Here is a 201,623-nt window from a genome sequence, read left to right as displayed (position 1 = left end):
CGGTATTTCCGTACGGCCGGAGCGCGTGCACGTATCGCGCGACAAGCCGGGCTCGCATCACAACTGGGCGCGCGGCGTGGTGACCGACATCGCGTACATGGGTGCCTACTCGCTGTATCACGTGCGTTTGCCGAGCGGCAAGACGGTCGTGTCGAACCTGTCGAGTTCGCACCTGATGCACGACAGCGCGCCGGCGTGGAACGACGACGTGTTCGTGTCGTGGTCGCCGGCCAGCGGCGTCGTGCTGACGCAGTGAGGACGACATGATGAGAACTTCCGCCTCCACTCCGTCCGCGCCGGTTTCGAACGGCGCCACCGCAACTACACAGGCTTCAAAGCGCCGCAGTCGCTTCGCCGCGCTGTCGCGCTTCCTGCCGTCGGGCCGCGGCGTCGCGATCGGCGTGCCGTTCCTGTGGCTCGTGATCTTCTTCGCGCTGCCGTTCGTGCTGGTGTTCAAGATCAGCTTCGCCGACCAGGTGATGGGGATCCCCCCGTACACGTCGCTCGTCGAGATCAAGGACGGCGTCGTGCACTTCGCGCTGCAGCTGTCGCACTACGCGTTCCTGCTGCAGGACGACCTGTACATCGCGACCTACCTCAGCTCGCTGAAGATGGCCGCCGTGTCGACGCTGCTGTGCCTGCTGATCGGATTCCCGATGGCGTACTACATCGCACGCTCGGAGCCGGGCCGGCGCAACGTGCTGATGATGGCCGTGATGCTGCCGTTCTGGACGTCGTTCCTGATCCGCGTGTACGCATGGATCGGCATCCTGAAGGATGATGGCCTGCTGAACCACACGCTGATCGCGCTCGGCATCATCCACACGCCGCTGCGCCTCTATCACAGCGACGCGGGCGTCTACATCGGGATGGTCTATTCGTACCTGCCGTTCATGGTGATGCCGCTCTACGCGCACCTCGTGAAGATGGACCTCACGCTGCTCGAGGCAGCGTACGACCTCGGCGCGAAGCCGTGGGTCGCGTTCACGCGCATCACGCTGCCGCTGTCGAAGAACGGGATCATCGCCGGCAGCCTGCTGGTGTTCATCCCGGCAGTCGGCGAGTACGTGATTCCGGAACTGCTCGGCGGCGCCGACACGCTGATGATCGGCCGCGTGATGTGGGATGAATTCTTCAACAACATGGACTGGCCGATGGCGTCCGCGGTGACGGTCGCGATGGTGCTGCTGTTGCTGGTGCCGATGGCGCTGTTCCAGTACTACCAGGTCAAGGAACTGGAGGAAGCGAAATGATCAAGCCGAGCAAACCGCTGTCGACGGGCGTCCTCGCCTTCGGCTTCCTGTTCCTGTACATCCCGATCATCAGCCTGGTCGTGTACTCGTTCAACGAGTCGAAGCTGGTGACGGTGTGGTCGGGCTTCTCGCTCAAGTGGTACGCGGCGCTGTGGCAGGACGACGAACTGCTCACCGCCGCGTGGCTGTCGCTGAAGATCGGCCTCCTGACGGCCACCGCGTCGGTCGTGATCGGCACGTGGGCGGGTTTCGTGCTCGCGCGCTTCGGCCGCTTCAAGGGCTTCACGCTGTACACGGGGATGATCAACGCGCCGCTGGTGATTCCGGAAGTGATCCAGGGCATCTCGCTGTTGCTGCTGTTCGTGGCGCTGGAGCAGATGTTCGGCTGGCCGAAGGGCCGCGGAATGGTGACGATCTGGATCGGTCACGTGATGCTGTGCGTGTCGTACGTGGCGATCATCGTGCAGTCGCGCGTGAAGGAGATGAACAAGTCGCTGGAGGAAGCCGCGCTCGACCTGGGTGCGACGCCGCTGAAGGTGTTCTTCGTGGTGACGCTGCCGCTGATCTCGCAGGCGCTGCTGTCGGGCTGGCTGCTGTCGTTCACGCTGTCGATCGACGACCTGGTGCTGTCGGCGTTCCTGTCGGGGCCGGGCTCGACCACACTGCCGCTGGTGGTGTTCTCGCGCGTGCGGCTCGGGCTGAACCCGGAAATGAACGCACTGGCGACGCTGTTCATCACCGCGGTGACGATCGGCGTGATCGTCGTGAACCAGATGATGATCGCGCGCGAGCGGCGCCGGGTGGCCGACATGAAGGCGGCGTTCGCGGCGGCCTGACGCCCCGCTTCCCTTTTCATCGATAACAAGACCCGCGCGCCGCGAGATGCGGCGCGCGGGCCGATCACAGATTGACCAAGCGCACGACAAGGAGAATCCGCAATGAAGAAGAAACTGATCTGCCTGCTGGTGGCCGGCGCGTTGCCCGGCATCGCGCTGGCCGACTCGACCTCCGCCGAAATCAAGGCACTGCAGGCGCAGGTCGCCGCGCTGCAGAAGCAGATGAAGGCCATGCAGGCGCAACTCGCCGCGAAGCCGGGCGGCACCCCGGTCGCGCAGGCCGGCGCGACGACCGCGGCTAAGCCGGTGATCGTGGCCGCCGACCCGTCGTCGCCGGACTACGGCAAGGCTCAAGCCACGCTGACCAACGACGAAGTCAGTGAAATGAAGCAGCAGATCGCGAACCAGCAGCTGAAGGTCGACTCGCTGACGGACGCGGCCAACACCGGGCCGCTCGCGGGCCTGTCGGTCACCGGCTACATCGACCCGACCTACATCTACAACCGCGCGGCCGGCACGTCGTCGTTCCTGTTCGCGAACCACGAGAACGCGTACAACTACTTCAACAGCACGTTCGGCGATCTCTACCTCGACATCAAGAAGACCTTCGGCGTCGGCCCGATGGCGCCGTCGGCGGAGATCACGCTGATGCCGAACCGCGGCAACGGCATCACGCTGCTGCAGAACTCGCGCGGCTCGATCACCGACAACCTGCTGAACACCGCGGTCGTCAACGTACCGATCACCGCCGAGACGACACTCGTCGCCGGCCTGATCCCGAGCTTCGGCGGCTACGAGGTGCAGCAGTCGAACCAGATGCTCACGCTCACGCACAACCTGCTGTACGATTTCTCGGATCCGGGCAGCTACGTCGGTATCGGCGCGAACTACACGAAGGGCGCCTGGGCGTGGAAGTTCTTCCTCGGCAACGAGCAGTACCGCACGTACGGTTCGGTCACGCAGACGGGCACCAACGCGCTCGGCGATCCGATCTCCACCAGCAACAAGGTGCCGACCTTCACCGCGCGCGCGGACTACACGTGGTCGAGCGCGCTCGACATCGGCGGTTCGTTCAACATCGGGCGGCAGACGCTGGCGAGCGCGATCGACGACCAGGGCAACGTCCACTACGGCCCGGGCGGCGCGGCACCGAGCGCGTACGGTTCGTTCTTCTTCGGCGAACTCGACGCGACCTACACGCTCGCCGACATTCAGTACAACGCCGAAGTCGACTACGGCCGGCAGCAGCATGCGGCGTTCAACGGCGGGCTCGCGCAGTGGTACGGCCTGTCGCTGCTCGCGCACCGCAAGTTCAACGCGCCGGTGGTCGGCCGCATGGGCGTGACGCTGCGCTACGACCTGCTCGCCAACTCGAAGAACGGCGGCGGCGGCGGCGGCATCGCGCTGAACGGCAACGGGATGGATCCGAGCAACGGCTTCGGCGTCGACGCGGACTGCCTCGCGCAGTCGAAGGCCGGCGGCGGCCTGGGCTTCGAGTGCAAGGGCGCGGTGCGCCAGGACGTCGCGCTCGACCTGCTGTTCTATCCGACCCAGCAGATCACCGTGAAGGTCGAATACCGGCACGACTGGGCGAACAACAAGGTGTTCCTGCGCAACGACGGTTCGTACGGCAAGTCCAACGACCTGCTCGCGACGCAGTTCATCTATTCGTTCTGATGCGGGCCGCGCGGGACGCCGTGCCGCGCGCATGGCGTCCCGCATCGTTTCACCCGGCCGGATCGCGGTGCGTCGCGCACCGGCGCCGGCCGTCTTCGACGGAGTCGGTTTGATGACGCAGTCTTTCACCCGCCGCGCCGACGCGCTCGCGCGCGACTCGTACTACGAAGCAACCGCCACGCGCCCCGTGGCCGACGACCCCGTGCTCGAGGATGCGATCGACGTCGACGTGTGCGTGATCGGCGCGGGCTTCGCGGGCCTGTCGACGGCGCTCGATTGCCGTGCGCGCGGGCTGTCGGTCGCCGTGATCGATGCGCATCGGCCCGGCTGGGGCGCATCGGGCCGCAACGGCGGGCAGGCGATCACGGGTTTCGCGAAAGACGAGGTGATCGAGCAGCAGCTCGGCGCCGCCGGCGCACGCGCCGCGTGGTCGCTGTCGCTCGACGGGCTCGCGCTGATCGCCGAGCGGATCGCGCGCCACGGCATCGACTGCGACTTCACGCGCGGCTACCTGACGGTCGCGACCAAGCCGCGCCGCATCGACGACCTGCGCGCCTGGATGGATGCCGCGCGCTCGCGCTGGGGCCATCCGTCGCTGTCGTGGCTCGACACCGGCGAAATCCGCGCGCGCATCGCGTCGCCGCGCTATCTGGCGGGCGTCTACGATCCGCTGTCGGGCCACCTGCATCCGCTCAAGTATTGCCTCGGCCTCGCCGAGGCCGCGCGCCGCGAAGGTGTCGCGCTCCACGCGCACACGCCCGCGCTCGACGTCGTGCGCGGCGCCCGGCCGGTCGTGCGCACGCCGTCGGGCGAGGTGCGCTGCCGCTTCGTCGTGTCGTGCTGCAACGCGGGCCCCGGCGGCATCCTGCCGGCCGCGACCGCCGCGCGCATCGCGCCGATCGCGTCGTACATCATCGCGACCGAACCGCTCGGCCGCGCGCGCGCCGACGCGCTGATCGCGCAGCGCGAAGCCGTGTGCGACAACAACTTCTTCCTCGACTACTTCCGTCTGTCGGCCGACCACCGGATGCTGTTCGGCGGCCGTGCGAACTCCGCGGGCGCGTCGCCCGACACGCTCGCCGACACGATCCGGCAGCGCATGGTCGGCGTGTTCCCGCAGCTCGCCGACGTGCGCGTCGACCACGCGTGGGGCGGCTTCGTCGACGTCACGCGCAACCGCGCGCCGGATTTCGGCGCGCTCGACCCGAACTTCTTCTATGTCCAGGGCTTCAGCGGGCACGGCGTCGCGCTGACCGGCATCGCCGGACGCGCGATCGCCGGCGCGATCGCGGGCGACACGCGCGCGTTCGACCTGTTCGCACAGCTGCGCCACCGGCGCTTTCCCGGCGGCGACGCATGGCGGCAGCCCGCGCTCGAACTCGGGATACTGTATCACCGCGTGCGCGAGCTGTTCTGAGCCCCTTTCATTCGTTTTCCTGATCATGCAGACATTCGCCAACCAGCCGCACGTCGCGTCGTACTACGCGGCGACCGCCAACGATACGACCCGCCATGCGCCGCTCGCCGGCGCGACCGACGCCGACGTGTGCGTGATCGGCGCGGGCCTCACCGGCTTGTCCGCCGCGCTCAACCTCGCCGAGCGCGGCCATTCGGTGACGGTACTCGAGGCGTCGCGGGTCGGATGGGCGGCGAGCGGGCGCAACGGCGGCCAGCTGATCGGCGGCTTTGCATGCGACATCGACACGTTCGGCAACTTCATGCCGGAAGGCGACGTGAAGCGGATCTGGGACATGGGGCTCGAAACGCTGTCGCTCGTGAAGTCGCGCATCGCGAAGCACGACATCGACTGCGCGCTCGTGCCCGGCTACCTGACCGCCGCGAACAGCGAGCGCGACGCGGATGCGCTGAAACGCTGGCGCGACGAGGCCGCGAAGCGCTTCGGCTACGACCGCTTTCATTTCGTCGAAGCGGACGAACTCGGCGACTACGTGCAATCGGCGCGCTATCGCGGCGGCCTGTACGACCCCGACAGCGGCCACCTGCATCCGCTGAACTACACGCTCGGGCTCGCGCGCGCGGCCGCCGACGCGGGCGTGCGGATCCACGAGGCCAGCTGCGTGACGCGCGTGCGCGACGTGTCGGGCGGCCACGTCGTCGAGACCGGCCAGGGGCAGGTGCGCGCGCGCTTCGTGGTGCTCGCGTGCAACACGTACGTCGGCACGCTCGCGCCCGCGCTGTCGAAGAAGATCATGCCGGTCGGCACCTACGTGATCGCGACCGAGCCGCTCGGTGCGGCGCGCGCCGCCGCGCTGATGCCCGCGCGCGCGGCGATCTGCGACAGCCGCTTCGTGCTCGACTATTTCCGGCCGGCGCCCGACACGCGGCTCGTGTGGGGCGGCAAGGTCAGCTATTCGACGCGGCCGCCGCGCAATCTCGCCGACGCGATGCGCGCGGACATGCTGAAGACGTTCCCGCAGCTCGCGGACGTGAAGGTCGACTACGCATGGGGCGGCTTCGTCGACATCACGATGAACCGCGCGCCGCACTTCGGGCGCGTCGCGCCGACGCTGTATTTCGCGCAGGGTTTCTCGGGGCACGGCGTGAACACGACCGCGCTCGCGGGCAAGCTGATCGCCGAGGCGATCGACGGCCAGGCGAGCCGCTTCGACCTGTTCGGCAAGATCCGGCATCGCGACTTCCCCGGCGGCGCGACGCTGCGCACGCCGGCGCTGGTGCTCGCGATGAGCTGGTACCGGCTGCTCGACGCGTTCGGCATGCATTGAGCGGCGGCGCACGGCACGACGCACGCGACGTACCGGCCACGCAAAACGGCCGCGCAAGCGCGGCCGTTTCATCGAATCCCGCGGCTTCGGCACGGCATGCAGGCGACCTTGCCTGCCCGACGCGCCGAAGCCGTGGTCCGCGCGCCGGTCAGTCGGTCCCGTACTTCGGCGAACGCGGCCCGTACAGCAGCCCGTTCGGCGGCCCCGCGGACAGCAGCCTGCTGCTCGTCAAACCGGCCACATCGTGCGCTTCGTCGGTCAGCGAATGCGCGACCTGCTTGACGGCCGCCTGCACCAGCATCCCGACGACCCCGAACGCGTTGACGCTCATGTTGTTGCCGACTTCCTTGCCGGTCGCACGGCCCTCGCCCTGCCACAGCACGTCGCCGGTCTTCAGGTCGACGAGCTTCGCCGACGCCGCGACCACCGTCGTGCTGTCCACCACCTGGTAGACGGAGCCGTATTGCGTGATCTTCGCGTACAGCGCGGCGTCCGCGCCGAAGATTTCGCGCAGCTTCGCCGGCGACGTGCCCTGGATTTCCGCGGCGTTCGTGAGGCCGTTCTGCTTGAACGTCTCGTCCATCACCGCGACCGGCACCACGTAGTAGCCCGACTCGGCCAGCGGCTGCGTCATCTGCGACAGCACGCCGTAGGTCGCGCCGACATCGGTCGTCTCGTTGAGCGGCGGCAGCACGAGGATCGAGCGCGGCTGGCTCTTCTTGAAGGCCGTGTAGTCGGGGCGTTTGACGGGCTGCGCGCACGCGCTCAACAGCGCGACGATCGACAGCACGGACAGCAGCTTGAATGAAAGTGTCTTGATCATGGCAGGCACGTCACTGTTTGGCGGGAGTCGGATCGGCATTCTTCTGGCCGGCGATCGTCTGGCCGGCAGCCGACGGATTCGCGGCCTTCGCGGCCTTCGCGTCGCCGGCTTTCTTCTTCATCAGGAAATCCATGAACGACGCGGATTCCGGAAAGAGCGCCTTCTCGGCCTGGAATTCCTGCCCCGCCTGCTGTTCGCTGCCGACGCTCGCGTAGAGCATCCCGAGATGCGCATGGAAGCCCGGCGGCGGCGTCTTGCCCTTCGCGCGGATCTCCTGCAGCGCCTTTTCGAGCGCGTCGATCTGCTCCTGCGGGGACTTCTGCCCCTTGAAGTATTCGTACACCTGCGGCTGATAGCCGTTCCATTGATAGAGCGGCGGCGTGGTCGGCGCCGCGCAGCCCGCGAGCAGCATGACGGCCGCCGTCGCCGGCAGCCAGATTCCCCGTTTCATGGTCTTGTCTCTTCTGGTTGATGAATGATTCGTCGCGCCGAACTGCGCACGGCGCCTATTGCGGTGCCTTCAGCGTGCCGGCGTCGACCTGGTCGACGAGGTGGTTCACGGCCTCCTGGATCGCGAGGTCCAGCACCTTGCCGTTGAGCGTCGAGTCGTAACCGGCCGTGCCGCCGAAGCCGATCACTTCGCGGTTCGACAGGCTGAACTCGCCCGCGCCCTGGCTGGACGCGACGACTTCCGACGTCGTCGTGTCGACGATGTTCAGGTTGACCTTCGCGTACGCGACTTGCGTCTTGCCGCGGCCGAGAATGCCGAACAGCTGGTGATCGCCGACGTCCTTGCGGCCGAACTCGGTCACGTCGCCGGTCACGACGTAGTTCGCGCCCTTCACCGCCTGCGCCTTCTTCATGAAGCCGGCTTCCTGCTTGATCTCGTCGAGGTTCTCGCGGTCGAGCACGTTGAAGCGGCGGCTCTGCTGCAGGCGCGTAACGAGGATCGTCTTCGCCTGTCCGCCGAGGCGGTCGATGCCGTCCGAGAAGATGCCGCGCATGTAGCTCGAGCGGTTGTCGAACTTGCCGACCGCGATCGCGACGGGCTTGCCCGCGTACGGCTTCTGCGCGCTGCTCACGGCCGGCACGTCGAGCGTGCGCGACGATTCGGTCGCGCAGCCGGACAGCGCCGCGACGAGCGCCGCCGCCACGAGAACGGTGCGTCGTGTCTGATTGTTCACTGCGGGTCTCCTTACGTGAAAAGATTGCCCGGAACGGGCTCGCCGGCTTGCCGACAAACCGGCGGTCGATGCGATGATCGAAGCGGCCGGGGCGCGCATCGGCGCGCGCGCGACTTCATCGTCCGGACGGCGATGGAGATGGCGGCATGCGAAGGGAAAGTGCGCGCAACGGACGTGTTGCGGCGAGACGCGAACGCGCGGCGCATGGATCGACGACCCCGCTTGCGCCGGCTACCGCGTGATTCTGGTTACTGCGCTGTTGATCGCGCATGATCGGCCCCGTATATGATTTTGGCCGATCATACCAAGTCTGATTATCGAGACGGGATTTCTTTAGAAGAATTGACGATCTTTACAAATCGCCGCGGATCCATGGTGCGTCACACGCCAGCGGAGCGTGCGCGGGACGCCCGCGCCGGCCCGCGAGCCGGCGCGCCGCTGGCGGTCAGTCGGCCGCCGTCTGCCGCATCGTCACGAACTCCTCGGCCGCGGTCGGGTGAATGCCGATCGTGTCGTCGAATTGCGCCTTCGTCGCGCCCGCGCGAATCGCGATCGCGATGCCCTGGATGATCTCGCCCGCGTCGCGGCCGACCATGTGCGCGCCGATCACGCGCTGGCTGTCCCGCGCGACCACCAGCTTCATCAGCGTGCGCTCGTCGCGGCCCGACAGCGTGTGGCGCAGCGCCTTGAAGGACGTGCGGTAGATGTCGACTTCACCGTGCACGCGACGCGCATCGGCCTCGGTAAGGCCGACCGTCGCGACCTCCGGCTGGCTGAACACGGCCGACGGGACGTAATCGTGATCGGCCGCGACGCGCGCGCCGCCGAACAGCGTGCGCGCGAGCAGCGCGCCGTCGCGCGTCGCCACCGGCGTGAGCTGCGGCCGCGACGTGACGTCGCCGAGCGCATGGATCGAAGGCACCGACGTCGCCGAATACGCATCGACCGCGATCGCGCCGCGCGCGTCGAGCATGACGCCCGCGCGCTCGAGGCCGAGCCCTTCGACGTTCGGCACGCGGCCGGTCGCATAGAGCACCGCGTCGTACGGCCCGTGCTGCGCGTCGCCGACGTGCACGGAGAGCGTGCCGTCGTCCGCGCGCGCGATCGATTCGACCACCGCGCGCGCGTGGATCGCGACGCCCTGCTTCGTCATTTCGTCGGTGAGGAACTGTCGCACGTCGTCGTCGAAGCCGCGCAGGATCTTCTCGCCGCGATAGAACAGATCGACCTGGCTGCCGAAGCCGTTGAAGATGCCGGCGAACTCGACCGCGATATAGCCGCCGCCGACCACCGCGATGCGCTTGGGGCACGCCGGGAGCGACAGGGCCTCGCGCGACGTAATCGCATGCTCGATGCCGGGACGGTGCGGCAGCGCCGGCCGCGAGCCGGTCGCGATCGCGATGTGGCGCGCGCGGATCGTGCGCTCGCCGATCGCGACCGTATGCGCGTCGACGAGGGTCGCGCGTCCTGCGTGCATCGCGACGCCGGATTGCCGCAGCAGGTCGATGTAGATGTCGCTGAGCCGGTTGATCTCGCGATCCTTCGCGGCGATCAGCGCGGACCAGTCGAGCGTGCCGGCGCCGAAGGTCCAGCCGAAGCCCTTCGCATCCTCGAGTTCGTGCGGATAGTGCGATGCGTAGACGAGCAGCTTCTTCGGAATGCAGCCGCGCAGCACGCAGGTGCCGCCGATCTGCTCCTGTTCCGCTATGCCGACGCGCGCGCCGTATGACGCCGCCATCCGGGCGAGCCTCACGCCGCCGGAGCCGGCCCCGATGACGAACAGGTCGTAGTCGAAATCCATCGCAAGCCCTCATCGCAGTTCGGATGACGGCACGATAGCAAGATTCGGGAATTCGTGCGGAACGTGGCGCCGCAGGACGCGCGCGCCACAAAAAAACGGCGAGAGACGTCGCCTCTCGCCGGTCAAACCGGCTGCCGGGTGTGCCATGCGTCACCGATCGACCACATGCCCGGCCTGCCGGCCGCGCGGCACCGGTCCGCCCGGATGCGCGAACGGCGCACCCGCGGCGGGACCAGCCGCCTTGCTCAGGCCTGCGACGTGTCGCTGCCGTCCGTCGCCTGCGTATCGTCTGCCTGCTGCGGCTGCTCTTCCTTCTTCTCGAGCATGCCTTCGATCGCCTCGGCGCCCTTGAAGCCGGCGACGGCCGCCGCCGCCTTGGTCAGCAGGCCCGCATCCGGATCGACCTTCTCGGCTGCCTCGACGGCTGCCACTGCGCCAGCGATTTCACCCACGGTGTTCAGGATACCCATCGTCATCCCCTTTCAAGAAAATCGTGAGCGCATCGTCCCACGAAAAAAAACCGGCGGACCGTGTTTGTCATCACCGGATACACAAGTTACGCACCAGGCCGGCCGCACGCGAAACGCGCGCCGGAACGACGCCCGCGCGTGCGTTTCGGCACGCGGCGGACCCTGCACGCAGCGTAGCGGAATCGCTTCGCGCGCACTGTCAAAGTATGTTCTGGAATGCCGACGGAACCCTTACGGGCGGCGTGTTCCCGATGGAGCAATCGCTGAATGGTCGTCTGCGCGCAGGAAGGCGCGTGGCGAAAAAAAAGAGGCTCCTTCCTGGAGCCTCTTCGATGCGCGCCGAACCGGGGCCGGCGCACGCGTTGACGATTTTCGTCAGAAGATATTGCGCAGGCCGATCGCGATGCCGGTCTGGTTGCTGCGACCCGGCAGCTCGACGTTCGCCGCGCCGTTCGTCTTGTTGAAGTCGACCGTGCCGTAGACTTCCGTGCGCTTGCTGAGCGCGTATTCGGCGATGCCGACGATCGCGTAGCGGTTGCCGCTCGCGAGCGTGCCGTTCGCGGTCATCGCGTTGCGCATGTGGTCGTAGTAGAACGCGCCCGTCAGCGTCAGCGGCGTGCTGACCTGCCAGCTCACGCCCGCGAACGGACCGTCGTCGATCCGGCCCGTGCCCTTCGCGACCGGGATCGACTGCTGCGCGAGCAGGCTGTCGACGAAACCGGTGTCGTCCTTCGAGCGCAGGTAGCCCGCATAGATCTTCGCCTTGCTGAACGCATACACGACGTTCGCGTGGTAGATCGTCTGCTTGCGTGCGGAGTTGTCGCTGTTCTGCTGCGCGCCGGCCGCGATGCTGAGCGGGCCCGTCACGTACGACAGCGACACGCCCCATGCATTGCCCTTGCCGAGCGAGCCCGGGATCTGGCCCGAGAAGCCGCCCGCGCCGGTCGATTCGTAGTTGGTGCCCGTCGAGTACATCGCCTTCGCGGTCAGGCCCGCGAACGTGCCCGTGTACTTGATCTGGTTGTCCGCATACAGGCCGCCGCCGAGTGCGACCGGCAGCCATGCATTTTCGAGGTAGTTGCCGACCGTCAGCGGATCGTAGGTGTCCGACAGCAGGTCGAACAGCGGCGTCTTCTGGCGGCCGAGGGTCACCGTGCCGTACGGGCTGTCCAGGCCGACGTATGCCGCACGGTTGAACAGGCGGCCGCTGTCGGCGAATGCGCCGTTCTGCAGGTTCACGCCGCTTTCGAGCTTGAACACGGCCTTCAGGCCGCTGCCGAGGTCTTCCGTGCCGTAGATGCCGAAGCGGCTGTTGGTGATCGCGCCGTTGGACATCGACAGCAGGCCGTCGTTCTTGGCGTTCGCGTTGGTCAGGTAGCGAACGCTGACGTCGGCGACGCCCCACAGCGTGACCGAGCTTTGTGCTGCTGCGTACTGGCTGGCGAAGGCCAGCACTGCGCCCCCTGCGATGGCTGCGAGCCGGGTGGTCTGCTTCATGAGCTTTCCTTTTTGTAGGTGTCTCCATTCATGGCCGGCCGCGTGCGCAGCCGGGTGGCGATCGCGGACGCTCATGGCGCGCGCGATGTGGGCTGAATCATAAGACCAGTGCGCACGCTGAAAGAAATTGAAACGCGCGGCCGCGCGCGATTGTCGCCCTGGAACAACGTTTCCCGCGCCGGGCTTGCCTGTCGCGCGACGGATGCGGGTCGCGGCGATGGCGGGACGAAGGCTGGCGCTGTAAGGCGCGGCCGGAGCAACCGGTTTGCGCTGGGGCAGCGTGGCGGAGGGTGGCGCGATGAGCCGGTGATTCGGTCACGCGGCGGACCGGCGGGCCGCATGCCGGCGGCCCTGCGCGCGTCAGGCCGGCCGCGGCGTCCCGCCGTCGGGGTTGCTGCTGTCGCTGCCGTTGCTGCCGCGAACTTCGGCGCCCCCGTTGCCGGCCGCCCCATCGCCACTGTCGCGCCCACCGCCCGCGCGCCGCCGCGCCCGCCGCACGATCTCCGCGAACGCACCGGCGAGCAACAACACGGCGCCCCACAGCGCGACGTCCGGCATGAGCCGCGTCACGAGGCCGCCGACCACCGCGCCGGCCAGGAAGCAGAAGCTGATCGTCGCGAGCAGCGCCGAATCGTGCAGCGCGCCCGCGTCGTAGCGGGGAATCAGCCCGACGAACAGCTTCTGCGCGGCGCGCCGCAGGTTGCCGGTCGTCATCACCGACGTGTACGACAGCTCCTCGAGATGAGTAAACGACAGCGTCTGCAGTGTCGCGACGAACGAGATCCCCGGAATCAGCCACGCGCTCGACGCGCCGACGAGCCCGCTCGCGGCGACGCCGAGAAACGCGATCTCGACGATCAGGCTCGCGAACGCGGTGTGCCGCATCCAGCCGCGCTGCGCGGCGAGACCGAGCAGGTGCGCGACGAACACCGCGACCACGAAACCGCCGAGCGGCGGCACGTGATGCAGCGCGGCCGCCCATTCGCCGGCCGACACGTTGATGCCGAGCAGCGCGACGTTGCCGGTCATCGTGTTCGCGAACACGTGGCCGTGACCGACGTACGTGTACGCGTCGAGATAGCCGCCGGACAGCGTGAGCAGCGCGGCGACGGTGAGATTGCGGCTGGCGCCGTCGAGATCCATCAGGCCTCCCGTGAAGAGTCGCGCCAGTATCGCGCACGGGAGGCCGGTTGTGCGCCGCTCACTGGCCGATGCCGGTGAGCCCGATCAGCGCGCCGGCCGCGAGCAGCCACAGCGGATGGATGCGCGTGCGCCACGCGAGCACCGCGCATGCGGCGGTGATGCCCCACTGGATCGCGGTGCGGTTCGACGCTTCCGAGATCAGCACCGCGCTGGCCGCGACGAGCCCGGCCGTGACCGGCATCAGCCCCTGTTGCACGTAGCGGCGCCACGGCCGGTCGCGAAAGCGTTCCCACGCGTGCAGCGCGAGCACCGTGACGATCGACGACGGCCCGAACTTCGCGATCGATGCGACCAGCAGCCCGGCCCAGCCGGCCACATGCCAGCCGACCAGCGGCACGATCATCATGTTCGGCCCCGGCGCGGCCTGCGCGAGCGCGAACAGCGCGGTGAACGCGTGCGCGCTCATCCAGTGGTGCACGTCGACGACCTGCCGCTGCATCTCCGGGAGGATCGTGTTGCCGCCGCCGAATGCGAGCAGCGACAGCTGGCTGAAGATCGTCGCGATCGCGATCAGCGTGTCGCTCATGACCGGCCTCCATCGCGCACGGCGGCGCGCTGCGGTGCCGGCGTCTCGCGGCGCCGCGACGCGAGCCAGATGCTCACGGGCGTCAGCACCAGCATCGCGCTCAGGAGCGGGATGCGCAGCACCGCGATCGCGGCGAATGCGAGGGCCGCGATGCCGACCGCGGTGCGCGGCGCGTGCAGCAGCGGCTTCGCGACCTTCACGGCCATCGCGACGAGCAGGCCCGCTGCCGCGGCGGCGAGCCCGCCGAACAGGTGCTGCACGCGCGGATCGCCCTGCGTCTTCGCATACAGCACACCGAGCCCGACGACCACGAGCGTCGGGCCCGCGATCAGCCCGAGAATGCCGGCGAACGCGCCCGCGACGCCGCGAAAGCGCATGCCGACGGCGACCGACAGGTTGATCACGTTGCCGCCCGGCAGGAACTGGCACAGCCCGAGCAGATCGGTGAATTCGTCGGCGGTGAGCCATTTGCGGTCGTCGACGATCGTGCGCCGCGCGAACGGCAGCGCGCCGCCGAACGACATCAGGCCGAGCGACAGGAAGCCGGTGAACAGCTCGGCGAGGCCGACCCGGCGTGGAGGCGCGGCAGGCGGCGGAGAAACGGATTGCATGGGGCTCCTCATCAAACGATGCCCCGAGGTTACCGCCGTGCGGCACGCCGGCAAAACGATTTTATCGGCGCGTCCTTGTGATCTAGAATCACAAGCATGGCACGCGATCTCCCGCCCTTTTCCGCGCTTCGGGCCTTTGAAGCAGCGGCACGACATGAAAGCTTCAGCGCCGCCGGCGACGAGCTGCATGTGACTCATGGTGCCATCAGCCGGCAGATCGCCGGGTTCGAGGCGTGGCTCGGCAAGCCGGTGTTCCACCGCTACGGCAAGCGCGTGAAGCTCACCGACGAAGGCCGCCGCTACCTGGATACCGTCCGCGCCGCGTTCGACAGCATCGCGCTCGCCACCGAGCAACTGCGCAACACCGGGGCCGCGCGCGTGCTGCGCATCAATGCGCTGCCGACCTTCGCGATGAAATGGCTGCTGCCGCGCCTGTCGCGGTTCCAGCGCGACGTGCCGAACGTCGAGCTGAAGCTGTCCACGTCGAACGCGCCGCTCGATGCGCTCGACGGTTTCGACGTCGCGATCCGCCGCGGCCCCGGTCACTGGCCGAACTGCACGAGCGGCCACTTCCTCGACGAAAGCGTGATTCCGGTCTGCAGCCCCGCGCTGCTCAAGCGCGCGCCGATCACCCGCGCGGACGATCTCGCGCGGCACGTGCTGCTGCATTCGGACACGCGGCCGGAAGGCTGGCGCGACTGGTTCGCGGCGGCCGGCGTGACGATGAAGGGGCGCAAGCGGCAGTCGTTCGACCACTTCTACCTGGCGTTGCAGGCGGCCGTCGACGGGCTGGGCGTCGCGCTCGGCCCGCTGCCGCTGATCGACGACGAGCTCGCGAGCGGGCGTCTCGTGATGCCGCTCGACGGGCCGCGTATCGCGACACGCAGCTACTGGTGGATCGCGCCGCGCGCGCCGGCCGACGATCCGCTGGTCGCGCAGTTCTGCGCGTGGCTGGAAGCGCTGGGGAATGCGAACGGATGACGCGCGCCGCGTCGCCGCTACCCGATCGAAACGACGCGGCGTGCCACCTCACGTCCCCGTCCGCGTTGCAGGAATGAAACCGATCCGCGCGCAACGCCCGCGATTCCCCTGCGGAATCGATGTCGCGCGCCCCTGCGTTTCACCGTCGTGCCCGCCACCGCACGTGAGGCCTGGCATGCGGCCGACCGGCCCACCGCCGCGCGTTTCAGCGCTGAAACATTTTCGCGTGCGCCACCTTGCACCGGCGTCACGCGACCCCCGCCGAGCCCCTGTTTGCGCGAAAGTCCGCGTGCTGGCCCGTTGCTTGCTGATGCAGCCGTGCAGACGACGAACCCTGCACGGGCGAACGACCCGATGCAGGTGACAAACATTCATCCAGCGGGTCGGGGGAAATCATGTCGAAACTCATATCGGCCGTCACACGGCTGCTGTCCTGCATCACTGCCGCTGTTGCGCACCCGCTGATGCCGACGGCGCGACTTCGCACCGTCGAGATCCGCTGCGCCGACACGGTCCACAACGTCACACGACGTCACGACACCCTGATCCGGTAGGCGAAATCCGCAGCCCCGGCGCGCGCACGCGCGCTACGACGATCATCCGCGCCGTTCGCGCGGGCATTGCCGCCGGCGCCGCGGCTCACACCACCGGCCCCGGCTCCTTTTCCTTGCGCAGGATCGCGTACAGGATGATCGCGCCGAACGTCGCGGTGCCGATCCCGCCGAGCCCGAAGCCGCCGATCTTCAGCGAGAAGTCGCCGGCGCCGAGCACCAGCGTGACGGCCGCGACGATCAGGTTGCGGTTGTCGGAGAAGTCGACCTTGTTGACGACCCAGATCCGCGCGCCCGTCACCGCGATCAGCCCGAACACGACGATCGACACGCCGCCGAGCACCGGGCCCGGAATCGTCTGGATCACCGCGCCGAACTTCGGCGAGAAGCCCAGCCCGATCGCGATCAGCGCGGCGACCGCGAACACGAGCGTCGAATAGATCCGCGTGACGGCCATCACGCCGATGTTCTCCGCGTAGGTGGTCACGCCGGTGCCGCCGACACTGCCCGACACGATCGTCGCGAGCCCGTCGCCGATGAACGCGCGACCGACGTAGCGGTCGAGGTTGGTGCCCGTCATCGCGCTGACGGCCTTGATGTGGCCGAGGTTCTCCGCGACCAGGATCACCGCGACCGGCGCGAGCATCAGCATCGCGTGCGGATCGAACACCGGCGCGCGGAAGCTCGGCACGCCGAACCACGCGGCATGCGCGACGATCGCGAAATCGACCGGCTTGCCGAGGCCCATCCCGTTGGTCGCGATCGCATAGATCACGTAGGCGATCACCAGCCCGACGAGGATCAGCAGGCGCTGCATCATCCCGCGCGCGAACACCGCGACGCCGCCGACGCACAGCACCGTGACGAGCGCCATCACCGAGTCGAAGGTCGATGCCGACACGCCCTTGACCGCGATCGGCGCGAGGTTCAGCCCGATCACCGCGACCACCGCGCCGGTGACGACGGGCGGCATCAGCGTCTCGATCCAGCGCGTGCCGATGGCCTGCACCAGCGCGCCGAGCGCGACGTACACGACGCCGCACGCGACGATCCCGCCGAGCGCGACCGGGATGTTCGGGTTCGGGCCGCTGCCGCCGTAGCCCGTCACCGCGATCACGAGGCCGATGAACGCGAAGCTCGAGCCGAGGTAGCTCGGCACGCGGCCGCCGACCAGCACGAAGAACAGCAGCGTGCCGATACCCGACATGAAAATGCACAGGTTCGGGTCGAAGCCCATCAGCAGCGGTGCGAGCACGGTCGAGCCGAACATCGCGACGACGTGCTGCACGCCCATCGCGACCATCTGCGGCCACGCGAGGCGTTCGTCGGGGCCGACCACGCGCGAGACCGCGCCGGTCGGTTGCACCCGCCAGCGCGGGAAGTAGGAATCGGACATGGGGTAAAGGGCTCCTGTCGTACGCCGGCTGCGGGACGGTGCGCCGGTCTGGAATCTGGCGCGAGTTTACGGAGCGGAAATGGGGCTGGCAAGCGCGAACCGCCGGCGCGGCGGGCGTGCCTGCCGGGGGGCATCGGAGCGGCGCGACCGCATCGGCGGCGGCCGGCCGGCGCACCGCCCGATGTGAGCGGGCGCTCACATCGCAGCGGACGCGACGCGGATTACGGATTGATGTACTGGAACAGCGACATGTTCTGCAGCTGCGCGTAAGCCTTCTGCGCGCCGCTCAGCGCGTTCTGCACCTGCAGGTACTGGCTGATGGTCGTGACCATGTTGGCGCTCGTCAGGTCCGACAGGTTGCTGGTCGTCTGCAGCGCCGCGGTCTGGTTGACGGTCTGCATCGCCTTGACCTCCTGCTCGCGGCCGCCGACCGACGCCAGCACGGTCGTGACGTTGCGCATCGAGTTGCCGATCTTCGTCGCGGCCGTGCTCAGCGTGTTCGACAGCGCGGCGGTCGCCGTCGGATTGCCGGCGACGGGCGTCTTCAACGCCGTGATCATCGAATCGAGCGTCGAGAACACGTCGACCCCGCTCGCCTGCGGTGCGGGCGTGACCGAAAAGGTGTCGGTAGGCGACGGCGTGCCCGACACGGCGACCTTCATCCCGTTGCCGAGCGCGATCGCGGTGCCCGACGTATAGGCCTGCGCGGGCCCGGGAGTCGGGGGTGAAATCGAGTTGTCGGTCACCGTGTAGGTCGGCGCGGCCGCGGTGCCGCCGAAGGTGATCGTGAACTGATGGCCGTTGGTCGCAGCCGACGGATCCGTCACCGTGACGTTGCCGATGGTGGCCGTGCCGGTGTTGGCCGCGCCGGCCGCCTGGACGGGCGAGTTGCCCAGCGCCTGCACCGACATGAACACCGAGAGGCCCGAGTCGCCCTGCGGCACGCTGCGCGAATCGTCGATCTGCACGGTGCGCGTGCCCGTATCGCCGACATAGCTGATGCTGCCGGCGGCGTCCTTCGTGAACGGCGCCGTCGAATTCTGGTAGCCGGCGAACAGGTAGTTGCCCGCGCCGTCGGTCGAGTTCGCGAGCGACACCAGTTGGTCGCGGTAGCCCTCGAGCTGCGCCGCGAGCGCTGCGCGGTTATTGTCGGCGAGCGAACCGTCGCCGGCGCGCACGATCGTCGACTGGACGCTGCCGAGTACGTTGCCGACGCTCTGCAGCGCCTGGTCCTCGGCCTGCAGCGACGCGAGCGCCGTGCTCTGGTTCGCCGCGTACTGCGACAGCGTGGCCGACGTCATCGACAGCTGCACGGCCTGCGCCGCGCCCAACGGGTTGTCGGCCGGCGTCGACAGGCTCACGCCGCTCGAGATCTGCTGGTAGAGCTGCGCGAGCTGGGCCTGCTGATCGTTCATCTGGCCGACGTTCAGCTGGTAGAACTGGGTCGTGGAAATCCGCATCGTTTCTATCCTCTCGAATCCGCTCAGCTGAACAGGCCCAGCACGGTCTGGAACAGCGAAGCCGCCGTCTGGATCACCTTCGCGTTCGCCTGGTAGAGCTGCTGGTACTGCATCAGGTTCGCGGCTTCCTCGTTCTGGTTCACGCCCGACACCGACTGCTGCGCGGACGTGATCTGGCCGACCAGCGCCGTCTGGGCGGTACTCGACGACTTGAGCTGGCTCGCCGCGTTGCCGATGTTGTTCACGTAGTTCGCATAGGCACCCGTGAGCGTCGTCGTGCCGCCGCCGAGGGTCTTCGCGTTGACGAGCCGCGACAGCGCGAGCGCGTTGCTGCCGTCGCTCGTGCCGCCCGCGTACGGCCCGATCGTGAACGAATCGCCGTCCGACGGTGTGCCCGACAGCGTGACGGTCACGCCGTTCAGCGCACCGGCGGCCGTGCCCGACATCGTCATCGCCGCGCCGGTCGACGGGTCGTACGGCACGGGGTCGGTCGGATTGCTGATCGTCACCGACGTCGGCGGCGTGCCCGGGATCGTCACCGTGGTACCGGCCGGGAAGCCCGACAGCGACTGCGTCGCCGCGTCGTAGGTCAGCTTGGTCGACGGCACCTGATAGCCGGAGGTCACCCCGCTCAGCGCGATCTTGGCGGTGCCGATGTTGGTGCTCGACGCCGACGTGACGGCCGGCGACGCGGCCGCGATCGCCGAGCCGCTCGTCGTCGCGAGGCCGAAGCCCGTCAGCGCGCCGCGCGTCGGCAGCACGGTGAACTGGTCGCCGGCATTCATCGCGCCGGACGAGAACGAGAAGTTCAGCCCGCCGAGCGAGACCGGCATCGGCCCCGCCTTCTGGTCGACCACCGACCCGCTCGCGCGGTCGGTCAGCGTGTAGTTCGTGCCGTCAAACGACAGCGTGTAGTCGCTCGTCGTCGGCTGCGACGCGTTGGCGAACGAGACGGACAGCGCCGCGTTGCCGGTATTGCCCTGGTTCGAATAGACGGTCGGGTTCGCCACCGTGAACAGGTTGCCGCCCGGATTGCCCGCCAGGTCGACGCCGAGCGCGTTCTGCCCGTTGACCTGCGCGGCGAAGCTGGTCGCGAGCGCGCCGAGCTGCGCCTGCGCGGGGTCGAGCGTCTGGCTGCGGAACGCGAGCAGGCCGCCGAGCGTGCCGCCCGACAGCGACGCATCGGGCAGCGCCTGGTTCGGCCCCGGCGGGTTCGCGCCGGCGATGCCCTGCGACACGACGGTCAGCTCGCTCGGATCGGACGACGACGTGACGGTCGCGAGCTGGTAGCTCTTGTCGGCAAGAACGAGCGGCTGGCCGCCCGCGAGGAACACGCTGTAGCCGCTGTCGTTGCGCACCACCTGCACGCCGGCGAGGCTCGACAGGTTCGACACCGCGAGGTCGCGCTGGTCCATCAGCTGGTTCGGCGGCTGCCCCTGGCTGCTCGCTGCCGAGATCTGCTGGTTCAGCTGCGCGATCTGCTTGGTGTACGTGTTGATCTGCGACACGGTGTCGGTGAGCTGCGTATTCACGCTCTGGCGCAGCGCGTCGTACTGCTGGCCGGCCGCGTTGAGCTGGTTCGCGAGGATTTGCGCGTTGCTGACCGCGGTCTGCCGTACCGACGGATCGGACGCGTTGTTCGCGACGTTCTGCAGCCCGGTGAAATAGCCCGTGATTCCGGTCGAGATGCCGGCCGTCGGGCTGCCGACGTAATTGTTCAGCTGCGCGACGAGCGAATACCAGGTCGACAGCGAGCCGCCCTGCGACTGCGCGCTGTTCAGCTGGTCGCTCAGGTACTGGCTGTACTGCCGCTGCACGGTGACGGTATTCACGCCCTGCGGCATGTAGCCGCTCGCCGTGTACTGACCGCTCGCCTCGGCATAGACCGGGCGCTCGACCGAATAGCCGGGCGTCGCGGCGTTGCTGATGTTCTGGCCGGTCGTCGTGAGGCCCCAGAGCGCGGCATTGAGGCCGCTGACACCGAGGTTCATGAGTGAGTTGGACATGCGCGATCCTGATGAGCCGGCCGCGCTGCGGCCGCCGGGTTGCGTGACTCCCGGTATAACGGCCGCGGATCGGAAAAATTGAGGGAAAAATGCGTGCGCGACGCGCGCATGCGCGTCGTCCGGCGAGCGGCCCGGCGCACGCTGCCGGCGCCGGTGCGAAAGCGGCCCAGAACCGGGCCGCGAGCGGATGCGTCAGGCCCGCGCGAGCGAGCGGCGCTTCATCTCGAGCTGCGTGATCAGGCGCTGCAGCGTGTTCTCCGCGCTGCCCGGCAGCGACATGAAGCGAAAGCCGAGCTGGTAGCGGCGCGAGCCGTTCGGCATCTGGGTCGAACGCTGCGACACGAGCTGCAGGTCGAGCGACAGCTTGCCGTGGCCGTTCAGCTCGAGCTCGACGCCCGGCAGCAGCGTGCCGACATCGAGCGCCTCGACGCGCTCGTCGGCGGTCCGCAGGCCGACGCCGCCGAGCGACAGATTATGCACCTCGAACATGAAGCCCTCGCCGTCCGGCAACCGGCCGCGGCACAGGAACGGATCGACGATCGGTGCATCGACGCGGAAATACTCGCGGCGCTGGATGCACATCAGCACGTCGGGGAAATCGGCGACGAACGCGGGCAGCCCCTCGTAGCGCGTCTCGCGCGGCGTGTTCGTGGTGAATTCGACGCGCACGCCTTCCGGCGCGGCCGCGAAGGTGCAATGCGACGCGCCGAGGATGCCGGCGTTCTGCTCGGACAGCGCGCCCCAGTCGAACGTGAACGTGCGCGCGCCGACGTCGACCTCGAGCAGGCGCGTGACGAGCTGGCCGCCCGGGTACTGGACGGTCAGGAAGTCGCCCCGGTTCACGAGGTTGCGCAGCTGCACGCCGATCTCCAGCGGATTGCGGCGGGCGTAGTCGGGCCCGGAATGGCCCGCATCCAGGCTCGGATCGGTCGACGTTTCGATATTCATGGCTAGCCGGTTTTCTTTTCAGGGCGCCCGGGCGACCGGTGCGCAGTAAAACCGGGCCAGAACATGGCCCGGTTACAGGTCTCTCACACTTAGCGGCAGTGCTCACCGAAAGTTTAGATCGAAACGCCGGTATTTTTCGCGCAAACGTTGAAAACCGCGCGCGGCGGGATGCCGGGCACGGTTCGTAAGATTGTAAAAACGGCGGCAGGCGGGGCCGTTGCGGCCCTGCCCCGTCAGCCGATCTGCTGCATGATCGAGATCAGCTTCTTCGCGTAATTCGGGTCGGTCGCGTAACCGGCCTTCTGCATTCCGTGCGCGAAACCCTCGACGCTGCGGCTCGCGCTGAGCACGCCCGCATAGCGCGGGTTGTTCTTCAGCAGGTTCGCATAGTCGGTCATCGCGTGCTCGTACGAGTCGTACGCGCGGAATTTCGCGACCACACGGCGCGGCGTGCCGTTCACGTATTCGGTCGTCAGCGCCGACACCGTGCGGCCCGTCCAGCCCTTGTTCGCCTTGATGCCGAACACGTTGTAGCTCGTCGAGCCGTCGCTCGCGCGGATCTCGCGCTTGCCCCAGCCCGATTCGAGCGCGGCCTGGCCGACGATGAAGCGCGCCGGGATGCCGGTGGTCGCGCTCGCCGCCTGCGCCGGGCCGGCGAGCCGGTCGACGAACGCGTCGGCGTCCTGCACGCCGCTCGCGCCCTTCAGCGGCGGCGTCAGCGCGCTGCCGGCCGTGTAGCCGCGCGAGCCGGCGAGCCCGCCGTTGTTCGCCGCGTTCGCGTAGGCCCGCGCCATCGCGTTCATCGCGGCGAGGCTGCCTTCGTTGCCCGACGTGCCCGAGCCGGCCGCACCCAGGCCCGCCGCAGCGAGCCCGGCCGCGCCCGCGTCGGCCGCCGTGTCGCTGCCCGAGCCCTGCCCCGCGTTGCGCAGCAGCTGCTTCATCAGCGCGTCGGCCACGCCGATCCCGCGCTTCGACATCTGCTGCGCGAGCTGCTGGTCGAGCATCGACGTGTACATCTTCGACGTGTGCGAATCGAGCAGCCCGCCGTCGGGCGACGCATCGCGCATGCTCTTGAGCATCATCTGCGTGAACATCGCGTCGAACTGGCCCGCGACCGCCTTCGCACCGGCCTGCGGCGACTGCTTCGCCTGCGCGCGCAGCGCGTCGAAGCCCTGCACGTCGAGGGCGAAGCGCTGCGTCAGGTCGTTCGCGTTCGGAAGATTCGCCGCCATTCAGATCACCTCCAGGTCTGCGCGCAGCGCGCCGGCCGCCTTCATCGCCTGCAGGATCGACATCAGGTCCGCCGGCGTCGCGCCGAGCGTGTTCAGCGCCTTCACGACGTCGGCCAGGTTCGCGCCGGCCGTCACCATCTTGAGCGCGCCGTTGTCCTGCTTCAGCTGGATCTGCGACTGCTGCGCGACCACCGTCTGCCCGTTCGAGAACGGCCCCGGCTGCGACACCACCGGCTGCGTGTTGACGACCACCGACAGGTTGCCGTGCGCGACCGCGCAGCTTTGCAGCGTGACCATCTGGTTCATCACGATCGAGCCGGTGCGCGCGTTCAGGATCACCTTCGCGGCGGCCTTGTCCGGGCTCACGTCGAGGTTCTGCAGGCGCGCCATGAACGCGACCTGCTGCGCGGAATCCGCCGGCGCGGCGAGCTGGATCGTGCGGCCGTCGAGCGCCGTCGCGGTGCCCGGACCGAAGCTCGAATTGACCGCGGACACGATCCGCTGCGCGGTGCCGTAGTCCATGTCGTTCAGCTGCAGCTGCAGCACGCCGTTCATCTGCGCGATCGCGTTCGGCACCGCCCGCTCGACGATCGCGCCGCCGACGATCCGGCCGGCCGCGAGCTGGTTCACCTGCACGCGGCTGCCGTTCGCACTCGCGCCCGCGCCGCCGACCGCCATGTTGCCCTGCGCGAGCGCGTACACCTGCCCGTCCGCGCCCTTCAGCGGCGTGAGCAGCAGCGTGCCGCCGCGCAGGCTCTTCGCGTTGCCGAGCGACGACACGGTCACGTCGAGCGCCTCGCCCGGCCGCGCGAACGGCGGCAGCGTCGCGGTCACCATCACGGCCGCGACGTTCTTCAGCTGCATGTTGTTCAGCGACGACGGCCCGCCGTTGGCCGAGCCGTTGTTGATCGAGATGCCGAGGTTCGCGAGCATGTTCGCGAGCGTCTGCGTCGTGAACGGCGTCTGCATCGTCTGGTCGCCCGTGCCGTCGAGGCCGACGACGAGGCCATAGCCGATCAGCGGGTTGTCGCGCACGCCCTGGATCTGCGCGAGGTCCTTCAGGCGCTCCGCGTGCGCGGGTGCCGCGCCGAGCGCGCACGCCGCCAGCACGAACGCGGCGGCGATCCGCGCGACGGCACGCGCACGGGACGCACGCGATGCACGGGACGACAGGCGGTGGAAAAGAGGCTGCTGCATCGTCATCACCACGGTGCGATGTTGAGGAAGAAGCGCTGCAGCCAGCCCATCGTCTCGGCTTCGTTGATGTAGCCCTTCGACGAGTATTCGATCTTCGCGTCGGCGACCTGCGTCGAATAGACGGAGTTCGCGCCCGAGATCGTGTTCGGGTTGACGACCCCCGAGAAGCGCACGAATTCGTTGCCCTGGTTGATCAGCATCTGCTTCTCGCCGCTGACCACGAGGTTGCCGTTCGGCAGCACGTTGGTGACGGTCACCGTGATCGTGCCGTTGAACGTGTTCGCGGCGCTCGCGCCGCCGGTGGCCGCGAACTTGTTGGTGCCGGCCGCCGACAGGTTCGCCTTCGCGAACAGCCCGCCGAGGAAGCCGGCCGTCGGCACGTTGAAGTCGGTGTTGCCCTGGCGGTTCGTGTTCGCGCCCGACGACTTGGTCGCGTTGATGTTCTCCGCGATCATGATCGTCAGGATGTCGCCGACGTTGCGCGGCCGCTGATCCTCGAACAGCGGCCGCCCCGCATAGCCGGGGTTGTAGATCGAGCCGGGCGCCTGCATCGACATCGGCATCGGCGGCTGCGCCGTCATCGGCTGCTGGATGATCGGGTCGCGCGGAATCTGCGCGCAACCGGCGAGCGCGGCCACCGCGACCGCGCACGCGGCGCGGACGGGGGCTGACGGGAGGAGGCGAACCTGCTTCATGGCGACGACGGGACGTTCCGGTTAGCTCTTCATCTGCGTGACGGTCTGCAGCATCTGGTCGGACGTCGTCACGGCCTTGCTGTTGATCTCGTAGGCACGCTGCGTCTGGATCATGTTGACGAGCTCCTGCACGACGTTCACGTTCGACGCCTCGACATAGCCCTGGTTGAGCACGCCCGCGCCGTTCAGGCCCGGCTGCGACACGTTCGGCGCGCCCGACGACGTGGTCTCGGCGAACAGGTTCTCGCCCTTCGCCTCGAGGCCGGCCGGGTTGATGAAGGTCGCGATCTGCAGCGAGCCGATCTGCACCGCGTTGCTCGAGCCCGGCTGCGTGACCGACACGACGCCATCCTTGCCGATCGTCAGCGACTGCGCGTTCTGCGGCACCGTGATCGCCGGCAGGATCTGGTAGCCGCTCGACGTGACGAGCTGGCCCTGCGCGTTGGTCTGGAACGATCCGTCGCGCGTGTACGCGTTCGTGCCGTCCGGCATCAGCACCTGGAAGAAGCCCGCGCCGTTGATCGCGACGTCCTTCGAGTTGCCGGTCTGCGTGAGGCCGCCCTGCGTATACAGGCGCTCGGTTGCGACCTGCTGCACGCCGGTGCCGAGCTGCAGGCCCGACGGCAGCTCGGTCTGCTGCGTCGAGTTCGCGCCCGGCTGGCGGATGGTCTGGTACAGCAGATCCTCGAACACCGCGCGCGACGCCTTGAAGCCGTTCGTGCTGGTGTTCGCGAGGTTGTTCGAGATCACGTCCATCTGCGCCTGCTGCGCATTCATGCCGGTGGCGGCAATGTAGAGCGAACGGTTCATGTTGAATCTTCTCCTGGGTGCGAGGGCCGGGCCGCTCAGCTGAAGTTGAGCAGCTGGTTCGCCGACTGCTCGTTCTGGTCGGCCGTCTGGATCAGCTTCGACTGCAGCTGGAACGCCCGTGCGTTGTCGATCATCGCGACCATCGCGGTCACCGGGTTCACGTTGCTGCCTTCGAGCGAATTCGGCGTGACGACCACGGTCGGGTCGGCGTCGGCCGGATTGCCGTCGGCGGTGCGGAACAGCCCGTCGTTGCCGCGCGCGAGCGTGGCCGGGTCGGGGTTCACGAGCTTCATCTGGTCGACGATCGCGACCGCCGTCGGCGGGTCGCCCGGCATCAGCGCGGACACCGTGCCGTCCTTGCCGATCGTCACTTCCGCGTTCGGCGGCACCGAGATCGGGCCGCCGTTGCCGAGCACCGGCAGGTTGCTCGCGTTGACGAGCTGGCCGTTTTCATCGACGTGCAGGTTGCCGGCGCGCGTGTAGGCCTCGCTGCCGTCGGCGGTCTGCACCGACAGCCAGCCGGCGCCCTGCACGGCGACGTCGAGCGGGTTGCCGGTGCGCGTGATCGGACCCGGCGCGTAATCCGCGCCGGGCGTCGACGCGAGCACGTAGGTGCGCGTCGTCGTCGGGTCGATGTTGCTGCCGTCGCCGAAATTCATCGGCACCGCGCGGTAGGTCGCGAGCTGCGCGCGAAAACCCGTCGTCGACGCGTTCGCGAGGTTGTTCGCGACGATCGCCTGCTGGTCGAGCGACTGCGACGCGCCCGTCATCGCCGTGTAGATCAGTCGGTCCATGGCTGCCGGTTATCCGCGCGTTACAGGTTGATGAGCGTCTGGTCGACGGTCTGCTGCGTCTTGATCGTCTGCGCGTTCGCCTGGTAGTTGCGCTGCGCGGTGATCAGGTTGACGAGCTGCGACGTCAGGTCGACGTTCGAGTTCTCCAGCGCGCTGCCCTGCAGCGTGCCGTGGTTCGTGCTGCCCGGCGCGGAGATCTGCGGCACGCCCGACGCGGCCGTCTCGGCGTACTGGTTGCCGCCGAGGCTGGTCAGCCCGTTCGGGTTGTTGAAGTTCGCGATCGCGATCTGGCCGAGCACCGCCGTCTGGCCGTTCGAGTAGTTGCCGGTCAGCTTGCCGTCCGAGCCGATCGAGAAGGTCGTCAGCGTGCCGCTCGCGTAGCCGTCCTGCGCGAGGTTGTTCACGCCGTCCTTGCCGCCGTATTGCGTGGTGCCGGTCAGGTCGAGCGTGAGGTTCTGCGGCGTCGCCGAGCCGTCGGTGGTCGGCACGCTGAACTGGAACTGGCCGAGCGATGCGGTCGGCGCGGCCGGCGTGCCCGTCGTCGTGCTCTGGATCGCGCCCGACGTGTCGAACGTGACCGTGCCGAGGTCGGTCGCGGTGCCGCCCTGCACGCCCGCGTAGGCTTCCCACGAGCCGGCCGCCGACTTCACGAAATACATGTTGACCGCCTGCGAGCCGCCGAGCGAGTCGTACACCTGGATCGACGTCGAATAGTTGTACGTCGTGGTGTCGGTCGGGTCGAACGGCGTCTTGGCCGGCACCGTGTCCTGCGAGTTCAGGTTGAACTGGCCGGTGATCTTGGTCGTCGGGGTCGGCGCGATGTTGGTCGTCGGCGCCTGCAGCGCCACGGTCTGCGCGGTGTTCAGCACGCCGTTCTTGCCGGCCGCGTAGCCCATCAGGTTCGCGCCCGCCGAGTTGACGATGAAGCCGTTCTTGTCGCGCTGGAACGTGCCGTCGCGCGAGTACGTCGTCACGCCGTTGTTCGACATCTGGAAGAAGCCGTTGCCGTTGATCGCGACGTCGAGCGACGAGTTCGTCGTGTTGATCGTGCCCTGGCCGAACTGCTGCTGCACCGACGCGAGCGTCGTGCCGATCCCGATCTGCGTGTTGACCGACGTCGCGAGCGAGTTCGCGTACATGTCGGAGAACTGCGCGGTGCTCGACTTGAAGCCGACCGTGTTCGCGTTCGCGATGTTGTTGCCGATCACGTCGAGCGCGTTCGATGCGCCGGCGAGGCCGCTCAGACCCTGTTGATAACCCATTTCGGTCTCCGTTTTCGAGAAAGCTGGATCAGTTGCTGGTGGTCGTGCCGCCGGACGACGACGACGCGGTGTTCGGGAAAATCGACGCGACCTGGGTCAAGCCCACCGTCGTGCCGTTCGACAGCACGAGCCCCGCCGTGCCGTCGGCCTGCTTGATCACGCTCTGTACCTGCGCGGCCGCGAGCACGGTCGGCGCGTACGTCTTGCCGTCGCTGCCCGTGTACTGCGCGCTCACGGTGTACTTGCCGTCCGGCAGCGCGTTGCCGGCCGTATCCGTCGGCGTCCAGTTGAACGGCACCGTGCCGGCCGACTGCTGGCCCGCGTTGATCGTGTTCACGACGACGCCCGCGCTGTTCTTCACGGTGATCGTCAGGTTCGACACGTCGCTCGTGAGCGACACGCCGAACGGCGATGCCGCGCCGCTCTTCACCGCGACGCTGTTGCCCGGCGCGAGCACGTTCGTGCCGATCAGCAGCGCGGCCTGCGTCTGCTGGCCGGCCGCGAGTTGCGTCGACAGCGACGTGAGCGACGTATTCAGCTGCGCGATGCCGCTCACCGTGTTGATCTGCGCGAGCTGCGACGTCATCTGCGAGCTGTCGACCGGGCTCGTCGGATCCTGGTTCTGCAGCTGCGTGACGAGCAGCTTCAGGAACGTCGCCTGCAGGTCGCTCGCCGAGGTGCCGGTCGTCGACACGTTGTTGGTGTTCATCGTGTCGGTCGGCAGGGTCGACACGTTGGTGCCGCTGCTGCCGATCGTCGTGCTGGAGGAAGTCATCCTGGGAAGCCTTGTGTCGAAACGGTCGGGTCTGGGCCCGGGTGTGGAGGGTCGCTCGGCGCGCGGCTTACGTGCCGATCGTCAGCGTCTTGAGCATCAGCGTCTTCGCGGTGTTCAGCGTCTCGACGTTGGCCTGGTACGAGCGCGACGCCGAGATCATGTTCACCATCTCCTGTACCGGATCGACGTTCGGCATCTGCACGTAGCCGTTCGCGTCGGCGGCCGGGTTCGCCGGGTCGTAGGTCGACTTCATCGGCGACGGATCGTCGACGACCTTCGTCACGCGCACGCCGCCCACGCCCTGGCCGGACGCGGTGCGCGCGCCGCCCATCGGGTCGGTCGCGAACACGACCTGCTTGGCCTTGTACGGCTTGCCGTCGGGGCCGGTCGCGCTGTCGGCGTTCGCGAGGTTCGACGCGGTGACGTTCAGGCGCTGCGATTGCGCGGACAGCGCCGAACCGGCGACGCCGAAGATGTTCATCAACGAGGGCATGGAGGCTCCTGGTGCTTGTGCTCGGGTTCGGTTGCGCTTACGAGTTCGTCGAGATCGCGGCGATCATCGCCTTGATCTGCTGGGTCATCACGGTCATCCCGGTTTCGTAGTGCAGCGCGTTGTTCGCGAACTGCACGCGCTCGACGTCGAGATCGACCGTGTTGCCGTCGAGCGACGGCTGCAGCGGCATCCGGTACTGCGCGCGGCCGTAGTCGTCGGCCGGGCCGCCGGTCGGCATCAGCTTCGCGGTGCCGGCCATGTGGCCGGGTACCGTCGACACCATCGTCATCCCGCTCGCCACGCCGGCCGGCTGCGCCATCGGCAGCTGCGCGGCGTTGCTCGGCGCGAGGCCGCCGCCGGCCTGCTTCAGCGAGCGCGCGAGGGTCGACGCGAAATCGGTGTCGCGGGCCTGGTAGCCGGGTGTGTCGGCGTTCGCGATGTTCGACGACAGCAGCTCCTGCCGATAGGCGCGCACGTCGAGCGCCTGTCGGCCGAACGCGAATTCGGCATCGAGTTTGTCCAGCATGTGTGCGTCTCTCCGTATGAAGCGCTGCACGCCCGTTGCGCCGGATGGCGACCCAAGGGGCTTTTTTCCATGACAGCGATGGTAGGCGCCGGGCGCAACCGGCAATCGGACGAATAACGCGGCAAAGGCCCCCTCTATTCATCGTTTGCGCGACGGCCCGGCTCCCTAGAATGCGAATCGGATCAACGGCTTCGAGGACACGGCGATGACAGGCAGCGCACTTCGCGGCAACCACGGACGCGGCACGCGCAGGTCGCGTGCGTTCGCGCTCGCCGCGGCGCTGTGGCTCGCGGTGCCGGCCGCGCACGCGGACGACGGGATGATCGTGATTCCCGGCCGCGGCGAAACGGCCGAGACCGCGCTCGCGCAGGCGAACGCGGCCAGTGGCGGTCAGTTCGGCGGGAATGCGGGGACGGCTTCGGGTACGGGTACAGGTGTGGCCACGACGGTCGGTGCAGTCGGTGCAGTCGGTGCGGGTGGCGCAGGTGGCGCGGGTGGCGCGGGTGGCGCGGGTGGTGCTGCCGGCGTGACCGGCGCGGCCGCGGCCGGCTACGCGGCGCAGCCGGCTGGCTCGATGGTCGTGATGAACGTCCCGCCGCCGGCTGCCGTGCCGGCGCCGACGCCGCGCCCCGCCTACGCCGCCGCGCGCACGAACGCCACGACCACCGCGACCACCGCGAACGCCTCGAACGCCGCGAACGCCGCGAACGCCGCGAACGCAGGTTATGGTCCCCAGCGCGCCGCCGATCCGGGCGCCGTCGCGACCGTCGTCGCCGGCGCAGCCGACCCGGCATCGAATTCCACGCGACCGGCCATCGCCGCGCGCCTGGCCGCGGCCCGCGCCGCTTCAGCCGCGCCGGCCCCGCGCGCACCGGCGGCTGCCGCCAACCCGCCTCAGGTAGCCGCCGCGCCCCAGCCGGCGACACCGCCCGGCCAGCAGGACCCCGACACGATCCGGCGCACGGCGCTCGCATTCCTGCAGCAGCAGGTCGCGGGCCTGCCGGGCAAGACGACCGCGACCGTCGCGGCCGCGTTTCCGCGCGGGCTCGCCGCGTGCACGACGCTCGAGCCGTTCCTGCCGACCGGCGCGCGCCTGTGGGGCCGCACGACGGTCGGCGTGCGCTGCGCGGGCGAGCGGCCGTGGACCGTCTACCTGCAGGCGAAGGTCGCCGTGCAGGCCACCTATTACGTCGCCGCGCGCCAGATCGCGCCCGGCGAGCCGCTCACCGCGGCCGACCTCGTCGCGCGCGAAGGCGACCTGACGGTGCTGCCGCTCGCGGTGATCACCGATCCCGCGCAGGCGGTCGGCGCGACCGCGCTGGCGCGGATCTCGGCCGGGCTGCCGCTGCGCCAGGACATGCTGAAGAGCGCCGCGTCGGTGTCCGCCGGCCAGACGGTACGGGTCGTCGCGGCCGGGCCCGGCTTCACGATCTCGGCCGAGGGCAGCGCGCTCGCGAATGCGGCGCCGGGACAGTCGGTGCGGGTCCGGATGGCCGCGGGGCAAATCGTCACGGCGATCGTCAAGGATGCCGGAACCGTCGAAATTCCGCTGTAGGGCCGAATCGCACCGCAAGATTGTAAAGAATTGTTTATTCGGAGAATTTCGGGCTCACGATGCTAAAGTTCGGGCCGACCCGGCCGTTATCTGGGTCATACCGTCCAGGAAACCCACCGTGAAGATCGATTCCACTCCGAACCCGAGCCCACTCGCGTCGACCGGCAACGGCGCGGCCCGCGCGCAATCCGGCGCGGCTTCGTCGTCGTCCGCGCAGGCGGCCGACGCAGGATCGACCGGCGGCGACGCGAGCGTGAACCTGTCGGGTCTGTCCGGCCAGCTGCGTTCGCTGTCGGCCTCCGGCAGCGCCGACATCGACACGGCCCTCGTCCAGTCGATCAAGGACGCGCTGAACAACGGCACGTTGACGATCGACGTGAACAAGATCGCCGACGGCGTATTGAATACCGCCCGCGACCTGCTGCAACAGCAGCGCTCGCAGGGCAACTGAGCCGGCCCGGGGCCCGTCACGCCCTGACCGGTCCCCTGGTTTGCCGGCATGCGGCCCCGCGTGCCGGCGCGACGAGCATGACGCGATGAGAGAAGAGCTGCTGGCCACGGTCAACGACGAACACGCGACGGTCGAAGCGTTCGCGTCCCTGCTCGCCTACGAGGAAAAGGCGCTGACGACGCCGGAGCCGCTTGAAATGCTGCCCGGCATCGTCGAGAAGAAGAGCGCGCTGATCGACCGGCTCGCGCAGCTCGAGCGCACGCGTGACACGCAGCTGTCCGCGCTCGGCTTTCCGGCCGGCAAGAAAGGGATGGACCAGGCCGCCGAACGCGACGCACGCCTCGCCGGCCGCTGGCAGTTGCTGCTGCAGGCCGCCGAACGCGCGCGCCAGGCCAATGCGACCAACGGGATGCTGATCCGGATCCGGATGGACTACAACGAGCGCGCGCTCGCGGTGCTGCGCTCGGCGCCCGCGCCGGCCGGCGTCTACGGGCCCGACGGGCGGGTATCGGCGCTGATGCGCTGATTCTCCGACGTACTGATTCCCTGACGTACGGATTCCCTGACGCACCGATTCTCTGACGTACCGATTCTCTGACGTACGGATTCCCGACGGACCGATCACGCCGGCGCATCGACGCGCCGCGCGTGCATCGCGCGGCCCGCCTGCGGCCGCGCCCCCCTTCCCCGCCTTACAGCAGCGGACACGCAGTGACCTGCGTGCCGCGTTCCACGCAAAGCCGTTCGTAGTCGCGCAGGTACGCGCGCTCGTCGTCGTTCAGCAGTTCGACGTCGATCAGGTCCCAGTCGTAGCCGACCGTGACGATGTTCTCGAACGCGACGGTGTCCGATGCGTCGTCGTCCGCGCGCACGATCACGATGTTCTCGATCCGCACGCCGCCCTTGCCCGGCACGTAGATGCCGGGCTCGACCGAAATCACCGCGTTCGGCACCAGCCCGTACTGCGCGCCCGGCGCGAACCGCACGCCGCCCTCGTGCACGTGGATCCCGACGCCGTGCCCGGTGCCGTGACCGAAATCGTAGCCGTGGTCGCGGCATACCTGACGCACCGCCGCGTCGACGTCGCCGCCCGTCGCCGTCTTCGGGAAACGCGTGACGAGCCCCTTGATGCAGGCCTTCAGCGCGACCGTGTAGATCTCGCGCTGCCACGGCTGCGCGACCGTCTCCGGCCGCGTGCGGCGCAGCACGACGCGCGTGCAGTCCGTCGCGAAACCGGCATCGTAATACGCGCCGCTGTCGAGCAGCACGAGCTCGCCTTCGGTCAACTCGACGTCGGCGCTCGCCGCCGTGTAGTGCGCGAACGCGCTGTTCGCGCCGTTCGCCGCGATGGACGGGAACGTCAGCGCGACCGCCGAGCGGGCGCCGTACGCGTCGTTGATCGTGCGGGCCAGGTCGTACTCGGTATGGCGCTGCCCCGGCTCGCCGGCCTTCGCCCAGCGCATCGTTTCGGCGATCGCCGCCGAACTGCGCGCGAACGCGTCGCGGAACCGGTCGAGCACCGCCGGCGTCTTGCCGGCCCGCAGCGCCTCGACCGGGTTGAAGTCGGCGTGCCGCGCGTGCGGCCACACGCGGCGCACCGACTCGACCAGCGCGCAGTTGACCGACTCGAAGCCGTAACACACGTGCTCGACCGCGAACCGCGCGAGGAAGCGCTCGAGTTCGGCGAAGTCGCGCCGGATCACGTGCAGCGCCGGATACGACGCCAGTTCGACCGGGCAGCGGTCGCAACCCTCCGGCAGGAACAGCGCGACCTGCTCGCCGATAGCGAACAGGAAGCCCAGGTGCGACGACGCATTCGGGATGTGATAGCCGCGGCTGTTCAGCAGGTACGCGAGGTCGTCCGACGCGCACGTGAAGAACGCGGTCGTGCCGGGCGCAGCGCCGGTGTGCGCGGCGAGCCGCCGGTTCAGCGCGTCGAGGTTCTGCGCGACGCTCGCGCCGGTCATCTCGTCCGGCAGCTCGAAGATCGGCCGCTCGACCACCCAGCCCGGCAGCGCGATCGCGCGGTCGATCTCGCGCTCGACGAGGCTCGTCCAGTCGAGCGACGCCGCCTGCGTCTGCTCGACCAGCCGGTCGCGCTGCGCGACGCTGATCCGCAGCGCGTCGTAGCCGACCCGCGCGAGCCGGCTCGCGTGCGCGAGCAGCCAGTCGGCCAGCGCCTGCCAGATCGTCACGCTCATCCCGAGCTTCTCGATGCGCACGCGCGCCGGGTCGCACTGCTGTTCGGCCTGCAGGTGATAGCGGCCGTCGACGAACAGCACGAACGGCGGCACACCGAGCGCCTCGGCGGTCGCCGCGCTCAGGAAGATGCCGCAGCCGGCCGAGCCGTCGAAGCCCGACAGCGCGTAGCGCGGATTGTTGCGGCGCGGCAGGTATTCGGTGATGTACTCGTCCTGCGACGTGACCACGACCGCGTCGAGCCGGGCGGCGTCGAGCAGGCGCGACAGGCCGGCCTGCGTGTCGGCGACGGACGCGTCGTACGGGGGAAGGCCGGAGAAGCTGTATTTCAGTCGATCGATCATCGGATACCCGTTATGGATTGTTGTCGGCGGCCGGCGGCGTCACGCGGCATGGCGCCCGCCTCACCCGGCACGCTGCCCGCGCGCGGACGACTCGCGGCCCGGCGGGCAGCCGGGCCGTGGTGCCGTTCCCGCAGCAGGCTCTCGGGAAAATTTTTGTCTCACTTAACTTTGTTTGATGCGTGCGACAGAATCTAGAGCACGGTGAAATTGAGGTCAAGCTAAAATTTTCGTAGGGCTAAAATTACCGGTGCGTGCGGTGCGCGACGGCGGCACCGCCGTGCGCGGCGTGGCGGCGGACCGGCGCGACTGCGCGGTACAATGCGCCCGCATCGTCGTCCCGACGGCCGTGCTTCGTGCGATTCGCGGAACGGCAACGTCCGGCGACTGCACCGCCCCCCTCGCTCGCCTCCCGACTCGTTGCCACGAAAGAGATCCATGGATTCAGACATCATGCGTATCGGCCAGCGCATTCGCCGCCTGCGCCGGGAAGCGAAGAAAACGCTGCTGGAAGTCGCGACCGAAGCGAACCTGTCGGTCGGGTTCCTGTCGCAGGTCGAGCGCCATCTGACCGGCATCTCGCTGTCATCGCTCGTCAACGTCGCGAAAGCGCTCGACGTACCGCTCGGCACGCTGATCGACCAGCCGCGCCAGGCGCAGCCCGACTCGCACGCGGGCCGCCGCGAACCGTACGCGGTCGACGCCGCGTCGCAGTGGTACGAGCGCCTGTCCACCACCTTCGACGGCAGCCAGATCAACGCGCTCAAGGTCCGGATGATGGAGGGCTACCGGTCGGAATGGGTCGCGCACGGCGGCGACGAGTTCGTGTACGTGCTGACCGGCCGGCTCTGCTACACGATCGGCAAGAAGGATTACCCGCTGTCGCCCGGTGATTCGCTGCACTTCGACGCGAGGAAGCGCCATCGCGTCGCGAACGTCGGCGACGGGCCCGCGGAGCTGATCGCGGTCGGCACGCTGCCCCTCTTCGACGACAACTGCGCCGAGTTGGGGTCCGCCGCGATGAAAATCAGGCTGCTCGCGCGCGATGCCGGCGCGACCCCGGGCGAGCCGCGCGTGAGCCGCCGCGAACCGGCACCGACGCGGGAGCGCGACGCGGACGCCGCGCAGCCCGCCGACAAGCCGGCCGGCGCCACGGCCAAGACGGCTGCCAGGAAGTCCCGCTCGGCCACCCGCAAACGTCCGGCTGCCGCCACGCCGGCGCGCCGCACCGCCGAGCGCATGAAGAAATGACGGCTGGCGGCCGGGCGGCGCACCGCTCGGCGCGGTCCGCACGATTTGCGGAATCGATTCACGGCCTGATTCACGGCCCGATTCGTAGCCCCGATTCGTAGCCCCGATTCGTAGCCCGATTCGCAACCCCGATTCGCAGCCCCGATTCGCAGCCCGGTTTGCAACCCGATTCCCGGGCCCGGTTTGCAACCCAGTTCCCAAGCCTGTTCGCAACCCGGTTCCCAGCCCAGTCCGCGCCCCAACTCCCCCGCCTATTCCGCGATCGCCAGCGCCTGTTTGACGGCCTCGACCCGCGCGCGATGCACGGCGTCCTTGATCTGCATCGCATCGTTGCCGACACCGCGCGCGATCGCGCCCGCGTCGACGCTGCGCGCCGCCACCAGCGCCACGCGCAGCCGCTCGGCCTGCGGATACGGCTGCGTGTCGAGCCCGAGCCGGCCGCGCGCATCCGCTTCGCATGCCTGCAGCATCTCGGCGAAGCGTGCCGGCTTGCGCAGCGCGTCGCTGCGCTCGAAGAAGCGCACCAGCGCGGCCGCGCCCATTTCCATCACGCGATGCAGGTTGCCGTGCTCGCGCGCGACCACCAGCGCGAGATCGCGGCAATCGTTCGGCACGCGCAACCGCTCGCACAGCGGCTTGATGAGGTCGACGCTGCGGCCTTCGTGGCCGACATGGCGCGGCAGCACGTCGGCGGGCGTCGTCGCCTTGCCGAGATCGTGCGTGAGCGCCGCGAAGCGCACCGGCAGCGAATAGCCCTGCTTCGCCGCATAGTCGACGACCATCATCACGTGCACGCCGGTGTCGACTTCCGGGTGGTAGTCGGCGCGCTGCGGCACGCCCCACAGCGCGTCGACCTCGGGCAGGATGCGCGCGAGCGCGCCGCACTCGCGCAGCACCGCGAACATCCGCGACGGTTTCGCCTCCATCAGCCCGCGCGCGATCTCCTGCCACACGCGCTCGGGCACCAGCGCATCCGCTTCGCCCGCGTCGACCATCCGCCGCATCAGCGCGAGCGTGTCGTCCGCGACCGTGAAATCGGCGAAGCGCGCGGCAAAGCGCGCGATCCGCAGGATCCGCACCGGATCCTCGACGAACGCGTCGCCGACATGCCGGAACACGCGTGCGCGCAGGTCGGCCTGTCCGTCGAACGGATCGATCACCGGGCCGACCAGCGCGCCCTCCGGGCTCACTTCGCGCGCCATCGCGTTGATCGTCAGGTCACGCCGCGCGAGGTCCTCTTCGAGCGTCACGTCCGGCGCATAGTAGAACTGGAAGCCGTGATAGCCGGCCGCCGTCTTGCGCTCGGTGCGCGCGAGCGCGTATTCCTCCTGGGTGCCCGGATGCAGGAACACGGGGAAATCCTTGCCGACCGGCCGGAAGCCCTGCGCGGCCATCTGCTCGGGCGTCGCGCCCACCACCACGTAGTCGCGGTCCTGCACCGGCACGCCGAGCAATTCGTCGCGGATCGCTCCGCCTACTGCGTAGATGTTCATGGCGTCGGTTCGTATTCGGCGATCACGTTGGTTTCGCGGCGCGCGCCATCGATCCAGCGCTGCACCGCCGGCAGTGCCGTCACGCGCGCGGCATACCCGGCCGCTTCCGGCGACAGCGCCGGCGCATACGTGTTGAAGCGCATCACGACGGGCGCATACATCGCATCGGCGATGCCGAATTCGCCGAACAGGAACGGGCCGCCCGAGGCCTCGATGCACGCGCTCCACAGCGCGTCGATGCGCGCGACGTCGGCGAGCGCCTCGGGCGTCGCGCCGCGCCCCGGCATCGACGCACGCACGCTCATTCCCATCTGCGTGCGCAGCGCGGCGAAGCCCGAATGCATCTCGGCCGAGATGCAGCGCGCATGCACGCGATCGAGCGGATCGGCCGGCCACATCGGGAACTGCGGATAGCGCTCGGCGAGCGTCTCGGCGATCGCGAGCGAATCCCAGATCGCGACGCCGTGGTCGTCGATCAGGCACGGCACCTTGCCGGTCGGCGAATACTCGCGGATGCGCGCGGCCGTGTCGTCACGGCGCAGCTCGATCACGATCTCGTCGAACGGGATGCCGAAATGCGCGAGCAGCAGCCACGGCCGCATCGACCACGACGAGTAGTTCTTGTCTCCAATGACGAGTTTCATGGCGGTGTTCCGGAAAGCGCGAAAGTGAATGACGGAAGCGACGGTCCGCGGCGCCTAGCGGCGGCGCGAGCGAAACCAGTCGAAGCGGGAGCGCCGCGCGGCATGGCCGAGATACGCGGGCGCGATACTCTCGAGACTCGCGGGCGAGATCCCGAGTTCCGGTGCCAGCGGCCCGGACAGCACGTTCGGCACCGACATCGATGCGAGATTGTCGCGCGTGATCACCGGCTCGCCGGGCAGGCATTCGAACACGCTCGCCTGCAGCCGCGCGAGCGCGTCGGGCAGCCGCACGATGCGTGCCTGCCGGCCGACCAGCGTGCCGCAATAGCGCACCAGCTGCTCGAGCGTGTAGACGGTCGGGCCGCCGAGTTCGTAGGTCTTGCCGTGCGCGGCCGCGAGATCCAGCGTGTTGACGAACGCGCGCACGACATCGCCGACGAACACCGGCTGGAAGCGTGCGTCGGGCATCGCGAGCGGCAGCACCGGCAGCGTGCGCTGCAGGTTCGCGAACGTGTTCAGGAATGCGTCGCCGGGGCCGAACACGACCGACGGGCGGAAGATCGTCAGCGCGAGCGAATCGGTCGCCGCGACCGCATGCAGCGCGGCCTCGCCGTCGCCCTTCGAGCGCTGGTACATGCTCGGGCCGTGCGAATCGGCGCCGAGCGCGCTCATGTGCAGCACGCGCCGCACGCCGACTTCGACGCACGCGGCGGCCAGCGCGGCCGGCAGCGCGACGTGCGCGCGCTCGAACCCGGGCCCGTACGGCGTGCCGCGGCCGCCGTGCAGCACGCCGACGAGATTGACGGCCGCATGCGCGCCGGCGACGAACCGGGCGAGCGTGCGCGTATCGAGCGCGTCGAGCTCGACGATCTCGACCGGCAGCATCTGCAGGTGGCGTGCGTGCTCGCGCCGCCGCGTGCCGATCCGCACCTGCTTGCCGGCGTCGATCAGCGCGTTGACGAGCCGGCTGCCGATGAAGCCGGTGCCGCCCAGCAGCGCGACGGTCTGGCGATCCATGTTCGGGTCCTCAAAAGAACACTGCCGCGTCTCGCGCGGCAGTGTGAAGATTGCGGATCAGGGCGAGATCATGCCTAGGCGTTTCTTCAACGACTGCGGTTTGCCCTCGAAGAGCGCCGCGTAGTAGACGGTGTTCGACAGCACGTTCTTCACGTAGTCGCGCGTCTCGTTGAACGGAATCGTCTCCGCGAAGATCGCGCCTTCGACCGGCTGCGTCAACACCTGGCGCCACTGGCGCGGCCGGCCCGGGCCCGCGTTGTAGCCGGCGGTTGCCAGCACCGGCGAGCTGTCGAAGTTGTTGTAGATGTCCGCCAGATACCAGGTGCCGAGCTGGATGTTGGTATTGATGTCGTGCATCTGCGCACGCGTGATCGTGCCCATCCCGAGCTTCTTCGCGACGAGCTGCGCGGTAGCCGGCATCAGCTGCATCAGGCCGCCCGCGCCGACCGACGAACGCGCGTTCGTGATGAAGCGCGACTCCTGGCGGATCAGCCCGTATGCCCATTCGATGTCGAGGCCCGACGACTGCGCGTAGCGCTCGACGATGTCGCGGTACGGCGACGGGTAGCGCAGCGTGAAGTCGTGCTCGGCCTTCGTGCGGTCGGCCGTGTTGACGGTGCGGTCGAGCAGGTCGATGCGCTTGCCGTATTCGGCGGCCGCGAGCAGCTGGCGATCGGTCATCCCGCGCAGCGGCCAGTTCCATTCGCGGTTGCCTTCGAGACGCAGGTTCAGCCCGTAGAAGCGTTGCGCGAGCGCGAAGCCCGGGATCTTGCTCATCGCGTCGATGTCGCCATCGCTCACCTTCGTGCGCGGCGGGATCGACGTGCGCTGGCCAAGCTCTTCGCCGGCGAGCTGCCCGTAGAAGTTGTACTGGCCCGCGACCTGCTCGAATTCCTGGTTCGCCTGCAGCGTGTCGCCGCTCTGCTTGAGCGCACGCGCATGCCAGTAGATCCATGCCGGATCGTCGCGCAGCGACGGCGGCATCTGTTCGATCGACCAGCGCACCATCGGCCAGTTGCCGGCGAGCAGCGCGGCGCGCGTGCGCCATTCGTAGCCCGGGTTCGACAGCGGCGCGTTCGCGGATTTCGCATACCAGACCGACGCGAGCGCCGAGCGCTTGATCGCGCCCTGGTAGCCGATCGCGCCCCACGCGATCGCCTGCTCCTGCTTCGTCAGCGAGCCGGCGATCGACGTCAGCATCCCGGCCGCCGCGTCCGGATCGTTGCGCGCCATGCGGCCGAGCGCGATCAGCGCGAGCTGGTGCGATGCCGCGTCCGGGCCGACGCCGCGCGCGAGGTACAGCGGCGGCGCGCTGGTCGCCTGGTCGAAACCGACCGGGCGCGCGCCGAGCGCGTCGACGATCTTGCCGCCGAGCGTCGTGTAGTTCTGCTCGTACGCGAGGCGCGCCTGCTGCCACACGTCGTCGCTCGCGAACTGCTGGTTGACGGTGAGCGCCGTAATCAGGTCGACACAGGCGTCGCCGTAGTATTTCGGCTCGACGAGCAGCGCACGCGCCGCCTCGGCGACGTTCTCGCCGCGCGCCGCGCGCGATTCGAGCGCGTAGCACTTGACCTGCGTGTCGTCGTCGAGCACGAAGCGCTTGTACTGGTCGTCGAAGTTGCGCCAGTCGTGACGCGCGCCGAGCACGAGCAGATAGTCGTTGCGCAGGCGGTCGGCGATCGCCTGGCCGTCGTAGCGCTGCAGGAACGACTGCACCGGCGCGTCCGGTGCGTCGACGCGTGCGCGGCCGGTCGAATCGAACAGCTGCGGCTTGATCTGGAAATACTCGACGTAGGACGGGACCGGATAGTTCGGGATCATCGACGCGAGCTGCGCGGCCTTCGCGGCGTCGTTGCGGCGCGCGGCTTCGCGCAGCTGCACGAAGATCTGGTCGTCCCCGGCGAGCGTGTCGTCGCCCGGTGCGGCGCACGCGGCCGTGCCCGCGACGAGCGCGGCGGCCGAAAGCGTGAGCGCGACCGCGCGATATACTCGGAAAAGGCTGTTCGACATCGTTATGAATGGAGCACGAAGTGAGCGAAAGCATAGCATGCAACCCTGTGCCGAACCCGAAGGTTGCACTGCGCAAAACGCTGTCCGGCGCGCGTCGCGACGCCGCGTCGCAGCCCGCCGCGAACGCCGCGCTCGACGCGCGGCTGCGCCTGTTGCTCGAGCGCCTCGCGCCCGCGACGGTCGGCTTCTACTGGCCGCTGCCGGGCGAATTCGACGCGCGCGACGCGGTGCTCGCGTGGGCCGCGGCCGGCACGGGCCGCCGCGCCGCGCTGCCGGTGATCGGCGAGCGTCACACGCCGCTCGCGTTCCATGCGTGGGATGCGGATACGCCGATGCGCGAAGGCCATCACCGGATTCCGGAACCGGCGTCGGGCGTCGTCGTCGTGCCCGACCTGCTGCTGATTCCGTGCGTGGGATTCGATCTGCAGCGCTACCGGCTCGGCTATGGCGGCGGCTACTACGACCGCACGCTCGCGGTGTGGCCCGGCGACACGCTGCCGGTGACGGTCGGCATCGCGTATGAAGCGTGCCGCGTCGATGCGCTGCCGGCCGAGGCGCACGATCTCGCGATGCGCTGGATCGTGACCGACGGCGCGCTTTACCCGGCCGCCTGATGACGCGGCGCGCGCTGCTGCATGAGCGGCATGCCGCGCGTCACCGCGCTCACCGCGTTCACCCTCCCGTCCGCAATCGTTTACAGCGACGCCGCCGCGCGCGCGGCCGTGTCGTAGAGGCCCGATGCGTGGCGCAGCAACTGCGCTGCGTCGCCGATCTGCTCGTTGGTGAGGCCGCTGTCCTTGAGCGTCTCGATCAGGCAGTGCTCGCGCACCTCCCGATACTTCAGGCACAGCTCGCGGCCCGCGTCGGTCGCGAAGAAGAACACCTCCTTGCCGCTCTTCTCGCTCTTCACATAGCCGCGCGCGATCAGTTTTTTCAGCGCATAGGTCGCGACGTGCGTATCCTCGATATTGAGCACGAAGCAGATGTCGGCGAGCTTCTTCTTGCGTTCGCGGTGGCTCACGTGATGCAGCAGCGACACCTCGACCGCCGTCATGTCCTTCGCGCCCGCGGCCGACATGCAGCGCACCATCCAGCGGTTGAATGCGTTGCCGGCCATGATGAGCCCGTATTCGAGTTCCGACAGCTCCGCGCTCGAATCGGAAACGAGGTGTTCGGATGACACGATCTTGGTCGCAGGACGCTTCATGGAAAGGCGGAGCAAGCCGGATGACAGGGTGTGCCGAGTGTACGCCAGAAGCCCGGACATACGGGCTAGGCGAAAACGCTTATTGGGAAGTTGTCGATATTTTATTGACAATGTGCGCTAACATTGCCGTCCGAACCGTGCCAGTCCGATGACGCAACCCCGCATTTATCCGCTCGGCGATGCCGCCCTCGTCTGCGAGGTACCGCCGCCCGCCACGCTCGATTGCCAGCGCCGCGTCTGGGCCGTCGCCGAGGTCGCGCGCGCGTGGCCCGACGTGATCGACGTCGTGCCGGGCATGAACAACCTGACGATCGTGTTCGACGCGCTCGCCACGACGGCCGACTCGCTCACGCCGGCGCTGCGCGACGCGTGGGAAACCGCCGACGTCGAGCACGCGGACGGCCGGGAAATCGACATCCCGGTCGAATACGGCGGTGCCGCCGGTCCCGACCTCGCCGCCGTCGCCGCGCACACCGGGCTGTCGGCCGACGAAGTCGTCGCGCGCCACGCGGCCGGCGCCTACGTCGTGTTCTTCGTCGGCTTCCAGCCGGGCTTCGCGTATCTCGGCGGCCTCGATGCGTCGCTGCACACGCCGCGCCGCGCGGCCCCGCGCCTCGAGGTGCCGGCCGGCTCGGTCGGCATCGGCGGTGCGCAGACGGGCATCTATCCGGCCACGTCGCCCGGCGGCTGGCAGCTGATCGGCCGCACGTCGCACGTGCTGTTCGACCCGGCGCGGCCGCAGCCCACGCTGCTGCTGCCCGGCGACCGCGTACGCTTCACCATTGCCGGAGTCGACGCGACATGAGCCAGAACACCGCACCGGGCACGATCGAGGTCGTCCGCGCCGGCCCGCTGTCGACCGTGCAGGATCTCGGCCGCCGCGGCACGCGCCATCTCGGCGTCGCGCAGGGCGGCGCGCTCGACGGCCTCGCGCTCGAGGTCGGCAACCGGCTCGTCGGCAACCGCCCCGACGCGGCGGCCGTCGAAATCACGATCGGCCCGGCCGCGTTCCGCTTCACGCGCGCGACGCGCATCGCGATCACCGGCACCGAATTCGGCGCGACGCTCGACGGCCGGCCCGTGTATTCCTGGTGGAGCCTGCCGGTCGACGCCGGCCAGACGCTGGTGCTGCCGGCCGCGAAACGCGGCATGCGCGGCTACCTGTGCATCGCGGGCGGCATCGACGTGCTGCCGATGCTCGGCTCGCGCAGCACCGATCTCGCGTCGCGCTTCGGCGGCCTCGGCGGCCGCGCGCTGCGCGACGGCGACCGGCTGCCGGTCGGCGTGCCGCCGGCCGGCGCCGGCTGCCTCGCGGCCGACGCGCCCGAATTCGGCGTGAAGGCGCCCGCGTGGTGCGCGTTCGTGCGCGTCGACGAACCGCCGCGCCGCCACCGGCCCGCGCATGCGCCGTGGGCGATGCCCGTGCGCGTGCTGCCGGGCCCCGACTACGCGTCGTTCGCGGCCGATTCGCAGCAGGCGTTCTGGGACGAGGAATGGCTCGTCACCGCGAACAGCAACCGGATGGGCTATCGTCTCGCCGGCGCCGAACTGGTGCGCGAGCGGCCGGTCGAGCTGCTGTCGCACGCGGTGCTGCCCGGCACGATCCAGGTGCCGCCGAACGGCCAGCCGATCGTGCTGATGCACGATGCGCAGACCACCGGCGGCTATCCGAAGATCGGCACGGTGATCCGCGCGGATCTCTGGAAACTCGCACAGGCGCGGCTCAACCTGCCGATCCGCTTCGTGCGCACGACACCCGACGCCGCGCGCGCCGCCCTGGTCGCAGAACGTGCCTATCTGCGCCAGATCGACGTCGCGATCGAGATGCGCGAGGAAACGCGCCGCCGCGCGCAATCGCGCGCAGCGTGACAATGACGGAAGCAGGACGAAGGACGCGCCACGCACCCGTGGACGAGGAACATCATGGAAATCGATCTGAATGCCGATCTCGGTGAAGGATGCGGATCGGACGAGGCGCTGCTCGACCTCGTCACGTCGGCGAACATCGCGTGCGGCTGGCATGCGGGCGGCGCCAATGCGATGCGCGACTGCGTGCGCTGGGCCGTGCAGAAAGGCGTGTCGATCGGCGCGCACCCGAGCTTTCACGACCCGGAGAATTTCGGCCGCAAGGAAATGCAGCTGCCAGCCGGCGACATCTATGCGGGCGTGCTGTACCAGCTCGGCGCGCTGTCGGCGATCGCGCAGGCCGAGGGCGGCCGCATCGCGCACGTGAAGCCGCACGGCGCGCTGTACAACCAGGCCGCGCGCGACCCGCTGATCGCCGACGCGGTGGTGTCCGCGATCCACGACTTCGATCCGTCGCTGGCCGTGTTCGGGCTCGCGAACAGCGTGTTCGTCGCGGCCGCGCGCCACGCGGGGCTCGCCGCGGTGGAGGAAGTGTTCGCCGATCGCGGCTACCGCGCGGACGGCTCGCTCGTGCCGCGCAGCCAGCCCGGCGCGCTGATCGACGATGAAGATGCGGTGCTCACGCGCACGCTCGACATGGTGCGCGAGCGGCAGGTGCGGGCAGTGAGCGGCGAGTGGGTGCCGCTCAACGCGCAGACGGTCTGCCTGCACGGCGACGGCCCGCATGCGCTCGCGTTCGCGAAACGGATCCGCGCGGCGCTCGAAGCGGCGGGCGTCGACGTCGTCGCGCCCGGCGCGCTGCAGGCCGGCGAAGACGCATGACGGCGTGACGCGTCGTCGAAGCGCTCAGCCGTCGCAGGTCGAAAACCGCCGCCACAAAAGAAAAAAGCGCCCTCGTGGCGCTTTTCTGTTGGCGCAATCGCCGCGGACTTCGCCGTCTGTCGATTCGCCCCCCGAAACCGTCTGTCGACGGTGACCGGAAACATGCTCCGGATCAAAAAACGTCCGCCGCCGCCCGCTTGCTGCTTCCCCCGGTCGGACGACGGAACGTTGCTTATGCCGCAAGTCTGTCGCATGCATTTGTTGTGCCGACGATGTTTGGCCCCGCCGTGCATGCAGACACTCCGCGGCCGGCACGTTACATACGTGCCGGCTACGCCAACCCCGCGCTTTGTTTTCTGCTACCCCGTAGAACTTATCTATTCTTTTCATTTTTTCAACTTGTGGGATGAAGAATAGAGATTGGCAGAACCGGATGTCAATCGTTTTAAACGCTATTTCCTGAAGATTCGAGGGTTTTCCTTATCGAGCCGCGTGGCCGCGCGGGCGCCTCGCAGCGCGTGCGGATCGTCGATCAAACAGGGGAGGATCGGCGCGCGGTGCGCGGCGCGATCAGTTCGCGTCGACCTGATACCCTTGCTGGCGCAACAATTCGAGCACGCCGCGCGGGCCGCCCAGATGCAGCGCGCCGATGGCCACGAATACCGGCCGGTTCGGCGCGGCGATTGCCGTCATCCGTGCAACGAAGCGCCGGTTGCGCTCGTACAGGATCTTGTTGTCGATCGACGCCGACAGCGCCTTCGAACGGGCCAGCCGCTCGCTCTTCGCGACCGCCCACGCCGAGATCGCGTCGGCGTCGCCAATTCGCCACAGCCGGTGCAGCGCCTTGATGTCGTCGGCGTTCTGCGCCGGGGTCTGCACCATGTCCTGCGCGAGCATCTCGCGCTGCTCGGCGAGCGTCAGCCCGGTGAACGCGCGCATCTGCTCGGCGAGCGTCTCGAGCCCGATCACGCGGCCGCCCTTCTTCTTCAGGAACACGTTCTGCAGCTGCGCCTCGGTGCCGTACTCGGTCTGCAGGCCGGCCGCCAGCGAGTCGTAGGTTTCGACGACCAGCGCCGCGAGCCACGGCCGCATCCGGCGGATCTCCGCGAGCGCGGCCGGGTTGCCGCGCAGGCGCGCCGCGAGGCGCTGCCACTGCGGCTCGGGCAGCAGGCGCTGCAGGCACGGGTAGCGGCACACGCCGTACTTCGACACGTCGTCCTGCGATTCGAGGAGGTCGTCCGGCGACAGTTCGAGCGCGAGCGTCGGCGACGCGGCGAGCGCCGCGAGGATGCGCGGCCGGAACGGCTGCGCGGGCGGATAGTCGGACGGGTCGCCCGTGTGCAGCGTGCCGAGCACGTACAGCGTGACCCTGCCCCGGGTCGCGACATAGAACGGCATGCGCGCGGGCTGCACGCGCACCGTGCCGCGCGCGACCGTGCCGTTCGACACGGACGGCACGTGGAAGCCCGGCAGGTTCATGCCGGGCGGCGGAACCTGCGACGGATGGATCGGCGAACTCGCCGGCGCGCGCCGTTCGGCACGCGCGGCGTCGACCGGGACCAGCACGCTGGCCGCCACGCACGCGCCGGCCAGCGCCGCGCCCGTGACCGTGCGCACGCTCCAGCGCCGTGCATTGCGGCACGCGCGCATCACGCGCGCGCGGCCGCCCCCCGAACGGCGCACGCCAGGCGCGCGCGCCGCCAAACCATCAGGCATTCACCTCCCCTACCTCCTCGGCGCGATGGCAGGCCACGCGGCGTCCGTCGACGTCGCGCAGCTGCGGTTCCTCGACGCGGCAGCGCTCGACCGCGTACGGGCAGCGCTGGTGAAACGCGCAGCCCGACGGTGGATTGAGCGGCGACGGCAGCTCGCCCTGCAGCTTGATCTGCACGCGGCGGTCTTCCTCGAAGATCGCCGGCGTCGCCGACATCAGCGCGCGCGTGTACGGATGGCGCGGATGCGCGTAGATCGTCGCCTTGTCGCCGAGCTCCGCGACGCTGCCGAAGTACATCACCATCACGTCGTCGGCGACGTGCTCGACCACCGACAGGTTGTGCGAGATGAACACGTAGCTCGTCTTGAACTGCTCCTGCAGGTCCATGAACAGGTTCAGGATCTGCGCCTGGATCGACACGTCGAGCGCGGACACCGGTTCGTCGGCGACCACGATCCGCGGATCGAGGATCATCGCGCGCGCGATCGCGACCCGCTGGCGCTGGCCGCCCGAGAACATGTGCGGATAACGCTTCGCGTGCTCGGGCCGCAGGCCGACCGTGCGCATGATCTGCGCGACGCGCTGCGCGCGTTCGGCGGCCGTCAGGTTCGCGTTGATCTCGAGCGGCTCGGACAGCGTCTGCTCGACGGTCTTGCGCGGGTTCAGCGACGCGAACGGGTTCTGGAACACCATCTGCACGCGGCGGCGCAGGTCGGCGACCGTCTCGCGGCTCGCGCCGGCCACGTCCTTGCCGTCGATCGTCAGGTGGCCCGAGGTGGGCGTCTCGATCATCGTGAGCTGGCGCGCGAGCGTCGATTTCCCGCAGCCCGACTCGCCGACGACGGCGAGCGTCTTGCCGCGCTTGAGCGTGAACGACACGCCGTTCAGCGCCTTCACCGTGCCCTGCCCGAACATCCCGCGCTTGACCGTGTAGTGCTTCGCGAGCCGGTCGGCGACCAGCACCGCTTCCTCGTCGTGCGGCACGCGAGGCGTTTCGTGGACTGCATTCATCGTGCGCCTCCCGTCAGGTCGAGGTTGGAAACATTGAGCGGCTTGATGCAGCGCGCGCGCATCGCATCGTTGGCCGGCACCAGCGTATCGAGCGCCGGACGCGCCTTGCGGCAATCGTCGACGACGTACTTGCAGCGCGGCGCGAACAGGCACCCGGACGGGCGATCATCGCGGCCCGGCACCATGCCCGGCAATGCGGCAAGGCGACGCGCCCCCTGATTGTGCTCGGGAATCGCCGCGAGCAGCGCTTCGGTATACGGATGATGCGGCGCACGGAAGATGTCCGGCACGCGATTGGTCTCGATGACCTCGCCCGCATACATCACCGCGACGCGCTGCGCGACCTCCGACACGACGGCCAGGTCGTGCGAGATCAGCACGAGCGCCATCCCGCGCTCCTTCTGCAGCTTCACGAGCAGGTCCATGATCTGCGCCTGGATCGTCACGTCGAGCGCGGTGGTCGGCTCGTCGGCAATCAGCAGCTTCGGGTTGCACGCGACCGCCATCGCGATCATCACGCGCTGGTTCATGCCGCCCGACATCTGGTGCGGGAACGCCGTGATGCGGTTCTTCGCATCCGGAATGCCGACCTGGTCGAGCAGCTCGAGCGCGCGCCGGTGCAGCGCGTCGCCGCGCAGGCCTTCGTGCAGCTTCAGCACCTCCTTGATCTGGTAGCCGACCGTGTAGCTCGGGTTCAGGCTCGTCAGCGCGTCCTGGAACACCATCGCGATGTCCTTGCCGACGATCTTGCGGCGCGCCTTCGGCGACGCCTTCAGCAGGTCCACGCCGTTGAACGTGACCTCGTCGGCCGTCACCTTGCCCGGCGCATCGATCAGGCCCATCAGCGCCATCATCGTCACGCTCTTGCCCGAGCCCGATTCGCCGACGACGCCCACGACCTCGCCCGGCGCGATCGACAGGTTGATCCGGTCGACCGCGGGCAGGCCGTTGAAGTTCACCGCGAGATTGCGGATAGTCAGTAGATCTTGGCTCATGGTCACGCCATCCGCTTCAGTTTGGGATCGAGCGCGTCGCGCAGCCCGTCGCCGAGCAGGTTGATCGCGAGCACCGAAATCAGGATCGACAGGCCGGGCATCGTCACGATCCACCACGCGTTGTCGATGTAGTCGCGCGCGGACGCGAGCATCGCGCCCCACTCGGCGGTCGGCGGCTGCACGCCGAGGCCGAGGAAGCCGAGCGCGGCCGCGTCGAGGATGGCCGACGAGAAGCCGAGCGTCGCCTGCACGATCAGCGGCGCGGTGCAGTTCGGCAGCACCTGCGAGAACATCAGGCGCAGCGTGCCGGCACCGGCCACGCGCGACGCCGTCACGTACTCCTTCTGCAGCTCGCCGAGCGCGGATGCGCGCGTGAGACGCACGTAGGCCGGCAGCGCGACGATCGCGATCGCGAACATCGTGTTGGTGAGGCCCGGGCCGATGATCGCGACGACCGCCACCGCGAGCAGCAGCGACGGCAGCGCGAGCAGCACGTCCATGATGCGCATCACGGGCGTGTCGGCCCACTTCTGGAAGAACGCGGCGATCAGCCCGAGCACGATGCCGGGGATCAGCGCGAGCACGACCGACACGAAGCCGATCCAGAACGACATGCGCGCGCCGAACATCAGGCGCGAAAGGATGTCGCGGCCCGCTTCGTCGGTGCCGAGGATGAACTGCCAGTTGCCGCCCGCGAGCCATGCGGGCGGGATCTTCACGTAGTCGCGGTATTGCTCGACCGGGCTGTGCGGCGCGATCAACGGCGCGAACAGCGCGACGAGGATCAGCACCAGCACGACGATGCCGGCGCCGACGGCGCCGCGGTTGCGCGAGAAATTGGCCCAGAACTCGCGCAGCGCGAGCGCACGGCCGCCGGCCGGCGCGGATTCGCTCGGCAGGGTGTTTTGCAGATTGCTCATGGAATTACCTCGTGTGGCGGATGCGCGGATTCAGCACGCCGTACAGCAGGTCGACGACCAGGTTCACGACGATCACGAGCGTCGCGATCAGCAGGATGCCGCCCTGGACGACCGGATAGTCGCGGCGGCCGATCGCATCGATCAGCCACTTGCCGACACCGGGCCACGAAAAGAGCGTCTCGGTCAGCACGGCGCCGGCCAGCAGCGTGCCGATCTGCAGGCCGATCACGGTGACGACCGGGATCAGCGCATTGCGCAGCGCATGCACGACGACCACGCGCACGGGCGACAGCCCCTTTGCGCGCGCCGTGCGGATGTAGTCCTCGCGCAGCACTTCGAGCATCGACGAGCGCGTCATCCGCGCGATCACCGCGAGCGGGATCGTGCCGAGCACGATCGCCGGCAGGATCAGGTGGCTGACGGCCGATTTGAACGCGCCTTCGTCGGGTGCGAGCAGCGCGTCGATCAGCATGAAGCCGGTCGGATGCGGGAAATCGTATTCGACCGCGATGCGGCCCGACACGGGCGTCCAGCCGAGGTACGACGAAAACACCATGATGAGGATCAGCCCCCACCAGAAGATCGGCATCGAGTAGCCGGTGAGTGCGGTGCCCATCACGCCATGATCGACGACCGAGCCGCGCCGCAGCGCGGCGATCACGCCGGCCGGCAGCCCGACCGCGAGCGCGAACACGAGCGCGCACAGCGACAGTTCGACGGTCGCCGGGAAGCGCGCGAAGAATTCGCCCGCGACGCTGGTGTTGGTGATGATCGACGTGCCGAGGTCGCCATGCAGCGCCCGGCCGATGTAGTGGATGTACTGCAGGGGCAGCGGCTGGTCGAGCCCGAGGCGTTTCATGGCCTCCGCATGCATCGCGGGATCGACGCCGCGCTCGCCCATCATCACTTCGATGGGGTCGCCCGGTATCAGGTGAATCAGCGCAAACGCCAGGATGGTGATGCCGATGAAGGTCGGGATCACCATGCCCACGCGGCGCAACACGAATGTGAACATGATGCGTCTCGTATTTTCTTGTGGGAAATGTACGACCGGCGACGAGGGGCTTTTGGCCCCTCGTCGCCGGATGATTTCAAGCCGGTCTTCTCAAGACGACAGCTTACGCCAGGCCGGTTACTTCACGCTGACACCGTCGAAACGCGCATAGCCGAGCGGCTCGATGCGCATGTCGACCACGTTCTTGCGTACCGGCTGGTAGACCGTCGAGTTCGCGATCGGCGAGAACGGCAGCTGCTGCGCGAAGATCTGCTGGGCCTGCGTGTAGATCTTCGTGCGCGCGTCCTGGCCCGTCGTCGTGCGACCCTTCTGGATCAGGTCGTCGAACGGCTTGTAGCACCAGTGCGAGAAGTTGTTGCCCTTGATCGCCTCGCAGCCGAGCAGCGTGCCGAGCCAGTTGTCCGGGTCGCCGTTGTCGCCCGTCCAGCCGATCAGCATCGTGTCCTGCTCGCCCGTGTGCGCGCGCTTGATGTACTCGCCCCACTCGTACGTGACGATCTTCGCCTTCACGCCGATCTTCGCCCAGTCGGCCTGGATCATCTCGGCCATCAGGCGGGCGTTCGGGTTGTATGCGCGCTGCACCGGCATCGCCCACAGCGTGATGTCGAAACCGTTCGGATAGCCGGCCTTCGCGAGCAGCGCCTTCGCCTTCTCGGTGTCGTTCGGGGCCATCTTCAGGTTCTTGTCGTACGACCATTGGGTCGGCGGCATCGGCGCGCTGGCGGCCTGGCCGGCACCCTGATAGACGGATTCGAGAATCGCCTTCTTGTTGATCGCCATGTCGAGCGCCTGACGCACTTCGAGCTTGTCGACCGGCTTGTGCTCGACGTTGTACGCGAGGTAGCCGAGGTTGAAACCCGGCTGCGACGGCATGTCGATGCCCGAGTCGGCCTTCAGCGCCGCGATGTCGGCCGGACGCGGATAGCTCATCACCTGGCACTCGTTGCGCTTGATCTTCTGCACGCGCACGCCCGGGTCGGGCGTGATCGAGAAGATCAGCTTCGACAGCTTCACCGCGCCCTTCTTCCAGTAATCAGGATTGCCATCGAAACGGATCGTCGCGTCCTTCGTATAGCTGCGGAAGATGAACGGGCCCGTGCCGACCGGCTTCTGGTTGATGTCGGCGGCCTTGCCGGCCTTCATCAGCTGGTCGCCGTACTCGGCCGACAGGATCGACGCGAATTCCATCGCCATGTTCTGGATGAACGGCGCGTTCGGCTCGGACAGCGTGAACTTCACGGTGTACGGATCGACCTTCTCGATCTTCGTGATCAGCTTGTCGAGGCCCATGTCGGTGAAGTACGGGAACGACACCGGGTAGGCCTTGCGGAACGCATTGTTCGGATCGAGCATGCGCTCGAACGAGAACACGACGTCGTCCGCGTTGAATTCGCGCGTCGGCTTGAAGAAGTCGGTCGTGTGGAACTTCACGCCATGACGCAGGTGGAACGTGTACACCTTGCCGTCGGACGAGACGTCCCACTTCTCGGCGAGGCCGGGCTCGACCTTGGTGCCGCCGCGCTCGAATTCGACGAGGCGGTTGTAGACGGTGAACGTGGCGGCGGTGAAATCGACGCCGGTCGTGAATTGCGCGGAATCAAAACCCGCCGGGCTGCCTTCTGAGCAGTAGACGAGCGTTTTGTTCGGGATCTGTGCGAATGCAGAACCCGCGACGCCGAGCGATGCCGCTGCCACGCCTGCGATGGCGGTAACACGCAGGGTGTGCAACAGACGGTTGTATTCCATGTTTCCTCCAGGTCTCCAGATCGGAACCGGTCCCCCTGGGGGCCGGGTACGCGGATATTACTTGAGCTAGCGATTTTGCAACAAGCTGGAGAAAAAACTCTTCTAGACGCGCATCCACGCGGGTTTTTGCGGATGTCTTGCACACGCGAAAAGTGCCTCTGCGCGCGCGAGCGGCCATTTCGTTCATCCCGCGCATGTTTCGTTCGACAACTAAACAATTCGGGCGCGAACGCAGAGGGTTGTCGCGCCGTGCTCAGGGCCAGGCCGCACATCGTTGCGGCTTCCGAAACGATGCATGCGATGCAATGCAATGTCAGGCCGGCGCGTCGAGATCCGCGCTGCGCGCGGGCACGAACGCGACCGCGACGATCGACAGTGCGATTCCCGCCATCACGTAATAGGTCGGCGCGAGCGGCGTGCCCGTCACCTTGATCAGCCACGTGACGATGAACTGCCCGAAACCGCCGAACAGCATCACCGCGACGTTGTACGCGATCGACAGCCCGGTCGAGCGCACGTTGGCCGGGAACAGCTCGGCGATCATCGCGCCGAACGGCCCGTAATAGCCGGCGAGCGTCACCGACAGCACGGCCTGCACCACGATCAGCCGCGCGATGCTCGGCGCCGCGTCGAGCCACGCGAACAGCGGATACATCAGCACGAGCGTCAGCCCGAGCGACCACAGCGACAGACCCTTGCGGCCGATGCGGTCCGACCATGCGCCCGCGACCGGCGACAGCACCATCAGCAGCAGGTTGCCGATGATCACCGCATAGAACGATTGTGCATACGGCAGCTTCAGCTGCTTCACCGCGAAGGTCGGCAGATAGCTGATCAGCACGTAGACCGTCACCGTCAGCGCGATCACCGAGCCGAGCCCGCACAGCACCTCGCGCGGATGGCGCGTGAACACTTCGCCGAGCGTTGCGCGGCGTGCGCTTTGCTGCGCATGCAGGAACGCTTCGGAATCGGCGAGATGACGGCGGATGTAGAAACCGATCGGGCCGATCACGAGCCCGAGGATGAACGGCACGCGCCAGCCCCAGCTGCGCAGCGCGTCGTGCGACAGCCCGCGCGTGACGGCCGCGCCGACGAGCGCGCCGATCAGCAGCGCGCCCGCCTGGCTCGCCATCTGCCAGCTGCCGTAGAAGCCGCGTTTCGAGAACGGCGCGGCTTCGATCAGCAGCGCCGTTGCGCTGCCGAATTCACCGCCCGCCGAGAAGCCCTGCAGCAGGCGGCCGAGCACGATCAGGAGCGGGCCGCCGATGCCGATCGCCGCATAGGGCGGCGCGATCGCGAGCAGGAAGATGCCGGCCGTCATCAGCAGGATCACGAGCGACAGCGCGGCCTTGCGGCCCGCGCGGTCGGCGTACAGCCCGAACACGATGCCGCCGATCGGGCGCATGAAGAACGCGACGCCGAAGGTCGCGGTGGTCAGGAGCAGCGACGAGTATTCGCTGGTCGTCGGGAAGAACAGTTCGGCGATCACGACGGTCATGAAGCCGAACACCGTGAAGTCGTACCACTCGAGCGCGTTGCCGATCACGGCGGCGACTACCGCGCGGCGGTTCAGCGCGCGCTCGGGCCGGATCGTTTTCGTTGAATTCGCAATCGTCGCCATGCGAGCCTCGTTCTCGTGAATCCGCCGTATCGGGCGCGACGCGCGGAGGGCCCGCGGCGCGTTGGTTTGCAGCGAGTGTAGAAAGCGACGGAACCGTTTTCAAGCATAAAAAACGCCCGCCATCGTCCGATGGCGGGCGTTTTGCGGTTTTCGCCACATTGCGGCATCGCACGATGCCGCCGCGGGCATCAACCCATCTTCGAGAATGCGCTGCACCAGCCCTTCGCCGATACCTGCTTGCCCGGGAATGCACCGCACGGGCCCGACGCCGAGCCCTTCTTGCCCTGGTACAGCATGCAGGCCGCGCAATCCTGGCCCGCTGCGTATTTCGGATACTTCGTCTTGTCGACCTTCGTCGCATCGGCCTTGTAGCCGAGCGCCACGGCGGTCGGATCCGTTTCCGACAGCATCGGCGCATCGGCCAGCGCTTCGCGCGACAGCGCCAGCGCGGACACGGCGCCGATGCTCGTGATCAGGAAACTCCGACGGGATGTTTTCATGGGGGACTCGCTCCAACGTTATCGGTTTGAAAGCCGTTCTGGCGACGGCCGTTCAACAGAATAACGCTCAAGCGCATGAATGTGCGCGCCGAAATGCCGGAGATAAGGGATTTCACACGGGGTCTCGCCCGGGGTTTCGCACGGCCGGCCCGCACGGATGCGGGCCGTGAACGTCAGCCATGCGACGTCATGTCGGCGACGCGCTGCGCGAGCGCGAGCGACGCGGTCAGCCCCGGCGACTCGATGCCGAACAGGTTCACGAGGCCGCGCACGCCGTGCTGCGCCGTGCCTTGCACGATGAAGTCGGCCGGCGGCTCGCCGGGCCCCGCAAGCTTCGGCCGGATCCCCGCGTAGGCCGGCTGCAGCGCGTCGTCCGGCAGGTCGGGCCAGTACGTGCGGATCGACGTGTAGAACGCCGGCGCGCGCGCCGGATCGACTTCGTAGCGCAGCGCATCGACCCACTCGACGTCCGGGCCGAAGCGCGCCTGCCCGGCGAGATCGAGCGTCAGATGCACGCCGAGCCCCGCGCGGTCGGGCATCGGATAGACGAGATGCGAGAACGGCGCGCGCCCGGACAGGCTGAAGTAGTTGCCGCGCGCGAGATAGAGCGGCGGCACCCAGCGCGGATCGAGGCCGCGCGTGCGGCGTGCGAGCGCCTGCGCGCCGAGGCCCGCGCTGTTGATCACGCACGCGGCCTCGATTTCGGTCGGCGCGTCGCCGCCGGTGCGCACGACGAAGCGGCCGCCGCGCAACACGTCGATCGACTCGACCGGGGATTTCAGCGCGCACACCGCGCCGTCGCGCTCCGCGTCGCCGAGCAGCGCGAGCATCAGCTGGTGGCTGTCGACGATGCCGGTGCTCGGCGAAAACAGCGCCTCCACGCAATCGAGCGCGGGCTCGAGCGTCTGCGCCTCGGTGCGCGTGAGCGGCATCAGGTCGAGCACGCCGTTTTCCGCCGCGCGCGCGGCGATCGCCTTCAACTGCTTCACCTGCGCGGCGCTCGTCGCGACGAGCAGCTTGCCCACGCGCCGGTGCGGCACGTGACGCGTCTCGCAGAACTCGTACAGCAGGTCGCGCCCGCGCACGCACGACATCGCCTTCAGCGAGCCGCGCGCGTAGTAGAGCCCCGCGTGAATCACCTCGCTGTTGCGCGAGCTCGTGCCCGTGCCGATTGCGTCGGCCGCCTCGAGCACGATCGTTTCGCGTCCGCGCGCGGCCAGCTCCCGCGCAATCGCAAGACCGACGACACCCGCGCCGATCACCACACAATCCATCTGCTCCATGGCGTTTCGCGTCGCTCACGCGTCGAGGGGAGAGAAGAGAATTGTACGTCCCGGTTCGCCCGCCTGCCGAACGCGCTTGCATCGGCATGTCGCGTGCGCCGCGCCGCACGGCGCGACGCGCGCAGGCCGCGGCGAGGCGCGCGCCGCCGGCTCAGAACCCGATCGGCCGGCGCTTCGCCGCGCCCTCGTCGGCGCGGATGTCGGACGGTGCGATCACGTCCCGGCCGTCGAGCCGCGCGGCGCCGAACGCATGCAGCAGCGCACGGCGCATCGTGCGCGGCGGCGTCGCGGCCAGCACGTCGAGCGCGTCGTCGTCGAGCGTGTCGGGGAAGCGCCGCCCCCACGCGTGCGACGTGCGGATCTCGTCGTAGATCGTCTGCGCGATCCGGCGCGCGCCAGCCGCGTCCGGCGGCGCGATCTCGTACACGTTCATCCGGTTCAGCAGCGGCTCCGGGATCGCCTGCGCATCGTTCGCGGTCGCGACCCAGATCACGTTGCCCGCATCGATCGGCACCTCGGCGAATTCGTCGACGAACGCGCGCGCGGTGTCGTGCTCGAGCAACGCGTACAGCGCGCCGAGCGGATCGTATTGCGCGTCGCTGCCCGCCTTGTCGATCTCGTCGACCGCGATCACCGGGTTCGCGTAGCTGCCGTTGACGAGCGCTTCGAACACCTTGCCGGGCTTCGCGTTCTTCCATTGCGACGACGCGCCCGACAGGATCCAGCCGGCCGTCAGCGAACTCATCGGCACGTAGTGGTACGCGGTGCCGAGCAGCTGTGCGAGCGCCTTCGCGAAATGCGTCTTGCCGATGCCGGGCGGCCCGAGCAGCAGGATCGGCATCAGTTCGAGCCGGTCGTCGGTCTCGAGGCACAGCGCGACCTGCTTGCGCACGTCGTCGAGGGGCTCGGTGAAATTGGGCAGCGCGTCGCCGAGTTCGTCGAACGACGGCATCCGGTTCGGCTTCACGCAAAAGCGCAGATTGCCGGTCTTGAGCATCCGCTCGTAGGTAGCGCGCAGTGCGTCGCTCGCGCTCTCGTTCAGCTCGTTCAACGCGGTCTCGACCTGCTCGAGGTCGTACACCGTGCTGAAGGACGCCACCGCCAGTTCCTGTTTCACCATCGCCGTCGTCATACCAACCTCGCCACTGCTGCCGCCACACGATCATCAGACCCTTACGATTTCAGTGTAGCGATCCCGCATCGGCGTGCAAGCAAGCAGCCACCGCGGTCTGCTGCTAACACCGTGCGCGCGCTGCGGCGTCGCGCCGCGCGGCGTATGATCGATGATTCACCGGCCGTCGCGCCGGCCTCGCCACGGCGCCCGCGCGGCGCCGCGCGCTTCGTCTCGAAGGGTTGCCGATGTCCGTCCCCGCTGCTGTCTCGCGCGTCGATCCCGACGCGATCCACGCCGTCGACGCTGTCGACGCCGCGCTCAAGTCGCGCCGCGCGATTCGCGCGTTCCTGCCGACGCCCGTGCCGCGCGACACGCTCGAGGCGATCCTCGAAGCCGCGAGCCGCGCGCCGTCGGGCACCAACATCCAGCCGTGGCACGTGTACGTCGCGACCGGCGCGACCCGCGACGCGCTCGCCGCGGCCCTCACCGCGGCATACGACGATCCGGCGCGCGACGAGAAATACGTCGCCGAGTACGACTACTATCCGCGCGAATGGGTGCCCCCGTACATCGACCGGCGCCGCAAGGTCGGCTGGGACCTGTATGGTCTGTTGAACATCGGCCGCGACGAAAAGGCCCGCATGCACGCGCAGCATGCGCGCAACTTCCGCTTCTTCGATGCGCCGGTCGCGCTGTTCTTCACGCTCGACCGCGTGATGACGCACGGCGCATGGCTCGACTGCGGGATGTTCCTGCAGGGCGTGATGACGGCCGCGCGCGCACGCGGCCTCGACACCTGCCCGCAGGCCGCGTTCGTGCCGTTCCACCGGATCGTCGCCGAGCATCTCGGCATCCCGGCCAACGAGCAACTCGTGTGCGGGATGTCGCTCGGCCATGCGGACCCGCACGCGATCGAGAACCGCCTCGTCACCGAGCGCGCGAGCGTCGCCGAGTTCGCGCGCTTTTTCGCTTGAAAACGCGTGACGCGCACCTACCTTTCGATCAGGACCAAATCGTGCTGCGAACCCGCGGCGACGCATCGTGTCACGCGACCGTCCGGATCGATCGGGCGTAAGATGTGCGTCCGTTCCCCGCTACCCCGCGTTTCCGGAGAAGTTTCATGCTGAAACACGGCCTGGCCGTCCTGCTCGCGAGCGCCGCGCTCGCGGCCCATGCGCAGAGCGCCGCACCGGCAGCCGTCGCATGGGAGATCCAGGTGGTGCGCGACGGTCAGACGATCGACACGTTCCAGCAACGCACCACCGTCGGTCAGACCCGCACCGACACCCATCGCTATCCGTCCGCCGTGCCCGTCGGCTGCGGCAACGCCGCGCGCGTCGTGCCGACCGAGCGCTCGCGCTCGGTGACGGTCGCGCCGCTCACCGTCGACGACGCCGCCCGCACCGTGTCGCTCGCGCTCGACGTGCAGGAAACCCTCGACGACGAAAACGCGACGCGCAACGATCCGTGCGTGCCCGCGTCGCCGCGGCAGATCGTCGCGAGCCATCCGGGGCTGTCGGTCGGCGGCGACGCATGGACCGACTGGACGCTCGTCGAGCAGCGCCCGCATCTCGTCTACCGCGTGCGCGCGCACGTCGCGAAGGACTGAGCGCCATGTCCGCCGACGCCCTGTCCCTGCCGTTCGCCGAACCGCACGCCGCGCCCGACGAAATCACCGCGGTCAGCTGGAACCTGCACAAGGGCCGCTCGCCGCTCGGCTTCACCGCATGGAACGCGATGCGCAACTGGATGCAGTCGACGCACGCCGACGTGTATTTCCTGCAGGAAGCGATGGCGCGCCGCATGCCGCGCCCGATGCTCGCCCCCGGCTTCGGCGCGCCGATGGACGACGCGGTCGACGACGTGTGGCACTGCCAGGCCACCGAGATCGCGCAGGCGCTCGACTGGCAGATCGCGCTCGGACCGAACGTGTTCAAGCCGTCGTGGCGGCACGGCAACGCGATCCTGTCGCCGCACCCGCTCGACCTCGGCGGCCGCTGGGACATCTCCGCGCACCGCTTCGAGCGGCGCGGGCTGCTGGTCGCGCGCGCGACGCTCGCCGGCGCGCGGCCCGTCACGCTGCTGTGCGCGCACCTCGCGCTCACGCGTGCGGCGCGGCTGCGCCAGATGCACTGGATCGCGCACTGGATCGTGCGCAACGCGGGCGACGACCCGCTCGTGCTCGCCGGCGACTTCAACGACTGGCGCAACGATTCGGTCGCGCTGTTCGCCGAGATCGGGCTGTCCGAAGTCGCGACGCTGCTCGGCGAGTCGGGCCGCACGTTCCCCGCGTTCTCCCCGGCGCTCGCGCTCGACAAGATGTTCGTGCGCGGGCTGACGCCGCTCGAATGGCAGGCGCCGTCCGGCGAAACCGCGTGGCTGTCGGACCACCTGCCGTATATCGCGCGGCTGCGCCTCGATTCGCAGTGACGCGGCAGCACCGCATGCCCGCGACTACCGAAGCGCATATCGCGGCGGCCGGTTCACCTGCCTGACCGGCTCGAAAGCGTGCGCGTTCCGGACCCGCGTGTTCGCGGCGCGAAGCTCGCTGCCGCTTACTGAAAGCTGTTTGCAAGATTCCGTTGCGCCAAATCCGCGCAGCCGCGCGGGTCAAGCCCGCATCTGCCCCAAGCAGGGTAAAATAAAGAGTTCCTCAAACGTCTGTCATCGAGAAGGCGCGTGTCCGACGCGCCGGCCGGCCGATCCGCGATCGGGCCGACGCACTCGGTTTTTTTGCCCGTTTTTGGGCCCGTTACACGCGTCCGCTACGCGCGTCCGTTTTCAAAGCCATGAGCAAATACGACACCGCCACCGTCCAATCCGTCCATCACTGGACCGACACGCTTTTCAGCTTCACCTGCACCCGTGAGCCGAGCCTGCGCTTCAACAACGGCGAATTCACGATGGTCGGCCTCGAGGTCGACGGCAAGCCGCTCGCGCGTGCCTACTCGATCGTCAGCCCGAACTACGAAGAGCACCTCGAATTCTTCAGCATCAAGGTCCAGAACGGCCCGCTGACGTCGCGCCTGCAGCACCTGAAGGTGGGCGACTCGGTGCTGATCGGCAAGAAGCCGACCGGCACGCTCGTCGCCGACAACCTGCTGCCCGGCAAGACGCTGTGGATGCTGTCGACCGGCACGGGGCTCGCGCCGTTCATGTCGATCATCCGCGACCCGGACATCTACGAACGCTTCGACAAGGTCATCCTGACGCACACCTGCCGCCTGAAGGGCGAGCTGGCGTACATGGACTACATCAAGCACGACCTGCCGGGCCACGAGTACCTCGGCGACATCATCAAGGAAAAGCTCGTCTACTACCCGACGGTCACGCGCGAAGCGTTCGACAACGAGGGCCGGATCACCGACCTGATCGCGACGGGCAAGCTGTTCACGGACCTCGGCGTGCCGGCGTTCTCGCCGGAAAACGACCGCGTGATGCTGTGCGGCAGCACCGCGATGCTGAAGGACACGACCGACCTGCTGAAGCAGGCCGGCCTCGTCGAAGGCAAGAACAGCGCGCCGGGTCACTACGTGATCGAGCGCGCATTCGTGGACTGATCGAGCCCCGAATTTGTGCCGTATCAAGAACCGGAGCAAAAGCTCCGGTTTTTTTTCGTCCCTACTTGGCGAATTCGTAACAAACTGGGACCATTCCATGTCAAATCGTTACATTTGGATACGCGCAGCGCCGGTGCTTTCGTGTCGGTGTTTTTCCTACAGCCAGCTTCATTCCGATTATTCACATTTACCCTTAAACCTCCGTCTGACATGACCTTTTCAAAATTTTTGAGATATTATTCGGCCCGCATGGTTGGCGTCGGGACGGTCATTGAAGGGTCGGACTCAAACGTTACAAATTGTAACTTCTGTTACCTCGGCAAAGGGCGATTCCCTGACGGCGACCGTCATCGAAACGGCAGCCGATTCACGCAGCCAGCCGGTGCCCGAACCGCTTTCTGACAGCAGGGAGAGTCATGGATACGTCGCTCAACGCGCCCCCGGGCGCCCACGCCCCGTTCCCGTCGCAGCCGCGCGTGCCTGGCGACGGCGCGGCAGCCCCCGTGGCCGAAGCCCTGCCCAACCGCGACACGTCCGCCGCCCGGATCGCGGCACTGTCTCTTCAGCTGACGGCCGCCGACGAAGCGGCCCGCCGCCATCTGGCCGGCGAACTGCATGACGGGCTCGGCGCCGAACTTACCGCCGCGCGTTTCGCGCTCGCAAACGTTCAAACGTGGCTGCCGGCCGATGCGCCGGAGGGCTGCCTGCGCGCGCTCGAGCTGGCGCAGCGGTCGCTCGACGCCGCGACCGACGCCAACCGCCGGCTGATCGACGAGCGCGACACGCCGGCACTCGACGGCGGCGTCGTCGGCGCACTGTCGACGTGGGCCGACAGCCACGCGGCCCGCACCGGCCTGCGTACGAGCTTCGTCTGCGCGGCCGACGCGCGGCTCACGCAACTCGGCGGCGCCGGCGCGCTCGCGATCTTCCGTGTCGCGCAGGAAGCGCTGTCGAACGTCGCGAAGCATGCGCGCGCGGCGTCCGTCGACGTGCAGATCGACACGGACGCCACCCATCTGTCCCTGATCGTCACCGACGACGGGACCGGTTTTGCCCGCAGCCGGCGCGCCGGCTACGGCCTCGCCGGGATGCGCGCACGCTGCGAGGCGTTCGGCGGCAGCTTCGACGCGCGTGCGCCGGAAGCGGGCCGCGGCACGCGCGTCATCGCGCGCTTCGCGTGGGACTCGCTGTTCGCGGTGCCGGCCGCCGCGCGCCGCGCGTCGCTTTCGTGAGGTCGTCATGAGCCTGAACATCCTGCTCGTGGACGATCATGCGATCGTCCGCCAAGGGATCCGCCACCTGCTGATCGACCGCGGTGTCGCGCGCGACGTGACCGAAGCCGAGACCGGCAGCGATGCGATGACCGCGGTCGACCGCCAGGCCTTCGACGTGATCCTGCTCGACATCTCGCTGCCGGACGCGAACGGCATCGAGGTGCTCAAGCGCATCAAGCGCAAGCTGCCGGGCGCGCCGGTGCTGATGTTCTCGATGTACCGCGAGGACCAGTACGCGGTGCGCGCGCTGAAGGCCGGCGCGTCCGGCTACCTGTCGAAGACGGTGAATGCCGCGCAGATGATCGGCGCGATCCAGCAGGTCGCGGCCGGCCGCAAGTACGTGAGCCCGGCGATGGCCGAGGCGCTCGCCGAATACGTGTCGTTCGAGAACGAGCCGCTGCCGCACGAGAAGCTGTCCGACCGCGAATACCAGACGCTCTGCATGCTCGCGTCGGGCAAGCGCCTCACCGACATCGCGAACACGCTGTCGCTGTCGGTGAAGACGGTCAGCGTGTACCGGTCGCGGCTGCTCGAGAAGATGCGGCTGTCGAACAACGCGGAACTGACGTTCTACGTGATGAGCAACCGGCTCGTCGAGATGACGCCCGCGTCGGGCGCCTGATCCGCCGGATTCACCGGAATCGCGCCGTTCACCGCGCCTGCCTGCGCCGCACTGGCGCCGGCCGCCGAATGCTGCGCGCAAGCGCTTGTTTTGTCGGGCGATTCCGGAGCACGCCGCTGCGCCGCAGCGGGTCTTTCACGCCAAATCGGCTAAAATTGCGGGTTTTCACTCACTCGGCGCCGCCGCGCGCGCGCGCGCCGGAGACACATCCGCAATGTCCCTCTTCCGCAAGAAAAACGTCGATCGCATGATCGCCGGCGCGCACGGCGCCGGGCTCAAGAAAGCGCTCGGCGCAATCGACCTCACCTTCCTCGGCATCGGCGCGATCATCGGCACCGGCATCTTCGTGCTGACCGGCACGGGCGCCGTGCAGGCCGGCCCCGCGCTGATGCTGTCGTTCGTGATCGCCGCGATCGCATGCGGCCTCGCGGCGCTGTCGTACGCCGAATTCGCGTCGACGATTCCGGTCGCGGGCTCGATCTACACGTACTCGTACGCGACGCTCGGCGAGCTCGTCGCGTGGATCATCGGCTGGGACCTGATGCTCGAATACGGCCTCGCGGCGTCGGCCGTGTCGGTCGGCTGGTCGGGCTACCTGCAGTCGCTGCTGCAGGGCTTCGGGCTCTCGCTGCCGACCGTGCTGACGGCCGCACCCGGCGCGATTCCGGGCGTCGTCACGTGGTTCAACCTGCCGGCGTTCCTCGTGATGGTGGTGATCACGACGCTGCTGTCGATCGGCATCCGCGAGTCGACCCGCATCAACAACATCATGGTGTTCATCAAGGTGTCGGTCGTGCTGCTCGTGATCGCGGTCGGCGTGTTCCACGTGACGCCCGCGAACTGGAAGCCGTTCATGCCGCACGGCTGGAACGGCGTGTTCGGCGCTGCGGCCGTGATGTTCTTCGCGTTCATCGGCTTCGACGCGGTGTCGTCGGCGGCCGAGGAAGTGAAGAACCCGAAGCGCGACCTGCCGATCGGCATCATCGCGTCGCTCGCGGTGTGCGCGGTGCTGTACGTGACGGTCGCGGCGGTCGCGACCGGCATCGTGCCGTCGGCGCAGTACGCGAACGTGTCGCATCCGATCTCGTATGCGCTGCAGATCGCCGGCGAGACGTGGGTCGCGGGCTTCATCGACCTCGGCGCGGTGCTCGGCATGCTGACCGTGATCCTCGTGATGAGCTACGGCCAGACGCGGATCATCTTCGCGATGTCGCGCGACGGGCTGCTGCCGGCGACGCTGTCGCGCGTGCATCCGCGCTACGCGACGCCGTTCCTGACGACCTGGCTCGTCGGCCTGTTCTTCGGGCTGATCGCCGCGCTCGTGCCGCTCAACGTGCTCGCCGAGCTGATCAACATCGGCACGCTCGCCGCGTTCTCGATGGTATCGATCGCGGTGCTGGTGCTGCGCCGCACGCACCCGGAACTGCCGCGCGCATTCCGCTGCCCGGGCGTGCCGGTGGTGCCGATCCTCGCGGTCGGCGCGTGCCTGTTCCTGATGCTGAACCTGCAGCCCGTCACGTGGGCCGCGTTCGGCATCTGGCTCGTGATCGGCCTCGTGATCTACTTCCTGTATTCGCGGCGCCACTCGAAGCTCGCGCACGGTCACCACGACGCGCATTGACCGCCGCCGCTGCGCGCGCAGCACCCAGCGTGTAGCGGTACGACGCCACGCCGGGCCGGCACCGGCCCCGTGCGCCCCGCTCCCTCCCGCCTGAATCGTCCCCGCCCGAATCGTCCCTGCCACAGGCGCACCCGCGCGGGCGGCGCGACATGCGCCGCTTCGCCCCGCCCGCGCACGATCGCTGCCCGATCGTCGCGATTTCTTGCCCGATCGTCCGGATTTGCCGCCACGATCTGCACGCTGCCGGCACGCGCGCGCCGGCCGGTTCATAATCCCGCCATCGAACGACGGCCCAGCCCGGCGGGCCGTCCGGCAACAGGAACAGGATGATGGAAAGCGTCGATCTCGATGTACTGAAATCCAGCGCGCGCTGGCTCGACGAAGGGCGCCGCGTGCTGCTCGTGACGGTCGTGAAGACGTGGGGCTCGTCGCCGCGCCCCGAAGGCGCGATGCTCGCGGTGCGCGAGGACGGGCTCGTGGTCGGCTCCGTGTCCGGCGGATGCATCGAGGACGACCTGATCGCCCGCGTGCATGCGAGCGGGATCGCGGCCGACGCGCGCCCGGAAGCCGTCAAGTACGGCGTGACGGCCGAGGAAGCGCACCGCTTCGGGCTGCCCTGCGGCGGCACGATCCAGCTCGTGCTGGAGCCGCTCACGCGCGACAGCGGGATCGCCGCGTTGTGCGCGGAAGTCGAAGCCGGCCGCCTCGTCACGCGCACGATGACGCTCGCGACCGGGCGCGCGTCGCTGTCACCCGCGCAGGCGACCGACGGGCTCGCGTTCGACGGCGAGCGGCTCGTGACGATCCACGGGCCGCGCTACCGGATGCTCGTGATCGGCGCCGGGCAATTGTCGCGCTATCTGTGCCAGATCGCGGTCGGCCTCGACTATCAGGTGACGGTTTGCGATCCGCGCGAGGAATACACGGATGCGTGGGACGTGCCGGGCACGCGCGTCGTGCACACGATGCCCGACGACACGGTGCTCGACATGAAGCTCGACGCGCGTTCGGCCGTGATCGCGCTCACGCACGACCCGAAGCTCGACGATCTCGCGCTGATGGAGGCGTTGAAGACGCCCGCGTTCTACGTGGGCGCGCTCGGCTCGCGACGCAACAATGCGGCGCGGCGCGAGCGGCTGCTCGAATTCGACCTGAGCGAGGCGGAACTTGCGCGGCTGCACGGGCCGGCCGGCATCTACATCGGCAGCCGCACGCCGCCCGAAATCGCGATCTCGATCCTCGCCGAAGTGACGGCCGCGAAGAATAACGTGTCGCTGCCGACGATCCTGCAGGTCGAGGGCGCGAAGGCCGCCCGCGAGATCGCGGCAAACGGCGGCGCGGCCTGCGGCCTCTGAGGCCCCCTCCAAACCGGTCGCTTCGCGCCAGCCCCCCAAGGAGACTTCCTTCGGGGCGGAAAACCTGGGGCGGCCCGGCGTTTTCTTGAGGCCGTCGCTGCGGTGCAAGGCCGCGCCGGATGGCCGTCATGCGTCGGCGGAAAACCGGCGCGCGTCGATGCCGACGTCAGGCAAGGCCCGCCGCGAGCGCCGCGGCGACCGAGCCGGCCACCAGCACGACGCCGACCGTGCGGCGCTTGTTCAGCTCCGTCCACAGCAGCACGCCCGTCAGCGATAGCAGGATCAGCGAACCCGCGATCGTGTCCATCAGCAGCACCCAGCCGAGATTCATGCCGACGCCGCGATGCAGGTTGTTCAGCGTCGTCAGGAACGTGTTGCCGCTGCGCTTCACCGACACGTAGCCGTTGCCGACCCAGTATTCCGCCTGCAGGTTCTGGTGCGGACCGAACAGGCCCATCTGCCAGTGCTCGGGCTGCATCACGCGCTTGTCGCCCCAGGCGACCGGCTGCGCAGGCTCCTTGCGCACGCGGCCCGGCCGGCCGTCGAAGTGCAGTTCCTGCTGGAGCCACTTCGTCATCGCGGCGGGCGACTTCGGCACCGGGTCCGGCAGCGCGATCTGCATCTGTTCGACCTGCGGTTCCCCGGTCGGGATCTTCAGCGGCGGCGCACGGTGGTTCAGCAGCACGCCCGTCACGCCGAACAGCAATCCGAGCACCGCGCCCCACAGTCCGACCCAGCCGTGCACCTTGCGCAGCCATTTGATGAAGGTCGCGCGGCGCGAGCGCTGGCGGCGCGCCGCGAGTTCGGCGTCGCTCAGGGGCCGTGCGGCCGGATGCAGCACGGTAACGCCCGCGGGGGGCCTGCCCGCCTGCGGCGGGGCGATCGTTTCGGGCGCGTTCACGCGAGAGTATCCATTCGTTCAAAGCAACGGGCGGCGCACGGAAAACGTACGCCGCCCGGAAAGCATGAAAATGAGAATGGATATCATTACACAAATGACGCGACCGCTCAATCCGCCGGCACACGCCGGAGCTGGCGAGAAAGTCCAGAGATAACCGAAAAAGCATGCTGATCTGGCACAGATAGCGATCACTAGACGAAAAATGCCGACGAAATGATCGCGAAAGACCCGGACAGCATTTCGCAAGAAAACCGGGTAGGCGGGCGGCTGGGCGAGCTTCGGCTTCGGCTTCGGCTTCGGCTTCGGCTTCGGCTTCGGCTTCGGTGCGGGCGCGGGCGCGGGCGTAGGCGCAGCGCCTCAGCGCCTCAGCGACTACTCAGCGGCGCAGCGGCGGCAACGGAAAGCGCGGCGCGGCGTCACCCGGTTCGGGCTCGGTGCGATCGAGCGCATACAGCCACGCGAGCAGATCCGCGACGGCCTGGTAAAGCTGCGGCGGAATCCGGTCGTCGAGGTCGACCTGCATCAGCAGCGACACCATCTCCGGCGCGGTATGCACGTACAGCCCCGCATCACGGGCGCGCGCGACGATCATCTCGGCGAGCAGGCCATACCCCTTCGCGACCACGCGCGGCGCGGCATCGCCGCCTTTCGGATCGTAGACGAGCGCGGCCGCGCGCTTGCGCGACGTCATGCTCATCGCGGCACCTCGTCGTCGGCGCCCGGCATGCCGCCAGCCGCACTGCGCGCATACGCGGCAGCGGCGGCCTGCGCGACGAGCGGATCGAAGCCGTCCGGCTCGTCGCCGACCGCGCGGATCGACAGTCCGCCGAGCTGCAGGCCCGATCCCTCGAACCGTTGCCGCAACGCCGCCTCGTTTCGCGTGAGCCGGTCGGCGCCGGCCGAATTCGCGCGCAGCCGCGCGACGAGCTGCTTGCCGTTCAACACCAGCTCCGCGTCGACCGTGCCGAGCGACGGCAACGTGAGCGTCAGCCGGGTGCGCCAGGCGATCCCGTCCCCCGTGTCGTCGCCGCTGCGCGACGCGCGGCCGCCCGGCTCGTCGGGCTCGATCGTCCAGTCGAGCCGCGCGCCGGGCCATGCCTCGCCCGCCCAGCGAAACTGGTCCGTCGCGAGTGCGTCGAGCTGCTGCCGGACGATCGGCACGGCGGCCGGATGCACGGGAGCCGATGCCTGCGCCTGCGGATCGGCCGACGCGGCGGCCAGTTCGGCGCGCGCCGGCGTCCAGCGCGGGTCGGGATGGTCGCCGAGCGGGTCGGTCAGCGCGGCCGTGGCCGACGCGGTACCGGGCCGTGCGGCCGGCTGCGTGTTCTGCACGAGCTCGTGCGGCACCGCACCGCCCGGCGCGGGCGCGCCCGGCTGCATGGCGGATCGCGGCGCGGCCGCCGGCAACGGCAGACGCGGCGCGAGCAGTTCGTCGAGCACATCGGGCGCATCGTGCTGCGCGGCATCCGGGGCGGGCTGCACCGGCACGGTCGTGAGGCGCGCCTGCGGTTCGCGCATCAGCGCGGCGAGCGGGCGCTGGCCGGCCAACCACTGCGCGAGATGGGATTCGTAGAAGAGGCCGCTTTCGCTCACGGCCTGCGCGAGCGCCGCGCGCAGCGCCGCGACGGGTGGTGCGGCAGCCGCAGCGCGCGTGGCCGCGACGTCGGACGCGGGCGACGCGGTTGAAGAAGTGCTGGAAGAAGCGATGTAGGAAGCAGTGGAAGAAGCGGCGGCCGAAGCGGCCGGATCGGAGGCGCTGTGCCCGACCGGCGGCGCGGTCGCCGCGACGCCCAGCAGCACGGAAGGGTCGGCCAGCAGCGGCGTGCGTCCGGCGATCACGGGTGTCGCGACACCGCCCGAGCGCGAGATCGCATCGAGCACGAGCGCGACATCGGACAGCGCCGTCTGCGCGGACGCCGGCGGCGCGGCCGGCGTGGCCCCCGTCGCGGGCGGCAACGACGCGCCGGCACCCGGCGTGCCGACTTGCGCGGTCGCGCCGCCGCCGGCGGGCGCCGTCACGGTGCCGGCCAGCAGGCTGTCGAGGCGGCTCGCCAGCAGGGCGGCCGCAACGGAGTCGATACCGGTCATGATCGAAGCCTGCTCACCTCAGCCACATCGTTGCGAAGCCGGGCACGCGGCTACCGCCGCCCCGGCAAACGGGCACTATCCGCGAGCGCGGTAGAGATCGGTCAATACCTCGGTCGAGCGCCGCGCCTCGAACAGCGCGGACAACCGCGCGACTTCCGGACTCGCGAGATCGCGGATCGCGGCGTCGTCGGCGAGGATGCGGCGAATCAGCGCGAGCTTGCGGCCGAGGTCCGCTTCGTCGAGCGCGACGCCCGGAGCGGCCGCCTTCAATCCGTCGACGAGCCTCAGGAATTCGGCCTGCAACTCCGGCAGCGCCCGCCAGTCCGCGCCGCGCGCCGCGCACAGCATGCGGCCGGACACGGCCGCGAGCGCCTCGTAGCGAGCGAAGTATTCGGCCTTGAGATTCATCGCGCCGCGCCCGCCGCCTGTTGCGCGGCCATGCGCGCGACTTCCGGCGCGATGCCCGTCCACGCTTCCTCGAGCGTCGCGAGCAGCCCGTCGACCTCGACCAGCATCGCGTCGCTCGCGTGCATGTTGGCTTCCAGCAGGCGCCGGCCGATATAGGTGTACAGCGCGTCGAGGCGCTCGGCGATCTGGCCGCCCGCGTCGCGATTCAGCGACACCTGCAGGCCGTTCTCGACGATCCCGATCGCCTTGCCGATCGCTTCGCCGCGTGCGGACACGTTGCCCTGCTGCAAATGCATGCGCGCGAGCGCGATGGCCTGCCGCGCGCCCTGGTACAGCATCGCGATCAGCCGGTGCGGGGAGGCGCCCATCACCCCCGTCTCGACGCCGACACGCGCGTACGCACTGGCTCCAGCGTGTCCTGGGGAAAACATGCGCTTCTCCTTGTGATGCGTTGGCTATGCGGTGGCCGCCGCCTTGCGATGCACGACGCGGCCTCGTTCCAGAGTTATCGGAACGGAATTGGAAAGCTTTAGGTGCGCGGGCCGCCGGCGCGGCAGGCAGGCTGCTCCCCTGGGCGGCTGCCCCGGGAAGCCCGTCGCCGGTTGCCCGTCGCCGGTTGCCCGCGGGTCAAACCGACATCTGCATGATGTCGTTGTACGCGCTCACGAGCTTGTTGCGGACCTGGAGCCCGAACTGGAAACCGATGTTGGCCTTCTGCATGTCGACCATCACGTCGTTCAGCGACACGTTCGCCGCGCCGACCTCGAACGCGTGCGCCTCGCCGAGCGCGTGCTGCTGGTCGCCGCTGATCTTGTCGAGCGACGCCTTCATCGCGCTCGCGAACGTGCCGGCCGTCGCGGCGCCCGAGCCGGCGAGCGCTGCCGCCGGGCTCGCGACGCCGCCGCTCGCCTGCGCGGCCATCGCCTGCATCTGTTGCAACACCGAACCGATTCCGCTGACGTTGGCAGCCATGCTGTCCCCAGACCTGTAAGAAATGAGACCCGGGCACACCGGGCGTTTCCGACGGCGCCGCACGACGCGCACCATGCCGGATCGCGAAAAAGGATAGCAGCGCGGCGCGCGCCAAAGCCGCGAAAGTACGGGGGAAACCCCGCTCTTTTCGGTCGATCGGAGTCGCGCCCGGGTCCCGATAATCGCATCGTGTCATTGTCCGTCCGCTCGTCCGAGCGGCTCAGTCGTCCCGCTCCGGAGAAACTCCACGCATGGATTCGCAGGCCAACTCGCTGATCAACCCCGACGCCCGCACGGGCCTCGCCAGCCCGGTGCCAGGCGCCACCGCGGCCGCCGCGTTGCCGGGAGCAGGCGGCGCCGGCGCGGACTTCGGGTTCGGCGGCTTCGCGGAACGCATCCCCGGCATCTCGCGGATGAAGGGCAACCCGAAGCTGCCGTTCGTGATCGCGGTCGCGTTCGCCGTCGCCGCGATCACCGCGCTCGTGCTGTGGAGCCGCGCGCCCGACTATCGCGTGCTGTACAGCAACCTGTCGGACCGCGACGGCGGCGCGATCATCACCGCGCTCCAGCAGGCAAACGTTCCCTACAAGTTCGCCGACGCGGGCGGCGCGATCCTGGTGCCGTCGAACCAGGTGCACGAAACGCGCCTGAAGCTCGCCGCGATGGGCCTGCCCAAGGGCGGCTCGGTCGGCTTCGAGCTGATGGACAACCAGAAATTCGGCATCAGCCAGTTCGCGGAGCAGGTGAACTACCAGCGCGCGCTCGAAGGCGAGCTGCAGCGCACGATCGAGTCGATCAACGCGGTGAAAACGGCGCGCGTGCATCTCGCGATCCCGAAGCCGTCGGTGTTCGTGCGCGACAAGGAAGCGCCGAGCGCGTCGGTGTTCGTCGACCTCTACCCGGGCCGCGTGCTCGACGAGGGCCAGGTCCAGGCGATCACGCGGATGGTGTCGTCCGGGGTGCCCGACATGCCGGCCAAGAACGTGACGATCGTCGACCAGGACGGCAACCTGCTCACGCAAACCGCATCGGCGTCCGGCCTCGACGCGAGCCAGCTCAAGTACGTGCAGCAGGTCGAGCGCAACACGCAGAAGCGCATCGACGCGATCCTCGCGCCGATCTTCGGCGCCGGCAACGCGCGCTCGCAGGTCAGCGCCGACGTCGATTTCTCCAAGCTCGAGCAGACCTCGGAAAGCTACGGCCCGAACGCCTCGCCGCAGCAGACCGCGATCCGCAGCCAGCAGACCAGCACGGCCACCGAACTCGCGCAGGGCGGCGCCTCGGGCGTGCCGGGCGCGCTGTCGAACACGCCACCGCAGCCGGCCTCCGCGCCGATCGTCGCCGGCAACGGCCAGAGCGGGCCGCAGTCGACGCCCGTCAGCGACCGCAAGGACCAGACGACCAACTACGAACTCGACAAGACGATCCGCCACGTCGAGCAGCCGATGGGCAACGTGAAGCGGCTGTCGGTCGCCGTCGTCGTCAATTACCAGCCGGTGGCCGACGCGAAGGGCCACGTGACGATGCAGCCGCTGCCACCCGCGAAGCTCGCGCAGATCGAGCAGCTCGTGAAGGACGCGATGGGCTACGACGAGAAGCGCGGCGACTCGGTGAACGTCGTGAACAGCGCGTTCTCGACCGCGAGCGATCCGTACGCCGACCTGCCGTGGTGGCGCCAGCCGGACATGATCGCGATGGCGAAGGAAGCCGCGAAGTGGCTCGGCATCGCGGCGGCCGCGGCGGCGCTCTATTTCATGTTCGTGCGCCCGGCGATGCGCCGCGCGTTTCCGCCGCCCGAGCCGGCCGCGCCGGCGCTCGCGGCGCCGGAGGATGCGGTCATGCTCGACGGCCTGCCCGCCCCGGACAAGGCCGACGAGCCCGATGCGCTGCTGCTCGGCTTCGAGAACGAAAAGAACCGCTACGAACGCAACCTCGACTACGCGCGCACGATCGCCCGCCAGGATCCGAAGATCGTCGCCACCGTCGTGAAGAACTGGGTGTCCGATGAACGCTGAAGGCTTGACCAAGAGCGCGCTGCTGCTGATGTCGATCGGCGAGGAAGAGGCCGCTGAAGTATTCAAGTTCCTCGCGCCGCGCGAGGTGCAGAAGATCGGCGCCGCGATGGCTGCGCTGAAGAACGTCACGCGCGAGCAGGTCGAGGACGTGCTGCAGGAGTTCGCGAGGGAAGCCGAGCAGCACACCGCGCTGTCGCTCGATTCGAGCGAGTACATCCGCTCGGTGCTGACCAAGGCGCTCGGCGAGGACAAGGCCGGCGTGCTGATCGACCGGATCCTGCAGGGCAGCGACACGAGCGGCATCGAGGGCCTGAAGTGGATGGACTCGGGCGCGGTGGCCGAACTGATCAAGAACGAGCATCCGCAGATCATCGCGACCATCCTCGTGCACCTCGACCGCGACCAGGCGTCCGAGATCGCATCGTGCTTCACCGAGCGGCTGCGCAACGACGTGCTGCTGCGGATCGCGACGCTCGACGGCATCCAGCCGGCCGCGCTGCGCGAGCTCGACGACGTGCTGACCGGCCTGCTGTCCGGCAGCGACAACCTGAAGCGCAGCCCGATGGGCGGCATCCGTACCGCGGCCGAGATCCTGAACTTCATGACGAGCAATCATGAGGAAGGCGTGCTCGAAAGCGTGCGCCAGTACGACGCGGAGCTCGCGCAGAAGATCATCGACCAGATGTTCGTGTTCGAGAACCTGCTCGACCTCGAGGATCGCGCGATCCAGATGGTGCTGAAGGAAGTCGAGTCGGAAACGCTGATCATCGCGCTGAAGGGCGCGCCGCCCGCGCTGCGCCAGAAGTTCCTCGCGAACATGTCGCAACGCGCGGCCGAACTGCTCGCCGAGGATCTCGACGCGCGCGGCCCGGTGCGCGTGTCCGAAGTCGAGACGCAGCAGCGCCGCATCCTGCAGATCGTCCGCAATCTCGCCGAAAGCGGCCAGGTCGTGATCGGCGGCAAGGCGGAAGACGCGTATGTCTGATTCCGCGCGCGAGCCCGCCGGCACCCTCACCGCGTACCAGCGGTGGGAGATGGCGTCGTTCGATCCGCCGCCGCCCCCGCCGCCGCCCGACGCTGCCGCAGCGGCCGCCGCTGCGCTCGCCGCGGACCTGCAGCGCGTGCGCGACGCCGCGCATGCCGAAGGCCATGCGGCCGGCCACGTCGAAGGCCAGGCGCTGGGTTATCAGGCCGGTTTCGACCAGGGCCGCGAGCAGGGTTTCGAAGCCGGCCAGGCCGAAGCCCGCAAACAGGCCGCGCAGCTCGCGGCGCTCGCCGCGTCGTTCCGCGAAGCCGTGTCGAGCATCGAGCACGATCTCGCGTCCGACCTCGCGCAGCTCGCGCTCGACATCGCGCAGCAGGTCGTGCGCCAGCACGTGAAGCACGATCCGGCCGCGCTCGTCGCGGCGGTGCGCGACGTGCTCGCCGCCGAACCGGCGTTGTCCGGCGCGCCGCATCTCGCGGTGAATCCGGCCGACCTGCCCGTCGTCGAAGCCTATCTGCAGGACGAACTCGATACGCTCGGCTGGAACGTGCGCACCGACGCGTCGATCGAGCGCGGCGGCTGCCGCGCGCACGCCGCGACGGGCGAGGTCGACGCGACGCTGCCCACCCGCTGGCAGCGCGTCGCCGCCGCGATCGGCAAGGTGAGCGCATGGTGACGCCCACGCCCGAATCGATCCTGCACGACGGAATGACGCCGCTCGAGCGCGAACTCGCGCTCGCGTCGTTCGGCCCCGACGGTCCGCACGACACCGCGCACGACGCGCCGGCACACGCGACGGAGGCCGCCTGCGACACGCCGCGCGCGCCGCACAATCCGCATCTCGCGCACTGGCGCACGCACCTGAACGGGCTCGCGACACGCAGCCACCGCGCGCTGCCGCTGCGGCCGTGCGGGCGCCTCACGCGCGCCGCGGGCCTCGTGCTCGAGGCGATCGGGCTGCGCCTGTCGGTCGGCGCCGAATGCACGATCGAATTGCCGCCCGGCAGCACGCTGCCGCACGCGGAAGCGGAAGTCGTCGGGTTCTCCGGCGATCGCCTGTTCCTGATGCCGACCACCGACGTCGCCGGCGTCCTGCCCGGCGCGCGCGTATGGCCGCTGGAGGCCGCGCCCGTCGCCGATCCGCTCGCGGGCGCCAAGCGGCTGCCGGTCGGCTGGGAAATGCTCGGGCGCGTCGTCGACGCGTCGGGCCGCCCGCTCGACGGCCTCGGCCCGCTCGGGTCGAAGGTCGATGCGCCGCTGTCCGCGCCGTCGATCAACCCGCTCGATCGTGAGCCGATCCACCACGTACTCGACGTCGGCGTGCGCGCGATCAACGGGCTGCTCACCGTCGGCCGCGGGCAGCGGATGGGCCTGTTCGCCGGCTCCGGCGTCGGCAAGTCGGTGCTGCTCGGCACGATGGCGCGCTACACCAGCGCGGAAGTGATCGTGATCGGACTGATCGGCGAACGCGGCCGCGAAGTGAAGGAATTCATCGAACAGATCCTCGGCGAGGACGGGCTCGCGCGCTCGGTCGTCGTCGCGGCGCCGGCCGACGTGTCGCCGCTGCTGCGGATGCAGGGCGCCGCCTACGCGACGTCGCTCGCCGAGTATTTCCGCGACCAGGGCAAGCACGTGCTGCTGCTGATGGATTCGCTGACGCGCTACGCGATGGCGCAGCGCGAGATCGCGCTCGCGATCGGCGAGCCGCCCGCGACCAAGGGTTATCCGCCGTCGGTGTTCGCGAAGCTGCCCGCGCTCGTCGAGCGCACCGGCAACGGGCCCGAAGGCGGCGGCTCGATCACCGCGTTCTACACGGTGCTGACCGAAGGCGACGACCAGCAGGACCCGATCGCCGACTCGGCGCGCGCGATCCTCGACGGCCACGTCGTGCTGTCGCGCGCGCTCGCCGAGGCCGGCCACTATCCGGCGATCGACATCGAGGCGTCGATCAGCCGCGCGATGACCGCGCTGATCGACGAACCGCATCTCGACCGCGTTCGGCAGTTCAAGCAGATGCTATCGCGCTACCAGCGCAATCGCGACCTGATCGCGGTCGGCGCCTATGCGCCCGGCCGCGACGCGCAGCTCGACCGCGCGATCGCGCTCTACCCGCGCATCGAATCGTTCCTGCAGCAGGGCTTTCGCGAATGCGCACCGTTCGAATCGAGCCTCGCCGCGCTCGATGCGCTGTTCGACGTACACGGAGGCTGATCCCGATGGCACACGGCTTTCCCCTTCAACTACTGCTCGACCGCGCGCAGGAAGATCTCGACACGGCCGCGAAGCAGCTCGGCACCGCGCAGCGCGACCGCACCGCTGCCGCCGAGCAGCTCGATGCGCTGCTGCGCTATCGCGACGAATACCACGCACGCTTCGCGCAGTCCGCGCAGAGCGGGATGCCGGCCGGCAACTGGCGCAATTTCCAGGCGTTCATCGACACGCTCGACGCTGCGATCGCGCAGCAGCGCAACGTGCTGGCCGCAGCTGAACGCCGCATCGACGAGGCGCGCCCGAACTGGCAACAGAAGAAACGCACTGTCGGCTCATACGAAATCCTGCAGGCGCGCGGCGTCGCGCAGGAAGCGCAGCGTACCGCGAAGCGCGAACAGCGCGACGCCGACGAACACGCCGCGAAGATCTTGCGCATGCGGGCCGACGCGGCCCGCTCGGCATAGCCGCTCACCGCTTTCGAACGAGAGAATCGTCATGCCTCCCCTGCCCCTGCTCGGCGCGCTGCTCGACACCGCCGGCACCGCGCTCAAGGCCGTCCGCGACGCGGGTTCGTCGGCCGCCGCCGGCAAGACCGCCGGCAACGATGCCGCCGCCAGCCCGGCCGCCGTGCCGTTCGCGCAGACGCTGAAGCAAAGCGTCGACACGCGGCACGACGCGACGAATGCCGGCATGCCGGACGCCGCGACGAAACAGGTGTCGGCGACGCTGGCCGCCGGCACGAAGCCGTCCGGCACGGGCGACGACAAGCCGACCGACGACGCGAACGCGACGCCCAATCCCGACGCCGCCGCGCTCGCAGCGGCCGCCGCCGTGCAGGCGCAGCTGCTGGCTCGCACGAACGACGCGGCGCCGGCCGATGCCGACAGCACCGCCACTGCCGCGCAGACGACGGCCGTGTCCGGCCAGCCCGACGCCACGGCCGCGCTGACGAATCATGCCGGCAAGGATGCGGCCGCCGAGCCGGCTGCCCCCGCGCCGGGTCGCGACGCGCTGCAGACCGCACTCGCGAAGGTGACCGGCAGCGCGGGCGCGATCGCGATGCCCGCGACGGGCGCGGCGGCGGGCGCGGCGGCGGCCGCAGCACCCGCACCGGCAGCGACGACGTCGGCCTCGGCCGCCGCCCCGCTGACGCCGAAGGTCCCGACGTTCGACCGCGCGCTCGCCGACGCGAAAGGCGCGCCCGCGACGCAGCAGCCCGCCACGCAGGCCGCCGCACCGGCGCTGCAGGCCGGCGCAACGGCCCAACCCGCCGCGCAACACGCATTCGCGGCCGCCGAAGAAACCGCCAGCCCGGCCGCCGACGCAACGGTCGCTGCCGCCGCCACGGCTGCGGCAGCCGCCCAGGCGAACCTCCAGGCATCGCCCGCCGCAAGCACGATCGCCGCGGCCAACCCGCATGTGCTCGCGCCGCACGTCGGCACCGCCGACTGGACGGATGCGCTGAGCCAGAAGGTCGTGTTCCTGTCGAATGCGCACCAGCAGAGCGCCGAGCTGACGCTGAACCCGCCGGACCTCGGCCCGCTGCAGGTCGTGCTGCGCGTCGCGGACAACCACGCGCATGCACTGTTCGTATCGCAGCACGCGCAGGTGCGTGACGCGGTGGAAGCCGCGCTGCCGAAGCTGCGCGAGGCGATGGAAGCGGGCGGGCTCGGCCTGGGCAGCGCGACGGTCAGCGACGGCGGCTTCGCGTCGCAGCAGCAGAACCCGCAGCAAAGCTTCGCCGGCGGCCGGTCGTCGCCGCGCGCGCGCGCCGGATCGTCAGCCGTCGACGCACCGGTCGACGCCGCGCAATCCGCATCGGCCGCCGCCACCGTGAACCGCGCGGGCCTCATCGATACGTTCGCCTGAGCATCGCGTCGCTCGCGTGCCGGTATGTGCCGGTATGTGCCGCTCAGCGGCCGTGCGCGGCCGCGGCCGCCTCGCCGCGCGGCACGCCGCCCCGGCGCGCCGCGACGATGAAGTCCGCCGCGCGTTCGCCGATCATCACCGACGGCGCATTCGTGTTCCCGCCGATCAGCGTCGGCATCACCGACGCATCCACCACCCGCAGCCTTTCGACGCCCCGCACGCGCAGTTGCGGATCCACGACCGCGCGCGCATCCGAGCCCATCCGGCAGGTGCCGACCGGGTGATAGATCGTGTCGGCGTGCGCGACGATCGTCGCGCGCAGTTCGGCTTCGCTCTGGCCCGCGCGCGTGTATAGCTCGCGCCCGCCCTGCGACGCGAGCGGCGCCTGCGACAGGATCCGGCGCATCGCCTGCGCCCCGCGCACGAGCAGGTCGAGATCGCGCGTATCGCTGAAGAAACGCGGATCGATCAGCGGCGCGTCGCGCGCATCGCCGCTCGCGAGCGCGACCGTGCCGCGGCTGAACGGGCGCAACGCGCACACGTGCAGCGAATAACCGAAGCCCCAGTGCATCTTGCGGTTGTGATCGTCGACGAGCGCCGTGCAGAAATGCAGTTGCAGGTCCGGACGATCGAGCGACGGATCGCTCTTGATGAAGCCGCCGGCCTCCGCGACGTTGCTCGTCATCATCCCCGTGCGGCTCGAGAAATAGCGCGCGAGCGCCGGCGTCATCTTCGCGATCCCGCGCAGGCAGATGCCGACCAGCTCCGACGAATTCACGCGCGTGTTGATGATGAAGTCGATATGGTCGATCAGGTTGGTGCCGACATCCGGCGCGTCCTGCACGACCGCGATCCCGTGCCGGCGCAGTTGTTCCGCCGGCCCGATTCCCGAGCACATCAGCAGTTGCGGCGAATTGAACGCGCCGGCCGACAGGATCACTTCCGCGCGCGCGCCGAGCGTCTCGACGCGTCCGTCGCGCGACACCACCACACCGACCGCGCGCTTGCCGTCGAAGCCCACACGCAGCACCGTCGCATCGGTGATCACATGCAGGTTCGGCCGGTCGCGGTCGTAGATGTACGCACGTGCAACGCTGCAGCGCGAGCCGTCGCGATGCGTGACCTGATAGAAGCCGACGCCTTCCTGCGTCGCGCCGTTGAAGTCGTCGTTGAGCGGATAACCGGCCGCGTGCGCGGCCTGGATGAATCGTTCGGAGAACGGATTGCGAAAGCGCAGATCGGACACCGTCAGCGGCCCGTCCGCGCCGTGCCAGGCGTCGGCGCCGCGCGCGTTGCCTTCCGCGCGGCGGAAATACGGCAGCACGTCCTGCCAGCCCCAGCCCGTCGCACCGAGTTGTGCCCACTCGTCGTAGTCGCCCGGATGGCCGCGCGTGTAGATCATCGCGTTGATCGCGCTCGAGCCGCCCATCCCGCGTCCGCGCGGCTGGTAGCCGCGGCGGCCGCCGAGGCCCGGCTGCGGCACCGTTTCGTAACCGTAGTTCGTGCCAAGCTTGAACGGCACGAGCGCCGCGATCCCCACCGGCATGTTGACGAGCAGGTTGCGCGCCGTGTGCGAACCGGCCTCGATCAACGCGATCGTCGCGTCGGGGCATGCATCGGCGAGGCGGCTCGCGAGGCTCGACCCGCCCGATCCTCCGCCGACGATGATGTAGTCGTATTGCATGTCACGTCTCCTTCGTGTCATGAACGGCACCCGGCGCGGCCCGGCTCCCGCTTGTAATGTTCGGGCATTGTAGGAATGGCCGTCGCGCGCGCGGCACGCCGATTCAAGAGCGATTCCTCTAAACGCCCGCGTGAACTAAATTTAAGATGTATCGATGAATTCGACGCGATGCAGCGGCCGCCAGAAGCCGCGCCGTCGCGAAACTGGGGAGACGACGATGCAGCGCGACGTACTGCAGGCCGCGTGCCGACCGGGTTGCCCGGACGCACCGCGCGCGGCCCGCATTTCATTTCAAACGGGTGCCTTGGCGGTGACGTGCAACACCGTGCGCGCGGCCGGTCGAAATCGAACGACGCCGCGTATCGCCGACCGTTTGAACGGCTCGTCGCATGCGCGGCTCGACCGGCCGATTCATGCGTCGTCGCGCGCATCGCGTCATGCCGCTTCGGTGCGCCGGCAAGCATCGGCAATTCGCGATCGCGCACCATTCGGAAGTCGCAGCGAGCCGTACGCGCACCCCGGGCGATCCCGTTTTCGAACACGAATACCGTCGCGCGAATACGACGCTTGCCGCACGTTGCACCCTGTTTTCGACCGTGCATTGCATCCGGCCCCGTGCCGCGCGACGCGCGCCATCCCGACCCGCCCCACCACGCTCGCCGAGCGGGTACGTGCGGCCTGACTGCTGGCCGACGTGCCACGCCCAACTGGAGTAGACGACATGAAGAACGACCTGCCCGAACTGGCCCCGCAAACGGCGCCGTCGGTCGATGCGCTGACGTCGCTGCTGCGCGACCAGCGCGCGGCCTACCTGCGCGCGCCGTATCCGGAGTGGGACACCCGCGCGCAGCACCTGCGCGCGCTGCGCACGATGCTGCTCGATCACGCGGATGCGCTCGCCGATGCGATCAGCGCCGACTTCGGGCATCGCGCGAAGCAGGAAGTGCTGCTGTCGGAAATCTGGATGGCGAAGGAAGAGATCGACGATGCGCTCAAGCACGGCAAGCGCTGGATGAAGCCCATCCGCAAGCCGATGAACAAGTGGCTGCGGCCGGCGCGCGCGAAGGTGCTGCCGCAGCCGCTCGGCGTGGTCGGCATCGTCGTGCCGTGGAACTATCCGCTCCTGCTCGCGGCCGGGCCGCTGATCTGCGCGCTCGCGGCCGGCAACCGCGCGATCATCAAGATGTCCGAACTGACGCCGCGCACGTCGGCGCTGTTCGAGCAACTGATTGCGAAGACCTTCTCGCGCGACCACGTCGCGGTCGTGAACGGCGATGCGGAGATCGGCGCCGCATTCAGCGCGCTGCCGTTCGATCACCTGCTGTTCACCGGGTCGACGCACGTCGGCCGCCATGTGATGCGCGCCGCGGCCGACAACCTCACACCCGTCACGCTCGAACTCGGCGGCAAGTCGCCGGCGATCGTCGGCCCGAATGCGCGCTTCGATGCGGCCGTCGACGCGATCATCGGCGGCAAGACGCTGAACGCGGGCCAGACCTGCATCGCGCCCGACTACGTGCTGCTGCCGCGCGGGATGGAAGCCGCGTTCATCGAGCGGGCACGAGCGCGCTTCGCGAAGCTGTATCCGGACCTGTCGACCAACGGCGACTACACGACGATCGTGTCGCCGCGCCATTACGCCCGGCTGCAGCAGTTGGCGACCGACGCGCAGGCGGCAGGCGCGCAATTGCATCCGCTGTCGGACGCGCAGTCCGATCCCGCGTCACGCCGCTTCGTGCCGTGCGCGGTCACGCACGTGCCGGCCGCGTCGCAACTGATGCAGGAGGAAATCTTCGGGCCGTTGCTGCCGCTCGTGCCGTACGAGCGGCTCGACGAGGCGATCGCGTACGTGAACGCGCGGCCGCGGCCGCTCGCGCTGTACCTGTTCGACGAGGATGGCGGCACGGTCGAGCGCGTGATGCGCGAAACGATCTCGGGCGGCGTGACGGTGAACGACGCACTGCTGCACATTGCGTGCGGCAGCCTGCCGTTCGGCGGCGTCGGCGCGAGCGGGATGGGCGCGTATCACGGCTACGACGGCTTCGTGACGTTCTCGAAGATGAAGCCCGTGCTCACGCAAGCGCGTCTGAATACCCGTGGGCTGATCGCACCGCCTTACGGCAAGCGCTTCGCCGCGGTCATCAGGATGATGCTGAAGTTCTGAGCGATGCGGGCCGCGCGCCACGCGCGCCGGCCCGCCCACGAACGCCGCGCGGCGACGCTGCCGCGCGCGCCGTCGCACGTCACACGGGCCAGAGCGGCCCTTCCTGCATCGCGCCGATCTGCTCGCGCAGCTCGAGCACGCGTGCTTCCCAGTAGCGATGCGTGTTGAACCACGGGAACGCGGCCGGAAACGCCGGATCGTCCCAGCGGCGCGCCAGCCAGGCCGCGTAGTGGATCAAGCGCAGCGTGCGCAGCGCTTCGACCAGATGCAGCTCGCGCGGCTCGAATTCGCAGAAGTCCTCATAACCGGCGAGCAGGTCCGCGAGCGCGCGCGACGCGCCTTCGCGATCGCCCGGCAGCAGCAGCCACAGATCCTGGACGGCGGGCGCCATCCGGCTATCGTCGAAGTCGACGAAATGCGGGCCTGCGTCGGTCCACAACACGTTGCTCGGATGGCAGTCGCCGTGCGTGCGCAGCAGGCGAATCTCGCCCGCACGCTCGAACGCGGCCTCGACGCCTTCGAGTGCGAGGTTCACCGCCGTCTCGTAGGCGGGCCGGACATCGTCGGGAAGAAAATCGTGCGCGAGCAGGTAGTCGCGCGGCTCGTAGCCGAACGTGCGGATGTCGAGCACCGGACGCGCGACATACGGCTCGGTCGCGCCGACCGCGTGAATCCGGCCGATGAAGCGGCCGAGCCATTCGAGCGTGTCGCTGCGGTCGAGATCAGGCGCGCGGCCGCCGCGCCGCTCGAAGATCGAGAAGCGGAAGCCGTCGAACGCGTGCAGCGTGCGGCCGTCGAACACGCGCGCGGGCACCGCCGGAATCTCGCGCGCGGCGAGCTCGGCGACGAACGCGTGTTCTTCCAGGATCGCGTCGTCCGACCAGCGCGCGGGCCGGTAGAACTTCGCGACGACCGGCGGGCCGTCTTCGATGCCGACCTGGTAGACGCGGTTCTCGTAGCTGTTGAGCGCGAGCAGGCGCCCGTCGGTGCGCAGCCCGGACGGCATCAGCACGCTGTCGAGCGCGTCGAGCACGCACTCGGGCGTGAGGCCGGCGAACGGCGGGCCGGCAGGAGCTGCGGGGGCGGAAGTGTCGTCTTTCATGCCCCGCATTGTGCCGTCAGCCGCGCCGAAACACGAGCGCCCGGTGCGGCACGCGCGCTCAGTGGATCGCAGCGCCGGCCGGCAGCACGGATTCGCCGGTGTCGATCAGGTCCTCGAGAAAGAACGGCTCGGTGTTGAGTTCCTTCGACTCGCCCGGCACGCCCGCGTACCAGGTCACCATGGCCATGTCGCCCAGAACGCGCTGAACGATGCCGCGCGCGCCCTTCGGCACTGCGATATGGGTAGTGCAGACAATCGACCCGACATGCATGATGGTTCCCCACTCTTGAAACTTGAAACCCGGCTCGCTGGCGAGCCGGCAAATGCACGATCCGCGCCGCCCTCGTCGGGGTGTTGCGCGTGATCCCATTGTTCACGGTTTATCGAAGCGCGAAAAGAAGAAGAAGCAGGCGAAGCGCCGCGAATTCGTCGAATGTCTCCAATCAACCACTGCGCCGCGCGTGCGCTTGCACGGGCGGATACCCCCATCATACCCTGTCGAATGTGACCGTCCGCCGAATCCGGCCATACGCGCGGCGCGCACGCGAATCGCACGACAGGCGTATCGTCTGCCCTTTGCCCGGTCGCGAGGAGACTTCGCGTGAGCGCAGCGAACGGAACCACGCCCGCGGCCTCGCGCCTCAATGCCGCGTCTCCTTTCCTCGAACAAGACTCACGCGGCTACCGACGCGCGGCGTGCGGCGTGATGTCGTAGTGTCATCGTGTCGTGGCGCCATAGTGCATGGCGATGCCGGTGCGCCGCCGGTTGCGCTGCACGACCGCCTTGCGTTACCTTTGACGTTCATTCGCGTTCAAGCGCATTTCGACACGATGCATCCGCTCACGTCCGCTCTCGCAAAATCCCGGCCGCAGTTCGACTCGCGGCCGCAGGCGTGCGCGCATCCGTCGGTCCTCCCTCCTCCTGTCGCACCGCCGCTCGTCGGCGCCGCGCCGCCCCCGCCGGCGGCACGCGTCGGCTGACCAGCCGGCTTCCGGTTTCCGTTTTCCATTTGCCCGTTCGGGCCGTTCGTGCGTGATCGCGCACGACGCGTTCCCGCACGCGCGACATGGAACGTTTCGATCCGTTCGACAGGTGGATTCACATGGTTTCGTTCAAACGCGCGCTCGCCGCGCATGGCGTGACGTCGCTCTTCGTCCTGCTATGGAGCAGCGGCGCGATCTTCGCTGAACTCGGTCTGCATCACGCATCCGCGTTCGTCTTTCTCACCGCGCGATTCGCACTCGCGTCACTCGTGCTGCTCGCGCTGGCCGTCATGCGCGGACGCTGGCTGCCGCCACGCGGCGAGCGCCGCATGGCCGCGCTGACCGGCCTGCTGATGATGGGCGGCTACTCGATCTTCTACCTGCTCGCGCTCGACCGCGGGATCGCGCCGGGCGTGCTCGCGACGATCCTCGGCGTGCAGCCGATCCTCACGCTCGCGATCGTCGAGCGGCGCTGGCAACCGATGCGTATCGCCGGGCTCGGGCTGTCGCTGGCCGGTCTCGCGCTCGTCGTGTGCCGCGGCGTGGGCGGTGCCGGCCTGCCGGTCATCGGCGTCGCCTGCGCGCTCACGGCGCTCGTCGCGCTGACCGCCGGCTCGCTGCTGCAAAAGCGCGTGCGCGCGGCGCCTGCCGACGTGCTGCCGCTGCAGAACGCGATCGGCCTCGTGCTGTGCGTGGCGATCCTGCCGTTCCGGCCGATCTCGCTCGAGATCGGCTGGGCGTTCGTCGTGCCGCTGCTGTGGCTCGGGATCGTGATCTCGGTGATCGCGCAGTTGCTGTTCTACCGGTTGATGCAGCGCGGCGATCTCGTCAACGTGACGAGCCTGTTCTATCTCGTGCCCGTCGTCACCACGCTGATGGACGCGCTCTGGCTCGGCAACCGGCCCGAACCGCTCGCGCTCGCCGGCATGGGGGCGATCGTCGGGGGCCTCGCGCTCGTGTTCCGCACGCCCGCCGTTCGCGCGCAACCCGATCGCGCATAAGCGGCCGGGCTGCCGCGCCCGCGGATGCGGCAGCCCGTAGCGAACACGTACGACGTTTCCGCACCAATCGAAAGGAACGGGAAAGACTGGCGCAAGGCATTCGTCCAATTCGCGGGAAAAAATGCGGAATCCCCCGGGTTTTCCGCATACTTTTAATGGTTCGGATAGCGAAAAACGCGGCGAGCTTGCCTATACTCGAACTGTCCGACCCGCTCGCAATCGCGAATCGGTCGGCCCAACAAGAGAAATGCCCGGCATGGGGCTGGAAGACGCGCATGCGCCTGTTCCGGCCGACTACGGAGACACGCATGACGACCTATTTCACGATCGGCGACTTCATCCTGTTGATTCCGATGGCGCTGGCCGGAGCGCTATTTCTCGGCGCGGTGCCGTGCGCAACCGAATTCCGCCACAACCTGCTGCGCGTGCTCGGCGTCATCCTCGGCGTCGGCGTTGCGGTATTGCTCGTCGAGGGCCTGCCTGCACTCCTCTAGCCACGCGTCGGCGCGCGGCGGTCACGTCGCTGCATTGCAGCGACGCGACGGCGTGTGTGCGTGCGCGGCGATACGGCATGCAATGCTTCGCATCCCGTATCGACGGTCGTTGCTGCCGGTCAGATCGCCTGATCGGTGGACGGCTTTTCCCACAGATTGATGCCGCCCTCGATCGCGTGTCGATCGATCTCCGCGAGTTCGTCGGCCGAGAATTCGAGATTCTTCAGCGCGCCGACGTTTTCACGCACCTGCTCCGCACGGCTCGCGCCGATCAGTGCGGACGTCACGCGGCCATTGCGCAGCACCCACGCGAGCGCCATTTGCGCGAGGCTCTGCCCGCGCCGCTCGGCGATGCCGTTGAGCTTGCGCACGTGCTCGAGGTTCTCCGCGCTCAGGTGATCCTGCTTCAGCGAGCCGCCGCCCGGTTTGTTCACGCGTGCGTCGTCCGGCACGCCGTTCAGGTATTTCGACGTCAGCAGCCCCTGCGCGAGCGGCGTGAACGCGATGCTGCCCGTGCCGATCTCGTCGAGCGTGCCGAGCAGGTCCGGCTCGATCCAGCGGTTCAGCATGTTGTACGACGGCTGGTGGATCAGCAGCGGCACCTTGTATTGCGCGAGCAGTTCGGCCATCTCGCGCGTCTTCGCGGCCGAGTACGACGAGATGCCGATATACAGCGCCTTGCCCTGCTGCACGGCCGATGCGAGCGCGCCGGCGGTTTCCTCGAGCGGCGTGTGCGCGTCGAAGCGGTGCGAATAGAAGATGTCGACGTAGTCGAGGCCCATGCGCTGCAGGCTCTGGTCAAGGCTCGCGAGCACGTACTTGCGCGACCCGCCGCCGCTGCCGTACGGCCCCGGCCACATGTCCCAGCCGGCCTTCGTCGAGATCAGCAGCTCGTCGCGGTACGGCCGGAAATCTTCCTTCAGCAGCCGGCCGAAGTTGGTTTCGGCGCTGCCGTACGGCGGCCCGTAGTTGTTCGCGAGGTCGAAGTGATTGATGCCGAGGTCGAACGCGGTGCGCAGGATCTCGCGCTGCGTCGCGATCGGCGTCGAGTCGCCGAAGTTGTGCCACAGGCCGAGCGACAGGGCGGGCAGTTTGAGCCCGGATTTGCCGCAGGTGCGGTATTGCATGTCGGCATAACGTTCGGAAGCTGCTTCGTAGGCCATGAGTCGGTTCCGTCAGGACGTCGGGGAAGGGACGCGCGCCGCGCGCGAACATCACGCGCCGGCGGCGAAGGAAACATACGACGGCTATGGTAGCGAACGTGGCCGATGCGCGCACGGCAATGGACGCGGCTGCGCGCGTCGCCTACACTGCGGCGTCTCGAATCACCGTTACAGCGAGGTTGGTATGTCCCGGGTCATCTCGGTTGCGCTGCTCGTCGGCGGCGTCGTGCTGCTGTATTTCGGCGGCCAGTCGTTCCATTCGATCAACGACAACGTGTCGCGCTTCTTCACCGGCTCGCCCGCCACGAAAACGATCCTGCTGATCGCCGGCGGCGCCGTCGCGATGCTGATCGGCCTGATCGGCCTCGCGATGCCGGCCAACAAGCGCTGATCACGCAGCCGCGCGACGCACGACGACGTGCCCGCCTCGCGCGATGCGGGCCGCACAAAACGCAACGGGCGGCCAGGCCGCCCGTTTCTTCATCCGCTCATGCGGCCGCCGCGCCGCATCGAATCATCGACGCGGCTGCAGCGCCGCCCGAACCGCTGCTAGAACTGCACTTCCGGCTTCGCCGCCGAACGCGTGCCCGGCACTGGCCGGTTGCTCACGCCGTGATACGTGTAGACGAGCGAGAACTTCACCTGGTCGGAGCGGTTCTGCCCCGCCGAATGCAGCGTGTTGCAGTGGAAAAACACGACGTCGCCCGTCTGGAGCGGCGGGCAGGTTGCCGCGTCGATCATCTTGCGGTTTTCCGGCAGGTCGCTGCGGAAGAACTTCGCGTCGTCGAACGCTTCCGGCCCGAATTCGGCCGTGTGCGAGCCCGGCACCAGCCAGAGCGCCCCGTTTTCATTCGTTTCCGGGCCGAGCGCGAGCCACACCGACACCATGTCCGCACGTTCGAACGACCAGTAGCGGAAGTCGCGATGCCAGCCCGTCAGGCTGCCGTACGCCGGATGCTTCGTCATCATGCAGTTGTGATGCGCGCGCGACAGCACCGGCTGCTCGCCGAAGTACTCGCGCATCCACGCGCCGATTTCCGGCGCGATCGCGCGCTCGGCGAACGCCGGATCGCGCGTGTAGGCGTCCAGCAGCCGCCGCACCGTATGCCCGCCCGGCGCATGCTTCGACTCGGGCGCGCCCGGGTAGCGCAAATCCGCCTCGAACTCGATCGGCTCCGCCGCTTCCTGCAACTGGCGCGCCGCGATCTGCTTGAGCGTCGCGCACTGCGCTTCGCCGACGAGGCCGCGCGCGACGACGAAGCCGCGTTCGCGCAATTCCGCGACTTGCGCGCGGATCGATTCCGACTGCAATGAAGACGACATGGGATGCCAGACGTTTATTGTGTGAATGTGACGATTGTAAATCGGCGCCGGATGCCGCGAACAGCGCCATTGTCGTACGCAGGGGCATGCCAATCGCCGATTTGATCTGGCTCAAGGGAACTGTGCGGCGCCGCGCGAGCCTCAGCGACAGGCGGTATGCGACGACACGCTTGCGGCACAAGGGTTTATCGCGACTTTTGCACGTCATGAAACCCCGGTAGCCTGTCGCGGCCTGTCAATTCTGGCGGGCGCGGCGCGCAACGACTTTCGGTAAGATCCGTTGCGCCATCCGAGGCCGTTCATACCAGTGCGCTCTTCAAGGGCGCCATCCATACAAGCGAAGCATCGTTCACATGCCATTCCGTCTGACTTCCCGTCTCAGCCGCGCTGCGAAGCGCGTCGTGCCGTCCGCTCCCGCCCGCCCGCTGCGCCATCACCGCGCGCGCACGCAGGCGCTCGCCGAGCACACGCACGTGCACAGCCGGCTGGACGGCATCCGCGCGTGGTTCCACGCGTTCTTCTCGATGATGAGCGCACAGGCGTTCGCCCGCCGCGCCGGCCTGCGCTCGCTGCTGCAGAAGCCGTCGTCGCTGCGCGCGCTCGCGCTGCGCCGCACGCTGGGCCCGCAGCGCCGCGTCAATCGCCCGCGCCGCCTCGCGGCCAGCAACGGCTGGTTCGGGTTCGGCGCACGCTGAAGTCGAGCCGGCGGCACGCAGCCCGCCACGATCGTCGCGCGCGCCGTCATTCCGCCGGCGCGCGACGCGCATAAAAAAACCCCGGCATGCCGGGGTTTTTCGTTTCAGGCGGACGACGCTTATGCGACGCGTGCCGTCGGCTCCACGCCAGCCGCTTCGGCCAGCGCGAGTGCCTTGTCGGTTGCTTCCCACGAGAATTCCGGCTCGTCGCGGCCGAAGTGGCCGTAAGCGGCCGTCTTCTCGTAGATCGGGCGCAGCAGGTCGAGCATCTTGATGATGCCCTTCGGACGCAGGTCGAAATGCTCGCGCACGAGCTTCGTGATCACCGCATCCGACACGCGACCCGTGCCGAACGTGTTGACCATCACCGAGGTCGGCTCGGCAACGCCGATCGCGTACGACACCTGGATCAGCGCGCGCGACGCGAGGCCTGCCGCGACGATGTTCTTCGCGACGTAACGGCCGGCATACGCTGCCGAACGGTCGACCTTCGACGGATCCTTGCCCGAGAACGCGCCGCCGCCGTGCGGTGCGGCACCGCCGTAGGTATCGACGATGATCTTGCGACCCGTCAGGCCGCAGTCGCCCTGCGGGCCACCGATCACGAACCGGCCGGTCGGGTTCACCAGGAACTTGATGTCGCCCTTGATCAGGTCGGCCGGCAGCGTCGGCTTGATGATTTCCTCGATCACGGCTTCGCGCAGCGCCGGCAGCTCGATGTCCGGTGCGTGCTGCGTCGACAGCACGACGGTGTCGATCGAATCGGGCTTGCCGTCGACGTAGCGGACCGTGACCTGCGACTTCGCGTCCGGGCGCAGCCACTGCAGGCGGCCGTCGCGGCGCAGGCTGGCCTGGCGCTCGACGAGACGGTGCGACAGGTAGATCGGCAGCGGCATCAGTTCCGGCGTTTCGTCGCATGCGTAACCGAACATCAGGCCCTGGTCGCCCGCGCCTTGATCGAGGTTGTCGTCATGCGCGCGGTCGACGCCTTGCGCGATGTCCGGCGACTGCTTGTCGTACGCGACGAGCACCGCGCAGCCCTTGTAGTCGATGCCGTAGTCGGTGTTGTCGTAGCCGATGCGCTTGATGGTGTCGCGCGCGATCTGGATGTAGTCGATGTTGGCCGTCGTGGTGATTTCACCGGCCAGCACGACGAGACCCGTGTTGCACAGCGTTTCGGCCGCAACGCGGGAGTATTTGTCCTGCTCGAGGATGGCGTCGAGAATCGCGTCCGAGATTTGGTCCGCGACCTTGTCCGGATGGCCTTCGGAGACGGATTCGGACGTGAAGAGATAATCGTTTGCCACTTTTTCAGGCTCCTGTGTGGTTACGGTGGGTTTCACGTAGCCAGCTTCGTTGGGCCTGAAGCGGCGACGCTTTAGCGGATTACCAGGACCGGGCAGCGCGCTTCGCGCCAGCCGGCTTCGCCCCGCAAGTTGTCAGTTAACTCGGCGAAGCCCGTATTATAGCGGCTTTCGTGAATTGTCACAGAGCGCCACACGTGCTGCATCGTCCGCTGTCCTACCCCCCTGTTCGCAACGCGCCGGCCAGCCGGCCCCACGGAGATTCCGCATGCTAGGCCGCCTCGGCACGCACCTCGCCATCGGCTTGCTGAAGCTGCTCGCCCTGCTGCCGTACGGTCTGACCGCACGGTTCGGCGACGGCCTCGGCTGGCTGCTGTACCAGATTCCCAGCCGGCGAAAGCGCATCGTACATACCAATCTGAAACTCTGCTTCCCCGACTGGAGCGACGAACGGCGCGAGGAAGTGGCGGGCCGGCATTTCCGCCACGCGATCCGCAGCTACGTCGAGCGCAGCGTCCAGTGGTTCGGCTCCGAGCGCAAGCTCGCGAAACTGATCCAGGTCGACAGCGCGGTCGATCTCACGGACCCCGATCTGCCCCCGACGCTGTTCCTGGGCCTGCATTTCGTCGGCATCGAAGCCGGCTCGATCTGGCTGAACCGTTCACTGCAGCGCCGTTGCGGATCGCTGTACCAGCCGTTCTCGAATGCGATACTCGAGGAAGAAGCGAAGAAGGCGCGCGGGCGTTTCGACGCCGAGATGGTCGGCCGCGCGGACAGCGCGCGCGTCGTGCTGCGCTGGCTGCGCGACCGCAAGCCGGTGATGCTCGGCGCCGACATGGACTACGGGCTGCGCAATTCGACGTTCGTACCCTTCTTCGGCGTACCCGCGTGCACGCTGACGGCCGTCGGCCGGCTCGCGAAGACGGGCCGCGCGCAGGTCGTGCCGTTCATCGGCGAAGTGCTGCCGAACTACCAGGGTTACCGGCTGAAGGTGTTCAAGCCGTGGGATCACTACCCGACCGGCGACGACGATCTCGACGCGCGGCGGATGAACGAATTCCTCGAAGAGCAGATTCCGCTGATGCCCGAGCAGTATTACTGGGTGCACAAGCGCTTCAAGACGCGCCCGCCCGGCGAGCCGAGCCTCTACTGAGTCGAACCGCGGGCGCGTCGTCAGAGACGCGCCTGCACCCTCGCCACTTTCGGCGCGCCTTTCGCGCGCGCCTGCCAGAGATCGTAGGCCGACTGCTGCGCCAGCCACAGATCCGCCTTCCCGCCGTTTTCCTCGCCCAACCACGCTTCGAGACGCAGCGCCATTTCAGGCGAGATGCCGGCATGGCCGTGCAGGATGCGCGACAGCGCCGCGCGCGTGACGCCGAGCTGCGCGGCGGCTTCGGTGACGGTCAGGCCGAGCGCCGGCAAGACGTCGTCGCGCAGCGCCTCGCCCGGATGGGGCGGATTGAAGATGCGAGTCATGGCGTTGAATGACCTCAGTGATAGTCTTGATAGTTGACCAGGACGACATCCGGGCCCTCGAATCTGAACGTCAGGCGCCAGTTGACGCTCACGCTCACCGAGCAGTAACCCTCCAGCCCGCCGGCGAGGCCATGCAGGCGCCAGCCGGGTACGTTCATGTCGAACGGCTGGCTCGCCATGTCGAGACGGGCAAGCTGGCGCCGCAACCTCGGGGCATGATCCGGCCGGATGCCAGCCTTGCTCCCGTTCGTGAAAAACGCTTCCAGCCCCTTGTGCTGCCATGACTTGATCATGGGCCTCCCACACTCGAGTGCGATTCGATGGCATGGCCCACATGGCGTATAGCCAGACTATACGAATCGCCTGATTGATTTGTCAATTTGACCGGTACGAAAACAGGCACGCGGCAAAATCCCGTGCACTGGCAACGCCGGGCAGCATGCCGCCGGATTCACCTGTCCCGACAACGCTCGCCACATCGCACCACCTCAATCTGCCGGCTCGGTGCCCACGTGACCAGTCAGCCGATCGGCCGGCATCGCCGCGCTCCGCCCCCCGAACGACGCCCGGCGCCCCGCCCGCGCAGGACGCCCCTGTCGGCTGCATGTATCATTTGCGGTTGAGATCAGCACGACGAACGACGCCGCCCGGCATGACGGCGCGCCGCGTCCGTCGTGCCGGCCGCCCTGTTCGCCATGGAATTCCGGACCCAGTGAAACTCTCGTTCACCAAGATGCACGGCGCGGGCAACGACTTCGTCGTGCTCGACAGCTATTCGCGCGCGCTGCCGCCGCTCACCGAGGCGCAGGTGCGCGCGCTCGCCAACCGACACTTCGGCATCGGCGCCGACCAGTTGCTGCTCGTCGAGAAACCGACCGTCGACGGCGCGGATTTCAAGTACCGGATCTTCAATTGCGACGGCGGCGAAGTCGAACACTGCGGTAACGGCGCGCGCTGCTTCGTGAAGTTCGTCAGCGACCGCGGCCTGACCGACAAGCGCAGCGTGCGCGTGCAGGTGATGAAGGGCCTGATCACGTTGACGATGCAGGACAACGGCGAAGTCGTCGTCGACATGGGCGCGCCCGTGTTTGCGCCGGCGGAGGTGCCGTTCGACGCCGCGGGGCTCGACGGCCGGACGGAAGGCAACGACACGCTGTGGCCGCTCGACGTCGGCGGCCACACGCGCTGGATCTCGACGGTGTCGATGGGCAACCCGCACGCGGTGCAGGTCGTCGACGACGCCGAAGCGTATCCGGTGCTCGACGAAGGCCCGCTGATCGAGCGCCACGCCCGCTTCCCGCAGCGCGTGAACGCCGGCTTCATGCAGATCGTGTCGCGCAGCGAGGTGAAGCTGCGCGTGTACGAACGCGGCGCGGGCGAGACGCTCGCATGCGGCACCGGCGCGTGCGCGGCGGTGGCGGCCGGCATCCGGCGCGGCCTGCTCGATTCGCCGGTGACCGTGCACACGCATGGCGGCACGCTGACGATCGGCTGGGGCGGCGCGCGCGACGAAGCCGCCGCGCTGATGATGTCCGGGCCCGCCACCACCGTGTTCGAAGGCGAGATCGACCTGAACGTCTGACCCTTCAACGTCCCGATAACCGAAGAACGCTCCAGCCACATGAACGATCGCGAAGTCGCCGACTACCTGCTCGCCAATCCCGAATTCTTCGCGCAACATGCGGAATTGCTCGCGACGATCCGTCTCGCGAACCCGCACGGCAAGGCCGCGATCTCGCTGCAGGAGCGGCAGATGGAGATGCTGCGCGACAAGAACAAGCATCTCGAGCGCCGGCTCGCCGAGCTCGTGCGCTACGGCCACGAGAACGACAGCCTGTCCGCGAAGTTCAGCCGCTGGACCGCGCGCGTGATCGCGGAACGCGACCCGTACGCGCTGCCGCGCACGATCGCCGAAGGCATCGCCGACGTGTTCGACGTGCCGCAAACCGCGCTGCGCGTTTGGGACGTCGCCGACACCTATGCGCAGGCCGATTTCGCGCGCCAGGTCGGCGAGGAAGTGCGCCTCTTCACGAACGGGCTGTCGACGCCGTACTGCGGCGCGAACACCGGATTCGAAGCGGCCCAGTGGCTCGCGCCCGCGCTCGCGGCGCCGGCCGCGAATGCGGCGGAAGGCGCCGAAGCCGCGCCGGCCGGCGACGGCGCGGCCACGTCGGTCGCGCTGCTCGCGCTGCGTGCGCCGCTCGGCGGCACCGATGCGCCCGCGTTCGGCCTGCTCGTGCTCGGCTCGCCCGATCCGCGCCGCTTCCACGACGGGATGGCGACCGACTTCCTTGCGCAGATCGCGACGCTCGCGAGCGCCGCGCTCACGCGCCTGCTGCCGCATTGAGATCGCTCCCGCGATGACCGACGATCCGATCGCCGCCTACCTGTCGAACCTGAAACACGTCAGACAGCTGTCGGAACACACGCTGCGTGCGTACACGCACGAACTCGACGAACTGAAGAAACTCGCCGCCGGCCGCCCGCTCGACGCGCTGACGGCCGCCGACATGCGCGGCGCGGTCGTGCGCGCGCACGCGGGCGGCTTGTCCGCTCGCTCGATCTCGCACCGGCTTTCCGCATGGCGTGCGTTCTATCGCTGGCTCGCGCAGCGCATCGAGATGCCCGCGAATCCCGTTGCCGGGGTGCGCGCGCCCAAACGCGAGAAATCGCTGCCCAAGGCGCTGTCGGTCGACGATGCGGTCGCACTCATGGATACGCCGCTCGCCGGCACGACCGAAGGCATCCGCGATCACGCGATCCTCGAGCTGTTCTATTCGTCCGGGCTGCGCCTCGCGGAGCTGGTCGGGCTCGACGTCATGTACACGCAGGCCGACGGCTACCGCTCGGCCGGCTGGCTCGATCTCGCCGAAGCCGAAGTCACCGTGCGCGGCAAGGGCAACAAGGAGCGCAAGGTGCCGGTCGGCCGCAAGGCGATCGAGGCGCTGAACGCGTGGCTCGCCGTGCGCGGCGAATTCGTGAAGCACGATCCGCATCCGCTGTTCGTGTCCGTGCGCGGCAACCGGATGGCGCCGGGCGTCGTGCGCGATCGCGTGAAGCGCGCGGCGCTGGCCGCGGGCATCCCCGCCAACGTTCACCCGCACGTGCTGCGCCATTCGTTCGCGACGCACGTGCTGCAGTCGAGCGGCGACCTGCGCGCGGTGCAGGAGTTGCTGGGCCACGCGAGCGTCGCCGCGACGCAGGTCTACACGTCGCTCGACTTCCAGCATCTCGCGAAAATTTACGACAGCGCGCATCCGCGCGCGAAGAAGCGCGACTGACGCGCGTCCCGCCCTACCCGCCGCGCGCGGCGGCCGGCAACGGCCGGCGCCGTCCGCGGCCCCAATCGATCCGATCATGCAAACCGTCACACTCAGACCGTCCAAGGAAAAATCGCTGCTGCGCCGGCATCCGTGGATCTACGCCAATGCGATCGACCGCGTCGACGGCACGCCCGCCCCCGGCGCGACCGTGGTCGTGCGCGCGCACGACGGCCGCTTCCTCGCGCGCGGCGCGTACAGCCCGCAGTCGCAGATCCGCGTGCGCGTGTGGAGCTTCGACGAGAACGAGCCGATCGATCACGCCTTCTTCAAGCGCCGCGTGCAGCGCGCGGTCGCGCACCGCACGACGATGGTGTCGGGCACGGGCGCGGTGCGGCTCGTGTTCGGCGAAGCCGACGGGCTGCCGGGGCTGATCGTCGACTACTACGTCGCGGACACGGCCGAGCCGGGCGCCGCGCCGCGCGGCCAGCTCGTGTGCCAGTTCATGGCCGCGGGCGTCGAGGCATGGAAGGATGCGATCGTCGCGGCGCTCAGCGGCGCGACCGGCTGCCCGAACGTGTACGAACGCTCGGACGTGTCGATCCGCGACAAGGAAGGGCTCGCGCAGACGACCGGCGTGCTCGCCGGCGACGCGCCGCCCGCGACGCTGATCGCGAACGAAAACGGCGTGCGTTATCACGTCGACGTGCCGAACGGCCACAAGACCGGCTTCTACGTCGACCAGCGCGACAACCGCGCGCTCGTCGCGCAATACGCGGACGGCCGCGACGTACTGAACTGCTTCTGCTACACGGGCGGCTTCTCGCTCGCGGCGCTCAAGGGCGGCGCGAAACGCGTCGTGTCGATCGATTCGTCGGGCGACGCGCTCGCGCTCGCGCAGCAGAACGTCGTCGCGAACGGTTTCGATCCCGACCGCGCGACCTGGCTCGACGCGGACGCGTTCAAGACGCTGCGCCGCCTCGTCGACGAAGGCGAGCGCTTCGACCTGATCGTGCTCGATCCGCCGAAGTTCGCGCCGACCCGCGACAGCGTCGATCGCGCGTCGCGCGCCTACAAGGACATCAACCTGAGCGGCTTCAGGCTGCTGCGTCCGGGCGGCCTGCTGTTCACGTACTCGTGCTCGGGCGCGATCGACATGGACCTGTTCCAGAAGATCGTCGCGGGCGCGGCCGCCGACGCGAAGGTCGACGCGCGGATCCTGAAGCGGCTCGGCGCGGGCGTCGATCACCCGCTGCTCGCCGCGTTCCCGGAAGGCGAATATCTGAAGGGCCTGCTGTTGCAAATCGTCTAATTGCCCCGATCTAGACGCAGACCCGTCCGCCGGCCGTTCGTGCGCTGGCGGAACCGCGCTCTCGCCTGTCGTCCGGACGACGGGCGAGGGCTTGACAGGTATGTTTCAATGGATGTTTGTGCGCCCCGGCTCGCGAGTCGACGGCGCGACGCACACACCCTGGTTTTGACCCCGATTCACGAACCACAGGCGACCGACATGGCCACTCCCGTCACCATCCTCACCGGCTTCCTCGGCAGCGGCAAGACGACGCTGCTCAAGCGCATCCTGAACGAACAGCACGGCATGAAGATCGCCGTGATCGAGAACGAGTTCGGCGAAGAGAACATCGACAACGAGATCCTCGTCCAGGACACGAACGAGCAGATCATCCAGATGAGCAACGGCTGCATCTGCTGCACGATCCGCGGCGACCTCGCCCGCGCGCTCGGCGATCTCGCCGCGAAGAAGCGCGAAGGCAAGCTCGACTTCGACCGCATCGTGATCGAGACGACCGGCCTCGCGAACCCGGGCCCCGTCGCGCAGACCTTCTTCATCGACAGCGAGATCGCCGACGATTTCCTGCTCGACGCCGTCATCACGCTGGTCGACGCGAAGCATGCGAACGCGCAGCTCGACGAACATGAAGTGGTGCAGCGCCAGGTCGGCTTCGCCGATCGCCTGTTCATCACGAAGTCGGACCTCGTCGACGACCAGGCCGTCGCGGCGCTCAAGCACCGCCTGATGCACATGAACCCGAAGGCGACGATCAAGGTCGTGAATTTTGGCGAAGCCGACATCAAGGAAATCTTCGACCTGCGCGGCTTCAACCTGAACGCGAAGCTCGAGATCGACCCGGATTTCCTCGCCGAGGACGACCACGCGCACCATCATCACGATCACGACCATGATCACGATCACGCGGATTGCGACCACGATCACGGTCAATGCGCGCACGATCACGACCACGGCCATCACCATCACGCGCACCACGACGACAAGATCAAGTCGTTCGTGTACCGCAACGATCGCCCGTTCGACCCGAACAAGCTGGAGGATTTCCTCGGCGGCATCCTGCAGATCTATGGGGAACGGATGTTGCGCTACAAGGGCGTGCTGTACATGAAGGGCGTCGACCGCAAGGTCGTGTTCCAGGGCGTGCACCAGATGATGGGCAGCGACCTCGCCGCGAAGTGGCTGCCGGTCGAGAAGAAGACCAACAAGATGGTGTTCATCGGCGTCGACCTGCCGCAGGACCTGATCACCGACGGCCTCGACGCCTGCCTCGCCTGAGCGGTCGGGCCGGCGTCGCAGGCCTTCCGTGCGGCCGCCTTCGCGGGCGGCCGCGGCGCTTGCGGGTGCCGTTTCCGGGCAGGGTTTCGCCGTCATCGCTTTTTCGCGATTTGCGCGTTATATTTTCTAGATATTGGCGCAGCCGACGGGGATCGACCCGATACGGCGCCCGCTTGCGATTCAGTTACAATACGTGCCCGCTGGAGTACGGCAATAACAGGCCCGGTTCTTGCAGAACCAATACCCGGGCATCGCAACCGCGCCGGATCGCCCATCCGCCACCCGGCCGCGGCCGATGCGATCTGCCGCGCAGTACCGGTTCGCCGCGCGCGCAAATCCGCGCCAGGCCTGTCCTGGTATTTGAGAACCGGTTTTCCAGAGGCTTTCGGCCCCGCGGCGGCAAATCGCAAATGATTGCAAGCGGCAGTTGCGGGTAATCCCAAAGTGCAGGCACTATCTCCTGATTTGCCGCACATTGAAGAAGCAAGCAGATGACGAAGAAACTCTTGACCGAAGCCGAAATCCTGAAGATGAGCGACAAGGATTACATGAATGAGGATCAGCTCGCCTTCTTCAAAAATCGGCTCGAACAGTTGCAGGCGGACATCCTCAAGAACGCAGGCCAGACGACCGAGAACCTGCGCGAGACGGTGATCGTCCCCGATCCCGCCGACCGCGCGACGATCGAGGAAGAGCACGCGCTCGAGCTGCGCACGCGCGATCGCGAACGCAAGCTCCTCAAGAAGGTTCAGCAGTCGCTCGCCCGCATCGATTCCGGCGACTACGGCTGGTGCGAGGAAACCGGCGAACCGATCGGCATCCCGCGCCTGCTCGCGCGTCCGACGGCCACGCTGTCGCTCGAGGCGCAAGAGCGCCGCGAGCTGCGCCAGAAGCTGTTCGGCGACTGATCGAGCGGCGTTCCGCTCCGACACGCTGCTTCCCGAAAGCGCGCGGCCTGCCGCGCGCTTTTTGTTTTTCCGGCACCGGTTCCCGGGCCGCCGGCCGATTTGCGTCCCCCTCTTGATATCCCGGCGCCCGCCCTAAAATGAAACGGACGCGCGCCGGGCCGCTCCCCGGCGCACTGCGGATTCACGCGGCGGCGCGTCGCGCCGCCCGACTCTTCCCCGTTTTTCTCAAGGAACGCAGATGGAGCAATTTCACGGCACGACCATCGTTTCGGTCCGGCGCGGCGACAAGGTCGCGCTCGGCGGCGACGGCCAGGTAACCCTCGGCAACATCGTCATGAAGGGTGGCGCGCGGAAAGTGCGGCGGATCTACAACAACCAGGTACTGGTCGGATTCGCGGGCGGCACCGCCGATGCGTTCTCGCTGCTCGATCGCTTCGAGGCGAAGCTCGAGAAGCACCAGGGCAACCTGACCCGCGCGGCCGTCGAGCTCGCGAAGGACTGGCGCACCGACCGGATGCTGCGCCGCCTCGAGGCGATGCTGATCACGGCCGACGCGACCACCACGCTCGTGATCACCGGCAACGGCGACGTGCTCGACCCGGAAGGCGGCATCTGCGCGATCGGTTCGGGCGGCGCCTATGCGCAGGCCGCGGCCCGCGCGCTCGCGGAGAACACCGAGCTGTCGCCGCGCGAGATCGTCGAGAAGTCGCTCGAGATCGCCGGCGACATGTGCATCTACACGAACCACAACCGCATCATCGAAACGATCGAGTAAGGACCGCCCCATGAGCACCATGACCCCTGCCGAGATCGTCTCGGAACTCGACAAGCACATCATCGGCCAGGCCAAGGCGAAGAAGGCCGTCGCGGTCGCGCTGCGCAACCGCTGGCGCCGCCAGCAGGTCGCCGACCCGCTGCGCCAGGAAATCACGCCGAAGAACATCCTGATGATCGGGCCGACGGGCGTCGGCAAGACCGAAATCGCACGACGCCTCGCGAAGCTCGCCGACGCGCCGTTCATCAAGATCGAAGCGACCAAGTTCACCGAAGTCGGCTACGTCGGCCGCGACGTCGACAGCATCGTGCGCGACCTGATCGAGATCTCGGTGAAGCAGACGCGCGAATCCGAGATGCGCAAGGTGCGCAGCAAGGCCACCGACCAGGCGGAAGACCGCATCCTCGACATCCTGCTGCCGCAGCCGCGCGCGGTGGGCTTCGGCGGCAATGCCGACCACGCGAACGACGACAACAACGCGACGCGCCAGACCTTCCGCAAGCGCCTGCGCGAAGGCCAGCTCGACGACAAGGAAGTCGAGCTCGACCTCGAGCAGCCGTCGGCCGGCATGGACATCATGGCGCCGCCGGGGATGGAAGAGATGACCGAGCAGATCCGCTCGATGTTCTCGAACCTCGGCAGCGGCAAGAAGCAGCGCCGCAAGGTGAAGATCAAGGAAGCGCTGAAGCTGCTGACCGACGAGGAAGCGGCCAAGATGCTCAACGACGAGGAAGTGAAGACGAAGGCCGTGCAGAACGTCGAGCAGAACGGCATCGTGTTCCTCGACGAGATCGACAAGATCACGTCGCGCAACAACGAAGGCAGCGGCGGCGAAGTGTCGCGTCAGGGCGTGCAGCGCGACCTGCTGCCGCTCGTCGAGGGCACGACGGTCAACACGAAGTACGGGATGGTGAAGACCGATCACATCCTGTTCATCGCGAGCGGCGCATTCCACCTCGCGAAGCCGAGCGACCTGATTCCCGAACTGCAGGGCCGCTTCCCGATCCGCGTCGAGCTCGACTCGCTGTCGGTGAAGGATTTCGAGGCGATCCTCGTCGCGACCGATGCGAGCCTCGTCAAGCAATACCAGGCGCTGCTCGCCACCGAAGACGTGCAGCTCGAGTTCGCCGAAGACGGCATCCGCCGCCTGGCCGAGATCGCGTACGCGGTCAACGAGAAGACCGAGAACATCGGTGCGCGCCGGCTCTACACGGTGATCGAGAAGCTGCTCGAGGAAGTGTCGTTCTCGGCCGGCAACCACGCCGGCGAGCGCGTGACGATCGACGCGCAGTATGTCGACCGTGCGCTCGGCGAAGTGTCGCAGGACGAAGACCTGTCGCGCTACGTGCTGTAACGCGCGCAGGGGCGAATGCGAAACGGGCGGCTCCTTCGGGGCCGCCCGTTTTCGTTGGGGGGGGGCCGGCCGCTGCCGCGGCGCCGCTTACTGCCGCACCGGCTTCTTCGCGAGCTTGCGCTGCAGCGTGCGACGGTGCATGTTCAGCGCGCGCGCGGTTGCCGAAATGTTGTTGTTGTTCTCCGCGAGCACGCGCTGGATGTGCTCCCATTCGAGCCGGTCGACCGACAGCACGACCGGATTCTCGAGCGCCTCGTCGGCCTGCACTTCGCTCGCGTTGGTCTGCAGCGCGGCCAGGATCGACTCGATGTTCGCCGGCTTCGCGAGATAGTTGTCGGCGCCTTCCTTCACGGCCTGCACGGCGGTCGCGATGCTCGCGTAGCCGGTCAGCACGAGAATCCGCGCGTCGGGCTGCAGGTCGCACAGCGGCGCGATCAGGCTCAGCCCCGAATCGTCGCCGAGGTGCAGGTCGACGGTGATGAACTGGAACTTGCCGCCGGCCGCGAGCCGCAGCGCCGCCTCCTTGTCGTGCGCCTGCTGGACCGCGTAGCCGCGGCGCTCGAGGCCGCGCGCGAGCGTGCCCGCGAACACCTCGTTGTCGTCGATCACCAGGAAATTGTTCTCGCTCATGTGGTTTCTCCGTCTACGTGTTGGTTGAGGCGGCCGGCGCCGTGACGCGCGCCACCGGCAGGCGCAGCACCGCGCGGGTGCCGCGGCCGGTGACGCCAGCCGGGCGGCTGTCCGGCGCGGCTGCCGCTCGTTCGCTCGCGCGCTGGCCCGACGCAGCAGCGGCGTGACCGTTCGCACCGCCACCCGCGCGCCCGTTGCCGCCCGCCGCGCGCGGCGTGACATCGGACAGCTCGACCTCGCCGCCGAGGCGCGCAGCCGCGCTGAACGCAAGATACAGGCCGACCCCGTGCCCGCCCTGCGTGCTGTCGACCGGCATCGCGCCGAGCGATTCGCGCAATGCGGCCGGAATGCCGGGGCCGTCGTCGCATACTTCGAATTCGATCTGGTCGCCCGCCCGGTCGTTGTGCGCGAGCTTCGCGGCCAGCGTCACGCGGTGCGGGCTCGCCCGCGCGGCATTGTCGAGCAGGATCGTCAGGATCTGGCCGGCCGCCACCGTGTCGTCGAGCGCGACGCCTGACGGGCGCGCACCCAGCAGCTCGAACTGCACGTGCGGATGCCGCAGGCGCCAGTGCTCGACGAACGTGTCGAGCCAGTCATCCACCGGCTGGCGGCTCGCCGGCGCGCTCGCGCGACTGCGCAGCCGCGCGAGCGCCGACGTGCAGAGCGTCATCTGTTCTTCCAGCACCTTCAGGTCGCCCTCGTAGCGCGCGAGCCCCGGATCGGCGCGTGCCGCGTCGCGCAGTTCCTCCGCGAGCATCGCGATGGTCGACAGCGGCGTGCCCATCTCGTGCGCGACCGTGGCCGCCTGCACGCCGAGCGCGACCGCCCGCTCGTCGCGCAGCAGGTGCGCCTGCGCCTCGCCGAGCGCCGCATCGCGCTGGCGCAGCGCGTTCGACATGCGCGCGACGAACCATGCGATCAGCCCGACGCTGACCATGAAGTTCGCCCACATCCCGGTGCGGTAGTAGTCGAACAGGTTCGCCGGGTTATCCATGTTGAGCGGCACCGAATCGAAGCCGAGCGCCGCATAGCACGCGACCGCGAACGCCGCGAGCCAGATCATCAGGTGCCACGGCAGCACGGCCGCCGCGATCGCGAGCGACGGCAGGTACAGCGACACGAACGGGTTGGTCGTGCCGCCCGACAGGAACAGCAGCGCCGACAATGCGCCGAGGTCGACCCACAGCTGGCCGAGCAGCTCGAAATTGGTCTCGGGCCGCGCGCGCAGCACGCGCACCCAGGTCAGCGCGTTGAAAACGATTTCGAGCGCGATGACCATCAGCATCGCCGGCAGCGGCAGATGCACGCCGAAATAGGTCTGCACGACGCCGATCGTCACGAGCTGGCCGATGATCGCGAGATTGCGCAGCCAGAACAGGTGACTGAGGTTGACGCGCCCGGTGGTGGTGATTCGTTGCATCCGAGCAGTTTACCCGTTTAGCGCCCGGCGCCTCTACCGGGGGCCGGATCGGTGAGGACGAACGGAGCACCGGGCGAGCCGGCGTCGCATCGGGTTGCACGGGCCGGCAACCGTCAGCCGGCCGCACCGGCCATGCGTTGCGCGATCTCGTCGGCGAGGCACTCCGGACAGCGGCAACGCGTACCGGCTGCCGGCGGCGCGCCGCCGGGCACGGCCGGCATCGACGCACACCAGCACTCGAACGGCTGCGTGCCGGCGCCGCAGTCGAAGCCGCGCCCGCAGTGCGGGCAACGCGCTCGGCGCGGGGTCGAACGGGCGGCGGCGGCGGAATCGGTCATGGCTCAAGCGTGAAAGCGGGCATGCACGTCGCCCTACGCGACAAGCATAGCGCGGCGGACGGATTTTGCACGTCTGCCGTCCGGCCGATGCATGCCGCCGACACCGCCGCACGCGGCGGGCGTCGCCCCGCTCGCGCCGCTGGCGCGGAGCCCGCCGCGGGGGCCGGCTCAGAGCCCGGCGCAGGGTTCGGCCGCAGGGTCCGGCGCCATGGCCGGCGGGCCGCCGCGCGTGGCGCCGGGCCCGCGCGATCGGCCGTCCGGCCAGCCCAAAAACCCGATGCTGCGCTGCGCCACTCCTGTACAATTCGCCCTGTTTCAACCGTTCCCAGCCAGAGCCGCCGCCATGTCCGAGCCCATCGACCTCTCGCAGATCGCCCCCACGCTGAAGGCAGAAATCCTCGCCGAGGCGCTGCCGTACATCCGCCGCTACCACGGCAAGACCGTGGTGATCAAATACGGCGGCAACGCGATGACGGAAGAGCGGCTCAAGCAGGGTTTCGCGCGCGACGTGATCCTGCTGAAACTGGTCGGCATCAATCCGGTGATCGTCCACGGCGGCGGTCCGCAGATCGATCATGCGCTGAAGAAGATCGGCAAGGCCGGCACCTTCATCCAGGGCATGCGCGTCACCGACGAAGAAACGATGGAAGTCGTCGAATGGGTGCTGGGCGGCGAAGTCCAGCAGGACATCGTGATGCTGATCAACCACTTCGGCGGCCATGCGGTGGGCCTGACGGGCAAGGACGGCGGCCTGATCCATGCTCGCAAGCTGCTGATGCCGGACCGCGACAATCCGGGCCAGTACATCGACATCGGCCAGGTCGGCGAAGTCGAGGCGATCAACCCGGCGGTCGTGAAGGCGCTGCAGGACGACGCGTTCATCCCGGTGATCTCGCCGATCGGCTTCGGCGAGGACGGCCTCTCGTACAACATCAACGCCGATCTGGTCGCGGGCAAGCTCGCCACGGTGCTGAACGCCGAGAAGCTGCTGATGATGACCAACATCCCTGGCGTGATGGACAAGGACGGCAACCTGCTGACCGACCTGTCGGCGCGCGAGATCGACGCGCTGTTCGAGGACGGCACGATCTCGGGCGGCATGCTGCCGAAGATCTCGTCGGCGCTCGACGCGGCGAAGAGCGGCGTGAAGTCGGTGCACATCGTCGACGGCCGCATCGAGCACTCGGTGCTGCTGGAAATCCTGACCGAGCAGCCGTTCGGCACGATGATCCGCTCGCATTGAGCGCGCGCCGCAAAACCACCGGTCCCGACCTGCCGGCGTCGCTGCGACGCCGGCGCATCTCCCGCAGCCGGCCGCGCGCCGGCTCGCCTGTCTGGCTGTTCGATCTCGACAACACGCTTCATCACGCATCGCACGCGATCTTCCCGGAGATCAACCGCGCGATGACGCAATACATCATCGACACGCTCCACGTCGGGCGCGTCGAAGCCGATCGCCTGCGCACCGGCTACACGCAGCGCTACGGCGCCGCGCTCCTCGGCCTTGCGCGCCATCATCCGATCGATCCGAACGACTTCCTGCGGGTCGTGCACACGTTTTCCGACCTGCCCGCGATGCTGCGCGCCGAGCGCGGCCTCGCGCGCATCATCGCCGCGCTGCCGGGCCGCAAGTTCGTGCTGACCAACGCGCCCGAGAACTACGCGCGCGCGGTGCTGCGCGAGCTGCGCATCGAACGGCTGTTCGAGCGCGTGATCGCGATCGAGCACATGCGAGACCGGCGTGCGTGGCGCGCAAAGCCCGATCACACGATGCTGCGCCGCACGCTGCGCGCCGCGCACGCGCGGCTCGCCGACGCGATCCTCGTCGAGGATACCCGCAGCCACCTGAAGCGCTACAAGCGCCTCGGCATCGGCACCGTGTGGATCACGGGCCACCTGCCGGGTCATCTGCCGAACATCGGCCGGCCGCATTATGTCGATCAGCGCATTCGTTCGTTAAAATCGCTGCGACTGGGCACACGATCGGGGCGACAAAAATGCAGCCGACTTACCCGCAGGACCAAGCCGTAACGGAAGACCAGGCCACGCCGTCCCGCCCGCGCCCGAAGCCGGGCGAGCGGCGCGTGATGATCCTGCAGACGCTCGCCGCGATGCTGGAGGCGCCGAAGCCCGAAAAAATCACGACGGCCTCGCTCGCGGCCCGGCTCGACGTGTCGGAAGCCGCGCTGTACCGGCACTTCTCCAGCAAGGCGAAGATGTACGAAGGGCTGATCGAGTTCATCGAGCAGGCGCTGTTCGGCCTCGTCAACCAGATCGTCGCGAAGGAGCCGAACGGCGTGCTGCAGGCACGCACGATCGCGCTGACGATGCTCAATTTCGCCGCGAAGAACCCCGGCATGACGCGCGTGCTGACCGGCGAGGCGCTGGTCGGCGAGGACGAGCGGCTCACCGAGCGCGTGAACCAGCTCGTCGACCGAATCGAGGCAACCGTCAAGCAGTGCCTGCGGGTCGCGCGCACCGAATCCCAGGCGCCCGACGGCGCGGCGCCGTTCGTGCTGCCGGCCGATTACGATCCCGCCGCGCGCGCAAGCCTGCTCGTCAGCTATGTGATCGGCCGGTGGCATCGCTTTGCCAAAGGCGGGTTCCAGAAGCCGCCCGGGGAACAGGCCGATGCGCATTTGCGGCTGATTCTGCAGTGATGCCCGGCGCGCCTCCATCCGGATCGGCACGACCGGACAAGTGAGCCTGCGCTTCTCGATATCGGCCAGCCTCGGCGTGGAAGGAAACCTGTCCAACTACTCGGTGATCACGGGCCAGTTCACGGCAAAGTACCGCTGGTAAAGCGGCCAGCGGGCCGCACGCCCCGATGCAATCCGCCTCCGGCGGAATTCCGCTATACTTTGCCGACTTGCCGCCCCCTTGGCGGCAGGCCGGAAGCGCGCCGATTTGCTGACTCGATTGCGGGCGCGCGAACCGGCCGGGGCCTTGACGCGTCGATGCGTCGTTCCCCGGCGGTTCACTACAAATGCGGCTAAAGAGGTCGTCAGCCGCGCACCTTCGACTCCGCGCCTCGCCGACACCATTTAGCCGCCCAGTCATATGGCATAAGGCGGAACGAATGGAATCGATCGGCATCGTCGCTCCACAGACCATGCACTTCGCCGAACCGCTGCGCTTGCAAAGCGGCAGCGTGATCGGCAACTATCAGCTCGTCGTCGAGACGTACGGCGAGCTCAACGCCGCGCGCTCGAACGCAGTGCTCGTCTGCCACGCGCTCAACGCGTCGCACCACGTCGCCGGCGTCTACGCGGACGATCCGCGCAGCACCGGCTGGTGGGACAACATGGTCGGCCCCGGCAAGCCGCTCGACACCAACCGCTTCTTCGTGATCGGCGTGAACAATCTCGGGTCGTGTTTCGGCTCGACCGGCCCGATGAGCATCGATCCGTCGACCGGCAAACCGTACGGCGCGCGCTTCCCCGTCGTCACCGTCGAGGACTGGGTGCACGCGCAGGCGCGCGTCGCCGACGCATTCGGCATCGAGCGCTTCGCCGCCGTGATGGGCGGCAGCCTCGGCGGGATGCAGGCGCTCGCGTGGAGCCTGATGTATCCGGAGCGCGTCGCGCACTGCATCGACATCGCGTCGACACCGAAGCTGTCCGCGCAGAACATCGCGTTCAACGAGGTCGCGCGCTCGGCGATCCTGTCCGATCCCGACTTCCACGGCGGCGACTACTACGCGCACGGCGTGAAGCCGAAGCGCGGCCTGCGCGTCGCGCGGATGATCGGCCACATCACGTACCTGTCCGACGACGACATGGCCGAGAAATTCGGCCGTGCGCTGCGCCGCGCGGACGGCGCGCTCGACGCGTACAACTTCAGCTTCGACGTGGAGTTCGAGGTCGAGTCGTACCTGCGCTACCAGGGCGACAAGTTCGCCGACTACTTCGACGCGAACACCTACCTGCTGATCACGCGCGCGCTCGACTACTTCGATCCGGCGAAGGCGTTCGACGGCAACCTGACGGCCGCGCTCGCGCACACGCAGGCGAAATACCTGATCGCGAGCTTCTCGACCGACTGGCGCTTCGCGCCGGCGCGTTCGCGCGAGATCGTGAAGGCGCTGCTCGACAACAAGCGCACGGTCAGCTACGCGGAAATCGACGCGCCGCACGGCCACGACGCGTTCCTGCTCGACGACGCGCGCTATCACAACCTGCTCCGCGCGTATTACGAACGAATCGCCATCGAGGTGGGGGCATGAACCAGCAAGCACTGAATTCCCTGTCCGCCCGCGCGGACTTCCGCGCGATCGCCCGCTGGGTCGAACCGCGCGCGACCGTGCTCGACCTCGGCTGCGGCGACGGCTCGCTGCTGTCGCTGCTGTCGGAAGAACTCGACGTGTCCGGCTACGGGATCGAACTGAACGACGCGGGCGTGCTCGCCAGCGCGAAGAACGGGATCAACGTGATCCAGCAGAACCTCGAGGACGGCCTGCGCCTGTTCGAGGATCACAGCTTCGATTTCGCGATCCTGTCGCAAACCCTTCAGACGATCCACCAGACGGCCGCGATCCTGCGCGAAACCGCGCGCGTCGGACGCGAATGCATCGTGTCGTTCCCGAACTTCGGCTACTGGGCGCACCGGTTGTCGGTGCTGCGCGGCCGGATGCCGGTGTCGAAGTCGCTGCCTTACCAGTGGCACAACACGCCGAACGTCCGGGTGCTGACGATCAAGGATTTCGAGGCGCTCGCGCCCGAAGTCGGCGTCACGATCCTCGACCGCATCGTGCTGCACGAAGGCCAGCCGATTCGATGGGGAGCGAACTGGCGTGGTAGTCTTGCTGTCTATCGCGTCAAGCGCAGCTGAGCCGGGGGGCCGTTGACGGACGCCGACGGCCAGCACGCACGTACGGCCGCGCTCCTGTGCTACCCGCGCCGCCGCGTGCGCTGCCGCCGCCATCAGTCAACGCTACCCAGTTTCCGTCCATGTCCAAAACGCCACACGAGGCGCCCGCACTCACCGCTCACGAGGATCACCCCGGCTGGCGCGCCTATCTGAACACGCACATGCTGATCTGCGTGTTCCTGGGCTTCACGTCGGGGCTGCCCCTGTTCACGCTCGTCTACCTCGTGCAGGCATGGCTGCGCTCCGAGGGCGTGAACCTGAAGGAAATCGGCCTGTTCGCGCTGATCCAGTTCCCGTATACGTGGAAGTTCCTGTGGGCGCCGCTGATGGACCGCTACATCCCGCGCCTGCCCGGCTGGCGGCCGGGCCGCCGGCGCGGCTGGATGCTGCTCACGCAGGTGCTGGTCGCCGGCGCGATCGCCGCGCTCGGCTTCGTGTCGCCGCGCGACTCGATCTGGACGGTCGCCGCGCTCACGACGCTCGTCGCGTTCTTCGGCGCAAGCTCCGACATCGTGATCGACGCCTATCGCCGCGAACTGCTGCGCGACACCGAGCAAGGCCTCGGCAACGCGGTGCACGTGAACGCATACAAGCTCGCCGCGCTGATCCCCGGCTCGCTCGCGCTGATCCTGTCCGACCACATGCCGTGGGACGCCGTGTTCGCGCTCACCGGCGCGTTCATGCTGCCGGGCATCCTGATGACGCTGCTCGTGCGCGAACCGGAAGTCGTCGGCGCGCCGCCGCGCAACCTGCGCGACGCGATCGTGCTGCCGTTCCGCGAATTCATCCAGCGCGACGGCTGGAGCGGTGCGCTGCTCGTCATCGCGTTCATCTTCCTGTTCAAGATCGGCGACACGATGGCCACCACGCTGTCGACGTCGTTCTTCCTCGACATCGGCTTCACGCGCACCGAGATCGGCATCGTCGCGAAGACCACCGCGCTCGTCGCGAGCGTCGCCGGCGGCATCATCGGCGGCGTCTGGCTCGTGAAGATCGGGATCGGCCGCGGGCTGTGGATCTTCGGCGCGCTGCAGATGGTATCGACGCTCGGCTTCGCATGGCTCGCGCAACTCGGCCCCGGCTCGCCGGTACTCGCGATGCTGTACGACTTCACGGTATCGACGAGCCATGCGATCACGGCGGCGCTGTCGGTGTTCGGCGTCGCGGTCACGCCGCAATTCAGCCCGATGACGGTCGCGCTCGCGATCGTCTACGGCGTCGAAACCTTCACGACCGGCCTGACGATGGCCGCGTTCGTCGCGTATATCGCGAGCACGACCGATCCGCGCTACACGGCCACGCAGTTCGCGCTGTTCACGAGCCTCGCGTCCGTGCCGCGCACCCTCGCATCGGCCGCGAGCGGCTTCATCGTCGCGAAGATCGGCTGGTTCGACTACTTCATCGTGTGCACCGCGCTCGCGATCCCCGGCATGCTGCTGCTGTTCAAGATCGCGCCGTGGAACGGCACCGCGCGCAACGGCGAGGCCAGCCGTGCGCAATGACCGCCTGCATCGCGTGGCGTGCGTCGCCGCCGCGCTGGGCGTCGGCTTCACGACGCTCGGCGCGGCGGGAAGCGCTCATGCGTCCGACACCGTTGCGGCCATGGCCGGCTCCGCGCCCGCTGCCCCGGCATCGCCGTCCACGCCGGCTGCAGCCGCTCCCCCGCCTGCAGCCGAAGCCGCGCAGCCGACCGGCGCCGCCGTGCCCGCGAAAGCCTATACGCCGACGCCGCAGCAGGTTCGCTACGGCAATGCGATCGCGTTCCGCACGCTGATCCCGTCGCCGCTGCTCGAACAACTCACCGCGAACGAATACGCGCAGATCGTCCAGGCCGCCGCCGACAGCGACCGCCTGCTGCCCGCGAACCAGCCGCGCGTGAAGCGGCTGCGCGCGATCGTCATGAAGCTCGCGCCGTATTCGGTGAAGTGGAACGATCGTGTGAAGAGCTGGGCGTGGGACGTCAACGTGATCCGCTCGCGCGACATCCGCATTACCTGCCTGCCGGGCGGCAAGGTGCTCGTGTACGGCGGGCTGCTCGATCGCGTCCGCCTGAACGACGACGAGTTCGGCGTGCTGATCGCACACGGCATCGCGCATGCGCTGCGCGAACACGCACGCAGCAATTTCAGCGCGACGTCGCAAACGTCGCTGCGCGCGGCCACGCTGCCGCCGCTGTTCGGCGTCGGCGATCCGCTGCCGCAGGCGCTGAACCTCGGCGAACGCCTGCAGACGCTGCGCTACGACCCGACCGACGAAACCGAAGCCGACGTGATCGGCGGCGACATCGCCGCCCGCGCGGGTTTCGATCCGCGCGCGGCGATCACGCTGTGGGACAAGCTCGCGGCGGCGACGCGCGCGAACAAGACGTCGGGCTTCATCTACATGCATCCGTACAGCGCCGCGCGGCGGCAGGATCTGCTGAACCGCCTGCCGGACCTGATGCCGCTGTATGCGAAGGCGACGGCCAAACGCGTCGACACGCTGCCCGACTACGCGGGCATCAGCGCGCAGCGGCGCAAGGTCGTGCGGCGCTGAGCGCCGCACCCGGCGGCTCCCCGCCGGGAATCGCCGGCACGCATCACCGGCGCACGAGGCCAGGCGCTACGCGCCGACTTCCGACTCGACCGGCCGGCTGCCGATTTCGCGCATCCAGCGTACTTCGTCTCCCGGGCTGCGGCCGAACAGCCGCTTGAACTCGCGGCTGAACTGCGACGCGCTCGCATAACCGACCCGTGCCGACGCCGCACCCGCGCCGAGACCGTCCTGCACCATCATCAACCGGGCCTGGTGCAGGCGCGCGGCCTTCACATACTGCATCGGCGACGTCGCCGTCACGTGCTTGAACTGCGCGTGGAACACCGCAACGCTCATCCCGGCCTCGCGCGCGAGCGTCTCGACGTCGAGATCGGCCTTCAGGTCCGCATGGATGCGCCGCAGCGCCTTCGCGATGCGGCCGAAATGATGCTGCTGGACGAGCGCCGCCCGAATCGCGTCGCCCTGCGCGCCCGTCAGCACGCGGTATGCGATCTCGCGCATGATCGCCGGCCCGAGCACGCACGTGTCGTGCGGCGACGCGAGCGCTTCGAGCAGCCGCACCACCGCGTCGGCGAGCGGCGCATCGAGCGGCGTCGAATAGACGCCGTGCGGCTCGCTGACTGAAGCGCCCAGCGTCTCGTCGAGCAGGATCGCCAGCTCGGCGATCACCGCGAGATCGACGCGGATCGAGATCGCGAGAAACGGCTCGTCCATGCTCGCGAAGGTCTCGCATTCGAACGGCAGCGGCACCGACAGCACGAGATACTGCTGCGCGTCGTAGACGAACGAGCGGTCGCCGAGATAGCCGAGCTTGCGGCCCTGGCACACGACGATGATGCTCGGTTCGTACAGCACCGGCATGCGCGGCACGGGGCGGTTCACGCGGAAGAAGCGCACGCCGTCGAGCGCCGCCGGCGTATCACCCTCGTTCGGCGCGAGACGCGCATGCAGCTCGATCATGCGGCGCCGCACACGGTCGCCCGTGTCGTCGAAAAGGGGTTGGAAGCTCACGGGCGTCGTCCTGTCCGGCAAGAGAATCAGGCTCGCAATGTAGCACCTTGAAAGCGTTTTGACGGCCGTTCGCGTGCAATTCGAGAGGAATAGGCAAATCTTCGAGACCTTCGTGTATTTCGCCGACGCGGCCCGCTCCTTACGATGGGCACCTGTCTCGCCGCGTCGCCACATGATGCGGCGGCAGTCTGATTCGCCGGACGTTTTTGCCGGACAAGGAGCCCCCCTGCATGAGCACAACCTACGCTTACGCGGCGACCGATGCGCGCTCGCCGCTCGCCCCGTTCGAATTCCAGCGCCGCGCGCTGCGCGACCTCGACGTCCAGATCGAGGTGCTCTACTGCGGCGTCTGCCACTCGGACCTGCACCAGGCCCGCAACGAATGGCGCAACACGATCTACCCGGTCGTGCCGGGCCATGAAATCGTCGGCCGCGTGACCGCGACCGGCCCGCAAGTGTCGCGCTTCAAGGTCGGCGAGCTGGTCGGCGTCGGCTGTCTCGTCGATTCGTGCCGCACCTGCCCGAGCTGCGCGGAAGGCCTCGAGCAGTATTGCGAGAACGGCTTCGTCGGCACCTACAACGGCCAGGACCGCGTGACCGGCGACATCACGTACGGCGGCTATTCGACGCAGCTCGTCGTCGACGAGGCGTTCGTGCTGCGCGTGCCCGAGACGCTCGACCCGGCCGGCGCCGCGCCGCTCTTGTGCGCGGGGATCACGACCTATTCGCCGCTGCGCCAGTGGAACGTCGGGCCCGGCAAGAAGGTCGGGATCGTCGGCCTGGGCGGGCTCGGCCACATGGGTGTGAAGCTCGCGCGCGCGATGGGCGCGCACGTCGTGCTGTTCACGACGTCGCCGTCGAAGATCGAGGACGGCAAGCGTCTCGGCGCGCATGAGGTCGTGATCTCGAAAGACGAAGCGCAGATGAACGCGCACCTGAACAGCTTCGACTTCATCCTGAACACGGTCGCCGCGCAGCACGACCTGAACCCGTTCCTGCACCTGCTGAAGCGCGACGGCACGATGACGCTCGTCGGCGCGCCGGAGCACGATCACCCGTCGCCGCAGGTATTCAACCTGATCTTCAAGCGCCGCCGCCTCGCGGGCTCGCTGATCGGCGGGATCGCGGAAACGCAGGAAATGCTCGACTTCTGCGCGGAGCACGGCATTACGTCGGATATCGAAACGATTCCGATGCAGCAGATCAATGCCGCTTACGAGCGGATGCTGAAGAGCGACGTGAAGTACCGGTTCGTGATCGACATGGCGTCGATCAAGCAGTAAGCGACGCACCAAACGAAACGGGGCCGCATGTTCGACATGCGGCCCCGTTTTGCGTCCGGTGACCGGACGACTTGGCAGCGACGCGAAGCGCGTCGCGCCGACGCTCACTTCTTGTAGTCGTAATCGACCGTCAGCGGCGCGTGATCGCTGAACTTGATGTCCTTGAAGATCGACGTGCGCTTCGCGGTGCCGGCCACGCCCGGCGTCGCGATCTGGTAATCGATCCGCCACCCGACGTTCTTCGCGTACGCCTGGCCGCGATTGCTCCACCACGTGTACTGCTCGGGGCGCGGATCGAGCGTGCGGAACACGTCGACGTAGCCGACATCGTCGAACAGCTGCGTGAGCCACGCGCGCTCTTCCGGCAGGCAGCCCGAATTCTTCTGGTTGCTCTTCCAGTTCTTGATGTCGATTTCCTTGTGCACGATGTTCACGTCGCCGCACAGGATCACCTCGCGCTTCTTCTTCAGCTCGGCGAGGTGCGGCATGAACTCGTCCATGAAGCGGTACTTCGCCTGCTGGCGCTCTTCGCCGCTCGAGCCGGACGGCACGTACACCGACACGACCGACAGCTTGCCGTAGCGCGCCTCGACGTAGCGCCCCTCGGAGTCGAATTCGCTGCTGCCGAAGCCGATGATCACGTCATCGGGCTCGTGGCGGCTGTACACGCCCGCGCCGCTGTAGCCCTTCTTCTCGGCGTGATGGAAGTAGCTCCTGAAGCCGTGCGGCTCGACGAATTCGGCCGGCAGGTCGTCGGCCGATACCTTGATTTCCTGCACGCACACGCAGTCGGCATTCTGTTCGCCGAGCCATTCGAAGAAGCCCTTCTTCGCGGCGGAGCGGATGCCGTTCAGGTTGGCGGTAATCACTCGCATCATGTCGGGTTCCGTTGTTCAGTTCAGTTCAGTTCAGTTCGATGTGGTTGCAGGATCGCAGCCTAGCGGATCTTCACGCCTTCGAGTTCCGGCTTCGGCGGCGGGAATTCGAGCTTCATGTCGGTCATCGTGCGCAGCAGCAGCTCGGCGATCATCACGTTGCGGTGCGTCTTCGAGTTCGCCGGGATCACGTACCACGGCGCATGCTCGGCCGACGTCGCGGCGAGCGCGTCGCGGTACGCCGACTGGTACGCCTCCCAGTGCTTGCGCGCGTCGAGATCGGCGATGTCGAACTTCCAGTGCTTGGTCGGATCGTCAATGCGCGCCTGCAGCCGCTCGCGCTGCTCGTCCTTCGAGATGTGCAGGAAGCACTTGACGATCGTCGTGCCGTTCTCGAACAGCATCGTCTCGAAATCGCGGATCTGCCGGTAGCGGCGCTCGCATTCCTTGTCGTCGATCGCGCCGATCACGCGCGGCACGAGCACGTCTTCGTAGTGACTGCGGTTGAAGATCGCGAGCTCGCCCGCGGCCGGTACCTGCAGATGCACGCGCCAGAGGAAGTCGTGCACGGCCTCGATCGGCGTCGGCGCCTTGAACGACACGACGCGCAGGCCGAGCGGATCGACCTCGCGGAACACGGCGCGCACGGTGCCGTCCTTGCCGCTGGTATCCATCCCCTGCAGCACGAGCAGCACGCGCTTCTTCTGCTGCGTGTGCAGGCGCTCCTGCTGGACGTCGAGCTCGGTCGATACGGCCGACAGCCGTTCGCGGTCGGCGTCCTTCGACCCCGACGAAAACGGCTTCGCGGCCGGATCGAACGCATCGAGCTTGAATGCGGCAGCTTCCTTCTCGCGCGTGCTGTACGGCACGCGGAAATCGTCGAGCGACGGTTGTTTCGCCATTCGTTCCTCCGTTGGACGGTGCGATGCACACGCGCACACGATAACGCATGCACCAAAACGACGGGCCGCCCCGAACAGGTTCGGCGGCGGCCCGTGGTCAGGCGCGGTTCAGGCGCGCGGCCATGCTCAGCCGAGTTTCTTCTTCAGCAGCTCGTTGACCTGCTGCGGATTGGCCTTGCCCTTGGTCGCCTTCATCGCCTGGCCGATCAGCGCGTTGAACGCCTTTTCCTTGCCCGCGCGGAACTCCTCGACCGACTTCGCGTTCGCCGCCAGCACCTCGTCGATGATCGCTTCCAGCGCGCCGGTGTCGGAAATCTGCTTCAGGCCCTTCGCGTCGATGATGCGGTCGGCCGCGCCTTCGTCGGTCGCCTTCTCGTCCCAGATCGTCGCGAAGATTTCCTTCGCGATCTTGTTCGAGATCGTGCCGTCGGCGATGCGCTGCAGCACCAGCGCGAGCTGCGCGGCCGACACGGGAATCGCGTCGATCTCGATGCCGTCGCGGTTCAGCTGCGACGACACGTCGCCCATCAGCCAGTTCGCGGCGATCTTCGCGTTCGCCGCGCCGGCCTTCGCGACCACCGCCTCGAAGTAGGCAGCCATCGCCTTGCTCGACGTCAGCACGCCCGCGTCGTACGCGGACACGCCGTACTGCTCGACGAAGCGCTGCTGCATCGCGGCCGGCAGCTCGGGCATGCCGGCCTGCACGCGCTCGACCCAGTCACGGCCGATCACGAGCGGCATCAGGTCGGGGTCGGGGAAGTAGCGGTAGTCGTGCGCGTCTTCCTTGCTGCGCATCGAACGCGTCTCGCGCTTGTCCGGATCGTAGAGGCGCGTCTCCTGCACGACTTCGCCGCCGTCCTCGATCAGCTCGATCTGGCGGCGCACTTCGTAGTTGATCGCCTCTTCAAGGAACCGGAACGAGTTCAGGTTCTTGATCTCGGCACGCGTGCCGAACTTTTCCTGGCCGACCGGGCGCACCGACACGTTCGCGTCGCAGCGGAACGAACCTTCCTGCATGTTGCCATCGCAGATGCCGAGCCACACGACGAGCGCGTGCAGCGCCTTCGCATACGCGACGGCCTCGGCCGCGCTGCGCATTTCCGGCTCGGTGACGATCTCGAGCAGCGGCGTGCCCGCGCGGTTCAGGTCGATCCCGGTCATCCCGGCGAAGTCTTCATGCAACGACTTGCCCGCATCTTCCTCGAGGTGCGCGCGGGTCAGGTTGACGGTCTTTTCGTACGCTTCCTTGCCGGCCTTTTCGTTGGCGGGCACCTGGATCGTGATCTGGCCGCCCTGCACGACCGGAATCTCGTACTGGCTGATCTGATAGCCCTTCGGCAGATCGGGGTAGAAGTAATTCTTGCGCGCGAAGATGCTGCGCGGCGCGATGGTCGAGCCGATCGCGAGGCCGAAGCGGATCGCGCGCTCGACCGCGCCGCGGTTCAGCACCGGCAGCACGCCCGGCAGCGCCAGGTCGACCGGGCAAGCCTGCGTGTTCGGCTCCGCGCCGAACTGCGTCGACGCGCCCGAGAAAATCTTCGAGACGGTCGACAGTTGCGCGTGCGTCTCGAGACCGATGACGACTTCCCATTGCGTAGTCATTGCTTACACCCCTGCCGGAACTTGCTTGTGCCAGTCGGTCGCGCGCTGGAACGCGTCGGCGACCTGCAGCATCCGGGCTTCGTTGAAATAGTTGCCGATGATCTGCAGACCGACCGGGCGCTTCGCGTTCGCGCCGGCGCCGAAGCCGCACGGCACGCTCATGCCGGGAAGACCCGCGAGGCTCACCGACAGCGTGTAGATATCCGCGAGATACATCTGCACCGGATCGTCGCCCTTCGCGCCGAGATCCCATGCGACCGTCGGCGACGCCGGGCCCATGATCACGTCGCAGGACTTGAACGCTTCCTGGAAATCGTTCGCGATGATGCGGCGGATCTTCTGCGCCTGCAGGTAGTACGCGTCGTAGTAGCCGTGCGACAACACGTAGGTGCCGACCAGGATCCGGCGCTTCACCTCGGGGCCGAAGCCTTCGGCGCGCGACTTCTTGTACATGTCGAGCAGGTCGCCGTACTGCGCGGCGCGGTGGCCGAAGCGCACGCCGTCGAAACGCGACAGGTTCGACGATGCTTCCGCCGGCGCGATCACGTAGTACACGGGGATCGACAGTTCCGTCTTCGGCAGCGACACCGGCACGAGCGTCGCGCCGAGCGCTTCATACTGCTTGAGCGCCGCGTCGATCGACGCGCGCACGTCGTCGGCCAGACCATCACCGAAATACTCGTTCGGCAGGCCGATGCGCAGCCCCGCGAGCGGCTTGCCCGCATCGTTGCCGGCCGTCCACGGCTGGCCGAGATGACGCGTGAAATCCTCGTCGTCGCGCTCGAGGCTCGTCGAGTCGCGCTCGTCGAAGCCGGCCATCGCGTTCAACAGCAGCGCGCAGTCGGACGCGCTCTGCGCCATCGGGCCGCCCTGGTCGAGCGACGACGCGAACGCGATCATCCCGTAGCGCGACACGCGGCCGTAGGTCGGCTTGATGCCCGTCACGCCCGCGAACGACGCGGGCTGGCGGATCGAGCCGCCGGTGTCGGTGCCGGTCGCGGCCGGCGCGAGGCGCGCGGCGACGGCCGCCGAGCTGCCGCCCGAGCTGCCGCCCGGCACGGCGTTCGTGTCCCACGGGTTCTTCACCGCGCCGAACGCCGAGTTCTCGTTGGACGAGCCCATCGCGAACTCGTCCATGTTGGTCTTGCCGAGCGTGACCATGCCGGCCGCCTGCAGGCGGGCGACGACGGTCGCGTCGAACGGGCTTTCGTAGTTCGCGAGCATCTTCGAGCCGGCGGTCGAGCGCCAGCCGCGCGTGACGAACACGTCCTTGTGCGCGATCGGCAGGCCGGTCAGCGCGCCGCCCGCGCCGCGCGCGAGCTCGGCGTCGGCGGCCTTCGCCTGCGCAAGGGTGAGGTCGGCATCGACATGGACGAACGCGTTCAGGTCGCGTGCCGCGTCGATCCGTTTCAGGTAGAGCTGCGCGAGCTCGACGGCCGAGCATTCCTTGGCGGCGAGCGCGGCGCGCAGTTCGGTCAGGCTTTTTGCGTGCATTGAGTGGTTTTCCTGGGAATTCTGGGTGGCGCGCGGCGCAGGCCGGCCGGCGCGCTTCTCATCGAATGCTTACTCGATCACCTTCGGCACGAGATAGAGGCCGTCCTGGACGGCCGGCGCCGGACGCTGGTTGTCGTCGCGATCGACGACTTCCGTCACGGCGTCGTCGCGCAGGCGCTGCGCGACTTCCTGGATCTGTTCGATCGGGTGGGCGAGCGGCGCGATGCCGGCGGTGTCGACCGCCTGCATCTGCTCGACGAGGCCGAAGAATTCATTGAGCTGGCCGAGCGTATGCTCGGCGTCGGCGTCGGCCATTTCGAGTCGCGCCAGGTGCGCGATGCGTTTCACATCGGTCAGGGTCAGGGCCATGCGATCACCGGAAAAACAAGGCTGCGCAGCGCATCGAAAACCGCGCTGCGGCGGGGGGTTGGAGGGTACGATCCCACCCTCAAAAATCGGGGCCGAAGCGGCAAAAATACCGTCCGTTTCGATTCAAATACCGCGAAATTATAAGGTATCATTACGCGTTCGACCCAAACCCGGCAGCCTTTTCCCGCACCGTTTCGCCCCGCTTCGGCAAGCCGTGCGTGCTTCGTGCGATTCCCGGTAGACATCACTCGCAGCTTCGTGCGCCGCGGCGGCCGCTTCCGCCACGCTTCCCGAGGCTGTTATTTTTTCCGCTGCCGCCCTCAGCGCTCGCTATGCAGGGCCGGCCCAGAGCGAAACAGGATTCTGAATGTTCGGTTTTTTGCGCAGCTACTTCTCCAACGATCTGGCGATCGACCTCGGCACCGCAAACACCCTGATCTACATGCGCGGCAAGGGCATCGTGCTCGATGAGCCGTCGGTCGTGTCGATCCGCCAGGAAGGCGGCCCCAACGGCAAGAAGACGATCCAGGCAGTCGGCAAGGAAGCCAAGCAGATGCTCGGCAAGGTGCCGGGCAACATCGAGGCGATCCGCCCGATGAAGGACGGCGTGATCGCCGACTTCACCGTCACCGAGCAGATGATCAAGCAGTTCATCAAGACGGCGCACGAGTCGCGCATGTTCTCGCCGTCGCCGCGCATCATCATCTGCGTGCCGTGCGGCTCGACCCAGGTCGAGCGCCGCGCGATCAAGGAAGCCGCGCACGGCGCCGGCGCATCGCAGGTCTACCTGATCGAGGAGCCGATGGCGGCCGCGATCGGCGCGGGCCTGCCGGTGTCGGAAGCCACCGGCTCGATGGTCGTCGACATCGGCGGCGGCACCACGGAAGTCGGCGTGATCTCGCTCGGCGGCATCGTCTACAAAGGCTCGGTGCGCGTCGGCGGCGACAAGTTCGACGAAGCGATCGTCAACTACATCCGCCGCAACTACGGGATGCTGATCGGCGAGCAAACGGCCGAAGCGATCAAGAAGGAAATCGGCTCCGCGTTCCCGGGCTCCGAAGTCAAGGAAATGGAAGTGAAGGGCCGCAACCTGTCGGAAGGCATTCCGCGCAGCTTCACGATCTCCAGCAACGAAATCCTCGAAGCGCTGACTGATCCGCTGAACCAGATCGTGTCGTCGGTGAAGATCGCCCTCGAGCAGACGCCGCCGGAACTCGGCGCCGACATCGCCGAGCGCGGGATGATGCTGACGGGCGGCGGCGCACTGCTGCGCGACCTCGATCGCCTGCTCGCGGAAGAAACCGGCCTGCCGGTGCTCGTCGCCGAAGATCCGCTCACCTGCGTCGTACGCGGTTCGGGCATGGCGCTCGAACGCATGGACAAGCTGGGCAGCATCTTCTCGTACGAGTGATCGCCTAAGCAGTCCCGTTTGATATGGCGCACCCGCGGCGTGGCCGGATCGCTCGTTCAGAACGAACCGCCACGCCGTTCGCGCGTCTGAGCATTATTTAACCGATCGCCACGCGCCCGGCGCCGACCATGGAATACAGTCCGCCGCCCCTCTTCAAGCAAGGTCCGCCCGCGCTCGCGCGGCTCATCTTCTTCGTCGCCCTCGCCATCGCGCTTCTCGTATCGGACGCGCGCTTCAGCACGCTCGAAATCGTCCGCGGCGTGCTCGGCACCGTGCTGTACCCGCTGCAGCGCGCGGCGCTCGTGCCGCGCGACCTGTTCATGGGCGCGGCCGACATCGCCGTCACCGGCGCATCGCTGCGCCATGAGAACGACGCGCTGCGCAAGCGCAACCTGCAGCTGTCCACGCAGGCCAACCAGGCCGCGGTGCTCGCGCAGGAGAACACGCATCTGCGCGCGGTGCTCGAGCTGCGCCAGCACATCGCGACGCATTCGACGCCGGTCGAGATCCAGTACGACACCAGCGACCCGTTCACGCAGAAGATCGTGATCGGGCAGGGTTCGCAGCAGGGCATCCAGAACGGTGCGCCGGTCGTCAGCGAGGACGGCGTGATCGGCCAGGTCACGCGCGTGTTCCCGCTGCAGGCCGAAGTCACGCTGATCACCGACCGCGATCTCGCGATTCCCGTGCAGGTGCTGCGCACCGGCCTGCGCAGCGTGATCTACGGCACGCCGAAGGGCGATTCGCTCGACCTGCGCTTCGTGCCGACGAGCTCGGACCTCGTCGCGGGCGACGAACTCGTCACGAGTGGCCTCGATGGCGTCTATCCGCCGGGCCTGCCGGTCGCGAAGGTCGCGAAGGTCGACAAGCTCGCCGATACCGCGTTCGCGCGCGTGACCTGCGCGCCGGTCGCCGCCGTGCGCGGCGCGCGCCAGATGCTCGTGCTGCATTACCAGAACGATGTCCCGCCGCGCCCGGCCGAGCCCGAGCCGGCCGACAAGAACGCGAAGGGCAAGAAGGGCGCCAAGGCCGCCGCGAAGAGCGACAAAGCCGACAAGGCCGAGAAGGCCGACGCGAACGCGAAGCCGGCCGCCGCGGCCGCACCCGGCGCGAAACCGGCGGCGGCTGCACCTGCCGCCCCCGCCGCTCCGGCCAAGCCGGCCGCCGCGCCCGCGAAGCCCGCGGCCGGGCAACCAGGAGCCCAGCGATGAACCGCCCGCAATACATCCTGCAGCCGGTCAACCCGTACTTCATCGTCTTCAGCCTCGCCGCCGCGTTCCTGCTGAACCTGATGCCGTGGGGCCGCCTGCCCGGCGTGCCCGACTTCGTCGCGCTCGTGCTGCTGTTCTGGAACATCCACCAGCCGCGCAAGGTCGGAATGGGCGTCGCGTTCGCGCTCGGCATCCTGATGGACGTGCATGACGCGGGGCTGCTCGGCGAGCATGCGCTCGCCTATACGCTGCTGTCGTACGGCGCGATCACGATCCACCGCCGCGTGCTGTGGATGCCGATCGGCGTGCAGGTGCTGTACGTCACGCCGCTGCTCGTCGTCGCGCAACTGGTGCCGTTCGTGATCCGCCTCGTGATGGGTGCCGCGTTTCCCGGCTGGCGCTATCTGGTGGACGGCTTCGTCGAGGCCGCGCTGTGGCCGATCGCGAGCCACCTGCTGCTGATGCCGCAACGCCGCCCGGTCGACCCGGACGATACGCGCCCCATCTGAGCCGGACCGACCTTGAATACCCGCCGCCCCCACGCCCGCGCGCCGCGCTCCGGGGCGGCTCCTTGCCCGCGCGCGCTCGCCGCGCACGGGCCAGATCGATCGTAACCGCATGACCGAATTCAACGACACCCAACAGCAGCTCTCGAAGTTCCGCCTGCGCGTCGCGGCGGCGGGCGTGTTCGTGTTCGTCTGCTTCGGGCTGCTCGCGAGCCGCTTCTTCTACCTGCAGCTGATGCAGCACGGCAAATACGCGCTGCAGGCCGAGGAAAACCGCATCTCGGTCGCACCGATCGTGCCGAACCGCGGGATCATCACCGACCGCAACGGCGTGGTCCTCGCGAAGAACTATTCGGCCTACACGCTCGAGATCACGCCGTCGAAGCTCGACGACACGCTCGACAACACGATCGACAAGCTGTCCGAGATCATCCCGATCGACGCGCGCGACCGCCGCCGCTTCAAGAAGCTGCAGGAAGACTCGAAGAACTTCGAGAGCCTGCCGATCCGCACGCGCCTCACCGACGCGGAAGTCGCGCGCTTCACCGCACAGCGCTTCCGCTTTCCCGGCGTCGACGTGCGCGCGCGGCTGTTCCGCCAGTACCCGCTCGGCATGACGGCCGCGCACGTGATCGGCTACATCGGCCGGATCTCGAAGCGCGACCAGGATCGCATCGACGCGATGAGCGACGACAACGACAGCGACCAGGAACACTACGATCCGCGCCGCGACGCGAACAACTACAAGGGCACCGACTACATCGGCAAGATCGGCGTCGAGCAGAGCTACGAAACCGAGCTGCACGGCCTCACGGGCTTCGAGGAAGTCGAGGTGACGGCCGGCGGCCGGCCCGTGCGCACGCTGTCGCGCACGCAGGCGACGCCCGGCAACAACCTCGTGCTGTCGCTCGACATCGCGCTGCAGCAGGTCGCCGAGCAGGCGTTCGCCGGCAAGCGCGGCGCGCTCGTCGCGATCGAACCGAAGACGGGCGACGTGCTCGCGTTCGTGTCGTCGCCGAGCTTCGACCCGAACTCGTTCGTCGACGGCATCGACCAGCAGACCTGGGACGAACTGAACAACTCGCCCGACAAGCCGCTCCTGAACCGCCCGCTGCACGGCACCTACCCGCCCGGCTCGACGTACAAGCCGTTCATGGCGCTGGCCGGCCTGACGCTCGGCAAGCGCACGCCGGGCTGGGGCTTCCAGGATCCCGGCTACTTCACGTTCGGCGGGCACACGTTCCGCAACGACGTGCGCTCGGGCCAGGGCTGGGTCGACATGAACAAGGCGATCATGGTGTCGAACGACACCTACTTCTACATGCTCGCGCGCGATCTCGGCGTAAACGCGATCGCGAACTTCATGAAGCCGTTCGGCTTCGGCCAGATCACCGGCATCGACATCCAGGGCGAGGCGCGCGGGATCCTGCCGTCGACCGACTGGAAGAAGAAGGCGTTCAAGAAGGCCGCGCAGCAGAAGTGGTTCGACGGCGAGACGATCAGCCTCGGGATCGGCCAGGGCTACAACTCGTACACGATCCTGCAGCTCGCGCATGCCACCGCGACGCTCGCGAACAACGGCGTCGTGATGAAGCCCCACCTCGTGAAGGAAGTCGAGGATCCGATCACGCGCGGGCGCCACCTGACCGTGCCGAAGGAAAGCGAAACGATCCCGCTCAAGCAGGCCGACATCGACGTCGTGAAGCGCGGGATGGAGAACGTGATCGAGAATCCGTCCGGCACCGCGTACAAGGTGTTCCGCGGCGCGTCGTACCTCGCGGCCGGCAAGACCGGTACCGCGCAGGTGTTCTCGCTGCAGGGCTCGAACTACAAGGGCCACCTGCTCGCCGAGCACCTGCGCGACCACGCGCTGTTCATCGCGTACGCGCCGGTCGACCATCCGCAGATCGCGCTCGCACTGGTCGTCGAGAACGGCGGCTGGGGCGCGCAGGCCGCGGGCCCGATCGCGCGCCGCGTGCTCGACTTCTACCTCGTCGAGCGCCAGAAACCGGAGAACGAGGCGGCCGCCGTCGCCGCCGCCGCGTCGGCGACCGAGCCGATCAGCGCACCGGTGATCGGCGATGCCTCGAAGGCCGTGTCCGTCGCGGCCGGCTTCAAGGCGCTGCCGCAGCCCGTCGTGCCGGCCGCGGCCAGCGCGGCGGATGCGGCATCGGCCGCGCCGGCGCCCGATGCGTCGGGTGCGGCCGCGGCAAGCGCGGCGCAGCCCGCCGACGCGAGTGCCGCGGCGCCGAGGGCCGCGAGCCTGCCGCCGATCCGGCGCCCGCACCGGCCGCGCCGGCCCGCCAGCGACGCGCAACCGCTCGCCGCCGCGCCGCGCGACGACAACTTCCGTGTCACGGCCTCCGCGAAAGCGGTGAACGCCGGCACCGCTCATTAACGGAGAAAGGCATGCAATTCGACAAGCGCGCCTGGCTCGACAAGATCAAGCAGATGTTCGCGGGCTTCGACCGCCCGCTCGCCCTCATCGTGTTCCTGCTGCTGTGCGTCGGCATCGTCACGCTGTACAGCGCGTCGATCGACATGCCGGGCCGCGTCGAGGATCAGCTGCGCAACATCCTGCTGACGTTCGTGCTGATGTGGGTGATCGCCAACATCCCGCCGACGACGCTGATGCGCTTCGCGGTCCCGCTCTATACGTTCGGGGTCACGCTGCTGGTCGCCGTCGCGCTGTTCGGGATGACCAAGAAGGGCGCGAAGCGCTGGCTGAACGTCGGCGTCGTGATCCAGCCGTCGGAAATCCTCAAGATCGCGACACCGCTGATGCTCGCGTGGTACTACCAGCGCCGCGAAGGCGGGCTGCGCTGGTACGACTTCATCGCCGCGTTCGCGATCCTGCTGGTGCCGGTCGGCCTGATCGCGAAGCAGCCCGACCTCGGCACGGGCCTGCTCGTGTTCGCGGCCGGCTTCTTCGTGATCTACCTCGCGGGCCTGTCGTTCAAGCTGATCGTGCCGGTGCTCGTCGCGGGCGTGATCGCGGTCGGCTCGATCGCCGTGTTCGAAGAGCGCATCTGCCAGCCCGAAGTGCAGTGGCCGCTGATGCACGACTACCAGAAGCACCGCGTGTGCACGCTGCTCGACCCGACCTCCGACCCGCTCGGCAAGGGCTTCCACACGATCCAGGCCGTGATCGCGATCGGCTCGGGCGGCGCGCTCGGCAAGGGCTACCTGAAGGGCACCCAGGCCCACCTCGAATTCATTCCGGAGAAGCACACCGACTTCATCTTCGCGGTGTTCTCGGAAGAATGGGGGCTCGCCGGCGGCCTCGTGCTGCTGACGCTGTACATGGCGCTGATCGCACGCGGGCTCTATATCGCCGCGCAGGGCGCGACGCTGTTCGGCCGGCTGCTCGCGGGCTCGCTCACACTCGCGTTCTTCGTCTACGCGTTCGTCAACATCGGGATGGTGAGCGGCGTGCTGCCCGTCGTCGGCGTGCCGTTGCCGTTCATGAGTTACGGCGGCACCGCACTCGCGACGCTCGGTGTCGCGATCGGCATGATCATGAGCGTCGGGCGACAGCGGCGGCTGATGAAGAGCTGACGGCGCGGCACGACACAGCACGCAGTCGCAAGTAATGAAAAACGGCGCCGAGGCGCCGTTTTTTCGTTCTGCGCGTATCGCATGGCGCCCGCGCTGCCTGCTCACTGCGGTGGCGTCGCGCGCGGGCTCCCATGATCCGCACCAGCGCCCGAAGCGGGCTCCTGCGCTCTCAGCCGCGCGCTCAGTTCCTTGAATTTCAGCCCGGCCGTCTCGTCGCCCTGCGCGGCCGCGGCCGCGTAATACGCGCGCGCGATGTTCAGGTTCTGCGTGACGCCGTCGCCACCGCGCTCGTAGAACGACGCGGTCACGTACTGCGCGGTCGGCTCGCCCGCGTCGGCCGCCTGCTTGTACCACTCGAACGCCCGCCGGTTGTCGCGCGGCGTGCCGCGCCCGTCGAGGAACTGGTTCGCGAGCGACAGCTCGGCCTGCACGTGCCCCTGCTTCGCCGCGCGCAGGAACCAGCGGTGCGCTTCGGCCGGGTTGCGCGCAACGAACTCGCCGTCGTCGAACATGCGTCCGTATACGTACTGCGCATGCGACATGTTCGCGTCGGCCGCCCGCTTCAGCCAGCGCAGCCCTTCGTCGACGTTCGCGCTCACGCCGACACCCGTGAGCAGCATCATCGCGTAGTTGAACTGCGCGAGCCGGTCGCCGCGTTCGGCCGCGTCGTGGAACTGCACCAGCGCCGCGCGATAGTCGCCCGCGTTGTAGTCGGCCACTGCGGATTGCGTCTCGCGCGCCGGGTCCGGCTTCGCGTGCGGCGCATTCTGCGCAACCGCCGCGACGCATACGGCCCACAGCCCGAGCAGCGCGCCGATCCGCCCGCGTACGCCGGCCGTAAGCCGCACACCTTCGTGCCCCGCGCCGTCGCCATCGTTCATGACCGCACCTCCTGCAATGCCTGGCGCGTCGCGCGCAGCAGCCAGCTCACGTCGGCCGACAGCGTGATCATCCGGAAGCCGGCCTCGCGATGCTGGCGCGCGGTTGCGGTATCGCTCGCGAAGATGCCGACCGCGACACCGGCCTGCTTGCCGGCCGCGAGCACGCGCGCGATCGCGGTTTCGACGTCCGGATGGCGGCTGTCGCCGAGGTGCCCGAGGCTCGCCGCCAGATCGGCCGGGCCGACGAACAGGCAGTCGACGCCCGGCGTCGCGGCGATCCGCTCGACTTCGTCGATGCCGCGCGCCGATTCGATCTGCACGATCACCGCGACCTGCGCGTTCGCCGTCTGCAGGTAATCGCGGCGCATGCCGAACGCCGCCGCACGCACCATGCCGGCCACGCCACGCAGCCCGTCGGGGGAATCCGGCGACGGGAAGCGCGTGAGCCGCACCGCGTGCGCGGCCTCGTCGGGCGTCTCGATGCACGGGAACATCAGCGTGCGCGCGCCGGCGTCGAGCGCGCGCTTCACGAGCCACGGCTCGCGCCCCGGCACACGCACGACGGGCTCGCTCGGCAGATGCGCGGCGGCCAGCGCGCGCAGTTGCGACGCGACGTCGCGGCTGTCGTTCGGCGCATGCTCCATGTCGATGCAGAGCCAGTCGTAGCCGGCGTGGGCGAGCGCTTCCGCGGCCGAATCGCAGCCGAGCGACAGCCACAGGCCGTACAGCGGCTCGTCGCCGTCGTGCAGGCGTTGTTTGAGGGAATTGGTGAGCGTGCTCATCGATACGGGCTCCTGGACGGAACGGCAATCGAACGGGACAAGCAACGGGCGAAGCGGGCGCGATACGCCGGGCCGCGATGCCCGGCGGCGCCGGACCGGGCCCTGGAACGTCAGTCGGTCGTGAGCAGCGGATCTGACAGCGCGGGCCGCGCGATGCCGCACGGATGTGTTTTCCGGTGCCACGCAACGATCATAGCGCGGCGTCACGCGGAATGTGGGAACAGGCGGGGAACGGCGCCGGGCGAGGCCGCGCGGCGCGGCGGCAGGCAGCCCGCGCCGGCTGGCGGGGCTGCCGGGAAGGCAGGATCAGCGGCCGGGCTGGCGCTCGACGTCGGCCCAGCAGTTCGGCGTTTCGTACAGGCGCACGCGCTCCAGGCGCAGGTTCACGCCGTAGTGCGCGTCGTACACGTTCGCGAGGATGTCGAACGCGATCGCCGCGAGGTTCTCGACGGTCGGGATCCGGTCGAGCACGACGGTCTTGTGGTCGGCCATCTGCTCGAGGAACGAGCGCACGACTTCGTCGCGCGCGTAGACCAGGAACGCGTGATCCCACTTGTTGACGAGGTGCTCGACCGCGAGCGCCTTCACGTCGGCGAAGTCCATCACCATGCCGCGGTCGGGCGCCCCCTCGGTATCGACGAGATCGCCGCGCAGCGTGACTTCGAGCACGTAGCGATGGCCGTGCAGGTTGCGGCACTGGCTGCGGTGATCGGGAATGCGGTGGCCCGCGTCGAATTCGAGTTTTCGGGTAATCAGCACGATGTCAAAAGCCGTGGCTCAGGGAATGTTCAGATATTTGTGGGTCTGCATCGACAGCCGCCACTGCGGATGCCGCTTGCACCAGTCGATCGCGAGCTTCGTATTGAGGTCGCGCGACGGGCCGTCCATCGGCTGCACGAGAAAATACTCGAAATCGAGCTTCGCGTAATCGGCCAGCCGCTGGTTGTCCTGCGGGATCACGACCTTCAGTTCGTTGCCCTTCGTGACGACGAGCGGCGCGTCGGCCTTCGGGCTCACGCAGATCCAGTCGATCGTCTCGAGCACCGGCAGCGAGCCGTTGGTCTCGATCGCGATCTCGAAGCCCGCCGCGTGCAGCGCGTCGACGAGCGGCTGGTCGAGCTGCAGCATCGGCTCGCCGCCCGTGCAGACGACGAAGCGGTGCGCCTCGCCGTCCGGCCACAGACCGGCGATCGTCGCGACGAGCGCGTCGGCGTCCTTGAACTTGCCGCCGTTCTCGCCGTCGGTGCCGACGAAGTCGGTATCGCAGAAGCGGCACACGGCATCCGCCCGATCCTCTTCGCGACCCGACCACAGATTGCAGCCGGCGAACCGGCAGAACACGGCCGGACGGCCCGCGTTCGCGCCCTCGCCCTGCAACGTGTAGAAAATTTCCTTGACCGCGTAAGTCATCGTGCTTCGTCCGGCTCGCGCCGCTCGTTGTCGATCAGAATCCGTTATTCATCCAGCGCTGCTGCCGGCGCACCCGCGTCACAGCGGTGCTTCGGTCACGCGCTCGCCCTTCAGGTAGGCCTCGTAGCCGCGCTTGCGCAGCTTGCAGGCCGGGCATTCGCCGCAGCCGAATCCCCAGTCGTGCAGTTCCGCGCGCTCGCCCACGTAGCACGTGTGCGTCTCGACGCGGATCAGCTCGACGAGCGCCTCGCCGCCGAGCTGCTCGGCGAGTTGCCAGGTCTGCGCCTTGTCGAGCCACATCAGCGGCGTCTCGAGCACCATGCGCGTGTCCATGCCGAGGTTCAGCGCGACCTGCAGCGCCTTCATCGTATCGTCGCGGCAGTCCGGGTAGCCCGAGAAATCGGTCTCGCACATCCCGCCGACCAGCACGCGCAAGCCGCGGCGATAGGCGATCGCGGCCGCGATCGTCATGAACAGCAGGTTGCGGCCCGGCACGAACGTGTTCGGCAAGCCGTTCGCCGCGGTCTCGATCTCGATCGTGCGGGTCATCGCGGTATCGCTGATCGCGCCGAGCACCGACAGGTCGACCATGTGATCGTCGCCGAGGCGGTCGCCCCACGCGGGAAACTGACGCTTCAGCGCGTCGCGCACGCCTTCGCGACATTCGAGTTCGACGCGGTGGCGCTGGCCGTAATCGAAGCCGAGCGTCTCGACCGTCTGGTAGCGTTCGAGGGCCCAGGCCACGCACGTGGCCGAGTCCTGCCCGCCGGAAAACAACACGAGCGCGCCGTCTTTAGCGTCTGTCCGAATCACCGTGATACTCCGTGAATGTGTAGGCTCGCGTCGCGCTGCGCCCCGGGGCCGGCTGCCGCCGGGCGGCCCGACGCGTGCCGGCCTGCGCCGGCTCGACCAGTATAGGCAGCGCGGTCGGCCGCGAACGCGGCGGAGCGCTTATACCGCCCATCGCGCGGCATCGTTGCCGCACATCACGGCAGCGCCTGCGGGCAGCCTTGCCGTACGCATGAAGCGATGCGCTAAGTCATTGAGCGGGCACGGATTTTATCACGCCCCGACGAATGCTGCCGGGCGCGCCGCCAATGCCGCGCAAACCCACCACAAACGAAAAACCCCAAGAACCTTCCGATTCTTGGGGTTGGAACTGCTGGTGGCCTGGGACGGAATCGAACCATCGACACGCGGATTTTCAATCCGCTGCTCTACCAACTGAGCTACCGGGCCAACGAAGAAACAAAGTATATCGAGCTTTATTGTGTCGCACAAGGGGTTTCGTGAAATTTCTTATACGGCCCCTTCCGACGGCTTCTTGCCGAGCTCGACGCCAAGCTGCTTGAGCTTGCGATACAGGTGCGTGCGCTCGAGGCCCGTCTTCTCCGCGACGCGCGTCATGCTGCCGTTCTCGCGCGCGAGGTGATATTCGAAGTACGCGCGTTCGAACGCATCGCGCGCTTCGCGCAACGGGATGTCGAACGGAATCGCGGCCGTCTGGCCCGCGAGGCCGAGCGCCGCGGCCATGTCGTCGCCGAGCGTCGGCAGCGCGGCGGCGGACGCGACCGCCGCCGGGCCCGATGCCTGGCCGCCGCCCGCCTTCGCCGCCGCATTGGCAGACACCGGTGCCGCGCCGCGCGCGAGACCGTGCTCGACGGACTTCAGCAGCTTCTGCAGCGCGATCGGCTTCTCGAGGAAATCGAGTGCGCCGATCTTCGTCGCCTCGACGGCGGTATCGATCGTCGCGTGCCCGGACATCATGATCACGGGCATCGTCAACAGGCCCTGCGCCGCCCATTCCTTGAGCAGCGTGACGCCGTCGGTATCGGGCATCCAGATATCGAGCAGCACGAGATCGGGCGCCTGATTCAGACGGTATTCCCGCGCGGCCTGCGCGTTCTCCGCCGCCTCGACGACATGTCCTTCATCGCTGAGGATCTCCGAGAGCAATTCCCGGATGCCCATTTCATCATCTACCACCAGGATGGTTGCCATTTACGCTGCCTTTGTCTGCACACTTGCTTTTGTCTTGGCGGGAGCCGCCCCGCCCTGCGCGCCGGATTCGACGCCTGGCGTATCGCTCGCCATCTGCAGGAACAGGATCGACACCTGCGCACCCTCGACGGTCTCGCCGTGCATGCGATTGCGCAGATCGATCCGCGCGCCGTGCTCATCGACGATTTTCTTGACCGTGGCCAATCCGAGCCCCGTGCCCTTCGCCTTCGTCGTCACGTAAGGCTCGAACGCACGGGTCAGGATGCGTGCCGGAAAACCGGGCCCGTTGTCGGACACGGTAAGACGTACCGCGACGCGCGTTTTGCCCTCGGCGTCGGGGTCGCCATATTCTACTGTCTTGGTTTCGATCAACACACGCGGATGCGCGACTTCCGCGACCGAATCCTGCGCGTTCTGCAGCAGGTTGTGAATCACCTGGCGCAGTTGCGTCGCGTCGCCGCGGATCACCGGCAGCGACGGCGCGAGTTCGGCGACGATCGCGCTCTTGCCTTCGCCGACACCATACAGCCCGAGCACCTCGCTCGCCAGTTCGTTCAGCTGCAGGTTGGCGAGCACCGCCGGCGGCGTGCGCGCATATTCGCGGAAGTCGTCGACCATCCGCTTCATCGCGGCCACCTGGTTGACGATCATCGTCGCGCCGCGCTTGAGCACGTCGGCATCGGGTGGCGCGAGCTTGTCGGACAGCTTCATCTGCAGCCGCTCGGCCGACAGCTGGATCGGCGTCAGCGGGTTCTTGATCTCGTGCGCGAGCCGCCGCGCGACCTCGCCCCATGCGACCGAACGCTGCGCGGAAATCACGTCGGAGATGTCGTCGAACACGACGACGTAGCCGGACGTCTGCGGATCGTCGGCCTCGCCCTCGACGGTCGATACGAGGCGCGTGCCGCGTACGAGCAAGGTCAGCGGATCGGCTTCGCCCGGCACTTCGATCGCGAACTGCTGCTGCCAGTGGCCGCGATCGCCGCCGCCGTCGTCGGACGCCGCTTCGCGATCGGCGAACGCCTTGCGCACCATCGCGCCGAATTCAGCGACGACGCCGATCCGGTCGAGCGCCGTGCCGATCATCGCGCCGAACGGTTGCCGGAAAATGCGCTCGGCGCCGCGGTTGGCCGTCGTCAGCCGGAACTGGCGATCGAGCACGAACACGCCGGCGGTCAGGTTCGCGAGGATGCTCTCGAGATAGGTCTTCGAATGCTCGAGCGCGACGCGGTTCTTCTCGACCGCGAGCCGCGCCTCGGACAGCTGGCGCGTCATCGCATTGAACGACTGCGTGAGGAAGCCGAGCTCGTCGCGCGACTTGATCTCGCGCTTCGGCGTGTAGTCGCCTTCCGTGATCTCCTTCGTGCCCTGCGCGAGCAGGAACAGCGGCCGCGCGAGCTGCTGGCCGAGCGCGAGCGCGAGCATCATCGCGATGAAGGTCGCGAGGAACAGCGCGAGCGTCAGCGTGCCGATGTACATCTTGCGCAAGCCCGTGCGGCCGAGCGATTTTTCCTGGTACTCGCGATACGCGCGCTGCACCGCGTCGGCATTGTGCGCGAGCGTGGGCGGCACCGGCTGCGTGAGCTGCAGGAACCGCTCCGCCGGCTGCAGCAGCGACGTCGTCGCGTCGGGAATCGGCCGCACGACACGCAGCCGCAGCGCGCCCTTCGCGCCGTGCGCGCGCGGGTCGCCGTCGACCTCGCCCTCGATCGCCGCATACGCGCCGTGTTCGCGCGCCTGGCTCAGCATCAGCGGCGTCGGCAGGTCGTCCGGAATCAGCGCGGCGAAATTGCCCGATGCCTGCGCGACGATGTGCAGGTCGGGCGCCGCGCCGGAGCCGCCGCGGCTCGGCTCGACGATCGTCGCATCCTGCACGCCGAACTGGTCGCGCAGGCGCAACAGCGTGAGCGTCGTGCCGTTCGTGTTCGCATCGACGCTCGCGAGCTGGTCGGACATCAGCCGCGCCTTCGTCTGCAGGTCGGACAGCGACGCGTCGAGCATCCCGCGGCCGAGGTTCAGGCCGGCCGTCAGCGCGGTCTCGACGTTCACGTCGAACCACGACTCGATACTGCGCGACACGAACTGGTACGACACGATGTAGATGATCCCGCCCGGCACCACGCCGACGAGCGCGAAGAACACCGCGAGCTTCGCGAGCAGCCGCGTGCCGAACTTGCCCTTCCTCAGGCGCACGACGATCATCCCGATCAGCCCGAGCACCACGAGCAGAAACACGAGCGCGACGACGATGTTCGTCGCGTACAGCCACGAGTAGTAGCGGTCGAAGAATTCGGTGTTCGCGCTCGCGGCCGCGAGCAGCACGAGCAGCAGCAATGCGGTGATCGCGACGGTCGAGACGATCACGCGAACGAGGAGGCTCTTCCCGCTGGCCGCGCGGCGCACTTTATTTAGCACGTTCGGTCACCGTGAAGGTAAAGCGCTTCCAGTCCGACCCGAGCGTCCAGTCGCGGTTGTTCACCGCGTCGACCTGGAACGGCTTCGGCATCAGCGCCGTATCGAGCTGCATCCGCACCGAGGCCGTGTAGGTTTCGCCGGCACGCACCTGGTTGCGGTCGATCACGTGCCACGACGTGATGTGCCGGACGACCGCGAGCGCGTCCTTCAGCGACGGGAAGCCGAGTTGCAGGCCGCCCGTCGACACGCGGTACTCGCGCGTGAGCGGCTGGAACGACAGCCGGATCGTCTGCGACACCGACACTGGCTGCTCGTCGAACCAGTACCAGCGCGCGCGGCCCAGTTCGAAGTCGGTCGTGAAGTAAAGCGGGATGCCCTTGTTGACGGCATCCTCGAGGTTCGGATTCAGCTCGAAATCGAAGCGGGCATCGAGGCTCCAGCCGCTTCCGTCAGCCTGCAGCGATGCACGCTGCACGGCGATCGACTCGGCGCGCGCCGGCCGAACGACCGTCACGCACAGCGTCAACGCGACCAGCAGGACGGCCGCAAGCCGAAGTGGAAAAAGGTGTTTGATCGTCACCGTTTCTGAAACCGCGCGTAGAAGAATCCGTCGTGATCGGTGTTCTGGTCGCGTGCGCCGGCCGCCCCGCCGTGCACGCCGCCCGGCAGCAGTTGGCCGGGCGCGTCCAATCGTACCGCATCTTCACAGGCCGCTTCAAACCAGCGCGCCTGCAATTCACCTTCCTCGGGGAAGATCGAACAGGTCACGTAGAGCAGTTCGCCGCCCGGTTTCACCAACGGCCACAACGCGCTCAGGATGCGGCGCTGTTCCGCGACGAGCGCGGCGATGTCGGCTTCGCGGCGCAGCCAGCGGATGTCGGGATGACGGCGCACGATGCCGGACGCCGAGCACGGCACGTCGGCCAGGATGCGGTCGAACGGACGGCCGTCGTACCACGCGTCCGGTGCGCCCGCGTCGCCGACGCGCACGTCCGCCGCGAGCGACAGGCGCGCGAGGTTCTCGCCGATACGCGCCGCGCGCGTCGCGTCGCTTTCGAGCGCAACGACTTCCGCGTCGGCCAGTTCGAGGATATGCCCGGTCTTGCCGCCCGGTGCCGCGCACGCGTCGAGCACGCGCATGCCGTCGCGCGCACCGAGCCATTCGGCCGCGAGCTGCGCGCCGGCGTCCTGCACCGACACGACGCCATCGGCGAAGCCCGGAATGCGATCGACCGGCAGCGCCGACGCGAGCCGCACCGCGTGCCGGCCGATCGCGGTCGCGTCGATCCCGCTCGCGCGCAGCGTGTCGAGATACGCGTCGACGCTCGCGCGGCGCGCGTTCACGCGCAGCGTCAGCGGCCCCTGGCGCTCGCCGGCCGCGAGGATCGCCTGCCATGCGTCGGGCCATGCGCGCTTCACCGCGTCGACCCACCAGGTGCGGTAATTCCAGCGCGCGACCGGATCGTCCTGCAGCGCCGCGACGAGCACGTCGCGCTCGCGCAGGAAACGCCGCAGCACCGCGTTGACCAGCCCCTTCGCGAACGCGTATTCGCGTCGCGCGCCGATTACAGTCACGGCCTGGTCGACGATCGTGAACGCCGGATATGCAGCCGTTTCTTCCGGATCGAGCAACAGCGCAAATGCGCCGGCGAGCACCGCATGCACATGCGCGGGCGGCGCTTTGCTGACGAGCCGGCCGATCAGCCAATCGGCGCTCCCGAGACGACGCATCGTCCGGTACGCAACGTCCTGCGTCGCGCCGCGCGCGAGCGCCTGCGTGCCGGCCGGCATCTGCGCGAACACCGCGGCCAGTGCCGCCGGCAGCGCGGTGCCGCGCCGCACCGCATCGACTGCCTGCGCGGCCGCGTCGAGCGCGAAGCCCAGCGAATCGGGCGCGAGATGCAGCGCGGACGGGCGCGCCGGGCGGCCGGAGGAAGACGGGGCGGAGGAACGGGTTCGTGTCATCGGAACGGAATCGGCAATCAAGCGCGGCAAGCAGGCACGGCAAACACAGGCGGCAAACGGCGGGATCGCAACGGCCCCGAGGCCGCGCGATTCCAAACCGCGCATTGTAGCGTGCGACCGCGCGAACCCTTTGGCCCCTTTACGGCGCGCAGAAATGAAAAACCCCGCAGCGCGAAGCGTGCGGGGTGGCATCGCGCCCCCGCGCGGCAATGGCCGCGCGATGCGCCGGGGATCAATCGAAGCGGCCGGTACGGGCCATCTCCATCAGGCGCGCGATGCGTTCCTCGGTCGCCGGGTGCGTGGAGAACAGGTTCTGCAGGCCGCCGCCGTGCAGCGGGTTCATGATCATCATCTGCGCGGTGGCCGGATGCGCTTCGGCCGCCTGGAACGGGATGCCGGCCGCATAGCGATGGATCTTGTCGAGCGCGGTGGCGAGCGACTGCGGATCGCCGGAGATCTGCGCGCCGCCGCGGTCGGCCTCGAACTCGCGCGCCCGCGAGATCGCCATCTGGATCAGCGCACCGGCGATCGGCGCGAGCAGCGCGACCGCAATGCCCGCGATCGGGTTGGCCGGACGGCCGTTTTCGTCGCGGCCGCCGAAGAACATCGCGAAGTTGGCCAGCGCCGAAATCGCGCCCGCCATCGTCGCGGTGATCGTCGAGATCAGGATGTCGCGGTGCTTCACGTGCGCGAGCTCGTGCGCCATCACGCCGCGCATCTCGCGCTCGGACAGCACGCGCAGGATGCCCGTCGTCGCGGCGACTGCCGCGTGCTCGGGGTTGCGGCCCGTGGCGAACGCGTTCGGCGCGTCCTCGTTGATCAGGTAGACGCGCGGCATCGGCAGGTTCGCGCGCGTGGCGAGCTCGCGCACCATCCGGTAGAACTGCGGCGCCGTGTTCTCGTCGACTTCCTGCGCGTTGTACATGCGCAGCACCATCTTGTCCGAGAACCAGTATGAGAAGAAATTCATGCCGAGCGCGAACAGCAGCGCGATCGTCATGCCGCGCGAGCCACCGATCATGCCGCCGATCACGATGAACAGGGCCGTGATCGCGGCCATCAGCATCGCCGTTTTGACCCAATTGAACATACCCACTCCTTATCCGTCAGGGGACCCGCCGACATCACAGTGCGCGGCGGAAAATTGTAAGCGATTTGTTAGATAAGGTCTTGCCGGAAAAATTCAATTTCAGCGTTGCGTCGCCGCGAGCCGCAGCCCGAGGCCGACGAAGGCGCTGCCCACCGTGCGATCCAGCCATTTCCTGACGCCCGGCTTGCCGGAAAAGCGCTGTGTGACGCTACCCGCGACCCACGCGACGATGCAGCTCCAGACGGTGCTCATCACGAGGAACACCGAACCGAGGGCCAGGAACGCCAGCGCCTTGTGCGGGCTGTCGGCCGACACGAACTGCGGGAAGAACGACACGAAGAACAGCACGACCTTCGGATTCAGCACGTTGGTCCAGAAACCCTGCATGAACAGCTGGCGCAGCGGCTTCGCGGCCGTGACCTGCGCCGCCTCGGCGCCTGCCGGCGCGGCGGCCTGCTTCGTGACGATCATGCGCACGCCGAGGTAGATCAGGTAAGCGGCACCGACCAGCTTGATCGCCGTGAACGCGGCCGCCGACGCCGCGAGCAGCGCGGTCAGGCCGAATGCGCACGCAAGCGTGTGCACGCAGCAGCCGGCCGAGATGCCGAGCGCCGACATCAGCCCCGCGCCACGGCCCTGCGCGACGCTGCGGCCGACGATGTACGCCGTATCGGGGCCGGGCGTGACGTTCAGCAGGAAGACCGCGAGCACGAAGAAGCCGAAATGGGTGATGCCAAGCATGAGAACCTCGAAACCGGAATGCGCAGGGAAATTCTACGCGCGCCTGCCGCGCTGCGCGACTCGGCCATCCGGCCGATTGCGCGCGGGCGCGATGCCGTGTCGAATGACGCTCAGGCCGCGTCAGGCAACGCGAAGCGCTGGCCCGCGGCGAGCGGCGAGCCGGCCAGGAATTCGCGCGCGGGCAGCCGCTTGCCGCCCGGTTTCTGCAGTTGCGTGACGCGCAGCGCGCCGCTGCCGCAGGCGACGACCACGCCCTCCGGCGCAGCCTCGACGATCGTGCCGGGCGCCACGTCGACCGTCGTGCCGCGCGCCGCCACCGGTTCGGCCGCCCACAGCTTGATGGCCGCGCCGTCGAGCGTGGCGACGCCGCCCGGGAACGGGTCGAACGCGCGCACCTGGCGCGCGAGCACGTCGGCCGGCTTGCGCCAGTCGAGCGCCGCTTCGTGCTTGCCGATCTTTTCCGCATAGGTCACGCCGTCGGCCGGCTGCGGCGTGGCGGGCAGCGTGCCGTCGCGCTCGAGCCGCACCAGCGCATCGACGATCAGCCGCGCGCCGTCGGCGGCGAGCCGGTCGTGGAGCGTGGCGGTCGTGTCGTCGGACGCGATCGCGACGCGCGCTTCCTCGATCATCGCGCCGGTGTCGAGGCCGACGTCCATCTGCATCAGCGTGACGCCCGTCTCGGCGTCACCGGCCTCGATCGCGCGGTGGATCGGCGCGGCGCCGCGCCAGCGCGGCAGCAGCGACGCGTGGATGTTGATGCAGCCGGCACGCGGAATGTCGAGCACTTCCTGCGGCAGCAGCAGGCCGTATGCGGCGACCACCATCACGTCGTGCGGGGTCGCGCGCAGCAGCTCGATCGCGTCGGCCGCCTCCGCCGGGTACTTGCCCGCGCGGCGCAGCGACGGCGGCTGCGCGACGGGCATCCCGTGCTCGACGGCATAGCGCTTCACGGCGCTCGCCTGCAGTTTCATCCCGCGCCCGGCCGGCCGATCGGGCTGGGTGAGCACGAGCGGCACCGGAAAACCGGCCTCGTGGATCGCGGCGAGTGCGGCCGCGGCGAATTCCGGCGTGCCGGCAAAAATCACGCGCAACGTATGGGTCATGACAGCGTTCGGGATCGGGCTGGGCACACGCGCGTCACATCGCGCGTTCGAGTTTCTTCATCTTCGTCTTGATGCGGGTCTGCTTCAGCGGCGACAGATATTCGACGAACACGCGCCCCATCAGGTGATCCATCTCGTGCTGCACGCACACGGCCAGGAGGCCCTCGCAGTCGAGCTCGAAGGTCTCGCCGTGCTCGTTGAGCGCACGTACACGGACGTGGTCGGGACGCTCGACTTCGTCGTAGATCCCGGGCACCGACAGGCAGCCCTCCTCGTAGACCTGTTTCACGTCGCTCGACCAGATGATCTCGGGGTTGATGAACGCGCGCAGCTCGTTCTTCTCCTCGGAGACGTCGATCACGATCACGCGCTCGTGCACGTCGACCTGCGTCGCCGCGAGGCCGATGCCCGGCGCGGCGTACATGGTTTCGGCCATGTCGGCGACGAGCTTGCGGATCCGGTCGTCGACCTTGTCGACGGGCTTCGCGACCTTGTGCAGCCGCTTGTCGGGGTAATGAAGAATGTTCAGCAAAGCCATGGTGTTCGGTATTCGGTGGAGCGGCGCGCCGCATCGGCCATCCGGCCGGCTGGCGCCGCCGCCGGGATGCAATGAAGATGAGGCAGACGCACGGCATATCAACGCCGCGGGTCATGCCTCCTGCAATTGGCCGGGCGCTCGTGCGCGCGGCCCTGTCGAGTATTTCGGATGATGAAAATTTTATCATGGCGCCACGCGCTCCGCTGGCCGCCGCGTTCGAGGGGAACCTCATGTCGCCGCAAGCGCTGACGACTTCCGCGTTGCGCGCGTGGCTGCAGCTCGCGCATGCGCCGGGCATCTCCCCCGCCGTGCTGCACGCGCTGCTCGACGCATTCGGCTCGCCGGCGGCGCTGCTCGCCGCGTCCGACCAGGCCATCGGCGCGGCGAGCAGCGCTGCCGCCGCGCGGGCGGTGCGCGCCAGCGAGCGGGACGACCTCGACGCATGCACCGACGCCGCGCTGGCATGGCTCGACACACCGGGCAATGCGATCGTCACGCTCAACGATCCCGTCTATCCGCCACGGCTGCGCGACCTGCACGACCCGCCGCCGCTGCTATATGTAAAGGGCAGGCTCGACCTGCTGCACGCACGCGGGCTCGCCGTGGTCGGCAGCCGCCATGCGACGCCGCAAGGGCTCGCCGACGCCACCCGCTTCGCCCATGCGCTGTCCGACGCGGGGCTCGCGATCGTCTCCGGCCTCGCGCTCGGCATCGACGGCGCCGCGCACCGCGGCGGGCTCGACGGCCGCGCCGGCACGGTCGCGGTGATCGCGACGGGCGCCGATCTCGTCTATCCGGCGCGGCACCGCACGCTTGCGCACGACATTGCCGCGCGCGGCGCGATCCTGTCCGAATGGCCGCTCGGCACACCCGCGCGGGCGTCGCATTTCCCTCAGCGCAACCGGCTGATCGCCGCGCTCGCGCTCGGCGTGCTCGTCGTCGAAGCCGCGCCGCGCTCCGGCTCGCTGATCACCGCACGCCTCGCGAACGAGCTGGGCCGCGACGTGTTCGCGATGCCGGGCTCGATCCACGCGCCGCTCGCGCAGGGCTGCCACGCGCTGATCCGCGACGGCGCGAAGCTCACCGCAACACCGCTCGACGTGCTCGAGGAGTACGGGCTGGACGAACCGGCAACGCACACCGCCCACGCCGCGGCGAATTCGCGTACGCGCCCCGATAACGGCGAAACAGCCGGCACGCTGGGGCGACGCGCGGGCGAGCATGTCGGGAAACCGGATTGCGCCGTTCCATCCACCGCATCGACCGGAACCGAAGGCGTGCCGCCCGACAACCCGGCCGAGCGATCCGTGCTCGCCGCACTGGGATACGGCCCCGTTACTTACGAGTGGCTCGCCGAGCACAGCGGCCTGTCGGATGACGCGCTGCATCGCGCGCTGCTCGCGCTCGAACTGGCCGGCCGCGTCGCGAGCGTGCCCGGCGGACGCTTCGCGCGGCTTGACGTGGCGCCCACTCCGCCCGCGTCCGGCGTGCTACAGTCCCCCGCATAGGGCGGCCCGTGCCGCCGACGCTACCCAAGGAATTCCATGCCCGCGCTGAATCTCGACACCGATGCCGATCGGATCGCCGAGCGCCTCGCCGATCCCGACACGCTGCTGGTCGCCTGCCTGTGCGCCGAGTGGTGCGGCACCTGCCGCGACTACCGGACGGCCTTCGACCAGCTCGCCGATACCCATCCCGACGCCTGCTTCGCGTGGATCGACATCGAAACCCATGCCGACCGGCTCGACGATCTCGACGTCGAGAATTTCCCGACGATCCTGATCGAGGACGCGAACACCGCGCGCTTCTTCGGCACGGTGCTGCCGCACGCGACGATCGTCGAACGAATGCTGTCCGACCTGAGTGCCGTGCCCGGCGCGCCGCACGCACCGAAATTGCGCAATATCCTGAACGTCGAGGCGTGAACCGCGCACCGGTCGGGCGGCTTTTCCGGGCTTTTCGCGCCGTTGCGCGTGCCGCCGCGCCGGGTGCGCTTGCCGCCGTTGCGCCCCCCCTCTATGATGAGCCGCTTTTTGCACGCCGAGCCGCCGTCGCTGCGGCGTGTGCTATAAAGCCGTCGTAAAAGGGACCCACGCCGGCGAACCCGGTCTACCAACACACATCTGTCATGTCCAAAGCTCTGATCATTGCGGAAAAGCCTTCTGTCGCGAACGACATCGCGCGCGCTTTGGGCGGCTTTACCAAGCATGACGAATACTTCGAGAGCGACGAATTCGTCCTGTCGTCCGCGGTCGGCCACCTGCTGGAAATCGCCGCCCCGGAAGAGTACGAGGTCAAGCGCGGGAAATGGAGCTTCGCTCATCTGCCCGTCATCCCCCCGCATTTCGACCTGAACCCGATCGCAAAAAGCGAGTCGCGCCTGAAAGTCCTGACCAAGCTGATGAAGCGCAAGGACGTCGACCGCCTGATCAACGCATGTGACGCGGGGCGCGAGGGCGAGCTGATTTTCCGCCTGATCGTGCAGCACGCGAAGGCGAAGCAGCCGGTCCAGCGCCTGTGGCTGCAGTCGATGACGCCGCAGGCGATTCGCGACGGTTTCGCGCACCTGCGCACCGACTCGGACATGCAGCCGCTCGCCGACGCCGCACGCTGCCGCTCGGAAGCTGACTGGCTCGTCGGGATCAACGGCACGCGCGCGATGACCGCGTTCAACAGCAAGGGCGGCGGCTTCTTCCTGACGACCGTCGGCCGCGTTCAGACGCCAACCTTGTCGATCGTCGTCGAACGTGAAGAGAAAATCCGCCGCTTCATCCCGCGCGACTACTGGGAAGTGAAGGCCGAGTTCGCATGCGCGGGCGGCTTCTACGAAGGCAAGTGGTTCGACCCGAAATTCAAGCGCGACGAATTCGATCCGGAAAAGCGCGACTCGCGCCTCTGGAGCCTGCCGGCCGCCGAAACGATCGTCGCCGCGTGCCGCGACCAGGTCGGCACCGTGTCCGAGGAATCGAAGCCGTCGACCCAGCTGTCGCCGCTGCTGTTCGACCTGACGAGCCTGCAGCGCGAAGCGAACAGCCGCTTCGGCTTCTCCGCGAAGAACACGCTCGGTCTCGCGCAGGCGCTGTATGAAAAGCACAAGGTACTGACGTACCCGCGTACCGACGCGCGCGCGCTGCCGGAAGACTACATTTCGACGGTGCAGTCCACGCTCGAGATGCTCAAGGAGAGCCACAACTACCTGCCGCACGCGAAGCAGGTGCTCGACAAGGGCTGGGTGAAGCCGAACAAGCGGATCTTCGACAACTCGAAGATCAGCGACCACTTCGCCATCATCCCGACGCTGCAGGCGCCGAAGTCGCTGTCCGAGCCGGAGCAGAAGCTGTACGACATGGTCGTGAAGCGCTTCCTCGCGGTGTTCTTCCCGGCGGCCGAGTTCCGCGTCACGACGCGGATCACCGAAGTCGCCGGCCATCACTTCAAGACCGAAGGCAAGGTGCTCGTCGAGCCGGGCTGGCTGCAGGTGTACGGCCGCGACGCCGAAGGCGCGGACGCGAACCTCGTGCCGGTGCAGAAGGACGAGAAGGTGAAGACGGACGAGATCGCCGCGGTCGCGCTCGTGACGAAACCGCCTGCACGCTACTCGGAAGCGACGCTGCTGTCGGCGATGGAAGGCGCGGGCAAGCTCGTCGAGGACGACGAGCTGCGCGAGGCGATGGCCGCGAAGGGCCTCGGCACGCCGGCGACGCGTGCGGCGATCATCGAAGGCCTGCTCGGCGAGAAGTATCTCGTGCGCGAAGGCCGCGAGCTGATCCCGACCGCGAAGGCATTCCAGCTGATGACGCTGCTGCGCGGGCTCGGCGTGAAGGAACTGACCGCGCCCGAGCTCACCGGCGAATGGGAATACAAGCTGTCGCAGATGGAGCGCGGCAACCTCGGGCGCGACGCGTTCATGCAGGAAATCGCCCGCATGACGCAGCAGATCGTCAAGCGCGCGAAGGAATACGATTCCGACACGATCCCCGGCGATTACGCGACGCTCGAGACGCCGTGCCCCAACTGCGGCGGCCAGGTGAAGGAAAACTACCGCCGCTTCGCATGCACGAAGTGCGAGTTCTCGATCTCGAAGATTCCGGGCAGCCGGCAGTTCGAGATCGCGGAAGTCGAGGAGCTGCTGCGGGAAAAAACCATCGGCCCGCTGTCCGGCTTCCGCAGCAAGATGGGCCGTCCGTTCTCGGCGATCCTGAAGCTCTCGTTCGACGACGAAACGAAGAACTACAAGCTCGAGTTCGACTTCGGTCAGGACCAGGGCGGCGAGGAAGGCGAAGCGCCCGACTTCTCCGCGCAGGAACCGGTCGGCGCATGCCCGAAATGCAAGGGCCGCGTGTTCGAGCACGGGATGAGCTATGTGTGCGAGCACTCGGTCGCGAATCCGAAGACCTGCGACTTCCGTTCGGGCAAGGTGATCCTGCAGCAGGAAATCACGCGCGAGCAGATGGCGAAACTGCTGGCCGACGGCCGCACGGATCTGCTGCCGAACTTCAAGTCGTCGCGCACGGGCCGCAACTTCAAGGCATTCCTCGTGAAGCAGCCGGACGGCAAGATCGGTTTCGAGTTCGAGAAGAAGGAGCCGAAGGCCGCTGCCGCGAAGAAAACGGCAAAATCGGCGACGAAGGATGCCGAAACCGTGACGGAAGGCGCCGACGAGAAACCGGCACCGGCGCGCAAGACCGCCGCCCGCAAGACGACGGCGCGCAAGACGGGCTCCTGACGCTCCGGGCGCCGGGGTTTCCCCGGCCCGCAGTACGCCGGTGAAGCGGCGATAAAAAAACGCGGATCGATCGCTCGATCCGCGTTTTTTCTTGGTGCCTGCTGCCGGCCGTGCCGGTGCGCGGCCGCCGCGCCGTTACAGCGGCGACGGCACCGCGACGCGCGCGCGCGGCGAACGCGCGAGCCGCGGCTGCAGGTTCGGGTCGGTCGACTCGGGCGGCTCGGCACGCATCTCGACGCCGATCGGCGCAGGCGCCGCGCTCTGTGCGGCCCACTGTTCGCCCATCATCGCGTCGGTCGAGTGGCTGAAATATTCGACGAGGTGGTCGATGAACGTGCGCACCTTCGCGGGCAGGTGGCGCCGGCTCGGATACGCGATGTTGATCTCGACCTGCGGCAGCCGGAAATCCGGCAGCAGCCGGACCAGCGCGCCGCGCGCGATGTCGCTGCCGATCAGGTAGCTGGGCAGGATCGCGACGCCCATCCCGAGCAGCGCGAACTGGCGCAGCATCGCGGTATTGTTCGCGACGATCACGTTGGTCGGGCGCACGCGCACTTCGCCGTCCGGCCCGGTGAACACGCGCTCGTCGCCCCAGTATTCGGTCGGCAGGCTCAGCGCCGGGTGTTCGGCGAGATGCTCCGGATGGGTCGGCACGCCGTGCTTTTCCAGGTAGCTCGGCGTCGCGCACACGGTCATGCAGCCCGTGGTCAGCCGACGCGTGACGATGCTCGCGCTGCGCATCTGGCGCGTGACGACGATGCCGACGTCGAAACCTTCCTCGACGAGATCGACCTGGCGGTCGACCAGCGTCAGATCCGGCACCACTTTCGGGAAATTCTCGGTGTACGACTGCAGGACGGGGGCGAGGTTGTGCAGGCCGAACACGACCGGAGCGACGATGCGCAACGTGCCGACCGGCTCGTGATTGCGCGCGACGACCATCTGCTCGACATCCTCGAGCTCATCGAGAATCTGGCGCGCCCGCTCCAGATAGACCTGGCCCGACTCCGTCAGCGAAAGGCTGCGCGTGGTGCGGTTCAGCAGGCGCGTGCCTAGCCGGCCTTCCAGATCGGCGACGTGACGCGTCGCGACCGCGTTGGAAATATCCATTGCACTCGCGGCCCGCGCGAAACTGCCGAGATCCGCAACCTTGACGAACACGCGCATCGACTGCAAATGATCCATAACGACTCCTGCCGCTGTTACAACTTCAAAAAGTTGAAGCAAATGCGTAATTCTCCTACGACAGCGGAAATGATGCAGAGTTGCTCAACAAGGGTCGCCTTGACGATAAAAATAGTCAAAAATCCTCACTCATCGCGAATGGATGATCCAATTATTCTGATTGAAGCAACAATTGGGTGAACCTCGTCGAGGAAACGTCCGAATCAGGAAGGACGTATTTGACGCGACACGGCAGCGCACCCCGCCGCACCCGACGGGAGCGGCGCCGGCTCAGGCCGGCGCCGATTGCGGCGGAGCGTAACAACCTGTTAAAAAGACACCACGACGTGCGCCGACGTAGCATCATGTCGGCCCCGGCCGGGCGGGACGGGTGCGCGACCTGCGCCGCCGCCGCTGCCGCTTTCAACGCGCGACTCCCGCTGATCATGAAAATTGCCATCCTCGACGACTACCAGGACGCCGTCCGCAAGCTGAACTGCTTCGAGATGCTCGCCGAGCACGACGTGAAGGTCTTCAACAACACGGTACGCGGCCTGGGGCAACTCGCGAGCCGCCTGGCGGAAGTCGAGGCGCTCGTGCTGATTCGCGAGCGCACACCGATTTCGTCGCAACTGCTCGCCAAGCTGCCGAACCTGCGCATGATCAGCCAGACCGGCCGCATCTCGAGCCACATCGACCTCGAAGCGTGTACCGACCGCGGCATCGCGGTGCTCGAAGGCACGGGTTCGCCGGTCGCGCCCGCCGAGCTGACCTGGGCGCTCGTGATGGCCGCCCAGCGCCGCATTCCGCAATACGTCGCGAACCTGAAGCAGGGTGCGTGGCAGCAGTCGGGCCTGAAGACGTCGGCGCTGCCGCCGAACTTCGGCCTCGGCCAGGTGCTGCGCGGCCAGACGCTCGGCATCTGGGGCTACGGCAAGATCGGCCGGCTGGTGGCCGGCTACGGCAAGGCGTTCGGGATGAACGTGCTGATCTGGGGCCGCGAGCATTCGCTCGAGGCCGCGCGCGCCGACGGCTACACGGCCGCCGAGAGCCGCGAAGCGCTGTTCGAGCAGAGCGACGTGCTGTCGCTGCACCTGCGCATGCACGACGACACGCGCGGGATCGTCAAGCAGGAAGACCTGATGCGGATGAAGCCGACATCGCTGCTCGTCAACACGAGTCGTGCCGAGCTGCTCGAGGAAAACGCGCTCGTCAACGCGCTGTCGCACAACCGCCCGGGGATGGTCGCGATCGACGTGTTCGAGAGCGAGCCGATCCTGCAAGGCTACAGCCTGCTGCGGATGGAAAACGTGATCTGCACGCCGCACATCGGCTACGTCGAGCGCGAAAGCTACGAGCTCTATTTCAGCGCGGCGTTCAAGAACATCCTCGCGTTCGACCAGGGCGATATGTCGAGCGTCGTCAATCCGGAAGCGCTGACGCCGCGCCGCGTGCGCTGACCGACTCCGACCGACTCCGACCGGTGCTGACCGGCACGGGCCGCGCTTGCCGCGCGGCGCTGCTGCCGGGCTTCCCGCCTTCCCCGCTTCAGGCGGCCACGCGGCCGCCCGTCATCGCGTCGACGCGCGTGAGGAAATGCTCGCCGTCGCGCCGTCCGAGGTCGTACGCATGCCGCATCTGCGACGGACTCGTGTAATCCCAGCTCGAAATCGGCACCTTGCTCGACGGCTGTACATACAGCCGCCGCTGGTCGCCGTGCGCGACCGTGAACATCTGCGGGCGCGGATACAGCCGCGTGACGAGCACCAGCACGTCGCCCGGCGACGCGTCGAGCGCGTCGACCGGCACGTTGTCGACCATCCCGCCGTCGAGCACCGGCCGGCCGCCGCGGCGCAGCACCGGCGTGAACGGCGGCGTGCACGACGACTGCAGGATCAGGTCGGCGAGTTCGTCGACACTCGCGCACGCCTGCGCGCGCACGAACTCGGGCCGGAAACCGAGCGTGCGCCCGAGCGTCGGGTGCAGCGTCTTGCGCAGGTACTTTTCGATGTTGTATGCGACGAGGCCCGCGGCGACCGCGCTGCGCGCGCCGAGCCAGCGCGGCACGTGCGACACGCCGATGCGGATCTCCGGCGCGTCGGCGAGCCGCGCGAACGGCTCGCCGTAGATGTCGAGCAGCGCCTGACGGTAGATCCGGTAATGCGGAAACACCGGCTCGCGGCCGAACAGGTTGCCCCAGTACGCGTTCTTGCGGTTGTGGCGCAGCGCTTCCTCGTAATAGCGCATCACCCACGCGGCGTCGCGTGTATACAGCATGCAGGCGGTCGCCGCGCCGGCCGAGATCCCCGCGATCACGCGCGGGCGCAGGCCGAGCGCCGGCTGCGCGACGTCCCAGAAGCCGGCCTGCCACCAGCAGCGATTGCCGCCGCCCGCGAAGACGATCTGGTCGAACATCGCGCCGCTCAGCTGACGAGCGCGTAGGTCGACGTCGCGTGAACGGCCATCTTGCCGTCCTCGTCGAACAGCTCGACTTCGCCGAATACCAGGTTGCGGCCCATCCGCAGCACGCGCGCGGTGACGAGCACGTCGCCCTTGCGCACCGGACGCATGAAGTTCGTGTTCAGCGAGACGGTGGTCATCGGCCGGAACTCGCCGAGCGCGGCCGAGATCGCGACCACCATCGCGGTGTCGGCGGCGGCCGTGAACACCTGGCCGCAGATGACGCCGCCCGAATGACGGAATTCGCCGGAAAACGGCAGGCGCATCGTGACGCTGTCGTCGCCGATCGATACGGGAACCAGACCGAGCGAGCGGACCCACGGGGCCAGCAGGCGATCCAGCAATTCGCGGACTGCATTTTCGTCCATCTTCGAATGTCCAGAAAACGTTGCGCGACCGCCGCGCAACGGGTGTGGACGTCATCATACCGGGAGCGCGCCAACTACGATGGCTCATTACCGCGGCGACGGCCGCCGTCGCCGCTACGAAATATTTTGAGGAAATTCGCAGAAAGGGCTTGCCAAGTCCGAAATACACGGGCATAATCTTTCTTCTGTTGGGGGCGTTAGCTCAGTTGGTAGAGCAGCGGACTCTTAATCCGTAGGTCGAGTGTTCGAGTCACTCACGCCCCACCAGGAATTCCGAAGGCCGGTCAGCGCAAGCTGACCGGCCTTTTTCCATTTCCGGCGCCGCCCGGCCTCTCCCCCGCCTCGCGACAGGCAATCACATTGATGCCTCGCCCAGATACTTTCCGCTAGAATCGTCCGACAAAATATCACACGACCGGGACGGCGATCGCCGTATCGCCGCCGGCACTGAGAGAGCATGGGACGTCAGACATGGAATCATGTGAACGAGACGCGACCATTCAGAGGGCATGGTCACGCCGACAACGGCACGCACATCGTGTCGCCTCCTTCCCCCGATCGCATCCGGGCCCGTCGCGTGACGCGCACTACGGATCCGGCCATGCCGCGTAAGGACGCGCTCGTCGCACTCGCGCTCGGCGTTGCGCTGCTCGTGGTCGCAGCCATGCTCGCCGTCACCGCGAGCCATGCGGCCGGCGACCTGATCCGTACGCCGGGCACGGTCGTGCGCATCGTGCAGGACAGCGACGCGATGCGTGCATACCGCCCGATCGTCGCCTATTTGGCGAACGACGGCCGCCGCCGCGAAGTCGCCGGCAATACCGCATCGGTGGTCCCGGCCTACGACATCGGCGAAAGCGTGGACGTCCTGGTCGATCCGGCCCATCCGAACCGTCCCGCGCTCATCGACGATTTCACGCAACGCTGGTTGCCCGTCGCGGTGCCGGCGCTGCTTGCAGTCGCATCGCTGGCGATCGGCAGCCTGCTGTACGTGAACGCGCGCCGCGGCCGGCAGGCCGACGCGCTGTCTGCGCCGGCCGCCCGCAAAGCGGTCCGGCGCCGCTGGAACATCGCGATCGTGCTGATTCCGATCGCGATCGGCACCGTCTTCCTGGCCGGCGCCGGCGCCGCCGGGCTGCGCCAGTGGCAGATCGCCCGCCATTACGCGCACTCGACCGGCCATGTGGTCGAGATCGCCGAAACCGCCCAGTCGTCCCGCACGCGCACGTCGCTCTATTCGGCGACCATCGCGTTCACGACCGACAGCGGCCGCCCCGTCACGTTCGCGCAAGGCTCGACCTCGTCGCGCCCCGGGCTGTACGAAGGCGAGGTGGTCGACGTGCTGTACGACCCCGTCACGCCCGAGCGCGCGGTCATCGACCGGTTCTGGGACCGGTGGGGGCTCACGGCCATCCTGTTCGCGATCGGCGCGCCGTTCCTCGTCGCCGGACTGTTCGTCGTCGGGGCGCTGTGGCCCGAGCCTCGGCCGCACGAACTCGCCGAATGACGAACGCGGAAGAACCGGGCCGTCAACGCCGCGACCGCGGCTTCACCGCTCCCTGAACGCCTCCACCTTCGCGCGGTTCCCGCACGTGCGCATGTCGCACCAGCGGCGTCCGACGCCGCGGCCGCGATCGACGAAGAACCACGTACAGCGGCCGCACTGCCGCACGCGCGCGAAATCGTCGCCGCGCAGCAGATGCTCGAATCCGAGCGCGGCCGCGTCGATCCATCGCGACTCGGCGCGCGCATCGGGCCGCCACGCGAAGCGGCCGTCGACCGCGTCGAATCTGCTGCGCCCGATCGCATCGCGAATCGCCTCGGCGAGCCGGTCCGCCGCTCGCGCGCCGGCACTGCCGCCTTCGCCGGCCGTCAGGTGCGCGAGCGCCGCATACGCATCCTCGCGAAAACCGTGCAGCGCGGCGAGTTCGTCCGCGCCGTCCTGCCGCGGATGACGCAGAAACCGCGTCAGGTCGGCCTCCGCCAGCAACCCCGACTTCCCGGCCCAGGCACGCACGGCCGGCCAGTCGACGAGTTTGTCCTCATCGCGCGTCTTGCCCGTGTCGGCCACCGTGTTCAGGAAATCGAGCGCCGGATGGCCGCCGACGAAATCGGCCGCACACCATGTATGCGCCGCTCGCGCAGGCTCGTGTCGAGTAACCATTTATTTTCACCTATCGGTTTCACATCCGAGTGAACAGGCGTAACCTGTTAACAACCAAAACAGGTTAGCACGGAGGCGCCGATGCTCGAGCTCGCCAATCGCTACAATTTTGAAGGTCACCGGATCGCATGGGGCGCGCTCGGTGAAGGGCCGCCGCTGGTGCTCGTGCACGGGACGCCGTTCTCGTCGCAGGTGTGGCGCCGCATCGCGCCGTGGCTCGCACGGCGTCATCGCGTGTTCTTCTACGACCTGCTCGGCTACGGCCAGTCGGACATGCCCGACACGGACGTCTCGCTCGGCCGGCAGAACGTGCTGTTCGGCGCGCTGCTCGACGAATGGAGACTTTCACGCCCGCGCGTACTCGCGCACGACTACGGCGGCGCAACCGTGCTGCGCGCGCATTTCCTCGACGGCATCGCGTATTCGGACCTGACACTCGTGAACCCCGTCGCGATCGCGCCGCAAGGCTCGCCGTTCGTGCGCCACGTCGCGCAGCACGAAGCCGCGTTCACCGGGCTGCCGGCGTATGCGCATCACGCACTCGTGTCGGCCTACATCGGCAATGCAGTCGCACGGCCGTTGAGCGACGACGTGCTGTCGATCTACCGCTCGCCGTGGCTCACGCCGGCCGGCCAGCCGGCGTTCTATCGGCAGATCGCGCAGATGCGCCAGCGCTATATCGAGGAAGCCGAGGCGCGTTATGCGCCGCCGGACTTTCCGGTGCGCATCGTGTGGGGCGAGGACGACGCGTGGATTCCGCGCGAACAGGGGCAGGCGCTCGCCGATCGCATCGCGGGCGGAAAGCTGATCCGCGTGCCGCGCGCGGGGCACCTGGTCCAGGAGGATGCGCCCGAGGCGATCGTCGCCGCGGTGCTCGACACACACGGACAGGAATGATCGCCCACGCAGCCGCGTGGCGTGGCAGATCAGAAGGCCGGCACGCCCTGCGCGAGCGTCGCGACGAACTTCGCGGTGCGCGGATCGCGCGGCCGCCCGAACAGCTCGCGCGATGCGCCGGCCTCGACCACGCGGCCATCCGCGAGAAACACCGCATCGTGCGCGACCGACGCAGCCAGGCGCAGGTCGTGCGTGGCCATCAGCATCGTCGTGCCTTCCCGCGCGAGCTGGCGCAACACTTCGACGACTTCGACGGACAATTCGGGATCGAGCGCGGACGTCGGCTCGTCGCACATCAGCACCTGCGGCGACGGCGCGAGCGCGCGTGCGATGGCCACGCGCTGCTGCTGGCCGCCCGACAACGTCGCGGGCCATGCGTCGGCCTTGTTGGCGATACCGACCTTGTCCAGCAACGCGAGCGCGCGTTCACGCGCCTGCTCGCGCGGCCAGCGCTGCACGGTCACGAGCCCTTCCATCACGTTCTGCACGACGCTCAGGTGCGGAAACAACTGGAAGTTCTGGAACACCATGCCGGTCTGACGGCGCACCGCGAACACGTGATCGCGCGACGGGCGGCGCCCCGCCGCGAAGTCGATGCGGGCGTCGCCGACCGTGAGCGCGCCCGCCTCCGGCACTTCGAGCAGGTTCACGCAGCGCAGCAGCGTGCTCTTGCCGCTGCCGGACGGCCCGATCAACGCGGTCACGCTGCCGGGCTGCAATGCGAGGTCGATGCCGGTCAGCACGCGCTGCGCGCCGAACGACTTGTCGATGCGTTCGAGACGGATCATCGCAACTCCGCGTGGAACAGCGCATGGCGCCCGAACCGGAGCTCGAGCCGACGTTGCAGCGACGAGAGCACCGAGCTGAACAGCAGATAGATCAGCGCGGCTTCGGTATAGAGGATCAGCGGCTCGTAGGTGACGGCCGCGATGCGCTGCGCGGCCTGGAATATCTCGGGAACGGTCAGTACAGCCGCGAGCGACGTGTCCTTTACCAGCGAGATGAACGAATTCGACAGCGCGGGCAGCGCGACGCGCGCGGCCTGCGGCAGGATCGCGCGGCGCAGCGCCTGCGCGCGCGTCATCGCCATCGAGTACGCGGCTTCCCACTGCCCTTTCGGGATCGATTCGATCACGCCGCGGATCACCTCGGCGTTGTACGCGCCGACGTTCAGCGAGAAGCCGATCACGGCGGCGGTCAGCGGATCGAGCACGATGCCGACGTTCGGCAGTCCGTAGAAGATCACGAACAGCTGCACGAGCAGCGGCGAGCCGCGAAACAGCCAGATGTAGAAACGTATGGCGGCCTGCGCCCAGCGCGGCCCGAACAGGCGCGCGAGCGCCGCGCCGAACGCGAGCAGCAGGCCGATCGCGAACGACGCGAGCGTGAGCGGAACCGTGAACACGAGCCCTGCCACCAGCAGGGGCCGCAGCGATTCCGCCATCAAGTGCAGCCAGGGCGGCATCGGTCAGCCCCGCGTCACGGCTGCGACACGTCGCGGCCGAAGTACTTCTGCGAGATCTTCGCGTAGGTGCCGTCGGCCTTGAGGTCCGCGAGCGCCCTGTCGATCGCCGCCACCAGCGCGGGACTGCCCTTGCGCAGCAGCACGCCCGATGCATCACCGGCGCCGCTCGTGTCGGTCGCCGCGATCTTCAGTTTCGCGTCGGGCTTGTGCTTGCGGAAATCGAGGTACGACAGCGAATCGTTGATCGTCGCGTCGACGCGCCCCGCGCTCAGCAGGTCGATCGATTCGTTGAAGCCCTGCACGGGCACCACGTCCGCGCCGTGCGCGGCCGCGAGCTTGCCGAAATTGCTGGTCAGCGTGTTCGCGGATTTCTTGCCCTTCAGGTCGTCGAACGAGCGGATCGACGTGTTGTCCGCACGCACGATCAGCACCGCGCGGGACGTGATGTACGGCGTCGAGAAATCGTATTTCGCCTTGCGCGCATCGGTGATCGACACTTCGTTGACGACCGCGTCGTAGCGGTTCACGTCGAGGCCCGCGATCAGCCCGTCCCACTTGCCTTCGACGAACTCCGCCTTCACGCCGAGCCGTTGCGCGATCGCGCTCGCGATGTCGACGTCGAAGCCGGTCAGCTTGCCCGACGCATCGTGATACGTGAACGGTGCGTACGTGCCTTCGGTGCCGACCCGGAACACGCCGGCCGACTTGATCTGCGCGAGATCGTCGGCCGCCAGCGCGCTCGTGACGGCAGTGGCCTGCAGCAATGCGACGACCAGGATGGAGCGAAGGAATTTCATGGTGCGGACCCCGAACGATGGAAGGGAGTGGACCCGCCGGCCCGAACGGCCGCGCGAGAGGTCCGCGAATTCTACCGACGCGCCGATATCCGGCAAAAACGCAAATCCGCTAACGATATGAGCGCGTCGAATAACGCGCCGGCGAGTCGCGCCCATTCCGCAGACGAAATCCCACGCGATGCAGCGCGGCGATCGTCTGACGAATCGTTACCTGCGGTTACAGAAGCGACACTGCGGTATCACCCATCGGGCATGCGCTACGTACCATGAAGGCAGGTAAAACGATTGCTCGCGGGCCTGGTCCCCGCGGACGGAGTGAACGGCAAATGAGACGCATCCTGTTGTCCAGTGCCGTCGGCATCGCGGCCGCCTGCCTGTCGGCAAGTGCGTTCGCGCGTGCCGACGTCGGCGTGTATTTCGGCGTGCCGGGGCCCGTGATCGAGGCGCCGCCGCCTGTCTACTACGCGCCGCCGCCGCCCGTCGTGTACGAGCCGGCGCCCGCCTATTACGGCCCGTACTACGGCGAATACCGCTACCGCTACTACCGGCACGACAACGGCTGGCATCGCGGCTGGCGTCATCACCATCACGACGACGATTGACCGTCGCCTGGCGGCTGTCGCGGCCGCCTCCCGTCATGGGGAAATTGCGCGCGCCGGCCTTCGAGCCGGCGCGTGTGCATCACACACCGCTCACCACGGCAGCGAGTAGGTCTTCGTGTTCGTGAAGCTCTTCATCGCCTCCTGCACGCCTTCCTTGTAGCCGAGGCCCGAATCCTTCACGCCGCCGAACGGCGTCAGTTCGAGCCGGTAGCCCGGCACCTCGCGCACGTTCACGCTGCCGACTTCCAGCTCCGTGATGAAGCGCGTGATGCTGTCGAAGCGGTTCGTGCAGACCGACGACGACAACGCATAGTCGGTGCTGTTCGACATCCGGATCGCCTCGTCGATGTCGCGAAAACGCATGATCGGCGACACGGGCCCGAACGTCTCGTACTTCACGAGCGGCATGTCGGGCGTCACGCGATCGACGACCGTCGGCGAATACAGCGCGCCGTCGCGCACGTTGCCGACCAGCAGCCGCGCACCGCGTGCAATCGCGTCGTTCACCTGCTGCTCGCAGAACTTCGCGGCCGCTTCGTCGATCACGGTGCCCATGTCGACCGACGGATCGGCCGGGTTCCCGTAGGCCCACGCGCGGGTTTTCTCGACGACCAGCTCGGTGAAGCGATCGGCCACCGCCTCGTGCACGAGCATCCGCTTGATCGCGGTGCAGCGCTGCCCCGAGTTCTTGTACGAACCCGACACCGCGAGCGTGCTCGCTTCGTCGAGATCGGCGTCCTCCATCACGATGATCGGATCGTTGCCGCCGAGTTCCAGCACCGCGCGCCGGTAGCCCATCCGCGACGCGATCGACTTGCCGATCGACACGCCGCCGGTGAACGTGATCAGGTCGATCGCCGGATTCGTGATCAGCTCGTCGGCGATCTCCTTCGGGTCGCCGGTGATCACCTGCAGCATCTGCGGCGGCAGGCCGGCTTCATACAGGATGTCCGCGAACAGGTAGCACGACAGCGGCACCTTCTCCGACGGCTTCACGACGATCCGGTTGTTGGTCGCGACCGACGGCACGACCTTGTGCGCGACCTGGTTCATCGGATGGTTGAACGGCGTGATCGCGGAAATCACGCCGAGCAGCGGTTCGCGCTGCGTGTACACGCGGCGCTTCTTGCCGTGCGGCGTCAGATCGCACGAGAAGATCTGTCCGTCGTCCTTCAGCACTTCGCCCGCGCCGAACGTGAGCACGTCGGCCACGCGCCCGGCTTCATACGTCGAATCCTTGATGCACAAGCCGGCCTCGGCCGTGATCAGCGCCGCGATCGCGGCGGTGCGCGCACGCACGATGTCGGCCGCGCGGCGCAGGATCGCCGCGCGTTCGTGGCGCGTGAGCGACGGCCGGTACGCACGCGCGACCGCGAATGCGCGCCGCACGTCGTCGAGCGTCGCCTTCGGCACGGTGCCGACGAGCGAGCCGTCGTACGGGTTGCGCACTTCGATTACCGCATCGCGCTGAATCCTTTCACCATCGATTCGCAGTGCTTCACGATGAACCGTGCGAACCTCCGTCGATGCTGCAATGGCGTTCATGAGTGTCTCCTGGCGGATGCGTCCGCGTCACTGCAGATGGTTGAGCGCGATGTCGATGATGTCGAAGTTGCGCAGCCGCGCGCGGCCCGCGACGTCGGTCGCGACCGGCTTGCTGAAGATCAGCGGCACGATCTGCTCGGAGATCCCGCCGTGCGAGCGCAGCGGCACGTCGAGGCCCGACAGGTCGTGCTTGATGCGGCGCGTGCCGAGCACGACGTCCTGCTTCGAGATCACGATCAGGTCGCCCATCCGCTCGGGCGGCAGCTCGAAGCGCGCGCAGCCTTCGGCGCCCGTCAGCACGACCTCGATGCCGTCCACCGCGGCGAGCCGCGCGCGCAGCGCGTCGGCATCGGCGTCGTCCGGCACGTAGACGGTCGCGAACGAGCCGAGCGCGCCGTGGTGCACGACGTACGGATCGGTGATCGGCAGGATCACGCGCGCCGCGTCGTGGCCGAGCCACTCGTCGAACAGCTCCTGCAGGTAGATCACGTTCGGCTCGCCGGTCTCGCCGTCGTGCTTCGCGTTCATCCCGTGGTCGGCCGTGATCGCGACGATCGCGCCGAGTTCGTCGAGGCGCTTCAGGTACGCGTCCATCATCTGGTAGAACGCGTTCGCGCCGTCGGTGCCGGGCGCGCATTTGTGCTGCACGTAGTCGGTCGTCGACAGGTACATCAGGTCGATCGTGCGCGTCTCGAGCAGGCGCACGCCGGCCGCGAACACGAACTCCGACAGGTCTGCGCTGTACACGCTCGGCACCGGCTTGCCGACCAGCTCGAGCACGTTGTCGATGCCGTTTTCCTCGAGGCTCGCCTCGTCCGCTTTCTCCGACGAGAAGCAGATGCCCTTGAGCCCCTTGCCGAGCAGGCGGCGCAGCTTGTCCTTCGCGGTGACGACCGCGACGCGCGCGCCCCGTTCCGCGAAGGTCGCGAGCACGGTGGGCGCGACCAGGTACTTCGGATCGTTCATCAGCACCTCGGCGCCGGTGTCGCGATCGTAGAAGTAATTGCCGCTTATCCCGTGGATCGCCGGCGGCACGCCGGTAACAATCGACAGGTTGTTCGGGTTCGTGAAGCTCGGCACCACGCACTCGCCCTTGAGCGCCGTGCCCGGCTTCAGCAGCGTGCGCAGGAACGGCGCGACGCCGGCCTCGGCCGCCATCTCGAGATACTCATAGGCGCAGCCGTCGACGCAGACCACCACCACGGGGCGGCGCATCCAGTTGTAGCGGCGGCCGTTCACTTCCACGGATACAGGCGTTTCAGTCATGACGTTCAGTCCTTTCGGTTCGAAGGGGTTGAGCTGTCGGCGCCCGCGCCGCGCCGAGGAGGTGTTTTCCATGCTTGACATTAAAATTGATGATTTGTAGATTGTCAACAACATGCAGAGAACAGAAAGCAAAAGACGGAAACACGAGGCAATACGAAGAGGGCTGGTCTCCACTCATCCGCCGCATGCCGCGGCGCCACGGTCAAGGGGTCTGAAGATGAACGAAGTGCCGGTACAGAAGCGTTTCAATGCATGGGCGACGGGCGCGGCGCGCGTCGCGCTGGCCGCCGCGGTCGCGCTCGGCGCGGCGCAGGCGGCACACGCGAAGACGTCGCTGCTCGTCTACACCGCGCTGGAGGACGAGGCGATGAAGCCCTACAAGGACGCCTTCGAGAAAGCGAACCCCGACATCGAGATCCGCTGGGTGCGCGACTCGACCGGCTCGGTCACCGCGAAGCTGCTCGCGGAGAAGAACAACCCGCGCGCGGACGTCATCCTCGGCCTCGCCGCGTCGAGCCTCACGCTGCTCGACCTGCAGGGGATGCTGATGCCGTATGCGCCGAAGGGCTTCGACCAGCTCACGCGCAAGTACAGCGACGCGAACACGCCGCCGCACTGGGTCGGCATGGACGTGTGGGGCGCGACGATCTGCTACAACCGCGTCGCCGCGCAGGCGAAGAACATCCCGAAGCCGACGTCGTGGGAAGACCTGACGAAGCCGGTCTACAAAGGCGCGATCGTGATGCCGAGCCCGGTGTCGTCGGGCACCGGCTATCTCGACGTCACCGCGTGGCTGCAGACCTTCGGCGACGACAAGGGATGGAAGTTCATGGACGCGCTCGACAAGAACGTCGCGCAGTACGTGCATTCGGGCTCGAAGCCGTGCACGCTCGCCGGCACCGGCGAATTCCCGATCGGCATCTCGTTCGAGTTCCGCGGCCATGAACTGCAGGCGCAGGGCGCGCCGATCGATCTCGTGTTCCCGAAGGAAGGGCTCGGCTGGGACATGGAAGGCACCGCGATCATGAAGACGACCAGGCAGCCCGACGCCGCGAAGAAGCTCGCGGACTTCATGGCGAGCAAGGACGCGAACCAGATCACCGCGCGCTGGTGGGCGATCGTCGCGTACCCGGGCGTCGCGCGCAAGCTCGCCGGCATCCCCGACAACTATGCGGACCTGCTCGTGAAGAACGACTTCGTGTGGTCGGCGAAGAACCGTCAGTCGATCCTCGATACCTGGCAGAAGCGCTACGGGGCGAAAGCACAGCAATGACGCGGCGCTAACGCCGCACCAGGCAGCGGGGCCGCGACACGCGCCGCCCCGCCTCCCTTCCGATCGTCGTATCCGGCCCGCATCCGGGCCGCCCGCAGCGTGGAGGCGTGCATGGCACCCTATCTGAGCGTAGAACGCATCGAAAAGCGGTACAACGACACACAGGTCCTCACCGACATCAACCTGAGCGTGATGAAGGGCGAGATGATCTGCTTCCTGGGGCCGTCCGGCTGCGGGAAAACCACGCTGCTGCGGATCATCGCGGGGCTCGAGGCGCAAAGCGCCGGCCACATCATGCAGGACGGCCGCGACATTTCGCGGCTGCCGCCGCAACTGCGCGACTACGGGATCGTGTTCCAGTCGTACGCGCTGTTTCCGAACCTCACCGTCTTCGACAACGTCGCGTACGGGCTCGTGAACCGCAGGATGAAGCGCGACGCGATCCACGAGCGCGTGCATACGCTGCTCGCGCTGGTCGGCCTGCCCGACAGTCATCGCAAGCATCCCGGTCAATTGTCCGGCGGCCAGCAGCAGCGCATCGCACTCGCGCGCGCACTCGCGACGTCGCCCGGCCTGCTGCTGCTCGACGAGCCGCTGTCGGCGCTCGATGCACGCGTGCGCGTGCGGCTGCGCCAGGAAATCCGCGCGCTGCAGCAGCGGCTCGGCGTGACGACGATCATGGTCACGCACGACCAGGAAGAGGCGCTGTCGATGGCGGACCGCATCGTCGTGATGAATCACGGCGTGATCGAGCAGATCGGCACGCCGCTCGAAATCTACCGGCAGCCCGCGTCGCCGTTCGTCGCGGACTTCATCGGCCGCGTCAACACGATTCCCGCCGAAGTCGCGCAGGACGGCACGCTGCGTGCGGGCGGCGTCGGCTTCGACTGCCGGCATGGCGCGACCCGGCCGGCCCAGGGCGCGGCCGTGTCGGTCTACGTGCGGCCCGAGGATCTGCGCATCCGCATTCCGGGTGAAGCGGCCGACAACGTGCTGGCCGGCCGCGTCGAGAAGCTCGAGTTCCTCGGCGCGTTCTGCCGCGTGAGCTTCCGGATCGACGGGCTCGACGGCCAGGAAATCGTCGCCGACCTGTCGTATCGCGACGTCGACCGCACCGGCGTGCAGGCCGGCGCGCGCATCGACCTCGCGCTCGATCGCGAGCATGTCCGCGTGTTCCCGAGCGCGAAGGAGCGACTGCAATGAGCGCCGTCCTCACCGAACGCCGCCGCGGCGCGGCCGCCTCCGCCGACGTGCGGCAGCTCACGCACTGGCACGACCGCATCGCACAGCTCGCGCTCGTTGCGATGGCCGCGCTGATGTCGCTGTTCCTGCTGCTGCCGCTCGCGCTCGTCGTGCAGAAATGCTTCGTCGATACGGACGGCCGTTTCGTCGGCGCACACAACTTCGTCGAGTATCTCGAGGACAGCGGCGTGCTGCGCTCGATGCTCCATTCGCTGACGGTCGGCGCGCTCGTCACGATGATCGTCGTGCCGATGGCGTTCACGTTCGCGTATGCGCTGACGCGCTCGTGCATGCCGCTGAAGAACGCCGCACGCACGATCGCGCTCTTGCCGCTGCTCGCGCCGACGCTGCTGTCCGCCGTGTCGTTCATCTACTGGTTCGGCAACGCGGGGCTGCTCAAGCCGCTGCTGCACGGCCACTCGATCTACGGACTGCCGGGCATCGTGCTGAGCATGGTGTACGCATCGTTTCCGCACGTGCTGATGATCCTCGTCACCGCGCTGTCGCTCGCGGACGGCCGGCTCTACGAAGCCGCCGACGCGATGGGCACGAGCCGCATCCGCAAGTTCTTCACGATCACGCTGCCGGGCGCGAAGTACGGGCTGATCAGCGCGACGATGGTGGCCTTCACGATGTGCATCAACGACTTCGGCGTGCCGGTGGTGATCGGCGGTTCGTACAACGTGCTGTCGACCGACATCTACAAGCTGATCATCGGGCTGCAGGACTTCAACCGCAGCGCGGTCGTGAGCCTGATGCTGCTGTGCCCGGCGCTCGTCGCGTTCGGTGTCGACTTCTTCATCCGCCGCCGCCAGCAGTCGCAGCTCGGCGCGCGCTCGACGCCGTACCAGCCGAAGCCGTCGCGCGGCTTCGACGCCGCGATGCTCGCATACTGCGCGCTGGTGTGCGCGTTCTTCATCGCGGTGGTCGGCATCTCGGTGTTCGCGTCGTTCGTGAAGTTCTGGCCGTACCAGATGAGCGTCGGGCTGCAGCACTACGAGATGGGGCTGATCGGCGCCGGCATCTTCGACGCGTACAAGAACAGCCTGCGGATGGCCGCGACCGTCGCGCTCGGCGGCACGATCGTCGTGTTCGGCGGCGCCTACCTGATCGAGAAGACCCGCGGTGCACGCTGGCTGCGCGGCTTCATCAGCCTGTGCGCGATCCTGCCGATGGGCGTGCCGGGCCTCGTGCTCGGCATCAGCTACATCTTCCTGTTCAACGCGCCCGGCAATCCGCTGAACGGGCTGTACGGGTCGCTGTGGCTGCTCGCGATCGTCACGGTCGTCCACTACTACGCGTCGAGCCACCTGACCGCCGTCACCGCGCTGCGGCAGATCGACAGCGAGTTCGAGGCCGTGTCCGCGTCGCTGAAGGTGCCGTTCTACAGGACCTTCCTGCGCGTGACCGTGCCCGTGTGCCTGCCCGCGATCCTGCTGATCGCGCGCTACTTGTTCGTCAACGGGATGACGACGGTCTCCGCCGTCGCGTTCCTGTACTCGCCGGACACGCAGCCCGCCTCCGTCGCGATCCTGAACCTCGACGACGCGGGCCAGATGGGCCCGGCCGCCGCGATGGCGACGCTCGTGCTCGCGACCTCGTCGTTCGCGTGCGTGCTGTTCGCCTGCATTTCGCACCGCCTGTTGCGCCGCACGCAGGCCTGGCGCACCCCGCACCGCCGCTGATCCGTTCGCCGCATTCACGTGACGTCCCGACTTCACCAAGGAGACACCATGACGCTCGCCACCCAGCCCATCCTGCTCACCCCCGGCCCCCTGACGACCTCGGAGCGCACGCGCGACGCGATGCTGCGCGACTGGGGTTCGTGGGACAGCGACTTCAACGCGATCACCGCGCGGCTGCGCGAACGGCTGCTGCAGATCGTGCACGGCGAAGGCACGCACGAATGCGTGCCGCTGCAGGGTAGCGGCACGTTCTCGGTCGAGGCGGCGATCGGCACGCTCGTGCCGCGCGACGGCCACGTGCTGGTGCCGAACAACGGCGCGTACTGCCAGCGCCTCGCGAAAATCTGCCGCGTGCTCGGCCGCACGCTCACGACGATCGACTACAGCGAGGACCGCCGCGTCGATCCGGCCGACGTCGAGCGCGCGCTCGCCGGCGATCCGACCATCACGCACGTCGCGCTCGTGCACTGCGAAACCGGCGCCGGCGTGCTGAACCCGCTGCACGAGGTCGCGCAGGTCGTCGCGAAACACGGCCGCGGGCTGATCGTCGACGCGATGAGCTCGTTCGGCGCGATCGACATCGATGCGCGCACGACGCCGTTCGACGCGGTGATCGCCGCGTCCGGCAAGTGTCTCGAAGGCGTGCCTGGGCTCGGCTTCGTGATCGCGAAGCGCACCGCGCTCGAACGCTGCGAAGGCAACAGCCATTCGCTCGCGATGGACCTGTACGACCAGTGGGTCTACATGCAGCGCACGACGCAGTGGCGCTTCACGCCGCCCACGCACGTGGTTGCGGCGCTCGATGCGGCCGTCGCGCAATACGTCGACGAAGGCGGCCTCGCCGCGCGCGGCGGCCGCTACCAGCGCAACACGCGCGCGCTGATCGACGGAATGCGCGCGCTCGGGTTCCGGCCGTTCCTCGATTCCGCGATCCAGGCGCCGATCATCGTCACGTTCCACGCGCCGGACGATCCGAACTACGACTTCAAGCGCTTTTATCAGGAGGTCAAAAAGCGCGGCTACATTCTGTATCCGGGCAAGCTGACCGAGGTCGACACGTTCCGCGTCGGCTGCATCGGCCACTTCGGCGAAGCCGGCATTCCGGGCGCAGTCGCCGCGATCGCCGACACGCTGAAGGCGATGGGCGTGCGGCGCGTGTCGGCCGAAGCGGCGGCCTGACGCGAGGCATCCGCCCGCACCGCGGCGCGCGGCCGATCGCCGTGCGTTGCGGTGCGGCGGGTTCGCTTTCGTTTTGCGTTTTACCGCCGTGTGCGGCACGGCAATTCTCTCGACCCTAACCGGCACGACATTCGATGCGACCCTTCTGGATCGAACAAGCACTGTTCAACGACGGCGATCTCGCCCCCGCGCTGCAGGGCACGATAGAGGCCGACGTCTGCATCGTCGGCGGCGGCTTCACGGGACTCTGGACCGCGATCCAGGCGAAGCAGCAGAACCCGGCGCTCGACATCGCGATACTCGAGGCCGACCTGTGCGGCGCCGGCGCGAGCGGGCGCAACGGCGGGTGCCTGCTCACGTGGTCAGCCAAATTCCTGACGCTGCGGCGCCTGTTCGGCGAAGCGGAGGCGATCCGGCTCGTGAAGGCGTCGGAGGCGGCCGTCCAGCACATCGCGGACTTCTGTCGCACGCATCGCATCGATGCCGAACTGCGGCTCGACGGCACGCTGTACACCGCGACGTCGCGCGCGCAGGTCGGCACGCTCGCGCCGGTGCTCGACGCGCTCGCCGCGTGCGGTATCCACAGCTACGAGCCGCTGCCGGCCGCTGAAGTCGCGCGCCGTTCGGGCTCGGCCCGCAATCTCGACGGCGTGTATTCGCCGATCGCCGCGACCGTGCATCCGGGCAAGCTCGTGCGCGGGCTGCGCCGCGTCGCGCTCGAGATGGGGATCCGGATCTACGAGCGCACGCCGCTCGTCGACTTCACGCCAGGGCAGCCGGCCGTCGTTCGGACGCCGTCCGGCAGCGTGCGCGCCGGCAAGCTGGTGTTCGCGATCAACGCGTGGATGGCGAGCCGCTTCCCGCAGTTCGAGCGCACGATCGCGGTCGTGTCGAGCGACATGGTCATCACCGAGAAATGCCCGGAACTGCTGGAACGGACCGGGCTCGTCGACGGCGTGTCGGTGCTCGATTCGCGGATCTTCGTGTACTACTACCGCACGACCGCCGACGGCCGGCTGATGCTCGGCAAGGGCGGCAACACGTTCTCGTGGCGCAGCCGCATTGCGCCGGTGTTCGACCGGCGCTCGCCGTACGAGGCGCAGCTCACGCAGAGCCTGCGCGAATTCTTCCCGTCGTTCGCGGGCGTGCCGGTCACCGCGAGCTGGAACGGCCCGTCGGACCGTTCGGTGACGGGCTTCCCGTTCTTCGGCCGCCTCGATGGCGCGCCGAACGTGTTCTACGGCTTCGGCTATTCAGGCAACGGCGTCGGGCCGACCTACATGGGCGGACAGATCCTGTCGTCGCTGGTGCTCGGCCTCGACAACGCGTGGACGCGCAGCCCGATCGTACGCGGCCCGCTCGGCCATTTCCCGCCGGAGCCGATCCGCTATGTGGGCGCGCACGTCGTGCGCAATGCGATTCGTCGCAAGGAGCGTGCGGAGGATGAGAGCCGGCGGCCGGCGATGGTCGACACGTGGCTCGCGAAGTTCGCGAGCGCGGCGGGGAAGGCGGACAAGGCGTGATGGCGGGCGCCATGCAATAAAGGGGCAAGTAACGCACGGCGCTCGTGAACGTTGCGGCATCGCCGATTTTTATCGAAACGCGTGTATCGCCTCACCAGATCGCGAACACGCGAAGTCCTTCGATAGAACAAGTCAAATCACCAGCGTGGTGTCTTCTCTCGAACCGGCGGCGCTGCATGCAAATAACCGCATGAATATAGGACGCGTCCTGCCGCACACGATCCATATCTTCGGGTCCACGATTCCAACATGCCGCTATCGGCGGTCGATAGAGTCGTACCGGGATAGCGTCTTGAATTATCTGCATTGCCAACAAATCGGGATGCAACGCGATACCATCGACTCCCTCATCAACTCGCCCGACGACATCCGAAGAAATGACACGGTTTCTTCTATTGCCCGCACTCATCGTGATGATCAGCGCATGCTCGAACCGCCTGGATGAAAAATGGACGGCGCTTCAAGACATGCCTGCCTTCGCCGAGCCGAATGACGATCGAACCCAGCCCGTCTTTACGATCAGGAAAGGCGAATCCTGCGTGCCATTGGCGGATCGCGCCGCAAAAATCTACGCCTACACACAGGTGCGCTGCGAGACTGGCACCGGCTGGGTCCTGGACGATTTCTTTGATAAACGGAGCGGCAAATGATCAACGCGCCGACGATCACCCCAATCGGCTCGGATCTCGTCATCTTCGGCAGGAACTGAACCCGCCAGGCACAACGCGCATCGCGCACCGCACGTCACCATGCGAACGATGTAAACACAAAAGGCGCTGACCGATCGGTTCAGCGCCCTGTCGCCATCGACGCGCGCGGTGAAACCCGCGCCGCAACCCGCTCACGCGCCGGCCTTCTCCCGCGCCGCCTTCCCCGCCGCAGGCAACCCCTGCTCGTGCGTGCGGCGCATCCGCGCGAGGCCGTGCGCGACATGCTCGCGCACCAGTGCGACCGCCTTCTCCTCGTCGCCGCTCGCGAGCGCCTGCACGATCTTGTCGTGCTCGGCCGCCGACACCGCGATCGCATCCTCCTCGGCCTCGATCGCGGCCTGGCGCAGCAGCCCGAGCTGGCGCACGAGCCGGCGATAGGTGTCGGTGAGATGCGTATTGCCGACGCCGACCACCATCGCGTCGTGGAACTGCACGTTCAGCTCGGTATAGCGCGTGACGTCGTGCGTCTTCGCGGCATCCTTCATCGACTGGATGATGCCCTTCAGCACCTTCAGCGTGTCGGGCGAAATGCGTTTCGCGAGCGCGCGCGCGACCGACTCGTCGAGCATCGCGCGCACTTCGTAGATCTCTTCGGCCTCGCGCAGCGGCACGACGCGCACCGTCACGCCGCGATTCTTCTCGTTGCGCAGCAGCCCGGCCTGCTCGAGCGCGCGGAATGCTTCGCGCACGGGGCCGCGCGACACGTTCAGCTTGGTCGCGATATCGACTTCGTTGAGCTTCTCGCCCGGCGCATATTCGCCGGACACGATCGCGCGCTCGAGCATGTCCTGGACAATCATCGCGAGCGACTGGCTTTGCAGGAGTTCGATGGCGTTGAGCGCGTTCGGGGCAGTCATGGTCGGGCAGGCAGCGACGCTGCGGAAGAAAAACGAGGGCGCCATGTCGGCGAATGATCGTTATATACCCTCGGCCCGATACATTGTCAACAGTTTTCAGTTTCCAAAAACCGGTTCCGCGTGCCGGAACGCGACCGGCACGCGGCATCGTGCGGCCGGCGTGAGCACGCCGGACCGCACCGATGCGGGCCTGCCGTCAGGCCGGCTGCTTCACCGGCCCCGGGTCGCTCTGGCTCGGCCGCCCCGTCTCGACGTGGCCCGCGAAGCGGCGCACGACCTTGTCGTCGCCACCGCGCAACGTGGTCGCGGTGATCGTCAGATCGTACCAGCCGTGGCTCGACGACAGCTCGAAGTGATCCTCGATGCGCTCGCCCGGCTCCAGCGTGTAGCTGCGTGCATGCGCATGGCTGTACGCGTTGTCGACGACCACGCGGCACGCCGCGCCGCCGCTGTTGCGCAGCTGCAGGTACACGTGGCGGTTGCGCACGTCGTAGCCGACCTTCGCTTCCGGGTTCGCGTGGCGGCCGTCCGCGGCCAGCCGCGTGTTGCCCTGGAATTCGCACAGATAGCCGTTCGGGCCATACGCGGCGAGATGGTAGTCGCCGCGCGCGGCCGACGTGCTCCAGATATCGGCGAAGCGGTCGTGCGACGACACCGCGTAACGACGCGGCGGCGTCGCCGGATTGCGGCGGTCGTACACGTAGAATGCGGCGCCCGCGTCACCCGAGTTCGCGAAATCGAGCGACACGCTGTCGTCGCGGCCGTTCACGCGGGCATGCACGAACAGCTCGTACGGCAGCGCCCGCGCCGGACGCGTGCCGGGCTCCTGCGCCGGCATCAACTGCTGCGCGGGCACCTGGTACGCCTGGCCGGCCGTCTGGATGTGCTGCGGCACCGTGAAGCTCACCGTGCGCGTATCGGGTCGCGCGGAGAAATCGAATGCCGACGTGAGGTCGCCGCAGACCGAGCGGCGCCACGCGCTGATGTTCGGCTCCTGCACGCCGAAGCGCGCTTCGAGGAAACGCAGCACCGACGTGTGGTCGAACGTCTCCGAGCAGACCCAGCCGCCCTTCGTCCACGGCGAGATGATGATCAGCGGCACGCGCGGCCCGAGGCCGATCGGCTGGATGCCGCCCGGGTCCGCGCCCGGCACGAGCGGGCTCATCTCGCCCGGGTACTTGTTCAGGTCGAGCAGTTCGTCGCCGAGGTTCGACAGCAGGTTCGACGACACGATGCCCTGGCCGCCCACGCCGCTCGTGACCGGCGGCACCGGCGGCACGACGTGGTCGAACAGCCCGTCGTTTTCGTCGTAATTGAGGATGAACACCGTCTTCGCCCACACCTCGGGGTTCGACGTCAGCGCCTCGAGCACCATGTTGATGTAGAACGCGCCGTCGGTCGGCGACGCCTGCGGGTGTTCGCTGTACTTGTACGGCGACACGATCCACGACACCTGCGGCAGCCGGTTCGCCTGCACGTCGGCCTTCAGCTCGGCGAGCGTGTGGTCCGACGCGCCCTTGTCGACCAGCGGGCCGCTCGCGCCTTCCTTCACCTGGAAGCGCTTGAAGAACATCAGCGAGTTGTCGGTGTAGTTGTCGGTCGGGTCGCCCGGGATGCCCGTGCCGCCCTGGTACAGCTTCCAGCTGATCTTCGCGTTCTCGAGGCGTTCCGCGTAGGTCGTCCACGTGTAGCCGTTCGTGTTGTTGCGCTCGCCGATGCCGGGGCCGTTCGGCTGCGTGCCGTACACGTTGCGCGAATCGATCGTGCCGGTCCACAGGTAGATGCGGTTCGGCGCCGTGTCGGCGTGCGCGGAGCAGAAGTACGAATCGCAGATCGTGAACGCGTCGGCGAGCGCGTAGTGGTACGTGAGGTCCTGGCGCTTCAGGTAGCCCATCGTCAGCACGTCCTGCTTCTGGTTCACCCACTGGTCCCACTGGCCGTTGTTCCAGGACAGGTGGCCGCTGCTCCAGCCGTGGTTGGTGCCCGGCTGGAATTCGGTCGTCTGCTTCGGGTCGAGATAGAACGGCAGCACGTACGGCGCGGACGGGTCGAGCCCGCGCGAGTGGTAGTTCTTCGTGAACACCGACGCCGGCGGCTGCTGCCACACCGGCGCGCCGTTCGGCAGCAGGTGCGGGCGCGGGTCGTTGAAGCCGCGCACGCCGCGCAGCCCGCCGAAGTAATGGTCGAACGAGCGGTTTTCCTGCATGAAGATCACGACGTGTTCGACGTCGCGGATCGTGCCGGTGCGATAGGCGGCCGGCATCGCGAGCGCCTTGCGGATCGCCGGCGGGAAGCCGGCGTAGGCGGCCATCGCGCCGGCCGACTGGGCGGCGAGGCGCAGGAAATCGCGTCGATTGGTGGCGGACATGAAGAGGATCCTGTGGGTCGGTAAGGGTGGCGCCGGTCGAGCGGGGCCGGCGGTCGGTGCGTTGCCGCTATTACTCCGCACCGGCATGTCCCGGCCGTGACCGGTTCCAGCAGGTTTCTTGCGGTCACCCCCAGCTTTTTTTCGAAGCGGCGCACGACGCACCTTTCACGTGGCCGACACACGCATGCGCTACGCTGACGCGCGATGAAGAGGGGGGAGAAGCCGAGTCGTGTTCGATCAGCTGAAGGCGTTCCACGCGACCGTCCGGCAGGGCAGCATCACGCGCGCCGCGCGCCACCTGGGCGTGAGCCAGCCGACGATCGCCGCGCAGATCCGGCAGGTCGAGCAGCTGTACGGCGTCGAGCTGTTCTATCGCAGCGGCCGCAAGCTCGAGGTCACGGAGACCGGCATCGAGCTGCTGCCGCTCGTCGAGAAGATGATCGCGCTCGAGGCGCAGGCCGACATCATGCTGCGCAACGTTGGCGGCCTGTTCGAAGGCCATCTGCGGATCGGCGCGACCGGGCCGTACTACATCATGGACGCGGTCGGCCGCTTCTCGCACGCGCATCCGTCGATCGCGCTCACGTGCCGGATCGGCAATTCCGAGGAAATCCTGCAGGCGCTGCACGAATTCCGCATCGACCTCGCGGTGTCGTCGCAGCGCAATGACGCGGACGGCCTCGAACGCAAGGTGATCTCGACCGATCCGCTCGTGCTCGTCGTGCATCGCGACCATCCGCTCGCACGCTTCGACGCGATCGACGCCGCGCAGCTCGCCGACGTGCGGCTCCTGATTCGCGAGGAAGGGTCGGTCACGCGCCGCTGCACGGAGACGATCCTCGCGGCGGCCGGGGTCGCGGCCACGTCGGTCGCCGAGATCGGCAGCCGCGAAGCGATCCGCGAGGCGATCCTGCATGGCGTGGGCGGAAGCCTGTTTCCGCGCGGCGAGGCCGAGCGTCACCCGGACCTGCGCGTCGTCGCGCTGCGCGGCGTCGACACGACGATCGACGAATACGTGTACTACCTGAAGGCGCGCCGCCAAAGCCCGGCGATCGATGCGTTCCTCGCGTGCATCGTACCGGCGCAGTCCGCGACCCGCGACGCAACGCACGCGACGCGGCCGGTGAACGCGCGCTGAGCCGCCGCGCGTTCGTCGGCTTCGCGTCTTTCCCTTCGCGCTTCCCGGCGCGTTTCCCGCGTTGTTCCCGCGCCTTCCGTCGTTGCGTTCCTCGTGCCTTCCTTGCCGCTTCCCGCCGCGCGTCACTTCGGCAGCGCGGGGATCATCCACGTCAGCACGTGCTGCTGCAGGAACACGAGCACGCCGAGCAGCAGCGTGAGAATCACGCTGTGCCAGAAGGTGCGCGCGAACACGATGCCTTCCTGCCCCTTCAGGTCGGTCGTCGAGACGCCCGTCGCGATGTTCTGCGGCGAGATCATCTTGCCCATCACGCCACCCGACGAGTTGGTCGCGGCCATCAGGACCGGATCGAGGCCGAGCTGCCGCGCGGCGACCACCTGCAGGTTGCCGAACAGCGCATTGCCGGACGTGTCGCTGCCGGACAGGAACACCGCGATCCAGCCGAGCGACGCCGACACGAGCGGGAACAGCGCGCCGGTCGACGCGACACCGGTGCCGAGCGTGTAGCTGATTCCCGAGTAGTTCAGCAGGTACGCGAGCCCGACGATCATCATCACCGTGATGATCGCGATCCACGTCTGCCGCCACGTCTTCACCACGCATTCGAGGAACGCGCCGGCGCCGGTGCGCGTCAGCACGGCCGTGATGATCGCCGACAGGAGGATCGCGGTGCCGGTGCCGAGCGGCTGGAAGTCCCAGATCGCCGCATACGGCTTGTGGTACAGCGACACGAAGACCGCGTTGTGCAGGCCCGGCCACTTGATCTTCACGTCGCCGATCGCCGCGATGTTCGCGTGCACCCAGACGATCACGACCACCGACACGACGATCCACGGCAGCCAACCGCCGAAGCCCGCGCGCGCGGCGCCGGCCGTCGCGGGCACGCTGCGCGCGAGCGCGTATTGCGGATCGGGCTGCGGCTTCCACACCTGCAGGAAGCCGATCGTGACGATCAGCGACGTGAGCGACGACAGCACGTCGGTGAGCTGGTAGCCGAGGAAGTTCGACGTGACGAACTGCGCGATCGCGAAGCTCGCACCCGACACGAGCAGCGCGGGCCACAGTTTCGAGATCGAGCGCAGGCCGCCGTACGCGCCGACCACGTAGAACGGCAGCAGCAGCGCGAAGAACGGCAGTTGCCGGCCGACCATCGCGCCGAGCGTCGCGGGCGGCAGCGACGTGACCGCGCCGAGCACGGTGATCGGCACGCCGAGCGCCCCGAACGCGACTGGCGCCGTGTTGAACAGCAGCGTGTAGGTGAGCGCTTCGAGCGCGGGGAAGCCGAGCGCGATCAAGAGTGCGCTGGTGATCGCGACCGGCGTGCCGAACCCGGAGATCCCTTCGAGCAGGCAGCCGAAAGAGAACGCGACGACGAGCAGCACGAGGCGGCGGTCGTCGGGCAGGTGGTCGAGCATCCACTGCCGGAACTGGTCGAAGCGGCCCGACTTCACCGCGATGTTGTACAGCAGCAAGGCGTTGAACACGATCCACATCACCGGCACGACCGCGAGCGCCATGCCGGCGCCGACCGCGTTGAACGCGAGGCCGGCCGGCATGCCCCACGCGCCGATCGCGACCGCGAGGCCGGTGACGAGGCCGGCGAGCGACGCCTGCCATGCCGGCCGGCGCAGCACGCCGAGCGCGATCAGCGCGACCGCGATCGGAATCACCGCGACGAGGAACGACAGGAACAGCGAGTTGGCGACGGGCGTCAACGGCTGCGCGAACAGGATGCCGGGCGGCAGGGTTACGGTGGGATTCATCGTGTCTCGTGTCTCCGTGTCGACAGGAGTTAGCGCTTTAGCGCTTACTCCTGTCCCATGCTTCGCGGTCGACAGACGTTAGCGCTTTAGCGCTTACTCCTGTCCCATGCTTCGCGGTCGACAGGAGTTAGCGCTTTAGCGCTTGCTCCTGTCCCATGCTTCGCGGTCGACAGACGTTAGCGCTTTAGCGCTTGCTCCTGTCCCGTATCAAACGTGCGTTCCACGACGGCGAAGATCGCCCGACGCTTGCGCATGCAACCATGCCGCAGCGCCGACCGATCGGTCGCTTAAAAAAGGTTAGGAGGCGCATCGCGCTTGCACAAGGAGGGCAAGCCCGATGCGCGCGGCGTCGACACGCTGAATCCGCCGCACGCTGAACGCCGGCTGGCGCCGCACTGACACGCACGCCAGCGAGCCGCCGGCGCAATGTTGCTCAGGCGACAAAGGTGACTGACGGCACGCGGGGTGTTTCGTTTGGCGTCCGAAGCCTAGACTGGCTGCATCGATTCCGCCCGCGCCGACGAAGGCACGGCGCCGGACACCTCACGGAGCAAACACGATGAAGACCATGAAACTTGCGGCGTGCGCATTCCTGCTGATCGGCTCGACTGTCGCCGCCCAGGCCCAGGCCGCGTCGACGCTGACGCGCGCGCAAGTTCGCCAGGAACTCGCGGAACTGCAGGCCGCCGGCTACCGGCCGAGTCTCGCCAGCAGCCCGGACTTTCCGCAAAACATGCAGGCGGTCATGCAGCGCGCCGCGCAGGCGCGCGGCGACGCGGCCGGCTACGGCAGCAACGGCCATGCGAATGTGGAATCAGGAAAACCGGCACTGCCGCGCGTGGTCGATCGCGACACGTACGCGCATCACTGAAGCGGACGAAACCGGGCCGGGCGCGTGACTGCGCAATCCGCCTGCCCGCCGCGCAACGCGCAGCGGGCCGCGGCCGTCAAACGCTGAAGCGGTTCAGCGTATACGCACGATAGGCCGCGACGAACGCGTCGAACGATCCGGCCTCCTTCGTTTCCAGCTCGGCCTGCTCGGCCAGCGACTTCGCGGCGAGCGCCTGCTCGGCGCGCATCGTCTCCGCCGACGGCGGGTTCGCGCGGAAATGCGCGGCATGCGCCTCGCTGTGCGCGCACGCAAACGCGAGGAACGACTGCCCGTTCTCGCGCATCGTGCGCAGCACGCGCGCCGACGGCGTGCGCTCCGGATCGGCGAGCTTCTCGCGCTGCGCGGCAATCGCTCGCACATGCTCGTCGCCACCGCGGATCTCGTCGAGACGGCGCCCGACGGTTTCGATATCGGTCATCAGGTCGTCCGCCCAGGCCTGCAGCGCGACCGGCTGGCCGTCGCGCGTCAGCGTCAGCCCGGGCTTGCGCCCGTCCATCGTCACGCTGCCGAAGTTCGCGTTCGCTTCCTTGTACGCGTCGCAGTCGAGCGCGGGGCTCTCGTCGAGCGCGCACGCGAGCAGGAATGCGTCGATGAAGCGCGCGGTCTCCAGCGCGATGCCGGTCGGCTCGAACGGATCGATGTCGAGGCAGCGCACTTCGATGTACTGCACGCCGCGCGACGCGAGCGCATGCAGCGGCCGCTCGCCCGAATACGTGACGCGCTTCGGCCGGATCGTCGAGTAGAACTCGTTCTCGATCTGCAGCACGTTCGTGTTGATCTGGATCCACTCGCCGTCGCGATGCGTGCCGATCGCCTCGTACGGCGGATACGGCTCGCTCACGGCCTTCGACAGCGCGTCGAGATAGCCGGGCAGCGTGTTGTAGTCGACTTGCAGCGCGGCCTGCGCGGTCGTGTTCGAGTAACCGAGGTCGCTCATCCGCAAGCTCGTCGCATATGGCCGGTACAGCGTATCGGCGTCGAACGTGTCGAGCTTGTGCGGCTTGCCGCGCAGGAACTTCGTGTCGAGCGCGGGCGACGCGCCGAACAGGTACATCAACAGCCAGCTGCGGCGGCGGAAGTTGCGGATCTGCGCGAGATAGCGCTCCGACTGGTAGTCGACCAGCGTGGCCGTCGAGCCCTCTTCCGCATGCAGGCGCCGCCACACTTCCTCGTGCAGCGAGTAGTTGTAGTGGATGCCGGCGATGCACTGCATCGTGCGGCCGTAGCGATACGCGAGGCCGCGCCGGTACACCGTCTTCAGGCGGCCGATGTTCGACGTGCCGTAGTCGGCGATCGGGATTTGATCGTCGGCCGGCAGTTGGCCCGGCATCGACTCGTTCCACAGCATCTCGTCGCCGAGCGACGCATACACGTAGCGGTGCAGATCGTCGAGGCGTTCGAGCGTGATCGACGCGTCGGCTTCCGCCGGCGTGATCAGTTCGATCAGTGCTTCGGAATAGTCGGTCGTCAATGACGGGTGCGTGAGTGCCGAACCGAGCGCGCGCGGATGCGGCGTGAACGCGATCATCCCGTCGCGCGTCACGCGCAGGCTTTCCTTTTCGATGCCGCGCAGGCCGTCGGGCAGATGCTGCCGCGTCGGGCCCGAGCTCAGCGCTTCGAGACGATTCAGCAGCAGTTCGGACTGGCGGTGAGTCATGGTGTTCGACATGGAGACGCAAGTGCGTGACGGCCGCGCGCAGGATGCCGCGCGGCCGGCTGGATTATTGGTCGCTTCGTTGGTAGCGGGCACTTTAACATCTCGCCGTCACGCGCGCTTGAGGTGACTCCGGGTGGTGCGCGCCCGCCGCGGCGGGCCGCCGAGCGGGCCGATGGAGACGATCGCCGCGCGCGCGGCGGACCGTCCGTCGGCACCGCCGGACGCGACGATCACGCGAAATTCGTCGGAAGTAACATGAACCGTGCACGCCACGGCGCCGCCAGGTGCAACCCGCGCAGCCGAACCCGCGATGCGTCGCCGTCACGCTCGAGCCGCCCGCACGCCGGGGGATGACGGCCGCCGGAACGGGGTGATCGCCGTCAAGCGTCGCAACCGTGAGCACCGCCGACCGATCGCTGCCGGCCCGGCGCCGTTTGCGGGTCGCAGCGCGGCCCTGCCCCGCGCACCCGCCGGCCGGCCGCGGCGACCGTCATCCGCCGCGCGCGCCGCGGGCCCGGTCGGCCACGTCGTTCCACAGATGCAGCGCCGCATACGCGCGCCACGGCCGCCAGCCTTCGGTGCGGCGCTTCTGGCTCGCGAGCCGGTCGAGCGACGGATCGCGCGCGGTGATCGACTGCATCAGCACGAGATCGGACGCCGGCCATGCGTCCGGGTCGCGCCACGCACGCATCGCGATGTATTCGACGGTCCACGGGCCGATGCCGGGCAGGTCGAGCCAGGCGCTACGCAGCGTCGCGAGATCGGCCTGGGCGGGATCGAGCGGCACGTGGCCGGCCGCCACCGCGCGCGCCACGCCCGTCAGCGCCGCGGCCCGCTTGCCGGGCATTCCGATCTTCTCCAGATCGCAGGCGGCGAGCGCGTCCGGCGTCGGGAAACGCCAGGCGGGCACGCCGTCCGGCGCCGCCATGCCGTCGTCGTGCGCGACGCGCTCGCCGGCTCGCTGGACGAGCCGGCCGACGATCGTCGTCGCCGCCTTCACGCTCACCTGCTGACCGACGATCGCGCGCACCGCGAGCTCGAATCCCGACCAGGCGCCCGGCACGCGCAGCCCCGGGGCTGCATCGACGAGCGGCGCGAACCACGGATCGCGCGCAAGCCCGCTCCCGATCGCGGCCGGGTCGGCGCCGAGGTCGAACATCGACGCGACGCGGCGCGCGAATGCATCGTCGACATGCCGCGCGGCCGCCCCGTCGACCGTCGCGATCAGGCAATGCCGGCGCGGATGCTTCGTGACGGTCAGCCGGCCCGCTTCGCCGTGCAGGTCGACGATGCGGCGATACACGCCGTCGACGACCTGTTCGACGCCCGGAATCGCCCGTCCGCTGAAGAAGCGCAGCACGCGCGCCCAGTCGTACGGCGCCTTGAAGCGCAGTTCCATCTGCGCGGACGGCGGCACCTGGCCGCCATCCGCGATCGACGTAATCGTGGTTTTTTCGATGCTCAAACTGCGTTGCCCTCCGCAACGGCTTCGGTTTCATCGTCGTGCGCATGCCGCGCCTCGGACGCGAGCAGCGTTGCCTTGCGGCGTACGCCCCAGCGATATCCGGCGAGCGCGCCGCCCTTCTGAACGACACGGTGGCACGGAATCGCGAGCGCGACCGGGTTCGACGCGCAGGCCGATGCGACGGCCCGCACCGCACGCGGCGCGCCCAGTGCCTCGGCGATCTCCGAGTAGCTGCGCGTTTCGCCGTACGGGATGTGCGTCAGCGCTTCCCAGACGCGCTGCTGGAACGCGGTCGGCGCGATGTCGAGCGGCAGGTCGAACGCGTGCCGCGTGCCGTCGAGGTAGGCGCGGATCTGCGCGACGAACGGCGCGAGCCGCGACGGCGATTCGACCAGTTCCGCACGCGCGAACGCATCCGTCAGTTCGCCGACGAGCGACGCCGGCTCGTCGCCGAACGCGATCCGGCAGATGCCCTGTTCGGTCGCGGCGACGAGCACCGTGCCGAGCGGCGTCGACGCGGTCGCGTAGTCGATCCGCAGGCCGGCGCCCTGGCGACGGAAAGCGGACGGCGCCATGCCCAGTTCGCGCGGCACCGATGCGTAGAGCCGCGACGGCGAGTTGAAACCCGCGTCGACGGCCGCCTGCGTAACCGGCTGCCCGCTTTGCAGCGCCTCGCGCAAGGCGGCGCCGCGCTGCGCGGCCTGGTACTGCCGCGGCGATACACCGACTACGCGCTTGAACAGCCGCTGCAGGTGGAACGGGCTTACGTGCACGGCGTCGCTCAGTTGCTGCAGCGTGAGCCGCTCCGCATGCGCGTCGAGCACCGCGCAGGCACGATTGACGATCTCGAGCTCGCGCGGCAGCCCTTCCGGCTGGCAGCGCTTGCACGGACGAAAACCGGCCGCGCGCGCGTCGGCCGGACTGGCAAAGAAGGACACATGCTCGCGCCGCGGCAGCCGCGACGCGCAGCTCGGGCGGCAAAACACACCGGTCGTGCGCACGGCGTAGAAGAACGCGCCGTCCGCATGCGGATCGCGGGCGGTCACGGCGCCCCAGCGGGCATCGTCGGTCGGATAGGCGGTTTTCATCTGAACCTCGCACTCTCTAGTGTAGATGGTGCCTACTCTAGACATCGGCATGGGCCGTCGCGCCCTGAATCTTGCTCTGTGATTCGCACCGGCGAAACCGGGGGCACATCGCAGTCGATCAATCGGACGAAACACCGCGCAAAGCGCTGCTCCGGCACCTCTTTCGTCATCGTCGCGTCACCATTTTGCTGCAGTGCGGCTGCGACCAATCGCCATCCTGACCATTTTTTACACTCGGAATATTGCAACGCACCATCGCCGTGTGTATAGTTGGAACTGTCTCCTCCATGTCTCCTCCTGATATGGATTAAGCCCGTTCCGCTCTGCGTGAACGGGCTTTTTTTCGTCCGTCGATCGTGCAGCATTGCGGCATCCGTCGCCGGCGCGGTCTACACTCGGTGCACGCCATCCGAAGGAGTGCCCCGCTCATGAAACCGACCATCCGCGCGATCGATCACGTCGTGCTGCGCGTGACCGACATGGCTGCGATGACGCGCTTTTACTGCGATGCCGTCGGCTGCCACGTGGAGAAGGAACAGCCCGACCTGGGCCTCGTGCAGTTGCGTGCCGGCGACGCGCTGATCGACCTGCTGACGGTCGGCGGCCCGATCGATCGTCCCGACAGCGGCCCGCCCGGCACCGGCCGCAACCTCGACCATCTGTGCCTGCGCGTCGAGCCGTTCGACCCCGACGCGCTGATCGAGCATTTCGCCGCGCATGGCGCGCGCCCCGGCGCCCCCGCCGATCGCTACGGCGCCGGCGGCTACGGGCCGTCGATCTATCTGTTCGATCCCGAAGGGAACATGCTGGAATTCAAGGGGCCGCCCGCCGCGTTCGGCTGAGCGGCGCGCCGGCCGTCACGCGTCGGCGAACGGCTTCAGCACCGTCCATTCGACCGCGACCGGATCGTGGTCGGCGCTCGAGATCCAGGCGGCGCCGTCCTGCACCGTGCACTGCAGGCGCATCGTGCGCTCGGCGAGACGCCCGAGCGCGGCCGCGACGCCGTCGGCCAGCGACAGCACCTGCACGTTGCGCAGCCGCTCCACCTTGCTGCGCACGCCCTGCCACCAGATATCCGAGGTCTTGCCGCCGTACGCAATCACCGTGACCTGCCCGGCGCGGCCGGCCGCCTTCGAGATGCGCCGTTCGTCGGGCTGGCCGGCCTCGATCCATACGTCGATCGCACCCGTCAGGTCCTTCTGCCACAGATCGGGCTCGTCGACGTCCGACAGCCCCTTGCAGAATTCGAGACGCTCGTGCGCGAACAGCGCGAACGCGACGATGCGCACCATCATCCGGTCGTCGGTTTCAGACGGGTGACGGGCGACCGTCAGCGCGTGATCGGCGTAGTAGTGCCGATCCATGTCGGCGATTTGCAGCTCGGCTTTGTAGATCGTGGATTTCAGCGCCATGCGGATACGGCCCGGGCGGGCATTCGGTTCGGTCGGGCCGTGATGATACCGAATGCGCGCCGCCCGGCGCGTGACGGGCGCGCCACAGCACGACGGCCCGGCATCGGCCGGGCCGCGTTCAGGTCGCGCCGCCGGTGGTTCCGGCAGGCACGCGGGGGCGAGAGGTGCGCGTGCGGGTTACTGCTTGACGAAGCGCGAATCGGTCCAGAGGCCCTGCTGGTCGCTGTTGTCGGCGCTGACGAACTGGACGTCGCCCTGATCGACCGACACCACGCGGAAGCGCTGGCCTTCCGGCACCGACAGGCAACGGTAGTCGTCGAAGTACTGCTGCTTCGCCTGCGACTTGCCGTCACGTTCGTGACTCAGTACGGAGTCCAGATTGTCTTTCGACAGACAGCCCCACGCATTCTTCGTCAGCTGGATTTCCTGCTTCGGCTGGACAGCCGCATCGCCGCCCGCCTGGGCGATCGACACCACGGAAAATGCGCCGACGAGGGCAAAAAGGACACCGGTACGCTTCATCATGTTCTGTCTCCAGGCTTGCGGGCACCAGGCTCGGTTAGCTATGTGTTTAAAGGTGATCGTGAACCCGCGTTTTTCACTTTAGAAGACCGGCAAGCGATATCAAGCACATTTGTTGTGCGATCGCAATAGCGGCGAATTGTCGCACCCTGCGCGCGCCCGGTTTTTCACTTGCGGCGGCGTCTGCCGTCCGGCGGATTCGCCCGCGCCGCCGGAAGCAGAGCCTCGTCAGGCAAGCCTTTCGGAGAAACTGCAGTCCGCCGGCTGAACGGTTTGGATAATTCATTTCAATATCGGGACGATTTTGATGCATTGCACATAAAGTCATCCGAAACGATCTGAATTTACCGCAGTGCGGGACCGGATTTACCTGATACAAGAAAAATGCCAGGTATAAGCGCACTCGTATTTACCCGTATTTTTCCGGGCAGGCTTGGCGCCCGCTGCAGCGGAACCGCAGCGGGCGTTCGCCAGTGTTTTTACCCCACCTTATTTAGATCGCTTGCGGGCGCTCGAAATAATCGCGCTGGAAAATGCACATGCGATAAGCGTTGTGATATGCGCCGTTTCCGAAAAATTCTTCCTTCAATTCCGCCTCGTGCTGGAATCCGCATTTCTCGTACACGTGGATGGCCGCCGCATTCGACGTGTCGACGATCAGGTACAGCTTGCGCATGTTCAGCACCTTGAACGCATATTCGATCGCGAGGCGCGTCGCCTGCCCCGCATAGCCGCGCCCCTGGCATTGGGGCGCGATGATGATCTGGAATTCGCCGCGGCGGTGAATGTAGTCGAGCTCGATCAGCTCGACGAGGCCGACCAGTTCGTCCTGCGCATCGACCGCGACGAAGCGGCGCTCGCGCTGGTCGTGCACGTGACGGTCATACAGTTGCGACAGCTCGGAGAAGGTTTCGTACGGCTCCTCGAACCAGTAGCGCATGATCTTCGCGTCGTTGTTCAGCTCGTGAACGAAGCGCAGGTCCTGGCGCTCCAGCGGCCGCAGTGCAAGCGTGTGCTTGTCGTTCTGGAGTTGCATGTTCGTGTCCTTTTTGATGCCCGCGCGCGCATGAAACACCCGTGCGGCGGCGCCGCGAACGGGGCGCGTTCCGCGCTGTAAGAAGTTGACCGCGGGCGAAGGTCAGAGCCTAGAATGGACACAAGGGTTCCTGCCACCGCAAGGAGGCTATCGTGATCGAGCAAGTCATACTCGGCATCTTCCTCGTGCTGCCACTCATGATCGTGGCTGCGCTGTTCTCCGACGAACTGTGGCAGGAACATCGGCGCCAGCATCCGCGCGACGAAAATGCACCGCATATCGACTGGAAACATCCGTGGCGCCGGGTGCGGCGCGGACACTGAGCCGATCGCCATCCCCGCAGCGCACCCGCGCGGGCGGGGCGCTGCACACGGTGCAAACGGTGCAACCGCTTTCCGCCACGAACCGCCTCGAACCGAATCCCGCCCAACCAGCGAGCCGCCGCCGTGAACGACAAACCCGCTCTCCCTCCGCACGATATCCCCGGCGAAGCGATCGACCTGCAGATTGCCGACGTGCTGGCGGCCGTCCGCTACCCGGCCAACAAGGATGCGATCGTCGACGCCGCACGCGACGCCGGCGCCAGTAACGAAGTGCTGTCGATGCTCGACGGCCTGCCCGAACAGGACTACGCGGACGTCGATGCCGTCACGCGCTGGGTCGCCGGCAACTTCGGCCCCGGCCTCGGTATTTGAGCGCACGCCAATAACGCGATAGGATCGGGCCGCACCGGTTGCGCTGCGGCCGGATGCTTGCTGCCCGGCGCCAAGACCGGGCGTGACCGCACGAGTGCCCGGGGGAATCCATGGAAGGTATCCTGATCCAGCATACGACGCGTCGTCAGCTTTGGTTCGGCGCGCTCACGGCACTCGTTATCGTGCTCGCGCTGGCGATCGCCGTGCCGCACGCAAACGTCACGCTGCCGGCCGTCGAGCCGTTCATGCCGATGTGCGCGCTGACCGTGTTCACCACCGCGAGCATCGCCGCCTTCTTCCTCGGCGCGCAGTTCACCGTCACGCGCCAGCCCGTGCTCGGTGCGCTCGGCGGCGCCTATGCGTTCACCGCACTCGCCGTCGCGCTGCAGCTGCTCACCTTCCCCGGCGTGTTCGCGCCGCAAGGCTTGCTCGGCGCGCGTCCGCAAAGCGCCGCGTGGATGTGGGTCTTCTGGCATGCCGGCTTTCCGTGCTTCGTGATGGCCGCGCTGCTCGCGCGCGAGCGGCTCACGCATGCGCCGGTCGGCGCGGCGCAGACGCGCATATGGACCTTCGCGCTGGTCGGCGGCCCGGCCGTCGCGGCCGCGCTGCTGTGCGTGCTCGCACTCAACGTCGCCCTGCCGCCCGCGTTCCATCCGCCAGGCGATGCAGCCGCGCTGCCCGTCGACGGGATCGCGCTGGTCGTGTGGCTGCTCAATGCGCTCGCGCTCGTCGCCGTGCTGGCTTCCGGCCGACTGCGCACGACGCTCGACCTGTGGCTCGCGATCGCGGTGCTCGCCTGCCTCACCGATACGACGCTGAACCTGCTGACCACGAGCCGCTTCACGGTCGGCTGGTATCTCGCACGCGTGTTCAGCATGTTCACGCCGGGCGTGCTGGTGTGCGTGCTCGCCTGGGAAGTGACGAAGCTGTATCAGCAGCTGTTCGAGGCGCATGCGACGCTGGTTCGTTCGTCCGCGCGCGACGGGCTGACCGGCGCGTTCAATCGCAGCCACTTCAACGATCACTTCCACACGCTGTTCCTGCAGGCGCGGCGGCAAGGCGAGCCGTTGTCGCTGCTGATGGTCGACGTCGATCACTTCAAGGCGTACAACGACGCGTTCGGTCACGTGAAGGGCGATGCGTGCCTGATCGCGGTCGCGAATGCGCTGGCCGGCGCGGTGCGGCGGCCGGCCGATATCGTCGCGCGCTACGGCGGCGAGGAGTTTGCCATCGTGCTGCCGAACACCGGCGCGCGCGGGGCACGGGTCGTTGCCGAGGAAGCGCGCGAAGCGGTGCTGCGGATCGATCTCGCGATGCCCGGGTCGCCGGCCGGGCGCGTGAGCGTCAGCGTCGGTTGCGCGACCGTGTCGGCCGACGACCTGTCGACGCCCGATGCGTTGATCGAAGCCGCCGATGCCGCGCTGTATCGTGCGAAGGATGCGGGGCGAAACCGCGTCGTGGCGGCGTGAAAACGTCTGCAGATTCGGGATTTGTTACGGTCATTGTGACCGGAATAATCCGCCGTTACGGATTGCGGCACCGGGAAACGATCGCTTACAGCCGGTGTTGAAAGCGCTCGCTATGCTGGGTTCATGTCGAATGCGAGCAGGTGAGCGTGATGAAGAAAACCCTTTTGCTGATTGCCGGTGTCGCCGTGCTGTTGAGCGGCTGCATCGTGGTGCCGGATGGCGGCGGGTATGGGTATTACGGTGATGGCGGGTATTACCATCATCATCGGCATTGGGATTGATGCATTCCACCCCGGCTGTCGCGACGACGCAGTCCGGATCAGTCGATCCGGATCGCTGGGGACTGAAATTCGAAGCGCCGGTGTTCCGTTGAAATGCCCGCTTACTTGCCAATACAAAACCTGCTGAAAATCACGCCCAGCAGATCATCCGAAGTGAACTCCCCGGTAATCGCATTGAGTTGCTCCTGCGCGAGCCGCAGCTCCTCCGCAAACAGATCGAGCGATTGCGCGCGCTGCTCGGCGTGATCCGCCGCCTGCGCCAGATGCTCCTGCGCAGCCCGCAGCGCAATCAAGTGCCGCTCGCGCGCCAGATAGACGCCTTCGGCGCCCGCCTGCCACCCCGCGATCCGCAGCAGCTCCGCGCGCAGCATGTCGATGCCGTCGCCGCGCTTGGCCGACAGATGCACCTCGGTCAGGTCGCCTTCGGCCGCCGGATGCTCGACGCACGCCGGCACGCCGGTGAGGTCCGTCTTGTTCAACACCCGCACCACCGGCACACCATCCGGGAACCGGGCCGCGATCGTCTCGTCGTCCGCCGTCATCCCCGTGCGCGAATCGAGCAGATGCAGCACGACGTCCGCGCGCTCGATCTCGCTCCACGTGCGCGCAATCCCGATCCGCTCGACTTCGTCCTCCGTCTCGCGCAGCCCGGCCGTATCGATGATGTGCAGCGGAATCCCTTCGACCTGGATCGTCTGCGCGACCTTGTCGCGCGTCGTGCCCGCGATCGGCGTAACGATCGCCAGCTCCGCGCCGGCGAGCGCATTCAGCAGCGACGACTTGCCGACGTTCGGCTGCCCCGCGAGCACGACCGACAACCCTTCGCGCAGCAGCGCGCCCTGCCGCGCGTCACCGAGCACGTGCGCCAGTTGCTCGCGGATCCTCGCGAGCTTGCCGCGCGCATCGGCCGCTTCCAGGAAGTCGATTTCCTCTTCCGGGAAATCGAGCGTCGCCTCGACCAGCATCCGCAGCGTGATCACATCCTCGACGAGCGCGTGGATCTGCCGCGAGAACGCGCCGTCGAGCGAGCGCCCGGCCGAGCGCGCCGCCGCTTCGGTACTCGCCTCGATCAGGTCGGCGACGGCCTCGGCCTGTGCGAGATCGAGCTTGTCGTTCAGGAACGCGCGCCGCGTGAATTCGCCCGGTTCCGCGAGCCGCAGCCCGAAGCCGCGCCCCGCATCGAGGCAACGCTGCAACAGCAGCTGCATTACGATCGGCCCGCCGTGCCCCTGCAACTCGAGCACGTGCTCGCCGGTGTACGAATGCGGCGCGGGGAAATACAGCGCGATTCCGCGGTCGAGCGGCGCGCCGTGCTCGTCGAGGAACGGCACGTAGCTCGCATGGCGCGGCGCGAGCCGCTGCCCGCACAACGCGTCGATCAGCGGCAGCGCGGCCGCCTCGCCGCCGCGCCCGAACGACACGCGGACGACGCCGATGCCCCCCCGGCCGGCAGCAGTGGCAATGGCGACGATCGGATCGGAATCGGTAGCGAGCATGGGAATCGGATGAATCGGGTGAACAGAGCGTCAATGGTGCGCCCGCACAACAGTTCGGGCATCGGGACGCCGGCATTGTAGCCTGCCGGCCCGCACGCCACCGGACACCCGATCGGCGTCGAACTTACCCGAATTTATCCCGACGGGGATAAGTCGAGTATCAATGCCGGACAATCACGTCCTGTCCATTTCGGACGAGTATGCCTTTCCGAACGGTCCGACACTGCGGCCCCCAATTCCGCCGCACGGTCCACGGCAGGTTGGGATTCGTCCGAACAGGCTATGTTTAGCTTATATGGTTGTCTGAGACGTGTCGGTGGAATTGCACAATCACCCCCATGCCGACACCCGAAGAAAAAGCAGCGTTCTCGGAACGCCTGAAATTCGCCTTGCGGCGCAGCCCGGACAAGGTCACCGGCGCGACGGAACTCGCGAACCGGTTCAATCTGCGTCACCGCGGTGCGCAGCCGGTTTCGCCGCAAACCGCGCACAAATGGCTGACGGGCCGCACGATTCCGACGCCGGACAAACTCGAAACGCTCGCCGACTGGTTGCGCGTCGAACTGCATTGGCTGCATTACGGGCCGTCGCCGAGCGTGACCGAACACACGACGCCGCAACCGCTGCCGCGCGACGAGCGTTATCCGCCGACGCCCGAGACGATCGAACTCGCGTCGAAGATCGAGGCGCTGCCGCCGCATCAGCGTTACCTCGTTCAGGAACTGATCGAGCAGTTCTACGGCGGCGACACGAAAATCGAAGCGAAGAAGGCCTGAACGGCAGCGGTCCACGTCCCCGCGCCGCCCCCGCCAGAAACAAAAAAGCCGCATGGATGAAACCATGCGGCTTTTTTGCGTGCATCGCGGGCGGCTGGCCGCCCGCGTGTGTCACGGGCGTCAGGCCTTCTTGCCGCCGCCGAGCTTGCGCGTGATGTAGTACTGCTGCGCGATCGACAGCACGTTGTTCACGACGTAGTACAGCACCAGGCCGGCCGGGAAGAAGAAGAACATCACCGAGAACGCGATCGGCATGAACTTCATCATCTTCGCCTGGACCGGGTCCGGCGGCGTCGGGTTCAGGCTCGTCTGCACGAACATCGAGACGGCCATCAGCACCGGCAGGATGAAGAACGGATCGCGCTGCGACAGGTCGTGAATCCACAGAATCCACGGCGCGCCGCGCATTTCGACCGACGCGAGCAGCACCCAGTACAGCGAGATGAACACCGGGATCTGGATCACGACCGGCAGGCAGCCGCCGAACGGATTGACCTTCTCGGTCTTGTACAGCTCCATCAGCGCGGCGTTCATCTTCTGCGGATCGCTCTTGAAGCGTTCGCGCAGCGCCTGCATGCGCGGCGTGATTTCCTTCATGCGCGCCATCGACTTGTAGCTGGCCGCCGACAGCGGGAAGAACACGGCCTTGATCAGCACCGTCAGCAGCACGATCGCCCAGCCCCAGTTACCGACGAAGCCGTGGATCTTCTCGAGCAGCCAGAACAGCGGCTTCGCGATGATCGTCACCCAGCCGTAGTCCTTCACGAGTTCCAGGCCCGGTGCGACGCCTTCAAGCATGCGCTCTTCTTCCGGACCGGCGAACAGGCGCGCCTGCACGTCGGCCGACTGGCCCGGCGCAATGGCTGCGACCGGTTGCTTCACGCCGACGCGATACAGCGTCGGATCGATCTTTTCAGCGTAGATGTCGCGCTTCACGCCCTGCTGCGGAATCCAGGCCGACGCGAAGTAGTGCTGCACCATCGCGACCCAGCCGTTGTCGGCGGAGTTCACGAAGTCGGCCTTGTTCTTGTCGAGGTCGCTGAAGTTGATCTTCTGGAAGTGCTTCGCGTCCGTATAGACCGCCGGCCCGAGGAACGTATGCGAGAACATCGGCGTTTCGACGGCCGTGTTGTCGCGCACCAGTTCCATGTAGACCGTCGGCGTGACCGGTGCCGTGCCGACGTTGTCGATCTTGGTGTCGACGCCGATCACGTAGCTGCCGCGCGTGAACGTGTAGGTCTTCACGACCTTCACGCCGCCCTTCACCGGCGATTCGAACGACAGCTTCAGCGTGTTCTGGTCACCCGTCAGCGACGTCGGGCCCGCGTTGACCTGCGTATAGACGTCGTTGTGGTTCGGGAAGTCGCCGCCGAGCAGGCCCGAGCGCGCGAGATACGTGTGGCCGGCCGTATGGTCGAACAGCGTGATGTACAGGTCGGGCTGCTTGCCGTCGCCCTGCTTCTTCAGCGTCAGCTTCGCGAGCGTGCCGCCGCGCGTGTCGATTTCGCCGTCATACACGTCGGTCGAGAACTTCACGAGCTGCGCCTGCGCGGCCGGTGCCGTCGTCGACGGTGCGGTGCCTGCTGCTGCCGCGGGTGCGTCACCTGCGGTCGTCGTCGCGCCCGTGCCCGATGCACCGCCCGCAGCCGCGGGGGCCGGTTGCGTGGCGCTCGGGAAGAACATCGACGGGCGTCCATGGTCGCGCTGCCAGTTGTCGTACAGCATGACAGCTGACATGAAGAAGATCACCCATAGGACGGTGCGTTTGATATCCATGCGTTGTCTCAGAGTCGATGGGACCGCGCGTCGGCTTCGCCGCGAGCGCGAGTGTCGGAGTTGGGCGGCGGGACGAGGTCGATGCCGCCCGCGGAAAACGGATGGCATCGGCACACGCGCCTGACGGCGAGATACGTGCCGCGCGCGGCGCCATGATACTGGATTGCCTCGCGCGCGTAATCAGAACAGGAAGGATAAAAACGGCAACGGTTGCCGAGCATCGGGCTCACGGCAACCTTGTAGAAGCGCAGCAAGGCGATCAATACCGTTTTCATACCTTGGGCGGCGCCGTTCGACGCCGCGTCAAAACCAGCCGGGCAGGCGCGAACGCCGCACCACGGATGGATGCGTCACTCGGACGCGGGCTTCGACGCCCGGCGGGCGATTTCCCGGACTGCCCTGTCGAGCAGTTCGCGGATCTCGGCCGCGCACATCGCCGCGAGCGGGGCGGAAGCCGCGCTCGGCAGCGCTTTCTTGTCGAAGCGCGTGTGCTGCCGCAGCAGCAGGTCGTAACCGGCGAATTCGGCCCGGCGCAGGCGAAACGCGTCGCGCGCCAGCCGCTTCACGAGGTTACGCGTTACTGCACGCGGCGCATACTTCTTGCCGACGACGAGCCCCAGACGCGCGGGCTGACCGGTCGGCTTGCCGTAGATCACGAAGTGCGCGGAGCGCCGCCAGGGGCGCAAACGAAAAACGGATGAAAATTCATCCGTTTTCAGAAGTCGCGCAGCTTTCGGGAAGGCGGCTTTCGTCTGCGACGGATTCGCACCCGGCTCGACGGCACCTTCCGCAGGACTGCGGACGGCGGACACAGCGCGCAACCTGCCTTAGATGGCGAGGCGCTTGCGGCCCTTCGCGCGGCGAGCGTTGATGACCTTGCGGCCACCTGCCGTCTTCATGCGGACACGGAAGCCATGGGTGCGCTTGCGGCGCGTCACGGACGGTTGGTAAGTACGTTTCATGATGTTCTCACTTGTTCGAGAATGTCGAAATTCAGGGGACCGCGTGCCCTTAACCGGAGGCATTCGGGCGAACGCAATCGCCGGGAATACAGGATTGGTTTTCGCGGAACCCGCTATTTAAACCGTTTTTCCGTTGACGGTCAATACTTTAGGAGTCGATCGCCTGTGCACGGCCCGGGCGATCCGGCCCCGCGCCCCACAACGCCAGCCTGTGGATAAGTCCCGCTGTGGCGGCGTTTGGCGGTAGAATCTCGCCTTATCTCCAAGAATCCCGCACGCCGCCTCGGCCCGCGCCTGCCCCTCCAGCACTGTGACGCAGGCGTCCGAGGCACGCTCGCACGACCGCTTCGGGCCTTGTTGCACGACCGCGACAAGGGCGCCGGCGAGCCGCGCTGTGCACGCAAAAAACGACAGTTACTTGATGAACGATTTCTGGCAACACTGTTCCGCACTGCTGGAGCGCGAGCTGACGCCCCAGCAGTACGTGACGTGGATCAAACCCTTGGCCCCGGTGGCCTTCGATGCGTCGGCGAACACGCTGTCCATCGCCGCGCCGAACCGTTTCAAGCTGGACTGGGTCAAGAGCCAGTTTTCGGGACGGATCTCCGATCTGGCCCGGGATTTCTGGAACGCGCCGATCGAAGTCCAGTTCGTCCTCGATCCCAAGGCCGGCATGCGCAGTGCAGCGCCCGCGACCGGCGCCGCACCGGCAGCCCCGCGCGCGCCGCTGGCGCCGAGCGGCCCGGCCGCGACGGTTGCCGCGATCGCCGCCAACCTCGCCGCGAATGCCGCAGCTGCACCCACCGCGCCGGCCGACGTGCCGATGACGCCGTCAGCCGCCGCCGCGCACCACCTGAACGCCGACGACGCCGACATCGACCTGCCGAGCCTGCCCGCGCACGAAGCGGCCGCCGGCCGCCGCACGTGGCGTCCGGGCCCGGGCGCCGCACCCGCGAACGGCGGTGAAGCCGATTCGATGTACGAACGCTCGAAGCTGAACCCCGTGCTCACGTTCGACAACTTCGTGACCGGTAAGGCGAACCAGCTCGCGCGCGCCGCCGCGATCCAGGTCGCGGACAACCCGGGCATCTCGTACAACCCGCTGTTCCTGTACGGCGGCGTCGGCCTCGGCAAGACCCACCTGATCCACGCGATCGGCAACCAGCTGCTGCTCGACAAGGCCGGCGCGCGGATCCGCTACATCCATGCGGAACAGTACGTGTCGGACGTGGTGAAGGCGTACCAGCGCAAGGCGTTCGACGACTTCAAGCGCTACTACCACTCGCTCGACCTGCTGCTGATCGACGATATCCAGTTCTTCTCCGGCAAGTCGCGCACGCAAGAGGAATTCTTCTACGCGTTCGAGGCGCTGGTCGCGAACAAGGCGCAGGTGATCATCACCAGCGACACGTATCCGAAGGAAATCTCGGGCATCGACGATCGCCTGATCTCGCGCTTCGACTCCGGCCTCACCGTCGCGATCGAGCCGCCCGAACTGGAAATGCGCGTCGCGATCCTGATGCGCAAGGCGCAGTCGGAAGGCGTGAATCTCTCGGAAGACGTCGCGTTCTTCGTCGCGAAGCACCTGCGCTCGAACGTGCGCGAACTCGAAGGCGCGCTGCGCAAGATCCTCGCGTATTCGAAGTTCCACGGCCGCGAGATCTCGATCGAGCTGACCAAGGAAGCGCTGAAGGATCTGCTGACCGTGCAGAACCGGCAGATTTCGGTCGAGAACATCCAGAAGACCGTCGCCGACTTCTACAACATCAAGGTCGCCGACATGTATTCGAAGAAGCGCCCCGCGAACATCGCGCGGCCGCGGCAGATCGCGATGTATCTCGCGAAGGAACTCACGCAGAAGAGCCTGCCGGAAATCGGCGAGCTGTTCGGCGGGCGCGATCACACCACCGTGCTGCACGCGGTGCGCAAGATCGCCGACGAGCGCAGCAAGGACGCGCAGCTCAACCACGAGCTGCACGTGCTGGAACAGACGCTGAAGGGCTGAGCGCGCGGCGCGCTTGATAATTCGGCATCCGCCCCAAATTAAGGGGGGCGGTTCGGTTTTGAGGCACAATACTGGTTTGACCGCCCCGGTGGTGGCGGGCCAAGAGCCCGGCCGGCGGGGCGCTGCGAGGCTGCTGCGCTGCAGGCCGTTACTCAACGAAGGAACTCTATGCAACTGGTCAAGACCGAACGAGACACCCTCCTCAGGCCGCTGCAAACGGTCAGCGGCATCGTCGAACGCCGCCATACGTTGCCGATCCTCGCCAACCTGCTGATCACCAAGAACGGCCCGGACGTTTCGTTCCTGTCGACCGACCTGGAGCTGCAGATCACCACGCGCGCCGATTTCGGCGTCGGCGGCGACCAGGTCGCGACCACCGTCGCGGCGCGCAAGCTGCTCGACATCCTGCGCGCGATGCCTGACGGCCAGGTCACGCTGTCGCTCGCCGACAAGCGCCTCACCGTTCAATCGGGCAAGAGCCGTTTCGCACTGCAGACGCTGGCGGCCGACGAGTTCCCGACCGTCGCGCAGGCGAAGGATTTCGGCGCGACCCTGACCGTCCCGCAGAAGTCGTTCCGCCAGTTGCTCGGCATGGTCCACTTCGCGATGGCGCAGCAGGACATCCGCTACTACCTGAACGGCATGCTGCTCGTCGTCGACGGCGACCAGCTGATGGCCGTGGCCACCGACGGCCACCGCCTCGCGTTCTCGTCGATGAAGCTCGAAGGCGGCACGTTCGGCCGCCAGGAAGTCATCGTGCCGCGCAAGACGATTCTCGAGCTGCAGCGCCTGCTCGAAGACATCGACGACACCGTCACCATCGACATCGCGCAAACCCAGGCCAAGTTCACGTTCGGCCAGGTCGAGCTCGTGTCGAAACTCGTCGAGGGCAAGTTCCCCGACTTCCAGCGCGTGATCCCGAAGGCGCACAAGAACACGTTCGAGATCGGCCGTGAAGAACTGCAGCGTTCGCTGCAGCGCGCGGCCATCCTGACCTCGGACAAGTTCAAGGGCGTGCGCTGCATCATCGCGCCGGGCCAGCTGAAGATCATGTCGACCAACGCCGATCAGGAAGAGGCGCAGGAAGAACTGGAAATCGCCTACCAGGGCGATACCGTCGACATCGGCTTCAACGTCACGTATCTGCTCGACGTGCTCGCGAACCTGAAGGTCGACACCGTGCAGGTGAGCCTCGGCGACGCCAGCTCGAGCGCGCTGATTACCGTGCCCGAGAACGACGAGTTCAAGTATGTCGTGATGCCGATGCGCATCTGACGCGCACGACATCAAGACACACACCAGGGGGCGGCAAGCCCCTTTGGCGTTTTTATGGCGAACCGACAACCCGTCCTTTCGGTGCCTGACCGGCACCGGGGACGAGCCAGGAAACTGGAGCGGCCCGGCGATTTCTCTCGCTGAAACGCACCGCGCCGCCACTAGAGTGGCCTCGCAGAACCGGAAGATATCCATGAGTGAACAGCACAATACGCAACCCGATAACAGCAGCTACGGCGCCTCGTCGATCCAGATCCTCGAAGGTCTGGAAGCGGTGCGCAAGCGCCCCGGGATGTACATCGGCGACACGTCTGACGGCACCGGTCTGCACCACCTCGTGTTCGAGGTGCTCGACAACTCGATCGACGAAGCGTTGGCCGGGTACTGCAACGACATCCACGTGACGATTCACGCCGACAACTCGATTTCCGTGACCGACAACGGCCGCGGGATTCCGACCGACGTGAAGATGAACGACAAGCACGAGCCGAAGCGCAGTGCGGCTGAAATCGTGATGACCGAGCTGCACGCCGGCGGCAAGTTCGACCAGAACAGCTACAAGGTGTCGGGCGGCCTGCACGGCGTGGGCGTGTCGTGCGTGAACGCGCTGTCGAGCTGGCTGCGGCTGACCGTGCGTCGGAACGGCAAGAAGCATTTCATGGAGTTCCATCGCGGCGTCGCGCAGGAGCGCGTGCTCGAGACGGTCGATGGCGTGGAAGTTTCGCCGATGCTGATCACCGGCGACACCGAGAACCGCGGCACCGAAGTGCACTTCATGGCCGATCCGACCATTTTCGGCACGGTCGAGTATCACTACGACATCCTCGCGAAGCGGATGCGTGAACTCTCGTTCCTGAACAACGGCGTGCGGATTCGTCTCACGGACCTGCGCTCGGGCAAGGAAGACGATTTCGCGTTCGCCGGCGGTGTGAAGGGCTTCGTCGAGTTCATCAACAAGACGAAGACCAACCTGCACCCGACGGTGTTCTTCGCCAACGGCGAGAAGGACGGCGTGGGCGTCGAAGTCGCGATGCAGTGGAACGACAGCTACAACGAAAACGTGCTGTGCTTCACGAACAACATTCCGCAGCGCGACGGCGGCACGCACCTGACCGGCCTGCGGGCCGCGATGACGCGCGTCATCAACAAGTACATCACCGACAACGAAATCGCGAAGAAGGCGAAGGTCGAGACGACCGGCGACGACATGCGCGAAGGGCTGTCGTGCGTGCTGTCCGTGAAGGTGCCGGAGCCGAAGTTCAGCTCGCAGACGAAGGACAAGCTGGTTTCTTCCGAGGTTCGCGCGCCGGTTGAAGAGGTTGTGGCGAAGGCTCTGGAAGAATTCCTTTTGGAAACGCCGATCGACGCGAAGATCATCTGCGGGAAGATTGTTGAAGCTGCTCGGGCGCGTGATGCTGCGCGGAAGGCGCGCGAGATGACGCGCCGTAAGGGCGTGCTCGATGGCGTTGGCCTGCCGGGCAAGCTCGCGGACTGCCAGGAGAAAGACCCGGCGAAGTGCGAAATCTACATCGTCGAGGGTGACTCGGCAGGTGGTTCGGCGAAGCAAGGGCGTGATCGCAAGTTCCAGGCGATCCTGCCGCTGCGCGGCAAGGTGCTGAACGTCGAGAAGGCGCGCTACGACAAGCTGCTGTCGTCGGAACAGATCGTCACGCTCGTGACCGCGCTTGGGTGCGGGATCGGCAAGGAAGACTACAACCTCGACAAGCTGCGCTATCACCGCATCATCATCATGACCGACGCGGACGTCGACGGTGCGCACATCCGGACGCTGCTGCTCACGTTCCTCTATCGCCAGATGCCGGACATGATCGAGCGCGGGTACGTGTATATCGCGCAGCCGCCGCTTTACAAGATCAAGGCGGGCAAGGACGAGCGGTATCTGAAGGATGATGTGGAGCTGAACGCGCACATGCTGCGGTTGGCGCTGCAAGGCTCGGAGCTGGTGCCGGGTGAGAATGCTGCTGCGATTTCGGGTGATGCGCTTGGGGAGTTGGCAAGGTCGTATCTGCTGTCGCAGAGCGTGATCGAGCGGTTGAGCCGGTTGTATGACCCGGCCGCGCTGGAAGCGGTTATGGATGGGGTGGTGATCGATCTTTCCACTGAGGCTTCGACTGAGGCTTCGGCTAAAGCGCTGCACGCTGCGTTGCATGATGAAGCGCTGAAGAACGAAGTGCGTGTTGTGCCGTCGTATGACCCGGTTCGCGAACAGCGGTCGCTGCATGTCGAACGCACCCATCACGGCAACGTGCGAGTTTCGGTCATCGACCAGGAATTCCAGCACACGGCGGATTATCAGCAGCTCGTGACCACCGCGAATACGTTCAAGGGGCTCATCGGGGAAGGTGCAGTCATCAAGCGCGGTGAGCGCAGCATGGCCGTGGCGGACTTCAAGAGCGCGATGAAGTGGCTGCTGGCGGATGCTGAACGCAACGTCTCCAAACAACGCTATAAGGGGCTCGGCGAGATGAACCCCGAGCAGCTGTGGGAAACGACGATGGATCCGGCGGTGCGGCGTCTGCTGCGTGTTCAGATCGAGGACGCTATTGCGGCGGACGGGATCTTTACTACCCTCATGGGGGATGATGTCGAGCCGCGGCGGGCGTTTATCGAGTCGAATGCGTTGCGGGCGGGGAATATTGACGTCTAACGCACCTGTAGTGTCGAGTGACACATTAAGTGAAAAATGTGCCACAAATATTGAAAAATGGCGACTGAATAAGTGAAAATTCTCGAAGTAGGACACAAAAAGCTGTAAGCAAACTTTCTAATTGTGCCTGAACAAGTCGAACATGAGCTTACATGGCCGCGTCGACCGGCATTTTTATGTCAATGTGCGCAAGCTTGAATTCGTTCTACTCGTCGATAAATGCAAAGGGTTACAAGCGTTAGCTTGTAACCCTTTCTTTCTAGACTCCTGACATTCGGATTGCGAATGAGGCTCAACCTCTTCCACCATCAAAAATTGAAGGGATTGATTCGAAAAGATTTACCGGAGCCGTCTAAAATTCTTTCTAAATCAAAGGCTTGTCCATATAGCGCCGCCCCCACTTTTCGGCAGATTCCGGTATGCACCAGGATTTAGTATCTTGCAGAAAAATTGGGGTCAGAATTTTACAAATTTGGAGCAGCATGGAACGCTCAGAGATCATCGTCTCCTTGTTAGCCACCCTGCTTCTACCTGTTGCCAATCATTCGCGATTTTCTTCAAATCGACCGGACGCTCCACCGCGACTTTCTCTAGCCTCTCACGTGGCCTGTGTCAGCGCCGTGATGATCGCTGGAGGAATGAATTCCCCAACCAAGTTCTTGAAGGACTAGCACAAAGCGGGCGACGAGCTGCGTAACGTGAGCGCCTCGGCAGTGGTCGATCTGAAGTCTAAGAGGAAATAGCCGGGTGTTTAAAGTATCGTTTCCATCTCACCGTAAAATGGGGCGAGATGGTGCGCCGCTCCAGGTCAGCGTAGCGAGAGCCAGTCATCTGCCTATACTGGATTGTTGATAGAATCTCAAGTCTGAAGCGTGCATCAGGGTTCTCGGGCCAATGGCTTGCGGTCCCGTATAGGTTCGCGCAATCCATAAAGACGATAGCGCTCTCCATGTGAGCGTTACGTAGGCTGGCCAGCTTCTCGGCCGCCGGCATAGTCCATACGATGCCCATAAAACTGGCGTTTCAAGACGAGAAGCTCCGAACGGTGTGTGAGAGCCCGGTTTCGGCAAAGCGGAAATACGGGGAGGTTGCTGGGCGGGCGATTCATAGCCGGCTGGCGGACTTGCGCGCGGCGGACTCTCCGCTCAAGTATGTTGAATGGGGCTTCGGCAAATTCGACGAGACAGCGCATGATCGGATTGTCACCCCCATCGACGGCGGGTACCTTATGCTTGCAATGGCCAACAATCGTCCGCCTCCTGGCAAACCGGGAGCGTTGGACTGGGCGCAGGTGACGCGCGTGAAAATCTTATCTATCGAGCGTACCAATGAGAGCTGAAGCCGAATTCGCGCCCATGTGGGCGATTCCGCCAGGTCGGACCATCAGCGATTTGATGAAGTCGCGGGGTATCGCCTTGACGCACTTGGCGCAATCGATCGATATGTCTGAAGATGACTTCGATAGCCTCCTGCAGGGAAAGTGCGCTCTCACGGCACGCATCGCCGCTCGCCTCGAGGCTGAGCTCGGCGCGTCTGCCGACTTCTGGTTACGTCGCGAGGAGCAGTATCGAGAGCAACTGGCCGAGCTGACCGATGGCGTTGACCCAGACAACGACGAGTACCAAGCTTGGCTCAGGAGCCTTCCGCTCAAGCAGATGCAGGAGCTCGGCTGGCTCGAGCCGACCAGGGACAAGCGAGAGAAGCTGCGCCGTTGTCTTGCATTCTTCGACGTACCGAACTTGGATGCGTGGCATCGGACGTATTCCGATGTGAAAGGCGCGGCAGCTTTTCGTACAAGCGAGACATTCGCGGAGGATGCGGTAGCAACTGCGGCCTGGCTCCGACAGGGTGAGTTGGAGGCAGATAAGATTGAATGCAGGAAGTGGAACCCTGCTCTGTTTGCGGAGCAGTTGCCGAGAATCCGCGCGCTGACGAACATACCTCATCCTTCAGAATTTTTACCGAAGCTTCAGCATCTGTGTGCCGAAGCTGGCGTAGCGGTCGTTGTCGTGAAGGCCCCGAAAGGATGTCGCGCGAGCGGCGCCACCTTCTTTGGCGGGCCTGATAAGGCCGTGTTGCTTCTGTCTGTTCGCTATCTGAGCGATGACCAGTTTTGGTTTTCTTTCTTCCATGAAGCAGGGCACTTAGTCCTGCATTGGGATGCTGATTTGCTGATTCTCGAGACTTCGGACGGTCCGATGTCTCCTCAAGAGGACGAGGCAAATAAGTTTGCGACGGAGCAACTTATTCCACCCAACCTTCAGGCGCGCTTACCCGCGGCTTCGAAGTCGCTCAAGGGCATCATGAGGCTCGCTCGCGAAGCCGGGGTATCGTATGGCATCGTCGTTGGACAAATGCAGTTCCGTGGACTGGTCAGTCATCGAAACTACAATAGCCTAAAGAACCGATATAGGTGGAATCAGGACTAACCGCGGAACTGCACATACGCCGCAGGACTCTTTTGCCAGTTGCAGAGGGAGTCCTCAATCACCTGCATACCCACACCCAAAGTCTTTTCCAAGTCGACCGATAGCTCGTCGAGTTTCGGCTTCGAAAGGGCATTGTTGTCAACGGCTCCGTTGAATAGCAGGCGGGCCCCGCGAACAGGACCCGTCCCGTGCACCATGTACGCGGACGGCGGCTCGATGTTCACCAAACCAATTTTCCCGAGCATCGTTAGATAGTCAAACTTGGCGGTTCTGCCGAATCGTTGCACGGCGTCCATGCTTTTGTACAGATAGTCGAACAGGACCTTCGGGTCGTCTCCCACCTTTGCCTTGGCCGCGGCAATGAATTGATGGTGTGAGTTGTTCGACGCAATCCAAGCAACGTAGCTCGCCAGAACGACATCGAGCTGATCCAGGCTCTCGTATTTCCGGTGGTTGCCGAACGGGAAGTCTCGCCGCTGTTGCTTGATGGCGTCGATGTGCTGCCCCAGCCATACCGCGAAATTCGGGTTTTGGGTGAATCGCTGCCACGTCCAGACGAACCGGTCTTGGAACGCACCATAGACCATGCGGAGCAGCCCATAACCTTTCGTGGCGTGTTTGCCGCAGTGCACGAACAGAAAGACCAACCAGAACGCCTCGTCCACGTTGCCGTCGCGCATGTGCTGAATCGCGGCCCGCAGCGGGTCGAACATTTTGACCTCCTTCGGGTCGAGTCGCTTCGGCGAGATGGGGCGCTCTGCAATTGCTTTCACGAAGTTGATGCGGGCGACGCTATCGACCATTTGCGCAACCAAGGCATCGCGCTCGGCCGTAGACGGGATGCCGGGAAGCGCTTTGCCGTTGATGCGATAGCCCTTGAGCTTTTGGTCGAGCTCTTTCGCGAGTTCCGGGTTCGCGAGCAGTGGGTTCTTCTTCATGTGCAGCGGTCCTTGGTCTGGATATTTGTGCCTGCTTACCGCTGGTTCGAGTTGCTGCTCGCCGGCTGTTGGGCATCGAGCTCTGCGGTGTCGAACAGCAGTTGTTCTTCCGTTTGCGCAGCCACTGGAGCGCGGAGTTGGCGCTTCAGGATGTGGACGTCGTAGACGTTCGTGGTCATTTGCTCCTTAACGCCGTTGACCTTGTCCCGCTGCGCTTGACGCGCACCATCGCGAGAGTAGCGAAACACCTGCAGCAGTCGCACAAGGTCTGCCCAGTAGGAGTCGAGGCCACCCAACGTCGGCTGCTTTCCTTGCCTGATGGTGCGCTCTGCCCTCAGCAGTTTCGCGACCGCAGACCACGGGTCGCCGGTCGGCATCGATGGCATCGAAACGCTTTCTTGAAAGCCTTCGGCCAGGTAGTCGTGGACTGCTTGAGTGTTGTTGGCGTAAAGGTGGAGACTACCCACTGCGTGCTTGTACTGGCCTATCTCGACACCCAACGACCGGGCGATGAGCTCTTGCAACATGGTGAACGCGAAAATATCGTGCGGTAGCCCCATGAAGGCATCGTTCGAACGCATCATGACCATCGCGTGTAGCTGATGGTTGCGGATGGTGAATTGCAGAGTGCACGTACAGGGCAGGTCTTCGCGTCGGCTCACGAGGTTCGCGGCGAGGTCGTCGCCGTGGAAGAGCTGGATGACAGCCCGGCGCGATGGCTCACTTGCGCGGAGTGTCCGTATGACGTTCTGCACTTGATCGGTGCCGCTGGTTGGGCCGAACAGGCGTGGGCCATAGGCCCCGAAGACGGTCATCCCGTCGTCGGAATAATCCTTGTACCGACTTATATAGTATTCGATGAACTCCAGCTTATCGCTACCGGCGAGATACCAGAGGAATTCACCTAGGCAACTGAACAGAGTATTTTTCCGCTCGCTTTGGCTGAGCCGGGCTCGGGGATTTTTCAGAAGGAGCAGCGCGCCATTAATCTCGGTCGCCGGACCTTTAGTCGGGTTGATTTCGCCCGAGCCGCGCTTTCGCAGCAGGCGACCGTAGACCTTGCGGAGCAGGTCGTCGATTGTTTCTGCGGTCAGGTACATAGCAAGAACGGCACGCCAAGCGTGGTCTATCGCCGGCGGAACCGCGAAAGTTGAGACGACGCGAAACCCGAAGCTCAGTCAAACAGCCGAAGCTGAGATTCTGCTCTTGCGAGCGATTCTTGGAGTTCGAGTTTCAATTGGCGACCACGCAAAACGAGCGTACGTCGGTCGGCCTGCATTGCGCCCCGACTCAATGCTACGTCTCTAACTTCGAGAGTGACATCGTAATGCGGTAACGACGCTTGAGCCTGGAACCAGCCGCGTTTCAGTCCTAGGGACTTCGCGAACCCGTGAAGTTCATCAAGCGAATCGGCAACCAAATGGCACCACTGGCGGCCACGCCACGCTATCCGAGCGTTGTCTACATAGACCGCCAAGGTCTCTCCCTCGCAGAAAGTCTTTTACTTTTACCCTAATCCACGAGGATGATACTCGAAATCACAGCGGCGTTGTCTCTCCTGCCGTTCGCTTGTCGGTTCGGCGCACAATGTGTATTCGAACACGCCGATTCATTGCATCCCGGGCGCAAGCTTGGTGAGAGTCGCGTTTCAGGCAACCGGCGAATAGGACGCTTCAGCAATCAGCGTTCGATGACGGCCTCACGATGTGAGCCTCGGTGCGTGCGCCAGTAACCTACACATTTCAGACAAATCGACCCGGTCCATGCCCCCAGTCACGCAGGTTTCGGTCAGAGCAGACTGAGTGCTGCATAGGTGTTCGTGCCGATGCCAGTAGCATCGCCATCGCGTTGGCGGCGGAACTCTTAGAGCAGTCGGTTGTGGCAATGAGGTTTCCCCACGACGCCCGTGCTGCCGAATGCGGACGTCCGCCATGAAACGGAGGAGCACAGGTGAAACAGCCTCGGCGTCACCATTTCGTCCCGCGTTTTTATCTCGAAGGTTTTTGCGCCGAAGACGTCCAAGGGCTTGCTGTTTATGACCGCGTTCGGAATGCATACCGCGCTCAACGACCCGCGGAAGTTGCTCACCGGCGCGACTTCTATGCGTACGATGATGAACAGGGCAACCGAGTCTTTGACATCGAAGCGGCGCTCGGTGAGGTGGAGACGGCGGCCAGTCGCTCGATTCGACGTGTCGACAACCGTGATGAGCTCACTGACGATGATCGTATGGTTTTGGCAACTTACGTCGCATTTCAATACACGCGAACACCAGCGTACGCAGCGTGGCTGAGGGCCTTTCGGGCGCATTGGCCAGGAGAGGAAGACGTGAGGGCGCTACCAGAACCACCGGACCCGGCAGTTGGGCGAGTTGAGGCCATCGGCGCGATGTTGCGGCATGCGCCGAGATTTGCCGATGTTTTTCTTCGGTTGAACTGGACTATCTGGCGTCGCGAGTCGGAGCGCATTTCGTTTGTCACTAGCGATAGCCCAGTTTGCCGGGTTTGGCGGGACCAGCCGGAAGGGAACGTATATGCCAGCGCAGGCTTCCTCTCACCGGAGGTGATAACCATCTTTCCGTTGTCTCAAGCGTCAGCGTTGGCAATGTCGGGCATCGGCGACCAGATGGCACAGAGGCCATTTACTCGTGATCAGGTACGACGTGTGAACCTCGCGGTGGTAGACCAGGCACAGCACTATGTTTTTGGTAGAGATCTGACGCTTGTCGAGAATCTTGTCCGCAGGACGGGAATCAACCGACGTCAATGGCAGCCGCCATTGCGTGTCGGCTAGGCTGGTTTTCGGAGAATCGTCGAGCGCGGAATGAAACTTTCGCGGGAAGACTTAAGCAAAATGCGTCTTTATGACGTGACGTCCGACAATGCCTACCTACTGCTCCAGCGGCCGCAAGGTGCCTTACGTAGTGGTGTCCCGGTTATACCTATGCTCGTGGGACAGCCGGCAGCATTTGCCGTAACAGCCGCCGTCAGTTCTCGCTCCGGATTGTGTTGATTGGACCGTATCGGACTGCGCGATTTTCGACTCCCCTTCCCCGCTAAACCAACTCCATCGGGAACTGCTCACAGGAGGTACGAAAATAGTTGACAGGGTGATGCTATATAGCAAATATAGCAAATATGACAAAATATGCTCAAAACCTACCCTCAACGCTTCGCGCCATCCGTGCCAAGCTCAATCTCACTCAGGAACAACTCGCTGAGCAGCTTGGAGTGTCCTTTGCCACTGTGAATCGCTGGGAGGGCGGTGGAAGCAAGCCGCAGCGCGCAGCGACCGAAGCTATCTCAGCACTCGCGGCGGAAGCCGGCATCGAAGGGGAGCCCGTCGATGTTCAGGCTACAACGCCCGCCATGCCGCGCCATCCGCGGGGCCGCGCTGCTGCGCCGGTGCCGACCACCAAGCCTATGGAGCAAATGCTCTGGGATGCGGCCTGCTCCATCCGCGGCGAAAAGGACGCAGCCAAGTTCAAAGATTATCTGCTGCCGCTGCTGTTCCTCAAGCGTCTGTCCGACGTGTTCGACGACGAGATCGAGCGCCTAGCTGAGGAATACGGCGATCGCGCCACTGCGCTGGAAATCGCCGAGGCAGATCACTCGCTCCTGCGCTTCTACCTGCCGTCCGAGTCGCGTTGGGCCGTTATCAGCGGGCGTGAGTCCTACGAATGGCCACTCGACGAGCGCGGACGGTCGACCGCCCCCAAAGACATCGGGGAGCATCTGACCAAGGCTGTGCGCGCCGTCGTCAAGCAAAACCCGTCGCTCTCCGGCGTAATCGATGTCGTCGATTTCGCCGCCGAGCGCAACGGTGAACGTGACATCAACCCGGCAAAGTTGCGTGGCGTGGTGGAGACCTTCTCAGATCCCCGCTACCGGTTGGGGCTGGCCGATGTACAGCCGGACTTCCTTGGACGCGCCTACGAATACCTGCTGCGCAAGTTCGCCGAGGGATCGGGCCAGAGCGCGGGCGAATTCTTCACGCCAACCGAGGTGGGCTTCCTGATGGCCCACATCATGCGGCCGAAGCCGGGCGAAACCTGCCATGATTACGCCTGCGGCTCAGCGGGGTTGCTCATCAAGCTGCAGCTCGTCGCTCGCGAGCAAGATCCGACCAGCAAGGTGCCTCTCAAGCTCTCCGGCCAGGAGCTCCAGGCCGAGAGCTACGCCGTCGCACAGATGAACGCAATCATCCACGACATGGAGGTCGAACTCGCGCGCGGCGATACGATGATCAACCCCAAGTTCCGGAATGCCGACGGCACGATCCGTCGGCGCAACATCATTGTCGCCAATCCGATGTGGAACCAGCCGTTCGCGTCGGATCTGTTCGCCAATGACCCGTTTGATCGCTTTCGCACCGCCGGCGGCATCACCAGCGGCAAGGGTGACTGGGCTTGGCTCCAGCACACGCTTGCGTGCATGGATGACGACGGTCGCGCTGCTGTCGTGCTCGACACCGGTGCGGTCACACGCGGCTCGGGATCGAAGAACGAGGACAAGGAGCGCAATATCCGCAAGTGGTTCGTCGACCATGACCTAATCGACGGAGTGATCCTGCTACCCGAGAACCTCTTTTACAACACCACGGCCGCCGGCGTGATCGTGGTGCTGCGTAAGAACAAGTCCGCCGACCGACGAGACAAGATCGTCTTGCTTAACGCCAGCCGACATTTCCGAAAGGGCAGACCGAAGAACTACCTCCCCGAGGAAGTCCTTCGGCCTCTGGCGGCTGCCTACCTCAAGGGGGAGCCTGTAGAGGGCGAGCTTGCAGTCATCACCAGGCAACGGGCTGAAGAGGCTGACTACAACCTGAGTCCGAGCCGTTGGGTGGAACAGAACGAGGACGCCGAGCATCGCGATTTGCCGCAGCTCATCGCCGAACTGGCAAAGCTAGATGCACAGGCATCCGAAGTGAACAAGGCGCTATATCAACTGCTTTCCGGAGTGGGCAAATGAACGATCTACCGGAAAGTTGGACGATTGAACCTTTCAGCCAGGTGGCGCAATACACGACCGGCCGCACGCCTGCGCGCGCAAATAATACGTTCTGGGCGAAGGGCGCCAATCAAGTGCCCTGGGTTGCAATTTCCGACATGGAGGAATACGGCACCATCATCGAAACGGCAGAAGCCATCTCAGATGTGGCCTTCCAGCAAGTTTTCCGCGAGCGCATTGTTCCTGCGGGCACGCTCTTGATGAGTTTCAAGCTCACCATCGGCCGCGTCGCGACGCTGGGCGTTCCAGCCTGCCACAACGAGGCCATCATCTCTATCTATCCGAGGAAAGGGGTCGATCAGAGATACTTGGGCTATTTTCTGTCGCAAGTCGATTACACCGATCATCAAGACAGGCAAATCAAGGGTAATACGCTCAATCAATCCAAGATCGACCAGATCCAGGTCATGCTTCCGCCACCCTCGGCGCAGGCCAGTATTGCCGACGTTCTCGACAAATGCCGACTTGGAATCAATACCGAACGCGCGGCTGAGGCGACGGCACAGGACCTCAAACGCGCCACTTTGCGCCAGCTTTTCACACACGGCTTGCGACGTGAAGCGCAGAAGGAAACCGAGATTGGGCTGGTGCCAGAGAGTTGGCGTGTCGTGCCGCTCGGATCTCTCGGCAAAATCGGAAACGGGTCGACACCCAAAAAAACTGTCTCAGCTTACTGGAATGGCGGAACATTTCCATGGCTTACCAGTGCAAAGGTCTATGACCGTGAAATCGAGACCGCAGACCAGTTCGTGACGGACATTGCACTCGCAGAATGCCATTTGCCCCGTGTCCGACCTGGAGCGGTGCTCATGGCAATCACTGGACAAGGCAAGACACTGGGGCACTGCGCAGTGCTTAAGCTCGAGGCGAGCATCAACCAACATGTTGCCTATCTGCAAACCGATACGGAGCGAGCCGACCCCAGTTTCGTGCGAGGCTATCTCGAAACGCAATACGAATATCTCCGACAAGTGGCGTCTGGTGGTGGAAGCACGAAGGGAGCATTGACTTGTGCCTTCTTGAGGGACCTACCGGTTCCCCTGCCGCCCACACTCGATGAGCAGCGCGAAATCGTTACGATTCTCGATACCCTCGACCGAAAAATTTCCCTGCATAGGCAAAAGCGCTCAGTGCTGGAAGAGTTGTTCCAATCCTTGTTGCACAAGTTGATGACCGGGAAGATTTCAGCAGCGGATCTGGATCTATCCGCGTTGTCCTCAGCATCAACGCAACGCGAGGAGACCGCAGCATGAGCACTCTCAAGATCAGCGAAGCGGGCACCGTTCAATTCCCGATGGTAAAGCACGCCGTCGAAATCGGGTGGACACCGATCACGCCGGAGGATGCTCGCATTAAACGTGGCGGCGAGGCCGGAGCGTTTTTCCGCGACGTGCTTGAGGCCAAGATCACCGCTTTCAACCCTTGGCTTACCGCCGACGCTGTACGCTCGGTTGTCGAAACGCTGGACGCGCTGCCGGCCACTATTGAGGGCAATCGCGAAATTCTGGCGTGGTTGCGCGGCGAACGGCAGTGGTACGACGAAGCCGAAAAGCGCCATCATGCCGTAACGCTGATCGATTTCGAACACATTGAGGACAACGTCTTCCATGTGACGTGGGAGTGGAAGATCAAGCCGCCTGCTCGGAAGGGCAACCGGGCCGACGTGATGTTTCTGGTCAACGGCTTCCCGGTCGTTATTGTCGAGCACAAGAACCCGAAAGACGGCAACGGTATCGAGCGTGCGATTAAGCAGCTGCGCCGATACGAATTGGAGACACCGGAGCTGCTCGCCGCGCCGCAACTCTTCAACGTCACGCACCTGCTGGACTACTGGTACGGTGTAACCTGGAACGCGAACCGGCGCGACATGGCGCGCTGGAAGCAGGCGCCCGAGGAGACTTATCGGTTCGCGGTTCAGGCCTTCTTTGAGCACCACGACTTCCTGCGCACTCTGCAGCACTGGATTTTGTTCTATGTGCAGGACGGCGAGACCCGCAAGTCGGTGCTGCGCCAACACCAGCGCCGCGCCATCAACGCCATCCTCGACCGCTGCGCCGATCCAGGTAAGACGCGTGGGCTGGTTTGGCACACCCAGGGCTCGGGCAAGACGTTCACGCTGTTGACCGCAGCGCGCCTGATCCTGGAAAACAAGCCGCATTTCGCCAACGCAACGGTCATCCTTGTCGTAGACCGCACCGAGCTGGAAGGCCAGCTCAAGGGCTGGGTGGAGCGCTTGCTCGGCGAGATGCAGCAAGAGGACATCGCCGTCACCCGCGCGAGGAATAAGGCCGAGCTACAGTCCCTGCTGGACGCCGATTTTCGGGGTCTCATCATCTCGATGATCCACAAGTTCGAGGCCATCCGCAAAGACAGTTGCCTGCGCGACAATGTCTACGTTTTTATCGATGAGGCCCACCGTTCGGTAGCCAAGGATCTCGGTACCTACCTGATGGCCGCGGTGCCCAAGGCCACTATCATCGGTTTCACTGGCACCCCCATCGCACACACATCACTGGGTGAGGGCACGTTCAAGATCTTCGGCGCGCAAGACGAGCAGGGGTACCTGGACAAGTACTCGATTGCCGAGAGCATCGCCGACGAGACCACGTTGCCCATCAAGCACGTGATGGCACCCAGCGAAATGACCGTGCCAGCCGAGCGGCTGGACAAGGAGTTCTTCGCGCTGGCCGGGAGCGAAGGAGTCACCGACGTTGAAGAGCTCAACAAGGTACTCGAACGCGCGGTAGGCCTACGCACTTTCCTTACGGCCGACGACCGCATCGAGAAGATTGCGGCCTTCGTGGCCGAGCACTTCAATGAAAACGTGCTGCCGTTGGGCTACAAAGCCTTCGTGGTGGCAGTGAACCGCGAAGCCTGCGCCAAGTACAAGAAGGCACTGGACAAGCTACTCCCGCCCGAGTGGACTGTACCGGTCTACACGCAGAACGCGGCGGATGCAGTGGATCGTCCATTGGTCGCCGAACTGCAACTCTCCGACGATCAAGAGGAGCAGGCGCGCCTATTGTTCAAGAAACCTGCCGAAAACCCCAAAATTCTGATCGTCACGGACAAGCTGCTCACCGGCTATGATGCGCCACCTCTGTACTGTCTGTACCTCGACAAGCCGATGCGCGACCACGTGCTACTGCAATCCATCGCGCGTGTGAACCGCCCATACGTTGACGCTAATGGCGTGCAAAAGCGCGTCGGGCTCGTGGTGGATTTCGTGGGTGTGCTTCGCGAGCTCAAAAAGGCGCTGCAGTTCGACTCGTCAGACGTCAGTGGCGTGATCGAGGACTTGGACGTGCTACTCCAGGACTTCCTGAAGAAGATCGCGCAGGCCGAGAAAGATTACCTGCAGGTCTCCAGCGTTGACTCCCCGGACGAGCGCCTGGAAAAGCTTGTGTTCGGCCGCTTCCTCGCGCCGGAGGCTCGCAAAGCATTCTTCGAGGCCTACAAGGAAATTGAGGCGTTGTGGGAAATCCTCTCGCCCTCGCCGGAGCTGCGCGATCACATTGGTACGTACAAACAGCTCAGCCAGCTCTATGCGGCCGTGCGCAACGCATATGCCGAAAAGGTCGGGTTTGTGGCGGATCTCGCCTACAAGACACGTCGGCTGATCGAGGAGAGCGCGGAACAGCAGGGGCTCGGGCGGCTAACCAAGAGCGTGACCTTCGACGTACAGACCCTGCGGGCGCTGCGCAAGGAAGATGGCTCAGACGAGGGCAAAGTCTTCAACCTGGTGCGGGGCCTGCAACAGGAGATGGACGAAAACCATGCAGCCGCACCCGTATTACAGCCGTTGAAGGATCGCGCCGAGCGTATCCTTAAGGACTTGGAGGATCGCAAGACCACTGGGTTGGCCGCAATGGACCAGCTCGCAGCGTTGGCCGCCGAGAAAGAGACCGCGATGAAGGCTGCGCGGGACAGTGGACTTTCTGCGCGGGCATTTGCTGTGTACTGGATATTGCGCGAGGACGCAGCAGTTAAGACGTCGTCTGTCGATGCGATGACGCTTGCAAAGGACGCGGAAGCACTCCTGTCGCGTTTTCCGAATGCCGCCGTGAATCCGGATGAACAACGTCGCCTTCGGGCTGCCATGTACAAGCCGGTGCTGGCGCTTGGGCAGGACGAACGCGCTCGTGTCGTCGATCTCATTGTTCGGCTGTTGCTCGCGGAGGTCGAGGAGTGAAGTCATCCCTGTACCCTGTGCAAGAGCTGCGACGGCGCGCATTGGCATGGGCGGTCAAGCTGCGCGTGAACCCGCGCGTCGTTCGTGTTCAGGAAATGCGTAGAAAATGGGGCTCCTGCTCTTCGTCCGGGACGATCACTTTGGCTTTCGATCTACTCGATCAGGATGAGCGATTCCAGGACTACGTCATCGTCCATGAACTGCTTCATCTGCGTTTCGGGAGTCACGGGCGAGTGTTCAAAGCGCTGATGAGTGCACATATACCCGGATGGCGACACTTGGAAGATACGAGGCAATACCGACCTGATATCGCTGCGCAAAAATGATGCTTTTCGGCTAAGGCGGCTACCTCGGCCCCTCCCCACTGAGTTCGCCGGAGCACACGGATGCCCGTAGATTTTGATGGCGCTTCGGACCGCCGCGCTGTCGTCGATGCGCGAGCTTCGGCGCCCGCTACCAAGCCGCCTTTGCCGTTCGAGTAATTTACCAATTCGCCGCAGACATCATTCATCAACGAACGGTGAAGCAATGCACGAAGCACCATGAACACACCTAACGCGACTGGAAAGCGATAGAAAAATATCATCACGCTTCAGTCACACATTCGCGTGCGAAGGGTACCGAATTGCGTCCGTGAATTCGCTCGAAGATGGCACAGCCTGGCGCACATCACAATTAACAAAAAACAAGCTCTGTCGTCAGAATATTGTTGGACACATTCATATTTGGAAGAAAAACAAATATTTAATTTGTCTCGACAAAGGCGAACA

General features: G+C 67.1%; 188 protein-coding genes and 2 tRNA genes. 89 read left to right on the top strand and 101 right to left on the bottom strand.

Annotated features, from left to right (window positions below; genetic code table 11):
• The 6 genes from U5A56_RS24640 to U5A56_RS24615 form a co-directional block, all read left to right on the top strand.
• The coding region (locus U5A56_RS24640) for a TOBE domain-containing protein (protein ID WP_321924955.1) at positions 1-256 on the top strand (256 nt) is incomplete at its 5' end.
• Between the two features lie 10 nt (positions 257-266).
• The gene (locus tag U5A56_RS24635; protein ID WP_321924959.1) at positions 267-1,253 is read left to right on the top strand and encodes an ABC transporter permease subunit; all 987 of its coding nucleotides are present in this window, start codon (positions 267-269) and stop codon (positions 1,251-1,253) included.
• A complete protein-coding gene (locus U5A56_RS24630) occupies positions 1,250-2,089 on the top strand; it encodes an ABC transporter permease subunit (protein WP_044847895.1) in 840 nt (279 codons plus the stop codon). Before U5A56_RS24635 ends, U5A56_RS24630 begins: the two co-directional genes overlap by 4 nt.
• 102 nt (positions 2,090-2,191) lie before the next feature.
• Positions 2,192-3,766, top strand: coding sequence for a DUF3138 family protein (locus tag U5A56_RS24625; protein ID WP_044847894.1), 1,575 nt, complete (start codon positions 2,192-2,194; stop codon positions 3,764-3,766).
• A 112-nt stretch (positions 3,767-3,878) separates the two neighbouring features.
• Positions 3,879-5,183 (top strand): FAD-dependent oxidoreductase, encoded by a 1,305-nt coding sequence (locus U5A56_RS24620; protein WP_321924952.1) that lies wholly within the window; start codon positions 3,879-3,881, stop codon positions 5,181-5,183.
• A 25-nt stretch (positions 5,184-5,208) separates the two neighbouring features.
• Positions 5,209-6,510 carry an FAD-binding oxidoreductase gene (locus U5A56_RS24615; RefSeq protein WP_321924950.1) on the top strand — a complete coding sequence of 434 codons (1,302 nt, stop codon included), beginning with the start codon at positions 5,209-5,211 and terminating at the stop codon, positions 6,508-6,510.
• Positions 6,511-6,658: 148 nt separating this feature from the next.
• Here U5A56_RS24615 and U5A56_RS24610 read toward each other — a convergent pair whose 3' ends face one another.
• The 9 genes from U5A56_RS24610 to U5A56_RS24570 form a co-directional block, all read right to left on the bottom strand.
• On the bottom strand, positions 6,659-7,333 hold the full coding sequence (locus U5A56_RS24610) for a DUF799 domain-containing protein (protein ID WP_044847891.1): 675 nt from the start codon (positions 7,331-7,333) through the stop codon (positions 6,659-6,661).
• A gap of 10 nt (positions 7,334-7,343) precedes the next feature.
• Positions 7,344-7,784: a DUF4810 domain-containing protein gene (locus U5A56_RS24605; RefSeq protein WP_044847890.1), complete on the bottom strand. Its 441-nt coding sequence runs from the start codon at positions 7,782-7,784 to the stop codon at positions 7,344-7,346.
• 55 nt (positions 7,785-7,839) lie between these two features.
• On the bottom strand, positions 7,840-8,517 hold the full coding sequence (locus U5A56_RS24600; RefSeq protein ID WP_321803269.1) for a CsgG/HfaB family protein: 678 nt from the start codon (positions 8,515-8,517) through the stop codon (positions 7,840-7,842).
• A gap of 445 nt (positions 8,518-8,962) precedes the next feature.
• Entirely contained in the window at positions 8,963-10,318 is a 1,356-nt protein-coding gene (gene gor, locus U5A56_RS24595) for a glutathione-disulfide reductase (RefSeq protein WP_321924947.1), read from the bottom strand.
• A 245-nt stretch (positions 10,319-10,563) separates the two neighbouring features.
• Positions 10,564-10,788, bottom strand: a complete 225-nt coding sequence (locus U5A56_RS24590; protein WP_014895816.1) for a hypothetical protein — start codon at positions 10,786-10,788, stop codon at positions 10,564-10,566.
• Positions 10,789-11,163: 375 nt separating this feature from the next.
• A complete protein-coding gene (locus U5A56_RS24585) occupies positions 11,164-12,285 on the bottom strand; it encodes a porin (RefSeq protein WP_044847888.1) in 1,122 nt (373 codons plus the stop codon).
• A gap of 360 nt (positions 12,286-12,645) precedes the next feature.
• Positions 12,646-13,428 (bottom strand): YoaK family protein, encoded by a 783-nt coding sequence (locus U5A56_RS24580; protein ID WP_321924945.1) that lies wholly within the window; start codon positions 13,426-13,428, stop codon positions 12,646-12,648.
• 58 nt (positions 13,429-13,486) lie between these two features.
• On the bottom strand, positions 13,487-14,014 hold the full coding sequence (locus tag U5A56_RS24575; protein WP_124666541.1) for a chromate transporter: 528 nt from the start codon (positions 14,012-14,014) through the stop codon (positions 13,487-13,489).
• The gene (locus tag U5A56_RS24570; RefSeq protein WP_321924943.1) at positions 14,011-14,625 is read right to left on the bottom strand and encodes a chromate transporter; all 615 of its coding nucleotides are present in this window, start codon (positions 14,623-14,625) and stop codon (positions 14,011-14,013) included. The genes U5A56_RS24575 and U5A56_RS24570 overlap by 4 nt, the downstream gene beginning before the upstream one ends.
• A gap of 96 nt (positions 14,626-14,721) precedes the next feature.
• Between U5A56_RS24570 and U5A56_RS24565 the strand changes: the two genes are divergently transcribed.
• Positions 14,722-15,606, top strand: a complete 885-nt coding sequence (locus U5A56_RS24565; RefSeq protein ID WP_321924941.1) for a transcriptional regulator GcvA — start codon at positions 14,722-14,724, stop codon at positions 15,604-15,606.
• Positions 15,607-16,245: 639 nt separating this feature from the next.
• Here the strand turns inward: U5A56_RS24565 and U5A56_RS24560 are convergent.
• The 13 genes from U5A56_RS24560 to U5A56_RS24500 form a co-directional block, all read right to left on the bottom strand.
• Positions 16,246-17,553, bottom strand: coding sequence for a solute carrier family 23 protein (locus U5A56_RS24560; RefSeq protein WP_044847883.1), 1,308 nt, complete (start codon positions 17,551-17,553; stop codon positions 16,246-16,248).
• Between the two features lie 221 nt (positions 17,554-17,774).
• Positions 17,775-19,013: a flagellar hook-associated protein FlgL gene (flgL, locus tag U5A56_RS24555; RefSeq protein ID WP_321803261.1), complete on the bottom strand. Its 1,239-nt coding sequence runs from the start codon at positions 19,011-19,013 to the stop codon at positions 17,775-17,777.
• 23 nt (positions 19,014-19,036) lie between these two features.
• Positions 19,037-21,019, bottom strand: coding sequence for a flagellar hook-associated protein FlgK (flgK, locus tag U5A56_RS24550; RefSeq protein ID WP_321924939.1), 1,983 nt, complete (start codon positions 21,017-21,019; stop codon positions 19,037-19,039).
• 192 nt (positions 21,020-21,211) lie between these two features.
• Entirely contained in the window at positions 21,212-21,967 is a 756-nt protein-coding gene (locus tag U5A56_RS24545; protein ID WP_044847880.1) for a flagellar brake protein, read from the bottom strand.
• Positions 21,968-22,200: 233 nt separating this feature from the next.
• Entirely contained in the window at positions 22,201-23,199 is a 999-nt protein-coding gene (flgJ, locus tag U5A56_RS24540) for a flagellar assembly peptidoglycan hydrolase FlgJ (RefSeq protein ID WP_124570731.1), read from the bottom strand.
• Positions 23,200-24,396 carry a flagellar basal body P-ring protein FlgI gene (locus U5A56_RS24535; RefSeq protein WP_321924937.1) on the bottom strand — a complete coding sequence of 399 codons (1,197 nt, stop codon included), beginning with the start codon at positions 24,394-24,396 and terminating at the stop codon, positions 23,200-23,202.
• 5 nt (positions 24,397-24,401) lie between these two features.
• Positions 24,402-25,091 (bottom strand): flagellar basal body L-ring protein FlgH, encoded by a 690-nt coding sequence (gene flgH, locus U5A56_RS24530; protein ID WP_044847878.1) that lies wholly within the window; start codon positions 25,089-25,091, stop codon positions 24,402-24,404.
• Positions 25,092-25,112: 21 nt separating this feature from the next.
• On the bottom strand, positions 25,113-25,901 hold the full coding sequence (gene flgG / locus U5A56_RS24525; RefSeq protein ID WP_014895799.1) for a flagellar basal-body rod protein FlgG: 789 nt from the start codon (positions 25,899-25,901) through the stop codon (positions 25,113-25,115).
• Between the two features lie 35 nt (positions 25,902-25,936).
• Positions 25,937-26,695: a flagellar basal-body rod protein FlgF gene (flgF, locus tag U5A56_RS24520; protein ID WP_044847877.1), complete on the bottom strand. Its 759-nt coding sequence runs from the start codon at positions 26,693-26,695 to the stop codon at positions 25,937-25,939.
• Between the two features lie 20 nt (positions 26,696-26,715).
• Positions 26,716-27,957, bottom strand: coding sequence for a flagellar hook protein FlgE (gene flgE, locus U5A56_RS24515; protein ID WP_321924934.1), 1,242 nt, complete (start codon positions 27,955-27,957; stop codon positions 26,716-26,718).
• Positions 27,958-27,985: 28 nt separating this feature from the next.
• Complete coding sequence (locus U5A56_RS24510; RefSeq protein WP_044847875.1) at positions 27,986-28,732, bottom strand: flagellar hook assembly protein FlgD; 747 nt, start codon at positions 28,730-28,732, stop codon at positions 27,986-27,988.
• A 67-nt stretch (positions 28,733-28,799) separates the two neighbouring features.
• Entirely contained in the window at positions 28,800-29,225 is a 426-nt protein-coding gene (flgC, locus tag U5A56_RS24505) for a flagellar basal body rod protein FlgC (RefSeq protein ID WP_044847874.1), read from the bottom strand.
• 37 nt (positions 29,226-29,262) lie between these two features.
• Positions 29,263-29,751, bottom strand: coding sequence for a flagellar basal body rod protein FlgB (locus tag U5A56_RS24500; RefSeq protein ID WP_321924932.1), 489 nt, complete (start codon positions 29,749-29,751; stop codon positions 29,263-29,265).
• A 205-nt stretch (positions 29,752-29,956) separates the two neighbouring features.
• Between U5A56_RS24500 and flgA the strand changes: the two genes are divergently transcribed.
• The 3 genes from flgA (at position 29,957) to U5A56_RS24485 (ending at position 32,283) form a co-directional block, all read left to right on the top strand.
• Positions 29,957-31,306 (top strand): flagellar basal body P-ring formation chaperone FlgA, encoded by a 1,350-nt coding sequence (gene flgA / locus U5A56_RS24495; protein WP_321924930.1) that lies wholly within the window; start codon positions 29,957-29,959, stop codon positions 31,304-31,306.
• Positions 31,307-31,424: 118 nt separating this feature from the next.
• A complete protein-coding gene (flgM, locus tag U5A56_RS24490; protein WP_124520534.1) occupies positions 31,425-31,757 on the top strand; it encodes a flagellar biosynthesis anti-sigma factor FlgM in 333 nt (110 codons plus the stop codon).
• A gap of 85 nt (positions 31,758-31,842) precedes the next feature.
• Positions 31,843-32,283, top strand: a complete 441-nt coding sequence (locus tag U5A56_RS24485) for a flagella synthesis protein FlgN (RefSeq protein WP_039317824.1) — start codon at positions 31,843-31,845, stop codon at positions 32,281-32,283.
• A gap of 166 nt (positions 32,284-32,449) precedes the next feature.
• Here the strand turns inward: U5A56_RS24485 and U5A56_RS24480 are convergent, their stop codons facing one another.
• Positions 32,450-34,300, bottom strand: a complete 1,851-nt coding sequence (locus U5A56_RS24480) for a M24 family metallopeptidase (RefSeq protein WP_321924927.1) — start codon at positions 34,298-34,300, stop codon at positions 32,450-32,452.
• Positions 34,301-34,735: 435 nt separating this feature from the next.
• Between U5A56_RS24480 and U5A56_RS24475 the strand changes: the two genes are divergently transcribed.
• Positions 34,736-35,548, top strand: a complete 813-nt coding sequence (locus U5A56_RS24475; protein ID WP_321924925.1) for an XRE family transcriptional regulator — start codon at positions 34,736-34,738, stop codon at positions 35,546-35,548.
• 251 nt (positions 35,549-35,799) lie between these two features.
• On the opposite strand, the gene U5A56_RS24470 is transcribed toward U5A56_RS24475, so the two are convergent.
• From U5A56_RS24470 to U5A56_RS24455, 4 genes are read right to left on the bottom strand one after another with little or no spacing between them, the layout of a single operon-like run.
• A complete protein-coding gene (locus U5A56_RS24470) occupies positions 35,800-37,041 on the bottom strand; it encodes a multifunctional CCA addition/repair protein (RefSeq protein ID WP_124486654.1) in 1,242 nt (413 codons plus the stop codon).
• A complete protein-coding gene (locus U5A56_RS24465; RefSeq protein WP_321810924.1) occupies positions 37,038-37,685 on the bottom strand; it encodes a glutathione S-transferase family protein in 648 nt (215 codons plus the stop codon). The genes U5A56_RS24470 and U5A56_RS24465 overlap by 4 nt, the downstream gene beginning before the upstream one ends.
• Before the next feature lie 54 nt (positions 37,686-37,739).
• Positions 37,740-38,702, bottom strand: a complete 963-nt coding sequence (locus U5A56_RS24460) for a complex I NDUFA9 subunit family protein (protein WP_044847866.1) — start codon at positions 38,700-38,702, stop codon at positions 37,740-37,742.
• A gap of 57 nt (positions 38,703-38,759) precedes the next feature.
• Positions 38,760-40,712: a lytic transglycosylase domain-containing protein gene (locus U5A56_RS24455; RefSeq protein WP_321924922.1), complete on the bottom strand. Its 1,953-nt coding sequence runs from the start codon at positions 40,710-40,712 to the stop codon at positions 38,760-38,762.
• A gap of 8 nt (positions 40,713-40,720) precedes the next feature.
• Here U5A56_RS24455 and U5A56_RS24450 point away from each other — a divergent pair, with 8 nt between their 5' ends.
• Positions 40,721-41,326 carry a 5-formyltetrahydrofolate cyclo-ligase gene (locus tag U5A56_RS24450; protein WP_044847864.1) on the top strand — a complete coding sequence of 202 codons (606 nt, stop codon included), beginning with the start codon at positions 40,721-40,723 and terminating at the stop codon, positions 41,324-41,326.
• Positions 41,327-41,406: 80 nt separating this feature from the next.
• On the opposite strand, the gene U5A56_RS24445 is transcribed toward U5A56_RS24450, so the two are convergent.
• A complete protein-coding gene (locus U5A56_RS24445) occupies positions 41,407-41,919 on the bottom strand; it encodes a winged helix DNA-binding protein (protein WP_044847863.1) in 513 nt (170 codons plus the stop codon).
• A 148-nt stretch (positions 41,920-42,067) separates the two neighbouring features.
• Here U5A56_RS24445 and pxpB point away from each other — a divergent pair, with 148 nt between their 5' ends.
• The 3 genes from pxpB to pxpA are packed head-to-tail and all read left to right on the top strand — an operon-like array spanning position 42,068 to position 44,607.
• Positions 42,068-42,724 (top strand): 5-oxoprolinase subunit PxpB, encoded by a 657-nt coding sequence (pxpB, locus tag U5A56_RS24440; RefSeq protein ID WP_044847862.1) that lies wholly within the window; start codon positions 42,068-42,070, stop codon positions 42,722-42,724.
• Positions 42,721-43,788 carry a biotin-dependent carboxyltransferase family protein gene (locus tag U5A56_RS24435; protein WP_124520540.1) on the top strand — a complete coding sequence of 356 codons (1,068 nt, stop codon included), beginning with the start codon at positions 42,721-42,723 and terminating at the stop codon, positions 43,786-43,788. The genes pxpB and U5A56_RS24435 overlap by 4 nt, the downstream gene beginning before the upstream one ends.
• Positions 43,789-43,842: 54 nt before the next feature.
• Positions 43,843-44,607, top strand: a complete 765-nt coding sequence (gene pxpA, locus U5A56_RS24430) for a 5-oxoprolinase subunit PxpA (protein ID WP_321924919.1) — start codon at positions 43,843-43,845, stop codon at positions 44,605-44,607.
• A 570-nt stretch (positions 44,608-45,177) separates the two neighbouring features.
• Here pxpA and U5A56_RS24425 read toward each other — a convergent pair.
• The 10 genes from U5A56_RS24425 to U5A56_RS24380 form a co-directional block, all read right to left on the bottom strand.
• Positions 45,178-46,323, bottom strand: a complete 1,146-nt coding sequence (locus U5A56_RS24425) for a TraB/GumN family protein (RefSeq protein ID WP_124486659.1) — start codon at positions 46,321-46,323, stop codon at positions 45,178-45,180.
• The gene (locus tag U5A56_RS24420; RefSeq protein WP_124570738.1) at positions 46,316-47,332 is read right to left on the bottom strand and encodes a peptide ABC transporter ATP-binding protein; all 1,017 of its coding nucleotides are present in this window, start codon (positions 47,330-47,332) and stop codon (positions 46,316-46,318) included. Before U5A56_RS24420 ends, U5A56_RS24425 begins: the two co-directional genes overlap by 8 nt.
• A complete protein-coding gene (locus U5A56_RS24415) occupies positions 47,329-48,327 on the bottom strand; it encodes an ABC transporter ATP-binding protein (RefSeq protein WP_044848857.1) in 999 nt (332 codons plus the stop codon). Before U5A56_RS24415 ends, U5A56_RS24420 begins: the two co-directional genes overlap by 4 nt.
• Before the next feature lie 2 nt (positions 48,328-48,329).
• Positions 48,330-49,247 (bottom strand): ABC transporter permease subunit, encoded by a 918-nt coding sequence (locus U5A56_RS24410; protein ID WP_044848856.1) that lies wholly within the window; start codon positions 49,245-49,247, stop codon positions 48,330-48,332.
• A gap of 4 nt (positions 49,248-49,251) precedes the next feature.
• Positions 49,252-50,262 carry an ABC transporter permease subunit gene (locus U5A56_RS24405; RefSeq protein WP_044848855.1) on the bottom strand — a complete coding sequence of 337 codons (1,011 nt, stop codon included), beginning with the start codon at positions 50,260-50,262 and terminating at the stop codon, positions 49,252-49,254.
• 117 nt (positions 50,263-50,379) lie between these two features.
• A complete protein-coding gene (locus tag U5A56_RS24400) occupies positions 50,380-52,008 on the bottom strand; it encodes an ABC transporter substrate-binding protein (protein WP_044848854.1) in 1,629 nt (542 codons plus the stop codon).
• Between the two features lie 313 nt (positions 52,009-52,321).
• Positions 52,322-53,629: an MFS transporter gene (locus U5A56_RS24395; RefSeq protein ID WP_124492201.1), complete on the bottom strand. Its 1,308-nt coding sequence runs from the start codon at positions 53,627-53,629 to the stop codon at positions 52,322-52,324.
• A 188-nt stretch (positions 53,630-53,817) separates the two neighbouring features.
• Entirely contained in the window at positions 53,818-54,129 is a 312-nt protein-coding gene (locus tag U5A56_RS24390; protein ID WP_021163765.1) for a high-potential iron-sulfur protein, read from the bottom strand.
• 173 nt (positions 54,130-54,302) lie between these two features.
• On the bottom strand, positions 54,303-55,412 hold the full coding sequence (locus U5A56_RS24385; RefSeq protein ID WP_321924914.1) for an NAD(P)/FAD-dependent oxidoreductase: 1,110 nt from the start codon (positions 55,410-55,412) through the stop codon (positions 54,303-54,305).
• A gap of 151 nt (positions 55,413-55,563) precedes the next feature.
• On the bottom strand, positions 55,564-56,544 hold the full coding sequence (locus U5A56_RS24380) for an AAA family ATPase (RefSeq protein ID WP_044848851.1): 981 nt from the start codon (positions 56,542-56,544) through the stop codon (positions 55,564-55,566).
• Between the two features lie 227 nt (positions 56,545-56,771).
• Here U5A56_RS24380 and U5A56_RS24375 point away from each other — a divergent pair, with 227 nt between their 5' ends.
• From U5A56_RS24375 to U5A56_RS24335, 8 genes are all read left to right on the top strand, one after another.
• Positions 56,772-57,500, top strand: a complete 729-nt coding sequence (locus tag U5A56_RS24375; RefSeq protein WP_321810932.1) for a nitroreductase — start codon at positions 56,772-56,774, stop codon at positions 57,498-57,500.
• Positions 57,501-57,646: 146 nt separating this feature from the next.
• Positions 57,647-58,135 (top strand): hypothetical protein, encoded by a 489-nt coding sequence (locus U5A56_RS24370; RefSeq protein WP_257774004.1) that lies wholly within the window; start codon positions 57,647-57,649, stop codon positions 58,133-58,135.
• A 5-nt stretch (positions 58,136-58,140) separates the two neighbouring features.
• Positions 58,141-58,956 (top strand): endonuclease/exonuclease/phosphatase family protein, encoded by an 816-nt coding sequence (locus U5A56_RS24365; RefSeq protein WP_124486665.1) that lies wholly within the window; start codon positions 58,141-58,143, stop codon positions 58,954-58,956.
• Positions 58,957-59,315: 359 nt separating this feature from the next.
• Positions 59,316-60,086, top strand: a complete 771-nt coding sequence (locus U5A56_RS24355) for a ferredoxin--NADP reductase (protein WP_059535031.1) — start codon at positions 59,316-59,318, stop codon at positions 60,084-60,086.
• Positions 60,087-60,502: 416 nt separating this feature from the next.
• Positions 60,503-61,318 (top strand): quorum system sensor histidine kinase RqpS, encoded by an 816-nt coding sequence (gene rqpS, locus U5A56_RS24350; RefSeq protein ID WP_321803216.1) that lies wholly within the window; start codon positions 60,503-60,505, stop codon positions 61,316-61,318.
• 7 nt (positions 61,319-61,325) lie between these two features.
• Entirely contained in the window at positions 61,326-61,982 is a 657-nt protein-coding gene (gene rqpR, locus U5A56_RS24345; protein WP_321924911.1) for a response regulator transcription factor RqpR, read from the top strand.
• 214 nt (positions 61,983-62,196) lie between these two features.
• Positions 62,197-63,603: an amino acid permease gene (locus U5A56_RS24340; RefSeq protein WP_321810934.1), complete on the top strand. Its 1,407-nt coding sequence runs from the start codon at positions 62,197-62,199 to the stop codon at positions 63,601-63,603.
• Between the two features lie 329 nt (positions 63,604-63,932).
• Positions 63,933-64,958, top strand: coding sequence for an XdhC family protein (locus U5A56_RS24335; protein ID WP_044848843.1), 1,026 nt, complete (start codon positions 63,933-63,935; stop codon positions 64,956-64,958).
• Positions 64,959-65,124: 166 nt separating this feature from the next.
• On the opposite strand, the gene U5A56_RS24330 is transcribed toward U5A56_RS24335, so the two are convergent.
• From U5A56_RS24330 to fliE, 6 genes are all read right to left on the bottom strand, one after another.
• On the bottom strand, positions 65,125-65,859 hold the full coding sequence (locus U5A56_RS24330; protein WP_044848842.1) for a PepSY-associated TM helix domain-containing protein: 735 nt from the start codon (positions 65,857-65,859) through the stop codon (positions 65,125-65,127).
• A gap of 376 nt (positions 65,860-66,235) precedes the next feature.
• Complete coding sequence (locus U5A56_RS24325) at positions 66,236-66,556, bottom strand: EscU/YscU/HrcU family type III secretion system export apparatus switch protein (protein WP_044848841.1); 321 nt, start codon at positions 66,554-66,556, stop codon at positions 66,236-66,238.
• On the bottom strand, positions 66,553-67,947 hold the full coding sequence (locus U5A56_RS24320; RefSeq protein WP_321924908.1) for a flagellar hook-length control protein FliK: 1,395 nt from the start codon (positions 67,945-67,947) through the stop codon (positions 66,553-66,555). The genes U5A56_RS24325 and U5A56_RS24320 overlap by 4 nt, the downstream gene beginning before the upstream one ends.
• A 75-nt stretch (positions 67,948-68,022) precedes the next feature.
• The gene (locus tag U5A56_RS24315; protein WP_044849239.1) at positions 68,023-68,355 is read right to left on the bottom strand and encodes a flagellar protein FliT; all 333 of its coding nucleotides are present in this window, start codon (positions 68,353-68,355) and stop codon (positions 68,023-68,025) included.
• On the bottom strand, positions 68,352-68,786 hold the full coding sequence (fliS, locus tag U5A56_RS24310) for a flagellar export chaperone FliS (protein WP_044849240.1): 435 nt from the start codon (positions 68,784-68,786) through the stop codon (positions 68,352-68,354). The genes U5A56_RS24315 and fliS overlap by 4 nt, the downstream gene beginning before the upstream one ends.
• Before the next feature lie 196 nt (positions 68,787-68,982).
• The gene (fliE, locus tag U5A56_RS24305; protein WP_124570749.1) at positions 68,983-69,327 is read right to left on the bottom strand and encodes a flagellar hook-basal body complex protein FliE; all 345 of its coding nucleotides are present in this window, start codon (positions 69,325-69,327) and stop codon (positions 68,983-68,985) included.
• A 251-nt stretch (positions 69,328-69,578) separates the two neighbouring features.
• Between fliE and fliF the strand changes: the two genes are divergently transcribed.
• The 6 genes from fliF to U5A56_RS24275 are packed head-to-tail and all read left to right on the top strand — an operon-like array spanning position 69,579 to position 76,407.
• On the top strand, positions 69,579-71,342 hold the full coding sequence (fliF, locus tag U5A56_RS24300; protein WP_321924905.1) for a flagellar basal-body MS-ring/collar protein FliF: 1,764 nt from the start codon (positions 69,579-69,581) through the stop codon (positions 71,340-71,342).
• The gene (gene fliG, locus U5A56_RS24295; protein ID WP_044849243.1) at positions 71,332-72,327 is read left to right on the top strand and encodes a flagellar motor switch protein FliG; all 996 of its coding nucleotides are present in this window, start codon (positions 71,332-71,334) and stop codon (positions 72,325-72,327) included. Before fliF ends, fliG begins: the two co-directional genes overlap by 11 nt.
• Complete coding sequence (fliH, locus tag U5A56_RS24290; RefSeq protein ID WP_124486674.1) at positions 72,320-73,003, top strand: flagellar assembly protein FliH; 684 nt, start codon at positions 72,320-72,322, stop codon at positions 73,001-73,003. Before fliG ends, fliH begins: the two co-directional genes overlap by 8 nt.
• Complete coding sequence (gene fliI / locus U5A56_RS24285; protein ID WP_321803198.1) at positions 72,997-74,538, top strand: flagellar protein export ATPase FliI; 1,542 nt, start codon at positions 72,997-72,999, stop codon at positions 74,536-74,538. Before fliH ends, fliI begins: the two co-directional genes overlap by 7 nt.
• A 5-nt stretch (positions 74,539-74,543) precedes the next feature.
• Positions 74,544-75,002, top strand: a complete 459-nt coding sequence (gene fliJ / locus U5A56_RS24280) for a flagellar export protein FliJ (RefSeq protein ID WP_044849246.1) — start codon at positions 74,544-74,546, stop codon at positions 75,000-75,002.
• 31 nt (positions 75,003-75,033) lie between these two features.
• Positions 75,034-76,407 carry a flagellar hook-length control protein FliK gene (locus tag U5A56_RS24275; RefSeq protein WP_321924902.1) on the top strand — a complete coding sequence of 458 codons (1,374 nt, stop codon included), beginning with the start codon at positions 75,034-75,036 and terminating at the stop codon, positions 76,405-76,407.
• A gap of 43 nt (positions 76,408-76,450) precedes the next feature.
• On the opposite strand, the gene U5A56_RS24270 is transcribed toward U5A56_RS24275, so the two are convergent.
• Positions 76,451-78,091: a GMC family oxidoreductase gene (locus tag U5A56_RS24270; protein ID WP_044847858.1), complete on the bottom strand. Its 1,641-nt coding sequence runs from the start codon at positions 78,089-78,091 to the stop codon at positions 76,451-76,453.
• A gap of 217 nt (positions 78,092-78,308) precedes the next feature.
• Here U5A56_RS24270 and U5A56_RS24265 point away from each other — a divergent pair, with 217 nt between their 5' ends.
• Positions 78,309-78,773: a hypothetical protein gene (locus U5A56_RS24265; RefSeq protein ID WP_321924901.1), complete on the top strand. Its 465-nt coding sequence runs from the start codon at positions 78,309-78,311 to the stop codon at positions 78,771-78,773.
• Positions 78,774-78,812: 39 nt separating this feature from the next.
• The gene (locus U5A56_RS24260; protein WP_044847857.1) at positions 78,813-80,255 is read left to right on the top strand and encodes a coniferyl aldehyde dehydrogenase; all 1,443 of its coding nucleotides are present in this window, start codon (positions 78,813-78,815) and stop codon (positions 80,253-80,255) included.
• A gap of 79 nt (positions 80,256-80,334) precedes the next feature.
• On the opposite strand, the gene U5A56_RS24255 is transcribed toward U5A56_RS24260, so the two are convergent.
• Both U5A56_RS24255 and U5A56_RS24250 read right to left on the bottom strand, forming a co-directional pair.
• A complete protein-coding gene (locus U5A56_RS24255) occupies positions 80,335-81,366 on the bottom strand; it encodes a serine/threonine protein kinase (RefSeq protein ID WP_321810941.1) in 1,032 nt (343 codons plus the stop codon).
• A gap of 49 nt (positions 81,367-81,415) precedes the next feature.
• Positions 81,416-81,628, bottom strand: coding sequence for a hypothetical protein (locus tag U5A56_RS24250; RefSeq protein WP_011886311.1), 213 nt, complete (start codon positions 81,626-81,628; stop codon positions 81,416-81,418).
• Between the two features lie 832 nt (positions 81,629-82,460).
• On the opposite strand from U5A56_RS24250, the gene U5A56_RS24245 reads away from it, so the two are divergent.
• Complete coding sequence (locus U5A56_RS24245) at positions 82,461-83,342, top strand: DMT family transporter (protein ID WP_124892306.1); 882 nt, start codon at positions 82,461-82,463, stop codon at positions 83,340-83,342.
• Between the two features lie 308 nt (positions 83,343-83,650).
• Positions 83,651-83,836 carry a hypothetical protein gene (locus U5A56_RS24240; RefSeq protein WP_014895742.1) on the top strand — a complete coding sequence of 62 codons (186 nt, stop codon included), beginning with the start codon at positions 83,651-83,653 and terminating at the stop codon, positions 83,834-83,836.
• A 119-nt stretch (positions 83,837-83,955) separates the two neighbouring features.
• On the opposite strand, the gene mgrA is transcribed toward U5A56_RS24240, so the two are convergent.
• Positions 83,956-84,999: an L-glyceraldehyde 3-phosphate reductase gene (gene mgrA / locus U5A56_RS24235; protein WP_124486683.1), complete on the bottom strand. Its 1,044-nt coding sequence runs from the start codon at positions 84,997-84,999 to the stop codon at positions 83,956-83,958.
• Between the two features lie 184 nt (positions 85,000-85,183).
• On the opposite strand from mgrA, the gene U5A56_RS24230 reads away from it, so the two are divergent.
• Complete coding sequence (locus U5A56_RS24230) at positions 85,184-85,390, top strand: DUF3185 family protein (RefSeq protein ID WP_044847854.1); 207 nt, start codon at positions 85,184-85,186, stop codon at positions 85,388-85,390.
• A 158-nt stretch (positions 85,391-85,548) separates the two neighbouring features.
• Here U5A56_RS24230 and U5A56_RS24225 read toward each other — a convergent pair whose 3' ends face one another.
• A complete protein-coding gene (locus tag U5A56_RS24225; protein WP_044847853.1) occupies positions 85,549-86,322 on the bottom strand; it encodes a phytanoyl-CoA dioxygenase family protein in 774 nt (257 codons plus the stop codon).
• Between the two features lie 353 nt (positions 86,323-86,675).
• Between U5A56_RS24225 and U5A56_RS24220 the strand changes: the two genes are divergently transcribed.
• Entirely contained in the window at positions 86,676-87,017 is a 342-nt protein-coding gene (locus tag U5A56_RS24220; protein ID WP_321924896.1) for a hypothetical protein, read from the top strand.
• 119 nt (positions 87,018-87,136) lie between these two features.
• On the opposite strand, the gene metK is transcribed toward U5A56_RS24220, so the two are convergent.
• Positions 87,137-88,324: a methionine adenosyltransferase gene (gene metK, locus U5A56_RS24215; protein ID WP_044847851.1), complete on the bottom strand. Its 1,188-nt coding sequence runs from the start codon at positions 88,322-88,324 to the stop codon at positions 87,137-87,139.
• Positions 88,325-88,589: 265 nt separating this feature from the next.
• On the opposite strand from metK, the gene lpxL reads away from it, so the two are divergent.
• Positions 88,590-89,474: a lauroyl acyltransferase LpxL gene (gene lpxL / locus U5A56_RS24210; RefSeq protein WP_044847850.1), complete on the top strand. Its 885-nt coding sequence runs from the start codon at positions 88,590-88,592 to the stop codon at positions 89,472-89,474.
• 20 nt (positions 89,475-89,494) lie between these two features.
• On the opposite strand, the gene U5A56_RS24205 is transcribed toward lpxL, so the two are convergent.
• Positions 89,495-89,797: a HigA family addiction module antitoxin gene (locus tag U5A56_RS24205; protein ID WP_257773979.1), complete on the bottom strand. Its 303-nt coding sequence runs from the start codon at positions 89,795-89,797 to the stop codon at positions 89,495-89,497.
• Positions 89,798-89,811: 14 nt separating this feature from the next.
• Positions 89,812-90,090 (bottom strand): type II toxin-antitoxin system RelE/ParE family toxin, encoded by a 279-nt coding sequence (locus U5A56_RS24200; RefSeq protein WP_044847848.1) that lies wholly within the window; start codon positions 90,088-90,090, stop codon positions 89,812-89,814.
• A gap of 419 nt (positions 90,091-90,509) precedes the next feature.
• On the opposite strand from U5A56_RS24200, the gene dapF reads away from it, so the two are divergent.
• The 8 genes from dapF to hslU all read left to right on the top strand — a co-directional run bounded on the left by dapF (position 90,510) and on the right by hslU (position 98,678).
• Positions 90,510-91,379 carry a diaminopimelate epimerase gene (dapF, locus tag U5A56_RS24195; RefSeq protein WP_044847847.1) on the top strand — a complete coding sequence of 290 codons (870 nt, stop codon included), beginning with the start codon at positions 90,510-90,512 and terminating at the stop codon, positions 91,377-91,379.
• A 39-nt stretch (positions 91,380-91,418) separates the two neighbouring features.
• Entirely contained in the window at positions 91,419-92,144 is a 726-nt protein-coding gene (locus U5A56_RS24190) for a DUF484 family protein (protein ID WP_124486687.1), read from the top strand.
• 13 nt (positions 92,145-92,157) lie between these two features.
• Complete coding sequence (gene xerC / locus U5A56_RS24185) at positions 92,158-93,078, top strand: tyrosine recombinase XerC (RefSeq protein ID WP_044847845.1); 921 nt, start codon at positions 92,158-92,160, stop codon at positions 93,076-93,078.
• Between the two features lie 76 nt (positions 93,079-93,154).
• Positions 93,155-94,369: a class I SAM-dependent rRNA methyltransferase gene (locus tag U5A56_RS24180; protein WP_321810945.1), complete on the top strand. Its 1,215-nt coding sequence runs from the start codon at positions 93,155-93,157 to the stop codon at positions 94,367-94,369.
• A gap of 198 nt (positions 94,370-94,567) precedes the next feature.
• Positions 94,568-95,641, top strand: a complete 1,074-nt coding sequence (locus tag U5A56_RS24175) for a CobW family GTP-binding protein (protein ID WP_124486689.1) — start codon at positions 94,568-94,570, stop codon at positions 95,639-95,641.
• 491 nt (positions 95,642-96,132) lie between these two features.
• Positions 96,133-96,549 carry an RNA polymerase-binding protein DksA gene (gene dksA, locus U5A56_RS24170; RefSeq protein ID WP_006477498.1) on the top strand — a complete coding sequence of 139 codons (417 nt, stop codon included), beginning with the start codon at positions 96,133-96,135 and terminating at the stop codon, positions 96,547-96,549.
• 238 nt (positions 96,550-96,787) lie between these two features.
• Positions 96,788-97,324: an ATP-dependent protease subunit HslV gene (hslV, locus tag U5A56_RS24165; RefSeq protein ID WP_006760749.1), complete on the top strand. Its 537-nt coding sequence runs from the start codon at positions 96,788-96,790 to the stop codon at positions 97,322-97,324.
• A 10-nt stretch (positions 97,325-97,334) separates the two neighbouring features.
• Positions 97,335-98,678: an ATP-dependent protease ATPase subunit HslU gene (hslU, locus tag U5A56_RS24160; protein ID WP_044847842.1), complete on the top strand. Its 1,344-nt coding sequence runs from the start codon at positions 97,335-97,337 to the stop codon at positions 98,676-98,678.
• A gap of 87 nt (positions 98,679-98,765) precedes the next feature.
• Here hslU and U5A56_RS24155 read toward each other — a convergent pair whose 3' ends face one another.
• From U5A56_RS24155 to U5A56_RS24145, 3 genes are all read right to left on the bottom strand, one after another.
• On the bottom strand, positions 98,766-99,308 hold the full coding sequence (locus tag U5A56_RS24155; protein ID WP_044847841.1) for a response regulator transcription factor: 543 nt from the start codon (positions 99,306-99,308) through the stop codon (positions 98,766-98,768).
• 13 nt (positions 99,309-99,321) lie between these two features.
• Positions 99,322-100,728 carry an ATP-binding protein gene (locus tag U5A56_RS24150; RefSeq protein ID WP_044847840.1) on the bottom strand — a complete coding sequence of 469 codons (1,407 nt, stop codon included), beginning with the start codon at positions 100,726-100,728 and terminating at the stop codon, positions 99,322-99,324.
• A gap of 113 nt (positions 100,729-100,841) precedes the next feature.
• The gene (locus tag U5A56_RS24145; protein ID WP_044847839.1) at positions 100,842-101,066 is read right to left on the bottom strand and encodes a cysteine-rich CWC family protein; all 225 of its coding nucleotides are present in this window, start codon (positions 101,064-101,066) and stop codon (positions 100,842-100,844) included.
• A 343-nt stretch (positions 101,067-101,409) separates the two neighbouring features.
• Here U5A56_RS24145 and argB point away from each other — a divergent pair, with 343 nt between their 5' ends.
• The 7 genes from argB (at position 101,410) to U5A56_RS24110 (ending at position 108,470) form a co-directional block, all read left to right on the top strand.
• Complete coding sequence (gene argB / locus U5A56_RS24140; RefSeq protein ID WP_006490510.1) at positions 101,410-102,309, top strand: acetylglutamate kinase; 900 nt, start codon at positions 101,410-101,412, stop codon at positions 102,307-102,309.
• On the top strand, positions 102,306-103,097 hold the full coding sequence (locus tag U5A56_RS24135) for an HAD-IA family hydrolase (protein ID WP_044847838.1): 792 nt from the start codon (positions 102,306-102,308) through the stop codon (positions 103,095-103,097). The genes argB and U5A56_RS24135 overlap by 4 nt, the downstream gene beginning before the upstream one ends.
• A complete protein-coding gene (gene slmA, locus U5A56_RS24130; RefSeq protein WP_044847837.1) occupies positions 103,064-103,726 on the top strand; it encodes a nucleoid occlusion factor SlmA in 663 nt (220 codons plus the stop codon). Before U5A56_RS24135 ends, slmA begins: the two co-directional genes overlap by 34 nt.
• A gap of 419 nt (positions 103,727-104,145) precedes the next feature.
• Positions 104,146-105,291: a homoserine O-succinyltransferase MetX gene (gene metX / locus U5A56_RS24125; RefSeq protein WP_044847831.1), complete on the top strand. Its 1,146-nt coding sequence runs from the start codon at positions 104,146-104,148 to the stop codon at positions 105,289-105,291.
• Positions 105,288-105,896 carry a methionine biosynthesis protein MetW gene (gene metW / locus U5A56_RS24120; protein WP_044847830.1) on the top strand — a complete coding sequence of 203 codons (609 nt, stop codon included), beginning with the start codon at positions 105,288-105,290 and terminating at the stop codon, positions 105,894-105,896. The genes metX and metW overlap by 4 nt, the downstream gene beginning before the upstream one ends.
• A gap of 119 nt (positions 105,897-106,015) precedes the next feature.
• Positions 106,016-107,437, top strand: a complete 1,422-nt coding sequence (locus U5A56_RS24115) for an AmpG family muropeptide MFS transporter (protein WP_321924890.1) — start codon at positions 106,016-106,018, stop codon at positions 107,435-107,437.
• The gene (locus U5A56_RS24110) at positions 107,427-108,470 is read left to right on the top strand and encodes a M48 family metallopeptidase (RefSeq protein ID WP_321924888.1); all 1,044 of its coding nucleotides are present in this window, start codon (positions 107,427-107,429) and stop codon (positions 108,468-108,470) included. The genes U5A56_RS24115 and U5A56_RS24110 overlap by 11 nt, the downstream gene beginning before the upstream one ends.
• Before the next feature lie 66 nt (positions 108,471-108,536).
• Here U5A56_RS24110 and U5A56_RS24105 read toward each other — a convergent pair whose 3' ends face one another.
• Positions 108,537-109,481: an AraC family transcriptional regulator gene (locus tag U5A56_RS24105; protein ID WP_044847827.1), complete on the bottom strand. Its 945-nt coding sequence runs from the start codon at positions 109,479-109,481 to the stop codon at positions 108,537-108,539.
• Positions 109,482-109,711: 230 nt separating this feature from the next.
• Between U5A56_RS24105 and U5A56_RS24100 the strand changes: the two genes are divergently transcribed.
• Positions 109,712-110,764, top strand: a complete 1,053-nt coding sequence (locus U5A56_RS24100; protein WP_124486697.1) for an NAD(P)-dependent alcohol dehydrogenase — start codon at positions 109,712-109,714, stop codon at positions 110,762-110,764.
• A 104-nt stretch (positions 110,765-110,868) separates the two neighbouring features.
• Here U5A56_RS24100 and U5A56_RS24095 read toward each other — a convergent pair whose 3' ends face one another.
• The 5 genes from U5A56_RS24095 to gatC form a co-directional block, all read right to left on the bottom strand.
• The gene (locus U5A56_RS24095) at positions 110,869-111,642 is read right to left on the bottom strand and encodes an exodeoxyribonuclease III (RefSeq protein WP_044847825.1); all 774 of its coding nucleotides are present in this window, start codon (positions 111,640-111,642) and stop codon (positions 110,869-110,871) included.
• 59 nt (positions 111,643-111,701) lie between these two features.
• On the bottom strand, positions 111,702-112,541 hold the full coding sequence (locus U5A56_RS24090) for a polyphosphate kinase 2 family protein (RefSeq protein ID WP_321810949.1): 840 nt from the start codon (positions 112,539-112,541) through the stop codon (positions 111,702-111,704).
• Between the two features lie 126 nt (positions 112,542-112,667).
• Entirely contained in the window at positions 112,668-114,143 is a 1,476-nt protein-coding gene (gene gatB / locus U5A56_RS24085) for an Asp-tRNA(Asn)/Glu-tRNA(Gln) amidotransferase subunit GatB (protein ID WP_044847823.1), read from the bottom strand.
• Positions 114,144-114,146: 3 nt separating this feature from the next.
• Positions 114,147-115,637 carry an Asp-tRNA(Asn)/Glu-tRNA(Gln) amidotransferase subunit GatA gene (gatA, locus tag U5A56_RS24080; RefSeq protein ID WP_321802725.1) on the bottom strand — a complete coding sequence of 497 codons (1,491 nt, stop codon included), beginning with the start codon at positions 115,635-115,637 and terminating at the stop codon, positions 114,147-114,149.
• A gap of 69 nt (positions 115,638-115,706) precedes the next feature.
• Positions 115,707-116,006 carry an Asp-tRNA(Asn)/Glu-tRNA(Gln) amidotransferase subunit GatC gene (gene gatC / locus U5A56_RS24075; RefSeq protein ID WP_124500610.1) on the bottom strand — a complete coding sequence of 100 codons (300 nt, stop codon included), beginning with the start codon at positions 116,004-116,006 and terminating at the stop codon, positions 115,707-115,709.
• A 367-nt stretch (positions 116,007-116,373) separates the two neighbouring features.
• Between gatC and U5A56_RS24070 the strand changes: the two genes are divergently transcribed.
• The 5 genes from U5A56_RS24070 to rodA all read left to right on the top strand — a co-directional run bounded on the left by U5A56_RS24070 (position 116,374) and on the right by rodA (position 122,692).
• A complete protein-coding gene (locus U5A56_RS24070) occupies positions 116,374-117,417 on the top strand; it encodes a rod shape-determining protein (protein ID WP_004189550.1) in 1,044 nt (347 codons plus the stop codon).
• A 128-nt stretch (positions 117,418-117,545) separates the two neighbouring features.
• Complete coding sequence (mreC, locus tag U5A56_RS24065) at positions 117,546-118,628, top strand: rod shape-determining protein MreC (protein ID WP_321819448.1); 1,083 nt, start codon at positions 117,546-117,548, stop codon at positions 118,626-118,628.
• Entirely contained in the window at positions 118,625-119,137 is a 513-nt protein-coding gene (mreD, locus tag U5A56_RS24060) for a rod shape-determining protein MreD (protein WP_009687274.1), read from the top strand. The genes mreC and mreD overlap by 4 nt, the downstream gene beginning before the upstream one ends.
• Before the next feature lie 109 nt (positions 119,138-119,246).
• A complete protein-coding gene (mrdA, locus tag U5A56_RS24055) occupies positions 119,247-121,532 on the top strand; it encodes a penicillin-binding protein 2 (protein WP_321924884.1) in 2,286 nt (761 codons plus the stop codon).
• An 11-nt stretch (positions 121,533-121,543) separates the two neighbouring features.
• Positions 121,544-122,692 (top strand): rod shape-determining protein RodA, encoded by a 1,149-nt coding sequence (gene rodA, locus U5A56_RS24050; RefSeq protein ID WP_044847360.1) that lies wholly within the window; start codon positions 121,544-121,546, stop codon positions 122,690-122,692.
• Positions 122,693-122,793: 101 nt separating this feature from the next.
• Here rodA and U5A56_RS24045 read toward each other — a convergent pair whose 3' ends face one another.
• The 14 genes from U5A56_RS24045 to def all read right to left on the bottom strand — a co-directional run bounded on the left by U5A56_RS24045 (position 122,794) and on the right by def (position 135,618).
• Positions 122,794-123,573 carry a tetratricopeptide repeat protein gene (locus U5A56_RS24045; protein WP_321819449.1) on the bottom strand — a complete coding sequence of 260 codons (780 nt, stop codon included), beginning with the start codon at positions 123,571-123,573 and terminating at the stop codon, positions 122,794-122,796.
• Positions 123,570-124,355, bottom strand: a complete 786-nt coding sequence (locus U5A56_RS24040; RefSeq protein WP_321924882.1) for an HpcH/HpaI aldolase family protein — start codon at positions 124,353-124,355, stop codon at positions 123,570-123,572. Before U5A56_RS24040 ends, U5A56_RS24045 begins: the two co-directional genes overlap by 4 nt.
• A 306-nt stretch (positions 124,356-124,661) precedes the next feature.
• On the bottom strand, positions 124,662-125,114 hold the full coding sequence (gene queD / locus U5A56_RS24035) for a 6-carboxytetrahydropterin synthase QueD (protein WP_044847357.1): 453 nt from the start codon (positions 125,112-125,114) through the stop codon (positions 124,662-124,664).
• An 18-nt stretch (positions 125,115-125,132) separates the two neighbouring features.
• Positions 125,133-125,765, bottom strand: a complete 633-nt coding sequence (gene queE, locus U5A56_RS24030) for a 7-carboxy-7-deazaguanine synthase (protein ID WP_044847356.1) — start codon at positions 125,763-125,765, stop codon at positions 125,133-125,135.
• 78 nt (positions 125,766-125,843) lie between these two features.
• A complete protein-coding gene (queC, locus tag U5A56_RS24025) occupies positions 125,844-126,578 on the bottom strand; it encodes a 7-cyano-7-deazaguanine synthase QueC (protein WP_321802712.1) in 735 nt (244 codons plus the stop codon).
• A 350-nt stretch (positions 126,579-126,928) separates the two neighbouring features.
• Positions 126,929-127,004 (bottom strand) — tRNA-Phe (locus U5A56_RS24020).
• A gap of 60 nt (positions 127,005-127,064) precedes the next feature.
• Entirely contained in the window at positions 127,065-127,766 is a 702-nt protein-coding gene (esaR, locus tag U5A56_RS24015) for a response regulator transcription factor EsaR (protein ID WP_044847354.1), read from the bottom strand.
• The gene (gene esaS / locus U5A56_RS24010) at positions 127,767-130,181 is read right to left on the bottom strand and encodes a sensor histidine kinase EsaS (RefSeq protein ID WP_044847353.1); all 2,415 of its coding nucleotides are present in this window, start codon (positions 130,179-130,181) and stop codon (positions 127,767-127,769) included.
• Positions 130,171-130,761: a DUF4390 domain-containing protein gene (locus U5A56_RS24005; RefSeq protein WP_257773952.1), complete on the bottom strand. Its 591-nt coding sequence runs from the start codon at positions 130,759-130,761 to the stop codon at positions 130,171-130,173. The genes esaS and U5A56_RS24005 overlap by 11 nt, the downstream gene beginning before the upstream one ends.
• Positions 130,758-132,146: a 16S rRNA (cytosine(967)-C(5))-methyltransferase RsmB gene (gene rsmB / locus U5A56_RS24000; RefSeq protein WP_124486705.1), complete on the bottom strand. Its 1,389-nt coding sequence runs from the start codon at positions 132,144-132,146 to the stop codon at positions 130,758-130,760. Before rsmB ends, U5A56_RS24005 begins: the two co-directional genes overlap by 4 nt.
• 232 nt (positions 132,147-132,378) lie before the next feature.
• The gene (gene htpX, locus U5A56_RS23995; protein WP_006485774.1) at positions 132,379-133,236 is read right to left on the bottom strand and encodes a zinc metalloprotease HtpX; all 858 of its coding nucleotides are present in this window, start codon (positions 133,234-133,236) and stop codon (positions 132,379-132,381) included.
• A gap of 99 nt (positions 133,237-133,335) precedes the next feature.
• On the bottom strand, positions 133,336-133,977 hold the full coding sequence (locus U5A56_RS23990) for a LysE family translocator (protein ID WP_321924878.1): 642 nt from the start codon (positions 133,975-133,977) through the stop codon (positions 133,336-133,338).
• A gap of 110 nt (positions 133,978-134,087) precedes the next feature.
• Positions 134,088-135,080: a methionyl-tRNA formyltransferase gene (fmt, locus tag U5A56_RS23985; RefSeq protein WP_044847350.1), complete on the bottom strand. Its 993-nt coding sequence runs from the start codon at positions 135,078-135,080 to the stop codon at positions 134,088-134,090.
• Between the two features lie 34 nt (positions 135,081-135,114).
• Positions 135,115-135,618: a peptide deformylase gene (gene def / locus U5A56_RS23980; protein WP_057924826.1), complete on the bottom strand. Its 504-nt coding sequence runs from the start codon at positions 135,616-135,618 to the stop codon at positions 135,115-135,117.
• Positions 135,619-135,803: 185 nt separating this feature from the next.
• On the opposite strand from def, the gene dprA reads away from it, so the two are divergent.
• The 3 genes from dprA (at position 135,804) to U5A56_RS23965 (ending at position 140,344) form a co-directional block, all read left to right on the top strand.
• On the top strand, positions 135,804-137,126 hold the full coding sequence (gene dprA / locus U5A56_RS23975; RefSeq protein WP_321924876.1) for a DNA-processing protein DprA: 1,323 nt from the start codon (positions 135,804-135,806) through the stop codon (positions 137,124-137,126).
• Between the two features lie 36 nt (positions 137,127-137,162).
• On the top strand, positions 137,163-137,543 hold the full coding sequence (locus U5A56_RS23970) for a thioredoxin family protein (protein WP_044847347.1): 381 nt from the start codon (positions 137,163-137,165) through the stop codon (positions 137,541-137,543).
• Between the two features lie 203 nt (positions 137,544-137,746).
• Positions 137,747-140,344 carry a DNA topoisomerase III gene (locus U5A56_RS23965; protein WP_044847346.1) on the top strand — a complete coding sequence of 866 codons (2,598 nt, stop codon included), beginning with the start codon at positions 137,747-137,749 and terminating at the stop codon, positions 140,342-140,344.
• A gap of 135 nt (positions 140,345-140,479) precedes the next feature.
• On the opposite strand, the gene U5A56_RS23960 is transcribed toward U5A56_RS23965, so the two are convergent.
• On the bottom strand, positions 140,480-141,529 hold the full coding sequence (locus tag U5A56_RS23960) for a LysR family transcriptional regulator (protein WP_044847345.1): 1,050 nt from the start codon (positions 141,527-141,529) through the stop codon (positions 140,480-140,482).
• A gap of 425 nt (positions 141,530-141,954) precedes the next feature.
• Here U5A56_RS23960 and U5A56_RS23955 point away from each other — a divergent pair, with 425 nt between their 5' ends.
• Positions 141,955-142,968: a D-2-hydroxyacid dehydrogenase family protein gene (locus U5A56_RS23955; protein WP_044847344.1), complete on the top strand. Its 1,014-nt coding sequence runs from the start codon at positions 141,955-141,957 to the stop codon at positions 142,966-142,968.
• Between the two features lie 88 nt (positions 142,969-143,056).
• Here U5A56_RS23955 and U5A56_RS23950 read toward each other — a convergent pair whose 3' ends face one another.
• Both U5A56_RS23950 and U5A56_RS23945 read right to left on the bottom strand, forming a co-directional pair.
• The gene (locus U5A56_RS23950) at positions 143,057-143,923 is read right to left on the bottom strand and encodes a patatin-like phospholipase family protein (RefSeq protein ID WP_044847343.1); all 867 of its coding nucleotides are present in this window, start codon (positions 143,921-143,923) and stop codon (positions 143,057-143,059) included.
• A gap of 8 nt (positions 143,924-143,931) precedes the next feature.
• Positions 143,932-144,336, bottom strand: coding sequence for a PaaI family thioesterase (locus U5A56_RS23945; protein ID WP_044847342.1), 405 nt, complete (start codon positions 144,334-144,336; stop codon positions 143,932-143,934).
• 191 nt (positions 144,337-144,527) lie between these two features.
• Here U5A56_RS23945 and U5A56_RS23940 point away from each other — a divergent pair.
• Both U5A56_RS23940 and U5A56_RS23935 read left to right on the top strand, forming a co-directional pair.
• A tRNA-Lys gene (locus tag U5A56_RS23940) sits at positions 144,528-144,603 on the top strand.
• Positions 144,604-144,793: 190 nt separating this feature from the next.
• Positions 144,794-145,843, top strand: coding sequence for a DUF3592 domain-containing protein (locus U5A56_RS23935; RefSeq protein WP_321802696.1), 1,050 nt, complete (start codon positions 144,794-144,796; stop codon positions 145,841-145,843).
• Between the two features lie 42 nt (positions 145,844-145,885).
• Here the strand turns inward: U5A56_RS23935 and U5A56_RS23930 are convergent, their stop codons facing one another.
• On the bottom strand, positions 145,886-146,500 hold the full coding sequence (locus tag U5A56_RS23930; RefSeq protein WP_044847340.1) for a CGNR zinc finger domain-containing protein: 615 nt from the start codon (positions 146,498-146,500) through the stop codon (positions 145,886-145,888).
• A gap of 81 nt (positions 146,501-146,581) precedes the next feature.
• Here U5A56_RS23930 and U5A56_RS23925 point away from each other — a divergent pair, with 81 nt between their 5' ends.
• The gene (locus U5A56_RS23925) at positions 146,582-147,397 is read left to right on the top strand and encodes an alpha/beta fold hydrolase (protein WP_044847339.1); all 816 of its coding nucleotides are present in this window, start codon (positions 146,582-146,584) and stop codon (positions 147,395-147,397) included.
• Between the two features lie 29 nt (positions 147,398-147,426).
• Here U5A56_RS23925 and U5A56_RS23920 read toward each other — a convergent pair whose 3' ends face one another.
• Genes U5A56_RS23920 through U5A56_RS23910 form a run of 3 tightly spaced genes read right to left on the bottom strand, consistent with a single transcriptional unit; the run spans position 147,427 to position 149,659 of the window.
• Positions 147,427-148,185: an amino acid ABC transporter ATP-binding protein gene (locus U5A56_RS23920; protein ID WP_321924872.1), complete on the bottom strand. Its 759-nt coding sequence runs from the start codon at positions 148,183-148,185 to the stop codon at positions 147,427-147,429.
• Positions 148,182-148,862 carry an amino acid ABC transporter permease gene (locus U5A56_RS23915; protein ID WP_044847337.1) on the bottom strand — a complete coding sequence of 227 codons (681 nt, stop codon included), beginning with the start codon at positions 148,860-148,862 and terminating at the stop codon, positions 148,182-148,184. The genes U5A56_RS23920 and U5A56_RS23915 overlap by 4 nt, the downstream gene beginning before the upstream one ends.
• Positions 148,863-148,876: 14 nt before the next feature.
• Positions 148,877-149,659: an amino acid ABC transporter substrate-binding protein gene (locus U5A56_RS23910; protein ID WP_044847336.1), complete on the bottom strand. Its 783-nt coding sequence runs from the start codon at positions 149,657-149,659 to the stop codon at positions 148,877-148,879.
• A 326-nt stretch (positions 149,660-149,985) separates the two neighbouring features.
• Here U5A56_RS23910 and U5A56_RS23905 point away from each other — a divergent pair, with 326 nt between their 5' ends.
• Positions 149,986-150,261 carry a hypothetical protein gene (locus U5A56_RS23905; RefSeq protein WP_044847335.1) on the top strand — a complete coding sequence of 92 codons (276 nt, stop codon included), beginning with the start codon at positions 149,986-149,988 and terminating at the stop codon, positions 150,259-150,261.
• 90 nt (positions 150,262-150,351) lie between these two features.
• Here the strand turns inward: U5A56_RS23905 and phnY are convergent, their stop codons facing one another.
• Together phnY and phnA are read right to left on the bottom strand one after the other, a co-directional pair.
• Positions 150,352-151,806, bottom strand: coding sequence for a phosphonoacetaldehyde dehydrogenase (gene phnY / locus U5A56_RS23900; RefSeq protein WP_044847334.1), 1,455 nt, complete (start codon positions 151,804-151,806; stop codon positions 150,352-150,354).
• Between the two features lie 27 nt (positions 151,807-151,833).
• Positions 151,834-153,072, bottom strand: a complete 1,239-nt coding sequence (phnA, locus tag U5A56_RS23895) for a phosphonoacetate hydrolase (protein ID WP_321924869.1) — start codon at positions 153,070-153,072, stop codon at positions 151,834-151,836.
• 217 nt (positions 153,073-153,289) lie between these two features.
• Between phnA and U5A56_RS23890 the strand changes: the two genes are divergently transcribed.
• The 6 genes from U5A56_RS23890 to U5A56_RS23865 all read left to right on the top strand — a co-directional run bounded on the left by U5A56_RS23890 (position 153,290) and on the right by U5A56_RS23865 (position 160,624).
• Complete coding sequence (locus tag U5A56_RS23890; RefSeq protein WP_321819458.1) at positions 153,290-154,345, top strand: putative 2-aminoethylphosphonate ABC transporter substrate-binding protein; 1,056 nt, start codon at positions 153,290-153,292, stop codon at positions 154,343-154,345.
• Between the two features lie 111 nt (positions 154,346-154,456).
• Positions 154,457-155,548, top strand: coding sequence for a putative 2-aminoethylphosphonate ABC transporter ATP-binding protein (locus tag U5A56_RS23885; protein ID WP_044847331.1), 1,092 nt, complete (start codon positions 154,457-154,459; stop codon positions 155,546-155,548).
• Entirely contained in the window at positions 155,545-157,272 is a 1,728-nt protein-coding gene (locus U5A56_RS23880; protein ID WP_321924864.1) for a putative 2-aminoethylphosphonate ABC transporter permease subunit, read from the top strand. Before U5A56_RS23885 ends, U5A56_RS23880 begins: the two co-directional genes overlap by 4 nt.
• 48 nt (positions 157,273-157,320) lie before the next feature.
• A complete protein-coding gene (locus tag U5A56_RS23875) occupies positions 157,321-158,451 on the top strand; it encodes a 2-aminoethylphosphonate--pyruvate transaminase (protein ID WP_321924862.1) in 1,131 nt (376 codons plus the stop codon).
• Between the two features lie 134 nt (positions 158,452-158,585).
• Positions 158,586-159,974, top strand: a complete 1,389-nt coding sequence (locus U5A56_RS23870; protein WP_321924860.1) for an FAD-dependent oxidoreductase — start codon at positions 158,586-158,588, stop codon at positions 159,972-159,974.
• Positions 159,975-160,351: 377 nt separating this feature from the next.
• Positions 160,352-160,624 (top strand): hypothetical protein, encoded by a 273-nt coding sequence (locus U5A56_RS23865; RefSeq protein ID WP_321924858.1) that lies wholly within the window; start codon positions 160,352-160,354, stop codon positions 160,622-160,624.
• Positions 160,625-160,815: 191 nt separating this feature from the next.
• Here the strand turns inward: U5A56_RS23865 and U5A56_RS23860 are convergent, their stop codons facing one another.
• Both U5A56_RS23860 and U5A56_RS23855 read right to left on the bottom strand, forming a co-directional pair.
• Positions 160,816-161,541 carry a phosphonate utilization associated transcriptional regulator gene (locus U5A56_RS23860; RefSeq protein WP_044847361.1) on the bottom strand — a complete coding sequence of 242 codons (726 nt, stop codon included), beginning with the start codon at positions 161,539-161,541 and terminating at the stop codon, positions 160,816-160,818.
• A 196-nt stretch (positions 161,542-161,737) separates the two neighbouring features.
• Positions 161,738-163,909, bottom strand: a complete 2,172-nt coding sequence (locus U5A56_RS23855; protein ID WP_321924856.1) for a phosphocholine-specific phospholipase C — start codon at positions 163,907-163,909, stop codon at positions 161,738-161,740.
• Positions 163,910-164,138: 229 nt separating this feature from the next.
• Here U5A56_RS23855 and U5A56_RS23850 point away from each other — a divergent pair, with 229 nt between their 5' ends.
• Positions 164,139-165,047 (top strand): LysR family transcriptional regulator, encoded by a 909-nt coding sequence (locus U5A56_RS23850; protein WP_124520576.1) that lies wholly within the window; start codon positions 164,139-164,141, stop codon positions 165,045-165,047.
• 122 nt (positions 165,048-165,169) lie between these two features.
• Here U5A56_RS23850 and U5A56_RS23845 read toward each other — a convergent pair whose 3' ends face one another.
• On the bottom strand, positions 165,170-166,810 hold the full coding sequence (locus tag U5A56_RS23845; RefSeq protein WP_321924854.1) for an L-lactate permease: 1,641 nt from the start codon (positions 166,808-166,810) through the stop codon (positions 165,170-165,172).
• A gap of 559 nt (positions 166,811-167,369) precedes the next feature.
• Between U5A56_RS23845 and U5A56_RS23840 the strand changes: the two genes are divergently transcribed.
• A complete protein-coding gene (locus tag U5A56_RS23840) occupies positions 167,370-167,681 on the top strand; it encodes a DUF4148 domain-containing protein (protein ID WP_124666583.1) in 312 nt (103 codons plus the stop codon).
• 76 nt (positions 167,682-167,757) lie between these two features.
• On the opposite strand, the gene gshA is transcribed toward U5A56_RS23840, so the two are convergent.
• The 3 genes from gshA to ada form a co-directional block, all read right to left on the bottom strand.
• Positions 167,758-169,371: a glutamate--cysteine ligase gene (gshA, locus tag U5A56_RS23835; protein WP_321924852.1), complete on the bottom strand. Its 1,614-nt coding sequence runs from the start codon at positions 169,369-169,371 to the stop codon at positions 167,758-167,760.
• Positions 169,372-169,849: 478 nt separating this feature from the next.
• On the bottom strand, positions 169,850-170,824 hold the full coding sequence (locus U5A56_RS23830) for a DNA-3-methyladenine glycosylase family protein (RefSeq protein ID WP_321924850.1): 975 nt from the start codon (positions 170,822-170,824) through the stop codon (positions 169,850-169,852).
• Positions 170,821-171,912 carry a bifunctional DNA-binding transcriptional regulator/O6-methylguanine-DNA methyltransferase Ada gene (ada, locus tag U5A56_RS23825; protein ID WP_044847321.1) on the bottom strand — a complete coding sequence of 364 codons (1,092 nt, stop codon included), beginning with the start codon at positions 171,910-171,912 and terminating at the stop codon, positions 170,821-170,823. Before ada ends, U5A56_RS23830 begins: the two co-directional genes overlap by 4 nt.
• Positions 171,913-172,340: 428 nt before the next feature.
• Here ada and U5A56_RS23820 point away from each other — a divergent pair, with 428 nt between their 5' ends.
• A complete protein-coding gene (locus U5A56_RS23820; RefSeq protein ID WP_321924848.1) occupies positions 172,341-172,754 on the top strand; it encodes a VOC family protein in 414 nt (137 codons plus the stop codon).
• Positions 172,755-172,769: 15 nt separating this feature from the next.
• On the opposite strand, the gene U5A56_RS23815 is transcribed toward U5A56_RS23820, so the two are convergent.
• The 3 genes from U5A56_RS23815 to speG form a co-directional block, all read right to left on the bottom strand.
• The gene (locus U5A56_RS23815; protein WP_124486733.1) at positions 172,770-173,324 is read right to left on the bottom strand and encodes a YaeQ family protein; all 555 of its coding nucleotides are present in this window, start codon (positions 173,322-173,324) and stop codon (positions 172,770-172,772) included.
• Positions 173,325-173,501: 177 nt separating this feature from the next.
• A complete protein-coding gene (sap1, locus tag U5A56_RS23810; protein WP_044848669.1) occupies positions 173,502-173,849 on the bottom strand; it encodes a surface attachment protein Sap1 in 348 nt (115 codons plus the stop codon).
• 490 nt (positions 173,850-174,339) lie between these two features.
• The gene (gene speG / locus U5A56_RS23805; protein WP_044848671.1) at positions 174,340-174,882 is read right to left on the bottom strand and encodes a spermidine N1-acetyltransferase; all 543 of its coding nucleotides are present in this window, start codon (positions 174,880-174,882) and stop codon (positions 174,340-174,342) included.
• 152 nt (positions 174,883-175,034) lie between these two features.
• Here speG and U5A56_RS23800 point away from each other — a divergent pair, with 152 nt between their 5' ends.
• The 4 genes from U5A56_RS23800 (at position 175,035) to U5A56_RS23785 (ending at position 177,327) form a co-directional block, all read left to right on the top strand.
• Positions 175,035-175,205, top strand: coding sequence for a hypothetical protein (locus tag U5A56_RS23800; RefSeq protein WP_044848668.1), 171 nt, complete (start codon positions 175,035-175,037; stop codon positions 175,203-175,205).
• A gap of 123 nt (positions 175,206-175,328) precedes the next feature.
• Entirely contained in the window at positions 175,329-175,577 is a 249-nt protein-coding gene (locus tag U5A56_RS23795; protein ID WP_006756942.1) for a DUF2795 domain-containing protein, read from the top strand.
• A gap of 110 nt (positions 175,578-175,687) precedes the next feature.
• The gene (locus tag U5A56_RS23790) at positions 175,688-177,046 is read left to right on the top strand and encodes a sensor domain-containing diguanylate cyclase (protein ID WP_321802653.1); all 1,359 of its coding nucleotides are present in this window, start codon (positions 175,688-175,690) and stop codon (positions 177,044-177,046) included.
• 149 nt (positions 177,047-177,195) lie between these two features.
• The gene (locus U5A56_RS23785) at positions 177,196-177,327 is read left to right on the top strand and encodes a hypothetical protein (RefSeq protein WP_321819468.1); all 132 of its coding nucleotides are present in this window, start codon (positions 177,196-177,198) and stop codon (positions 177,325-177,327) included.
• Between the two features lie 101 nt (positions 177,328-177,428).
• Here the strand turns inward: U5A56_RS23785 and mnmE are convergent, their stop codons facing one another.
• Complete coding sequence (gene mnmE, locus U5A56_RS23780) at positions 177,429-178,823, bottom strand: tRNA uridine-5-carboxymethylaminomethyl(34) synthesis GTPase MnmE (protein ID WP_124570790.1); 1,395 nt, start codon at positions 178,821-178,823, stop codon at positions 177,429-177,431.
• Positions 178,824-179,161: 338 nt separating this feature from the next.
• Between mnmE and U5A56_RS23775 the strand changes: the two genes are divergently transcribed.
• The gene (locus U5A56_RS23775; RefSeq protein WP_124486743.1) at positions 179,162-179,599 is read left to right on the top strand and encodes a helix-turn-helix domain-containing protein; all 438 of its coding nucleotides are present in this window, start codon (positions 179,162-179,164) and stop codon (positions 179,597-179,599) included.
• Between the two features lie 120 nt (positions 179,600-179,719).
• Here U5A56_RS23775 and yidC read toward each other — a convergent pair whose 3' ends face one another.
• The 4 genes from yidC to rpmH all read right to left on the bottom strand — a co-directional run bounded on the left by yidC (position 179,720) and on the right by rpmH (position 182,337).
• The gene (gene yidC, locus U5A56_RS23770; protein ID WP_321924845.1) at positions 179,720-181,375 is read right to left on the bottom strand and encodes a membrane protein insertase YidC; all 1,656 of its coding nucleotides are present in this window, start codon (positions 181,373-181,375) and stop codon (positions 179,720-179,722) included.
• An 8-nt stretch (positions 181,376-181,383) separates the two neighbouring features.
• The gene (gene yidD, locus U5A56_RS23765; RefSeq protein WP_006489939.1) at positions 181,384-181,650 is read right to left on the bottom strand and encodes a membrane protein insertion efficiency factor YidD; all 267 of its coding nucleotides are present in this window, start codon (positions 181,648-181,650) and stop codon (positions 181,384-181,386) included.
• 75 nt (positions 181,651-181,725) lie between these two features.
• Positions 181,726-182,187 carry a ribonuclease P protein component gene (gene rnpA / locus U5A56_RS23760; RefSeq protein ID WP_021157986.1) on the bottom strand — a complete coding sequence of 154 codons (462 nt, stop codon included), beginning with the start codon at positions 182,185-182,187 and terminating at the stop codon, positions 181,726-181,728.
• Positions 182,188-182,202: 15 nt separating this feature from the next.
• Entirely contained in the window at positions 182,203-182,337 is a 135-nt protein-coding gene (rpmH, locus tag U5A56_RS23755) for a 50S ribosomal protein L34 (protein WP_004198824.1), read from the bottom strand.
• A gap of 421 nt (positions 182,338-182,758) precedes the next feature.
• On the opposite strand from rpmH, the gene dnaA reads away from it, so the two are divergent.
• The 5 genes from dnaA to U5A56_RS23730 all read left to right on the top strand — a co-directional run bounded on the left by dnaA (position 182,759) and on the right by U5A56_RS23730 (position 190,714).
• Entirely contained in the window at positions 182,759-184,342 is a 1,584-nt protein-coding gene (gene dnaA / locus U5A56_RS23750) for a chromosomal replication initiator protein DnaA (protein WP_321924843.1), read from the top strand.
• 168 nt (positions 184,343-184,510) lie between these two features.
• A complete protein-coding gene (gene dnaN / locus U5A56_RS23745; RefSeq protein WP_006756934.1) occupies positions 184,511-185,617 on the top strand; it encodes a DNA polymerase III subunit beta in 1,107 nt (368 codons plus the stop codon).
• A 193-nt stretch (positions 185,618-185,810) separates the two neighbouring features.
• A complete protein-coding gene (gene gyrB, locus U5A56_RS23740; RefSeq protein ID WP_321924957.1) occupies positions 185,811-188,285 on the top strand; it encodes a DNA topoisomerase (ATP-hydrolyzing) subunit B in 2,475 nt (824 codons plus the stop codon).
• A 1,003-nt stretch (positions 188,286-189,288) separates the two neighbouring features.
• Positions 189,289-189,624: a hypothetical protein gene (locus U5A56_RS23735; protein ID WP_321924841.1), complete on the top strand. Its 336-nt coding sequence runs from the start codon at positions 189,289-189,291 to the stop codon at positions 189,622-189,624.
• Positions 189,614-190,714, top strand: coding sequence for an ImmA/IrrE family metallo-endopeptidase (locus U5A56_RS23730; RefSeq protein ID WP_321924839.1), 1,101 nt, complete (start codon positions 189,614-189,616; stop codon positions 190,712-190,714). Before U5A56_RS23735 ends, U5A56_RS23730 begins: the two co-directional genes overlap by 11 nt.
• On the opposite strand, the gene U5A56_RS23725 is transcribed toward U5A56_RS23730, so the two are convergent.
• The 3 genes from U5A56_RS23725 to U5A56_RS23715 all read right to left on the bottom strand — a co-directional run bounded on the left by U5A56_RS23725 (position 190,711) and on the right by U5A56_RS23715 (position 193,129).
• Positions 190,711-191,652 (bottom strand): hypothetical protein, encoded by a 942-nt coding sequence (locus U5A56_RS23725; RefSeq protein WP_321924837.1) that lies wholly within the window; start codon positions 191,650-191,652, stop codon positions 190,711-190,713. The two genes, U5A56_RS23730 and U5A56_RS23725, sit on opposite strands and share 4 nt — an antisense overlap.
• A gap of 35 nt (positions 191,653-191,687) precedes the next feature.
• Positions 191,688-192,752 carry a thymidylate synthase gene (locus tag U5A56_RS23720; protein ID WP_321924835.1) on the bottom strand — a complete coding sequence of 355 codons (1,065 nt, stop codon included), beginning with the start codon at positions 192,750-192,752 and terminating at the stop codon, positions 191,688-191,690.
• A gap of 74 nt (positions 192,753-192,826) precedes the next feature.
• Entirely contained in the window at positions 192,827-193,129 is a 303-nt protein-coding gene (locus U5A56_RS23715) for a DUF4031 domain-containing protein (protein ID WP_321924833.1), read from the bottom strand.
• Between the two features lie 473 nt (positions 193,130-193,602).
• Here U5A56_RS23715 and U5A56_RS23710 point away from each other — a divergent pair, with 473 nt between their 5' ends.
• From U5A56_RS23710 to U5A56_RS23690, 5 genes are all read left to right on the top strand, one after another.
• Positions 193,603-194,445, top strand: coding sequence for a DUF4238 domain-containing protein (locus U5A56_RS23710; RefSeq protein ID WP_321924831.1), 843 nt, complete (start codon positions 193,603-193,605; stop codon positions 194,443-194,445).
• A 344-nt stretch (positions 194,446-194,789) separates the two neighbouring features.
• Entirely contained in the window at positions 194,790-196,622 is a 1,833-nt protein-coding gene (locus tag U5A56_RS23705) for an N-6 DNA methylase (RefSeq protein ID WP_321924829.1), read from the top strand.
• Complete coding sequence (locus U5A56_RS23700; RefSeq protein WP_321924826.1) at positions 196,619-197,914, top strand: restriction endonuclease subunit S; 1,296 nt, start codon at positions 196,619-196,621, stop codon at positions 197,912-197,914. The genes U5A56_RS23705 and U5A56_RS23700 overlap by 4 nt, the downstream gene beginning before the upstream one ends.
• Positions 197,911-200,853: an HsdR family type I site-specific deoxyribonuclease gene (locus U5A56_RS23695; RefSeq protein ID WP_321924824.1), complete on the top strand. Its 2,943-nt coding sequence runs from the start codon at positions 197,911-197,913 to the stop codon at positions 200,851-200,853. The genes U5A56_RS23700 and U5A56_RS23695 overlap by 4 nt, the downstream gene beginning before the upstream one ends.
• Positions 200,850-201,179 (top strand): M48 family metallopeptidase, encoded by a 330-nt coding sequence (locus U5A56_RS23690; protein WP_321924823.1) that lies wholly within the window; start codon positions 200,850-200,852, stop codon positions 201,177-201,179. Before U5A56_RS23695 ends, U5A56_RS23690 begins: the two co-directional genes overlap by 4 nt.
• Positions 201,180-201,623 lie beyond the last annotated feature (444 nt).

Source organism: Burkholderia sp. BCC1998, from assembly GCF_905339875.1.
Classification (GTDB): Bacteria; Pseudomonadota; Gammaproteobacteria; order Burkholderiales; family Burkholderiaceae; genus Burkholderia.
The sequence above is the reverse complement of the archived record's forward strand: the minus strand, read 5'-3'. Positions and strand labels throughout refer to the sequence as shown.

Bases quoted from the DNA above. Each gene is read 5' to 3' on its own strand.
- U5A56_RS24040 (WP_321924882.1), bottom strand. From the start codon at position 124,355: ATGAGCACGCTCACCAATTCCCTCAAACAACGCCTGCACGACGGCGAC.
- flgK (WP_321924939.1), bottom strand. From the start codon at position 21,019: ATGTCCAACTCACTCATGAACCTCGGTGTCAGCGGCCTCAATGCCGCG.
- U5A56_RS24435 (WP_124520540.1), top strand. From the start codon at position 42,721: ATGAGCCAGAACACCGCACCGGGCACGATCGAGGTCGTCCGCGCCGGC.
- U5A56_RS24445 (WP_044847863.1), bottom strand. From the start codon at position 41,919: ATGAAGCGTCCTGCGACCAAGATCGTGTCATCCGAACACCTCGTTTCC.
- U5A56_RS23730 (WP_321924839.1), top strand. From the start codon at position 189,614: ATGAGAGCTGAAGCCGAATTCGCGCCCATGTGGGCGATTCCGCCAGGT.
- gatC (WP_124500610.1), bottom strand. From the start codon at position 116,006: ATGGCCCTGACCCTGACCGATGTGAAACGCATCGCGCACCTGGCGCGA.
- U5A56_RS24240 (WP_014895742.1), top strand. From the start codon at position 83,651: ATGACGACCTATTTCACGATCGGCGACTTCATCCTGTTGATTCCGATG.
- U5A56_RS23700 (WP_321924826.1), top strand. From the start codon at position 196,619: ATGAACGATCTACCGGAAAGTTGGACGATTGAACCTTTCAGCCAGGTG.
- U5A56_RS23945 (WP_044847342.1), bottom strand. From the start codon at position 144,336: ATGGACGAAAATGCAGTCCGCGAATTGCTGGATCGCCTGCTGGCCCCG.
- U5A56_RS24455 (WP_321924922.1), bottom strand. From the start codon at position 40,712: ATGTCGAACAGCCTTTTCCGAGTATATCGCGCGGTCGCGCTCACGCTT.
- mreC (WP_321819448.1), top strand. From the start codon at position 117,546: ATGGAATACAGTCCGCCGCCCCTCTTCAAGCAAGGTCCGCCCGCGCTC.
- U5A56_RS23990 (WP_321924878.1), bottom strand. From the start codon at position 133,977: ATGCTTGGCATCACCCATTTCGGCTTCTTCGTGCTCGCGGTCTTCCTG.
- yidC (WP_321924845.1), bottom strand. From the start codon at position 181,375: ATGGATATCAAACGCACCGTCCTATGGGTGATCTTCTTCATGTCAGCT.
- htpX (WP_006485774.1), bottom strand. From the start codon at position 133,236: ATGTTCAATTGGGTCAAAACGGCGATGCTGATGGCCGCGATCACGGCC.
- U5A56_RS24545 (WP_044847880.1), bottom strand. From the start codon at position 21,967: ATGAATATCGAAACGTCGACCGATCCGAGCCTGGATGCGGGCCATTCC.
- U5A56_RS24470 (WP_124486654.1), bottom strand. From the start codon at position 37,041: ATGAACATCTACGCAGTAGGCGGAGCGATCCGCGACGAATTGCTCGGC.
- U5A56_RS24150 (WP_044847840.1), bottom strand. From the start codon at position 100,728: ATGCAACGAATCACCACCACCGGGCGCGTCAACCTCAGTCACCTGTTC.
- U5A56_RS23935 (WP_321802696.1), top strand. From the start codon at position 144,794: ATGGGACGTCAGACATGGAATCATGTGAACGAGACGCGACCATTCAGA.
- mgrA (WP_124486683.1), bottom strand. From the start codon at position 84,999: ATGGCCTACGAAGCAGCTTCCGAACGTTATGCCGACATGCAATACCGC.
- hslV (WP_006760749.1), top strand. From the start codon at position 96,788: ATGGAGCAATTTCACGGCACGACCATCGTTTCGGTCCGGCGCGGCGAC.
- U5A56_RS24180 (WP_321810945.1), top strand. From the start codon at position 93,155: ATGCAAACCGTCACACTCAGACCGTCCAAGGAAAAATCGCTGCTGCGC.
- U5A56_RS24390 (WP_021163765.1), bottom strand. From the start codon at position 54,129: ATGAAAACATCCCGTCGGAGTTTCCTGATCACGAGCATCGGCGCCGTG.
- rqpR (WP_321924911.1), top strand. From the start codon at position 61,326: ATGAGCCTGAACATCCTGCTCGTGGACGATCATGCGATCGTCCGCCAA.
- flgA (WP_321924930.1), top strand. From the start codon at position 29,957: ATGACAGGCAGCGCACTTCGCGGCAACCACGGACGCGGCACGCGCAGG.
- U5A56_RS23820 (WP_321924848.1), top strand. From the start codon at position 172,341: ATGAAACCGACCATCCGCGCGATCGATCACGTCGTGCTGCGCGTGACC.
- U5A56_RS23865 (WP_321924858.1), top strand. From the start codon at position 160,352: ATGACACGGTTTCTTCTATTGCCCGCACTCATCGTGATGATCAGCGCA.
- U5A56_RS24465 (WP_321810924.1), bottom strand. From the start codon at position 37,685: ATGAAACTCGTCATTGGAGACAAGAACTACTCGTCGTGGTCGATGCGG.
- gyrB (WP_321924957.1), top strand. From the start codon at position 185,811: ATGAGTGAACAGCACAATACGCAACCCGATAACAGCAGCTACGGCGCC.
- U5A56_RS24365 (WP_124486665.1), top strand. From the start codon at position 58,141: ATGTCCGCCGACGCCCTGTCCCTGCCGTTCGCCGAACCGCACGCCGCG.
- U5A56_RS23920 (WP_321924872.1), bottom strand. From the start codon at position 148,185: ATGATCCGTCTCGAACGCATCGACAAGTCGTTCGGCGCGCAGCGCGTG.
- U5A56_RS23925 (WP_044847339.1), top strand. From the start codon at position 146,582: ATGCTCGAGCTCGCCAATCGCTACAATTTTGAAGGTCACCGGATCGCA.
- flgC (WP_044847874.1), bottom strand. From the start codon at position 29,225: ATGCCCTCGTTGATGAACATCTTCGGCGTCGCCGGTTCGGCGCTGTCC.
- U5A56_RS23815 (WP_124486733.1), bottom strand. From the start codon at position 173,324: ATGGCGCTGAAATCCACGATCTACAAAGCCGAGCTGCAAATCGCCGAC.
- argB (WP_006490510.1), top strand. From the start codon at position 101,410: ATGTCCGAGCCCATCGACCTCTCGCAGATCGCCCCCACGCTGAAGGCA.
- sap1 (WP_044848669.1), bottom strand. From the start codon at position 173,849: ATGATGAAGCGTACCGGTGTCCTTTTTGCCCTCGTCGGCGCATTTTCC.
- U5A56_RS23860 (WP_044847361.1), bottom strand. From the start codon at position 161,541: ATGACTGCCCCGAACGCGCTCAACGCCATCGAACTCCTGCAAAGCCAG.
- U5A56_RS23960 (WP_044847345.1), bottom strand. From the start codon at position 141,529: ATGGATCATTTGCAGTCGATGCGCGTGTTCGTCAAGGTTGCGGATCTC.
- rpmH (WP_004198824.1), bottom strand. From the start codon at position 182,337: ATGAAACGTACTTACCAACCGTCCGTGACGCGCCGCAAGCGCACCCAT.
- U5A56_RS24480 (WP_321924927.1), bottom strand. From the start codon at position 34,300: ATGATCGATCGACTGAAATACAGCTTCTCCGGCCTTCCCCCGTACGAC.
- U5A56_RS24500 (WP_321924932.1), bottom strand. From the start codon at position 29,751: ATGCTGGACAAACTCGATGCCGAATTCGCGTTCGGCCGACAGGCGCTC.
- fliS (WP_044849240.1), bottom strand. From the start codon at position 68,786: ATGTTTTCCCCAGGACACGCTGGAGCCAGTGCGTACGCGCGTGTCGGC.
- U5A56_RS23915 (WP_044847337.1), bottom strand. From the start codon at position 148,862: ATGCCGCCCTGGCTGCACTTGATGGCGGAATCGCTGCGGCCCCTGCTG.
- U5A56_RS24270 (WP_044847858.1), bottom strand. From the start codon at position 78,091: ATGCAATACGACTACATCATCGTCGGCGGAGGATCGGGCGGGTCGAGC.
- gor (WP_321924947.1), bottom strand. From the start codon at position 10,318: ATGGATTTCGACTACGACCTGTTCGTCATCGGGGCCGGCTCCGGCGGC.
- U5A56_RS24175 (WP_124486689.1), top strand. From the start codon at position 94,568: ATGGCCACTCCCGTCACCATCCTCACCGGCTTCCTCGGCAGCGGCAAG.
- hslU (WP_044847842.1), top strand. From the start codon at position 97,335: ATGAGCACCATGACCCCTGCCGAGATCGTCTCGGAACTCGACAAGCAC.
- U5A56_RS23735 (WP_321924841.1), top strand. From the start codon at position 189,289: ATGCCCATAAAACTGGCGTTTCAAGACGAGAAGCTCCGAACGGTGTGT.
- U5A56_RS24200 (WP_044847848.1), bottom strand. From the start codon at position 90,090: ATGATCAAGTCATGGCAGCACAAGGGGCTGGAAGCGTTTTTCACGAAC.
- def (WP_057924826.1), bottom strand. From the start codon at position 135,618: ATGGCTTTGCTGAACATTCTTCATTACCCCGACAAGCGGCTGCACAAG.
- U5A56_RS24230 (WP_044847854.1), top strand. From the start codon at position 85,184: ATGTCCCGGGTCATCTCGGTTGCGCTGCTCGTCGGCGGCGTCGTGCTG.
- U5A56_RS24275 (WP_321924902.1), top strand. From the start codon at position 75,034: ATGCCTCCCCTGCCCCTGCTCGGCGCGCTGCTCGACACCGCCGGCACC.
- fliF (WP_321924905.1), top strand. From the start codon at position 69,579: ATGGATTCGCAGGCCAACTCGCTGATCAACCCCGACGCCCGCACGGGC.
- U5A56_RS24615 (WP_321924950.1), top strand. From the start codon at position 5,209: ATGCAGACATTCGCCAACCAGCCGCACGTCGCGTCGTACTACGCGGCG.
- U5A56_RS24220 (WP_321924896.1), top strand. From the start codon at position 86,676: ATGCCATTCCGTCTGACTTCCCGTCTCAGCCGCGCTGCGAAGCGCGTC.
- lpxL (WP_044847850.1), top strand. From the start codon at position 88,590: ATGCTAGGCCGCCTCGGCACGCACCTCGCCATCGGCTTGCTGAAGCTG.
- U5A56_RS23910 (WP_044847336.1), bottom strand. From the start codon at position 149,659: ATGAAATTCCTTCGCTCCATCCTGGTCGTCGCATTGCTGCAGGCCACT.
- U5A56_RS23845 (WP_321924854.1), bottom strand. From the start codon at position 166,810: ATGAATCCCACCGTAACCCTGCCGCCCGGCATCCTGTTCGCGCAGCCG.
- mnmE (WP_124570790.1), bottom strand. From the start codon at position 178,823: ATGCTCGCTACCGATTCCGATCCGATCGTCGCCATTGCCACTGCTGCC.
- U5A56_RS23785 (WP_321819468.1), top strand. From the start codon at position 177,196: ATGAAGAAAACCCTTTTGCTGATTGCCGGTGTCGCCGTGCTGTTGAGC.
- U5A56_RS23875 (WP_321924862.1), top strand. From the start codon at position 157,321: ATGACGCTCGCCACCCAGCCCATCCTGCTCACCCCCGGCCCCCTGACG.
- U5A56_RS23725 (WP_321924837.1), bottom strand. From the start codon at position 191,652: ATGAAGAAGAACCCACTGCTCGCGAACCCGGAACTCGCGAAAGAGCTC.
- queE (WP_044847356.1), bottom strand. From the start codon at position 125,765: ATGACTTACGCGGTCAAGGAAATTTTCTACACGTTGCAGGGCGAGGGC.
- U5A56_RS24265 (WP_321924901.1), top strand. From the start codon at position 78,309: ATGCAGCGCGACGTACTGCAGGCCGCGTGCCGACCGGGTTGCCCGGAC.
- dprA (WP_321924876.1), top strand. From the start codon at position 135,804: ATGGCGCCACGCGCTCCGCTGGCCGCCGCGTTCGAGGGGAACCTCATG.
- U5A56_RS24355 (WP_059535031.1), top strand. From the start codon at position 59,316: ATGAGCAAATACGACACCGCCACCGTCCAATCCGTCCATCACTGGACC.
- U5A56_RS23790 (WP_321802653.1), top strand. From the start codon at position 175,688: ATGGAAGGTATCCTGATCCAGCATACGACGCGTCGTCAGCTTTGGTTC.
- U5A56_RS24410 (WP_044848856.1), bottom strand. From the start codon at position 49,247: ATGAGCAATCTGCAAAACACCCTGCCGAGCGAATCCGCGCCGGCCGGC.
- U5A56_RS24155 (WP_044847841.1), bottom strand. From the start codon at position 99,308: ATGAGCGAGAACAATTTCCTGGTGATCGACGACAACGAGGTGTTCGCG.
- gshA (WP_321924852.1), bottom strand. From the start codon at position 169,371: ATGTCGAACACCATGACTCACCGCCAGTCCGAACTGCTGCTGAATCGT.
- U5A56_RS24190 (WP_124486687.1), top strand. From the start codon at position 91,419: ATGAACGATCGCGAAGTCGCCGACTACCTGCTCGCCAATCCCGAATTC.
- flgJ (WP_124570731.1), bottom strand. From the start codon at position 23,199: ATGGCGGCGAATCTTCCGAACGCGAACGACCTGACGCAGCGCTTCGCC.
- U5A56_RS24630 (WP_044847895.1), top strand. From the start codon at position 1,250: ATGATCAAGCCGAGCAAACCGCTGTCGACGGGCGTCCTCGCCTTCGGC.
- dksA (WP_006477498.1), top strand. From the start codon at position 96,133: ATGACGAAGAAACTCTTGACCGAAGCCGAAATCCTGAAGATGAGCGAC.
- U5A56_RS23705 (WP_321924829.1), top strand. From the start codon at position 194,790: ATGACAAAATATGCTCAAAACCTACCCTCAACGCTTCGCGCCATCCGT.
- U5A56_RS24320 (WP_321924908.1), bottom strand. From the start codon at position 67,947: ATGACCGGTATCGACTCCGTTGCGGCCGCCCTGCTGGCGAGCCGCCTC.
- U5A56_RS24560 (WP_044847883.1), bottom strand. From the start codon at position 17,553: ATGTCCGATTCCTACTTCCCGCGCTGGCGGGTGCAACCGACCGGCGCG.
- flgL (WP_321803261.1), bottom strand. From the start codon at position 19,013: ATGCGGATTTCCACGACCCAGTTCTACCAGCTGAACGTCGGCCAGATG.
- U5A56_RS24575 (WP_124666541.1), bottom strand. From the start codon at position 14,014: ATGAGCGACACGCTGATCGCGATCGCGACGATCTTCAGCCAGCTGTCG.
- slmA (WP_044847837.1), top strand. From the start codon at position 103,064: ATGCAGCCGACTTACCCGCAGGACCAAGCCGTAACGGAAGACCAGGCC.
- U5A56_RS23905 (WP_044847335.1), top strand. From the start codon at position 149,986: ATGAGACGCATCCTGTTGTCCAGTGCCGTCGGCATCGCGGCCGCCTGC.
- U5A56_RS24380 (WP_044848851.1), bottom strand. From the start codon at position 56,544: ATGACGACGGCGATGGTGAAACAGGAACTGGCGGTGGCGTCCTTCAGC.
- U5A56_RS23885 (WP_044847331.1), top strand. From the start codon at position 154,457: ATGGCACCCTATCTGAGCGTAGAACGCATCGAAAAGCGGTACAACGAC.
- pxpB (WP_044847862.1), top strand. From the start codon at position 42,068: ATGACGCAACCCCGCATTTATCCGCTCGGCGATGCCGCCCTCGTCTGC.
- U5A56_RS23955 (WP_044847344.1), top strand. From the start codon at position 141,955: ATGAAAATTGCCATCCTCGACGACTACCAGGACGCCGTCCGCAAGCTG.
- U5A56_RS24585 (WP_044847888.1), bottom strand. From the start codon at position 12,285: ATGAAGCAGACCACCCGGCTCGCAGCCATCGCAGGGGGCGCAGTGCTG.
- U5A56_RS24590 (WP_014895816.1), bottom strand. From the start codon at position 10,788: ATGGGTATCCTGAACACCGTGGGTGAAATCGCTGGCGCAGTGGCAGCC.
- U5A56_RS23880 (WP_321924864.1), top strand. From the start codon at position 155,545: ATGAGCGCCGTCCTCACCGAACGCCGCCGCGGCGCGGCCGCCTCCGCC.
- mreD (WP_009687274.1), top strand. From the start codon at position 118,625: ATGAACCGCCCGCAATACATCCTGCAGCCGGTCAACCCGTACTTCATC.
- flgH (WP_044847878.1), bottom strand. From the start codon at position 25,091: ATGAAGCAGGTTCGCCTCCTCCCGTCAGCCCCCGTCCGCGCCGCGTGC.
- U5A56_RS24255 (WP_321810941.1), bottom strand. From the start codon at position 81,366: ATGCGGGGCATGAAAGACGACACTTCCGCCCCCGCAGCTCCTGCCGGC.
- fliI (WP_321803198.1), top strand. From the start codon at position 72,997: ATGGTGACGCCCACGCCCGAATCGATCCTGCACGACGGAATGACGCCG.
- U5A56_RS24635 (WP_321924959.1), top strand. From the start codon at position 267: ATGAGAACTTCCGCCTCCACTCCGTCCGCGCCGGTTTCGAACGGCGCC.
- U5A56_RS24535 (WP_321924937.1), bottom strand. From the start codon at position 24,396: ATGCAGCAGCCTCTTTTCCACCGCCTGTCGTCCCGTGCATCGCGTGCG.
- yidD (WP_006489939.1), bottom strand. From the start codon at position 181,650: ATGAAAACGGTATTGATCGCCTTGCTGCGCTTCTACAAGGTTGCCGTG.
- U5A56_RS24095 (WP_044847825.1), bottom strand. From the start codon at position 111,642: ATGATGCGAGTGATTACCGCCAACCTGAACGGCATCCGCTCCGCCGCG.
- U5A56_RS23930 (WP_044847340.1), bottom strand. From the start codon at position 146,500: ATGGTTACTCGACACGAGCCTGCGCGAGCGGCGCATACATGGTGTGCG.
- fliJ (WP_044849246.1), top strand. From the start codon at position 74,544: ATGGCACACGGCTTTCCCCTTCAACTACTGCTCGACCGCGCGCAGGAA.
- U5A56_RS24605 (WP_044847890.1), bottom strand. From the start codon at position 7,784: ATGAAACGGGGAATCTGGCTGCCGGCGACGGCGGCCGTCATGCTGCTC.
- U5A56_RS24415 (WP_044848857.1), bottom strand. From the start codon at position 48,327: ATGAGCCAAGATCTACTGACTATCCGCAATCTCGCGGTGAACTTCAAC.
- U5A56_RS24420 (WP_124570738.1), bottom strand. From the start codon at position 47,332: ATGAATGCAGTCCACGAAACGCCTCGCGTGCCGCACGACGAGGAAGCG.
- U5A56_RS23775 (WP_124486743.1), top strand. From the start codon at position 179,162: ATGCCGACACCCGAAGAAAAAGCAGCGTTCTCGGAACGCCTGAAATTC.
- U5A56_RS24340 (WP_321810934.1), top strand. From the start codon at position 62,197: ATGTCCCTCTTCCGCAAGAAAAACGTCGATCGCATGATCGCCGGCGCG.
- U5A56_RS24100 (WP_124486697.1), top strand. From the start codon at position 109,712: ATGAGCACAACCTACGCTTACGCGGCGACCGATGCGCGCTCGCCGCTC.
- U5A56_RS24315 (WP_044849239.1), bottom strand. From the start codon at position 68,355: ATGAATCTCAAGGCCGAATACTTCGCTCGCTACGAGGCGCTCGCGGCC.
- U5A56_RS24070 (WP_004189550.1), top strand. From the start codon at position 116,374: ATGTTCGGTTTTTTGCGCAGCTACTTCTCCAACGATCTGGCGATCGAC.
- dnaA (WP_321924843.1), top strand. From the start codon at position 182,759: ATGAACGATTTCTGGCAACACTGTTCCGCACTGCTGGAGCGCGAGCTG.
- U5A56_RS24460 (WP_044847866.1), bottom strand. From the start codon at position 38,702: ATGGATCGCCAGACCGTCGCGCTGCTGGGCGGCACCGGCTTCATCGGC.
- metW (WP_044847830.1), top strand. From the start codon at position 105,288: ATGAACCAGCAAGCACTGAATTCCCTGTCCGCCCGCGCGGACTTCCGC.
- ada (WP_044847321.1), bottom strand. From the start codon at position 171,912: ATGAAAACCGCCTATCCGACCGACGATGCCCGCTGGGGCGCCGTGACC.
- U5A56_RS24425 (WP_124486659.1), bottom strand. From the start codon at position 46,323: ATGCCTGATGGTTTGGCGGCGCGCGCGCCTGGCGTGCGCCGTTCGGGG.
- U5A56_RS23965 (WP_044847346.1), top strand. From the start codon at position 137,747: ATGTCCAAAGCTCTGATCATTGCGGAAAAGCCTTCTGTCGCGAACGAC.
- esaR (WP_044847354.1), bottom strand. From the start codon at position 127,766: ATGGCAACCATCCTGGTGGTAGATGATGAAATGGGCATCCGGGAATTG.
- fliG (WP_044849243.1), top strand. From the start codon at position 71,332: ATGAACGCTGAAGGCTTGACCAAGAGCGCGCTGCTGCTGATGTCGATC.
- U5A56_RS24620 (WP_321924952.1), top strand. From the start codon at position 3,879: ATGACGCAGTCTTTCACCCGCCGCGCCGACGCGCTCGCGCGCGACTCG.
- U5A56_RS23840 (WP_124666583.1), top strand. From the start codon at position 167,370: ATGAAGACCATGAAACTTGCGGCGTGCGCATTCCTGCTGATCGGCTCG.
- gatA (WP_321802725.1), bottom strand. From the start codon at position 115,637: ATGCACGCAAAAAGCCTGACCGAACTGCGCGCCGCGCTCGCCGCCAAG.
- fmt (WP_044847350.1), bottom strand. From the start codon at position 135,080: ATGACCCATACGTTGCGCGTGATTTTTGCCGGCACGCCGGAATTCGCC.
- U5A56_RS23890 (WP_321819458.1), top strand. From the start codon at position 153,290: ATGAACGAAGTGCCGGTACAGAAGCGTTTCAATGCATGGGCGACGGGC.
- U5A56_RS24400 (WP_044848854.1), bottom strand. From the start codon at position 52,008: ATGGAATACAACCGTCTGTTGCACACCCTGCGTGTTACCGCCATCGCA.
- U5A56_RS24580 (WP_321924945.1), bottom strand. From the start codon at position 13,428: ATGGATCTCGACGGCGCCAGCCGCAATCTCACCGTCGCCGCGCTGCTC.
- phnY (WP_044847334.1), bottom strand. From the start codon at position 151,806: ATGAACGCCATTGCAGCATCGACGGAGGTTCGCACGGTTCATCGTGAA.
- U5A56_RS23970 (WP_044847347.1), top strand. From the start codon at position 137,163: ATGCCCGCGCTGAATCTCGACACCGATGCCGATCGGATCGCCGAGCGC.
- gatB (WP_044847823.1), bottom strand. From the start codon at position 114,143: ATGACTACGCAATGGGAAGTCGTCATCGGTCTCGAGACGCACGCGCAA.
- U5A56_RS24335 (WP_044848843.1), top strand. From the start codon at position 63,933: ATGGAAAGCGTCGATCTCGATGTACTGAAATCCAGCGCGCGCTGGCTC.
- U5A56_RS24250 (WP_011886311.1), bottom strand. From the start codon at position 81,628: ATGCATGTCGGGTCGATTGTCTGCACTACCCATATCGCAGTGCCGAAG.
- fliH (WP_124486674.1), top strand. From the start codon at position 72,320: ATGTCTGATTCCGCGCGCGAGCCCGCCGGCACCCTCACCGCGTACCAG.
- rodA (WP_044847360.1), top strand. From the start codon at position 121,544: ATGCAATTCGACAAGCGCGCCTGGCTCGACAAGATCAAGCAGATGTTC.
- rqpS (WP_321803216.1), top strand. From the start codon at position 60,503: ATGGATACGTCGCTCAACGCGCCCCCGGGCGCCCACGCCCCGTTCCCG.
- U5A56_RS24090 (WP_321810949.1), bottom strand. From the start codon at position 112,541: ATGGCGAAACAACCGTCGCTCGACGATTTCCGCGTGCCGTACAGCACG.
- U5A56_RS24225 (WP_044847853.1), bottom strand. From the start codon at position 86,322: ATGTCGTCTTCATTGCAGTCGGAATCGATCCGCGCGCAAGTCGCGGAA.
- U5A56_RS24245 (WP_124892306.1), top strand. From the start codon at position 82,461: ATGGTTTCGTTCAAACGCGCGCTCGCCGCGCATGGCGTGACGTCGCTC.
- U5A56_RS24510 (WP_044847875.1), bottom strand. From the start codon at position 28,732: ATGACTTCCTCCAGCACGACGATCGGCAGCAGCGGCACCAACGTGTCG.
- U5A56_RS23870 (WP_321924860.1), top strand. From the start codon at position 158,586: ATGCGACCCTTCTGGATCGAACAAGCACTGTTCAACGACGGCGATCTC.
- phnA (WP_321924869.1), bottom strand. From the start codon at position 153,072: ATGACTGAAACGCCTGTATCCGTGGAAGTGAACGGCCGCCGCTACAAC.
- U5A56_RS24370 (WP_257774004.1), top strand. From the start codon at position 57,647: ATGCTGAAACACGGCCTGGCCGTCCTGCTCGCGAGCGCCGCGCTCGCG.
- U5A56_RS24385 (WP_321924914.1), bottom strand. From the start codon at position 55,412: ATGGAGCAGATGGATTGTGTGGTGATCGGCGCGGGTGTCGTCGGTCTT.
- U5A56_RS24565 (WP_321924941.1), top strand. From the start codon at position 14,722: ATGGCACGCGATCTCCCGCCCTTTTCCGCGCTTCGGGCCTTTGAAGCA.
- U5A56_RS24325 (WP_044848841.1), bottom strand. From the start codon at position 66,556: ATGAGCATGACGTCGCGCAAGCGCGCGGCCGCGCTCGTCTACGATCCG.
- mrdA (WP_321924884.1), top strand. From the start codon at position 119,247: ATGACCGAATTCAACGACACCCAACAGCAGCTCTCGAAGTTCCGCCTG.
- U5A56_RS24475 (WP_321924925.1), top strand. From the start codon at position 34,736: ATGGATTCAGACATCATGCGTATCGGCCAGCGCATTCGCCGCCTGCGC.
- flgE (WP_321924934.1), bottom strand. From the start codon at position 27,957: ATGGGTTATCAACAGGGTCTGAGCGGCCTCGCCGGCGCATCGAACGCG.
- xerC (WP_044847845.1), top strand. From the start codon at position 92,158: ATGACCGACGATCCGATCGCCGCCTACCTGTCGAACCTGAAACACGTC.
- U5A56_RS24115 (WP_321924890.1), top strand. From the start codon at position 106,016: ATGTCCAAAACGCCACACGAGGCGCCCGCACTCACCGCTCACGAGGAT.
- U5A56_RS23695 (WP_321924824.1), top strand. From the start codon at position 197,911: ATGAGCACTCTCAAGATCAGCGAAGCGGGCACCGTTCAATTCCCGATG.
- metX (WP_044847831.1), top strand. From the start codon at position 104,146: ATGGAATCGATCGGCATCGTCGCTCCACAGACCATGCACTTCGCCGAA.
- U5A56_RS24405 (WP_044848855.1), bottom strand. From the start codon at position 50,262: ATGTTCACATTCGTGTTGCGCCGCGTGGGCATGGTGATCCCGACCTTC.
- rsmB (WP_124486705.1), bottom strand. From the start codon at position 132,146: ATGACACGAACCCGTTCCTCCGCCCCGTCTTCCTCCGGCCGCCCGGCG.
- U5A56_RS24570 (WP_321924943.1), bottom strand. From the start codon at position 14,625: ATGCAATCCGTTTCTCCGCCGCCTGCCGCGCCTCCACGCCGGGTCGGC.
- speG (WP_044848671.1), bottom strand. From the start codon at position 174,882: ATGCAACTCCAGAACGACAAGCACACGCTTGCACTGCGGCCGCTGGAG.
- U5A56_RS24395 (WP_124492201.1), bottom strand. From the start codon at position 53,629: ATGGCGACGATTGCGAATTCAACGAAAACGATCCGGCCCGAGCGCGCG.
- U5A56_RS24145 (WP_044847839.1), bottom strand. From the start codon at position 101,066: ATGACCGATTCCGCCGCCGCCGCCCGTTCGACCCCGCGCCGAGCGCGT.
- U5A56_RS24485 (WP_039317824.1), top strand. From the start codon at position 31,843: ATGAGAGAAGAGCTGCTGGCCACGGTCAACGACGAACACGCGACGGTC.
- U5A56_RS24375 (WP_321810932.1), top strand. From the start codon at position 56,772: ATGTCCGTCCCCGCTGCTGTCTCGCGCGTCGATCCCGACGCGATCCAC.
- U5A56_RS23950 (WP_044847343.1), bottom strand. From the start codon at position 143,923: ATGTTCGACCAGATCGTCTTCGCGGGCGGCGGCAATCGCTGCTGGTGG.
- U5A56_RS23720 (WP_321924835.1), bottom strand. From the start codon at position 192,752: ATGTACCTGACCGCAGAAACAATCGACGACCTGCTCCGCAAGGTCTAC.
- U5A56_RS24045 (WP_321819449.1), bottom strand. From the start codon at position 123,573: ATGAACGATGGCGACGGCGCGGGGCACGAAGGTGTGCGGCTTACGGCC.
- dnaN (WP_006756934.1), top strand. From the start codon at position 184,511: ATGCAACTGGTCAAGACCGAACGAGACACCCTCCTCAGGCCGCTGCAA.
- fliE (WP_124570749.1), bottom strand. From the start codon at position 69,327: ATGGCTGCCAACGTCAGCGGAATCGGTTCGGTGTTGCAACAGATGCAG.
- pxpA (WP_321924919.1), top strand. From the start codon at position 43,843: ATGGAAATCGATCTGAATGCCGATCTCGGTGAAGGATGCGGATCGGAC.
- U5A56_RS24450 (WP_044847864.1), top strand. From the start codon at position 40,721: ATGGAGCACGAAGTGAGCGAAAGCATAGCATGCAACCCTGTGCCGAAC.
- U5A56_RS24625 (WP_044847894.1), top strand. From the start codon at position 2,192: ATGAAGAAGAAACTGATCTGCCTGCTGGTGGCCGGCGCGTTGCCCGGC.
- flgG (WP_014895799.1), bottom strand. From the start codon at position 25,901: ATGAACCGTTCGCTCTACATTGCCGCCACCGGCATGAATGCGCAGCAG.
- U5A56_RS23855 (WP_321924856.1), bottom strand. From the start codon at position 163,909: ATGTCCGCCACCAATCGACGCGATTTCCTGCGCCTCGCCGCCCAGTCG.
- U5A56_RS24205 (WP_257773979.1), bottom strand. From the start codon at position 89,797: ATGACTCGCATCTTCAATCCGCCCCATCCGGGCGAGGCGCTGCGCGAC.
- flgF (WP_044847877.1), bottom strand. From the start codon at position 26,695: ATGGACCGACTGATCTACACGGCGATGACGGGCGCGTCGCAGTCGCTC.
- U5A56_RS24610 (WP_044847891.1), bottom strand. From the start codon at position 7,333: ATGATCAAGACACTTTCATTCAAGCTGCTGTCCGTGCTGTCGATCGTC.
- U5A56_RS24260 (WP_044847857.1), top strand. From the start codon at position 78,813: ATGAAGAACGACCTGCCCGAACTGGCCCCGCAAACGGCGCCGTCGGTC.